190 protein-coding genes (2 of these 190 only partly in view) are annotated in these 230,686 nt (G+C 35.0%); 147 read left to right on the top strand and 43 right to left on the bottom strand.

The features are described from left to right. Both KMW28_RS27765 and KMW28_RS27760 read left to right on the top strand, forming a co-directional pair. Positions 1–607, top strand: the 3' end of a protein-coding gene (locus KMW28_RS27765; RefSeq protein ID WP_169665626.1) for a sulfatase family protein. The gene continues 905 nt to the left of window position 1, outside the view; the window shows 607 of its 1,512 coding nt (coding positions 906–1,512); the start codon falls outside the window, past its left edge; it ends in the stop codon at positions 605–607. 163 nt (positions 608–770) lie between these two features. Then, the gene (locus KMW28_RS27760; RefSeq protein WP_169665624.1) at positions 771–2,474 is read left to right on the top strand and encodes a T9SS type A sorting domain-containing protein; all 1,704 of its coding nucleotides are present in this window, start codon (positions 771–773) and stop codon (positions 2,472–2,474) included. Positions 2,475–3,304: 830 nt separating this feature from the next. Here the strand turns inward: KMW28_RS27760 and KMW28_RS27755 are convergent. Continuing rightward, positions 3,305–7,450 carry a hybrid sensor histidine kinase/response regulator transcription factor gene (locus KMW28_RS27755; protein ID WP_169665622.1) on the bottom strand — a complete coding sequence of 1,382 codons (4,146 nt, stop codon included), beginning with the start codon at positions 7,448–7,450 and terminating at the stop codon, positions 3,305–3,307. A gap of 578 nt (positions 7,451–8,028) precedes the next feature. Here KMW28_RS27755 and KMW28_RS27750 point away from each other — a divergent pair. The 4 genes from KMW28_RS27750 to KMW28_RS27735 all read left to right on the top strand — a co-directional run bounded on the left by KMW28_RS27750 (position 8,029) and on the right by KMW28_RS27735 (position 15,759). Next, the gene (locus KMW28_RS27750; RefSeq protein WP_169665620.1) at positions 8,029–11,139 is read left to right on the top strand and encodes a SusC/RagA family TonB-linked outer membrane protein; all 3,111 of its coding nucleotides are present in this window, start codon (positions 8,029–8,031) and stop codon (positions 11,137–11,139) included. A gap of 12 nt (positions 11,140–11,151) precedes the next feature. After that, on the top strand, positions 11,152–12,972 hold the full coding sequence (locus tag KMW28_RS27745; RefSeq protein WP_169665618.1) for a RagB/SusD family nutrient uptake outer membrane protein: 1,821 nt from the start codon (positions 11,152–11,154) through the stop codon (positions 12,970–12,972). 11 nt (positions 12,973–12,983) lie between these two features. Beyond that, positions 12,984–15,059 carry a hypothetical protein gene (locus tag KMW28_RS27740; protein WP_169665616.1) on the top strand — a complete coding sequence of 692 codons (2,076 nt, stop codon included), beginning with the start codon at positions 12,984–12,986 and terminating at the stop codon, positions 15,057–15,059. A 91-nt stretch (positions 15,060–15,150) separates the two neighbouring features. After that, positions 15,151–15,759 carry a hypothetical protein gene (locus KMW28_RS27735; RefSeq protein WP_066215600.1) on the top strand — a complete coding sequence of 203 codons (609 nt, stop codon included), beginning with the start codon at positions 15,151–15,153 and terminating at the stop codon, positions 15,757–15,759. 139 nt (positions 15,760–15,898) lie between these two features. Here the strand turns inward: KMW28_RS27735 and KMW28_RS27730 are convergent, their stop codons facing one another. Next, complete coding sequence (locus KMW28_RS27730; protein ID WP_169665614.1) at positions 15,899–17,833, bottom strand: FAD-dependent oxidoreductase; 1,935 nt, start codon at positions 17,831–17,833, stop codon at positions 15,899–15,901. A gap of 9 nt (positions 17,834–17,842) precedes the next feature. Further along, entirely contained in the window at positions 17,843–19,492 is a 1,650-nt protein-coding gene (locus KMW28_RS27725; protein ID WP_169665612.1) for a sulfatase, read from the bottom strand. A gap of 630 nt (positions 19,493–20,122) precedes the next feature. Here KMW28_RS27725 and KMW28_RS27720 point away from each other — a divergent pair. The 7 genes from KMW28_RS27720 to KMW28_RS27690 all read left to right on the top strand — a co-directional run bounded on the left by KMW28_RS27720 (position 20,123) and on the right by KMW28_RS27690 (position 29,412). After that, positions 20,123–22,165: a glycoside hydrolase family 127 protein gene (locus tag KMW28_RS27720; protein ID WP_169665610.1), complete on the top strand. Its 2,043-nt coding sequence runs from the start codon at positions 20,123–20,125 to the stop codon at positions 22,163–22,165. Between the two features lie 83 nt (positions 22,166–22,248). Further along, positions 22,249–23,298, top strand: coding sequence for an L-rhamnose/proton symporter RhaT (locus KMW28_RS27715; RefSeq protein ID WP_169665608.1), 1,050 nt, complete (start codon positions 22,249–22,251; stop codon positions 23,296–23,298). A gap of 11 nt (positions 23,299–23,309) precedes the next feature. Further along, the gene (locus KMW28_RS27710) at positions 23,310–24,458 is read left to right on the top strand and encodes a mandelate racemase/muconate lactonizing enzyme family protein (RefSeq protein ID WP_169665607.1); all 1,149 of its coding nucleotides are present in this window, start codon (positions 23,310–23,312) and stop codon (positions 24,456–24,458) included. Then, complete coding sequence (locus KMW28_RS27705; RefSeq protein WP_169665606.1) at positions 24,427–25,890, top strand: aldehyde dehydrogenase family protein; 1,464 nt, start codon at positions 24,427–24,429, stop codon at positions 25,888–25,890. Before KMW28_RS27710 ends, KMW28_RS27705 begins: the two co-directional genes overlap by 32 nt. Before the next feature lie 201 nt (positions 25,891–26,091). Continuing rightward, entirely contained in the window at positions 26,092–27,078 is a 987-nt protein-coding gene (locus KMW28_RS27700) for a 2-dehydro-3-deoxygalactonokinase (RefSeq protein ID WP_169665605.1), read from the top strand. Next, complete coding sequence (locus KMW28_RS27695; protein WP_169665604.1) at positions 27,050–27,697, top strand: bifunctional 4-hydroxy-2-oxoglutarate aldolase/2-dehydro-3-deoxy-phosphogluconate aldolase; 648 nt, start codon at positions 27,050–27,052, stop codon at positions 27,695–27,697. Before KMW28_RS27700 ends, KMW28_RS27695 begins: the two co-directional genes overlap by 29 nt. 65 nt (positions 27,698–27,762) lie before the next feature. After that, positions 27,763–29,412, top strand: coding sequence for a sulfatase (locus KMW28_RS27690; RefSeq protein ID WP_169665603.1), 1,650 nt, complete (start codon positions 27,763–27,765; stop codon positions 29,410–29,412). A gap of 184 nt (positions 29,413–29,596) precedes the next feature. Here KMW28_RS27690 and KMW28_RS27685 read toward each other — a convergent pair whose 3' ends face one another. After that, complete coding sequence (locus KMW28_RS27685) at positions 29,597–30,499, bottom strand: family 16 glycosylhydrolase (RefSeq protein WP_169665602.1); 903 nt, start codon at positions 30,497–30,499, stop codon at positions 29,597–29,599. Between the two features lie 232 nt (positions 30,500–30,731). On the opposite strand from KMW28_RS27685, the gene KMW28_RS27680 reads away from it, so the two are divergent. Continuing rightward, on the top strand, positions 30,732–34,838 hold the full coding sequence (locus tag KMW28_RS27680; protein ID WP_169665600.1) for a hybrid sensor histidine kinase/response regulator transcription factor: 4,107 nt from the start codon (positions 30,732–30,734) through the stop codon (positions 34,836–34,838). A 61-nt stretch (positions 34,839–34,899) separates the two neighbouring features. Here the strand turns inward: KMW28_RS27680 and KMW28_RS27675 are convergent, their stop codons facing one another. Next, positions 34,900–36,153 (bottom strand): spondin domain-containing protein, encoded by a 1,254-nt coding sequence (locus tag KMW28_RS27675; RefSeq protein WP_169665598.1) that lies wholly within the window; start codon positions 36,151–36,153, stop codon positions 34,900–34,902. Between the two features lie 262 nt (positions 36,154–36,415). On the opposite strand from KMW28_RS27675, the gene KMW28_RS27670 reads away from it, so the two are divergent. From KMW28_RS27670 to KMW28_RS27605, 14 genes are all read left to right on the top strand, one after another. Then, positions 36,416–38,119: a T9SS type A sorting domain-containing protein gene (locus KMW28_RS27670; RefSeq protein WP_169665596.1), complete on the top strand. Its 1,704-nt coding sequence runs from the start codon at positions 36,416–36,418 to the stop codon at positions 38,117–38,119. A 554-nt stretch (positions 38,120–38,673) separates the two neighbouring features. Beyond that, positions 38,674–39,513 (top strand): AraC family transcriptional regulator, encoded by an 840-nt coding sequence (locus KMW28_RS27665; RefSeq protein ID WP_066215574.1) that lies wholly within the window; start codon positions 38,674–38,676, stop codon positions 39,511–39,513. 119 nt (positions 39,514–39,632) lie between these two features. Then, positions 39,633–41,039 (top strand): sulfatase-like hydrolase/transferase, encoded by a 1,407-nt coding sequence (locus KMW28_RS27660; protein ID WP_169665594.1) that lies wholly within the window; start codon positions 39,633–39,635, stop codon positions 41,037–41,039. A gap of 4 nt (positions 41,040–41,043) precedes the next feature. Further along, positions 41,044–42,525: a family 16 glycosylhydrolase gene (locus tag KMW28_RS27655; protein WP_169665592.1), complete on the top strand. Its 1,482-nt coding sequence runs from the start codon at positions 41,044–41,046 to the stop codon at positions 42,523–42,525. 209 nt (positions 42,526–42,734) lie between these two features. Then, entirely contained in the window at positions 42,735–45,977 is a 3,243-nt protein-coding gene (locus KMW28_RS27650) for a glycoside hydrolase family 2 TIM barrel-domain containing protein (RefSeq protein WP_169665590.1), read from the top strand. A gap of 449 nt (positions 45,978–46,426) precedes the next feature. Continuing rightward, positions 46,427–49,510: a SusC/RagA family TonB-linked outer membrane protein gene (locus tag KMW28_RS27645; protein ID WP_205958217.1), complete on the top strand. Its 3,084-nt coding sequence runs from the start codon at positions 46,427–46,429 to the stop codon at positions 49,508–49,510. Positions 49,511–49,523: 13 nt separating this feature from the next. Then, positions 49,524–51,218: a RagB/SusD family nutrient uptake outer membrane protein gene (locus tag KMW28_RS27640; RefSeq protein ID WP_169665587.1), complete on the top strand. Its 1,695-nt coding sequence runs from the start codon at positions 49,524–49,526 to the stop codon at positions 51,216–51,218. An 11-nt stretch (positions 51,219–51,229) separates the two neighbouring features. Next, on the top strand, positions 51,230–52,861 hold the full coding sequence (locus KMW28_RS27635) for a hypothetical protein (protein ID WP_169665585.1): 1,632 nt from the start codon (positions 51,230–51,232) through the stop codon (positions 52,859–52,861). A 361-nt stretch (positions 52,862–53,222) separates the two neighbouring features. Continuing rightward, positions 53,223–56,138 carry an Ig-like domain-containing protein gene (locus tag KMW28_RS27630; RefSeq protein WP_169665583.1) on the top strand — a complete coding sequence of 972 codons (2,916 nt, stop codon included), beginning with the start codon at positions 53,223–53,225 and terminating at the stop codon, positions 56,136–56,138. A gap of 274 nt (positions 56,139–56,412) precedes the next feature. Beyond that, positions 56,413–58,443 carry a glycoside hydrolase family 127 protein gene (locus KMW28_RS27625; protein ID WP_169665581.1) on the top strand — a complete coding sequence of 677 codons (2,031 nt, stop codon included), beginning with the start codon at positions 56,413–56,415 and terminating at the stop codon, positions 58,441–58,443. An 84-nt stretch (positions 58,444–58,527) separates the two neighbouring features. Beyond that, positions 58,528–59,577 carry an L-rhamnose/proton symporter RhaT gene (locus KMW28_RS27620; protein WP_169665579.1) on the top strand — a complete coding sequence of 350 codons (1,050 nt, stop codon included), beginning with the start codon at positions 58,528–58,530 and terminating at the stop codon, positions 59,575–59,577. 15 nt (positions 59,578–59,592) lie between these two features. Continuing rightward, positions 59,593–60,741 (top strand): mandelate racemase/muconate lactonizing enzyme family protein, encoded by a 1,149-nt coding sequence (locus tag KMW28_RS27615; RefSeq protein WP_169665577.1) that lies wholly within the window; start codon positions 59,593–59,595, stop codon positions 60,739–60,741. Then, positions 60,710–62,173: an aldehyde dehydrogenase family protein gene (locus KMW28_RS27610; protein WP_169665575.1), complete on the top strand. Its 1,464-nt coding sequence runs from the start codon at positions 60,710–60,712 to the stop codon at positions 62,171–62,173. The genes KMW28_RS27615 and KMW28_RS27610 overlap by 32 nt, the downstream gene beginning before the upstream one ends. Before the next feature lie 201 nt (positions 62,174–62,374). Further along, positions 62,375–63,373: a 2-dehydro-3-deoxygalactonokinase gene (locus tag KMW28_RS27605; RefSeq protein ID WP_169665573.1), complete on the top strand. Its 999-nt coding sequence runs from the start codon at positions 62,375–62,377 to the stop codon at positions 63,371–63,373. Between the two features lie 69 nt (positions 63,374–63,442). Here KMW28_RS27605 and KMW28_RS27600 read toward each other — a convergent pair whose 3' ends face one another. Continuing rightward, positions 63,443–64,513, bottom strand: a complete 1,071-nt coding sequence (locus tag KMW28_RS27600; RefSeq protein ID WP_169665571.1) for an alkene reductase — start codon at positions 64,511–64,513, stop codon at positions 63,443–63,445. Positions 64,514–64,726: 213 nt separating this feature from the next. Here KMW28_RS27600 and KMW28_RS27595 point away from each other — a divergent pair, with 213 nt between their 5' ends. Continuing rightward, positions 64,727–65,446 (top strand): DUF481 domain-containing protein, encoded by a 720-nt coding sequence (locus tag KMW28_RS27595; protein ID WP_169665569.1) that lies wholly within the window; start codon positions 64,727–64,729, stop codon positions 65,444–65,446. A gap of 70 nt (positions 65,447–65,516) precedes the next feature. Here the strand turns inward: KMW28_RS27595 and KMW28_RS27590 are convergent, their stop codons facing one another. From KMW28_RS27590 to KMW28_RS27555, 8 genes are all read right to left on the bottom strand, one after another. Continuing rightward, a complete protein-coding gene (locus tag KMW28_RS27590) occupies positions 65,517–69,374 on the bottom strand; it encodes a T9SS type A sorting domain-containing protein (protein WP_169665566.1) in 3,858 nt (1,285 codons plus the stop codon). Between the two features lie 251 nt (positions 69,375–69,625). Next, positions 69,626–71,158 carry a sulfatase family protein gene (locus KMW28_RS27585; protein WP_169665564.1) on the bottom strand — a complete coding sequence of 511 codons (1,533 nt, stop codon included), beginning with the start codon at positions 71,156–71,158 and terminating at the stop codon, positions 69,626–69,628. Between the two features lie 114 nt (positions 71,159–71,272). After that, on the bottom strand, positions 71,273–71,698 hold the full coding sequence (locus tag KMW28_RS27580; RefSeq protein ID WP_169665562.1) for an energy transducer TonB: 426 nt from the start codon (positions 71,696–71,698) through the stop codon (positions 71,273–71,275). Between the two features lie 4 nt (positions 71,699–71,702). Then, a complete protein-coding gene (locus KMW28_RS27575) occupies positions 71,703–72,938 on the bottom strand; it encodes a DUF3999 family protein (protein ID WP_169665560.1) in 1,236 nt (411 codons plus the stop codon). Next, the gene (locus KMW28_RS27570; RefSeq protein WP_169665558.1) at positions 72,922–75,261 is read right to left on the bottom strand and encodes a DUF2339 domain-containing protein; all 2,340 of its coding nucleotides are present in this window, start codon (positions 75,259–75,261) and stop codon (positions 72,922–72,924) included. Before KMW28_RS27570 ends, KMW28_RS27575 begins: the two co-directional genes overlap by 17 nt. 194 nt (positions 75,262–75,455) lie before the next feature. After that, a complete protein-coding gene (locus KMW28_RS27565; protein WP_169665556.1) occupies positions 75,456–76,382 on the bottom strand; it encodes an SDR family NAD(P)-dependent oxidoreductase in 927 nt (308 codons plus the stop codon). 8 nt (positions 76,383–76,390) lie between these two features. Continuing rightward, entirely contained in the window at positions 76,391–76,792 is a 402-nt protein-coding gene (locus KMW28_RS27560) for a DUF4345 domain-containing protein (RefSeq protein WP_169665554.1), read from the bottom strand. Between the two features lie 83 nt (positions 76,793–76,875). Continuing rightward, on the bottom strand, positions 76,876–77,703 hold the full coding sequence (locus KMW28_RS27555; protein WP_169665552.1) for a helix-turn-helix domain-containing protein: 828 nt from the start codon (positions 77,701–77,703) through the stop codon (positions 76,876–76,878). A gap of 234 nt (positions 77,704–77,937) precedes the next feature. On the opposite strand from KMW28_RS27555, the gene KMW28_RS27550 reads away from it, so the two are divergent. Then, entirely contained in the window at positions 77,938–80,370 is a 2,433-nt protein-coding gene (locus tag KMW28_RS27550) for an alpha/beta hydrolase family protein (protein ID WP_244994571.1), read from the top strand. Positions 80,371–80,622: 252 nt separating this feature from the next. Here KMW28_RS27550 and KMW28_RS27545 read toward each other — a convergent pair whose 3' ends face one another. Together KMW28_RS27545 and KMW28_RS27540 are read right to left on the bottom strand one after the other, a co-directional pair. Next, positions 80,623–81,372 carry a LytR/AlgR family response regulator transcription factor gene (locus tag KMW28_RS27545; RefSeq protein WP_169665550.1) on the bottom strand — a complete coding sequence of 250 codons (750 nt, stop codon included), beginning with the start codon at positions 81,370–81,372 and terminating at the stop codon, positions 80,623–80,625. Between the two features lie 6 nt (positions 81,373–81,378). Continuing rightward, on the bottom strand, positions 81,379–83,037 hold the full coding sequence (locus KMW28_RS27540) for a tetratricopeptide repeat-containing sensor histidine kinase (protein ID WP_169665548.1): 1,659 nt from the start codon (positions 83,035–83,037) through the stop codon (positions 81,379–81,381). A gap of 950 nt (positions 83,038–83,987) precedes the next feature. On the opposite strand from KMW28_RS27540, the gene KMW28_RS27535 reads away from it, so the two are divergent. Both KMW28_RS27535 and KMW28_RS27530 read left to right on the top strand, forming a co-directional pair. Continuing rightward, positions 83,988–84,134, top strand: coding sequence for a hypothetical protein (locus tag KMW28_RS27535; RefSeq protein WP_215585928.1), 147 nt, complete (start codon positions 83,988–83,990; stop codon positions 84,132–84,134). A gap of 119 nt (positions 84,135–84,253) precedes the next feature. Next, positions 84,254–85,624, top strand: coding sequence for a hypothetical protein (locus KMW28_RS27530; protein WP_169665546.1), 1,371 nt, complete (start codon positions 84,254–84,256; stop codon positions 85,622–85,624). A gap of 33 nt (positions 85,625–85,657) precedes the next feature. On the opposite strand, the gene KMW28_RS27525 is transcribed toward KMW28_RS27530, so the two are convergent. The 5 genes from KMW28_RS27525 to galK all read right to left on the bottom strand — a co-directional run bounded on the left by KMW28_RS27525 (position 85,658) and on the right by galK (position 91,450). Then, on the bottom strand, positions 85,658–86,416 hold the full coding sequence (locus tag KMW28_RS27525; protein ID WP_169665544.1) for a hypothetical protein: 759 nt from the start codon (positions 86,414–86,416) through the stop codon (positions 85,658–85,660). Positions 86,417–86,519: 103 nt separating this feature from the next. Then, positions 86,520–87,566 (bottom strand): aldose epimerase family protein, encoded by a 1,047-nt coding sequence (locus KMW28_RS27520; protein ID WP_066215489.1) that lies wholly within the window; start codon positions 87,564–87,566, stop codon positions 86,520–86,522. 221 nt (positions 87,567–87,787) lie between these two features. Then, positions 87,788–88,825 carry a UDP-glucose 4-epimerase GalE gene (gene galE, locus KMW28_RS27515; RefSeq protein WP_169665542.1) on the bottom strand — a complete coding sequence of 346 codons (1,038 nt, stop codon included), beginning with the start codon at positions 88,823–88,825 and terminating at the stop codon, positions 87,788–87,790. A gap of 197 nt (positions 88,826–89,022) precedes the next feature. After that, positions 89,023–90,093, bottom strand: coding sequence for a UDP-glucose--hexose-1-phosphate uridylyltransferase (locus KMW28_RS27510; protein WP_169665540.1), 1,071 nt, complete (start codon positions 90,091–90,093; stop codon positions 89,023–89,025). Positions 90,094–90,289: 196 nt separating this feature from the next. Continuing rightward, positions 90,290–91,450, bottom strand: a complete 1,161-nt coding sequence (galK, locus tag KMW28_RS27505) for a galactokinase (RefSeq protein ID WP_169665538.1) — start codon at positions 91,448–91,450, stop codon at positions 90,290–90,292. A gap of 169 nt (positions 91,451–91,619) precedes the next feature. Here galK and KMW28_RS27500 point away from each other — a divergent pair, with 169 nt between their 5' ends. From KMW28_RS27500 to KMW28_RS27475, 6 genes are all read left to right on the top strand, one after another. Next, positions 91,620–92,663, top strand: a complete 1,044-nt coding sequence (locus tag KMW28_RS27500) for a LacI family DNA-binding transcriptional regulator (protein WP_066215474.1) — start codon at positions 91,620–91,622, stop codon at positions 92,661–92,663. 70 nt (positions 92,664–92,733) lie between these two features. Further along, entirely contained in the window at positions 92,734–93,117 is a 384-nt protein-coding gene (locus KMW28_RS27495; RefSeq protein WP_066215472.1) for a DUF4870 domain-containing protein, read from the top strand. A gap of 11 nt (positions 93,118–93,128) precedes the next feature. Next, positions 93,129–94,043 (top strand): GNAT family N-acetyltransferase, encoded by a 915-nt coding sequence (locus KMW28_RS27490; RefSeq protein ID WP_169665536.1) that lies wholly within the window; start codon positions 93,129–93,131, stop codon positions 94,041–94,043. Between the two features lie 70 nt (positions 94,044–94,113). After that, positions 94,114–94,506 (top strand): hypothetical protein, encoded by a 393-nt coding sequence (locus tag KMW28_RS27485; RefSeq protein WP_169665535.1) that lies wholly within the window; start codon positions 94,114–94,116, stop codon positions 94,504–94,506. Positions 94,507–94,838: 332 nt separating this feature from the next. Then, on the top strand, positions 94,839–95,726 hold the full coding sequence (locus tag KMW28_RS27480; protein ID WP_169665533.1) for a FixH family protein: 888 nt from the start codon (positions 94,839–94,841) through the stop codon (positions 95,724–95,726). Next, a complete protein-coding gene (locus KMW28_RS27475) occupies positions 95,726–97,708 on the top strand; it encodes a TonB-dependent receptor plug domain-containing protein (RefSeq protein ID WP_215585926.1) in 1,983 nt (660 codons plus the stop codon). Before KMW28_RS27480 ends, KMW28_RS27475 begins: the two co-directional genes overlap by 1 nt. Positions 97,709–97,810: 102 nt before the next feature. Here the strand turns inward: KMW28_RS27475 and KMW28_RS27470 are convergent, their stop codons facing one another. Then, on the bottom strand, positions 97,811–98,182 hold the full coding sequence (locus KMW28_RS27470) for a hypothetical protein (RefSeq protein WP_169665531.1): 372 nt from the start codon (positions 98,180–98,182) through the stop codon (positions 97,811–97,813). Between the two features lie 342 nt (positions 98,183–98,524). On the opposite strand from KMW28_RS27470, the gene KMW28_RS27465 reads away from it, so the two are divergent. From KMW28_RS27465 to KMW28_RS27450, 4 genes are all read left to right on the top strand, one after another. Then, positions 98,525–99,187: a hypothetical protein gene (locus tag KMW28_RS27465; protein ID WP_169665530.1), complete on the top strand. Its 663-nt coding sequence runs from the start codon at positions 98,525–98,527 to the stop codon at positions 99,185–99,187. Between the two features lie 40 nt (positions 99,188–99,227). Beyond that, entirely contained in the window at positions 99,228–100,214 is a 987-nt protein-coding gene (locus KMW28_RS27460; protein WP_169665529.1) for an SGNH/GDSL hydrolase family protein, read from the top strand. Between the two features lie 105 nt (positions 100,215–100,319). Next, positions 100,320–100,862, top strand: coding sequence for a heme NO-binding domain-containing protein (locus KMW28_RS27455; protein ID WP_066215452.1), 543 nt, complete (start codon positions 100,320–100,322; stop codon positions 100,860–100,862). A 1-nt stretch (position 100,863) separates the two neighbouring features. Next, positions 100,864–104,088, top strand: a complete 3,225-nt coding sequence (locus KMW28_RS27450) for a response regulator (RefSeq protein WP_169665528.1) — start codon at positions 100,864–100,866, stop codon at positions 104,086–104,088. A 5-nt stretch (positions 104,089–104,093) separates the two neighbouring features. On the opposite strand, the gene KMW28_RS27445 is transcribed toward KMW28_RS27450, so the two are convergent. Both KMW28_RS27445 and hrpB read right to left on the bottom strand, forming a co-directional pair. Continuing rightward, positions 104,094–104,378: a hypothetical protein gene (locus KMW28_RS27445; protein ID WP_169665527.1), complete on the bottom strand. Its 285-nt coding sequence runs from the start codon at positions 104,376–104,378 to the stop codon at positions 104,094–104,096. Positions 104,379–104,474: 96 nt separating this feature from the next. Continuing rightward, positions 104,475–106,958, bottom strand: a complete 2,484-nt coding sequence (gene hrpB, locus KMW28_RS27440) for an ATP-dependent helicase HrpB (RefSeq protein WP_169665526.1) — start codon at positions 106,956–106,958, stop codon at positions 104,475–104,477. A 107-nt stretch (positions 106,959–107,065) separates the two neighbouring features. Here hrpB and KMW28_RS27435 point away from each other — a divergent pair, with 107 nt between their 5' ends. The 4 genes from KMW28_RS27435 (at position 107,066) to KMW28_RS27420 (ending at position 112,274) form a co-directional block, all read left to right on the top strand. Continuing rightward, the gene (locus KMW28_RS27435) at positions 107,066–107,680 is read left to right on the top strand and encodes a response regulator transcription factor (RefSeq protein ID WP_169665525.1); all 615 of its coding nucleotides are present in this window, start codon (positions 107,066–107,068) and stop codon (positions 107,678–107,680) included. A 14-nt stretch (positions 107,681–107,694) separates the two neighbouring features. Beyond that, a complete protein-coding gene (locus KMW28_RS27430; protein ID WP_169665524.1) occupies positions 107,695–109,536 on the top strand; it encodes a hypothetical protein in 1,842 nt (613 codons plus the stop codon). Positions 109,537–109,547: 11 nt separating this feature from the next. Further along, the gene (locus KMW28_RS27425) at positions 109,548–111,344 is read left to right on the top strand and encodes a sensor histidine kinase (RefSeq protein ID WP_169665523.1); all 1,797 of its coding nucleotides are present in this window, start codon (positions 109,548–109,550) and stop codon (positions 111,342–111,344) included. Positions 111,345–111,455: 111 nt separating this feature from the next. Continuing rightward, positions 111,456–112,274, top strand: a complete 819-nt coding sequence (locus KMW28_RS27420) for a DUF4846 domain-containing protein (protein ID WP_169665522.1) — start codon at positions 111,456–111,458, stop codon at positions 112,272–112,274. Here the strand turns inward: KMW28_RS27420 and KMW28_RS27415 are convergent. The 3 genes from KMW28_RS27415 to KMW28_RS27405 form a co-directional block, all read right to left on the bottom strand. Next, positions 112,264–112,689 carry a hypothetical protein gene (locus tag KMW28_RS27415; RefSeq protein ID WP_066215417.1) on the bottom strand — a complete coding sequence of 142 codons (426 nt, stop codon included), beginning with the start codon at positions 112,687–112,689 and terminating at the stop codon, positions 112,264–112,266. The genes KMW28_RS27420 and KMW28_RS27415 overlap by 11 nt on opposite strands. Positions 112,690–113,193: 504 nt before the next feature. After that, entirely contained in the window at positions 113,194–114,540 is a 1,347-nt protein-coding gene (locus KMW28_RS27410; protein ID WP_169665521.1) for a DUF5723 family protein, read from the bottom strand. A 4-nt stretch (positions 114,541–114,544) separates the two neighbouring features. Beyond that, positions 114,545–116,200: a hypothetical protein gene (locus tag KMW28_RS27405; protein WP_169665520.1), complete on the bottom strand. Its 1,656-nt coding sequence runs from the start codon at positions 116,198–116,200 to the stop codon at positions 114,545–114,547. Positions 116,201–116,666: 466 nt separating this feature from the next. Between KMW28_RS27405 and KMW28_RS27400 the strand changes: the two genes are divergently transcribed. The 9 genes from KMW28_RS27400 to KMW28_RS27360 all read left to right on the top strand — a co-directional run bounded on the left by KMW28_RS27400 (position 116,667) and on the right by KMW28_RS27360 (position 129,909). Then, the gene (locus KMW28_RS27400; protein WP_066215409.1) at positions 116,667–117,008 is read left to right on the top strand and encodes a hypothetical protein; all 342 of its coding nucleotides are present in this window, start codon (positions 116,667–116,669) and stop codon (positions 117,006–117,008) included. Between the two features lie 33 nt (positions 117,009–117,041). Next, positions 117,042–117,926, top strand: a complete 885-nt coding sequence (locus tag KMW28_RS27395; RefSeq protein WP_169665519.1) for a UbiA family prenyltransferase — start codon at positions 117,042–117,044, stop codon at positions 117,924–117,926. Positions 117,927–117,961: 35 nt separating this feature from the next. After that, a complete protein-coding gene (locus tag KMW28_RS27390; RefSeq protein ID WP_169665518.1) occupies positions 117,962–119,011 on the top strand; it encodes a type III polyketide synthase in 1,050 nt (349 codons plus the stop codon). After that, positions 119,011–119,724 (top strand): methyltransferase domain-containing protein, encoded by a 714-nt coding sequence (locus KMW28_RS27385; protein ID WP_169665517.1) that lies wholly within the window; start codon positions 119,011–119,013, stop codon positions 119,722–119,724. The genes KMW28_RS27390 and KMW28_RS27385 overlap by 1 nt, the downstream gene beginning before the upstream one ends. After that, positions 119,721–120,845 carry an NAD(P)/FAD-dependent oxidoreductase gene (locus KMW28_RS27380; protein ID WP_169665516.1) on the top strand — a complete coding sequence of 375 codons (1,125 nt, stop codon included), beginning with the start codon at positions 119,721–119,723 and terminating at the stop codon, positions 120,843–120,845. Before KMW28_RS27385 ends, KMW28_RS27380 begins: the two co-directional genes overlap by 4 nt. Positions 120,846–120,985: 140 nt before the next feature. Further along, on the top strand, positions 120,986–122,935 hold the full coding sequence (locus KMW28_RS27375; RefSeq protein WP_169665515.1) for a SpoIIE family protein phosphatase: 1,950 nt from the start codon (positions 120,986–120,988) through the stop codon (positions 122,933–122,935). Between the two features lie 11 nt (positions 122,936–122,946). After that, positions 122,947–124,680 carry an OmpL47-type beta-barrel domain-containing protein gene (locus KMW28_RS27370; RefSeq protein WP_169665514.1) on the top strand — a complete coding sequence of 578 codons (1,734 nt, stop codon included), beginning with the start codon at positions 122,947–122,949 and terminating at the stop codon, positions 124,678–124,680. Positions 124,681–125,269: 589 nt separating this feature from the next. Beyond that, positions 125,270–128,425, top strand: a complete 3,156-nt coding sequence (locus KMW28_RS27365; RefSeq protein ID WP_169665513.1) for a SusC/RagA family TonB-linked outer membrane protein — start codon at positions 125,270–125,272, stop codon at positions 128,423–128,425. 14 nt (positions 128,426–128,439) lie between these two features. Beyond that, positions 128,440–129,909, top strand: a complete 1,470-nt coding sequence (locus KMW28_RS27360) for a RagB/SusD family nutrient uptake outer membrane protein (protein ID WP_169665512.1) — start codon at positions 128,440–128,442, stop codon at positions 129,907–129,909. Between the two features lie 154 nt (positions 129,910–130,063). Here KMW28_RS27360 and KMW28_RS27355 read toward each other — a convergent pair whose 3' ends face one another. Beyond that, positions 130,064–130,555: a hypothetical protein gene (locus KMW28_RS27355; protein ID WP_169665511.1), complete on the bottom strand. Its 492-nt coding sequence runs from the start codon at positions 130,553–130,555 to the stop codon at positions 130,064–130,066. A 178-nt stretch (positions 130,556–130,733) separates the two neighbouring features. After that, the gene (locus tag KMW28_RS27350; RefSeq protein ID WP_169665510.1) at positions 130,734–132,611 is read right to left on the bottom strand and encodes a beta-L-arabinofuranosidase domain-containing protein; all 1,878 of its coding nucleotides are present in this window, start codon (positions 132,609–132,611) and stop codon (positions 130,734–130,736) included. Between the two features lie 199 nt (positions 132,612–132,810). Here KMW28_RS27350 and KMW28_RS27345 point away from each other — a divergent pair, with 199 nt between their 5' ends. Further along, on the top strand, positions 132,811–133,995 hold the full coding sequence (locus KMW28_RS27345; RefSeq protein ID WP_169665509.1) for a tyrosine-type recombinase/integrase: 1,185 nt from the start codon (positions 132,811–132,813) through the stop codon (positions 133,993–133,995). Positions 133,996–134,525: 530 nt separating this feature from the next. After that, complete coding sequence (locus KMW28_RS27340) at positions 134,526–134,693, top strand: hypothetical protein (RefSeq protein WP_215585924.1); 168 nt, start codon at positions 134,526–134,528, stop codon at positions 134,691–134,693. A gap of 587 nt (positions 134,694–135,280) precedes the next feature. Here KMW28_RS27340 and KMW28_RS27335 read toward each other — a convergent pair. From KMW28_RS27335 to KMW28_RS27325, 3 genes are read right to left on the bottom strand one after another with little or no spacing between them, the layout of a single operon-like run. Beyond that, positions 135,281–135,892, bottom strand: coding sequence for a hypothetical protein (locus KMW28_RS27335; RefSeq protein ID WP_169665507.1), 612 nt, complete (start codon positions 135,890–135,892; stop codon positions 135,281–135,283). After that, positions 135,889–137,001, bottom strand: a complete 1,113-nt coding sequence (locus KMW28_RS27330; RefSeq protein WP_169665506.1) for a hypothetical protein — start codon at positions 136,999–137,001, stop codon at positions 135,889–135,891. Before KMW28_RS27330 ends, KMW28_RS27335 begins: the two co-directional genes overlap by 4 nt. A 9-nt stretch (positions 137,002–137,010) precedes the next feature. Beyond that, entirely contained in the window at positions 137,011–137,619 is a 609-nt protein-coding gene (locus KMW28_RS27325; RefSeq protein WP_169665505.1) for a hypothetical protein, read from the bottom strand. 382 nt (positions 137,620–138,001) lie between these two features. Here KMW28_RS27325 and KMW28_RS27320 point away from each other — a divergent pair, with 382 nt between their 5' ends. The 5 genes from KMW28_RS27320 to KMW28_RS27300 all read left to right on the top strand — a co-directional run bounded on the left by KMW28_RS27320 (position 138,002) and on the right by KMW28_RS27300 (position 143,846). Then, on the top strand, positions 138,002–139,759 hold the full coding sequence (locus KMW28_RS27320; protein WP_169665504.1) for a DEAD/DEAH box helicase family protein: 1,758 nt from the start codon (positions 138,002–138,004) through the stop codon (positions 139,757–139,759). 1,378 nt (positions 139,760–141,137) lie between these two features. Continuing rightward, entirely contained in the window at positions 141,138–141,560 is a 423-nt protein-coding gene (locus KMW28_RS27315; protein ID WP_169665503.1) for a hypothetical protein, read from the top strand. A 402-nt stretch (positions 141,561–141,962) separates the two neighbouring features. After that, a complete protein-coding gene (locus KMW28_RS27310; protein ID WP_169665502.1) occupies positions 141,963–143,030 on the top strand; it encodes a hypothetical protein in 1,068 nt (355 codons plus the stop codon). Positions 143,031–143,052: 22 nt separating this feature from the next. Further along, on the top strand, positions 143,053–143,421 hold the full coding sequence (locus tag KMW28_RS27305) for a hypothetical protein (protein ID WP_169665501.1): 369 nt from the start codon (positions 143,053–143,055) through the stop codon (positions 143,419–143,421). A gap of 74 nt (positions 143,422–143,495) precedes the next feature. After that, a complete protein-coding gene (locus KMW28_RS27300; RefSeq protein WP_169665500.1) occupies positions 143,496–143,846 on the top strand; it encodes a hypothetical protein in 351 nt (116 codons plus the stop codon). A gap of 933 nt (positions 143,847–144,779) precedes the next feature. Here KMW28_RS27300 and KMW28_RS27295 read toward each other — a convergent pair. Continuing rightward, complete coding sequence (locus KMW28_RS27295) at positions 144,780–145,982, bottom strand: NUMOD4 domain-containing protein (protein ID WP_169665499.1); 1,203 nt, start codon at positions 145,980–145,982, stop codon at positions 144,780–144,782. Positions 145,983–146,718: 736 nt separating this feature from the next. Here KMW28_RS27295 and KMW28_RS27290 point away from each other — a divergent pair. The 10 genes from KMW28_RS27290 to KMW28_RS27245 all read left to right on the top strand — a co-directional run bounded on the left by KMW28_RS27290 (position 146,719) and on the right by KMW28_RS27245 (position 151,228). Continuing rightward, the gene (locus tag KMW28_RS27290) at positions 146,719–147,222 is read left to right on the top strand and encodes a hypothetical protein (RefSeq protein WP_169665498.1); all 504 of its coding nucleotides are present in this window, start codon (positions 146,719–146,721) and stop codon (positions 147,220–147,222) included. Positions 147,223–147,328: 106 nt separating this feature from the next. Next, positions 147,329–147,802, top strand: a complete 474-nt coding sequence (locus KMW28_RS27285) for a hypothetical protein (RefSeq protein WP_169665497.1) — start codon at positions 147,329–147,331, stop codon at positions 147,800–147,802. A gap of 404 nt (positions 147,803–148,206) precedes the next feature. Then, positions 148,207–148,455 (top strand): hypothetical protein, encoded by a 249-nt coding sequence (locus KMW28_RS27280; protein ID WP_169665496.1) that lies wholly within the window; start codon positions 148,207–148,209, stop codon positions 148,453–148,455. A gap of 135 nt (positions 148,456–148,590) precedes the next feature. Beyond that, positions 148,591–148,899, top strand: a complete 309-nt coding sequence (locus tag KMW28_RS27275; RefSeq protein ID WP_169665495.1) for a hypothetical protein — start codon at positions 148,591–148,593, stop codon at positions 148,897–148,899. A gap of 20 nt (positions 148,900–148,919) precedes the next feature. Next, positions 148,920–149,111 carry a hypothetical protein gene (locus KMW28_RS27270; RefSeq protein ID WP_169665494.1) on the top strand — a complete coding sequence of 64 codons (192 nt, stop codon included), beginning with the start codon at positions 148,920–148,922 and terminating at the stop codon, positions 149,109–149,111. 62 nt (positions 149,112–149,173) lie between these two features. Then, a complete protein-coding gene (locus tag KMW28_RS27265; protein ID WP_169665493.1) occupies positions 149,174–149,776 on the top strand; it encodes a hypothetical protein in 603 nt (200 codons plus the stop codon). Positions 149,777–149,867: 91 nt separating this feature from the next. Beyond that, a complete protein-coding gene (locus KMW28_RS27260; protein WP_169665492.1) occupies positions 149,868–150,023 on the top strand; it encodes a hypothetical protein in 156 nt (51 codons plus the stop codon). Positions 150,024–150,150: 127 nt separating this feature from the next. Next, positions 150,151–150,366 (top strand): hypothetical protein, encoded by a 216-nt coding sequence (locus tag KMW28_RS27255; RefSeq protein ID WP_169665491.1) that lies wholly within the window; start codon positions 150,151–150,153, stop codon positions 150,364–150,366. A 70-nt stretch (positions 150,367–150,436) separates the two neighbouring features. Then, complete coding sequence (locus KMW28_RS27250; RefSeq protein ID WP_169665490.1) at positions 150,437–150,613, top strand: hypothetical protein; 177 nt, start codon at positions 150,437–150,439, stop codon at positions 150,611–150,613. 105 nt (positions 150,614–150,718) lie between these two features. Continuing rightward, positions 150,719–151,228 carry a hypothetical protein gene (locus KMW28_RS27245; RefSeq protein ID WP_169665489.1) on the top strand — a complete coding sequence of 170 codons (510 nt, stop codon included), beginning with the start codon at positions 150,719–150,721 and terminating at the stop codon, positions 151,226–151,228. 317 nt (positions 151,229–151,545) lie between these two features. On the opposite strand, the gene KMW28_RS27240 is transcribed toward KMW28_RS27245, so the two are convergent. Next, entirely contained in the window at positions 151,546–151,737 is a 192-nt protein-coding gene (locus KMW28_RS27240) for a hypothetical protein (protein ID WP_215585922.1), read from the bottom strand. A gap of 348 nt (positions 151,738–152,085) precedes the next feature. Here KMW28_RS27240 and KMW28_RS27235 point away from each other — a divergent pair, with 348 nt between their 5' ends. The 34 genes from KMW28_RS27235 to KMW28_RS27070 all read left to right on the top strand — a co-directional run bounded on the left by KMW28_RS27235 (position 152,086) and on the right by KMW28_RS27070 (position 170,287). Further along, positions 152,086–152,295, top strand: coding sequence for a hypothetical protein (locus KMW28_RS27235; protein WP_169665487.1), 210 nt, complete (start codon positions 152,086–152,088; stop codon positions 152,293–152,295). An 11-nt stretch (positions 152,296–152,306) separates the two neighbouring features. Next, the gene (locus KMW28_RS27230; RefSeq protein WP_169665486.1) at positions 152,307–152,633 is read left to right on the top strand and encodes a hypothetical protein; all 327 of its coding nucleotides are present in this window, start codon (positions 152,307–152,309) and stop codon (positions 152,631–152,633) included. Positions 152,634–152,732: 99 nt separating this feature from the next. After that, a complete protein-coding gene (locus KMW28_RS27225; RefSeq protein WP_169665485.1) occupies positions 152,733–153,191 on the top strand; it encodes a hypothetical protein in 459 nt (152 codons plus the stop codon). Positions 153,192–153,217: 26 nt separating this feature from the next. After that, the gene (locus KMW28_RS27220) at positions 153,218–153,838 is read left to right on the top strand and encodes a hypothetical protein (RefSeq protein ID WP_169665484.1); all 621 of its coding nucleotides are present in this window, start codon (positions 153,218–153,220) and stop codon (positions 153,836–153,838) included. Between the two features lie 286 nt (positions 153,839–154,124). Then, complete coding sequence (locus KMW28_RS27215; protein ID WP_169665483.1) at positions 154,125–155,732, top strand: hypothetical protein; 1,608 nt, start codon at positions 154,125–154,127, stop codon at positions 155,730–155,732. 73 nt (positions 155,733–155,805) lie between these two features. Beyond that, the gene (locus tag KMW28_RS27210) at positions 155,806–156,003 is read left to right on the top strand and encodes a DUF6150 family protein (RefSeq protein ID WP_169665482.1); all 198 of its coding nucleotides are present in this window, start codon (positions 155,806–155,808) and stop codon (positions 156,001–156,003) included. An 82-nt stretch (positions 156,004–156,085) separates the two neighbouring features. After that, positions 156,086–156,241 carry a hypothetical protein gene (locus KMW28_RS27205; RefSeq protein ID WP_169665481.1) on the top strand — a complete coding sequence of 52 codons (156 nt, stop codon included), beginning with the start codon at positions 156,086–156,088 and terminating at the stop codon, positions 156,239–156,241. 383 nt (positions 156,242–156,624) lie between these two features. Beyond that, a complete protein-coding gene (locus KMW28_RS27200; RefSeq protein ID WP_169665480.1) occupies positions 156,625–156,762 on the top strand; it encodes a hypothetical protein in 138 nt (45 codons plus the stop codon). 73 nt (positions 156,763–156,835) lie between these two features. Next, on the top strand, positions 156,836–157,345 hold the full coding sequence (locus KMW28_RS27195; RefSeq protein ID WP_169665479.1) for a hypothetical protein: 510 nt from the start codon (positions 156,836–156,838) through the stop codon (positions 157,343–157,345). 64 nt (positions 157,346–157,409) lie between these two features. Beyond that, positions 157,410–157,703 carry a hypothetical protein gene (locus tag KMW28_RS27190; RefSeq protein ID WP_169665478.1) on the top strand — a complete coding sequence of 98 codons (294 nt, stop codon included), beginning with the start codon at positions 157,410–157,412 and terminating at the stop codon, positions 157,701–157,703. 66 nt (positions 157,704–157,769) lie between these two features. Continuing rightward, entirely contained in the window at positions 157,770–158,087 is a 318-nt protein-coding gene (locus tag KMW28_RS27185) for a hypothetical protein (protein WP_169665477.1), read from the top strand. A gap of 137 nt (positions 158,088–158,224) precedes the next feature. Further along, positions 158,225–158,557, top strand: coding sequence for a murein L,D-transpeptidase catalytic domain-containing protein (locus tag KMW28_RS27180; RefSeq protein ID WP_244994568.1), 333 nt, complete (start codon positions 158,225–158,227; stop codon positions 158,555–158,557). A 59-nt stretch (positions 158,558–158,616) separates the two neighbouring features. Then, complete coding sequence (locus tag KMW28_RS27175; RefSeq protein ID WP_169665475.1) at positions 158,617–159,099, top strand: hypothetical protein; 483 nt, start codon at positions 158,617–158,619, stop codon at positions 159,097–159,099. Between the two features lie 759 nt (positions 159,100–159,858). Then, positions 159,859–160,194 carry a hypothetical protein gene (locus KMW28_RS27170; protein ID WP_169665474.1) on the top strand — a complete coding sequence of 112 codons (336 nt, stop codon included), beginning with the start codon at positions 159,859–159,861 and terminating at the stop codon, positions 160,192–160,194. Continuing rightward, positions 160,187–160,561 (top strand): hypothetical protein, encoded by a 375-nt coding sequence (locus KMW28_RS27165; protein ID WP_169665473.1) that lies wholly within the window; start codon positions 160,187–160,189, stop codon positions 160,559–160,561. Before KMW28_RS27170 ends, KMW28_RS27165 begins: the two co-directional genes overlap by 8 nt. A gap of 72 nt (positions 160,562–160,633) precedes the next feature. Continuing rightward, positions 160,634–160,882 carry a hypothetical protein gene (locus KMW28_RS27160; protein WP_169665472.1) on the top strand — a complete coding sequence of 83 codons (249 nt, stop codon included), beginning with the start codon at positions 160,634–160,636 and terminating at the stop codon, positions 160,880–160,882. A gap of 66 nt (positions 160,883–160,948) precedes the next feature. Next, complete coding sequence (locus KMW28_RS27155; protein ID WP_169665471.1) at positions 160,949–161,404, top strand: JAB domain-containing protein; 456 nt, start codon at positions 160,949–160,951, stop codon at positions 161,402–161,404. Positions 161,405–161,433: 29 nt separating this feature from the next. Then, positions 161,434–161,667 carry a hypothetical protein gene (locus KMW28_RS27150; protein WP_169665470.1) on the top strand — a complete coding sequence of 78 codons (234 nt, stop codon included), beginning with the start codon at positions 161,434–161,436 and terminating at the stop codon, positions 161,665–161,667. Continuing rightward, a complete protein-coding gene (locus tag KMW28_RS27145) occupies positions 161,657–161,935 on the top strand; it encodes a hypothetical protein (protein ID WP_169665469.1) in 279 nt (92 codons plus the stop codon). The genes KMW28_RS27150 and KMW28_RS27145 overlap by 11 nt, the downstream gene beginning before the upstream one ends. Beyond that, positions 161,935–162,168 (top strand): hypothetical protein, encoded by a 234-nt coding sequence (locus KMW28_RS27140; protein ID WP_169665468.1) that lies wholly within the window; start codon positions 161,935–161,937, stop codon positions 162,166–162,168. Before KMW28_RS27145 ends, KMW28_RS27140 begins: the two co-directional genes overlap by 1 nt. Before the next feature lie 48 nt (positions 162,169–162,216). Continuing rightward, the gene (locus KMW28_RS27135; protein ID WP_169665467.1) at positions 162,217–162,654 is read left to right on the top strand and encodes a hypothetical protein; all 438 of its coding nucleotides are present in this window, start codon (positions 162,217–162,219) and stop codon (positions 162,652–162,654) included. Between the two features lie 57 nt (positions 162,655–162,711). Further along, a complete protein-coding gene (locus KMW28_RS27130) occupies positions 162,712–163,008 on the top strand; it encodes a hypothetical protein (RefSeq protein ID WP_169665466.1) in 297 nt (98 codons plus the stop codon). A 15-nt stretch (positions 163,009–163,023) separates the two neighbouring features. Continuing rightward, positions 163,024–163,404 carry a DUF3846 domain-containing protein gene (locus tag KMW28_RS27125; RefSeq protein ID WP_169665465.1) on the top strand — a complete coding sequence of 127 codons (381 nt, stop codon included), beginning with the start codon at positions 163,024–163,026 and terminating at the stop codon, positions 163,402–163,404. Between the two features lie 419 nt (positions 163,405–163,823). Beyond that, the gene (locus KMW28_RS27120; protein WP_169665464.1) at positions 163,824–164,717 is read left to right on the top strand and encodes a hypothetical protein; all 894 of its coding nucleotides are present in this window, start codon (positions 163,824–163,826) and stop codon (positions 164,715–164,717) included. Between the two features lie 127 nt (positions 164,718–164,844). Then, complete coding sequence (locus KMW28_RS27115; RefSeq protein ID WP_169665463.1) at positions 164,845–165,078, top strand: hypothetical protein; 234 nt, start codon at positions 164,845–164,847, stop codon at positions 165,076–165,078. Between the two features lie 525 nt (positions 165,079–165,603). After that, positions 165,604–165,867 carry a hypothetical protein gene (locus KMW28_RS27110; RefSeq protein ID WP_169665462.1) on the top strand — a complete coding sequence of 88 codons (264 nt, stop codon included), beginning with the start codon at positions 165,604–165,606 and terminating at the stop codon, positions 165,865–165,867. A 185-nt stretch (positions 165,868–166,052) separates the two neighbouring features. After that, positions 166,053–166,430, top strand: a complete 378-nt coding sequence (locus tag KMW28_RS27105; RefSeq protein ID WP_169665461.1) for a hypothetical protein — start codon at positions 166,053–166,055, stop codon at positions 166,428–166,430. Between the two features lie 10 nt (positions 166,431–166,440). After that, the gene (locus KMW28_RS27100) at positions 166,441–167,010 is read left to right on the top strand and encodes a hypothetical protein (protein ID WP_169665460.1); all 570 of its coding nucleotides are present in this window, start codon (positions 166,441–166,443) and stop codon (positions 167,008–167,010) included. Positions 167,011–167,020: 10 nt separating this feature from the next. Beyond that, entirely contained in the window at positions 167,021–167,509 is a 489-nt protein-coding gene (locus tag KMW28_RS27095; RefSeq protein ID WP_169665459.1) for a hypothetical protein, read from the top strand. Between the two features lie 74 nt (positions 167,510–167,583). Next, positions 167,584–167,895: a hypothetical protein gene (locus tag KMW28_RS27090; RefSeq protein ID WP_169665458.1), complete on the top strand. Its 312-nt coding sequence runs from the start codon at positions 167,584–167,586 to the stop codon at positions 167,893–167,895. Between the two features lie 6 nt (positions 167,896–167,901). After that, a complete protein-coding gene (locus tag KMW28_RS27085; RefSeq protein WP_169665457.1) occupies positions 167,902–168,594 on the top strand; it encodes a hypothetical protein in 693 nt (230 codons plus the stop codon). A gap of 72 nt (positions 168,595–168,666) precedes the next feature. Beyond that, on the top strand, positions 168,667–169,491 hold the full coding sequence (locus KMW28_RS27080) for a hypothetical protein (RefSeq protein WP_169665456.1): 825 nt from the start codon (positions 168,667–168,669) through the stop codon (positions 169,489–169,491). Then, positions 169,491–169,805, top strand: coding sequence for a hypothetical protein (locus KMW28_RS27075; RefSeq protein WP_169665455.1), 315 nt, complete (start codon positions 169,491–169,493; stop codon positions 169,803–169,805). Before KMW28_RS27080 ends, KMW28_RS27075 begins: the two co-directional genes overlap by 1 nt. Beyond that, positions 169,802–170,287, top strand: a complete 486-nt coding sequence (locus tag KMW28_RS27070) for a hypothetical protein (RefSeq protein ID WP_169665454.1) — start codon at positions 169,802–169,804, stop codon at positions 170,285–170,287. The genes KMW28_RS27075 and KMW28_RS27070 overlap by 4 nt, the downstream gene beginning before the upstream one ends. A gap of 208 nt (positions 170,288–170,495) precedes the next feature. On the opposite strand, the gene KMW28_RS27065 is transcribed toward KMW28_RS27070, so the two are convergent. Beyond that, positions 170,496–170,675, bottom strand: coding sequence for a hypothetical protein (locus KMW28_RS27065; RefSeq protein WP_169665453.1), 180 nt, complete (start codon positions 170,673–170,675; stop codon positions 170,496–170,498). Between the two features lie 150 nt (positions 170,676–170,825). On the opposite strand from KMW28_RS27065, the gene KMW28_RS27060 reads away from it, so the two are divergent. The 16 genes from KMW28_RS27060 (at position 170,826) to KMW28_RS26985 (ending at position 181,798) form a co-directional block, all read left to right on the top strand. Then, positions 170,826–171,431 carry a hypothetical protein gene (locus KMW28_RS27060; RefSeq protein WP_169665452.1) on the top strand — a complete coding sequence of 202 codons (606 nt, stop codon included), beginning with the start codon at positions 170,826–170,828 and terminating at the stop codon, positions 171,429–171,431. Positions 171,432–171,599: 168 nt separating this feature from the next. After that, complete coding sequence (locus tag KMW28_RS27055; protein WP_169665451.1) at positions 171,600–172,205, top strand: hypothetical protein; 606 nt, start codon at positions 171,600–171,602, stop codon at positions 172,203–172,205. After that, positions 172,195–172,923, top strand: coding sequence for a hypothetical protein (locus tag KMW28_RS27050; protein WP_169665450.1), 729 nt, complete (start codon positions 172,195–172,197; stop codon positions 172,921–172,923). The genes KMW28_RS27055 and KMW28_RS27050 overlap by 11 nt, the downstream gene beginning before the upstream one ends. 439 nt (positions 172,924–173,362) lie before the next feature. After that, positions 173,363–173,776 carry a hypothetical protein gene (locus KMW28_RS27045; protein WP_169665449.1) on the top strand — a complete coding sequence of 138 codons (414 nt, stop codon included), beginning with the start codon at positions 173,363–173,365 and terminating at the stop codon, positions 173,774–173,776. Next, entirely contained in the window at positions 173,773–173,985 is a 213-nt protein-coding gene (locus KMW28_RS27040) for a hypothetical protein (RefSeq protein ID WP_169665448.1), read from the top strand. Before KMW28_RS27045 ends, KMW28_RS27040 begins: the two co-directional genes overlap by 4 nt. Then, positions 173,982–174,185, top strand: a complete 204-nt coding sequence (locus KMW28_RS27035; protein WP_169665447.1) for a hypothetical protein — start codon at positions 173,982–173,984, stop codon at positions 174,183–174,185. The genes KMW28_RS27040 and KMW28_RS27035 overlap by 4 nt, the downstream gene beginning before the upstream one ends. 504 nt (positions 174,186–174,689) lie before the next feature. Next, positions 174,690–174,896 (top strand): hypothetical protein, encoded by a 207-nt coding sequence (locus tag KMW28_RS27030; protein WP_169665446.1) that lies wholly within the window; start codon positions 174,690–174,692, stop codon positions 174,894–174,896. Beyond that, positions 174,893–175,456 (top strand): hypothetical protein, encoded by a 564-nt coding sequence (locus KMW28_RS27025; RefSeq protein WP_169665445.1) that lies wholly within the window; start codon positions 174,893–174,895, stop codon positions 175,454–175,456. Before KMW28_RS27030 ends, KMW28_RS27025 begins: the two co-directional genes overlap by 4 nt. Before the next feature lie 108 nt (positions 175,457–175,564). Further along, positions 175,565–176,224, top strand: coding sequence for a hypothetical protein (locus KMW28_RS27020; protein ID WP_169665444.1), 660 nt, complete (start codon positions 175,565–175,567; stop codon positions 176,222–176,224). After that, positions 176,206–176,604, top strand: a complete 399-nt coding sequence (locus tag KMW28_RS27015) for a hypothetical protein (RefSeq protein WP_169665443.1) — start codon at positions 176,206–176,208, stop codon at positions 176,602–176,604. The genes KMW28_RS27020 and KMW28_RS27015 overlap by 19 nt, the downstream gene beginning before the upstream one ends. Before the next feature lie 97 nt (positions 176,605–176,701). Beyond that, entirely contained in the window at positions 176,702–177,160 is a 459-nt protein-coding gene (locus KMW28_RS27010) for a hypothetical protein (protein ID WP_169665442.1), read from the top strand. A gap of 422 nt (positions 177,161–177,582) precedes the next feature. After that, entirely contained in the window at positions 177,583–178,740 is a 1,158-nt protein-coding gene (locus tag KMW28_RS27005; RefSeq protein ID WP_169665441.1) for a hypothetical protein, read from the top strand. After that, positions 178,733–179,707, top strand: coding sequence for a hypothetical protein (locus tag KMW28_RS27000; protein ID WP_169665440.1), 975 nt, complete (start codon positions 178,733–178,735; stop codon positions 179,705–179,707). Before KMW28_RS27005 ends, KMW28_RS27000 begins: the two co-directional genes overlap by 8 nt. A 123-nt stretch (positions 179,708–179,830) precedes the next feature. Beyond that, on the top strand, positions 179,831–180,304 hold the full coding sequence (locus KMW28_RS26995) for a hypothetical protein (RefSeq protein ID WP_169665439.1): 474 nt from the start codon (positions 179,831–179,833) through the stop codon (positions 180,302–180,304). 3 nt (positions 180,305–180,307) lie between these two features. Then, complete coding sequence (locus KMW28_RS26990) at positions 180,308–180,643, top strand: hypothetical protein (RefSeq protein ID WP_169665438.1); 336 nt, start codon at positions 180,308–180,310, stop codon at positions 180,641–180,643. Positions 180,644–180,826: 183 nt separating this feature from the next. Then, positions 180,827–181,798: a hypothetical protein gene (locus KMW28_RS26985; RefSeq protein ID WP_169665437.1), complete on the top strand. Its 972-nt coding sequence runs from the start codon at positions 180,827–180,829 to the stop codon at positions 181,796–181,798. A gap of 52 nt (positions 181,799–181,850) precedes the next feature. Here the strand turns inward: KMW28_RS26985 and KMW28_RS26980 are convergent, their stop codons facing one another. Further along, positions 181,851–182,084, bottom strand: coding sequence for a helix-turn-helix domain-containing protein (locus KMW28_RS26980; protein WP_169665436.1), 234 nt, complete (start codon positions 182,082–182,084; stop codon positions 181,851–181,853). 604 nt (positions 182,085–182,688) lie between these two features. Between KMW28_RS26980 and KMW28_RS26975 the strand changes: the two genes are divergently transcribed. The 18 genes from KMW28_RS26975 to KMW28_RS26890 all read left to right on the top strand — a co-directional run bounded on the left by KMW28_RS26975 (position 182,689) and on the right by KMW28_RS26890 (position 204,713). Further along, positions 182,689–183,375, top strand: coding sequence for a DUF2490 domain-containing protein (locus KMW28_RS26975; RefSeq protein WP_169665435.1), 687 nt, complete (start codon positions 182,689–182,691; stop codon positions 183,373–183,375). Positions 183,376–183,740: 365 nt separating this feature from the next. After that, positions 183,741–185,054 carry a TolC family protein gene (locus tag KMW28_RS26970; RefSeq protein ID WP_169665434.1) on the top strand — a complete coding sequence of 438 codons (1,314 nt, stop codon included), beginning with the start codon at positions 183,741–183,743 and terminating at the stop codon, positions 185,052–185,054. 20 nt (positions 185,055–185,074) lie between these two features. After that, positions 185,075–186,148: an efflux RND transporter periplasmic adaptor subunit gene (locus KMW28_RS26965; RefSeq protein WP_169665433.1), complete on the top strand. Its 1,074-nt coding sequence runs from the start codon at positions 185,075–185,077 to the stop codon at positions 186,146–186,148. A 19-nt stretch (positions 186,149–186,167) separates the two neighbouring features. After that, the gene (locus tag KMW28_RS26960; RefSeq protein ID WP_169665432.1) at positions 186,168–189,341 is read left to right on the top strand and encodes an efflux RND transporter permease subunit; all 3,174 of its coding nucleotides are present in this window, start codon (positions 186,168–186,170) and stop codon (positions 189,339–189,341) included. A gap of 71 nt (positions 189,342–189,412) precedes the next feature. Next, positions 189,413–189,718, top strand: coding sequence for a hypothetical protein (locus KMW28_RS26955; protein ID WP_169665431.1), 306 nt, complete (start codon positions 189,413–189,415; stop codon positions 189,716–189,718). Position 189,719: 1 nt separating this feature from the next. Next, positions 189,720–189,929, top strand: coding sequence for a YgaP family membrane protein (locus tag KMW28_RS26950; protein WP_169665430.1), 210 nt, complete (start codon positions 189,720–189,722; stop codon positions 189,927–189,929). Then, positions 189,913–190,254 carry a thioredoxin family protein gene (locus KMW28_RS26945; protein ID WP_169665429.1) on the top strand — a complete coding sequence of 114 codons (342 nt, stop codon included), beginning with the start codon at positions 189,913–189,915 and terminating at the stop codon, positions 190,252–190,254. Before KMW28_RS26950 ends, KMW28_RS26945 begins: the two co-directional genes overlap by 17 nt. A gap of 132 nt (positions 190,255–190,386) precedes the next feature. Continuing rightward, positions 190,387–191,070: a Crp/Fnr family transcriptional regulator gene (locus tag KMW28_RS26940; RefSeq protein WP_066215374.1), complete on the top strand. Its 684-nt coding sequence runs from the start codon at positions 190,387–190,389 to the stop codon at positions 191,068–191,070. After that, complete coding sequence (locus KMW28_RS26935) at positions 191,057–192,079, top strand: adenylate/guanylate cyclase domain-containing protein (RefSeq protein WP_169665428.1); 1,023 nt, start codon at positions 191,057–191,059, stop codon at positions 192,077–192,079. Before KMW28_RS26940 ends, KMW28_RS26935 begins: the two co-directional genes overlap by 14 nt. A 136-nt stretch (positions 192,080–192,215) precedes the next feature. Continuing rightward, positions 192,216–193,775, top strand: coding sequence for a tetrathionate reductase family octaheme c-type cytochrome (locus tag KMW28_RS26930; protein WP_169665427.1), 1,560 nt, complete (start codon positions 192,216–192,218; stop codon positions 193,773–193,775). A gap of 8 nt (positions 193,776–193,783) precedes the next feature. Continuing rightward, positions 193,784–194,425 carry a cytochrome b/b6 domain-containing protein gene (locus KMW28_RS26925; RefSeq protein ID WP_169665426.1) on the top strand — a complete coding sequence of 214 codons (642 nt, stop codon included), beginning with the start codon at positions 193,784–193,786 and terminating at the stop codon, positions 194,423–194,425. A 12-nt stretch (positions 194,426–194,437) separates the two neighbouring features. Next, positions 194,438–194,956 carry a YeeE/YedE thiosulfate transporter family protein gene (locus KMW28_RS26920; protein WP_066215367.1) on the top strand — a complete coding sequence of 173 codons (519 nt, stop codon included), beginning with the start codon at positions 194,438–194,440 and terminating at the stop codon, positions 194,954–194,956. A 12-nt stretch (positions 194,957–194,968) separates the two neighbouring features. After that, positions 194,969–196,183: a rhodanese-like domain-containing protein gene (locus KMW28_RS26915; protein WP_169665425.1), complete on the top strand. Its 1,215-nt coding sequence runs from the start codon at positions 194,969–194,971 to the stop codon at positions 196,181–196,183. Positions 196,184–196,189: 6 nt separating this feature from the next. After that, complete coding sequence (locus tag KMW28_RS26910; RefSeq protein WP_169665424.1) at positions 196,190–197,425, top strand: cytochrome c biogenesis protein ResB; 1,236 nt, start codon at positions 196,190–196,192, stop codon at positions 197,423–197,425. Between the two features lie 4 nt (positions 197,426–197,429). Next, positions 197,430–198,215, top strand: a complete 786-nt coding sequence (locus KMW28_RS26905; protein WP_169665423.1) for a cytochrome c biogenesis protein — start codon at positions 197,430–197,432, stop codon at positions 198,213–198,215. 142 nt (positions 198,216–198,357) lie between these two features. Then, the gene (locus tag KMW28_RS26900) at positions 198,358–199,812 is read left to right on the top strand and encodes a carbon starvation CstA family protein (protein ID WP_169665422.1); all 1,455 of its coding nucleotides are present in this window, start codon (positions 198,358–198,360) and stop codon (positions 199,810–199,812) included. A 50-nt stretch (positions 199,813–199,862) separates the two neighbouring features. Then, entirely contained in the window at positions 199,863–200,771 is a 909-nt protein-coding gene (locus KMW28_RS26895; protein ID WP_169665421.1) for a cation transporter, read from the top strand. A gap of 312 nt (positions 200,772–201,083) precedes the next feature. Continuing rightward, entirely contained in the window at positions 201,084–204,713 is a 3,630-nt protein-coding gene (locus KMW28_RS26890) for a fibronectin type III domain-containing protein (RefSeq protein WP_169665420.1), read from the top strand. 144 nt (positions 204,714–204,857) lie between these two features. Here KMW28_RS26890 and KMW28_RS26885 read toward each other — a convergent pair whose 3' ends face one another. Next, complete coding sequence (locus KMW28_RS26885) at positions 204,858–206,549, bottom strand: AAA family ATPase (RefSeq protein WP_215585920.1); 1,692 nt, start codon at positions 206,547–206,549, stop codon at positions 204,858–204,860. Positions 206,550–207,116: 567 nt separating this feature from the next. Here KMW28_RS26885 and KMW28_RS26880 point away from each other — a divergent pair. From KMW28_RS26880 to KMW28_RS26870, 3 genes are all read left to right on the top strand, one after another. Next, complete coding sequence (locus tag KMW28_RS26880) at positions 207,117–208,943, top strand: hypothetical protein (protein ID WP_215585918.1); 1,827 nt, start codon at positions 207,117–207,119, stop codon at positions 208,941–208,943. 135 nt (positions 208,944–209,078) lie between these two features. Beyond that, on the top strand, positions 209,079–209,948 hold the full coding sequence (locus tag KMW28_RS26875) for a transposase family protein (RefSeq protein WP_169667272.1): 870 nt from the start codon (positions 209,079–209,081) through the stop codon (positions 209,946–209,948). A gap of 33 nt (positions 209,949–209,981) precedes the next feature. Further along, complete coding sequence (locus KMW28_RS26870) at positions 209,982–212,768, top strand: hypothetical protein (RefSeq protein ID WP_169667275.1); 2,787 nt, start codon at positions 209,982–209,984, stop codon at positions 212,766–212,768. Positions 212,769–212,785: 17 nt separating this feature from the next. On the opposite strand, the gene KMW28_RS26865 is transcribed toward KMW28_RS26870, so the two are convergent. The 6 genes from KMW28_RS26865 to KMW28_RS26845 form a co-directional block, all read right to left on the bottom strand. Beyond that, positions 212,786–213,952 (bottom strand): leucine-rich repeat domain-containing protein, encoded by a 1,167-nt coding sequence (locus KMW28_RS26865; protein ID WP_169667277.1) that lies wholly within the window; start codon positions 213,950–213,952, stop codon positions 212,786–212,788. A 49-nt stretch (positions 213,953–214,001) separates the two neighbouring features. After that, complete coding sequence (locus KMW28_RS28630) at positions 214,002–214,130, bottom strand: hypothetical protein (RefSeq protein ID WP_262899390.1); 129 nt, start codon at positions 214,128–214,130, stop codon at positions 214,002–214,004. Positions 214,131–214,166: 36 nt separating this feature from the next. Continuing rightward, the gene (locus KMW28_RS26860) at positions 214,167–214,682 is read right to left on the bottom strand and encodes a hypothetical protein (protein ID WP_169667279.1); all 516 of its coding nucleotides are present in this window, start codon (positions 214,680–214,682) and stop codon (positions 214,167–214,169) included. A gap of 200 nt (positions 214,683–214,882) precedes the next feature. Then, positions 214,883–216,034, bottom strand: coding sequence for a leucine-rich repeat domain-containing protein (locus tag KMW28_RS26855; RefSeq protein WP_169667281.1), 1,152 nt, complete (start codon positions 216,032–216,034; stop codon positions 214,883–214,885). A gap of 49 nt (positions 216,035–216,083) precedes the next feature. Then, positions 216,084–220,232, bottom strand: coding sequence for a hypothetical protein (locus tag KMW28_RS26850; RefSeq protein WP_169667283.1), 4,149 nt, complete (start codon positions 220,230–220,232; stop codon positions 216,084–216,086). A 276-nt stretch (positions 220,233–220,508) separates the two neighbouring features. Then, a complete protein-coding gene (locus KMW28_RS26845; RefSeq protein ID WP_215585915.1) occupies positions 220,509–222,200 on the bottom strand; it encodes an AAA family ATPase in 1,692 nt (563 codons plus the stop codon). A 566-nt stretch (positions 222,201–222,766) separates the two neighbouring features. Here KMW28_RS26845 and KMW28_RS26840 point away from each other — a divergent pair. The 4 genes from KMW28_RS26840 to KMW28_RS26825 form a co-directional block, all read left to right on the top strand. After that, on the top strand, positions 222,767–224,584 hold the full coding sequence (locus tag KMW28_RS26840; RefSeq protein ID WP_183364040.1) for a hypothetical protein: 1,818 nt from the start codon (positions 222,767–222,769) through the stop codon (positions 224,582–224,584). Positions 224,585–224,596: 12 nt separating this feature from the next. After that, positions 224,597–229,339 carry a T9SS type A sorting domain-containing protein gene (locus KMW28_RS26835; protein ID WP_169667202.1) on the top strand — a complete coding sequence of 1,581 codons (4,743 nt, stop codon included), beginning with the start codon at positions 224,597–224,599 and terminating at the stop codon, positions 229,337–229,339. A 69-nt stretch (positions 229,340–229,408) separates the two neighbouring features. Next, positions 229,409–229,927 carry a Pvc16 family protein gene (locus KMW28_RS26830; RefSeq protein ID WP_066215337.1) on the top strand — a complete coding sequence of 173 codons (519 nt, stop codon included), beginning with the start codon at positions 229,409–229,411 and terminating at the stop codon, positions 229,925–229,927. Positions 229,928–229,941: 14 nt separating this feature from the next. Further along, a protein-coding gene (locus KMW28_RS26825) for a hypothetical protein (RefSeq protein ID WP_169667204.1) crosses the window boundary here: on the top strand, positions 229,942–230,686 show its 5' portion. 113 nt of this gene lie beyond the right edge of the window; 745 of the gene's 858 nt are visible here — the first part of the coding sequence; the start codon lies at positions 229,942–229,944; its stop codon lies beyond the right edge, outside the window.

Genomic DNA, 230,686 nt, shown 5'->3' with positions numbered 1-230,686 from the left:
CATTAGTGATAACGGTGGTAAAACAACAGCAGGAGCTGATAACACTCCATTACAAGGTAAAAAAGGTGATGCTTACGAAGGCGGCTTTAGAGTACCAATGTTCGTGTATTACCCAAATTCTAAATTAGAAAAAGGAGGAACATATACACACAATATTTCTACCTTAGACTTCTTCCCAACATTTGCCGGTTTAGCAGGAGCAAGTATCCCTAAGAGCAAAATTTTAGATGGTAAGGATGTTTGGACGAACATTATCGAAAAGACAGATCCAAGAAAAGACGAAAGTATCTACGTAATGCGTCATTTTAATGCCAATAACAGAACTGGTGTTGTTAGAAACAACTACAAATTATACACAGACGGTACTGGAGAATGGCAATTATTTGATCTGACAAAAGACATTGGGGAAACAAAAGATATCTCTGCAAAAAATAAAAAACTAGTGAGTATCATGAAGAATGATGTGAACGAATGGTCGTACACTTGGGAGGAAAAACGCCCAGAATTCTTCGATGCACCACACTATAACTTCGAAATGAAGTGGGATAAATTCAACATGCCAAATCTGGAAAGAACATTTGGCGATATCCACAAAAAAAGTAAATAGTTAATAGCATACCATATAAGAGGCTGTTTCAACATTCTTGATCAATTATGATGGGTGAAAACCGATGATGAATAATCTTGATATGTTTTGAGGAGCCTCTTTTTTTTGGGCAATCAATTGATAAACAACTCCATGAATCAGCATGGACTAATAACACTGACGAATGAAAAGAATTATACTTACCACCACTTTATCACTAATATCAATTTATATTTTTGGACAAGTTAACCCTCTATCAGATCCCAATAACGAAGGTGGTTGGATCTTAAATAAATGGGCAAGTGACGAGTTTAATGGTGACGATCTTAATCGTGGAAAATGGTGGATCCTCGGAGAAAATGATGAATATCGAGCAAAATGGAAGGGCAGGGCACCTGGTCAGTTTGCCGGACATAATGTGAGAGTCGAAAACGGGGAACTCATCCTAACATCCAATTGGGAACCCGATTTTGATTATGCTTTAGAAACCAATAACGGATGTTATTACGGTGGAACAACTTCTGGCCCTGACGGTAGCAAACCTATCACTCAAGCAAGTGTAATGAGTGAAACATTTTTTCGATATGGCTACATGGAAATTAGATGTAAAGCAGCGGATGGTTCAGTAACCTCAGCATTTTGGACGACAGGTTACCATGGAGAAATTGATATGACCGAAAACTACGGTCGTCGACCAATAGGAAATCCACAAAATCAGCCAGAAACCTTAGAAAGAAAATACAGAACCAACCTTATCAGTTGGGATCCCGATAAAGCAGACGATCACGAAAATTGGAAAGTAGAAGACGATATGGGTGTTCGTATGGCTGAGGATTATTATGTGTTTGGTTTCGAGTGGGATAAAGAATACATGAAGACCTATTTCAATGGTCAACTTCTCAGATCAGTAACAAAAGAGGAATTAGAAAAGAACGATCAATGGCGTTACGATTATCCTCATGAGTTGTGGTTATCTTCGGAAGTTTTCTGGTGGTACGGCCTGCCTAGTGAAGCAGATTTTACACAACCTCTAGAATATAAAGTAGACTATATCAGAGTGTGGCAAAAGGAGGAAACACAATCCTTCTTTAACGCAAAAGGCTTCGAGGGACCATTTTATTTTCAAGGAAGAAGTGTGCAATGGTGGAATAGCCCCAATCACCCTTGGAGAATAAGAAACGAAAAAGCAGCAGAGGGAGAGTTCAGTTTACGTTTCCAAAAAGAGGGAGATTTCTCAGGAAACTATTCAATTTTCTCACCTTATGGATCTATGAATTTACCTTCTGGGGAAAATGAAGTAAGCTTCCAAATTTGGATCGATCAAGAGACAGAAGTGGATTTTATTGAAGTGATTTTATCCAATCCAAGAACAACTATAAAAGTCGATATCAAAGATCTACCAAAAGAAGAATGGGTGACTGTCTCTCAGACTTTTACTCGAAATGGGAGTTCAAATCAAAGTCTCGAAGATGGCGATAGATTACAGTTAATGCTAAGATCACGTGACATCCAAAGTACAAAAGCTTTATTCTATATCGATGATATTCAGTTTAAAAACGATCTAGATGAGGGTGCTCCAGAATATCCTTATCCAGATGATGAATATCCAGAAGAACCTGATGGCGGATTGCCTCCAACAAGCATCACACCTCCATCGGAATCTTCTATGATTATATATCCAAACCCGGTTTCAGATCAGTTGACTATTAAGAGTTTGGATAATGGATGGATTGAAGTTTACTCATCTCAAGGTGAGTTGATGATTACTTTAGAGAAAAAGGAAACACAAACTACATTCTCTTTAGATCAGCTTCCATCAGGAATGTACATTTTTATGCTGAAAACCACAAAAGGAGACATTAAGAGAATGAAATTCATAAAGAAATAGATCAAAACTTAACTAACAATATTTGATAATTAATCGAAAAGGCTGCTCTTGTGGAGTGGTCTTTTTTTGTGGTTTGTGTTTGATGAGTTCCCACTTTGATGGGTATGCACTCTTAATCTTCAACTCTTGCACACTCGATGCTTGGATGCGTCGATGCCTCCGTGCCTCTATGCCTAGATACCTCGATGGGTTGAAACCCATCGTTAAGTAAACTATTTCAAGAGGTTGTTTTGGATACCGATATTCTATCTGATAAAATACAACTGCTATGACACTAAAAAAGGGGTTTAAACCCCTTTTTTGATGTAGATCGCATATATATCTTTTTGAACATTCTTTCTACCCGAGCAGCAGTATGTTTTTCTCGTTTCCTTAACGAGGGGTTTCAACCCCTCGGGCTACGAAAGGTGGGAGTTTTTATGTTCTGATACTGATGACTTTCTATATTGATGGGTATGCTTTCGAAGCCTTCAATTCTTGCACACTTGATACTTGGATGCCTCAATGCCTCCGTGCCTCTATATCTCCATGCCTAGATACCTGCATGTTTAGATACCTCGATGGGTTGAAACCCATCGTTAAGGAAATTATTTCAAGAGGTTGTTTTGGATACCGATAATCTATCTGATAAAATACAACTTCTATGACACTAAAAAAGGGGTTTAAACCCCTTTTTTGATGTAGATCGCATATATATCTTTTTGAACATTCTTTCTACCCGAACAGCAGTATGTTTTTCTCGTTTCCTTAACGAGGGGTTTCAACCCCTCGGGCTACGAAAGGTGGGAGTTCTTTATGTTATTATTTTCCTTGACCTCGGACTAATAAGTTCAACTCGTCTGCTCCAAACTCTTACTATACTTACTCGGCGAAACCCCATAGTATTCCTTAAACATTCTACTAAAGTGAGTTCTATTTTTAAAGCCAGTTCTCACACAAACATCAGCCACCGGCAATTGTTCTTGTACGAGAAGTTCAGCCGCTTTTTTCAGGCGGTAGATCTTCAGTAATTCGTAAGGAGTATAGTTGGTAATTGCTTTTACCTTTTGGAAGAAGGTCGTACGATTTAGGTAAAGTCCTTTGGCGAACACATTCATATCGATGTCTTCATTTTCGAGGTTCTCTTCTATCAATTCGTAGAATTTCTCAATAAAGATCGCATCTTCTTTATTGGAGTTTTTCTTCTCTACTTCTACAGGGAAATCGATTTGGAAACGTTCTCTCAATTGCTTTCTGTTTTTCAGTAACATTTGAACGGATGCAATTAAGTGTTTCATTTCGAATGGCTTAGAGATGTAGTAGTCAGCGCCCACTTCCAAACCTTTTACTTTGTCGTCTAAAGAAGACCTTGAGGTGAGCAAGATGATTGGAATATGAGAGGTGCGGACATCAGATTTTATTTTCTGACACAATTCTAGACCATTTAATTCCGGCATCAAGATATCGCTGATAATCAAATCAGGCCATTCTTTTTCGAGCTGATCCAAGCATTCCTTACCATTCACGAAAGTGGTGACATTAAAGTAATCCGATAGAATGCTGTTCACGAAAGTTCTTAATTCCTCATTGTCTTCCACATAGAAAATATTCAAACTCTTCAGACTTTCATCGTACAAATGTGTCGGTAATTCCAGTGCCGAAGGAAGTATTTTCTGCTTTTCATCATCATCTTCTTGAGCGATAAGATCTTGCATTCTTGATTCGTTCATCGCCTCTTTCGCATTTACTTCTACAGGAAGAGCGACTGTAAAGCAAGTGCCTTCACCTTCTGTACTATCTACCTTGATGCTACCGTAGTGCATTTCTACCAATCGTTTCGAAAAGGCCAATCCGATACCAGAACCAATAGAGTAGGTATTCGAATTTTCATTTTGATAGTATCGATCGAAAACATAAGGTAAGTCCTTGGCTTTCACCCCAATCCCCGTATCTTCTACCTTAAATTTCAATCCCTCAGCATCATAATGGTAACGGATAGAAATTGTGTCACCTTTTTTAGTAAACTTGAAAGCGTTATTCAATAAGTTGTTGAGGATGATTTCTAACTTATTCTCATCAGCTGTAATGAAAAGTTGATTGACTTCTCCCTGAATCAATAGTTTCTTTTTCTGTTTTTCGGCCAATTGCTCAAAGTCTTTTTTGACATTGACGATCAGATCACTAAAATCAAAGTTCTCTTTGTTTAGTTTTAAAATGCTTTGTTCTGCTTTATGGAAATCTTGCACCTGATTGACCAATTGCAACATTTTTTTCGATTGTCTGTTGATCAAGTCCAAATGTGTAAAGGCATCCTGATTGGATTGGAACATTTTCAATAGTACTTGGATAGGCCCAGTAATTAAAGTAATCGGTGTTCTGAATTCATGAGAGATATTCATAAACATCTTTTCCTTTGTTTTATTCAGTTCGTCCACACGATGTCTTTCTACTTGTTCCAGTTCTAATTTGTGTCTCAATTTGGTGTGGTTCAAGACAAAACGACCAACAAAGAATAAAATCACAAGGATTATCATCACGTAGATGCTGTAGGCCAACGGTGTTTTCCAATATGGAGGGGAGATGACAATATCTAAACGTATCGGTTCAGTCCATTTATCTTTTGAATTTGATGCCATCGCTTCCAACGTATAAGATCCCGGAGGTAAACCGTTAAATGATGCATTTTTAAACTTAGAAGATGTTTCTATCCATTCATCGTCTTGAGGTAAAAGTCGATATTTTAATTTATAACTCTTTGGATTCGAGTAGTGTAATGATAATAATTCAATCGAAAAGATATTCTGATCATAAGCCAAATTGATTTCCTTTTGTTGATACAACGGCTTATCTAAAATGACCTTGCCATTGATACTGTCATTTACATGCACTGTTTTATTGATAATCACTAAATCGCCAAAAGTAAACTCAGGTAGGTTAGAGGAAACCTCTGTTTTTTCAGGATCAAAACCACAAATACCATTACCTCCAGCAAAGAAGATATCTCCATTCTTTTGTTTAAAACCGATGTTTTCGAAAGCATACGTATGCATTCCATTTTCTTTGGTGAAATGTTTAAACGTTTTGGTTTTCGGATTGAAACGATTTAAACCACTATCCGTCGTAATCCACAAAGTATGTTCGTCATCTTCCACCACTTTTTTAATGATATTGTTGTCCAAACCATCGCTTTCTGAATAGGTTTTATAAACCACTTTCTGATCACCTAGCTCTGTAAGGATCAGTAAACCAGAACCTTCTGTTCCTAGTGCAATGTTCCCATCTGCTAAATTGATAATATTCGAGATATGATTACAAGGAAGATATTTCTCTTTTGAAGATTGTGTAAAGTATTGCACTTTTTTCATCTTACTTAAAGGAATATCTTTACTATTGTCGATGTTAATCATCCCACTTAATGTATTTCCTACTAAAATTCTTTGGTTAAGGGTATCGTTCAATACACTTTTTACGTGATTCACCTCAGAAATATGGATGTGTTCTTCCTCAACTAATTTTTCATCAGATAATACATTTCCTTTTTGATCCATCTTAACTCTATACAACCCCTGATTGGTTGTTAACCAATAATATCCGAAGTGATCCGTGGTAATTTGAGTTAACCTTGCTTTTAATAGCTTCGATTCTTTATTGGTTTTAATTGGGTACCAATGACTTACCTCTTCTTTCGGCTGATAATACCAAACTCCTCTGCCTTTTGTATATCTTAACCACTTCCCACCTTTATCATCTTTAATCACCGATGACCATGCATTCGGCATTGGGTTGTTTTTAAACTCTTTTGGCAACGGTTCGATCTTATTCGTAGTCGTATTGTAATTCACCAAACCTCTTAAATACACACTGCATAAAATATGTTCATCATCCCACAATGTGCTCTCAAGAACTTTGTTTTTAAACTGTTGTCCTCTTAACTCATCCGTATTGAGGTCGTTGTAACTAAACGCCCGAGGCTGACTATCATACAAGAACAAACCTTCATTGTAAGAAGAAATCCAAACCTTATTGGTTTTTGTAAGATCCATAATGGCATTCACACGCCCAATTTCGAAGTATTTGCTGTATGAATTTTCATCTAGAGTGGTATTGCGTTCAACAAGAATCGGGTTTTCTACTAACCAACATCCTTTAGATAAAGACCCCAACCAAAGTTTTCCTTCAACTGTAGCATCTACTTTTAGGAATCGTTCATTCTGGAAAAAACGTTTGATTTGATGGAACTTATAGTCGTCATTCTGTTTTACAATGCGCAGGTGAGTGATCCCATTATATAAGGCCACATAAATATTCTTTTCATTATCTACCGTAATACTTTTTGCAGGACCAAATCGATCGGTAAAAACATACTCATGCGTATCATTCGCCACATTGTACATCAAAAGACCTTTTGATGTAGTCATTAGAATCAATTCATCATTATAATTAATCGCATCAAAAATATATTGATAAGTTTTATTCTTAACTTCTATCGGATGCACCCTTTCAATTTTATAGGTATCCTGATTAAAGAACAGTAAACCATCATATTCCGAAATACATACAATTTGATTATCGATTGCAAAAATCTTATTGATAATAAAAGGATGATCAGATTTTGAATTGGAGATCAGATGTTTTGGGAAGTTGACGAACTTTTGTTGATCGTAGTAATAGATTGTAATGCCATCTTCGGTGCCAATCCATATATTATGATGTTTATCCTGATATAAAGATCTCACCTTATTATTACTGATCACTATTTTATCGTCAGAGTTTCTGAAGATCTCGAAATCGTAGCCATTAAATTTATTTAAACCATTATAGCTGCCTATCCAAATGTAACCTTTATGATCCTCTAAAACAGAGGTTAAACCAAAATGAGATAAACCTTCGTTTGTGGTGAAATTAATTAATGATTGGTCGTTTGCTTGTCCATATAAATTATCACTAAATATAAATAAATATAAACAAGAGAATGCAAGTAGTTTTATTCTATACATTTATTAGGATTTAGTTCTGCGGTTGTACAGAAAATTTTAAAAAATTGTTTTTCATTTCATCATTGAATTTAAATATAATATTATTTCAATTAATACTAAACTAATAAGAATAAAACTTTGAGTGAATGATGTTAACAGCGTAAATAAGTTGACTTTAAGTAAAAATGCCGTTTTTCTTAAAAAATCTCTTTTCTCTATTAGTGTTTAAAAGTAACTTATTAAATGATTGATAATCAAATGTTTTTACTATAAAAAACATTTAATTGATTTAAAGTCACCTCAATTTTTCATCATATTTCTACTTTTATTTCATGAAAACGATCAGAATTTTAATACTTTGTCTCTATAAGTTCAAGTGATTTTTTTCGATCTGTATTTTTTTAGAATTAAAATTTCAAAATTCGCTGACAAATCAATGAATTAATATTTAATTTTGAAATGAATTAAAATTGAAATGAAATAATAAATTACAATACAATCGACACATTTTTTGACTTCTTATAAAGAACAATTTTTTAATATTCTATAAGATTTTCGCTTCAATAAATAATAGGCAACTTAATTGATGAAATGAAAAAATGAATGGATACTACTCGATAACCAGAAAATTTAAGGTAGGGATCATCTTTTCTATTACTCTATTACTATTCTCTTTTACTAATCTCTATGCACAAAATAGAGTGATCTCCGGTAAGGTAATAGGACAAGACGATAATCTACCCCTTCCAGGAGTAAATGTCACTCTACAAGGAACTACTACAGGTACCATTACCGACTTCGATGGTAACTTTTCTATTGTAGTAGAAGAGGGAAACGTATTGGTGTTTTCATTTATAGGTATGAAAACGAAAACCGTGACTATTAAATCTCAGTCTACTTTGAATGTAACATTAGAAAGTGAAGTAGAAATGTTGGATGAGGTGGTTAAAATCGGCTATGGTGAGCAAAAGAAGAAAGAAGTTTCAGGTGCAGTAGCACACGTGAAAGCGGAAAACTTAGAGCAAATGACCACTTCCGATTTAGGTGATGCATTACAAGGACAAGTAGCCGGTGTGAGTGTGACTGCTGCTTCGGGTGCTCCAGGTGAGAGTGCGGTAATTCAAATCAGAGGTGTAAGTACACTATCTGAGGTAGAAGGAGCCAACCAACCATTATATGTGGTGGATGGAATTCCTCAAAATGAAGATCCCCGATTAGCACCTAACGAAATTGCGAGTATTGATATCCTTAAGGATTTGGCTTCTTGTGCGGTCTATGGTACTCGTGGTGCCAATGGTGTAATTTTGATTACTACAAAGACTGGTAATCAAGGTAAATTAAAGGTATCTATTGATGGTAACTATGGTGTGAGAAAGATCATTACCAACACTCCATTAATGAATGCCTCAGAGCAAGCGTATTTCGACATCTTACATCAAAGAGCCTTAAATCCAGGAATTTCTGATGATGAAATCAATATGTTGGTATCAAGAAATAAGAACAACTACAAAAATGATAACAACCTAGACGATATCGTTTTTGAAGATTATGCGCCAACACAACAATATAACATCAACCTAACAGGTGGTTCTAGTGCAGGATTTACTTACAACTTAACAGGTGGTTATTATGGTCAGAAAGGTAACGTCATCAACTCTAATTTTGAAAGATTGAACTTTAGAGGTGGTTCTAGTTACAAATCGGATAAATGGACAATCAATACTTCATTGGCCTTGTCTACAGAAGATAGACAACGTCCAAGCGGTAACTTATTGAACCAAACAATCCGTTACAAGCCTTACATGGCGCCATTAGATCCAGAGAAGAATATTTACGAAGGAGCATCGGATCAAGAAGCAATGCAAGCCAACTTCTTGTATCAAGCATTGTATTTCCAAGACGATGAATCAAGAGACCGTTTATCTGGTAATATTAGTATCAAATATGATTTTACCGATTGGTTATCATTTACTACCAATGCAGGTGGTAATATTATGAACAGATATCGCAACCGATTGAATCCTTACTTTAAAGTAGTGAACCAACAAACAGGGAAAGAATTCTCTAACCCTAACAATTCGTACTATTCGGAAGCCGTGGAGAGATCGACAGGTTTTAGCTGGGATGGACGTTTATTCGCTAAGAAATCTTTCGGAGATCATACGGTATCCGCTTTGATTGGTGCTTCTATGGAAGAGTATAGTGGGCAAAGCCATACTGTACAAAGAAGAGGTATTGTAGATAACGATAAGCCAGGATTTGGATCGGCTACATTGGAAACAACAGTTACTCCAGGGTTTAACTACGTGTACAAAATCATTGGTACAATTGGTCGTTTACAATACGATTACAAAGGCAAGTACTTACTTTCGTTAAGTGGTAACTATAACGGTAACTCTAAGTTTGCAGAAAACAACAAGTTTAAGTTCTTCCCATCAGCATCAGTAGGTTGGAACGTTTCTGAAGAAGATTTCTTTGCTGATTTTAGATCAACAATGAACATGTTCAAAATTAGAGCATCTCATGGTAATGTAGGTGGACAAAGCTTTAGACCTTATGCCGATCTTCCAACGATCAGAAGAGGATTTGATTATAGCTTTAATGGACAAGTGTATAGTGGCGCCGCTCAAGCAGCGTTTGCTAACCCAGATATTCAGTGGGAAACATCCATCCAAAATAACATTGGTGTAGATATGGCATTTTTTGATAACCGTTTAACATTCAATGCAGACGTTTACCACACCACAAAACAAGACATGTTATTCCCAATTGCTACTCCAGCATCAGCAGGTTCTTCAGCGGGAAGCAACAACGATAAATTGGTGACATTGAATGTGGGTAACATGGTGAACCAAGGTCTTGAATTGGCTCTAGGTTATAAAGGTAGATTCAAGAAGTTGAATTGGAATATTACAGGTACTTTTGCTACAAATAGCAACGAGATCACAAACATGAACTCGGAAGACTTTGTGTACACAGCCGATCAAGGTTTGATTTATGGTGCGACCAACCAATCGAGAGTGACAGCGTATGCGACAGGTCATGAAGCAGGTGCTTTCTTCTTGTACAAAACAGAAGGTATTATCAACTCTGAAGAGAAATTGGCAGAATATCAAAAAGTGAATCCTGCAGCTAGAATGGGTGACTTGATGATTAGAGATACCAATGGTGACGGTCAGATTACTGAAGCAGATAAAGTATATGCGGGTAGTGGTCTTCCAAAATATGAAGCAGGTTTAATCCTAAATCTTCGTTATAAAAACTGGGACTTTATGATGAACTGGTACGGAGCCTTTGGTCATGAAATCATGAACGGTAGTAAGTTAATGGCTTACTCAGAAGGTAGACACTTGGATCAGATCCATACGTACTCAGCTGATAATCCGTATTCACCAATTCCAGCATATAGAGGTGATTTAAAACAAGGTACAACCAACTTTAGAGGAGATACAGACCTTTGGTTGGAAGATGGTTCTTACTTGAGATTGAAAAACGTAACCTTAGGTTACACTATTCCTAAGAACAAATTAAAGAAAGCCGGTATCGATCAAGTGAGATTCTATATTAGAGCACAGAACCCACTAACATTTACAAAATACACAGGATATGATCCTGAGGTAGGTGGTAACGGGGTATCATCAAGAGGTTTGGACAAAGGTAACTATCCAATTGCCGCGCTTTACTCAACAGGTTTTAGATTCAACTTCTAATCAATTAGACAAATGAAGAAATTAAATAATTATATATTAAAGTGTATATTATTTCTCGTTATTTCGTTGATAGCAATTAGTTGTAACAACTATCTAACAGAAATAAATCCAAACGAAACAACGAAAGCAGATTTCTATCAGAATCTAGACGATTCGGAGTCAGGACTAACTGCCGTGTATGCTTCTATGATGAATCATTACATCTGGAACTTTGGAGAAGAAGCTTGTCGTTCAGATTTGGGCTATCCAGGAATGGATCGTCCAACACCAACAAGTAGATACTTGGCTTTTTATCAGCATACTTATACAGAGACAACCAATGAAATAAACAAAAAGTGGGATGCTTTGTATGCAGCTATTTTTAGGTCAAATCAAGTAATCCATGGTTTGCAATCAGAACCTATGGAAGATTACAGAGAAGATGAAAAGTGGATGCTTCAAATGGCACAAGCTCGTTTCTTTAGAGGATTGTATCATTTCTATGCACATCAAGCATTCAATAATGGTAAAGTCATTATTAGAGATTCTTGGACGGATGCAAACGATATGTACAAAAAAGCTTCCGAACCTGCAGAGGTGTTAGCATTTATCAGAGAGGATTTTAGATTTGCTTACGAACACCTTCCAGCAATTTTTAATAATGCAACAGGTTATGTAGCAGAAGGTAGAGTAACTAAAGGTACTGCAGCAATGTTGTTGGCCAACTCTTACATGTTTGATTTTGTAAACGGGACAAACTACGATTCGGCAGCATATTACTACGAAGATGTGATTTACAATAATGAGTACGGTTACAAGTTGGAAACAGACATGGAAAAGATGTTTACTACAGCGGGTGATTTTAACTCAGAATCAATCTTAGAAATTGCTTACTCTAACGAAGTAAGACCTGATTTGGGCGATTGGGATGAAGTGAATGGTCAGAACAGATGGGCAGCCGTTTTCTCACCTCAGATTTATGGTGGACAAAGACAAACAATTCCTGTAGGTTGGATTACTTATGCTTACAGATTGGATCCGGTGGACCCATTAGATGCTAGAAATAATGTTGAATATGACGGCGACAACTTCGATAGAATGATCTCGATGAGAGCATCAGCAATGATGGCTTTACCACAAGACGATTTAACGCCATACTACAAACAACCTTCAGTATCAGAAGCGGATCCTTATAGAGCAGGTGGAGCAAGATCTCCAGAATTCGGTTACTTTAAACACTTCTCGAATTACGATGTGTTGGATTCTGAAAGAAGCTTACCAATGGGCTTAAACAGATCGCCAAAAAATGTGATCGTAAATAGATTATCAGAAGCTTATTTGAACTTGGCAGAGTGTAAAATCCAACAAGGAATGATACAAGATGCATTAAACTTGATCAATACAGTGAGAGACCGTTGGGGTGTTGTTCTTTTAGGAACATCACAAGGTTTAAGCAAAACATATGATGGTAAATCTTATGATGCTACTTCTTTGATGGACCACTTAATGTATGTAGAAAAGCCATTGGAACTTTCTGTGGAAGGTTACATGACACGTTGGATCGATTTAAGAAGATGGAATGTGATTCGTAAGAACTACGAGAGAATTTCTAGTCAGAATTATTGGGTGATTCACTTTAAAGGTGCAAGAACCAATTCTAAGAAAATCCTTTGGAACTCAGAAATTATCCCAGGTGGTGATACTCACCCGATGCCTGAAAAGGAACATACGGCAAGACCTAACTACAAGATTGTAGATGGTGAATTGGCACTGATGAACTACATTCCAAGTTTACATGATTTTTATCCGATTCCAACATCGGAAACTTCAACCAATCCTGAGGTGAACAATTAGAGATTAGAACTATGAAAAAGATAGTATTAAATATATTGAAGCTAACACTGCTTATGTCGATTGTCTTCTCTTGTAAGAAAGATGAAGAATTGCCAGACGAAGCAAAAGTGAGGGCCGTTGCATGGTCAATTAGTGAGGAACATAAAGATACTTTAGAGATTAACATCAATAACTATATCTCTTTTATGGACCTTTCCCAAGGAACATTGTTCCATCAATGGGAAATTACTGATAACCTACATTTTCTATCAGGCGATTTTACGGCATCAGAAGAAGATTATACGCCGTTTATTGATAATGCCAAAGGAAGTAAAACAGAAGACATTACTGTGCATGTTTTATTTGAAGAAGCAGGTTACCAGAAAGTAAGACTTTACAATACTTACGATAGAAAAGTAAAGCACAATGGTCTTTCGAGACAATTAGAAGCGGTTCCTCATGAGACTGAAACGGGTATTTGGGTTATTGATACTGCGTTTACAGTTGATGTTTATGCTGATCTTGCTCCAGCATTCTATGTATTAAAAAATGGAGTGGATACACTTTGTGTCGTTGGTGCAGAAGACGTAATCGATGGATCTGACGATTCTGATTGGGCAACTGTAAACCTTGTTGCGGGTGAAGATAAGCTAACTTTTGTAGATACCACCACTGTTGGTCGACCTACTGAAAGAGAGTGGAACTTATCTTGGTTAGGTGAATCAAGTAAGCAAAGAATTTTTGAAGTGACTCCAATGAAAATAGGTTGGGGAAGAGCTGGTAATTTAACAACTATCAGACAAGGTTCTTCTGGACGTATAAATCAAAATATAGCGAAGACTATACCTTTGAATTTAAACGTGAAAGCTCCAGAAATCCATCCTCAATACGAAGTGTATAAAGACGGTATGTTAATCTTCGCATTCAATGAAGGAGATGAAATTCCAACAAATACGGACCAATGGACGAAGGTGGATCTTAAAATTAATGAGAAGCTAACTTTCGTTGATAAAACGATAAGAGGTTTGACGGATAGCAGAGAGTGGACATTGAACAATGCGGAACTTCCTGTATATACTGATGAAAGTTCTGAGGTCACTTACCCAGAAATCTTAGATTACTTCGAAGCAGGTACTTTTACAGCTATCCGTAGTGGAGGTGACTTTGAGAAAGCAACTGCACAAGTGAAGATCCCATTGATGATAAAAGTAGATGAAGCTTTATTGAAAACTTCAGACTTAAAGGAAAACAGTGCCAAGAAAATCACTTTCGAAACATCAATTCCTGTAGCATCAATTGGCTCAAATGCAGCGAACTCATTCAAAGTACATATCAAAAACTTAAGTGGACACGATGCTGCCTCGTCAATATCAAATGTTGAAGTGGATCCATCGAACAACAAGAAGTTAGTACTTACAGTAGGTGAGCAAACATATAACTCTGATCAGATTTTCATCTCTTATGATGGTAATGGCGATATCAGATCTGCTACTGGAAATGTTTTAGATGCATTTGATACAGAGCAAGTAGAAATGTACATCACTTCTACCAATGAGTTTGAGAATCTAGAAATGATTGACTTCGAGTTAGAAGGACTTAATGCCCAAGACGCTTTCGCTAACGGATGGTGGGTTGATAACTCAGTTGTAGATGGAAGATTATGGAGACGTACAACGGATAAAGCTTCAAAAGGTAATGCTTCTATGTCATTAATTATTGAAGATCGAGCGACTCAAGGAGCTTCTCAATTGTTCAGTATCCACAATATACATGCTGGCAAACCATTAGATAACGGTATGAAAAACCCAGCAGGTGATTATGAATTCACTTTCGATATTTATATCCCTGAAGGAGTCGAATTTACTAGTGGCTTAGAAACCAATTTCCAAGATTTATCTAATGGAGGTGATGATAAGCAATTCTTAACTCCAGACCTATCGGATGTTGAGAAAGGGAAGTGGGTAACGGTTACTCAACATATTACTTTCGATAAGAACGGAAATAGAAGACAAGTATTCTTTGGTATTGACACTCCAGTACCAAGCACAGGAAGATTGGAATTCTACATCGACAATATCGTGGTAAGAGCCATTGAATTAAGACCTTAATAGATAAAGGAAAACACAGGACGTTATCAAAAGGCGTCCTGTGATTTATAGCTCCTCACGTTGGAGCACTCCTTTAATAAATGATACAATTATGAAACTAAGACATATTTTATGGGTGGCTGTACTTGCTATAGTACAAACATCTTGTCAAGATATTCATCCAGAAGTAGGAGCACCTATCAGTAAAACTGAAGTATTCGAAATTAAAAGTACTACCGCTTTTCCTTCGGCATTGAACATGATCGGTTTTAATTTGTACAAGGAAAAACCTTTACAAATTTCCTACATCACAGATCTTACTTTGAGAAATCATACGATAGAAGATTACTCAAATAATGTAACCGGAACGGACAAAGAAATTACTTATAAGATCAACGATTTTAATGGTCCGATGTACTACACGGTAAAGCAAGAAGCGTCTCAGGACAGTATGGTGATGCCGAATGTAGACATCATGGATTATCAAATTAATCTTTCTTATACAGATGCGGAACAACCTGCTCAGGCAGAGGGAATCATCAGAATTACCTCTTACTCAGATACATTAATTCATTTTCCTTTTGAGCGTTATTTAACCGACTCAGATGGAGGAATTATAGGTGTAGAATACGGAACACCTGATACCTTAGTCAACAGCGAATTATTTAGCTATACTATCGATGATATGGTGATCGCTAATGATAATGAGGTATTCAACTAATCGTTCATTTTGATATCAATTTAAGACCATCTCAATTACTGAGATGGTTTTTTTATGCTCTACCTTTTGATTTGATAACTAAAAAAGACAGTCCAAATTGAACTGCCTTTAACTATCTGCTTACTGATTCTACTTTTAGCTAACTTAGTGCATTGATTTCGAACAATTTCGCAGCATCTGCACCATAAGTTTCTTTCAATTTTATTCTAAGTCCTGTTGTTTTAATTTGATCAAACTCAAAACATATTCTTCTCGTTTGATTGTTGTCGACATCACCTAATTCGACCCATTTACCATTTACTCTTGCTTCTAATGAGAGCGACTTGAGCATTTCAGGGGGTACTTTATCCGTATAGATTTTATTCTTGTAGACATGTCGCATCATAATGTTTACCTTCACATTTGTATCGCACTTAATGATCACTGATGATAGATCGACCGCTTCATCCCATTCGCATTGCACTTCTGCGGGCAAGCCTTTTGACATCCAGTGATTAGTGCTTTTTTGAAGATCTCTAGACCAACCATCTTTTAGCAATTCGACATCGCCTGATCCGGTCGAAGAAGCAATTATCTTATTGGCTTTTTTAAACTGATCGTTCTTTAAATTGGAAGGACGATTAGGAATAAAGGCATCATTCATCAATAAAATATCCTGAAGGTCATTCATATATTTTTGATAAATACCTCTTGGAGAAGTCTTCTTTTTGATACACATCGAAGCGGCTGTTCCTGTAGCTTGTCCCATTAAAGCACAAGTCGCCATTACCCTTGTAGAAGATAAGGCAATGTGAGTCTGACTAATATTTCGGCCACTGAACATCAGATTATTGATGTTTTTACTATACAAACTTCTGAAGGGGATTTCGTAAACTTTGCTGAATTGCTTGTGGAAGTAACTCGGTGGTTCTTTCATGTTTTCCAATCCGCCGGGGTTATGTTCATCCAACGACCACCCCCCAAAAGCGACAGCATCTTCGAAATGTTTGTGATCGACTAAATCTCTTTCACTTAGAATATGATCTCCGATGAAACGTCTTGATTCTCTTTTACCTGGAACTGATCCGATCCAATCCAAAGCAAAGTTGGCCGAATCAGGATATTCCCCAGAGTTTTTGATGTAGTCCCAAATGCCATGAACATAGCCCATCAATTTCTTACGCATTTCTTCTTGATCCTCTATGATGTCGAATTCCGAACCGACTTCGCACCACCAATATCCCTCTGTATACGACTGCACTTTACGTTTAGGATGTGATCCTTCCAAGGTAAATGGAATAGCAAAAGAAGGAGGTGTGTAAGGCATAGGTTTTCCATAGTCTTTACCATGGATTAGAATTGATGTACCCATTTGCCAACCATCGGCCTTTTTAGGAGCATATTTTTCGTTGAACTCATGAGAGGCCTCTCGACCCGTTCTATATTCGGCACCGGCTTTGGCAGCAAGAAGACCATCTCCAGAGCAATCGATAAACTGTTTGGCGGAAAGATGAAGCTCCGTTTCTGTAGTATTTTGCCAACAAACAGCAGTTTTGATATTATTCCCCGACATTTCCGCATGTATTGCCTGAGTGTTTAAGATCAGCTCCAAATGGGGTTCTCTATCCACAAAATCATACAATACGTGATCCCAATAAGGGAAAGATTCTTGTGGATTTTGAAAACGGTTTTGCAGTAATAGTTCCTCAATAATTCCTATTTCTCTTTCGGGAATCCAATCGGGTACTAAGTGATTTACACCATTTACCAACACACGGATTTCGCTGGAGGCATTGCCCCCTAACACCGAACGATCTTGTACTAAAGCTGTTTTAACACCTTCTCTTGCACTTGCCACAGCTGCACAAATTCCAGCGAGTCCGCCACCCACAACCACGACATCGAAAGTTTTGGCCTTCACTCTCTGAGGCACTTTTTGTTGATGTCCATTCATGTCCGTCCACTGATCTTTACTTCGATCGCTCAAGACGGTTTTCTTTCCTTTTTTGTCTTTGGCTTCCAATTCTGAAGCACCCAGAATGCCCAGCCCAGCAGCACCGAGCATTCCGTTTTTAAAAAAATCTCTTCTTTTCATTTCACCTTTTTATGATTGTTGTTGAGGCACATTTCCTTTCCATCCTTTATCAAATTGTAGCATAAGTTGTTGCACTAGTTCAGGACGTTCATCGGCAATGTTTTTAGTTTCTTTTGGGTCGTTTTTATGATCAAATAGTTCGATAAAAATAGGGGCTTCATTAGGTGCTTTTCTATTCTTCCAAACGATCATTCTATAATCATTGGTACGCATACTGTACCCCATAATATCATTTTCGAACAAGGCACGATCCCATTCCTCTTTCATCTGATCTTTGATTTCTTGCTCCACCTCTTCGATGAGTGGACCAAAATAAGTTTCTCTCATTCCTTCCGATAAAGGATTCGCCGCCCATTCTCTCAATGCAGGTGTTGGGAACTGACTAAACACCGCTTCTTTCCAAGGTAAGTTTGGTTGACCTAATAATGGAGTAAATGATGTTCCTTCCAAATGTTCAGGCTTTGGCAACCCGGCCATATCACACAAAGTAGGGTACATATCTACCAATTCAACCAGCGCATTTGATGATTGTCCTCTAGTTTTATCGTTTTGGAAAGGACTCCAAACCACTAAAGGGACACGAGTAGCGATTTCGTAGTTAGTTGCTTTTCCCCAAATACCCATTTCGCCTAAGTGGTAACCGTGGTCAGACCAAACCATCACGATAGTATTCTCCAATAATCCTTCTTCTTTAAGGAAGTCCAATACTTTTCCAATTTGAGCATCTACATAACTAGAAGTGGCCAAATAGGCGTGTTTTAATTCTAAAGCCAAGCTATCTGGAATATCACCTTTGTTTGGAATATTGGCTCTTGTTCTAAGCTCAAAAGAAGCATGTAACCCCATAGCCGCACCGTTTTCTGGAGCCGTATTGTTTTCTGCCAATTCAATATCGTTACGGTCGTATAAATCCCAATATTTCTTAGGAGCAATAAAGTTGAGGTGAGGGGCGATATATCCTAATCCCATAAAGAAAGGCTTTTCAGGATCTTCCTCAACAATCTTTTTGATGTTCGCAATAGCTAAATCGGTCACGTATCCATCGATATATTGATTATCGGGAACGTCCATGCATTCGAAAGCTGGACCTAATCCCAATCCGTATTTTGCTTTATCGCCATACTTTTTAATCATGGCCGATTTATTCTTCTTAAAGATCTCTTGATTTTTAGGATCGATATATCCACCAACAAGTCCTTTTAAAGTATTTTTAATTAAGGATTTATCAGGCTTCATCGACCAAGATAAACCTGGATCGTTGTATTTCGCATGATACACTTTGCCACAATTAATTGTAGTATAACCATGGTCTTTAAAATGTTGTGGAAGCGTGATAATATCGGGATTCTCGTCTCTAAAATACGTATAGTTCTCGATCACGTTAATGGTTTCCGGACGAGCACCCGTCATTAAACTAGCTCTAGACGGACTACAAATAGCTTGCTGACAATAGGCTCTATTGAACTGTGTTCCTTGCTTCGAAAGCTTGTCGATATTAGGCGTAATAGCCATACTATTGTCGTAGGAACTCATCTCCGGTCGAAGGTCGTCGATAGAGATAAATAAGATGTTGGGCTTCCTTTTCTGTGCTACTTCTTGTTTGCATGAAGAGAATAAAGAAACGCCACAAACGATGAGTAATAAGAATTTCAATTTCATTTTTTAGTTTGTTTTGTTCGTAGCCAATATCGTGGGGTAAATCAGTTTTGTGAGTGTTGTTGATCAAAAGGATGTTGTTGAAAGTAAATATCAAAAAATCGGTGGGAAGGAGGATAGAAAATTAATTTGAAAGACTAGACTAGAAATGAACATCAAGTAGTTTGTGGGTAGGAGTGATGTGTTTCTAAGTATCGAAATAGTACAATTTTCCAGATTAATTGATGATCATCGAGAAAAAATCAACAAAAAAATCATCACCAATAAAAAATGAGAAAAACGTTGATGTGACTTTAAGTTAAAACGGATAGTTACATAAAAAACAACCTAAAAACCCCCTTAGTATATCTAAATAAATCACTTTTATACTATCATAAACCATGATTTTCTGTTGAATAGGCCGTATTGGTAGCCCAAATTTTCATTATCAATTTTTCACCCCTTTACCCATTGCAACAATTATTTAATGCAAAGAAACCCGCTTCGAACTGTCTCAAATTAATTTTGTGTTGTAGATAATTCTAGATCCCACATCAATAGAATTAAATAGAACAAACAATAAAAATACAATTTATTCAATTTGTTAAGGCAGCTATTCAAAATAGATAATTAACAATAACTCTTATAATAGAAATGAAAAAGTTACTTGCAGTTATTTGTGCAGCAGCGATGGTGAGTACATCGTCGGTAGCACAAGAAAACAAGGGTATCCTTGGACAACAAAATACGAAGCATGTAGAGCTAAAATCCATTAATATCGGAGATTGTAAATGGACAGAAGGTTTTTGGGCAGACAGATTCCATACCGCTGAACACGCAATGGTTCCTTATATGGGTGAGGTGTTGACTGGTGAGGTTGGACATGCCTTAAACAACTTTAAAATTGCAGCCGGATTAAAAGATGGGAAGCACAAAGGGATGCGTTGGCATGACGGTGACTTCTACAAATGGATGGAAGCGGCAATGTATGTATACGCTCAAAACGGTGATGAAAACCTAAGAAAGGAAATCGATAATTACATCGAGATCATCGCTAAAGCACAAGCTGAAGATGGATACCTACAAACGCAAGTGCAATTAAACGATAAAGTGGATCGTTACGAAAACCGTAAGTACCACGAAATGTACAATACAGGTCACTTATTAACGTCGGCTTGTATTCACCATAGAATTACGGGACAAGATAACTTCTTAAATATCGCTATTAAGCATGCAGACCACTTGTATTCTGTATTTAGTACTGGCGAAAGAAGATACGGTCGTTTTGGTTTCAACCAAACTCAAATCATGGGATTGGTAGAAATGTACAGAACTGTCGGCGACGAGAAGTACTTGAAATTAGCGGAGACGTTTATCAATAATAGAGGTACTTATAAAATTGAAGATACACCGGAAACAGTTGGGTATCCTATCGGTGATATGGTACAGGAAAGAGTGCCACTTCGTGAGTCGAAAGAAGCAGTAGGTCACGCTGTATTGGCATTATATTACTACGCAGGTGCGGCCGATGTTGCAGCAGAGACAGGTGAAAAAGCATTAGTAGATGCATTGGATCGCCTTTGGGAAAATGTAACAGACAAGAAAATGTATGTTACAGGTGCGGTAGGTCAGGCACACTATGGTGCATCGACTTCTAAGGATAAAATCGAAGAAGGTTTTATCGATGCTTACATGATGCCGAACACAACAGCATATAACGAGACTTGTGCCAACGTTTGTAATTCTATGTTCTCTTACAGAATGTTAGGTTTACACGGTGAATCTAAATATGCTGATATTATGGAATTGGTATTATTCAACTCTGGTTTATCAGGTATTTCGATCGAAGGTAAAGACTACTTCTACTCTAATCCATTAAGAATGGTGGATGGTGCTAGAGAGTATGGTGAATCGAATACAAATACAGAAACTCCTCATAGAGAACCCTATTTAGAATGTTTCTGCTGTCCTCCAAACATTGTGAGAACGGTAGCAAAATCGTCGAACTGGGCGTACAGTTTATCTGAAAATGGGATATCAGTGAATCTTTATGGAGGAAACAGATTAGAAACTAAATTAGAAGATGGATCAACTTTGATCTTAAACCAAGTAACGAATTACCCTTGGGAAGGTCTAGTGAACATCACGGTAGAGAAAGCAAAGAAAAAGCCTTTCGATATGATGTTCAGAATTCCAGATTGGGCATATGGAACTACGGTGAAAGTTAATGGTGAAGCTGTAGATGCTAAAGTAAAAGCGGGAGAGTTTGCAGTAATTAATAGAACTTGGAAGAAAGGAGACATCATTACGATTGATATGCCAATGGAGGTGACTTTAGTAGAGGCCAATCCGTTAGTAGAGGAAGCGAGAAATCAAGTAGCTGTTAAACGTGGACCAATTGTGTACTGTGTAGAAACACCAGATCTACCTCAAGATACTAAGATCTTGGACATCTATGTGAAAGGTGGTTCTGATTTTAAAGTAAACTACAACAAAGATCTATTAGGAGGTGTGGCTACAATTGAAGCACCTATGTTGATTAGAAATGATCATAAGATTGAGTCGAGTATGTACTCTAAAGTAAGCAAGCCAGATTTTAAAGACGCTAAAATCAAAATGGTACCTTACTTCTCATGGTCAAATAGAGGACAATCAGAAATGACTGTTTTCTTACCAGTGATCTGGAATAACTTATAATCTAGTAGGGACGTTGCATTGCAACGTCCTTTCTAGGTATTAAATCAATTACTCATCTGAGTTGAGCTTATAAATAAACAACAATGAATACTTTAGCTATTGTCTTAATCTTATGTGCCTCATTTTTTCAGGGTACATTTGGGTTAGGAATGAAACATATCGCTCCCGTTAAATGGGAGAATTGGTGGATCGTTCACGCAACGGTGGCAATGATTGCTTTCCCAATGATCTGGTCTTACATCGCAGTACCAGAAACATTTACTATTATCTCTGAGACGGCAACAAACGTCTTATTTATGGCAATGTTATTTGGCTTTCTTTGGGGGATAGGTGGTATTCTATTCGGTGTATCAGTAGAATACACTGGTGTGAGTATTACTTACGGTATCGTTATGGGTCTTGCTGCTTCGGTAGGCTCTTTGATTCCGATGTTCCAAATGGAAGAACTGCCAGCCAATTTTAATATAGTATTAGTAGGTGTTGCTTTCTTACTTGTGGGTGTTGGTATTACTGCCATAGCCGGGGTAAAAAGAGATAAAGTACAAAATGCAGTTGCTGAAGAAGAAGTAGAGGAAGATGGAGATGTGCTAGTAGCTGCTCCTCCGAAAACAGCTCCTAAAAAATCGATCAAGACAGGTGTTGCTATTGCTGTTACAAGTGGTGTTTTATCTGCTTTGTTAAACGTAGGTTTCTCTAATGCTTTGCCGGTAGCAGAATTGGCATCAACGAAATATGGAGCAAATCCAACAGATGCTAGTTTGGTCGCTTGGGTAGTGGTACTTATCGGTGCCTACATTATGAATGCAGGTTTTGCCTTATTCAAAATGGCATCGAATAACACTTTTGGATCATTTAAAGTAGCAGGAGGCAAGAAAGCATATTTCTGGTCAGTAGCCGCTGGTTTATTCTGGTTTGCTGCCTTGGGAGTATACGGTCAAGGAGCCGCAGCCATGGGCGATTTAGGCCCTGTAGTCGGTTGGCCAATGATGTTGGGTATCTCTCTAATCGTGAGTAATGTATGGGGTTACCGTTCTGGAGAGTGGAAGAATGCAAGTGGACCATTTAAGATATTATTAGGTGGTTTGGGTGTGTTGATCTTTGCGATCTGTGTGTTGGGGTATGCGAATGCTTAAAAAATAAGAAAATGAAAATAATAGATATTCAACCTTTTGTATTGTCACAGGACTTAGAAACACCGTTTTTCTTTTCCCAGTGGCACTACGCCTCACGTAAAATCTGTTTGGTGAAAATCACCTTGGAAGACGGAACATACGGATGGGGAGAAGGTTATGGCCCTGCGGATATGATCAAGCAGGGGATAGAGTTTTTCAAACCTTTCGTGATTGGCGAGAACGTTTTGGAAAACGAAAAAATTTGGCAAGTGATGTACCTAAGATCACTTGATTTTGGTAGAAGTGGCATCTTTAACGCGGCAATCTCAGCCATCGATTTAGCGATTTGGGATTGTAAAGGGAAGGTGTTGAACCAACCTGTTTCAGTATTGCTTGGAGGCGTAAAGAATCCAGTAATTCACCCATATGCTACAGGCTTCTACTTTACAGATTCACCAACCTTGGATGATGATCTAAGAAAAGAAGCTGAATTCTACAAAAGAAGTGGCTTTAAAGCAGCAAAAATGAAAGTAGGTTTGGGTCTTGAAAAGGACTTGCATTATGTAAATCTGCTTAAAGAAGCACTGGGTGATGATGTGAAATTAATGATCGATTCCAACCATGCTTACAATTATAGAGAAGCATTGGAATTGGCTAAAAAGATTGAGCATCTGAATATTGGTTGGTTTGAGGAGCCGGTTCACCCTGAAGACTACAACGGTTATAAAAAGCTAAAGGAGAACACGACAATTCCAATTGCTGGTGGTGAGTGTGAATATCATAAACACGGTTTCAAACGACTGTTTGATAACGATTGTGTGGATATTGCCCAACCTGATATTGCAGCCACAGGTGGTCTGACAGAAGCAAAACGTATTGCGGCTTTGGCATCAGCTTACCATAAAGATATTGTACCTCATTCATGGGGAACATGGATTGCGATCAGTGCTGCCGTGCATTTTGTGGGTAACCTAGATAAAAACCCAGGCAGAATGTACATGGACGCACCAATGATTGAATTGGATCGCACAGAAAATCCATTGAGAGACGATGTAACGGTACCAAGCATCGAAGTGATCAATGGTGAAATAAAAGTACCTAACACTCCAGGTTTAGGTGTAGAAGTAAACGAAGAATTCCTAGAAAAATATGCAATCGACAGTAGAAAAGAGTTTGCTTAAATTCGGAAGCAAAAAATTATATATCGACGGAGCGTTTGTAGACGGCTCCAACCGTGATACATTTATGGCTTTATGTCCACACGACAATCAGCCAATATGTGAAATCGCTCAAGCGACAAAAGAAGACACGCTTCGTGCTTTGGATGCTGCAGAAGCGGGTTTCAAAGTATGGTCGAATACTCCCTTAGAGGAGCGTTTAGAAAAAGTACTTCAACTTCGTGAGAAGATGCTGGAGAACGGCGATCGTCTAAGAGAAGCAGTTTGTCATGAAATGGGTAAAACTTGGGAGGCAACAGGAGAAGACCTTCAGAGTATTACGGATTCCTTAGAATTCTATGCCCATGAAATGAGAATCAAGGAGAACTTTACTATCGATGACCGTGCGGGCACTCACTCCCATAGAATGGTGTATCAACCATTGGGTGTTGTAGCAGCTTTCCTCGCTTGGAACTTCCCATTGTTGAACCTTGGTTTTAAACTAGGTCCGGCATTGGTTACAGGATGTTCGATCGTGATCAAAGCATCAGAATCATCGACCATTTCCTCATTAATTATAGCAGAACTAGCCCACGAGGTAGGTTTCCCTAAAGGTGTAATTACAGTACTTTGTGGTGACCGTAAAAATGTGGGAATCCCATTGTGTGAAAGTACAATACCTCGTTTAATTACGATGATTGGCTCTACTTTTACTGCCCAAAAACTAATAGAACAATCGGTGAAAACATCGATTAAACGATACTCTATGGAATGTGGAGGTAATGCTCCATTTATTCTGTTCAACGATGGCAATATGGAAGATGCTTTGGGCATCACCAATGCCATCAAGTTTGGAGGAAACGCAGGTCAGGTTTGCGTAGCACCAAACAGATTCTTCATTCAGGAAGGAGTATATGATGAATTCATCACCAGACTAACTGATAGTGCAAAGACAGCAAAACTAGGATTCTTCCAGGAAGAAGGTATCAATATGGGACCGCTTGCCAATAAAGCACAAGTGAAATCCGTACAACACTTTGTAGATGAGTGTGTGAGAGAAGGAGGAAAGATCCTAGCAGGTGGACATAAGATCGAAGGTGAAGGAAATTACTTTGCTCCAACAGTGATCGAGATGGAAAACCGTCAGGCAGGTATCCTTCAGCATGAGGTCTTCGGTCCCGTTTGCGTAGTAATGAAATTCAACTTGTTGGAGGAAGTGATTGAGCTATCGAATGATTCTACTGCTGGTTTAGCTTCTTACGTATTCACAGAAGACGAGGAGTTATTGGAGACAGTAGCGATGTCGTTGGAATTTGGTGAAGTACAACAAAACGGTGTGAAATACGATATCAACTTGCCTCACTTAGGAGTGAAAAACAGTGGTATTAGTATGGACTGTTCGAAGTTCGCTTTGGATGACTATTTGGTGCTGAAGCGTATCTCTAGAAAGTTGTAAATGAAGATAGTGTGGTCCAATAAGAGAGGTTTCAACCTCTCTTAAAAAATGATTGAAAAGTCTGTTTCAAGAAATAAAAAAGTTCTTGCAACACACTAGAAATCAACTCATATCCTTAACGATAGGTTTCAACCTATCGCTACTCGGTAGATATACAAACCACATTCATTTATCACTGACATTTCAAGTAAATAACAGTAGATGAAACAGCCAAAACATTTTGTAAGTTGTGATTGGGGGACCTCCAATTTCCGCATCCGTTTGATTGATTTTGATACTTTGGAAGTGATCAAAGAACACAAAACGGAGATGGGAGTGAAGAAGTTGTATCAACAGTTTCTATCAAGTGAAAGTGAAGATCAGCAAGCTTATTTTTCGAAGTATCTGATTTCGCAACTTACTAAAGTAACAGATTTAACAGAGCAAATAGTAATTGTCGCTTGTGGTATGATTACTTCATCGATTGGGCTTAAAGAATTATCCTATTCAGAAGTTCCTTTTGAGAATGAATCTCTAAATATTGAAAAGTTACAACTAACGGAAAACATCGATCTTTTATTGATTTCTGGAGTGAAAACAACAGAAGACGTCATGAGAGGAGAAGAGGTGCAAGCGTTAGGAATGACAGAATTTTTAGAGGAGGATTGTTATCTCTTACTTCCGGGAACCCACAGTAAGCATTTACTTTTTAGTGAGGGACAATATCAAACATTCAGGACGTTTATGACGGGCGAATTGTTCGAGTTGATTTCTTCACAAAGCATATTGAAAGACTCTATTCAGAAGGTCGATTTTACCGATGAAGCCAAGAAATCCTTCGTTGAAGGTGTTCGAAAAGGCATCAATGGGTGGCTAACAAGCTCTTTATTTTCCATTCGGGCTAAACAAGTGCAGAATCAGTCAGCTTTGGGTAAAATTGAGGAAGAAATTAAAACATCAAACTTCTACCTTTTGAGCGGTTTATTGATTGGGGATGAACTTTCTTATTTGAAAGATCAGAAACTACCGATTAAGATGGCAGCTTCGGGTGTATTATCACTATTGTATACCGAGGCACTGAAGGTTTTAGAAGGGGTAGATTTCCAAACTTTTGAAGACGGAGTTCTAGAATACTCATTGATAAACGGTCAGAAATTAATCTTAAAAAATTATATAGAAAATGAGTACTTTTTCAGCGCAGAAGTTTAGAGCATTACCAGTTGTAGGTATCCTTAGAGGAATTGACAAACAGACGATCGACAGAATCGTTCCATTATACATTGGTGCAGGATTCACCACATTAGAAATCACAATGAACTCGGAAGGAGCGACAGATTTGATTGCTTATGTGGCCGAAAAATATCCTGAAATTAATGTAGGTGCAGGTACAGTTTGCGATTTAAATGATCTTGAAAAAGCATTAGCGGCAGGCTCTCAATTTATTGTAACACCTATCTTGGACGAAGAAGTTATTCGTAAATGTAAGTCTTTAGATGTTCCGGTATTCCCTGGATCATTTTCGCCTACAGAAATCTATAAAGCGTGGAAGGCAGGTGCAACAGCAGTTAAAATCTTCCCTTATACTCAGTTTAAAGTAGGGTATATGAAAGATGTGAAAGCACCATTAAACGAAATTGAATTACTTCCTACAGGAGGTGTTGGTGTAGAAAACATCGCCGAATTTTTTAAAGGAGGAGCATACGGTGTAGGTATGGGAGGATCTTTATTCCCTAAACATTTGATGGCAGAAGATAAAGCGGATGAATTGAAAGCACACTTCGAAGCCATAGCAAATGCATACTACTCTACTGTTCCCCAAGAAGTGTAGAAATATATTCTTGTAGTGTCGTTGCAATGCACCGTCACTGCGGGAATTTTATAATGAAAATATAAATGAAATATAAATTCATATTAATTCCTTGCTTACTCTTCTCTATTTTTTCTTGTAATGAAAAAGTAGCAAGCAAAAAATCTAACAAATTAGAAAAGCCAAACGTCATCTTTATTTCATTCGATGATCTTCGACCAGAAATGGGAACGTATGGTTCTAAATTAGCCATTACTCCAAACATCGACCGATTGGCGAGTCAAGGATTACAATTCAATAAGGCCTATTGTCAACAAGCCATCTGTAGTCCATCAAGAGCTAGTTTAATGACAGGGGCTCGTCCAGAAACGATTAACGTAATAGAGAATTACACTTATTTTAGAGACGAAAACCCAGACATTTTAACGCTACCTGAACACTTCAAAAACAATGGTTATGAGACCATCAATTGTGGTAAAGTGTATCATGGAAAATACAACGATCCGGGAAGGTCATGGTCGAAAGAGCCTGATTATGCAAGTTTACCCTACGAAGTGAAAACGTTGGTAGAGCAATACGTGGATCCGGACAACAAAAAGATCTTTGCAGAAAACAAGGCAAAGATGTTGAAGAAATACAAAAAACAACATGGTTTAGGCATGGGTCCAGCCTATGAGTGTGTTGATGTAGAAGACAACGCTTATATCGATGGAGTAAATACTGATATGGCTGTCGACATCATCAAAAAGCACAAAGATGGCGATAAACCTCTCTTCTTGGGATTAGGTTTTGTGGCGGCTCACTTAGACTTTTTAGCACCAAAAAAATATTGGGACCTTTATGATGAGGATAAAATCACTTTATCCAATCAACATACAGGTCCATTAAACGGAGCACCAATGGGATTGCATGCGTCTTTCGAAATGAGAGTACGTTCGAATATTCCAAAATACGGAGCATTTCCCGATAGTTTAGCACGCACACTTAAGCATGGTTATTTAGCCACCGCTAGTTATATCGATGCACAAGTTGGTAAAGTATTGAAGGCATTGGAAGAAAAAGACATGTTGGACAATACTATCGTGATGCTTTGGTCTGATCATGGTTACCACTTAGGGGAAATGGGCATATGGGCAAAAGCAACAAATTACGATATATCTACACGAGTACCGTTAGTGGTTTGGACGCCCAATCAAAATGATAAAAGCAGAGGCATGAAGTCCGATGCTTTGGTAGAATTGGTGGATATGTACCCTACATTGTGTGATTTAGCAGGTTTAGAAAAACCGTCGCATTTAGAAGGACAATCCTTCGCTCCATTGTTAGAAAATCCAACAATGGAATGGAAGTCTGCAGCTTTTTCCCTTTTCCCAACGCCAGCTTTAAGAGAGTGGGCAGCAAATCCGTTATCAAAAGGAATGCGTGAGTCGTATTTCGGTCCATTAATCGAAGATGTGGAAGAAAGAATCATTAATGTGATGGGTGATAAGTGGGATAGAGAATTTTTCGAAAACTACCTCATGGGCTATTCTATGAAGACACAACGCTACAATTTTGTCGTGTGGAGAGATCGTAGAGACACAACAGCAGAACCGATTTTTATCGAATTATACGATCACGAGAAAGATCCTAAAGAAACAGTGAATATTGCCGAGCAAAATCCAGAATTGGTTTCTGAATTAATGGAACAGTTCAATAGAGGATGGGAAGGTAATACAGCAAAAATAGCATTATGATGTGTACTTCAAGTTTATAACCATAGCAATAAATTTCAAATACCATACAACAAAAAAAGGCATCCAATTTGGATGCCTTTTTTTAATCTTCTTAGACACTTACGTCTAAATCTTTTTGAAATGAAATGATTCTATTATTACTAACTATATGTATTTGATTCTATGACTAATCATAAATAGGTGATTACAATTCTTTCTTTTGCCAAACTCTGATATACTCGATCTCATAAAATGAAGGTAGATCGCTTTCAGAAGGCAAACCAAAATAAGGGACAGTTTCTGCATTAGCCCATATTTCTATAGGTTCTGTCAGAAGATTTTTGTTGCCTAAATCATCATAATCCGCTTCAAAAATCAATTGTCCATCGACAAAATATTTAATTCCATTCTCATCCCACTCACAGCCATACACATGAAATTTACTGATGCTATCTGTGGCCTCTAATGGATAATTAAATATCTTCTTTTTGTTTAAATCGTTGCTGTTTTCTAAACTGTAGATCGACATATTGTAATGTTTGTCAGATCTCTTTTTATAAAACTTTGGAGCACCCACTTGTTCGAATAATTCAAATTCAGAGTATTTGTTTCTACCTCCAAATGAACTACTTACTGTGGAAAGAGCCGCTTTCGATTTAATTTCCATATATCCATATAGAAATTTATTTTTACTTACTATTCCGCCTGTAGTGACGTTCTCATAGGATCTACCATTAAATTTTTCTTGAGAAAAATCGAATTGAGGTTCCCATTTTGTTTCTATAACTAACTTACCATTATCAAGGTAAGTATTGCTTCCATTAAATTGGGCAGGGGCACTTCCTTTCCATAAATGATATTCATTGTTCTTTCCTTGAATAAACCATTTATTGGAATCCAATACACTGTTATCAAACTCATCACTTAATTCGGATATCAAAGTCCATTTATCTTCTTCATTTTGTGATAATGTTAAGGGTAAAAGCGTATTCGTATTTTTATTTAAAAGTTGAGCTTGTTCGTTTTTTACAGGTACTTGACTGCATCCAAACATGAAACCCACCGCCACTAAATATTTTTTATACATACCATTGATACTTTCGACCAACTTTTTGTTTTATTTAGTCGCAATTTATTAGGTGATTTTATTATATTGTTCCTCAATTTTAACAAGATTATGGTAAAAAATAGTCCTATTCCATTTTTTACTGATAGTAGATAAATTATGCTTGGTTTTCGTTAATATTGATGAAACTGCATTCATTTAGATATCTTTTTTTTGTTTTGATTTTTATATTTATCGACAACGAATTCAGGTTAACTACATAACTACCCTAATAGTGATTATTGATTATCAACTTAATATCCGTCGATTTACGGCTTTATTTTTAGTCTTATTTTTCTTTATCAGTTCAATTGGATTTGGACAGACAAATCACCTTGGTATTAACATTACGAAGCACATCACCTATAATGAGGGATTGTCTCATTTTGGCGTGACTGCATTGGAAGAAGATGCTTCTGGATTGATTTGGGTAGGTACATTTAAAGGATTGAATAAATATGATGGTTATGAATTTAAAACTTACTACGAACAAGATTATCCAGGTTTAGTAAGTAATAGAATTACAAAGTTGTTTAAAGATGAATCAAATAATCTCCTTATTGGAACAGAAAAAGGCATTTCTATTTATTACCATCAGTTGGATTCTTTTTCAAGTATTTTAGAGAAAGAAGAATCAAAAACATCAATTTCTAACTTTTATATTCAAGATTTTTCTGAAACGAGTAATTACATCGCCTGCTTAACAAGAAGCGCAGAGGTGATTTTACTTGATAAATACAATTATTCAGTCCTTAAAGAATGGAAACCGACATCGATTCTAAATCAAAAATTAATTGCGAGTAATATTACCTCTTTAGGTAAAGATGATGTGTTAATTACCACTAATAATGGACTTTACTTATTAAATCTTAAAAGTGGTGATTATCAATTAGTAGGTGATGAATATGTGAATTATACTGTAGACGCTACTTTTGATGGTTATAAAAATATTTATGTCCTGAGTTATAAATCGTTATATATCTTTAGATACGACCAAGAAACTAGGAAATTAGAGTGGGTGAATACCATTTTAAAAGAACAATATTACTCTAAAGTTCAATTAAGTCCAGAAGGTATTTTATGGTTGATGAAAGAAAATAATGAGATAGCCATGATTACGGATCCTCAGTATTTTAAGAACATCAATCAGCATTTAATTAAATATACTTTTTCAGAAGATTTTACCCGTCTAAGTAGCCTGTTGATTACCAAAAGTGGGGGTTGGATAGGAAGTTTTAATCAAGGTGTTTTTCAGTTTTTAAGTGAAAATAGAGCTTTTCAATATTCGGCCTTGAAAGGGAATGTGGTAGATAATTCTTCTAGTCAGGTCGTAAACATTTTCGCTTACGATGATAATGAAGTATATGTAACTCTTAACTCCAACTTCAATAAGTTATTTGATATTGATAAAGGTACTTACAAGCGATTTGAACAACCATCGATCAATAATCAGATAATTACTAGAGTACTCAAAGACCAAAGGGGACAGATTTGGGGAGGCAGTAGACGAAATGGAATCTTTAAGAAAAAGAACATTAATTCCCCTTGGAAATTAGTCAGTAACAAAGATTTTAAATGGTTCGCAAACGAAGGGACTAGAGCGATTGCAGAAGACAAATATGGCGATATATGGTTGGCAGGTTTAGATGCTTTTTACCGTTTGAAATTAGATGAAAATGGAGAATTAAATCGTATAAGTACCATAAAAAAATTGGGTAATATTCCATATGACATCAATTTTAATGTAAATGTGATTTATCCTGATCCATTGGAAGATTGTATTTGGTTGGGTACATCAAATAATGGTTTGATAAAACTAAATTATACTCCCGAAGAAATTGATAATGATGGAATTATTTCATTCACAAATAACCCTAACGATAGTTGTTCGATATCAGGGAATGATGTCACTTGTATCCAAAGATTACCGAATAAAGAAATTTGGATTGGAGTGCTAGAAGGCGGCATCAATCAGTTAAGAAAAGAACAAGGAAAGTATTGTTTTGATCGCTATTCTGAAAAAGATGGTTTAGATGATAATGATGTGATGACCTTTCAATTCGATATGAGAAATCATTTATGGATTGCAACAAATAAAGGGATCAATCAATTTGATACTAAGACGAAATCATTTACCAATTACACCAGTAAAGATGGTTTAGTACCTGCTTCTTTTGAGGTGGTTTCGACAAAGTTAAAAAGTGGTTTGATGATCTTTGGTGGGAATAACGGGATCTGTTACTTCCAACCGGAAAGGGTAAATGTATCTCAGGAAACGCCAAAATTATTATTTGGTGATCTAAAAATACATAATCAAAAAGCAGGGATCGGAGAGCAGGAAGTACTACAAAAACCATTAGAAGATACCAACGAAATCACTTTAAATCACGATCAAGGATCGATTTCCATAGAGTTGATTTCACTTCATTTTGGTAACTCCAATACTCATGGATTGAGGTATCGATTGCTACCCAAAGAAACCTCTTGGTTTGTGACGACCTCCAATAATAAGTTAGCTACTTATAGTTTATTGCCTCCAGGAGAATACAATTTTGAGGCACAAACATCGAATGCTCAAAATGAATGGTCAACACCAAAGCATCTAAAAATTATCATCAAACAAGCTTGGTGGAAAACCAAATTGGCTAAAAGTATTTATTTTCTTATCGCAGCTATCTTAATTATCGCTATCATGGTGGCGATCATCCGATTTAAATCATTAGAGTACAAACTTCAGATTGAACATGTAGAGAAGAATAAACTGAAAGAATTAGATGCCGCCCGCTTGAAGATGTTCATGAATATTTCTCACGAATTTAGAACGCCTCTAACACTCATCAATGGACCAATTAATGTGTTGAAAAATATGTTTGAAAATAACAAAGATGCTTTCCAACATATTGATTTGATACAGAGACAATCGAAGAAAATGTTCCAATTGGTGGAACAAGTGCATGAGGTGAGGAAAGCAGATCAAAACCTATTAAAACTTACACCTGAAAGCTTCGAATTCACTTATTTTATTAGCGATATTAAAAGAGATTTTGATCAGTTAGCCAATGATACGGGTAAGAAGTTGATTCTGAATGGAGAGGCCAATAAAATAGAGCTGGTTGCTGATGCTAAAAAGCTGGAAGTAGTCATCAATAACTTATTGAATAACGCATTTAAGTTTACAAAAGAAGGTGATTCTATCTTCATCAATTATAAAGTAAAGAAAGGAACAATTTTTCTTTCTGTGGAAGATACCGGGGTAGGTATATCAAAAGAAGATCAAAAAAATATATTCACTCGTTTCTATCAATCAGAAACCAAAGAAGTCTATTCTGTAGGTTCAGGAATTGGTTTAGAATTATCTAAAATGATTGTTGAACTACATGGAGGTAAAATTCAGGTGAGTAGCGAAATCGGGAAAGGAACAAAATTCTCAGTGGAATTGCCTGTGAATGCCAAGCGTTTGGAAGCAATCGAGGAGACCCGTCAACAAGAAATTATTGATACGGAGACTCACGAGCAAAAGCAAAGAGTGATCGATAAAAGTTTTGATCTTTCTTCTATTGTGAAGGGGAATCAGAATAAAGATATGCATATCTATTATGCAGAAGATAATATCGATCTGAGAAACTTCGTGGTCAATATCTTAGGTCAGATTTATAAAGTCACTTCTTTTAAAAATGGTCAAGAACTAGCCAATGCATTGGATAAAGAATGGCCTGATGTAGTTTTAAGTGATATCATCATGCCTGAGATGGATGGTTTAGAATTGTGTAAACTGATTAAAGATGATGTGAAAACAGGACATATTCCAGTGATTTTGTTGACATCAAAATCTTCTTCTGATGCTAAAATTGAAGGTATGGAAGTAGGGGCAGATGCTTACATCACCAAGCCATTTGATATGAAACACTTAGTAGCTACTCTCGAAAGTGTTTATAAAAATAGGAAGAAGATTCAAGATCGTTTTCAATCAGAAGTTCCACTTCCGTTAGTGAAAACAGAACAATCGGATACCGATAAGGAATTTTTAGAGCGTTTATATAAGCTTTTAGAAAAGAACTTGACGAACGAAAACATCGATTTAGAAGAGTTCTCTAAAGAACTTTATATGAGTAGAAGTCAGTTTTTCAGAAAAGTGAAGGCTTTAACAGATTCTACGCCTCAGGATATCATCAGAACCTATAAACTAAAGAAGGCGGCTGCTTATCTTTTAAATAAAGAAAACTCTGTGAATGATGTGATCATCATGACAGGCTTTAAGAGTAGAACTCACTTTAGTAAGTTGTTTAAAGATCATTATGGAGTGACTCCTGGAAAATATGCATCCTCTATAGAAGATAATTAAAGGAAAAGGCCATTTCAAATATTTATGAAACGGCCTTTTTGCTATTATTCTATATGGAAAATTAATTTGCAGTGATGGTCACTCTTACCATTTGCGAAAGATCGGGAACATTGGAACTCAAATCGTTCTCGATGCTAACAACTCCATTCTCGTCCATACCAGAATTAGCACTAGGTTGTCTTGGCGCTTGATAGTTACCTGCACCTGCATATTCATCCAATTCAGTTCCAGAATCAAATACCATTAGGCTATTTGTAATGTCTCCAGTTAAAGGTGTTGATCCATTGTATAATTTCAAGTTATCGAAACCTATAAACCAATCATTCGACTGTACTAACATAGTTGCTAGGGATAAATAATCACCTTCTTCAGCAGTGAAAGTAAAAGAATACGATTGATTCGGGAATATTGGGGCAGGGCTATCACCTTGATCAGGAGTATTGAAATGCATAGCAAAACCGGAAGCATTTCCATCTTCAGCTAAAGCCATTAAAGCTTCTGTTGATGTTTGACCTAGCATAAATAATTCATTTGTCTTACCTACCGAATAAGCACCAGGAGCAAAAGGAGAAACCAATCCAGAATTGTCGCCTAAAGTGGTATTGAAACCTTCCAGGTTGCCATCTTCTGCTAACCCTTCTAAATTACTACTTGCCGTTGCACCATCTTTGAATAATGGATATTGACCGCTTGAGTGTACTACCCACGATCCCGGAGCAAAAGGACTTGCCAAAGAAGCTGTATTCGATTTATTTTCTACTGTAACTGTAAACAAAGTACCGCCATCGTGAGCAATTGATACTTTAATGACATCAGATAGTGTCGGATACGTGTAACCGTCATTTACCATTGAAAGTAGTTGAATGGTTCCGTTTTCCGCAGTACCCGTATTTGGACCTGACTGTCTTGGTGCTTGATCAGCACCCACACCGGGCTCTTGATTTACTTCCGTACCGGCATCCCAATAGTAGAATTGAGAAGTAATATCTCCTGTTACTGCATTGCCATCACTATCATAAAGAGCAATACCAGCATCAGATGGAGCGTAGAATAAATCGTTAGACTGAACAAACATGGTCGCAAAGTTCAGATAATGCCCTTTTCCAGCATTAAAACTGAAGCTTTCTGAGTTTCCTGGAGTAATTAGTCCAGTACTTCCGTAAGCAAAGAAATCTTTTCCCTCAGCAATGTTTTCTATGGTTACTGTAAATTCATTAGCAGCTGGAAGGTTAACAGGATCATCATTTTCGTCGTCTGAACAAGCTGTAAACATAAAAATACTTAGGACGATAAATAGGAGTTGAATAGTTTTCATTATAAATGAGTGTTTAAAAAATTCATCCATTATTAGAATGAATTAAGAGAGTGATTTACAATTGGATTAAGTCGTTGTGTTGGATAATACAAGTTTAACAATACAATTCTCCCCCAAATGTGAAGTAGCTCACATTCGACAGAATTTTAGGTAAATACCTGTTTAAATATTCATTATTTAGGTTAATTTTGATGAATTACTTCAAGTATTGAGCAGTTAATTTTGTGAGATACTAAACAACAGAAGTAAAAACAGCTAGAATATGAGATTTTTATTCTTGGGTATAATTGCCCTGTTATCAATACAACCAACATTCGCACAAATTAACCCAGTATCTGATCCAGAAAATGCTGATGGGTGGATTCTAAATAAATGGGCAAGCGACGAATTTAATGGAACAGAGTTAAATAAAACGAAGTGGTGGATTTTAGGTGAGAATAACGATTACCGAACAAAATGGAAAGGTAGAGCCCCTGGTCAGTTTGCTCCTCACAATGTAATAGTTAAAGATGGTCATTTGATTTTAAGAAGTCAGTGGGAGCCAACATTCGATTTTGCTCCTGAAAAGAATGACGATGTTTATTATGGTGGTTCATCTACAGCGGCTGATTTAAGTAAACCTATCACTCAAGCTTGTATTATGAGTGAAACTTTCTTTCAGTATGGTTATATGGAAATCAAATGTAAAATAGCCGATGCTCCAGTAACCTCTGCATTTTGGACGACGGGTTATCATAGTGAAATTGACATGGTCGAGAACTATGGAAAAAGACCCATTGGTAATCCTGAGAATACTCCAGAAAATTTAGAATATAAATACAGAACCAACCTGATTAGTTGGGATCCAGACAGAGCCGCCGATCATGAAGAATGGAAGGTAGAAGAAGTAATGAAAGAGCGTTTAGCAAGTGATTTCTTTATTTACGGTTTTGAATGGGATAAAAACTTTATGAAGATCTATTTCAATGGTCATTTAATCAAATCTGTGACTAAAGAAGAGTTAGAAGCAAAAGATCAGTGGAAATACGATTACCCTCAAGAAATTTGGTTGGATTCCGAAGTATTCTCTTGGTATGGACTGCCAAATCAAGCAGATTTAGAACAACCTGCTGAGTTTATCATAGATTATGTAAGAATTTGGCAAAAGGAAGAAACCCATTCATTCTTTGATGCACTAAGTTTCGAAGGACCGTTTCATTTTCAAGGTAGAAGTGTGAATTGGTGGTCGTCTGCTGCATCAAAATGGAGAATGAAAGACGATAAGGCTTTATCTGGAAAATTTAGTTTAAGATATGAGAATCAAGCTCCTTATTCAGGAAATTACTCTGTATTCTCTCCTTACGGTTCCATCAATTTACCTGCAGGTGATAATGAATTGACTTTCCATCTATTTATTGATGAAAATACCACAGTTGATAACATCGAATTTGTCTTCAATAATCCATGGTTGGTAAAAGTCGTTGATATTTCTGCCCTTGAAAAAGGAAAATGGGTAGAGGTGAAGGTGCCTTTCAACAGATCATTTGATTCTAACCCGAGCTTGATCAACGGCGACAGATTACAAATTCGTATTCAGTCATCTGATATTAAATCTGATAATGCTTTACTATTTATAGATGATATTTCATTCTTAAATGATAATCAGGGAGATTTCCCCGAATATCCTTTCCCAGACGATGAATATCCTGAACAAGAATATCCAGATAACGACCATCCGACTGATTTAGGATCTAATAGCAAAGTAGATTGGAAAGTATATCCTAATCCAACATCAGATATTTATTCTGTAGAATCTTTAATTAATGGTTCTCTCAAATTATTCGATTTATCTGGAGCATTACTTCATACAGTTCAAAAAGAGAAAGGCATCATTAAGATAGATGTCAAAGATCTACCGAAAGGTATTTATGTTTTGGCATTTGAAACGTTGAATGAAGTGGTAACGAAGAAGGTGGTGAAGGAGTAAGCTTAGAAAAATTAATTTCATCAGAAGTTCAATAATCATCTGATGATACATATACTCTACATATATGTTTGCCCACGGTTGATCCGTGGGTTTTTTTATCCCTGAATTTGTGAGGACGTTGCAATGCAACGTCCGTACAGGATATTTTTTATAGAAATTATACAACAATATTTTAATGAGGTAATTTGTACGGACGTTACATCGTAACGTCCCAACGAACCATCAGCTAAACCAATTAATTAGTCTTTTAAACCACCAAAAACTCAACTTTCCCTCAAATGTATTTTTACGTGTCACAAATGAAACCTTTTGTTTTTGGCTCATATAGGCTGTTTTGATACGCAAAATGACACGTATTCCTACATTTTTGATACGCTTTACATACACAACATATTTTATAAGTGTGACCTTTACATTATCAAATCGGAACAAATTATTATCAACTAATAAGCTTTATAAAAGAAACACCGAAGCTTATAAATAATGAAATGAATTACTAACTCTCTTCTTCTTGCTGTAAGGGTACTATAGAAGAAAGACTAAATTACAAAGACATGAAATTAGTATTTAAAGATTCTGAGGTAAAGGACAACAAAACAATTTGTGTATCTAAAAAAGAAACAGCTTGTCATGATACATTATGGCATTACCACCAACAGTATGAACTAATCTACATTCATAAAAGCAAAGGGGTAAGATTTGTTGGAGATAACGTAGGGAGCTTTTCAGAAGGAGAATTGGTATTAGTTGGTCCATACTTGCCACACCTTTGGAAAAACGAAGATGAAACGGATGAGGTAAGTATTGTGGTTATGAAGTTTGAAAGAAACTTTATTGGTAATGGTACTTTTGATACGCCTGCTTTCTCAATGGTGAATGATCTTTTAGAGAAATCTAGATACGGAGTAAGTTTTCCTAAAGAGTTAGGGTTAAAATTGGAAGAAGAAATCTTTGATTGTCTGAATAAGTCTACAGCAGAACAATCTATTCATTTATTAAGCTTATTACTTAAACTTTCTACAGCAGAAGGCAAGCAGTTGTTATCTACATCAGATATGCGACAGTCGAACGACTCCAACTCGGATCGCATTGACAGAGTATTAAAATACATTTCTGATAATTACGAGAAAGATATCGATTTGCAAGAAATTGCTGATATCGCATGTTTGACATCAAATTCTTTCTGCCGATTCTTTAAGAAAGTGACGAACAAATCTTTTAAGCAATATCTAAACGAAGTGCGTATTAGAAATGCAAGTAGATTGTTGGTGCAAGAGAGCTATCAGATTAGTGATGTGTGCTACGAAGTTGGATTTAATTCCATCACAAACTTCAATAAACAATTCAAACAAATTATAGGAAAAACGCCACGCGAATATAGAATGGCGATGTAGGTAAAAAAGTATATATCTATGATAAAAAACAACTACTGTTTACAGTAAGGAGGATGTAATTTTACTTCACCTTAATGATGGATTCTTTAAGGATTTACAATGAGAAAAATCTAGAATTTATGAGACTTAAATGGACTTTACTAGCGGTTCTTTGTGTAACAGTAAACACACTGTTTGCACAAAAGAAAACAAAAACAGATAAACCTAATATTATTTTGATCTTTTCTGATGACGGAGGATATGCAGACTTCGGTTTTCAGGGAAGTAAAGAGATCAAAACCCCCCAACTCGATAAGCTTGCACATTCAGGGGTAATCTTTTCTCAGGGATATGTGACTGCCTCTGTATGCGGGCCTTCTCGAGCGGGTTTAATTACTGGACAATACCAACAAAAGTTTGGTTATGTAGAAAACAATGTTCCAGGATATATGTCTGATGCTTCTAAATATTTGGATGTGGAAATGGGCTTGCCTTTGGATCAAAAAACAATGGGCGAGTACATGAAAGATCTAGGATATGCTACTGCTTATTATGGGAAGTGGCACTTAGGAGATGCAGATAAATTTCATCCAAATAAAAGAGGATTCGACGAGTTTTATGGTTTCCGTGGTGGAGATAGAAGTTACTTTGCTTACGAGCAATTCCCTCATCCAGACAAACGTATGGAGAGAAACTTCAAAAACTTCGAAGAACCAAACAGATATGCTACAGATGTTTTTGCGGATGAAACAATCAGTTTTATAGAGAAACATCAAGATGAGCCTTTCTTTATTTTCTTGGCTTTTAATGCGGTACACACTCCGATTGAAACCACTGAAGAAGATTTGGCTTTGTTCCCGAATTTAGAAGGTAAAAGAAAAGAATTGGCAGCCATGACTTGGGCTTTGGATAGAGCATCTGGAAAAGTGATGGATAAATTAGAAGAGTTGGGATTGGATGAGAATACGATTGTTGTATTTACAAACGATAATGGTGGACCTTCTGATAAAAATGCTTCTGTAAACTATCCTTTAGCAGGTACAAAATCCAATCAACTTGAAGGAGGTATTCGTGTGCCTTTTACTATGACATGGAAAAGCAAAATCAAAAAGAAAACAACTTTCGATTTCCCTGTAAGTACTTTTGATTTATTACCTACTTTTTATGCTGCAGGTGGCGGAGATGTGAAAGACCTAAAAGATGTGGATGGAGTGAACTTACTACCTTACATCAATGGTGAAAATAAAGAAAGACCTCACGAAGTATTGTATTGGAAAATCAATACAAGAGCAGCTGTAAGAAGTGGAGATTACAAACTACTTCGTTTCTCAGATCGTCCTGCAGAATTGTATAATCTAAAAGACGATATTTCTGAGAAAAACAACCTGGCGAATCAAGAGCCAGAGAAATTAAGAGAGCTATTTAAGGTGTTGTATAACTGGGAGTTAACCCTGGAAAGACCTTTGTGGCAATTAAAAGCACAATTTGAGAAATACGACAACGATCGTATGGATAAATACAGAAATGCAGATGAACTTAACAAATAAATTTTTGCTACCAATCTTAGGATTGGTAGCCTCTATTTCGACTACTTTAGCACAAACTCCAGTGTCTCACCCATTCATGGAATGGAAAGCTCAAGAAGAGATGACGGATGAGTTTGAAAATATGGATCAATCAAAATGGAATAATGATCCGAACGATTGGGGAGTATGGTCTTGGGATCCTTCTCTAGCTTATGTGGAGGACGGTGAGTTAAAGATCAAAATGATTCAAGAAACACATCGCAGAAATACTGATTATGGTCAGAACGAAGAGTTGTACTATAAATCGGGTATTATCAGAAATTATAAGCCGATTACTTATGGATATTTTGAAGCTCGTATCAAAGGAGCGGATAGATTCCCAGGTGTTTCTCCAGCATTTTGGTTGTACAGTATCAATCAGCCAGATCCGACAGAAGATGGACAAGCGAAATATTGTGAGATCGATGTTGTCGAATTGACGCAAAGAGAGTGGAGTTTTGAAACAGGAGATTGGGAAGGTCCAGAAGCCATCGATATGAACCTTCACGCAGTTGCAAGAGAAAATGGTGAATTGATTCAGATTCGTCCACATAAAACTCCTGAAATTGCTCAGAATAAATGGTATGCAGATTTCGACCCGAGAGACGATTACCATACTTATGGAGTACTTAACAGAGCAGACTCTATTATTTGGTATGTGGATGGTATTGAAAGAGGAAGAAAAGAAAACCTTTATTGGCACTTACCAATGTACGTAACTGTATCGATGGGCCTAAGAAGTCCATTTGTGAAATACGATGAAAATGGAGTGAGAAAACCCGTTCCAGAAGAAACAACTACAGAAGGATTCCCAACTGAAATGCTTTGCAGCTATGTAAGAGTATGGGAATCGGATCCTCAAGTTGTGATGGATAAAGCCTACGAAGGAAAAGAATTTGGTAAGGATAGAGGCATGAACTTCAATGTTTATTTTGATGCAGGTAGTGGATATCGTTCTACTTATCAAATGGACTTTGAATTGCAGGAAAGAGATACCAATGGAGATATTGTTGAGGTAGTTGCTACATCTCAAGCTATCTTAAACGGACGTTCAGCCGGTGATGTTGTAGGTTCTTTCAACCTACAAAATGTGGAACTTTCAGCTTCTTTAGAAGATGGACATTATTACACTATCGATGCTATTTTTAATTCAACAAAAGACGAGAATGAAGAAGTGAGAATGACTTCTCCAGTTGCTGTCAAAATTGTTGATCAAGTGACATCAATAGATACTGAGCGTCAAAAGAATGTTGTTGTGTATCCGAACCCATCGAACAATTTATTCAAAATTAAGGGGGTAAGTCAAACAACACCTGTACAGGTAATGAACATCATTGGGGAAGTATTAATTGATGAGCAAATTGAAGCAAATAAAGCAATTGATATTTCAAATTTAGTCAATGGAGTTTACTTTGTGAGAGTAAACATCGATGGACAATGGATTACTAAACGACTAGTCAAAAACTAATAGTAAAGTTGAAAGCAAGGGGCTTATGCTATTAATATGAATTGGTATTAAAGGACGTTTCAGTGAAACGTCCGTACAGTCATTTTTATTCTTGAAAGACCCTTAATTACAGCTAAATTTTGATGATATAATTGTGTTGTCAAATTCTATAATCTATTACTAACACTGTGCATGATTGGTAGTAGATTTTTTTTAAAACCATTATTACAATGAAAAAAATACTCTTTAGTCTCAGCTTTTTGCTCTTCGCATTCAATGTGATGGGGCAAAATGATTGGGAGAACGAACATATTTTTGAAATCAACAAACTTCCTGCAAGGGTAGCATCCTATTCTTACTATTCAGAACAAGAGGCATTAGAAGGAGACCGAAAAACATCTAGAATGATGTCGCTGAATGGTACTTGGAAGTTTAATTTTGTCCCGAAGGCAGAACTGAGACCTAAGAGTTTTATGGAGATGGATTTTGATGGCAAAGATTTTACCGAAATTCCTGTTCCATCAAATTGGGAGATGCAAGGACACGGACAACCTATATATACCAATATCACTTATCCGTTTACGCCCAATATTCTTGATCCTAATTTAACGTACGATTGGAAAGGTCCTCAACCGCCACTTCCACCAAAAATTTATAGAGACAATCCTGTTGGATCGTATTATAGAGATTTTGAAGTGCCAGAAAGCTTTAAAGATGAATCCATTATTCTTCATTTCGGAGGAGTTACCTCAGCTTTTTATGTTTGGGTAAATGGTGAAAAAGTAGGTTATAGTCAAGGAAGCTGCCTAGCCGCAGAATTTGATATTACCGATTACGTAAAGGAAGGAAAAAATAAAGTGGCTGTTCAGGCTTATCGATATTCAGATGGAAGTTACCTAGAGGATCAGGACATGTGGAGACTAAGTGGTATCCATCGTGAAGTGATGTTATTGTCACAGCCGAAGGTAGCTATTAACGATTTCCATGTGAAGACATCATTTAATGAGGATTTGACAGAATCTACTATAAAAATTCGTCCTACTCTTTGGATGGAGGGTGATGAAAAATCATTAAAAAACTATACGATTAAAGGGCAAGTATTTGATACTCAAAATCAACCTGTATTAGAGAAACCAATGCAGGTAAATGCGGAGTATGTATTCAAACAGCGTTGGCCAGCTAGAGACTTGCCTAAGTTTGGATTACTTGAAGGGAAGGTGAAAAACCCAGCATTATGGAATGCAGAAACTCCTAATTTATATACTTTGGTGTTGACTTTAGAAGATGCCAATGGGAAAACAATTGAATCTAGAAGTCATCAAATAGGTTTTGTAAAAGTTGAGTTCGACGAGGACAATGCTTTATTAGTGAATAATGTTCCTGTAAAAATTATGGGGGCAAATCGTCATGATCATCATCCTATAAGAGGAAAAGCGGTGACGAGAGCTGACATGGAAGAAGAGGTGAGAATTTTAAAACAGTTCAACTTTAATGCAGTAAGAACTTCTCACTATCCAAACGATCCCTATTTCTTAGAATTATGTAATAAGTACGGTTTGTATGTGATGGATGAAGCCAATGTGGAGTGTCATCACTTAGGGAGTTATATTCCACACCAACCGTCTTGGGCCGCACCGATTTTAAGTCGTGTGATGCGAATGGTCGAAAGAGATAAAAACCATCCATGTATCGTTTCATGGTCATTAGGTAACGAATCGGGTACAGGTCCAGCCTTTGCAGCAGCTGCAGGTTGGGTAAGAAATTTTGATCCTAGTCGTTTTGTACACTACGAAGGAGCACAAGGAGATCCAACTCATCCGGAATATGTAGAGAATGATAATGTAGGATATACTTCTCAAAACTGGGAATCCATGGCCAATCCGACAGATCCACAATATGTTGATGTGGTAAGCCGTATGTATCCAAATCAGGCACAGTTAATTCATATGTCGCAGAATCCGAACATCCAACGCCCAATTATTATGTGTGAGTACATGCATGCTATGGGGAACTCTATTGGTGGATTGGGTGAATTCTGGGATCACATCAGAAAAACGCCAAATACGATAGGTGGATTTATTTGGGACTTTAGAGATCAAGGCCTTTTAACTCAAAGTGATAATGGAGTCGATTACTATGCCTATGGAGGCGATTTTGGTGATGTTCCAAATGATCAGAACTTCTGTATTAATGGGGTGTTTGCTTCAGATTTAACGCCTCATCCTCATGCTTTTGAGGTAAAATATGTTTATCAGCCATTAGCCATTGAATGGGTGGATGTTGCTGAAAACAAAGTGAAGTTTACTAACCGATTCACACATACTAACCTCGATCAATATCAAATAATCTATGAGGTGTTGGAAGATGGTAAAGTAATTAAAACAGGCGAACTTTCTGATGTTGCTGTTGAAGCAGGAAAATCAAAAGACTACATCTTGCCGATCAAGAAATTAAAGAAATCGCAAGACAAAGAATATTTCATCACCATAAAAATGTTGGAAAAACAAGATCGTTTATGGTGTGAAAAAGGGTTTGATGTTGCACATGAGCAATTATTGATTCAATCCGCATCTGAAACAAGCAAAGTGAAGTACGCTAAGAAGGCAAAAGGAGAGTTGGATACTACAGATAAAGTCATTAAAGTGAAGAATGGAATTGTTCAAGTGGAAGTGTCTAAAGAAAACGGTCAATTGATTTCTTATAAAATTGAAAATACTGAAATCTTAGAACGCCCTATGAAGCCTAATTTCTGGAGGCCATCTATTGATAACGATGTGAGAGGAATTGATGCAAAACGAATGAGTCAATCGAAGGAATTCTGGAAAGACATTGATCAAAGATGGACATCTACAGATGTGAAAGTGGTTAATGAAAATGCTGGAGTAGTGGAGATAGAAGTGATGCAGAAATTAGAGGATAAGGTACAATTGAAAACAATCTATACGGTGACTCCTGAAGATGTTAAAATTGACTTGTATCTATCAGCTGATAAATCAGTGAATGATTTGATCAATTTTGGGATGACTATGGGATTGAGTAAAGAGTATGTTTCTACAGAATATTATGGTAATGGTCCATTTGAAACTTACGCAGATCGTAAAAGAGCAGCAATAAAACAAGTGTATTCGTTAGATACAAAAGAAATATTCTATCCATATGTGAAGCCTCAGGAAAATGGAAATAGAACAGAAACGTCTTGGGTGAAATTATCGAATAAAGAAAACAAAGGCATTTTATTTAAAGGTGCTCCAACTTTAGAGTTCTCAATTTGGGAATATACGGCAGATAATTTAAGAGAAGCGAAGCATCAATACGAGTTGACAGCTGAAGAATATTATACTGTTAATGTAGGATTAGTGCAAGCCGGTTTAGGCGGGACATTATCACTTACTCTTCCAGAATATATATTAAAACCTGGAGATTATCACTTCAATTTCACTTTAGGTAAGTCAAATTCTAAGAAATTGAACTGATTTGTAAACGAATTGGATTAATTTAAGATCATCCTTCTTAATTATATTACATAAGCACATAATTACAGTAATTATGTGCTTATTTTTGTATACAATTTACTGACATAGCGTCCACTATGTTATATTCATCGTGACTTCAATGATCTACTTACTTAAATGAAATGATTAAATATTTACAACTTTCATCTAAATATCATCGACTTCTGTCCTTCGCATATACTTACTATAATTTACCCGAATAGCACAAAAATCGCTTAATGATAATTTAGTGCAATTAAAAGGTAATTCTTACACATATCACGAAGTCGATCTTCCTTAATATTGTATTATGAGTAAAAGCTTTACACATATACAAATTTTTAAAGGAATCGTATGAGGAGATTTTACTAACTCTTCAACATCTGTTCATTAATTTTTTTCAAATTATGCTATTATCAAGTAAACTTAGTATGAAATGGCAAGTGATACCTAAAGGGTGGATTACTACACTACTCTTTATGCTTTTTTCTACTGTTACTTTTGCCCAAGAAGTTGTTGTTGCGGGTAAAGTTTCAGCAGATGGAGAGCCACTTCCAGGGGTGAACATTATTATTAAAGGAACTTCTAAAGGTACTGTAACTGACATTGACGGTAACTACAGTATCAATGTATTAAAAGAAGATGTACTGGTATTTAACTATATCGGTTTTCTTGCTCAAGAAGTAAAAGTGGGGACACAAACTTCTATTGATATTTCATTAGAGCAAGACATGGAGCTACTAGACGAAATCGTTGTAGTAGGTTATGGTACTCAAAAGAGAAAAGAAGTAACAGGCGCGGTGAACAATGTGACTTCTGAGGCAATTGATAAAGTACCTACTCCAGATTTAGGAACTGCTTTACAAGGTCAAGTAGCCGGTGTAAACGTTCAGGCAGCAAGTGGTGCTCCAGGTGCTGCAGCCAATATCCAAATTCGTGGTGTAGGTTCGATTTCAGGATCTAGAGACCCCTTATATGTTGTGGATGGTATTCCATACCAAGGTAACCCTAACATTGCTCCATCTCAAATCAAATCAATTGATATCTTAAAGGATGGTGCGTCTGCAGCGGTTTATGGTGTAAGAGCATCTAACGGTGTAATCTTGATTACAACAAAAACAGGTTCTCCTGATAAAATGAAAGTTGATTTTACGGCTTGGGGTGGTATTCAAAACATTACTTCAGGTACTGAATTAATGAATACGCATGAGCAGTTCTACTTCGATCAAATTAAATCAGAAGCAACAGGTGTTCCATCAACAGTCCTAGATGTGAACCCAAGAGCTTTGGAAAATAATTCTGATTTTGTTGGAACAATCCAAAACGATAATGCAGCTATTCAAAACTACGAATTGAATGTTTCTTCTGGTAAAGGTGATTTGATGGTGAACGCCAACGTTAACTACTTTAACCAAGAAGGTATTTTGATTAACTCTGGTTTCGACCGTTTGGCAACTCGTTTAACAGGTTCAATTAACAAGGATAAATTCAAAATGTTTGCTTCAGTTGGATTCCAAAATGAAAACAGACAAAGAGAGCCTTGGGGATTGTATGAGCAAGCAATTCGTCAAATGCCTTGGAACACTCCAATCGAAGAACTTCCAACTAATGGCGATATCATCCAGATTCCAGATCAAAACGAAATTACATATTCTTATTTATCAGGTATCTTATCAAACACTGATGAGGAGAATATCAAAAGGTTTAACGTAGCATTCAATGCGTCATACGAAATTGTGAAAGGTCTTAAATTCCAAGTAAGAGCAGGTGCTAACATGTACAATGCTACTAGAAAGAGATTCCAGCCTAAATATATCATCTTGGATGCTAATGGTAACTTTAACCCAACAGCTTCAAGACCAAATGCTCGTTTAAATGAGGATTATGTATGGAATACACGTTATACTTGGGAAAATATCCTTTCATATGATAAGTCATTCGGAGACCATAACTTCAACTTTACAGGAACTTATTCATTCGAAGAATTTACGAACAAAACTACTGGTATAGCAGCATCATTTGCTGAAAATGGTAATAACGCTATTCAAGTACCAGGTGCTACAGTTTCTTCTTCAAACCCTACAGGTGGTTTAAACGAAACCGCAATGGTAGGTATGATGGGTCGTCTGCAATACAACTATAAGAGTAAGTATATGTTGTCAGTGTCTTTAAGACGTGATGGTACTTCTCAGTTCAACCCAGAAAACAGATTTGATGTTTTCCCAGGTGTATCAGTTGGTTGGAACGTAGACAAAGAAAACTTCTGGAATGTAGACTTCATTAACGGATTTAAAGTAAGAGGTTCATATGCTGAACTAGGTAACAATAGAGTAGGTAATAACCCATATATTGCTAGTAGAGTAATCGAATCTGGTATTAACTACATCTACGGTTCAAGTAAGGTATTAACTCCAGGTTTAACACAAAGAAGATTCGCTAACCCAGGTATAATGTGGGAGACTTCTATCGCTAAGAACGTGGGTGTTGACTTAAGTATGTGGAACGATAGAATACAGTTTACAGCAGATATCTATGAGAACGATAAGCAAAACATGATCTTAGGTCAGCAATTACCTTTATCTTCAGGTGCAGCAGTAACTCGTGCAAACTCAGAAGTAGCTGAATATAGAACTTATACATTGAATGCTGGTGATATGACGAACCGTGGTATTGAATTGGCTCTAAATTATAAGAACCAAACGAAATATGGTTTGAATTATAACTTTGGCGTTACTTTCACAAGAAATACTAACGTGATCAATAACTTAAATGGTGTTGAAAGAGGTTTTGCAGGAGGTCGTCCTTCATTGACGCATAACTGGATGGATAACACTACATTCATGGCTCAAGGTTATGAGGCAGCATCTTTCTTCTTAGTGAAAACAGATGGTATTCTTAAGACAGAAGAGGAATTAAAAGCTTACCAAGAGACTATCAACCCTAACGCTCGTTTAGGAGATGTTCGTTTTGTAGATCAAAATGGTGATGGTGTAATTGACGACAATGATAGAGTATATGCTGGTTCAGGTATGCCAGATTTCGAAATGGGTCTTGTAGCTACTTTAGAATACAAAGGTTTCGATTTCTTCATCCAAGGTTACTACTCTCATGGTGCTGAAATCATTAACGGTGCTAGATTATATGCTTACGCTGAAGGAAGACACAAAGAGTTAATGGGTATGTGGTCGCCACAAAATCCAAATTCAGATATTCCATTGTCATTAAACAGACAATCTCAAAACGTTCGTTCTTACTCAGATTTATGGATTGAGGACGGTACTTACTTCAGAATTAGAACAATGACACTAGGATACAACTTAGGTAATTTACTTGATTCTTCAACAGGTATTTCTAAAGCTAGACTTTATATCTCTGCAGTCAACCCATTCACATTCACAAAATATACTGGTTATGATCCAGAAGTTGGTGGTGATGGTCTTTACATGAGAGGTGTAGATAGAGGTAACTATCCAGTGGCTAGACAGTTTTTAATTGGCGCTCAACTAAGTTTCTAAAAAGTATAAAACTATGAATACTTTAAAAAATAAATTAATATTCCTTTTCGCAAGCTTGGTGGTTTTAACTTCGTGTGATCATGATAGTTTTCTTACGAGAAACAACCCGAATGCGTTAACAGAAGAGACATTCTGGAAAACAGAATCTGATGCAGAGGCAGCATTAACTACAGCCTATGCAGCACTACAATTCCAATCGGTTAGTGGTGGTAACTTAACTTATGACATGATTAGAAGTGACATGGGTGGTACCAACGATTGGGTAAGACATTATCCTTATACTGAATTTACTATTCCTGATAATGATACCCCTGTATTCAACAAATGGGCAGAATTATATACTGGTATTTTCAGAGCTAATCAAGTAATTGATAATATCCCAACTATGGAGGTATTATCAGAAGAAAGAAAGACAGAACTTATAGCGGAAGCTCGTTTCTTAAGAGCATTCTTCTACTTTGAATTAGCACACTCATATGGTGGTGGTGTAATTAAATTGTCTTCTAAGACAACAAATCACAATGTTCCTTTTTCTTCTTTAGAGGAGGTGACTAACCAAGTAATTATTCCGGATTTAGAGTTTGCAATGGCTGAACTTCCATTAACTCGTCCTGAAGCACTTTTAGGTAAAGCTACTTGGGGTATGGCGACTACTTTGATGGGTAAAGTTCACCTATACAACAAAGATTGGACAAAAGCAGCAGCTGAATTTAAAAAAGTAATTGACTCTGGTCTTTACTCATTAACTTCTCAATATGCTGAGAACTTTAGACACGATGTAATTTACAATTCAGAGTCTATTATGGAAGTGCCATTCGATGGTTCTGTTAACCCAGGTACTCCTAACTCAGGTATTGTAGATGATAGCCCTGGTACACCAGGTGCGGAGTCATCAACTCTGGCAAGATGGTTAGGTCCTTATTCTTTAGGTGGATGGCAATCGTTAATGCCTACATATTGGGCACATGAGTTATTTACTGCAGACTCAATTCCAAATTCTTCAGGTCACTCACCAAGATATTCAGCTACTCTAGCTGGTAGAGATGCAGAAGGGTTATATTACAATAAAACTCCTGCAGATTTAAAAGCAGAAGTGCCAAGAAGATGGACATTCGGTGAGTCAAGTTATGTAAAGAAATATGCTAACTGGTACCACTTAGATGTAGAAGATCCTGAATGGAGATCATCTATCCACTTCAAACACATGAGATTAGCAGATGTGTACTTAATGTATGCTGAAGCAGTTTTAGAAGGAGAAAACAACCTTAACGTTGCGATCGAATATATTGACAAAGTAAGAGCAAGAGCGGGTGTTGTAACATTAGCGGACTATATCAGTTCAGGTGGTATTCCACAATTGCATATCTCAAGAGACTTACACGGTGCAAGACCAGTTGTTCCTGCAACAATCGAAAATGTAAGAACTCACTTAAGAATGGTAGAAAGACCTACAGAGTTAGGGTTCGAAAACTCAAGATGGAGAGATTTAGTTAGATGGGGTATAGTAAAAGAAGTATTTACTACGCTACATAACGATGAGAATCAGCGTATCGCTGATTACGATCCTAATGCACCTCTAAAAGCTCCTTTATTTATCGAGCAAAGAGTACGTCCGGATTTCGTAAATAACTGGAACTTCTACGAATCATCTAGACACGATTATTTCCCTATTCCAGCGGCTGAAAAGCAAGCTAACGAAGCACTTTAAGTCATAATTCTATGAAATCAATATTAAAAAATAGTTATATATTTCTAGCTTCACTATTCCTACTTTTAGTAGGATGTGGTGAGGTGATGAATAATCCAGAAGTGATTACACCAAACCATAGTGTAATTAAAATCTCCCAATCTGGTAATGGAAACATCATCAACATGAATCAACACATTGATTTTGCCGATGTTTCACAAGGTGTCGAAAGTCGTCAGTGGATCTTCCCAGGCGATGATACTGTAACTGTAGAAGGTAATCCTGAAGATGTTCAGGTAAGAGGGGTTTTCCATATGGTCGGTACATATGATGTGAAATTACATCAAGTATTCAAAGGGAATGCTTATGTAGGTACTGAAGAAACTCCAAGAGAAACGAATGAGATTGATACTGTTATTACTGTAACAGTAATGCCTAAAGTGGAATTAAAATCAGTAAAAGCAAACATCTTAAATACAGATGGTACTTTGGGTGATGAGATTCCATTAGAAAATGTAGAAACTCCTAAAGACATTCCTTTTGGAAGTGTTTTACGTTTCACTTATCAAGCAGAAGGTAATCCTACTCAAATTCAAGGTGAATTTTTTGGGGCTGAGTTGTTAGCTCAAAATGCTGAAATGGGTACTTTCGATGTGAAATACGTTACTTTAGATAAAGTATACAGCATTGCACCAGTGTTCTTACGTCCACAACCAATGAGTTCAGATACCTTAGCAGTAGTTGATTTTGTGAAGTGTGTTCGTTCTGATGAGCCATTAACATTAGAGGAAGTGGCATCGAATGCGAGTCAAAAACCTACAATCAAATTCTCAAGAGGTTTAAATGCTAATTCTCTTAACAAAGAGGACTTTAGTGTAGTTATTCAAACAGCAAAAGGTGCGACAATTAATCCTGAAATTGTAGATGCATTCCTTGATCCGGATGATGCAAGTAAGGTGATTCTTGATTTAGGTACTGAAGTTATCTATAATGATGATATGGTCACTGTTTCATTCACTGAAGGTAGATTAGAATCTGCTGATGCTGCTAGAGCGACATCATTTACAGACGAAGAACTAGAAGTTTATTCTTTAAACCTATTAAAAGAAGGTGGTTTTGATTACGATATGGAAGATGCTTCAGTTAACTGGAACGCAGGACAACCTGATTGGTTAGGTGGTGACTTTACGAACACGTTAGAAAAAACATCAGAGCATGTAACATCAGGTTCGAAAAGTTTGAAAATTTCTGTAAACCCATACAATGGTGTAGGTGCATGGGGTAATGGTACAGTTGTTTCACCATTCTCAAATGGAGAGCTACATAGATTCCCTTATTCTCCACATCCTGATGCAGGTAACAAAGTGAAGATCTCGTTTGATTTATACCTAGAAGAAAATTCAGGAAATATTGATCCGTCAGTACCTAATCAGTTTGCTACAAATATTCGTATGTATATTAACTGGGGTGCAGGTGGTGCAGAGAAAGCCCACTCTATTGGTGGATTACCTGAAGGACAATGGTATCATATGGAAGATGTACTTGATATAACTAATGTACTAGAGTCATTTAGTATGGCAATTAAAATTGCTCAAACTGGTGATAAAAATTGCACTGTACATATTGATAATATCAATGTTTCACATTACCAAAGAAGACCGTAAATTTATTGAATTGCGATATATTTGAATAATTTTGATAAGAGCTGTCACTTTCGGGTGACAGCTTTTTTTTGTTCTAATTTATTGATTTAGAGTAGTTAAATATTCGATTTCAGAAGCAAAATTAATAGTGCAAAGTGTTATAAAACAACTAGTTAATTTTTGATTAGAGCAGGTTAAAAATCAAGAAGTTAAGGGGTGTGTTAATCTATAAATTGTGGCGATAATGAATTATTTACTTGATGAAACCAAAGTGGTTTCAGTAAATTTTTACCAGCATATTATGACTTACTATTTTACACTCTTAAAGACAACAAAGATTTGTCTTTTATCTACACTAATGCTTTTTGTGTCGGTCCAACTAATGGCACAAAAACCAACTAAAACTGCCAATCCCAACGATGAGTGGGAAATCCGATGGAGTGCATCGGACGAATTCAATGGAGATTCTCCCGATTGGGCGAAATGGATTCGTACAGGAAATCTTCCAAATACGACAGCATGGAAGTGGGACAATGCAAACAATGTTAAGATTGTAGACGGTGTTGCAGAATTGACAATGCGTCAGAATCCTAACAACCAAAACGATGGAGATACCTATTTTAAATCAGGTATTCTTAAATCCTATCAAACATTTACTTATGGCTATTATGAAGCAAAAATTAAAGGTGCTTCTATTGGTGAAGGGGTTTGTCCATCATTCTGGTTATTCTCTAATTTTGATCATTCAGTAGGCAATGGTCAAACAGTTTACAGTGAAATTGATGTAGTAGAATTACAACAATTTGATTGGTACGAAGGACATCAAGATGATATCCAAGACATGGATCATAACTTGCACGCAGTAGTAAAGCAAGGAAATGAAAGTGTTTGGAGAAGACCTAAAATGCATCCGGATGAGCAATTGCTAAAATACCGTGCACCTTGGGATCCAAGAGATGAATACCATATTTATGGTTGTGAGGTAAACGAGCAAGAAATTATTTGGTATGTAGATGGTGTTGAAATCGGTAGAAAGCCAAATACGTATTGGTACAGACCAATGAACGTGACGCTTTCTTTAGGTTTAAGAAAGCCATTTGTTGAGTTTTACAACAACCGAAACAATGCGGTGAATCCAGAAACCAATGAAAGAGCAAAAGCAGCATTGCCGGGTATGCCTACAACTATGTTTGTAGATTATGTGAGAGTTTGGGAAAAAACAGGGACAAACAATAATCCTGAATTGGGTTTAGGGGAAATTGGCAACCCTGATTTCGAAGAAGGTTCTCTGAACTATTGGAATGCAGGTTCGGGTATTCACGAAATCCAAACTTCTGATGTAGCTAATGGAAATTATGGTGTTACTGTAAACAACGGTAGTGTAGCACAAAACATAACGTTAGCTGCAAATACAACATACACTATTACTGCAAGCGGTAAGGTAAAATCTAATGGAACAAAGGCATACTTTGGTATTAATGAAGCGATATCAAATGAATTGGTGAAAAATTATGAATTCACATCCACTTCTTTTGATAATGGTTCTATCACATTTACTACTGGTGCACAAGAAGCAAATTATAGATTATGGTTCTGGTCATCAACAGAAGCATCTGTAGATAATTTCCAAATTGTTGTTGGAGATGAGGGTGATATAGTAGTTGTTCCTGTAGATGGAGTGAGCTTATCAGTATCATCAGTAAGTATTTATGAAACAGCAACAGCCAATCTTTCGGCAACAGTCACACCTTCTAATGCTTCTAATAAAGGTGTGACTTGGAGCTGTTCAAATACCAATGTTGCAACTGTATCTAACGGAGTAGTTACAGGTGTAAACGAAGGAACAGCAACGGTAACTGTAACAACAAACGATGGAAGCTTTACTGCTTCTGCAACGGTTACAGTAAATAAAAACATGAATTTAATTCACAACCCAGGATTTGAATTGACAGATATGTCGAAGTGGAATTTAGAAGGTAATGCTTCTGTTGGTTCTGCTCAAGTATTATCTGGTTCGAATGCTGGATTTGTGAACGGCAATGGATCAATTAATCAAATTGTTACTCTTGCTCCAAATAAAACATATACATTAAGTGCTTACGGTAAAGTGGGGTCTCAAGGTCAATCTGTTTATTTAGGTGTGACCAATTATACTACTTCTACATTTATAGAAAACGCATTAATTACCTCAACTAACTATGAAAAACAAAGTATCACTTTTACTACAGGTAGCGCACAACAACAATATAGAGTTTGGTTTTGGAATAACGAAGGCGGACAATATTATGTAGATGATTGGTCGCTGGAAGAAGTGACTGAAGGAGAGCCAAATGTTTCTGTAGAATCTGTTCAATTATCAAATAGTACATTGGATTTAGATGAAGGTGGATCTTATAGCTTGCTAGCAACAGTGCTACCTGCGAATGCTACAGATGCATCTATTTCATGGTCATCATCTAATACTTCAGTAGCAAGTGTTGTGGATGGAGTAGTTTCGGCAATTGCTGAAGGAACAGCGACGGTGACAGTAACGACAACGGATGGTGGTTTTACTGCTACTTGTCTGGTTACAGTAAGTGCTATAGACAATGGACAACCTCCGGTAGGTTCAACATTACCAGAGGCAGGTTCACAAATTTGGTTGAGCACACTTGATAGTGAATACGTAACCGTGAATTTAGGTTCAGGAACAGCTTTGCAAGCAACAGAAACTATGGTTACTTCATTGGAAGAATATATTGTGATTGAATCAGATGGTTATATGGTATTACAAAATGCAAATACGAATAAATTCGTGACGGCAGCATCAGGTACAGGTACGCCAATAAAATGTGGTGCAACAGGTATTTTTGATCGTCAGAAATTTACGTTTGAGCTTGCAGCATCAGGTAATCTTTTGATAAAAGCAAAAATTAATGGATTGTATTTAGCAGTTGATGCGAGTAATGTCAACCAACCGTTACTAGCAAATGCCACTTTAGAGGGAGCTACAGAATTTTTATGGAGCGTTTCGTCTTCATCTGGCAAAGTGACGAATATTGATAACTTCACATCGGTGAACAGTTATGTATATCCTAACCCATATTCATCAGGTGCTTTAAAAGTGGGTTGGAATCAGAAAGCTACAGGTACAGTTCAACTTATCGATTTACAAGGACATACTATTTATTCTGTTGGATTTAATAACCAATCGAATATTAGAATTGCTCCAGAAGAACTCCAAATAGCAGAAGGTATCTACATCATTCAAATTGTAACAGATACACTGACGCAAACATCAAAGTTAATTATAAAATAGAAGACACCACCTATGTCTTCATTATAGGCCTTTCTGTTTCAGAGAGGCCTATTTTTTATATCAAATACTCATAAGGGTAAATTAGGCTAATTTTTTATATTCAAATGATAATTTTTAGGAATTCTTTACCCCTAAATACGTCTACTTTTACATTATAACTTAAGATCGATAATAAATATTTTTTGTCGATCTCAGGTTCATAGAAATGAACAAATTTTTTATAGTAAATATCTCGGTTATCAATTCTTAGAAGATTAATTATCAATATTATCAAATGAAAAAATTATTAGTTTTGGCATGTGCGGCAATGATGTCGAATATGTCACTAGCACAAGAAAAGGGAATTTTAGGACAAGGTGAGACACCTCACGTACATCTAAAATCAATTAATATAGGCGACTGTAAGTGGACTGAAGGATTTTGGGCAGATAAATTTCATACTGCAGAGCATTCTATGGTTCCATATATGGGAGAGGTGCTTACTGGTGAAGTAGGACATGCGCTAAACAACTTTAAAATTGCTGCGGGTTTAAAAGAAGGTAAGCATAAGGGTATGCATTGGCATGACGGTGACTTCTACAAGTGGATGGAAGCAGCGATGTATGTGTATGCTCAAAATGGAGATAAAAAGTTGCTTGAAGAAATTGATGGTTACGTCGATATTATTGCTAAAGCACAAGAAGAGGATGGTTATTTACAAACTCAAGTTCAACTAAGAAGCAATGTTGATAGATATGAAAACCGTAAGTACCATGAGATGTATAATACGGGTCACTTATTGACATCTGCTTGTATTCATCATAGAATTACTGGTCAGGATAACTTCTTAAACATTGCTATCAAGCATGCTGACTTATTATATAAAACATTCAATACTGATGATCCTAGATATGGTCGTTTTGGTTTTAACCAAACACAAATTATGGGTCTAGTTGAAATGTACAGAACTACAGGAGATAAAAAATATCTTGATTTAGCAGAAAGATTTATCAACAATAGAGGTAAATATAAAGTAGAAGAAACTCCTGAAACGAAAGGTTACCCAATTGGTGATATGGTACAAGAAAGAGTGCCATTAAGAGAAGCTGATGAAGCAGTAGGACACGCAGTTTTAGCATTGTATTATTATGCAGGTGCTGCTGATGTAGCTGCTGAAACAGGTGAAAAAGCTTTAGTAGATGCTTTAGATCGTTTATGGGAGAACGTTACGGATAAGAAAATGTACGTAACAGGTGCAGTAGGTCAAGCCCACTATGGTGCTTCGACAAACAGAGATAAAATTGAAGAAGGTTTTATTGATGCTTACATGATGCCAAACATGACAGCTTACAATGAAACGTGTGCGAATGTATGTAACTCGATGTTCTCTTACAGAATGTTAGGTTTACACGGTGAGTCGAAGTATGCTGATATTATGGAGTTGGTATTATATAACTCAGGTTTGTCTGGTATTTCAATTGAAGGTAAAGATTACTTCTACTCTAATCCTTTGAGAATGGTTCAAGGATCAAGAGATTATTCTAAGCACAATACAGAAACTCCTCACAGAGAGCCCTATTTAGAGTGCTTCTGCTGTCCTCCAAACATTGTAAGAACTGTAGCAAAATCAGCGAACTGGGCTTACAGCTTATCAAATGATGGTATCGCAGTAAACATGTATGGTGGTAACAGATTGGAAACGAAGTTGGAAGATGGTTCTGACATCATCTTAAATCAAGTAACAAATTACCCATGGGAAGGAGCAGTAAATATTACTGTAGAAAAAGCGAAGAAAAAGCCATTTGATATGATGCTTCGTATTCCTGATTGGGCACACGGTACTACTGTAAAAGTAAATGGTGAAGCTGTTGAATCAGAAGTAGTAGCAGGTAAATTTACTACTGTAAATAGAAAGTGGAAGAAAGGTGATATCATCACTATTGATATGCCAATGGACGTGAAATTGGTAGAGGCCAATCCATTAGTGGAAGAAGCTAGAAACCAAGTTGCAGTAAGAAGAGGGCCAATTGTATACTGTGTTGAAACTCCAGATCTACCTGAAGGATCAAAAATTCTTGATGTGTACATCAAAGGCGGTGCTCCTCTAAAAGTAAATTATGAAAAGGATTTCTTAGGTGGTGTGGCTACTATAGAAGCACCAATCCTAATCAGAAAAGATCAATCGATCGAAGCGAGTATGTATTCTACAGTATCTAAACCTGAGTTTACAGAATCGACGATCAAAATGGTTCCATATTTCTCTTGGTCAAACAGAGGAGAGTCAGAAATGACAGTCTTCATGCCAGTGATTTGGAATAACTTATAATCTAGTAGGGACGTTGCATCGCAACGTCCTTTCTTAGGTATTAAAAAAAATTCTCATCTGAGTAGAGCGAATAAATAAACAACAATGAATACTTTAGCTATTGTCTTAATCTTATGTGCCAGTTTTTTTCAAGGCACGTTTGGATTAGGTATGAAACATATCGCTCCCCTTAAGTGGGAGAACTGGTGGATCGTTCATGCAACGGTTGCTATGATTGCTTTCCCAATGATCTGGTCTTACATCGCAGTACCAGAAACATATACAATTATCTCTGAGACAGCTACTAATGTCTTATTTATGGCGATGTTATTTGGTTTCCTTTGGGGAATCGGTGGAATTCTCTTCGGTGTTTCAGTGGAATACACTGGAGTGAGTATCACATATGGAATCGTGATGGGCTTAGCGGCTTCGGTAGGCTCTTTGATTCCGATGTTCCAGATGGATGAGCTACCTGCTAATTTCAATATTGTATTGGTAGGTGTTGCTTTCTTACTAGTCGGCGTTGGTATAACAGCAATTGCTGGTGTGAAAAGAGATCAAGTTCAGAATGCAGCTGAGGAGGAAGAAGTAGAAGAAGATGGTGATGTAATGGTTGCAGCTCCTCCAAAGACAGCTCCTAAAAAATCGATTAAAACAGGTGTTGCTATTGCCGTGACAAGTGGTGTGCTTTCCGCATTATTGAATGTAGGATTCTCGAATGCTTTACCAGTAGCTGAATTAGCTACAACGAAATACGGTGTTAATCCAACAGACGCTAGTTTGGTAGCATGGGTAGTGGTACTTATTGGTGCTTACATTATGAATGCAGGTTTTGCTTTATTCAAAATGGTCTCCAATAAATCGTTTGGTGAGTTTAACGTTGCAGGTAGTAAAAAGGCATACTTCTGGTCCATTGCAGCTGGTTTATTCTGGTTTGCAGCCTTAGGTGTTTATGGTCAAGGTGCCGCAGCTATGGGCGATTTAGGTCCTGTAGTAGGATGGCCAATGATGCTTGGTATCTCATTGATTGTTAGTAATGTTTGGGGTTACCGTTCTGGTGAGTGGAAAAATGCTAGCGGACCTTTTAAAATTTTATTGGGTGGTTTGGCAGTATTGATATTTGCGATTTGTGTGTTGGGGTATGCGAATGCCTAGAAAAAACGATTAAAAATGAAAATAATAGATATTCAACCCTATGTATTGTCACAAGATCTGGAAATACCGTTTTTCTTTTCCCAGTGGCACTACGCATCTCGTAAGATCTGTTTAGTGAAAATTACGCTAGAAGACGGAACTTATGGATGGGGAGAAGGTTATGGACCTGCGGACATGATCAAGCAGGGGATAGAGTTTTTCAAACCTTTCGTATTAGGCGAGAATGTTTTGGAAAACGAAAAAATTTGGCAAGTGATGTACTTAAGATCACTTGATTTTGGTAGAAGCGGCATCTTTAACGCGGCTATCTCAGCCATCGATTTAGCCATCTGGGATTGTAAAGGGAAGGTGTTGAACCAACCTGTATCAGTGCTTTTAGGAGGTGTGAAAAATCCAATCATCAATCCATATGCTACAGGTTTCTATTTTACAGATTCTCCAACCTTGGATGATGATCTAAGAAAAGAAGCTGAATTCTACAAAAGAAGTGGCTTTAAAGCAGCGAAAATGAAAGTAGGATTGGGTCTTGAAAAGGACTTGCACTATGTTCATTTATTAAAAGAAGCTTTAGGTGATGATGTTCGTTTGATGATTGATTCTAACCATGCTTACAATTATAGAGAAGCATTGGAATTGGCGAAAAAGATTGAGCATCTGAATATTGGCTGGTTCGAAGAACCTGTTCACCCAGAAGATTATAATGGTTACAAAAAGCTGAAAGAAAACACAACTATTCCTATTGCTGGTGGTGAGTGTGAATATCATAAACACGGTTTCAAACGACTGTTTGAGAACGATTGCGTAGATATTGCACAACCTGATATTGCAGCAACAGGTGGTCTGACAGAAGCAAAACGTATTGCTGCTTTAGCTTCAGCTTACCATAAGGATATTGTTCCTCACTCTTGGGGTACTTGGATTGCCATAAGTGCAGCGGTGCATTTTGTGGGTAATCTAGATAAAAACCCAGGTAGAATGTATATGGACGCTCCAATGATTGAATTGGATCGTACAGAAAATCCATTAAGAGACGATGTTACTATCCCTAGTATCGAAGTGATTAATGGTGAAATTAAAGTACCTAATACTCCAGGTTTAGGTGTAGATGTTAACGAAGAATTCCTAGAAAAATATGCAATCGACAGTAGAAAAGAGTTTGCTTAAATTCGGAAGCAAAAAACTATATATCGACGGTGAGTTCGTAGATGGCTCCAACCGTGAAACATCAATGGCATTATGTCCTCATGATAATCAACCGATCTGTGAAATCGCTCAAGCAACAAAAGAAGACACATTACGTGCTTTGGATGCTGCAGAAGCGGGTTTCAAAGTTTGGTCGAATACTCCCTTAGAGGAGCGTTTAGAAAAAGTACTTCAACTTCGTGAAAAAATGTTGGAGAACGGAGATCGTCTGAGAGAAGCTGTATGTCATGAAATGGGTAAAACATGGGAGGCTTCTGGAGAAGACCTTCAAAGTATTACTGATTCATTAGAGTTTTACGCTCACGAAATGCGTATCAAAGAGAATTTCTCTATTGAGGATCGTGCAGGTACTCACTCTCATAGAATGGTGTATCAACCATTAGGTGTGGTTGCTGCATTCTTAGCTTGGAACTTCCCATTATTAAACCTTGGTTTTAAGTTGGGTCCAGCTTTAGTTACAGGATGTTCTATTGTTATCAAAGCATCAGAAACATCAACCATTTCCTCATTAATTATAGCAGAACTAGCGCACGAAGTAGGTTTCCCTAAAGGGGTGATCACGGTACTTTGTGGCGATCGTAAAAATGTAGGTATTCCTTTATGTGAGAGTACGATACCAAGACTAATCACTATGATTGGTTCTACATTCACGGCACAAAAACTAATCGAACAATCTGTTAAGACTTCCATCAAAAGATACTCAATGGAATGTGGTGGTAATGCTCCATTCATTCTATTTAATGATGGTAATATGGAAGATGCTTTAGGCATCACTAATGCCATTAAGTTTGGAGGAAACGCAGGTCAAGTTTGTGTAGCACCAAACAGATTCTTCATTCAGGAAGGAGTGTATGATGAGTTCATCACTAAACTTACCGATAGTGCGAAAACTACGAAATTAGGTTTCTTCCAAGAAGAAGGTATCAATATGGGACCTTTAGCCAATCAAGCACAAGTTAAATCTGTACAACATTTTGTTGATGAGTGTGTGAGAGAGGGTGGTAAAATCCTAGCAGGTGGACATAAGATCGAAGGAGAAGGAAATTACTTCGCTCCAACTGTGATCGAAATGGAGAATAGACAAGCTGACATTTTGCAGCATGAGGTCTTCGGTCCTGTTTGTGTGATCATGAAATTCAATGTTTTGGAGGAAGTGATTGAACTATCAAATGATTCTACTGCTGGTTTAGCTTCTTATGTTTTCACAGAAGACGAAGAGCTGTTGGAAACAGTTGCTATGGCTTTGGAATTTGGAGAAGTTCAACAAAACGGTGTGAAATACGATATCAACTTGCCTCACTTAGGAGTGAAGAATAGTGGTATTAGTATGGACTGTTCGAAGTTTGCTTTGGATGACTATTTGGTACTAAAGCGTATCTCTAGAAAATTATAAAAAAGATAATGTGGTTTTATAAGAGGGGTTTCAACCCCTCTTTAGAGAATGATAATAAAGTATGTTTCAAGTAAGAAATAAGTTCTTGCAACACACTAGAAATCAACTAATATCCTTAACGATAGGTTTCAACCTATCGCTACACAGTAGATATACGAACCACATTCATTTATCACTGACATTTCAAGTAAATAACAGTAGATGAAACAGCCAAAACATTTTGTAAGTTGTGATTGGGGGACCTCCAATTTCCGTGTTCGATTAATAGATTTCAATTCTCTTGAAGTCATAAAAGAACATAAAACAGAAATGGGAGTGAAGAAGCTGTATCAATCTTTTCTATCAGAAGGGAAGGCTGATCGACAAGCTTATTTCTCGGAGTATCTTCTTTCACAACTTCAACAAATAGTTGATATAAATCAGGAGCTCACCATTGTTGCTTGTGGTATGATTACCTCTACAATGGGAATGATTGATATGGAGTATGCTACTATGCCTATTAGCGATAAAGTAGATACGTTAAATATCAAACATCTTGATTTAAATGATCATATTGATCTGATTCTAATTTCAGGAGTAAAAACAACAAATGATGTCATGAGAGGAGAGGAGGTTCAAGCCATTGGACTGATGAAATACCTTAAGAATGATTGTTATTTGTTATTACCTGGAACACATAGTAAACATTTAAAATTTGAAGGAGGATCTTATAATTCTTTTCAAACTTTTATGACGGGTGAATTATTCGAAATAATTTCTCAGCATTCTATTTTAAAAGAATTTTTGATGTCCTCAAAAATGAATGAGGAAAGTGAAAAAGCATTTTTAGAAGGAGTAAGAAAAGGTAGTAAAGGAGAACTATTAGGATCCTTATTTGGAATTAGAGCACAGTGGGTGGCTCAAGCTCAAAGTCTTCAAGAAGAAGGTAAATCAAAAGGAAAAGATACAGAAATGTATCAATCTAATTTTTACTTCTTAAGTGGTTTACTTTTAGGAAATGAACTTTCTTACCTGCAAAACCAAAGTGTAGAAGTGGTTATGGCTGCTTCAGGAGTTTTATCAGGTTTATATCAAATAGCTTTGAAGGAACTTAAAGTGGAAGGTTTTACAAGTCTAAGCGGAGAAGTTCTAGAAAAAGCAATGATTCATGGTCAAAAGATGGTGTTGGAACAACATTTTGACCAACTACAGATAATTTGATCAATTTCTAAGTGTTTGTGTGACAATATTATAAATGAAAAAGGCCATCTAATGATGGCCTTTAGCTTTTTATGCAGTTGGATAATCGGTATATCCTTTCTCTCCAGGAGTGTAGAAAGTATCAAAATCTGGAGCAGCTAAATCAATATTTTCTTCAAGTCGATGAACGAGATCGGGGTTAGCAATAAAAGGGCGACCAAAAGCTACTAAGTCACCTTCATTGGCTTCCAAAACGATTTCTGCTTTTCTTTTTGTCATATCCCCGCTTGAGATATATGTATTCTTAAATTGATTTCGAATTTCATCTTTTATACTAGCAGGAACCTCAGGAGCACCCATTCCAGAATGATCAACAACGTGAATATAAGTAAGACCTAAATCATTTAAGCCTTTAACTAATGCCTCATATTGAGCCTCTAACTCATCAAAAGGTCCTTGATCATTGAAAACACCATAAGGCGAAACTCTAATACCTACTTTATCACTTCCAATAGCATCTGTAACACCTTTGGCAACTTCTAGAATAAAGCGATTACGATTTTCTATAGATCCACCGTATTCATCCCTTCTTTGATTCGAATGAGGCGTTAAGAATTGTTCCATCAAGTAGCCGTTTGCACTGTGTAGTTCAACACCATCCATTCCACTTTTGATCGCATTCTTAGCTGCATCTACATATTCTTGAATGGCTGTTTTAATATCTTCTGTTGACATTTCTTGGGGAACAGGATAGGCTTGCATACCTTCAGCGTCTGTCCACATTTCTCCGCTTAATTGAATGGCTGATGGCGCGACAACTTTCGTTCCTGATCCCATATTCGCAGGATGAGAAGCTCTCCCAGTATGCATAATTTGCATAAAGATTTTACCACCATTATCATGTACCGCTTTGGTAACTTTAGCCCAACCCTCTATTTGCGCTTGATTCCATATCCCAGGAATTCTAGGATAACCACATCCATTAGGAGAGGGAGCGGTTCCTTCTGTAATAATAAGTCCAGCACTAGCTCTTTGACCATAATATTCTGCCATCAAGTCGCCAGGAATATTATCAATTGCTCTTGATCGAGTCATGGGTGCCATCACTACTTTGTTGGCTAATGAAGTAGCACCTAGTTGGTAGCTTTCGAATAGTTTCATTTTTTGATTAAGGGTGTTATTATTGTTTAAACAAATATTGTGATGTGAATGTAATAATATTCTATTGAATCACCTAACCTTTCTTAAAAGTTTTCTATCAAAAAATTGTTTAATCTAAATATCTTCTTTACTATTGTATGTACAATAGTTGTAAAAACGAATATATTTTTTTAATCCAATTATTGTATGTACAATAATAATATATCAAACATTATGAAAACGCTACTCTTTTCTACTTTGCTTCTTATCAGCACCTATGTCTTTAGTCAAGAAATTGATACTTTAAAATGGGATAATAGAATTTCTTTAATTGGTCGACATCAATCAGGTAATCTAAGTCAATACAGTATTATGCCCACTTGGAGATCGACTCTGCATAATTCTAAGATCAACGCAGTTCTTGATATAAATTATCAATATATAAAAGTAGAGGAATTTGAAGTGGTAGACGATTTTTGGGTGAGCGGAATGTTACAATATGGACATCAGCAAAAGGTATATCCAATAGTGTATGGTTTAAATGGTTTTGCACAATCGTATCATATTGATAAATCTTCTTTTTTAGGAGGAGGTATGGGTTGGAATATTTTAAAACAAAAGCCGAATAGCTACTTGCAACTACATGTGATGGCGGGTTATTTGAATTTCCAATTTACAGAAACACCTCTCCATGAAGCTTTTAGTTGGAGTGGTTTAATTCGTGCTAAATTTCCGATATCAAAGATGTTTCAATTAGAGTGGGAGGTACTCACTTACCAATCGATGAAAGACACGGAATATATGGGTTTTGGTAATTTGTTGGTTTTCAATTTTATGGTGAATAAATGGCTAGGACTTAATGTAAGACATCAGATTTATTACAATCATAAAGAGGTACCGCTTACGGAGAATTTAAATTCGATAGCTTATTTTGGGTTGAATGTAAATTTATGAGTTTAGCTAAATAGAAAAAGGCTACCTTCTGAAATAAGAAGATAGCCTTAATTTAAATTAACTTGTACAATTAATTTTTTATCACTTTGAAAGATTTATCTCTCATTTTTATAAAATATAGACCCTTTGGAAGCCTACTTAGATCAATATTTTCTTTTAATTTATTCAAGAATAGTGTTTTATAAACTCTTCCGTGAATATTAATAATTTCAATCTTCTGTCCAAGTACATTTGTTTCAATAGTAATGTTATCATAAGTTGGATTTGGATAGATAGATAAGTTAGTTTTATCTATTTTGGAAGATAATATGCCTGTGGCAATTACTTCTATACTAGAAGATTCAGTGATTCTTTCCAATAAAAATTCACTTGTTGGAGGCAAGGTGTCTCCATTAACAACAATGTTTAAAATTTCCTCTCCCTCACCAACATCAAATGTAAACAATTGATCAAATCCATACATGATATCAGGATTACTTGGAGTAATTCTACAATTTCCAGAAACTTTGGTATTTACACGTACAAGTTTAGCAGTTGCTTCACCTGTATATTCAGTATCTTTAGTAATTACAAATTCGTTATAACCAAGCTTAACACTTTCTCCATTACGATATAGTTCACTAACATCATGATGTTCTTGTTCTTCAACAATAAACCTAAAATCCGTGTATTTATAATATTTACCAAATCCAATATCAGGTTTAATAGAATAAAAATCGGAGGTCAATTCGACAAGTTCAGCTTTTAAAACAGGTTTATTATAAAAGTTTGTGAATTCCTTGGTATTCATCACATATAATGAATCAAATTGCCAGTTATTAAAATTTGAAGGGTCAGTAAACTCTTCCTCTGTTAATACTGTAACTCCTTCACTTTCTTGAGTATAATCATTCTCTTGAGTTTGGTAATAATTATCATAATATTTATTGGAATGATCAGCTTTTGAACTAGAAATTCCACCTGCACGAGGATTATCAATTTCAGAAATATTTACTATACCAACAGAATAACATCGTGATATTATATTGCTAAACATGTCTAATCCTACAATACCACCAGCAGTATTTTTTCCAGTAACATTAACATCAGAGTAACTATTTTTTACATAACCATCTTGAAGAAAACCAACAAATCCGCCAACTTGATATCCTTCAGCTTTAATGTCTCCTGTAATTGAACAATTGATAATTTTTGAATGATAAATATATTTTAATAAATATGATAAACCAACAGCTCTACCTGCAATTCCTCCCACATATGAATTTCCTGTAATATCAACATTTCTAAGATTAAGATTATATACTTTTCCACCAGCTAAAAAACTGAATAGCCCAACTTCATCTTCCTCTGGTCTATTGATATATAGATTTTTAATATAATGTCCTTGACCATTAAATTTTCCATAGAATTTTTTAATTGGAGTAAAACCTTTGCCTTCATTCCAATGTCTTGTATCATAAGCATCAATATCTGCTATAAGGTTAAAACATAAAGTCTGTAAATGAGGTATTTCAGAAATAATCTTTAGTTGAGCTAAATTATCAATTTCTAAGGGTGAAAAAGGAGTACCCTTTCCTCCTGCAAAAAATGTGTAATCAATATCGAAATGAGCTGATACAATGTTATCGGTAGATCCATCTATTATAAATTCATATACATCATCTCTACCTACATTCTCACCATGATGTTCCCAATGAGAGAAAACAAATCCTTCTTTAAATTCTGGAATAGAAAGTCTTACAGTATCTCCTAAGTTATAACCCCCAATACCAATTTCTTTAACTGATAAGTTTGGATAAGGATAAGTGGCTATTTTTATATTGTTGTCAAAAAGTTGATTTATAAGATATAGTCTTGATTCTTCACTGAAAGAATTATTCTTACCAATAGCCCAATCTTTATCAAAATCAAAACTTGGAAAATTTTCTTGAATTCCCATAAACTCATCATCTCTATAATAAGAATTATCTTTGATTACATTTTCATTCACATTATTATATGTTGATGACCAATAGGAATTTTCAATATTTGAGTTTTCCGCTTCCTCACTAACAAAACCACCAATATTAGTTTGTTCGATAGATTGATCTTTAAGTGTTATTGTAGAATATGAAATACAATTATTTATATTGTTTTCATTAGTGTAAGTAAATCCACTTGAATTATTAGTTGCGTTAATATTTATAATTGCAATACTATTATCAATTGCCCCATTATTAACATAAGCAAACCCTGCTAAATGTTCAATTCCACTCATCGTTCCAAATGCACTACAATTTGAAATCACACCTTGGTTATCATAAGTAAAAAAGCCAATATTGGAATCCCCGTCTATAGTACCATCTATATGAACATTTTCTATAACGGCACCAGTAATTATTTTATTAATTAAAATACTTTGATTCTTTTCTGCGTTTATTAGTGTAACATTTTTTAGTGTTAGATTTTTTATAAACTTTGAAAGAGTTCCAATAAAACTATTTCCATTTAGTTTTAAATTTGAAATTGTATATCCTCTACCATCTAATCCAGCTAGTGCTTCAATTTGTAAAAAACCTTGGTTGTAAGTGAGTTCATCTATATTAGAAGCATCAATGTCATTTGTTAGTGCAAAAAAATTGGACCTTAATTTACTATCTGAGTCGATTTGTTGAAGTTGTTTTAAAGTACTGACTAAATAAGGATTAAATTCGCTACCGTCTCCACCATCAAAATGCATAACATTTTCTTTATTTACGAATAGTGATCTTATTATATTAGTTCTATCTGCAGTAAATGTGTAAGGGACATTATAATTTATATTATTAATTTGAACTGATGTTATTTTCATACCAATATTTGGAATAGGGTCAATAGTTACCTCATCTCCAAATTTATAATATTTCTTTACCTCATTTACTAAGAAATTACTATTGTAACGAGAAAGATCTACTACAAATGGCTTTAAAAATTCATTGGGATATGGAAAACTATTATTAGAAATTTCACTAAAAATGCCTAATTCATTTTCTTTTAAAAATGACTCGTCAAAACTTTCTTGTTTTGAGAAATCAGAGGTTGAAAGATTTATTACATCATCTAAACCCGAGTTGATACCTGATTTTTCAAAATCATTGTAACAAAATAAAAAGTTGTCTTTCGTTTTACTTGTAATAAGTTTTGCTTGATCTTGTGTTGAGGTGATAAGTCCAGTATTTATAACATTAATTATTTTTCTGAAATTATACTGAGTATTAGTAAAATTAGATAAAAATGCGGTAACATTAGTTTCACCGGAAACGGAACCGTGATTCTGACTGTTTCTTATATAATGATTAATTGAACTAGAATAGAGCCTTAATTCACCTATTAAACCTGAAACGATGTCTTTACCCTTAACATTTGCAAAATTGATAACATTAGAAAATTTAATATAATTAGTGCGTCCTATAATACCACCAACAACGTTATTTCCTTGGATATCACCGTCAATAAAAATATTCAAACATATAGCATCTTGACTAGAAGAAGAAATTAGTCCACCTACAGTATTACTACCTTTAACTGTAAGGTTTTTTAAGCTAAGGTTGGTAATGTAAGTATTAATTGTATTTCTAAAAAAACCAACATTATCTTCAGTTTCTCTATTAATAACCAAGTTTGAGATAGTGTAATAACTACCATCGAAATTGATTAAATTTAGTGATAAATCAATAGGCTTAAAACCTTTACCGTTATTCCATGATGATGTTTCAGAAGCATCGATATCATTTAACAAAATGAATTTATAATAACCTTCTTCTTGAAATTCTTCAGAAATCCATCTTAAATGGGAGAGGTTTTCAATTTGGTAAGTTCTGTCTTTAATGGAAGGTTTTTGAGCTGTGGTTTGTGCATAATTAACAAATGAAACACACAAAAATGTGAATAGAAAAAATAGGGTTTTCATGAAAAAAAATGATTAAGTCAAATACACTAAAAAATAGTCAGTTGTCTAGTGCAATTAGTTTGTTTTTAATTCTTTACAACAATAATAAAAAAAAAGTTAATTATTAAAGATATTCACACTTTTTTATTGGGGCATAAATTATTGGTATTTAGGTTAAATAAAATGTTCAATAAATATTTTTTATAAAAATTAAAGGCTGTGATTACTAAATAATGAATGTAATCACAGCCTTTATGTCTTTGAAGTTAGTTTTACATAAACTGATGATACTCTGGATTCACCTTCGCATTCTTAAACTGAGGCTTTTCTTTCCAAAGGTCATAAGTAGCTTTTAACTGCTGAGGATCTTCTGGATATTGCCCTTTATCATCTGTTTCTTTCACCCATTTTTCTAAGACAGTTCTATGCTCAATCAAAGCATTTTTAAACTTAGTGTTTTGAGCCAAGTTATTGATTTGGAATGGATCTTTTTCCATATTATAAAGTTCTTCTTCAGGACGTTCTCCAAACCAAAATGCATCTTGATAAGGCGTTAGTTTTCCTTCTGCATGTAGTTTACGCATATCTTTTACCACACCCTGACGATCTCTATAACTAGGTTGCATAAGTGGTCGATCTGTAAAATAATTTCTGATGTATCTGTATTTATCAGATCTTACGGTACGAATTCTATCGATAGTGAAATCACAACGATCTCTTGCACCAATCACATATTCTCTTTCTTTATGATCTTTTGAGAACAAATCCTGACCATCAAAATATGCTGGAATTTGGATGCCACCCATGGCTAAAGTGGTAGCAGAAACATCTAGCAGAGAAACCATATCTTTTCTTCGAACACCTGATTTTAGATAAGGATGATTACCCTGAATAACTAAAGGAACATGTACGCCTTCTTCGTAACAGAATTGTTTATGACGTAAAGAAGTGTTACTTCCATGATCCGAAAAGAAGAAGACAATTGTATTTTCAAGCTCACCATCTTTTTCTAAAAGATCTAAGATTTGTTGCACTTTAATATCAGTCGTTCTGATATTGTTGTAATGTTTCACCCATGCTTTTTTCTGACTCTCCACTTCAGGGAAATAAGGAGGAAGTGGTACATCATCCAACCCTAAAATAGCATCTTTTGCCAAGAGTTTTGTCTTCTGTTCTTTACCACCTTTTAGTTCAATTTGTCCGAACCAAGGTTGATCCTTATCTTTTCTTGCGTTCCAAGTATCTTCTGTAAACGACAAGCGATGTTCAGCAACATTACCCTGCCATCCATTCATACCAGCAACATAATCACTTTTCGTCCCTACACTAAAGAACGATCTTCTATCGTAGTGAAAATTATAGTCGTCTTTTCCGCTATTAAAAGTGAAATATCCCGCAGCTCTCATCATTTCAGGAACACTTTTCTGAATATAATCAGGCAGGTGGATTCTTAAGTTTTCGGGAACAACTTCACCTTCTGTAGTTCTATTGCTTCTATGATTATGTACTCCAATTGTTGTTTGCATTTTTCCAGTCATCATTGCTGATCTTGATGCTGAACAGACCGGAGCAGTGGCGTAAGCTCTTTCAAATAAAACACCATTTGATGCCATACCATCTATAGTTGGCGTATGATCTTTATTTACTGAATCCCCATAACAACCAATATAAGGAGATAGGTCTTCTACAAAAATCCATAAGATGTTTGGTTGTTTTGTTTTAGTATCTTTTGCTATCTGGTTTGATGAATTACAGCTTATTAGTAATACAATAAAGAAGCTAAAAAAAATGCTTTGTAATTTCATTTCATTTTTGATAATGTTCAACAATTTATGCTACAAATAAAAAGTACATAAGTAGAACATTGATTGCTTATCATTCAATTTTTGTATGTATGCGTTCATTACTACAAAAATGTATCAATTAATACGAACTGTATAGCAAAGTTTACTTTTTATCTTTTTGTTGACAATAATAGCGGGTATAAAATCGGTTTTCATAAGTCGAAAAGCATTTATAGCTAAACTATCAGCATCAGCATTTAATCCTTTAATTACATAAGGGTCTTCTATTTTTCCACTTTCAGTTACCGTAAAACAGATATGAACTTTTCCTTTTTTATTCTCAGGGAAATTATCTGGTTTTATTTCTTCAACTCTTTGTTGTAATGAATTAAAAAAACTTTCTAAACCACAAACAGGTTGAGCAGGAATTTCATAAGGGTGATAAAACATACTATCATATTCTTTTTCTGCTATATCGTCTTCATCGATGAGTGGATCGTTTTCTTGACCGAACGATATAAATGAAAAAGAACAGAGGAGTAGTATCCATAAAGATTTCATAGGGTTATAAACTTTCCGATTTCAACATCTTCACAGCAAAACCTCCTAAAACAACTACCATTACACCCATAATTGCCCAAAGCCATATTTCATTTTCAAACAAAGCTTCTTCCTTTACTTTGTCAATTTTTTTAATTTCTTCTTGTTGACCCATTTCCAAAGTAGAAATATTTTCGGGAATATTCTTCTTAAAATGTTTAATGTCGTAATCCGGGGCATACACATTTTTGCCACCATAAACCACCCAATAATTAGCCTCTTCTATAAATCGAGTAGTAAGGTGATAATGATGTCCAGATGCTTTTACTGAAGAAAACTGTATAGGTTGATTCTGCTTATTATAAATGATTATTTTTAATTTTTGAAGGGTAGTACTTTTAAAATTAACTTCATTTTTTTCAACAGAATTAAAGGTATAACCTTTTAGAGTTTTGTAATTATACTTCCAGCCTTTTTCGGTCTTTACACTATCCGATAAATATTTGATAGTGGCATATCGATAGAAGTCAAAGTCCTCTTCGAAATTAAAAGAGAGGTGGTTAATTCTAACCTTTTTGCCAAAATCAATACTAACTTCTGTAGTCCTGTCTTTTTTATGATCGATCACATTATAATTCGCAATTGGAAACGTTTTGATATCACCTTCTTCAATTATTTTTCTATTGATCTTGGCCGATGTTAAAGTTGGATCTTCATCTGTTTTAATACTTAATCTGAAATAAGGGTAGTGGGCATCTTTAAATTTTATGTCTGTAAACTTATATTCCATCTGATCATTCTTGATGGATAACAGGCGATAGTCCTCCACCACTGTAAACCATTTTTTCTGATCTTGACTCGCCTCTAATTTTACCTTCCAATCGAAATTCTCTAATCCAAAATCCAATTTGATTTGGTTGATGGCTTCTTTGTCCTTCAATAAGAAAGTATAATAGTATCGATTTGTATCATGTGTATCATTAATACGTTTGAAGTCAACTTTCTTGATGATTTCCTTTTTAGGTTGGAAACTTAGGATATATGGAGCAACCACTGTATCGTTTTCAGAAGTTATCCCAAATACTCTGATATCGGAAAGTTTTTGATTTGTCTGCCCAATGATATCATCCGTCAGCTCAATTTTATGCCATTGGTCTTGGATACCATTTAATTTATTCTTGTAATTAAACTGATCAATTTTTTGTGCAAAGACAGAAAAACTGATAAATGATAAGACGATTAAATTAGTTAGAAACTTCATCAGTAATTTTGTGTTTGAATTTGTTGTACAAGAATGAAATGATAAGTAATAGTATTCCTAATGAGACAAAAACGATGGTTTTGGCAATCGTATTCAGATGTATGATATCATAGAAGAAGAGTTTTAATAAGGTGATACCAAATAAGAAAATCGCTCCAAGTCTTAGGTATTTCACGTTTTTACCAATACCCAAACTAATCATAAATAAAGAATACAATCCCCAAAGAATACTTAATCCAAGTTTGTACGATTGGGTGGATTCTGCTAGATCCATCCAATGAATTAATTCGCTGCTCAATATCCATAAGACAACAAAATGAAAAATTCCATTCCCGATTAGACGAATTTTATCACTGTAATAATTTTGTTGAACTAGCTTGTATCCTGCATACAATGTAGCGCCTAAGAAAACGAAAGAAATGTATCGTATTACAATATTAAAAATTGATATAATAAAATACTCAGATTCATCTCTAAGGATATAATTTTCTCTCAAATCACTGATCAATAATAATCCGTTGATTAAGAAGGAGAGTAAAGTAAATCCTATAAGTCCTAATGAAATATTTGAAAGTTTTTTATCCTTGATCTTATATACATTTATAAGACTCAATACTGTGACAAAAATGAAGGTGTAAATGTACGACCAAACTCCTCCTAATGTGCTAATATTATAGTTGTAAATTTTAGGATTATAAGCATTTTCTTCTCCAATTTGATCTATAGCGGTAGACTCAAATAAATGATTGAAATGATAATCAATTTCTAAATAGAAAGTAAAGTAAAGCACAAATAAAAATGCCCCACTAATTACATTCTTAACCACAGTATGTAAGAAGGAAGATTCTTTTAAAGTGGTTTTATATGTTGATTTCATCATCAAATAGACCATGAAACCAAAGGCTCCAACAAAGAACAGATTGGTAAAGAAATGAATATTAAAGATTTGAGTGAAATCAGCATTATATCTATAATATGATCCTTCCCAATCACTTACCAAACTAATAAATGACAATAGAATAAGTGGATGTGAAAACCTTTCCAGGTAAGAAATCTGCATTTTTCGACCCAACCAGAATAGCAATATAGCTTCACCAATCCAAAATAAAGTAACCCATTCTCCATCTAATTGAATAGGGAAGGTGATAGTCACAAAGATTAAAACCAATCCTGCAATCAGTTTCAATAATGATTTTTCGACATAATTTTTCTTATAAATAAAGAAGGCGACACCTGCATGAATTAGTGCATTAAACAGCGTAAATACACCCAAATAATCTGAAGTTGATGGGAATCTATCCAATAGGTTCATGCCAATACCAAAGAAGATAAATGCGTTACTTAATAGTATCGTTATGTTTACTTTCTCTAATTTTTCTTTGTTGATTAACTTATACGCTAAAGAAGTAATGTAGAAAATGACGAAGAAAATAATAAGGAAACTAAAAGCAATGGCAAAACCATCTTTGTTTCGATAGGCAAAAGCAAACCATGAACTATAAATTAAATTGGTTAAAACAAAAGTGGTATAATACAATTGTTTCCATAATTTCTTAAAGGAAATGACCAAAATACCTATATTGATCATGGCAATATAGGAGAACAATATGGCTACATTACCCGTACCAGTGCTTAATAAATAGGGTAGTGCATACGCACCCACTAAGCCGATAATAGCAATCACTTGCTTGTTATAATTTAATGCTGCTAATACTGTGAAAATGGTAAATAAGAGCATCAATGCGAAAGTGAGCATCTGTGGTATGAGATCGTAAAAACTATAGGCGGCAAAAGTAATAAAGTACATGATAGCCATGGCGCCACTCACCAATACCGCACTAAAATTCAGATAGTTTTTCTTTAATTTAATACCAAAACCCATTAGCCCTAACCCCACAAAATAACCTAAGATTATTCTTGTAAGTGGACTAATCAAGTTATTGTCGATAGAATATTTAGCACCTATCGCTACACCAATAATAGTAATTAAAATACCAATTTTATTGATTAGATTTTCACCAATCCAACGTTCAAAGTCGGTTTTCTCTCTAGGCTTTTTGATCGCTTGCTTAATAGGATTAGAACGCACAGGTGCTTTGTTTTCCTTTTCAACATCAAAGTCTTCCACTTCAACCCTTTTAGGTGCTTCTTTTATAATTGGAGTAACTACTTTTTCCTCTTCAGAAGAAGTAGATAAAGATTTTTTCAGAAAATTGATTTCAAATTTCAAATCATTCATTTCCCGATGAAATTCTTGATGTTTCTTAGTTAGCTGCTCTAATTTATATTCGAGCTGATAAATTTTATCTTGGTCGTTAGTCATAAAAAAATTTTGAGTAGTTGATAGAATCTCAATCAAACTCAGCTTTTGATTGATGTCGAACTTACCATATCTATTTGTAAAAAGAATTGTTTGTTCATGTATAATGGTAAGTATTTAGCTAAGATAGTGAAAATTTATTTTTTAATGCGAAAAAGAATGAGGTGCCTTTCAGAGTGAAGACACATCTTTGTTATTTAAGAAGTTAAGAATGTATGAATTGCCTCATCTGCATTTTTTTGATAAAGATGATTATCGAGATCTTTCCAAATTGCACTTTGATCGACAATAGGACCTGTCAATACATTTTTCTTACTAGCATAAAATTTCCCACTTTTCAATTGAGGATTTCCTATCGCATCAACGAAACGTTTAGCACCACTTTCCAATGAGTGCGACATTCCCATTAAAGGCATAATAAATTTCATACCGATATGTTTAATAAATATCTTCTTGATAAAGGATAGATCATCCATTCCTTGTGTGCCTCTTGTGCCTCCCGGACTTACACTCAAGAATTTAATATCAGGGTATTTATTGGCCATAGATGACATCCAAAGCGTACCTCCATATTTTATCCAACCATAAATCTGAAAAGCATCAAAATTGTCCTTAAACTTACTGCCATCAAATACAGAAATAAATTCTTCTCTTGAGGAAGTTTCCAGTTCAGGCCTCAACATTCCCATTTTCTTTATACCTCTAGCGGCCTCCGAACTGGCAAATAAGGCTACATTTTTCAATTTATTGGCTTTGATTAATTCATCGACTAAAGCGACATGTCCCAATAAATTACTCGCGGTTAAAATAGTTACCCCGTCTTTGGTTAATTTTTCGGGAGTTTTACCTCCCGTACCTCCAGCATTCATTATTAAAGCATCCACAGGTTGGGTAATTGTTTTGACAGCATGTTGTACGGAGTACGGATCAGAAACATCCATAATTACTATTTCGAAAAAGTCCTTGCCTGTAGCTGCTTCCAATTCTTTTTTAGCAGCTTCGGCCTTTGATAAATTTCTGCAAGCCAAATAAATTTTTTCAGTTTCCTTTTTCATTGCAAGCTGACGAGCAGTTTCTTTACCAATCCCCGCATTAGCTCCTGTGATTAATATCGTCTTGTTCATGATATGAGTTATTTAGAGAGTTTTAATTTGAATTTTTGAAATAGAATGATTCCGATTGTACCCAACACTAATTCTAAACCAGTGGCTTTTAATAAACTTGCTTCTGGCATGCCATCAAGAAGTATGCTTAGTACTCGACCCAGTCCAATTGATAAAAACAGTAGGGGAGTGATAAGACTAGAAGTGTAGGTGATTTTCTGATTGAATACTCCTGTTAAAGCCACCAAGGCCACTACTAATAGCAATGCACTCATTCCTCTTACATCATTTAAAATGTTGATGTTGTCAGAGATGAAAATACCTGCTGTACTTTTCATTTCAGCTGGAACAATTAAAGTAGAGGCACCGATGAGAGTAAGGAGCAACCCAGAGATAATTAAATAAGATTTTAATACGTTAGACTTTTCCATGTATTTGTTTCGTTTTTGTATGATACAAAGTACAGGAAATCGTTTTCCAAACTTTTTACGGTTCAGCTCAAAAACTTCTCATTTTAGCTCAAGCGATATTTAGAAGGTGATTGTCCAAAAACTTGGGTGAAATTTCTATTAAAAGTAGCCAAGGAATCAAAGCCTACATCAAAAGCAACATCAGAGATTCTCGATTCCGGAGATTGTAACAATTGGGCAGCTTTCTCTATTTTTTTTCGGTTGATATATTTTTTGGGGCTTTCACCATATACTTCAATAAACTTTCTCTTAAAAGAAGAGAGGCTTAAATGACAAAGTAATGCCAATTCGTCTAAGGATAGGTTGGCAAAAAGATTTTGTTGGATAGTGGTTTTAAACTCCACCTCATTTGGTTTAAAAAGTGCAGATAAAAAATCGAGTTGTGAGGGAGCACCTTCAGATTTACTAGCCAATAGAACAAATTCTTTTAATTTCGTTTCTACGATGCTTTCATCAGCAAGTTCGGGATTTTCTAATAAAATATTGATGCTTTCCTTATAGACATTCAACATTTTATCAATCTGTACTTGCTTTACATTATAATTGACTTGATGTTGAGATGTGGATAAGTCAAACTCAAAAAGTTCTTTAACGAGGGAGGGATATAAGAAAATTCCAATGGCTTCAATACCATCATTACAAGCATCTTTATTTTGGGAAGGTTCAAAAAAATAGTTGAGGCACTTCGCCAACATCCCTACATTTTGATTCAGTTTTAGGTAATCGTCTTGCGTTCTAACATTCACTTCCCCTTTATTTAGGAACATAAAACAAGCTTCATCTTCCACATAGCTTTTTAAAGTTCTACTGAAAGAAGGCATCGAGAGCTTCATAAAAACAACTTTCCCTTTATATGTTATAGCTTGATCCATAATTAAAGAATTGAATGATAGATCAAATATCTATACTTTTTAATATTTCTCAATAATATTCATCAAAATGACAATGTTTAAAAATCTTAATTTTTTAAGATACAGCACTTAAATTTATGTACTCTTTGTTATAGTAATCTATTAATGTTAATATTGAACACAATTATTTTAAACTTAAATACAGAAACTATAGACTAACCCTCTGTATTCTCTTTTCAACTATCTAAATTAATGATGATGAAATATTTCCTAAGCATTATTTTTACATTCATGCTGTCGAATGCTTTATGCCAAGATAACCTAGGTTATCAAAAACCACCCGAAGAAATTCTTGAACTTGTAGACGTACCAAGAGCACCTAGTGTTTTGCTAGATGATGCCAAAGAAACGATGATTCTTTTGTATAGAAATTCTTACAAATCTATTGAAGAATTATCAAAAGAAGAATTACGTTTAGGAGGACTTAGAATTGATCCGAAAACAAATATTGGAAGTAGGGTGAATTATTATAATAACGTAAAAATCAAAAGTTTAAAGGATAAAAAAGCGACTCTATTAGAGGTAAAAGGCTTACCTGAAAATCCAAAATTAACCAACTTTAGTTGGTCACCCGATCAAACAAAAATCGCTTTAACCAATACAACTTTGGAGGGAGTGGAGCTTTGGGTTCTTGATTTAAAAAAGGCCACAGTGACTAAGCTCAGCGATGCGAATTTGAACGCAAATGTGGGTAATGTGATCAATTGGTTTGAAGATGGTAAATCATTATTGGTGAAAATGGTATCATCAAAAAGAGAGGCTTTGATTAATACGAAGAGTGCTGTACCTACTGGGCCAACAATATCCGAAAATAATGGTAAGAAAGCACAGAATAGAACCTATCAAGACCTACTAAAGAATAAAAATGATGAGCATAACTTTGAGCAGTTAGCGATGTCTGATATGTACAAAGTATCTTTAGATGGTAAGAAAGAAAAATGGTTGGAAGGGAATTTATATACTTCTATAGATTTTTCTCCTGACGGGAATTATGTTTTGGTTAAAACTATTGAAAAGCCATTCTCATATTTAGTCACTTATAACCGATTTCCATCGAAGACCGTGGTTTACACGAAGGAAGGTAAGGAAGTGGAAACACTTTTAAAAGTGCCATTAATAGAAGATCTACCACAAGGTTTTATGGCCGTAAGAACAGGTAAACGTAGTTTTAGTTGGAGAAATGATAAACCATCTACACTTACATATATGATGGCACTTGATGGTGGTGATCCTGAAAATGAAGTGGAATATAGAGATGAGATTTTTGAGCTGGAAGCACCTTTTAAAGGTGAAGGTAAATCTTTAGTAAAAACCATTAATAGATCTTATGGTGTTTCTTGGGGTAATGATCAAGTAGCAGTTGCTTATGATTATTGGTGGAATACTAGGAATATGAAAATGTACCTTTTTAATCCTTCGGATGCTTCTCAGAAACCAATTACAATAACAGATAGAAATTACCAAGATAGATATAGCGATCCAGGGAATTTTGTTACCGAAAGAAATGAAATGGGTAGCAGAGTATTGACTATCGTTAATGATCAATTATTTAGAATAGGTGATGGTTTTTCTAAAGAGGGACAATTTCCTTTTGTAGATCAAATGAGTATCAAAACTCAACAAACAAAACGTATTTATCAATCCTCGTACACAGATAAAATTGAGGATATCAGAAATTATGATCCAAAGAAAAAAGAGTTGTTGGTTCGTATTGAATCTGCTAAAGAATACCCAAATTATTTCTTCAGAAATATAAAGAACAAGAAATTAACTCAGCTTACTGCATTTGAAAATCCTTTTAAAAGTATTCAAGATGTACACAAAGAAGTGATTACTTATAAGCGTGAAGATGGTTTGGAACTTTCAGCTACTCTTTATCTTCCAGTGGGTTATGATATGGAGAAAAAGGAGAAAATGCCAATGATTATGTGGGCATATCCTACTGAATTTAAAGATAAATCGAGTGCATCACAAAGCACTAAAAACCCCAATGAGTTTACCTATCCTTATTATGGATCTATGGTGTATTGGGTGACAAGAGGATATGTTGTATTAGACGATGCTTCTTTCCCTATTGTTGGAGAAGGTGATGAAGAACCGAATGATTCGTTTAGAAAACAATTAGTTGCAAATGCAAAAGCAGCGATTGATGCTGTTGACAATTTAGGTTATATCGATAGAGAAAGAGTAGCCGTTGGAGGTCATAGTTACGGTGCTTTTATGGTAGCTAATTTACTTTCCCACTCAGATTTATTTGCTGCGGGTATTGCAAGAAGTGGTGCATACAATAGAACGTTAACACCTTTTGGATTCCAAAGCGAAGAAAGAAATTATTGGGAAGCACCTAATGTTTATTATAAAATGTCGCCATTTATGCATGCCGATAAAATGAATCAACCTTTGTTATTGGTGCATGGTGAAGCGGATAATAATTCGGGAACTTACCCTATGCAAAGCGAACGTTATTTTAATGCCCTAAAAGGTCTTGGAGCAACTGTTCGATTGGTGATGTTACCCAAAGAGAGTCATGGATACAGATCGAAAGAAAGTATTCTTCACTTGTTATGGGAACAAGATCAGTGGTTGGAGAAACATGTAAAGAATAAGAAGTCTTTGGAGAATAAATAGATTCAAATTTTCCTGAATTCTAGAGAAAATATATGGGGTGTCACTTCAATTAATGTGGCACCTTTTTTTAGTTAAAATCAAATAGTCTTTCAAGTTATTTTGGTTATTGTTTTACGCAATCATGGGAAAAATCCTAAAGAAATAGAATAAACTATTCAGCAAGCTTATTCGGAGTCAATATTATTATTCATTCCAAAATTTAGTGCATAATTTACCCCTTCTACTTAATATGTGATTGTATATTATCTAAACTTAGACGAAAGCCTTATTTTCATTCAATCTTTGCACCACTTGCCCATACTTTCTCACAGAAATTTTCGCCTCATGACCGTTGGATAAGTCTACTTTGGATTTACTTAAATTGATGATATGTTTTGGGTTAACCAAAAAGGAATGATGCACTCTAATGAAGGATTGAAGTTCTTCCATACACTCAAAATGCTTAAGGTTCTTGGAGGCTAAAATGGTTTGATCTAAACAGGTAATCTTTGTATAAGCCCCTTCGGATTCAAACATAATGATTGTTTCAGCATCAATAAAATAAGTATTATCAGAAGTTTTTACGATTACTTTTTGCAGTTTAACTTTTTGATCTTCCTCAAATTTTGAGAGAATTTCTCTGGCTTTTTTTGTCTCATTAATTTGATGAAAAGCTTTATCAGCAGCTGACTTTAATTCAAGAGGATCAATGGGTTTTAAGAGGTAATCGACAGCATTGTGTTTGATTGCATCAATAGCATAAGTGTCCATTCCTGTTGTAAAGATTATTTTAAAATCGATATCGGTAAGTTGTTGTAATAACTCGAAACTATTGCCATCTTCTAATTCAATATCAAGGAAGATTAAATCTATAGAAGGAGATGTTTTTAAATAATTTACCCCTTTCTGAATGGATGGAAATACACCCACTATCTCAATAGAAGGATACAAAAGTTTAAGCATCTTCTTTAATGCCTCTTGTGCATTAAACTCGTCTTCGATAATAACTACTTTGTATATCATGTTTGTTTAGTTTAGTGTATAAGAAAAACGGACAATAGTTCCCTTTGTATCCTTTCGGTTTTCTATTTTAAGAGATAGTTCATCGCCTTTATCAGCTAAGGAAAGTCTTGATTTTAAAACAGAAAATGAATGTTCTTTTCCATCGGTGATCGTTTTTTGATAACCCACACCATTATCAATTACTTCGAACAATAACTTATTTTGTTTCTTAGAAATTTTGACTTCTAAGAATCCGTCAGCTTGGATTTTTCTAAGACCATGTTCTATTGCATTTTCACATAAAGGTTGTAACATCATGGGAGGAATCTGACAAGTGTCGATATCAATTTCTTCGGCAACCGATAAACGATAATTAAACTTGTTGCCAAAACGAATACGTTGGGTTTCAATATAATTATTTAAAGCACTCAGGTCTTCCGACAAAGTGATTTTTTCTTTGTGAGTTAAATCAAAATTCTGACGAATTAATTTGGCAAATCTTGATATATAGGAGGAAGTAATCAAAGGATCATTATCAAACAATGTATTTTGTATTGCAGTTAATACATTAAAGATAAAATGTGGATTCATTTGATTTCTTAGTATGGTGTTTTTTAATTTATTTCGCTCTTTTTCATTTCTATGTTTGACGTTTTTATAGTACAACATTGATATCAAAAAGAGAATGACACCACCCACAACAACAGCTATTAAAGTAAGTAAAACTTTTTCGAAAGCTCGTTCAGCTTCTAAACGTTTTTCTTCTTCTTCCTTTTTTATTTTCGCTTTTTCTCTTTCTGTCTCAAACAGTTGGTTTTGTGTATTTAGCATCTGTTCAAAATCGTAAGAGATCTTTTCTTTTAAGATTTGTTCAACTGAATCCAACTTAGAATAATACATTAATGCCTTATCAGTTTCTTTGTTTAGTATTGCAAATTTTAAACTTTTCTGATAGATAATTTGCATATACTTTGGATCGTTGTATGTATGTTTTATCAGTTCTTTTTCGTACTGTGCAGCAAGATCACCTTCACCCAAAGCATTATACACTTCCTCTAAATTAGTTAAAGCATTATTCCATTTATGAGGATATAATTTCTTTAATTTTGCTGCTTTATTATAGTACCAAATAGCCATATCGGCAAAGTGTAAACTATCGGTTTCTAAATACATATTTAAGTAATTAGTACCAATGTTGTTATAGGATTGCGATACTTCCCATTTGTTGTTATAAGAGATTCCGTAATCCAAAGATTGTACATTATAGGCGATCGCTTTTTCATAATCACCGTTGTTTTTATGCAGTACAGCTAGATTATTACAGATTCTAGACAGCTTTACGCTATCATTAAATTCCAAATAATAAGGAATGACTTTTTCTAACTCAATTAAAGATTGCCCTATATCTCCCCGTTTATAAAAGAGATGTGCAAGGCTTTCTAAAATTTTTGCAGTAAGGATCTTGTCATCTATTTCGATGGCATTGTTTCTGGCTTTAAATAATTCTGCACTCGATTCAACAAATAATTCTTCGTCGGCGTAAATACGAGATAAAGCCAAACGGATTTTAGCTTCGAACAATAAGTCGTTTTCATCAACGAAATACGTTAATGATTTTTTTAAAAAAAATGTAGCTTCTTGATTATTACTATTGTCGGCCTCAAAAAGTCCCTTTAAATAATGCAATCTTGCACTATCATACTTTGTATTGCTATTACTAAGGAGTAAACGATCAATTTTTTTATTTGTCGACCAATCCGCTCCTTTTCGTATACTATCATTTATCTCCTCAAATTATTCATTACTCAAGTTTTGAGCATATATGAATGAGCTAAGAAACAGTAGTAATACAGAATAAAAAATTTTCATTTATAGTTTGTCGTTAGTCAAATAGTGTTCATCTATCTTGAATATCGAGGGACTAGAATTGATTTAAAAATCTATTATGAGTTATTAAAGGATATCGCTTCTGAAATGACACTTTTTTATAAAATACAACACTTATCAATTAATGCATTACACTTATAAATTTTAGTTGATGTTTTCGAAACGGACCTTTTACATTTGTATCATCATTAAGGCGAACAGATAAAGATTCGAATAAGCAGATATAATTAAGATAAAAATTGATTACATACTATTAAAATATTAGACTGACTAACTTTTCTTACCCATAAACTATTTGACAATATAATAAGTCGAGTAGACTACGCCACTTTTGCATTATTAGTTTCATTTATTGCTGTTGAAGCAATAATGACAAAAGTGGCATATTAACTTCAACCTAATATTATTAATTGGACAAAAGATATATTACAAATTTAAAATACCAGAAAAAAATATTTTATAGAAACGAACATGTCGATGATTTAGAAACCAACAATTATTCAAATACTAGCATTACTCTAACTTATCAAACATACTTCATTGTTGTAGACTAACAACTTTTCCTTTTGAGTTGGCAAATACAACAGATTGAAAGGGATTTGTACAAACAACAATGTAAAAGTGTAGTACCTTAATTAGCAAGTATAATCCAAGATTCAATACCTATTAGCCCAAAAACTAATTTTTACTCTATAAATACTAACTATCAATAAGGTATTGTACCTTATTGATCAACAAATAATTTTTTTATGATGTTAGATACACAAGTACTCCAAGAAGTACATTTTTTAAACTACGTATGCGACCCTAATAGTCTTTACATTTCAGAAGAAGCAGTTATTGAAATTTTAGCAAACTATACCTCTATGGAGGACATGAAATGTAACAGCTATTAAAACTAGCTATGTTCTCTCTTCTTTTTTTACTATCAATTAGATAATTATGAACAAAGAATTTGATACTAAATTTATTCTTGAATATAACCCAATCAGTGTACTGTCTTTTAAAGAAGGAAATGAAACAATTTTATCAATCTTGTGATCCCAAAACTGATTTGGAATATAAAAACTTATTAGGTATTTGGCAGGGTACAAGGAAATTGGCATACAGTTTTAAGAGCAAATGTATCCCAAATCAAAAACTGCTTAAGGAAGGGATTTATAAACTTCCATACCGACTACAAAACCAATTATTTTCTGAGGCCAAAAAGGTAGTAGGATCGACGAAACCAGAAAAAAATCAAACGGAGTTACTTCTAGAGTATTTTGATAGAAAACTTCAAAAAGAATTCATCTTCAACAATTTTCCTGAATTTTATAAGAATAGATTAAAGGCTGAAGGTTTTTTATGTGATTATATCAAATGGAATGATTGCCAAAATAATGAAGCATTTCTAAATACTATGCTTTATGATATTAAGGTGGATTACAAGACAAAATGGAGAAGATCAATTAATTCATTTTTAATGTTGGGTGGTGATGAAAATGAAATTCAAAGCATCTGTAAGTATGGAATTAATCAGACGGTCTTTAATCAAAATGATGATTACTCAGAAGTACCTATCAAGACATTTTTTGATGAACTACCTTTGATCTATCAATCTAGGTTACTTTATATTTTAGGTCTTATTTCAGCGGATTCGTTGGATTTAAACTTAGATATACTTGATCAAGAATACTATAATATGCTAGTAAATAGCAAGGTGGAGTATGCAACAATATTTAAGTATTTTATTAAGTATAAGAAGTTGTCGCAGCCTAATATTTATTACCAGATTTTTAAAAAAGTAGATGCTATTAATTTAATTAAAAAAGAAAGTATTGAGATCCAGAAAACGATGTTATCGATTATGGTGCATCTTAAAGAGTATCATCACAAAATCCTAGAATTTAAAGGACATCACACTAAAAAACTTAGGGAGCATGCAAGGTTTTTGATCGATAAATATCAATTAAAGGTGAATAATGAAAGGTATAAAATTGTCGATTTTGGGTTATATAAAATGTTAGGAGTTACTACTCCAGAAGAAAGATTTGAAAGTAAAACCACCATTGAACCGATATTAATCAAAGAGACAGAAAAAGTAGAAGTACCTTTAAAATCTTATGTTGGATTACGTTTCACATCTAATGATTATGATAAATCTTCGACTATTCTGAATCACACAGTAAAAATATCTCATCCTATAAAACTAGAAAGTGGAAGGTTAGAAGAAGGATTAACAGAATGGAAGCAGAATGGATTTAGTCATTCCAACATATTCTTAGGGTGGCATTTTGATAGCTTGGAGGAATTGATTGAGGGAGAATATACAATACGTGCATTTGATGAAAAGGATGAATTAATCGTTGAAAAATCGTTTGATGTATCAATAAAGAAGAACTAAAATATAGACTTTTAGAAACAGAAATCTTGATGTTTAATTAATCGTATTTAGTTCTTTTTTATGCTTTTGATTGTACTTTAAAATCATGGAAGTGATATACTCTTTAGTAAATCGTTTTTTATACTTATCAATTTCTTTTTTTAGTTCTGGATCATCGTAGAATAGATGTGTAAGCACCTCTTTCAATTCTGTTTTTGATGTAGTCAATATTTGTTCAAAATAATCTCTTTTAACTATAAAAAGCTGTTTGTTATTAAAGTTCACTGTATACATATCAATTACTCCATGAACAATCCTATAGCTAAAAACACTCATTTTTTTAGAGTCGGATATAGGTATTTTTACTATTCCGAAATAGTTTTGATTTTCATCTATAAATGATTTACACCTGTAAGCTTGAAGTTGTTGGGAGGGTGCATCTAGTGTGGGTTTAAATAGCACTTTTTGTTCAAAACCGGTTATATGAAAAAGTCGATATTTATTTTTAAAAAGATCCCATATGGTCATAGAATCAGACTCATAGTACATTGTTTTTCTAAGTGTATCGTATTTACTTTTATAAGTACTCGTACCGAATGATTCTTTGATTTTAATGTAACCTGTAAGTTTAGAGTTTTTTAGATGTAAAGTGCCTTTTACATATTTACCAGAAATATCTCTTTTCTCATTCTCTTTTGTTTGAACTGATATTTTGAGAGAAAACTTTTGTGATACTAATTTATTTCTTTGATCAGTTATTTGTGCAGAAATAATGAGTGGAAACAATAATAAAAAAAGAAATAGAGCTTTCATGTTTGTCAAATAGTTTACTTTTTAGAAGCATAAATATACTAGAAATATAAAAAAAGCCAACCCTTTCTGGGATGGCTCTTCTTTGAAAAATTAACTCGTATATCTATTTTGTGAAGAACTTATACACTGTTTTTTGAGTATATGTTTCACCAGGATTTAACTCCGTAGATGGGAATTCCGGTTTGTTAGGAGAATCAGGGTAATGCTGAGCCTCGAAACAGAATCCTTGTCTCTTAATCAATTTCTCTCCATTTCTTCCTAGATCGCCTTCCAGCCAGTTACCAGTATAGAATTGAATACCAGGTTCTGTGGTGTAAGCTTCCATAGCTCTACCTGTAGTCGCTTCATAAGCTTCACCAATTAGACCGTATTCACCAAGAGGTTTGTTAATTACTAGGTTGTGATCGTAACCAATACCGAATTGAGTTTGCTCATATTCAGAATCAATTTCATCACCAATTCTTTTTGGAGAAGTGAAGTCAAACGGAGTGCCTTTTACATCTCTGATTTCACCTGTAGGGATACAAGTTTCATCGTAAGGAGTGAAAGCATTACAGTTCAATTTCAATACATGATCAACGATAGAACCTTCACCTTTTAGGTTGAAATACGCATGTTGCGTTAAGTTTACTACTGTTTTCTTATCAGTTTCAGCAGCATACTCAATAACAATCTCGTTATCATCAGATAGGGTATAAGTAACTACAACAGTTAAGTTACCAGGGTAGTTTTCCTCACCGTCAGGGCTAAAGTGTTTGATGGTAAGTGATTGATCACCTTCTTCAACAATTTCCCATACTTTAGTATCGAAACCTTTTGCGCCACCGTGTAAAGAGTTTGGTCCATTATTAACGGCCAATTGATAATCTACGCCATCTAAAGTAAACTGACCTTTACAGATTCTGTTGGCAAATCGTCCCGCAATTACGTTCAAGTAACTAGGGTTTTCTTGATATTGCTCTAAAGTATCTTTACCTAAAACAACTTCACCGATGTTACCATCTTTATCAGCTGTTTTGAAGCTTACAATAATACCTCCGTAGTTCGTGATTTGTAATTCAGAACCCGCAGAGTTGGTCAACGTATACAAGAACACTTCTTTTCCTGCTACCTCACCCCAATGTTGTTTTTTAATTTGAGTAGTTTCCATTATATCATTTCATTTGAAGTAAAAAATGTTTGACGATTTTAGTTTTAACCATCTATTTTAGAGGAGTTTCACTTTTTGAACAGAATTCATTTATGGGAAACAAAACGTTTCGCAACACCTCTTTGAAACACACGGTAATTTATAAAATCACATTTAGTATATTGTTATATAGAACCCAAAAAAGCAGACCGAAATCTGCTTTTTATTAAAGTCTTATAAATTTAGACTGTTTCAGCCTCTTTTTCTTTTAAATGCAATTGCCATTTCCAAGCAGAAGAAGTCATGTCGTCTAATGTTTTTTCCGAAGACCAACCTAATTCTTTGTTACTGAAAGTAGTATCTGCATAGATTTTTTCGATATCTCCCGCTCTTCTTTCGACAATCTTGTAATTTAATTTCTCACCAGATGTTTTCTCGAAAGATTGGATGACTTCTAATACTGTTGAACCAGTACCAGTACCTACATTAAAGAATTCGTACTCTGATTTTTGGTTCCCCTCAATCATACGATTTAATGCAACGATATGTGCTTGAGCCAAATCAACAACGTGGATATAATCACGAACACAAGTACCATCTTTCGTATCGTAATCGTCACCAAATACGCTAAGCATTTCACGTTTACCAACACCTGTTTGTGTAATGAAAGGCATTAGGTTTTGAGGAACACCAAGTGGCAATTCACCAATTTCAGCAGAAGCATGAGCACCCACTGGGTTGAAGTATCTAAGTGCTACAGCTTTTACATTTGCATCTGCTGCAACAGTATCTCTCAAAATTTCTTCACAAATCTGCTTCGTATTACCGTAAGGTGATAAAGCAGGTTGTACTGGAGTTTGTTCTGTAACAGGAAGCACGTCTGGCTGACCATATACAGTACAAGATGATGAGAATACAATATTGTCAACTCCATGTGCTACCATTGCATCCAATAGGTTCAGTAGCGTTTGAAGGTTGTTTCTGTAATATAAACGTGGTTTATCTACCGATTCACCCACAGCTTTTGATGCGGCAAAGTGGATAATACCATCTAATTTTTCTGTTTTGAACAAATTATCTAATTGCTCAGAATCCAATAAATCGAACTCATAAAAAGTGGGTCTAACACCTGAAATCTTTTCGATGCCATCCAACGCTCCTTTTTCTGAATTCGATAAATTATCGACAATTACTACTTCAAAACCTTTATTGATTAATTCTACTGAAGTGTGAGATCCGATGTACCCTAAACCTCCAGTGACTAATATTTTCTTTTTCATGATATATAATTGATAAGTTTTTGTTCGAATAAAAAAGGGAGTTGGTACTGTATTTTTTAGTTTGTCCGTATGAAAATGAAATTTACTGTCCTAAAACCAACTCCCTTAGTATTTTAAAGCTGTATTGTCCAGATACAACTTTTTAAAAAAGAAGCAAATCATAGTAAAAACAATGATTTGCCCAACTAAACTACTAACTAACGATTGTTATCTTCAGCCAACTCACGCTGCTTGTAATGCACAGAAGATTGTTCTCTGATTCTTGCAGCCGCAGTTTCTGCTGTAATATCTCTTTGAGCGTTTGCTAGCATTTCGTAACCTACCATAAACTTCTTCACTGTTGCAGAACGAAGTAAAGGAGGGTAGAAACACATGTGCATATGCCACTCTGGGTGATCTTCTCCGTCTGTTGGTGCTTGGTGAATACCAGCAGAGTAAGGGAAGGATACCTCAAATATATTGTCATACTTTACAGTTAATTGCTTGTAAGCAACTGCATAAGCATCTTTTTCTTCTTCAGTAAGGTCAGTGATCTTTGAAACTGCTCTCTTAGGAACGATCATTGTTTCGAAAGGCCAAACTGCCCAATAAGGTACAAGTGCAACAAAGTGTTCGTTCTCATAAACTACACGAGTGCCTTGTTCAATTTCTACTTTGATGTAGTCCGAAAGCAATGTTCTACCATGCTTTTCGAAATATTCTTTTTGGTTGACTGCTTTTTTAGCAGGCTCCAATGGAACAGATTCTTGTGCCCAAATCTGACCATGTGGGTGAGGGTTAGAACAACCCATTACACTACCTTTGTTCTCAAAAATTTGAACGTGATTAATGTAATCTCTTTCACCTAGTTCAGTATATTCCTTACACCATAAGTCAACCACTTTACGGATTCCGCCTACTTCCATTTCTGGAATAGTTAAGTCGTGACGAGGTGAGAAACAAATCACCTTACATAGACCTCTTTCACTTTTTGCTCTAAACAAACCGTTATGTTCGTTTACTTCTCCAGAAGGAATATCTTCTAATAAAGCGGCAAAATCATTTTGGAAAGAAAATGTATCCTTATAATCAGGATTAACTTCACCACCTACACGCGTATTACCCGCACATAGGTAACAGTCTGGATCGTGTTCCGGACGTTGTTCCTCTTCAATCTTCTCTACTTGTCCTTGCCAAGGTCTCTTCGCTCTATGTGGAGATACTTGAATCCATTCACCTGTTAGTGGATTGTATCGTCTGTGAGGATGGTCTTCAAAGTTAAATTTCATTTTTTCGGTCTTTAATAATAAAGTCTTTGTAGTAGTTGATTGGGGAGATACTGATCTCCCCAATCAGTTTGTAAATTTAGTTTAAGTCGCTGTTTAAACATTTAAGTTGAAAAAGTTTGGCTTTCGCCACGGTAAAAATGTTGTTTAAACAGTCCTTATTAATTGATCATGCTTGAAACATCATCATATAGAATGATTAAGCCTCTACAGCTTCCTCAGTTCTAGCACCTGGCCCGATAACAACTACATAAGCCAACATGTCTTTACCCATGCCATCTTTGTAGGCTTTAGTCATACGGTCGATGAATGCATCTACTGCATCTTCTTTTACCAAGTTGATAGTACAGCCACCGAAGCCACCGCCCATCATACGCGCACCTAACACACTGTCATCATCAAGAGTTTGCTCAACTAAGAAGTCTAACTCAGGACATGACACTTCATATTTCTTAGAAAGGCCTTCGTGAGAACCATAGATCATTTTACCTAAGTTCACCAAATCACCTTTGTCCATAAATTCACAAGCTTTTTCTAAACGGTCGTTTTCTTCAACAACATAAGAACATCTGTTGTAGATTACTTGATCCATTTCGCCTTCGAATTCCTTCATCATTTCAACCGTTACATCACGAAGGTTGATGATTTCTGGATATTTCTTTTTGATTACCTCAACACCTGCTTCACATTGCTCTCTACGAGTATTGTACTCTGATGAAGCTAAAGAGTGAGTTACATTTGTATTACATAATACAAGTTTATGACCTGTGATGTCTAAAGTATGGTACTCATACTCTTTAGTACGACAGTCTAACTTGATTACTTTGTTTGTTTGACCATAAGTAGAAGCAAACTGATCCATGATACCACATTTCACACCTGCATAGTTATGCTCAGACATTTGAGAAGCTAAAACGATATCTAATTTAGATAGATCGCCATTAAATAGTTTATTAAGACCAGTAGCCAAACCACATTCTAATGCAGCTGAAGATGACATACCTGCTCCTAGAGGCACATCGCCTGCAAATACAACATCAAAACCTTGTGGTTCTAAACCTTTTTTAGCTGTTTCTGCAACAACACCTTTGATATAGTTAATCCAACCTTCAGTGGGTACAATCGAGTCTAATTTGAATGAATCTTGCTCGTTTAAGTCTAATGCAAAAGCATTTACTGTATCTGTACCGTTTAAAGCGATAGCAAATACCATTTCTTTATCTACTGATGCTGGTAATACAAAACCATCGTTGTAGTCTGTATGCTCACCGATAATGTTTACACGACCTGGAGCTCTTGAAATTAGTGGTTCGTTTTTAAATAGTTCTTCGAACTTAGCTACGATTGCTGTTGTTTGCATATCTAAAAAATTAAATTTTTATTTTCGTTTCATTTCGATGATTCAAACATCAGCGAAAAATTTTTAAATGGCAAATATACACTTCCGATATTTTTAAAATAACGTTACCGGAAACGTTACCGGTAAATTCTCGGTTGTTATTTTCGTTATTTTTTCGTCTATTTGTGATATGAAAAATAGGAAGCCTACCATTAAGGATATAGCAAGAAGATTAGATATTTCGGTGTCAACTGTCTCAAGGGCACTAAGAAATGCAGATGATATTAATCCCGTGACCAAACGCAAGGTGCTAGAGCTTGCCGAGAAAATCGGTTATAAGAAAAGTGTGCTTGCGGCAGGGTTAGCGAGTAAAAAGTCCTTTTTAATTGGCGTAATCATACCAGAAATCACGGTTCCCTTTTTCGGTAATGTTATTATAGGCATCGAAGAATTCTTAAAACCTTTAGGTTACGATTTGATTATTCTACACTCAGATGAGAACGTGACCAACGAGAGTGAGTGTATTGATCTATTAATGGATAGACAGGTGGATGGTATTATGATATCATTATCGATGAATACCAAAAATGATGATCATTTAAAAAGGGCAATGGAACAAGAAATTCCCGTAGTGATATTTGACCGTTACCTTCCAGATTCAATTTTACCTATTCCAAGAGTAATTATTGATGACTTCGATGCAGGATATCAAGCAACAACACATCTTATTAATAAAGGATATAAAAGAATAGCATTTATAACAGGTCCTGTTGACATGTTTATTTCCCAGCAAAGGCAGGAAGGATACATTCGGGCAATGGAGAGAAATGGCCGTTCAACATCGGCAGATTTGATTGTGCCTGCAACTGACCTAAGAAGAAGTGTCGGTACCGCTTTGGATAAACTGATGGTTTTAAAAGATAAACCAGATGCTATTTTGGCTTTCAACGATCCAATTGCATTTAAACTCATGCGTCTATTGCATAAACGTGATATTAAGATTCCAAAAGAGGTAGCAGTAATGGGTATTTCTGGTGATGCAATGGGAGAGTTGTTTTACCCAAGTTTAACCACTATCTCTCAACCGGCGAAAGATATGGGTTATTGGGCGGCGAACTTATTAAAGGATCGTATGGATGCCATGAAGAAAGCGAAAGATGATGGGAAGGTATTTATACCAATGTCAATTCAGAAGATTCTACCAATTAAATTGATCGAGAGAGAAAGTACATGATTTAATATTTCTGTAAAATTCCGTACTTTTGATTACGACTAATCTATTAATCATGTTGACATAAAATTATATGGACATTCACAACGAAAATTTTCATCAAGCTGAGGTAAGACCTTGGGGGATGGAAGAAAACCAATTTTGTGCTTTAATGCACATTGCTCAGTTCGCAAGTTATGTAGTACCTGTAGCAGGTATTGCTTTACCTATTATCATGTGGGCTTTAAATAAAGATCAAAGTGAAAAAATTGATGTACAAGGAAAACATATTGTCAATTGGATAATTAGTTCTTATTTGTACTACATTATTTTTGGTCTTTTGTCTATTGTCCTAATAGGTATACCTTTTGTAATTGCCGTCGGGATTTTATCAGTGGTTTGTGCTATTATTGGTGCTGTTAAATCAAGAGAAGGTGAAGTATATGAATATCCATTCACTATAGATTTTATTAAGTAAGCCTTTCTTTGATGATCATAAAACGCCTCTCAAGTCAAGAAATTGATTTTCCCAAATGGGATAATTTTATTAACCGATATGGAAAAGGATTGCTCTACATGCAATCGTGGTTTCTAGAATTATTTGATGAAAATTGGGGTGCTTTTATAGTTTATGATAAAGATCAAATGATTGGTGTGCTCCCATACCAATATCAAATAAAATGGGGGATAATGAAGATAATAAATAATCCCTTTGTCAATGAACTAGGGATTATTTATCATCCTGATCATAAACAAATTCAATTCAAATTATTCAAGTCGTTTAAAGAGTTTCAGTTTATTTCTTCTTATAAATTTAATGTGGATAATACTAAAACTGTCCATAGAAGAATTAAATATGAGGCCACTTATCATCTCTCTTTAAATAAGTCTTATGAGGAAATAAGTGCCCAATACAATAAGAATCTAAAGCGTAAATTGAAAAAATCTGAAGATTTAAATTTTACTCAAGAGGGAAATATAGAAGACCTCATCCAATTATTTAAAGAGAATGTAGCTCACAAAATCAATCAAATCGAAGAACATCAATATGACCTTTTGAGAAAGATTTATAAGGCATTAAAGTCTAGAAATATTGCTCAAGTGTATGCTACTGAAATAAACGCCAAAGTGATTTCCGCAGTATTAATGATTCAACAAGGAAATCGATTGATATACTATTTTGCCGCATCATCTGAAAAGGCAAAATCTGTTAACGCCCAAGCTTACTTGATTGATCAACTAATTAAAGAGTATTCAGAGAGAGATTTAATTTTTGATTTTGAAGGCGGAGATATACCTGGCTTAGCTCAATTTTACAGTAGTTTTGGTGCCGATAGAAAGCAAATACCTGTATTTAGACAAATGCTAACTGAAAGATTAAAAAATTTCTTCATTAAGAAATAACACTGAATAAACATTTGTTTTCAATAATTAGAGTAGTAAGTTTGCAACGAATTTTAAACACTTTAATGTATTGAAGACAGCTAAGCTACATCAACTTTTTCATCTTGTCTGTGCAGGAGTTATTCTGTTCAATGCATTTTCTTTGTCTTTACTTAAGATCGACTTGGAGATCCAAAGAGATTTTATCGAGAAGGTTTTTTGTATCAATAAAGACAAACCTAAAATGTCTTGTCATGGACAGTGCTTCATCAACAAAGAGATGAAAAAAGAAGCGCAAAAGCAAGAGGAAGCCAATACAGTTACTACTAAGGAAGTAGTATTATCGATGGCCGAAAAAGAGTGTTTAGTTCCCGATTTTTCGCCAGAGAAACCTCTGCTTGTCAAAGAAAAAGTGCGTAAGAGCACCCCACAGTTAACCTCAAAAGATGTGGTTGACCGATTACTAAAACCTCCCATCGCTTAGATTCATTTCTAAATTGATTTACTGTTGAATATCAAATAGCATACTTTAAAGTAATGCCTTTTTGTGATGTCTTATTATTCGGTTTTATATTGAAAATGTGATATTTAGACAACATCTATTCAATAGATAAAAATCAACAATCCAACTTATTTTTTGATGTATCACTCTATTTAAATCAATTAGATAGACTGTTTGATACACATTTAAACCTACACTAGAGGTAGACTCTATATTATTTGTAGGAAGTGTGTTGTATGTACGGACGTTGCACCGCAACGTCAAACGGACCACTTACAAATAGTATAGTATCATCTCACAACAAACTTTTTAAAATGAAAAAATCATTAATTTTCGTATATACTTTTCTTTTATCAGTAGCTTTCTTTTCATGCAACAATGATGATTCAACAGAAATTATTCCTGGAGATGACTTAAATATTATTGCTTCTTCTTCTAATGATGAGGGGATCGAATTGACCTTGAAATCATCAAAAGAAATGCTTTATGAAGGAGTAAATAATGTAAAATTTGATATCACTCAAGGTGAATTGCCAGAAGGTGGAGAATGGAAAATAATACCTGTGATGCAGATGATGATGAACGGAGAACCTGCACACCAACACTCTACACCACTTAGAGGATTTGATGTTGGAATGTCTAATGAAACCACGGGAGAAGGACAAATACTTTTCGTTATGCCAACATCCGAAATGGGAACATGGACACTTCATGTATCTTATTATGTGAATGATACTATGGAAGGGATGTGGATGATGCCGATTGAAGTAAATGCCATTGAATTCTTATTGCCAGCAGCAAATTACAAGACAGTGATTATGGTGCCAATTCCAGGTTCAGATGACCGTTTAGTCTTAGGTTACAACTTCTTATCAGGTGATCCTAGCGTGGGAAATAACGATTATGAAATTCTTGCCTTCAGAAGAACACCAGCAATGATGAGTCATGGTAGATTATCAAATGAGCATATGTTTGAAACTTATACAGCTTACAATGATCTAACATTTGAAGTAACTCCATGGATGCCATCAATGAGTCATGGTTCTTCAAATAATGAGCATCCAATGGAAACAGCCGATGGCGTTTATACAGGATTAGTCAACTTCTCTATGGTAGGAGATTGGCAATTACAGTTAAATGTAAAAGACGGAGAACAACAGCTTATTGAGGAGGACGGATTATCATTCTATTTAGAATTCTAATGCAAAACGTATTCATTATTATGGTACTACTTATTTTGAGTAGTGCCATTTCTACTTTTTCTCAGGATAAAGATTCATTAAAAACGGTTTATCTAGGTGAGGTTTTGATACAATCCGATACCATCACCAATAACGATTATCAGTTAACGATAGATCAGTTAATGAATCAGCAAACCGATTTGAATGTAGTCAAAAGAGGTGGTTTTGCTTGGGAACCCATTATCGATGGCTTTTCTGATGGTCAGATTACCGTGTCTGTAGATGGTATGCGTGTTTTTTATGCATGTACAGATAAAATGGATCCTGCAACATCTTATTTGGAACCCATCAATTTATCGACTTTTAGAGTTGCGAAGGCTGGAGATGCTCAACGTTTTGGTACATCTCTTGGAGGTACTTTACAAGCTGAGATGAAATACCCAGAATTAAATCAAGGAACTCATGCTGGTATACAAAGTTTCTACAGTAGCAACACGAACGGTTATGACGGTAACTTGTTTGTAGAGCAATCTTCAGAAAAGTTTGGTTTCAGATATTCTGGTGCTTTAAGAAAGCATGGTATTTATAGAGATGGACATGGTCAAGAAGTTCCGTATACTCAATTTCAGAAACAAAATCATACCCTAACGACTGTATTCAAGCCCAATCATCAACATGAATTTAAAGGGCTTTTTATGTTTGATGAAGGAAGAGATATCGGTTATCCTGCTCTTCCAATGGACGTGAGTTCTGCTACAGCCTATATGGGAAACATCGGCTATAAAAACCATGTAAGTGATAGAACTTTTGAGCTTTTACAAGCTAAAGTGTATGTCAATTCTGTCGAGCATATTATGGATGATACCAAGCGTGAAAATGTGGCGATGCACATGGATATGCCGGGTAGAAGTACCACTTTTGGAGCATGGTTTCAAGCCGATAGAAATACAGAATTGCATCATCAAGAAATCCGTGTGGAAGGTTTTTCTAACCACCTTTTTGCAGATATGCGAATGTATTCACCTATTGGTGGTCCCGATATGTATTTAATGACTTGGGGAGATATTCAAAGGAATAATGCATCATTATTCTTGTTAGATGAATGGGAATTAGATCCTCGTTTAACCTGGACGAATAACCTACGAGCAGAATACAATTATACGGAGCTCACTAATGATTTCGCTCGCAAGCAATTTGAAACGCTTAATACTTATATAGAAGATGGAAAGCACCACATTACAGGTAATTTTTCTTCATCTTTCCTTTATCAGTTAAACGATGCATGGTCATCAAATTTCGGAATAGCATTTACACATAGAGCACCTACAGCATCCGAGATGTATGGGTATTACTTATTTAATGCTAGAGATCGATTTGATTATGTAGGTAATCCAGATATTGAAACTGAAAAAGCCTTTGAGTTTAATTTCAACATTGGTTATGAAAAGAACGGTTGGAAATTCGCATTTAATGCACGTAAAGTATTTTTGGATGACTACATAGTAGGTGTTATTCAGGAAGATTTAAACGCAAGTACGCCAGGAGCATTGGGGGTGAAAAAATATGAAAATGTTGGAAAAGCGAATACCTCTCATTTGAGTATGTTGATGGGTAAGGAAATCAGTAATTGGTTGTATTATCAAATCAATTTTAGAATGGACAATGGCTTTATTGATGCCTTGCATACACCAACTCCATATATGAGTCCGTTAATGGTAGATCAAAGAGTTGCTATAAATATCAAAAAATTACAAGTAGGGTTAAACTATACCTATTGTGATGGAATGAGTACTCCAGCAGATGTATTGGGTGAACAGAAAACATCTGCTTATCACCTTTTTGATCTGAGTTTGGATTATGGTATTTCTCTAAGAAAAGGAACATTGAATTTATCAGCAAAAGCTGAAAATATTTTTGATGCCTATTATATCGATCCTTTTGCTTGGAATAACATTCCTAATATGGGAAGGAACTTGAAATTTGGGGTAGGGTATACTTTCTAAAAAAAATTAGTACATATTCTTTTACAGAATTATATCTGTAAAGAATATGTACCAATACCTAATTTTGAAGCTATCTATTTAGTTTCTCCCCATATCAATTTTTTATATATGTTCTGCTTTACAAGTAATTACCTTTCCATTTGCCCTATTAAAAGTGACATAAATTAAAGCGTTATCATTCACAACTAGTCGAACATTTACAATACCAGATGTTTTGGTCACTTCTTTAATTGTGGCAGATCGAATCCCATTCTCGAAAGAACAGAAAAATTGTTCGGTTGATAAATTATATAAGTAGATGGTACTGTTGTCTTCATAGATTCCTACCCATTCTGTTAAGAGGTCTTTTGTTTGAGTATCATCCAATTCAACATCAATAATACTGATGTATTTATTATACCATTCAGTATCAAAAGCGAAAACTTCAAATGAGAATAATAGGGTTAATATAGCTGGGAAGTATAAGTTTTTCATGATAAGGTTTTTCGTTAAATACACCTCTATAACGCTATTGGAATAATTATAATTCTTAAAAGTAATATTCTTCTTAAATTGGTCTAAAAACAACGAAATGCGTGATGTTTTTTTGTAACATCTTCTTAAAGTACAATTCTTATAATTGATTTATTACAAAAATAAAGGTTACATTCCATGTATTGAATGTTCTGTTATTTTCACAAAAACAATAATATTTAAAATTCTGATGCTTTTTGAAGCTAAAATTCTAATCAATTGTTGATTTTTTGAAGTTCTTTATTAAAACCTCTACATCTTTTTTATTTTTGAGCTCATAATTTTTCAAGTGAAAGTGAGGAAATGATATATCGTATAATACCTAGTAATAAGATTCAAGCATTATTTAATCAGTTAGATAATTATCAAAAACAATTTGATGAACATTCACATAGCATTACCTTTTATGATGAAACCGAAACCCCGATTTTTCATTTTCGCCTTCCTTTTAACTTGAATCAAGAATTGAATGAAAGGACTGTAAGTTATGTGCTTTGTATAATTCAAACAGAGAATGCTTCAGTAGGGCTAGTTAAAAATAATCAGTTGGTTGATCATAAAACATTTGCAACGTATGCAGTAAGAAAAAAGCAAGGCAAAAGTCAGATTAAATATTTAAAAACCAGAGGGAAGTCTAAGGCAGGGTCGAGGTTAAGATTGGCAAATACCCTCAATTTTTTTGAACATATTAATGAGAGATTGCAACAATATTTTAATACTGATCATCCAGAAAAGATTATCTTTAGTTGCTCAAAAATATTGATACCCTATTTATTTTCATCAAAAGTTGCTTGTCCTTTCGATAAAAAAGACCAACGTATTTATAAGATTCCTAAATATATACCAAATGCTAATTTCGAAGACCTTAAAAAAATACACCAAGATTTACTTAAAGGAGAATTTTCTTTTTCAGAAGAGCAAAAGGAACAGGCTGAAGAGATTCTTAGAAATGTTTTTGATAATTAAAATTACTTCCATTTTATTTTTTTCTTGTAACTCAAATAGTATGAATTGGATTGATCTAGCAGTGATAGAGGGGCGTTGTAATTATGTGGAAGATGCCATAGAAGTATATTGGCCAGGAACAAGCATCACTTTTAATATAAAAGGGGAGTCTCTAAAACTTCAAATGTCAGATGATGTAGGAGAAAGTGAATATCTAGTTCTTGTCAATGGCATTGAAGATCATCAGTTTATAGTTGATAAAGATACTACATATACTGTATGGAAAAGTTCTAAAGTAGAAGAGGCGACCATAACACTACACCGATTAAATGATTTTTCTAAGGGAACTACCAAAATTACACTAGCAGAATTAAATGGTGATTTACTTGAAGGTTATCGTAAACAGAAAGTGATTACTTATTATGGAAATTCAATTACTGTGGGTTATGCTAATAAAGATACCACTGGAAATGACAACCCACTTTACACCAATAATTATTATGCTTATTCATCTTTAACATCGAGAAGACTTTCTGCGGAACAATTTGTGATCGCAAGAAGTGGAATTGGAGTGATGGCCAGTTGGGGAGATTATATTATGCCTCAGATATACAATAGAGTGAACCCTAAAGATGCCACTACCAAATGGGATTTCAACAAGGATAAAACTAATTTGGTTGTGATTAACTTATTACAAAACGATGCTTGGTTAAGAAACTATCCAGATCTCGAACAATCATTAAAATGGTTTGGTAGACAGCAAGTTACAGATCAGGATGTTGTTAAAGCTTATCAAAATTTTATTTTGAACATAAGGAAAAGTCATCCTAATGCATCAATAATATGTGTGTTGGGTTGTATGGATATTGTAAAAGAGGAATATAATTATAAAAGTATTGTAGATCAGGCAGTATCTGAAATAAAAGATGAGCGTATATATCGCTTGGATTTTCCTTATTTAGCTTCAAATGCTCACCCCGATATCCAGATGCATAAAGAAATGTCTGATATTTTAGTTGACTATATTAAAGAGCATCAATTGCTTTAATTGTATGATATTAGGATTATTATTGAAATTTTGAAGTCAATATTTGATTTGATACCTATGAGTAGTAATTTCTATAATAGATATTAATTACTTAATTACTCAAAAATGTACGGAATTGTAAATAAGGCTATCCAAGGACTAGTTACAGAAAATTTTGGAGAAGAAAAGTGGGAAGCTATTCTTAAAAAAAGTGGTGTTGACATCGAACTATTTGCTGGAAATGAGATATACGACGATAAAATCACATTTGATTTAGCAATCGCGGCTTCAGAGGTATTAGAATTACCTTTATCAGATGTCTTAGTAGCCTTTGGAAAATATTGGGTACTGACTACTGCAAAAAAACATTATGGTTCCTTAATGGATACCGGAGGAAATAACCTAAAAGACTTTTTTGTTAATCTACCAAATTTTCATAGTAGGGTGATGTTATTGTACCCTAACATTCAACCACCTGAGTTTGATATAGAAGTATTGGAAGAGAAAAAACTCAAAGTAAAATATTTTTCTGTTAGAGAAGGTCTAACTGACTTCGTCCATGGGTTATTACTTGGTCTTGGAGAAGCATTTGATACTGAAGTAGAAGTAGAGTTTCTAACAGGTAGAGTTGATGGGCTCAGACATGATGAATTTACAGTAGCGTGGTAGTATGAAAATAAGTATTTCAAATACTGAGGTAGACTTTAATCTGCTTTATCCGTTTTATTTTATTTTAGATAAAAATTTTAAATTTGAATCTGTAGGAAAAAGTTTTTTAAAACTTTTTCCTAATATCATAGATCAACCTTTTCACGACCACTTAAAATTAGTTAGACCTTGGACTGTTGATTTTACCTATGATGAGTTAAAAAGTCAGTTAACAAAGGTCTTCGTTTTTCAAAATGCAGAACGAAAACTAATTCTTAGGGGACAAATAATTTTACTAGAAACAGAAAAAAAAATATTGTTCTTGGGTTCTCCTTGGATGAAAAGTACAGATGAGTTAGTTGAACATAAACTAGCACTAAGTGATTTCGCTCTAAATGACCCTACACCCGATGCTGTTCAGTTATTGAAAATGAATGAAATCAATCTGTCAGAATTGAAGGAATTGACGGATAGATTAAAAAAGCAAAAAACAAAAGTTGAAGAAAAAGAAGTTTTATATAGAGGACTAGTTGAAAATGCCTCTGAAGTAATAATTAGAACTGATGTAGAAGGATGCCTTCTTTATGTAAACCCCTCTGCTATTGAACTTACAGGTTACACTGAAGAAGAATTACTTGGAAAGGAATTTTTTGAGTTAATCACAGAAGATTTACATGATGATATTGCCGAGCAATTTCATGAACAAGCATTTCATTCAAAGGACAAAGATATTTATGAGTTTAGTATAAATTCCAAATCGGGTAAAGTGATTTGGTTGTACTCCACTTTTATCTCAATTAAAGACGAAAATGATAAAATTATAGGTTACTCTTCAGTTGGTGTAGACATCTCTCTTCGAAAAGAAATGGAAGATGCTTTATCGAAAGCAAGAGAAAAAGCAATTGAATCTTCTAGAGTTAAAGAAAGATTTATAGCTAATACCTCACATGAATTAAGGACTCCAATGAATGCCATCATCGGTTTATCTAATTTACTTACTAAAACCCCATTATTACCCAAACAATCCGAATTTATACATGCCATTAAAACATCGGCAGAAAACTTATTGGTTGTCATAAATGATGTTTTAGACATTTCTAAAATTGAATCAGAAAAATTAGAAATTGAACATATAGAATTTGATCTAAAGGATAGAATCAATTCATTTGTGAAATCACTGGAGATTAGAGCAACAGAAAAAAATATACTTTTAAACCACAATTGGGACGAAAAATTACATCCTACATTAATAGGAGATCCATATCGTTTAAATCAGGTACTTACTAATTTGGTGAGTAATGCCATTAAGTTTACCAATCATGGAGAGGTCACTTTAGATATTTCATACGATGATATCAATTCTGAGGGTGAAACCCAAAATGTCATATTCAAAGTAATTGATACCGGGGAAGGAATTCCAAAAGAAAAACACGATAAGATTTTTGAAGGATTTTCACAAGCAGATGCATCAGTAACCAGAAAATTTGGAGGAACCGGTCTTGGTCTTACCATAAGTAAGAGTTTGATTGAACTAATGGGCGGTAAAATATCTTTAGAAAGTGAAGTTGGAGTAGGAACCACATTTAAAGTAGAAATACCATTCGAGAAATGTGCTATTGTAAATGATAAGGATGATTTAGCCCTTTCACAAGATGATGTGGATTGGTCTGATTTTCATGTCTTATTAGTGGAAGATAATCAATTCAATCAGTTATTAGCTGATAATATTCTGAAACAATGGAATCTAAATGTTGATATTTCAGATAATGGAAAACTAGCCATTGAAGTACTTAAAGATAAGTCCTATGATGTGATTTTGATGGATATTCAAATGCCTGAAATGGATGGTATTGAAACAACTGAATACATCAGAAATAAATTACAAATAGGTACACCAATTATTGCATTAACAGCCAATGCAATGAAATCGGATTTAGAATACTACAAAGAAGTAGGAATGGATACTACGGTAACCAAACCTTTCCAGCAAGAAGATTTATTTATAGAATTATCAAAAATATTCAACCAAAAAGAAATCAAAGATGAACATGGGGTTGATCATACATTATGGAAAGGAAAAAATGTATTATTAGTTGAGGATAATGAATATAATCAGCTATTGGTAAGTAATATTTTAAATAGGTGGGGACTAAATGTAACATCAGCCAATGATGGTTTTGAAGCAATAGATTCTATTAAAGAGAATAATAATTTTGATTTAATCTTAATGGATATTCAAATGCCTAAGATGGATGGAGTAGAAACTACCAAAATTATTAGAGATCAATATTCTAAAAAAGTACCAATCATTGCATTTTCTGCTCATTTAACGCCTGATTATGAAGAAGAGTTCTTAGAGGTAGGAATGAATGGATGTATTCCTAAACCTTTTAAAGTAGGACAGTTAAAAAAAGTAATTAAGGACGTATTTTTCTTAAAACCGAAAAACAAAGAATTACATCGACCTTCTGATTCCTGGAAAGGGAAAAAAGTATTGGTTGTAGAAGATAACATGTTTAACAAAATGTTAGTGGTCAACATCTTGGAAGGTTGGGGCCTTGAGATAGTTACTGCTGAACATGGAGAAGAAGCTATTGAATTGGCTATAGAACAAGATTTTGATATTATCTTAATGGATATTCAAATGCCCGTAATGGATGGGGTGGAAGCTACCAAAATATTAAGGGAAGAATTACATAAAACACTCCCAATTATTGCATTAACAGCCAATAGTTCTATAGAAGACCAAAAGTTGTATAAGGCCTCTGGCATGAACGATTGTGTTTCTAAACCATTTGATTTGGAAGACCTCGAAAAGGTAATTAAGAGTCATCTTGTTTCTCAAAATAATGATGATCGAAAAATTAGGCTCAAAAATGGAGATTGGACTGGAATGAGAGTCCTCATGGTAGAAGATAATCCCTTTAATATTTTATTGTTGAAAGGTATACTTGAAAACTGGAAGATGGATATTACTGAGGCAGAAAATGGATTAATAGCTACAGAATTGTGCAAAAAGAAAGAATTTGATATGATTTTAATGGATATTCAAATGCCCGTAATGGATGGGGTAGAAGCCACTAAAATTATTCGAAATAAATTAAATTTATCTACCCCTATTATTGCTATCACTGCGAATGTTGATGGTGATTTAATTGAAAAGTATTTAGCAGCAGGTATGGATGCCTGCATTCCTAAACCTTATGAACAAGAAGAACTTCAAAAGTTCATAATGGATTACCTTTAAATATCTTAGGAAGTTGAATTTATTTTTCTATTCCTACCATGTTTTAACCATAAATATCCAAAGAAGACTCCGATAACACCTAAGATGTGATATAAATGCACCCCTTGTGTTAAGATACTGTACACTAACCATACGGCATCACTTATAACAGGTGTAATAAGTGCAATGAATCCTAGTAAGGCACCTTCAATTTTATACACTTGAAGACTTACAAAAACGTGATAAAATAATGCGACAAATGGAAAAACTCCAATAATAGCACCTACGAAATATTTTCTAAATGAATCCATAATTAGTTGTTATTTGTTTAATGTAAAACTAACTAATTTCACCCTATTTATCAATGTATGCTTTGTAAATTGTGTTAAAAGTGTATTAATTACGTGTTATTTTCTTTTAACTCCTCTTACGGCTTCTTCTTCCCATGGTTTTTCTGGCCACGCATGCTTAGGATATCTTCTTTTCAGTTCCTTTTTTACCTCAAAATAGGTGTTGTCCCAGAAGCTTTTTAAGTCAGATGTAATCTGTACCGGTTTAAACCCTGGAGACAATAAATGCATCAAAACATTTTGTTTACAGTTGTTTACAGAAGGTGTTTCTGCTAAACCAAAACATTCTTGTAAGCGTACGGCCAAAATAGGAGGTGCTCCATTATCAGAATATTTAAGTTTTATCTGACTACCACTTGGGACTTTTATTTTTATTGGAGCAAGTGTATTTAATGCTTCTTGTTTATCCCACTCTAAACTATGATGTAGAATATCAATCAGCTTTAATTTCTTTAAATCTTGAGGTTTTTTTACGTCTTTTAAGTAAGGGGTGATCCATTGTTTGTTGTTTAACAATAGGTGTGGGGTAGAACAGTCGGGCCACTCCTCTTTAGGATTCCATTTTCTTAAACTAGCAATCCTGGCTTGCCATTGAGTGACTTCCTCATTGAAATCTAGAAGCTGACGGCCTTCTTTTTTTATGGCATCAGTAATTGCATTTAATTTGGCTTCCTCAGAAATGGATTGGATAGGCGTACTTTTAAGCACTATGCTACCAATGCGTAAGTCTTTTGTGGCAATAAGTCCTCCATCATCAGTATCCCATTCGATCATTTCTTTTTCTTTAACCATAGTGGCTAAATCCTTTGGATCTAAAGGAGATGCCATAAAGATTTTTCCCATACCCTCACGGGCGTCAATATGTGCCACTGCCAACCATTGCTCGTAGGCTAAATCGTCTTTATGACCCGCCATGGCAATTTTACCATTCGCAAGTTGGAATTGTGCATTATTTCCAGGTTTAGAACAAGCAATTCTTTCTGGGTAGGCATGAGCCAATAAAACACCTGTTTCAAAATCATCCACACCTGAGTTGTCAGCATCAATATCAAATAGCCTGCGGTATTGATTGGCTACTTTTTCTATATTCCTAAAGCGTTTGTTCTTTCCGCTATCAGTTCTAAATCGTCTTAAGGCTTCTATTCTCAAATTAATGTCAATTCCAGAGTTATTAGGAAGAGGATCTCTTTCTTCTAAAATAGCTGCTAAATCACAAGCTAAAGCAAGAAGATCTTCCTCTTCAGCATACAATAACATATGCGCAATCCTTGGGTGACAAGGTAATTTGTGTATCTCCTTACCATGATCGGTTAATAGTCCATCTTCAAAAGCCTCTAATTGTTCCAAGGTGTCCATGGCTTGTAGAAAATGACCGTTTGGAGGAGGAGTAACCCATTCTAATGAAGTAGGTGAAGTAATGCCCCATTCCGCCATATCTAAGGCCAGTGATGTTAAATCAGCTTTTTCTATTTCAGGAGTACGTTCTTTATCTAACTTTTGATGAGTAGATAAGCTCCAAAGTCGATAACAAACACCCTCTGAAAGACGTCCAGCACGACCACTTCTTTGATCTGCGGCATCTTCAGAAATTTGTTCAGTAGTTAATTTTGAAAGCCCTGAGTTGGCATCAAAAACTTGAGTTCTTGTAAAGCCAGAATCGACTACAATTTTCACTCCTTCGATGGTTAAACTGGTTTCTGCAATGTTAGTAGCCAAAACTACTTTTCTTTTCCCTTGAGGATGTGGAAAAATTGCCTTTTGCTGAACATGAAATGGTAATTGACCATAAAGCGGGTGAATAGAAAACTCACGAAGTGCACCCCTTAAGATCTCCTCACATTTTCTGATTTCGCCTTGGCCAGGTAAAAAACAAAGAATATCTCCATCATGTTTTTTTGCTGCATCAATAACCGTTTTTGCAGTAAGTTCAGGGATGAGATAACGATCAATATCACCAACATAGTTAATGTCTACAGGATACATTTTTCCTTTACTTTCTATTATCGGAGCCTGATCGAGCATTAGTGACAATTGTGGCATATCCATTGTGGCTGACATGACCAAAATCCTTAGATCTTCTCTAATCACCTTCTGTATTTCTCTAGAAAGCGCCATGGCTACATCAGCATGAATACTGCGTTCATGGAATTCATCAAAAATAATGATTCCAACATCTTCTAAAGTGTTGTCATGATGAATCATTCTAGTCAGAATACCCTCAGTAACCACTTCTATCTTTGTCTTATCAGATATTTTAGTATCGAATCGGACTCTATAGCCAACCGTATTTCCAACTTTTTCACCCAACATGTCAGACATTCTTTCAGCAATTGATTTTGCTGCTAAACGTCTTGGTTCAAGCATTAAGATTTTCTGATCTCCGAGCCACTTTTGTCCCAATAAAGCAAGGGGCAATAAAGTACTTTTACCTGCGCCCGGAGGTGCTTTTAAAATAAGCGTATTTTGATTTTCTAAAACTTGATGAACTTCAGGTATAATATCTTTTACCGGAAGATTGGTTTGATGATATGGAAATGCCACGTTCTTTTTTTTGATGAGTGGACAAAGGTACGAATTGCATTAAAATCACCCAAAATAGTGATGTTCTTGAAAGCATTCATTTAATATATTTGAGAAATTGAATTGCTATGGAAAAACTAAAAATACTAATTGTCGACGATCATGTTCTTTTTTGTACTGGGATTGAACAAATATTAAAAAATCTCTTGAATGCTGATGTTGACGTTTGTTTTGATCCAAAAGAAACTCTTGAAAAATACGACCTTAATGAATATCAAATAATATTGGTAGATATGGATATGCCTGAAATGAAAGGCTTTGAGTTTATTGAGAGAGCGAAAGAAAAGACAGTTGATACGAAGTATTTAATTGTTTCCATGCATTCTAAACCATCAATTTTAAGAAAAGCCAATAGATTAAATATCGATGGCTATATTCTTAAAGATGATGATATGTCTACTTTTACTGAAGCAATTACTACAATTACCAATGGAGGGCAATATTTTACCTCAAAATTGAATGGAGTGATGAGCGTTCAGACTATTGAAAAGACTGTTGTATCGCCTAGAGAAGAACAAATTATACGACTAGTGGCAGAAGGCAAAAGCATGAAAACAATATCAGAAATTCTTTTTATTAGTCATGAAACAGTAAAAACACATACCAAAAATATTAGAGCAAAACTACAAATTGATTCAAAAGCTGATCTTATAAAATATGCCGTAGAAAACCTTTTGATTTAAATTTCTCTTATTTGATGAAATATTTACAAACTATAAAAATACTACTTCTACTTTTTCTTACAGCTCATATAACGAATGGGCAAAAGCTTACTAGTTCAGATATAGATAAACAATTAGAGATATCAGATTATATCAAAATGTACGACCTTAGTGACGATATAATTCCTGAACAATTAACGCTTAATGATATAAAATCTTTTTCTGGAAAATTAGAAGAAAATTCATTTTTAGGTCCTGATCATAAAGATAAACTGATCATCACCCAGTTTAATAATGAGGGGGATAAGGAGTATATATTCAATATTAGCTTTGGGGTTATTCGATACCTAAAAGTATTTATTGAATCTAAAGATAGTTTATATAATTATGAATTAGGGACTAGACTTAGTAATCAAGTTCTTGCTGATAATAGTGATTTTACAGGTTTCAATTTACCTCTCCCAAAAGGTAATTCGACTCTTTATATTCTAATTGATAATGATGCGAATGTATCAAATACTAATTTCTTTATTTACGAGAAGGAGTACTTGAAGGATAGATTCACTATATCAGGCATTTATGTCAATATATTAAAGGCAATTCTGACCTTTTTATTCATATTATCCTTTCTTCTATTTGTTGTACTAAAGAAAAAATTATTTCTATACAATTGCTTAATCGTTATAGGCATTGTCAGCTTTGTAGAGTCGGAAACTCTTTTGATTTTTCATCTTACTGAAAGTGAAAATATTTTATATATGGGTAGGTTTATTGGAACCATTGTATATTGTGTTTTCACCTTATTATTAGTCTTAGAACTTTTTCCATTAAAGTGGAATACAAAAATTATCAATAGAATTCTTTACTCTATTGTGGCAATAGATGCAGTTTCTATTATTATTCTATTTTTTGTAGGACCGAGTAATAGATTTTTAAACAACTACCTATTTGTTTATAATGTATTTATTGGTCAATCTATATTCTTGATTTCCATATCAATTTGTATTTATAATGCATATAAACATCCTACAATAAGGAATGTGCTGATCAGTATAGTACAGTTTTTCTTGTTTGTATCATTAGCTATTATCGTTACAGGATCTTCATTAGGGGTTATACAACGATTTTGGATGAGTAACTTATTGGTGTATATCGTGACTACAAACCAAATTTTGTTTTTCTTAGGATTAATTCTGATAAAATTCTATTCCGATGAAAAACAAAGAAATGCATTGCAAAATACTATATATCAGATAAAAGAGAGTTCGAACACCGCACTTTTAGAAGGAGAATTAAATGAAAGGAAGAAAATAAGTCAGAAGCTGTCTGAAAATATTGGAGATAATTTAAACCTTTTATCCCAAAAGAGTATGGATGAAATTGATGCTCTTGCTTTAAATGAAACAATTGAGCAAGTAAGATCTTTGAGTCATCAATTATTATTACCCACATTCGAAACAGATGAATTTGATGATGTAATTTTAGATTTGATCTCTAAATATAATTCAGATGAATTGCAATGTTTTTTCAATATTACAAATTGGGAATATGTGGATGTTAAAGTTCAACAACACATTTACAGATTACTTCAAGATATTTTAAACACTTTAGAAGAAAATAAATGTGAGGGAAAATTTTTCTTAAATTTTAATATGGATGGTGTTTATGGTAATTTTTCTATTGAATGGACAAGTAAAGAAAAGCCTACGAATAACTTATTTGATGAGTTGATTGAATACATTAAATTTAGATTGATTGCTATCAATACACACTATATAGTTGAAAATCATAGTCACAATTATTTTTTAAATGTCTCTAAAATTCTATTAAGCAATATAGAAGATGAGGCATCGTCGACAGATAATACGATCTTTTAAAGAAATCCAAAATGAATAAATTATTATTTGGAATATTATTATTTGTATTACCATTTAACGAGATGGACTTTGATAACTCCGTGAAGTATCAATTTTACCGCTTGGATAAAAATTTCATTTATGGTATTGATGAGATAATCAACTTAAAGGATTCACTGTATTGGAAGAAATCTAAGAAACAAATTAACCATAATGGATACGATATCCCTGTTTGGTATAAATTAGAGATTTACTCAGAATGGGAAGGTACAGCTTGTCTATATTTTGATAATGTATTGTTTAATAAGCTAAACCTCTTTGAGATAACCGATAAAAGCAATAAAATAAAATCTTATTTTCTTCATTTAAATGAGAATACTAAATATGAAATATCAAAGGGTTCGAATAATGTTTTAACACTAGAAAAAGGAGAGAATAAAACACTGTTTATACAAGTATTTTCTAAGGGTTTTCCATCAAGTTCAATATTTGATTTTTTGCCAAAAGAAAGTGTAGATTATCAAGAACAAAAAGAGTTTTCCTTTAGAATATTTTCGAGAATCATAATTCTTTCATTTTTAGCTCTAGCCATCCTTTTAAGTTTTATCACTCGATATAAAATTATCTATTATTTTATTATTAATCTTTTATTTTCATTCCTCTTGGTAGAAATAGAATTAGGGTACATATTGTCATATTTTGATATTTCTAGTGAGATTTTAATTAGAGTATTTCAATTTACCTGTCTTCAATTTTTTATCACTTCCTATATTATATTTTTCTACAAAGTCGTTGAAAATGAAAATCCCTTACCCAATAATTTGTTACTATCGTCCGTAATATCTCTGATTTTCTTTTCTGTGGCTATGTGTGTATTGTGTTCTAATATTTTTAATCAAACGACTACATTTATTTTCTTAGTGATGTTAGGTTTAAGTTATATATTAAATCTTGGCATGGTGTTATTCCTAAATTATAAGGCATTGTCAAAGAAAACAGAGATAGGTAAGATAGTTTTCTTTATCAATATCATGAATATATTATTGATTGGATTTCAACTATTCTCCATTTTTGAGATCACTTCTTCACCATTTTCTCAGCGTTCTTTATATTACCTTTTAGCTATAACAAATACAATAAGCTGCTTTTTGGCTCTTCTTTTTTATACCATAAAAATCTATAATAAAAGGTCAAAACTAGAAATAGAACAGAAACAGTTGATGCAAGCATACTCTAATGCTATTCTAAGTGGACAAGAAAAAGAAAGAATAAGAATAGGAAGGGAGTTACACGATTTTGTCGGAGGAAATCTTTCCTTGATAAACAAGGTGAATAATTTAAGCAAAGTGGAAGTAAAGGATATTCTTAAGCGAACGGCAAAAGATGTAGAAGAACTTAAAATGGGTTTACTAAGTGTACAGAAAAATGAAGTGAGTAACGAAACCTTATTTTTAAATTTATTCGAAAATTTTCATTCCGATGAAATGAATTGCTTTGTGAATTTTGAAGGTAAAGGATTTGATGATATCTCAAGTAAACAAATCAACCATATTTATAGAATTACCCAAGAACTACTTCATAACGCCAAAAAACACAGTCAGGCTAGTCTTATTATTATAGGTTATGTAACAGATAGTGAAAAGAATAAACTGTATATTCATTATAGTGATAATGGGATTGGTTTTAAAGATAACAAATCTTCAGATGGTGTAGGGATTAAAAATATTAAATACCGAACTAAAGAGATAGGAGGACAATTATCTATCAATTCCACAAGTGGCGGAACCTCTATTATTCTTTCTGATATTCTTATTAAAAAAACTAAATAAAATTTTCTTGGCATAAAGAGTGCATTATTTTGTAATAGGTTCACTGAAAAATGGATTTAATATCTAGAAATAGATTACCTATTCTAAAACAATTAAAACTCAAAATAACTTATGTCCAAATGCTTTAGCTGTTTATCCGTTTTATTACTCTTATTTTTAGGATGTCAGACAATTGCACAAAATAGAACTGAAGAAAGTATCCAAACTCGTTTTGATACACCTGAAGGTTATAAAAGAGTAGTATTGAAATCGAATACATTCGCCTCTTATCTTCGCCACTTACCATTAAAAGAAAAAGGAGCTCCTATTTTAGATTTTACAGGACAACCCATCCCAAATCAAAATGCTCATATGGGTGTTATTGATGTTTCCGTAGGTTCAAAAGATCTACAACAATGTGCTGATGCTGCAATTAGGCTAAGAGCAGAGTACCTTTGGAAGGAAAAAGAATTTGATAAAATTAATTTTCATTTTACCAGTGGACATTTATATAAATGGAATGATCACAAAAAAGGAATGCGACCTGTTGTTAACGGCAATAAAGTAAGCTTCGTTAAAAAAGCTACTTTTGATGACTCTTATAAAAACTTTAAGAATTATCTTAATTGGGTATATATTTATGCCGGTAGTATTTCTGTAAATAAAGAAATGGATAAAGTGACTACAAATCAAGAAATAAAAATAGGAGATCTAATTGTGACTCCAGGTAGTCCGGGACATGTTGTTATTATAGTTGATCAAGCAAAAAATGATAGGGGAGAATCAATTTACTTGATAGCTGAAGGATATACACCAGCACAATCCATTCATATCATTAAAAATACGAATTCACCTAGTTTAAAAGGTTGGTATAAGATAAATAACAATGCAGAGACGATAACAGAGAGGTATCCGTTTTATACAACGAATGTAAGACGTTTTAAAGATTAGTAGACGTCTTACTCAACCATTCAATAGCCTCATTATAATCTTCAAAATACATGATTTCGTACCCATAGATTTCATTCGATTCATCCATGGTTTGATCGTAACTAACTTGTGCAAATAAATCCGCAGAAACTAACCAAGCCATATGGGTGACTTGAATTTTCTCTAACACTTTTTGAAAATGATGATTTACCCATTCTTGAGTGTCTGGTAATATATTAAATAAAGCATCCGTGGTATCCACTAAAATTTTTGAAGGTTCTAAAGTTTTAGTGGCTTCCATGCTTCTTAAAACTTCTTTTTTATAGACTTCCTCGTCTAATTCAATAGGGGTAAACCATATGTTTTTTATTATTTCTTCTTCTTCACACCATTCGACCTGATGGAATTCTGATCTATAATAAAGGTCAAATTTCATAGCTATAAAATTGCGTATCTAATTGGTATTATAATTTATAAAAATAAATGATTACTCAGCTTATTTTTATAAAAAAATATCTTCTTTATAACTTGATTCGGTTATATATATAATTGTTTATAGGTATTGTTTAAAGTATTGATAATAAACGTGATATATAATGGTCTTAATTCGGAATATACTGGAATTAATTCTGAAATCGAATTCAATGCAAGGCCGTTAATTAATGTGTAAGAGATGATAAATTGAGAATCACGACCCAAAAAATAAAATGTGGCACATTTACAAATGTGCCACTTATTACTCGAAAAAATTAAGTTGATTCTTTACCGTACGAATACAGCAAGTATTACTTGCTTTGCTTTATAGGACAAAGCAAAAGATAAATGATGTTTTGATAAATTGATAATGATTACTAAATGAAGTAAAAAACCTAGTTTCTAGATATTTACTTAGATGTTTCAAAGGCTGTTTCTATCCATAGAAACAGCCTTCATTACATAATTATATTTTCTTAGATCTTCCGAATTTTAAATTCATACCAAATCGTAAGTTTGCAGTAGCTGATTTTTCCCAATTAACTGCTGCACTTAATAGATTGTCGGTAATAAAATACATTTGGAAACCAGGGAATCCAACGGATACCATTCCTCCAAAATTAGTTAAACTTTGTTTGTCAGCAGAATAACTAAGACCAATACCAAAAGATCTACCTAATTTTTGTTGTGCATGAAGCGTAAATGAAGGGAAGACTGTTTTATCAAAAACTGTTTGAGAATAGAGGGCACCAAATGTAGTGCTTTTTGTAAACTTGAATGAAGTACCTAAGTTGAACGTCCAAGGCATAACGGTTACATCCGTTTTTTCCTCACCTTCAAAATTATTAAACTGTAATGTATCTAAACTTGGGATAGGACTAGTTACCTCATTTCCACCCATAATATCATTGATGTCGATACCTTTAAAATTAATAGCTGCCAAATCAGAGTCATATTTAATCTGATCTCTATCGTCCCAACGAATAGCACCTAAACTAATCAAAGAGGATTCAATCGTCCATTTATCAGTTAATTCGTAGGTAGCACCTATATCAACAGCAAAACCATAGTTTTTAACTTCTGCTAAAGATTCAACGGCATCCATTTCATTGACAGAAAAATTATTCTCTTCATCTATATATTCTCCTAATCCATAACCAGAGAAAGTCAAACGACCATCTACCTCAGTATCGTAACTAGTGTTGTCTTTCTGCATAAATGATCCCTCTGCTTGTGCCTTTAATTGATGCGTACCCGATAAGAATTTAAGAGTAACCCCTAAAGTAAGTTTGTCTGTCACTTTAAAGTTAGAACCCAAATTAACTGATACATAACCGATGCCATCAATTAAAGCAGAGATTTCTTGTTTCTGTCCAAGTACACCTGGAGCTGCAGGTCCTCTTAATAGGAAATCAAACATATTGTCAGTATAGACTACTCTTTGCCATAAGCCATAGTTTACACTAACTCTAAAACCAAAATTATCTGTCTGATGATAGATGCCTAATATTTCAGAACTTAAACCACTTAATTGAGTATTGTTGTTGGGTTTAAGCAGGTTATTTAAAGCATTTTGATTGATATATCCTTGACCATTTTGCTCATAATAGATATCAGAAAATGAAAACTCATTATAAGCAACCATGCCAATATTAGTCACTGGAATACTCACCACCCATTTTGAATCCATTTTTCTTGCTGGATTTATCTGTTGTGATTGAGCAACATCGTTTTGGAAAAATAAAGTATTTACCTGCTGGGCAAAAGATGAGTAGCCCAAAAATAAAAAGGCGATAATTAAATATTTTTTCATAAGATTAGTTTGAGCTGTTAGGAGTATCGATAGAAGCATTAATGTATAAACCAGAGATCAATTCTAGACTTTGGTTTTCTTTAATTTCTACAGGTTCTAATGTGTCTGTAGACGGATCCGCATCTGCAGTCATTTCAAAAACAACCTCTATAGATGAAGATTTTAATAATGCGGATACTTGCTCAATTGTTAAGCTAGTTTCTAAGTAATTTTTTGTGATGCTAGCATTTTTACCTTCATTATCTGTAGTTGCAGGTAAAATGCTTGTTTGATCATCATTTCCGTCAATACGAATTACAGCTTCTGGGAAAACATCTGATTCGGTGTAAACCAGAAGAGATAGGTTACCTGAAACCGCAATTTCATTATTCATCTCACTTCTTAGAATCGCTTTATGTAATTCTAAAACCTCAATGCCAAAATCTAGCTCAGCATTTGTCTTACTTCTATGTACATATTGGTTGAAACCGACGTAAAGAGGGACTTTACCATAAACATGAGTAGTAATAAGATCTTCTCTACTAAATTGTACTTTTTCACCTGGAGCCACATAATATTGGATCAATCCTGTTAAGGAAACATGTTTAGGTTGTTCACTTAAAATATCGTCGGACTCATAAATATATTCCTCAACCACATACGGAGTAGTAAAATCAATTGCTTTCTCTACATTTAAAATCTGTGTTTTTTCGGTATTATCTAAAGATGATGAAAAATAGACAGGTAATGTAGAATTATCTCTCAGCACTGCTTTTAATTGATTTGTTAAATCGATATGACCAGTAGCACCGATAGGATTTTCAAAGCTAAATGAAATTTGAGTATCACCAAAAACTACTTTAGTGCCGTTATCAAAAATATCTTTTAAATAGTTTAATTCAATTTGTTCTTCAGGGATAGTTACAGGATCAACTGATTTTCCATCTTTAAAGAAAATTTCTAATCGAGCAATCTCATTGTCATCACTAAAATTTATTTCCTTGTAATAGGCACTTGCTGCTTGATGATTGGAATTAAAATATTGAATGTTAAGGGTCGGACTTTTTTCATTATTGATCCAAACACCTTCCAATGGTAAAGTAGCTGTTTCTAATGTGTTAGGAGAATTAACATACGTAGTATTAGTTACGATTTCTTCACCATTTAACCCAGTGCCTGATAACGTCAATGTGATATATCCACCTGCTGTACCTTTAAAAAGTACTTCTATATTGCCTTTATCAAATTCAAGTTTGGAAACATCTCCAATTTCATTTGATATCGTAAGGCAGTTACCGCTCACGCAGTTAGATGGATCTTCCGTAATTTCAAAAGAGATACCTTCTTGAGGAAACATGACTTCTGTAGGTAAACTATAATCAAAATTCACCTTAAAAAAGTTGTTTGAGTTTGTACCTCCGAAAGCCTCTACAATGTCTTCGATGTTTGCGACTTCAATATCATCTGTAAATTCAAAGTATATATGTCCTTCTTCATCAGTTTTAATATTTTCTTTTTGATCTTCAGTAAGAAAATCAAGGAAGTTTATTTTACCATTTACTAGAGGAAGTCCAACATGATAATCTTCGATAGGGGCAGTTTTTAAATTTGAAAAATCTACTTCAGGACCGCACCCAAATAAAATAACAATTAGAGCAACAGCAATTGTTTTAAATCTCAAAAAATGAAAGAGTTTATAAGTCATAAATTTATTGATAGAATTCAGTTTATTTTTGCAAAGAATAGAGTTTTAAAGAGTTACACATTTTGCAAAACTTGTATATGTTTAGATTCGTAAAAAAAATAAAAAAGCAATAATTGAAATTAAGATTATTTAATGAATGAACGAAATCTTTTCTAATAAATTTTAAAAATTAAGAAACATAAAAAAAACCACCCTAAGGGGTAGTAGAGAATAGTAGTTAGTCTTGTACTTTTGATATATCTAATAAATTAACTTAAAAAAGAATTTAAAGGTTCTTTACCCGTATTTAACTTTCTTTGATAAAAGAAATAACAAAAAGGAGGCCAAAATGGTCTCCTTTATTTTTTTGTAGAAATAATTTGGTTTTTAAAAACTTTAATATAAAATTTATAAAACGTTGCTACACTAAAATATAACTTACCAAGATTAACTTAAACTATCTATGGCTTACCTACTAAATCAAAAGAGTAATAACCTACATTTAGAACTTCTAGAACCGTATAACCTTACTCAACTATGTGAAGCTTTTACTGATGCTGCAGTGATGCTAGCAAATAAAGGCTGTGAAAAGCTTGTTATTGATACCTTAAAGCTGGAAACACCATTCTCGTTAATTGACCGTTGTCATTTAATCTCTAACTTATCTGAATTCGGATTTAAAAGAAGCACACCATTAATTAATGTTTGTGGTTCGGATGATGATTACAGACGAAACATGGAAACTTTGGCCAAGAATAGAGGTTGGAACCTTACTACAATAGTGGGAACTAATAGTAGTAGGTGAAAACTGTAATGATGTAAAGAACAAATAAACTTTATGAAGAAAGAATTAAAGGAAACTATACTTTTATTAAGAATTCCATTCTCAGTCTACTTAATGCCTATATTTATTTTCAGTTTAAGTCAAACACCTGTTATAAATGTTACCCAGGCAATCATTTCCTTTGTCATACTTCATTTGTTTGTTTATCCTGCATCAAACGGCTACAATAGCTACGAAGATAAAGATACCGAGAGTATTGGAGGTCTTGAAAAACCACCGCTGCCTTCCAAATTACTTTATCAAGTAGTATTAATATTTGATATATCTGCCTTGCTTTTATCTATTATATTCATCAATTGGATGTTCACATGTCTCGTAGCAACCTATGTGTTAATGTCTCGATTATATAGTTATAAAGGCGTTCGCCTAAAAAAATATCCAATTATCAGTTTTCTAACGGTCTTTGTCTTTCAAGGCTTTTGGACTTTTTGGATGGTTTATGAAGCTGTGGATGCATCAAATATTAAGTTCTTTAACACCGATCTTCCTTGGGCTGCTTTAGCAAGTTCCTTGATGATCGGTGGGGCTTATCCCTTATCACAAATATATCAGCACAAACAGGATCAAGAAAGTGGTGATTTTACCATAAGTATTTTATTGGGTATAAGGGGAACCTTTATTTTTTCAATTGTCTTATTTACTGCTGCTGCAACCTTTTTGTACTATTATTTCGAAATACTATATCATGGTAGTATCCTGATTTTTATCAGCTGCTTATCTCCTTTGTTGTTATGGTTTAATTATTGGATGTTTGTGACTTGGAAAGATGCAAATAATGCAAACTTCAAGAATCTGATGATGATGAATAATATTTCTGCTATCTGCATGAATTTATGTTATATAATTTATGCATTACAAAACCATACATCGATTTTTTAGTTATATTCAAGAAATAAGATCCAAACAGTCCAAACATGACTTACATTCATAAAATAACTACCGCATCCCCTAAAAATGTCTATTCTCAATCAGAACTAGAAAAATTGATGCATGAAGTGTATCAGTTTAACACGGAAAAGGAAGAACGTTTGATGCGCATGATATACCACAAATCAGGTATAGATAAACGAAAATCTGTCATTGATGATTTTCTTCAATTTTTTAAATCAGACGTTCCACCTTCTTTAGAAGAACGTATTGATGTGTTTAAAGAAAAAGGATTAGCATTAGCTAAAAATGCTGCAGATAGCTGTTTAGTAGATGAAGACCGTTCATCTATAACACATATCATAACAGTTTCTTGTACAGGAATTTCTGCCCCAGGAATCGATATTGATTTAATACAACTTTTGGAACTACCTCTTACTACGGTAAGAACTACTGTGAATTTTATGGGTTGTTATGCGGCTTTTCATGCTTTACGATTGGCCGATCAAATATGTAAATCCACCCCAAATTCAAAAGTGCTTATTGTTGATGTAGAGTTATGCTCCTTACATTTTCAGAATAAAACAGACGACGATAATTTATTAGCGAATACACTATTCGCAGATGGTGCAGCTGCTATTTTATTATCAAGTGATAAACGAACAGATAGCCTTTTTGAAATTGACGATTTTGCTTCACGATTGTCTTTCCAAGGGAAAAAAGATATGGCATGGGATTTATCAAGTACTGGCTTCCAAATGAAACTAAGTACTTATGTGCCTAGATTAATAGAACAAGATATAAAAGTACTCCTTGATGATGTTTTAAATGATAAAAATATCCAAAGAGATCAACTTAGATGGGCTTTTCACCCTGGAGGTCAACGCATTTTAACGAGTATAGCCAAAGCATTATCGATTGATTTGGAAGATTTACAACCTAGTTTCGAAGTATTAAAAGAAAATGGAAATATGTCATCCGTTTCTATTCTTTTTGTCTTGAAGAAGATTAGTCAGATAAACGAAGATAATCCAATTTTCGCTGCAGGTTTTGGTCCTGGGTTAACCATGGAAGCAATGACCTTAAATCGAGTATAATGAGCGTATCTTTTGTCAATAGATCGTATGAGTTAGAACTGTTAGATGCCCCAAACATTCCTACAGAAGACTTATATCAAAACCTAAAGGAACTACACATCATTAACCATTACTTGGGAGGATATCAAGTGATGTTAAAGGGGATAAAAAACTTATTAAAAGGTATAGATAAGGATCAGAAAGTAAGAATACTTGATATTGGATCGGGTGGTGGAGATACCCTAAAAGTGATTCATCAAAAATTAGGAAATAAATATAACCTAGATTTAGTGGGGGTAGATCTGAAATCAGATTGCATTCAATATTCTACAACCAATTGTATTGGGTTACCCATTCAATTTATTCAATCAGATTATAGGAACTTAATTCATGATCAAGAAAAATTTGATATCATAGTAAGTAGCCTTTTTTGTCATCATTTAGATGATACTTCTCTTATCGAGTTGTTTTCTTGGATGCAGAACAATGCAAAAATTGGTGGGGTAGTAAATGATTTACACCGACATCCTTTGGCCTATTTTAGTATCAAGTGGATAACAAAACTACTTTCTAACAGTTACTTAGTGAAAAACGATGCGCCATTATCGGTAGCAAGAAGTTTTAAAAAAAATGATTTTACAAAATTATTAGAGAAAGCCAATGTCTCTCAGTATCAATTAAAATGGTATTGGGCGTTTAGATGGCTTTTAACTTTTAAGAACATAGGGGGATGAAAGATGTCATAATTATCGGCGGAGGTTTAGGCGGCTTATCATTAAGCATTCAATTACAACGAAAGGGGATGAGTTGTGTTCTTTTAGAACAAAAAACGTATCCTTTCCATAGAGTGTGTGGAGAATATATTAGTTATGAAGCTTGGCCTTTTTTGACTTCTTTAGGGGTAGACCCTGACCAATATCAATTACCTAAAATAAATAAATTAAGAGTCAGTAGTAACAATGGAGATGTTTTGGAAAAAACGATGCCTCAAGGGGGACGTGGTATTTCTAGATATTTCCTAGATAATCTTCTATATGAAATTGCGTTAAAAGAAGGCGTTGATGTTCGTACAAGTTGTAAAGTAAATGCTGTTTATCAAGAAATAACCGGATGGGAAGTTCATACAACAAGTGGAAATATAAAAGGAAGAACGGTGGTAGGTGCTTTTGGGAAACGATCATCACTCGATAAATTCTTCGAAAGAAATTACTTGAAGAAGAACTTATCGAATTCTCGATTGAAAAATTTTGTTGGTGTCAAATATCACTTAGAAGGGGATTTCCCTAATGATGTAATTGAGTTACATAATTATTCAGGTGGTTATTGTGGTATATCAAAAGTGGAGAACGATAAAATATGTATGTGTTACTTATCAAGAGGACAAAACCTAAAGAAGGTAAGAACACTAAAAGAAATGGAAAGTGCTTATTTATCCAAAAATCCATTTCTTAGAAAATATTTAGAGTTTGATAGAGCTTGGGATAAACCTGTAAGTATAGCTAAAATTGATTTTTCGAGTAAAAATCTTATTGAATCGAACATTCCTATGATAGGAGATGCTGCGGGTTTAATTGCTCCACTTTGTGGTAATGGCATGAGTATGTCGTTGCAATCTTCAGTTATGCTAGCAGATTTACTTCTTGATTATTTGAATGATAATTTGTCATGGGATGAATTGGTGGAACACTATAAAAGTGAATGGAAGAAGACTTTTGGTAAACGATTATTTATTGGAAGAAGTATTCAAAAAGTATTTGGGGAAGAGTATTCTACCTCGATCATGATCAATTTATTAAAGAGAATGCCTAAAGTGACAGATAAGCTTATTTCTTCTACTCATGGAGAAATTTTTTAAAGTATTTGTACTAATCAAACATCAAACAGACTAAAAAAAAGAACTAATAAAAAAACTTGAACCAATGTAGACCTAATCAAGTTTATATCATTGAATAAAAATTTAAGACCTAATTATAATCACCCAACCCAATTAACATAATGAGGAGAACTATTTTTCTACTCCTCTTGATTTTGCTACAATCTTTTAATCATTTCGTGAAGGCACAAGCTAAAATGTCTGACGAAACGGTTCAAACAGTTTTAAATCTTGAGGGAAAAAAGCTCAACAGTCTCGTTGATAGCTTAGGTGAGAACATCCCAAAAATTCCATTAAGCAAAGAATACCAAAAATTAATAGCTGATTTATTAGTTCAAAGAGATAAATTTTTAAAAAGAAAGCTCTATAAAGAGGCTTCAGGTAGTCTAAATGAAGTAGCTACAATTTATTGGGAACACTTTTATTTAAGTGATGCGAGAAAATATTTTCATGAATCGCTTAAGTTAAATGCCAAAATCGGAAATCATAATGGTATCGGTAAGTTGAATAATAATATCGGAATGATTTGTTTTGATTATGGGGATTATAACTTAGCACTAGAATATTTTGAGATTACTCTAGAACAAAGACAAAAAGACTTAAAGCAAAAAGATCCTTTGCTATCTTCTTTAACCAATGTTGCTTTAACCCACAATAAATTAGGTAATTATAATGATGCAATTATTCATTTGAAGTCTGCAGAATCGGTTGCTCAGAAAATGAATGAGCCAGAAAGAATACGTGCCATTTATGGTATGCTATCAGAAACATATGAGAAAGCAGGAGATGCCATTAATGCACAAAAATATTTCGATTTGTACAGAACTTTTCATGAGTTGATTCTTAAGCAAAAAGAAGTGAAAATTCAGCAAAGCATTAGGGAATCTGAATTAGAGAAAAAATTATTGCAATTAGAGAAAGAGAATAAAGAATTACAGCTGGTAAAGACGCAACAAGAATTACTTAAAACAGAAAACGAATTGGCAGAAAGTGATTCTGCAAATGTGGCTTTGACCAAAGTAGCCACAAAGAAAGAGCTACAGATATTGACTTTGAAGCAAGAGAAAGATATTCAAAGATTAGAGTTGAAAGAACAGGAATACCTGAATAAATCTCAAAAAAGAGAACATCAGGTGAGGATGTTGATCCTTTCATTCTTTATTCTGTTTCTATTGATCATAGCTATTTTGATATACAGAAGTTATATCAATAAACAAAAGGCGAATAAGAAATTGGCTACTCAGAAGGAAAAAATTCAATTTCAAAAAGAGCAATTAGAAATTCAGAATACAAGCATTACTCAAAGTATCACCTATGCGGCTTATATTCAAAAAGCAGTATTGGAAGAAGTGAGCTTGTTATCACAATATGCCGATGATTCTTTTATCTTTTTCAATCCTAGAGACCTTGTGTCAGGCGACTTTTATTGGTTTAAAGAGGTGACTTCCGATGATCATAATAAATCGTTAATTGCAACCGCAGTGGATTGTACAGGACACGGTGTACCGGGAGCAATTATGTCGATGATTGGTGTGAAATTGTTGGATCAAATTGTCCTTGATGAACATCAGACAGTGCCTAGTATAATACTCGATCAATTGCATAAAGGAATAAAGGAGTCACTACATCAAGAGGAGACACATTTAAGTGATGGGATGGATATGGCATTGGTCAACATCAATAAAAAAGAACGTAAGGTTCAATTTTCTGGCGCCAGAAATCCCATTATTTATATTCAAGATGGTGAGTTGACGCTAATAAAAGGAAATAAAAAATCTATAGGTGATGAGTTATCTGTTAAGGATGATTTTTCTTACACAAATCATGAGATCACTCTGGATAAAACTACTTGGATATATATATGTTCTGATGGTTTCGTTGATCAGTTTGGTGGTGAGAAAGGGGGGAAATATATGATGAAAAGACTAAAGAAATTATTGATCGATCACCATAACAAAAATGGTGATGAGCAATTAGAAATACTCAAAAATGAATTCAACCAGTGGAAAAATAATGAAGAACAAGTAGATGATGTACTTGTAATGGGTATTAAAATCAATATTGAAGCCTAATTTAATCTAAAATGAAAACTCACTTATTAATTGTATTACAATTCTTCTCAATAGCATTGAGTGGACAGGAAATATTAAATCACCGTCAGCGATCCCATGTTGATTCTACCAATAAGTTTTATCAACAAGCTGACCTGCCTCTATATTTATTTGTAGCTACTGATATTAATGGCAAAGATTTACATCAGATGTCTATTAAAACAAATGGAAAATTTAAATCAGAGCCAGTGTTTTTAGATGGGCATGGTGTTCACTCATTTAAACATTTTGATGAAATCGATAATGTCGAACAACGTTTTTATGTCTATGCCGATGGCAGGGCACCAGAATCGACATTGTCCTTTTTTCGAGCTACGAAATATATAAATAATGAATCAACAATATTTTATGGAAAAGAACTTGTAGTTGATCTTAAAAGTGAGGATGATATGGTTGGGGTGGATAGTATTTTTCATTCCATAAATGGCATTCGATACCTACCTTATGAGGGGAAAATAAATTTTGACAAAGAGGGTGATTATGTTTTCAAATACTATGCTACGGATAAAGTAGGAAATGTTGAAAATGTGAAAACAAAATCATTTATCGTTGACCATTCATCACCAGAAACGAATTATGTAATTAATGGTGTTTCTGTTGGAAATACCATAGCTACCAACACTAAATTATTTCTAGAAACAAGTGATTCTTTGTCTGGTGTAGACGATTTATATTATCGATTTAATGAGGAAGAATTTAAGTCTATTTCTTCAAAAGTACCTCTTGATTTTTCACACTTAGAAGATGGAGACCATATTTTAGAATTTTATGCAAAAGACAATGTAGGTAACATTGCAGAAATAGAAAAATTCAATTTTTATTTAGACAAAAGTGCTCCTATCACCGCTGCTGATATAATAGGTGATCGATTTTTAGTAAATGGTAAACTATTTTTCTCTGGAAGGACAAAATTGAAGATTACAGCAGTAGACAACAAAGTAGGTGTTAGAGATGTTTTGTATTCTATTGATGGGGAGGATTTCAAATCCTATTCGGATCCATTTTATTTGCCATCACAGTCGGGTGAACATATCGTAAAGTTTTTCTCTATTGACCATCTACAAAATAGAACTGATGCAGAGAAAGATGCATTCTTACATAAAGTGAGTAAGTTCTATGTAGATCTTGTGGGCCCAAGTTTAACACATCAATTTGATGGACCTACTTTTGAGAAAGAGGATACTATATTCATAAGCAATAAAACAAAATTGGTTTTAAACGCCAAAGACCATGAATCTGGACTTCAATACATTGCATTTAATAAGAATGGTCAGGGTGAGGAACAAAAATATGAGGATGCCATCATTATAGATAAAGAGGGGCTACATACTATCGATTATCATGGTTACGATAATGTAAATAATCGAAATACCAAATCGGTTACTTTTATGGTCGATACGGAAGGACCAGATGTATTCCATCACTTTTCAATTGATGACATAGGAACGAATAATTCAGATAAATTATCACTTTATCCTCATTATGTATCTGTATTCTTAGCTGCCACAGATAAGCACACAGGGTATAAAAGAATGTTTTATAGTATTAATGGAAAACAAGAACAGCCTTATTCTGGAGTGATAGATGGTTTTAAAAGAAATAAGAAATACAATATTAAAATCCGTTGTGTTGATAAATTGGACAACGAAAAAGAATATAATTTTGCCTTTAGAACAGTAAAAAAGAAAGAAGAAGTACAAGAATAAAGCATTTGAACTTATAATCTATAGAATAGAGTTAAGTAAGATTTTCAATCAGCAAAAGTTAAAATATTTAAGATATAATTAGGCAAAATTGGGTGAGAAAGGTAGATCATAATATGATCTGCTTTTTTTGTATATGAAAAATGCAATTCTGACAGAGGTATATTGTTAATAATTGAATATTAATAAGGATTAAATAAGAATATTGTATTTCTGAAATTATTTAGAGAATGTTGAAATTTTAGCTAAAACAAAATTAAATAACGTAAAATGATAAAATATAAAATTAAATAGTAAGTTAAAATCAATAAGAGTATTGTTAGAGATGTTGTAAATCTGAATTTAAAGAATTGCAACATTTATTTTACATCTTGTTAACATAAAAAATTTAACATGATGTTACATTATTTTCAATATTGCGTAAGAATTAACAACAAATTCAATATTATCAATCAATTATCATACTGTTCATACGTATAACGGTCCCATCAAATTTCTATTTATTCCTTGCTAGTATTTAACTAGAGTTTATATAGTGTGCTCTCTGGTTAAAGAAATAAATATTGACACTTTTAAATAGAAATTAAACCAGATGTTAAATTTCAAGCAACTTCAATCTATCATCTTGCTTTCTCTGGGCATAGTTGCAAGTGCATGGGCGCAAGAGAGGCAAATAACAGGTCAGGTGACCGAAGAAACAGGCGAACCAATACCAGGCGTAACTGTTTTACTTAAAGGAACCACTAAAGGATCAATTACAGATATTGATGGTAAATACCATATTCAATCATCAAATGATCAGGATGTTTTAGTATTTAGTTTTGTTGGTTATCAAAGCAAAGAAATACCAGTAGGAGGCCAATCTACAATTAATGTGGCACTGCCGGTTGATACTGAAGAATTAGACGAGGTAGTAGTTATTGGTTATGGCACGTCCGAAAAGAGTGCTTTTACAGGTTCTGCAACAATGGTAGATGCAGGACAAGTAGAAAATATCCAAACATCCAATCCTGTTGCAGGGTTAGAAGGAACCGTACCGGGTTTATCTATGACAGGAATTACAGGTCAACCAGGTTCTTCTCCAAATATCAATATCCGTGGTTTTTCTTCCATTAACCAATCTCAATCACCTTTGATTATCTTGGATGGCACACCGTACGACGGACCTCTTAACGCTATTAACCCTAAAGATATTGAATCATTTTCTGTACTAAAAGATGCTTCAGGTACAGCAATTTATGGTTCTAGAGCTACAAATGGTATTATTATGATTACCACAAAGAATGGTAAAAATAATAAACCAACCATCAACTTTTCAGCAAGATATGGAGTCTCTCAACGTGCATTTAAAGAGTACGATAGAGTAGATGAAAAAGGATATTATGAGTTGATGTTCCAAGCCTATAAGAATGACATTCAAGCGGCAGATCCAAACGCTTCGGAAGCAGATATTAGAGATTATGTAAAGCATAATTTAATTGATAAAGAACTAAAATATAATGCTTACAATGTTCCTAATAACGAGGTATTAGACGAAAATGGCCACTTAAATCCAAATGCTAAATTATTGTATTCTGATGATTGGCAAAAGGAAATGTTCGGTACGGCTAAACGTCAGGAGTATAACTTATCAATTAACGGTGGTAATGAAAATTCAGACTATTTTATCTCCACAGGATATTTAAACGAAGAAGGTATAGTAAACAACTCTGGTTTCGAAAAATTAACGACTAGAGTAAAAGCCAATACAGATGTGAAACCTTGGTTGAAAGTTGGAGCAAATTTAAACTATGCTTATACGAAATCAAGATCGATTGGTGCAACAAAAACCTCTATGGCTAATCCATTCTATACCACACGTATAATGGGTCCTATTTATCCAGTTTATGCAAGAGATGCACAAGGTAATATTATCAATGACGATCAGGGTAATAGAATGTATGATTTTGGATCTGGTGAAACTCTTGGTCAGACAAGACCATTTGCTCCAATGACTAACGTTGTAGCAGTGAATCAATTGGATGTAAACGGATACAAAAGACATAACTTAGGAGCGAGAGGTTTTATTAGTATTGATTTCTTAAAAGATTTCAATTTTAAATCGAATATCTCTACAGATATCATTTATACTAATTCTGGAAGAACACAGAACAAAGAATTTGGTGATGCATCTGCAGTGGGCGGTAGATCATACAAAACAAATTCTTTAGGACAATCTTATACATTTAACCAAGTATTAACCTATCACAAACAGATTGCCGACCGTCATGGTGTGAACGTGACTTTAGGACATGAGAATTATAAATATTCATATGATTATCTACATGCCACAAGATCTGGGTATCCTATTTCTGGTTTAACAGAATTGGCAGCGGCATCGAATACAGAAAATGCCAATTCATATATTAACGAACATGCTATTGAGTCCTACTTTGGTAGAGTAGGTTATAACTTTGATCAAAAGTATTTTGTGGATGCTTCCTTCCGTAAAGATGGATCGTCAAGATTTAGTAAACAGTCAAGATGGGGATCGTTCTGGTCGTTAGGAGCTTCTTGGAGAGTGTCTGAAGAAAACTTTATGCAAGATGTTTCTTGGGTAAATGATCTAAAATTAAGAGCTTCTTACGGTGTTGTTGGTAACGAGGGTGTAACTGATGATGATGGAAATCAAGTGTATTATCCATGGGATGCCTTATATGATATGAGCTATTCTAATGCCTCTGCAAATGGAGGCAAGTTAACTTCTTTATCTAATCCAAATTTGATGTGGGAGAAAAACGTATCTACCAACTTAGCAGTTGATTTTGCACTATTCAATAGACTAAGTGGTACTGTAGAATACTATATCAGAGACTCAAAAGACTTGATAATGGACCAACCTTTGGCTCCTTCCTTAGGATTTAATTCAGTGACAAAAAATGTGGGTGCAATAAGAAATAAAGGTATAGAAATCTCACTGAGCTATGATGCCATTAAAGCCCCTTCAGGTTTTAACTGGACGGTAGGTTTCATAGGTTCGAAAGTCTACAATGAAATCACAGAGCTATCTCAAGATCAGTTTATAAACGGTACGAAACTTTGGAAAGTGGGTAATTCAATCTATGATTTCTACTTGGTGGATTATGCTGGTGTAGATCCACAAACAGGAGATGCACTTTATTGGAGAAATGTAATGGATGCTGAAGGAAATCCAACCGGTGAACGTGAGAAGACGACAGATTATGATGGTGCTTTAAATGATTCTAGAAAAGTGGTTGGATCAGCGATTCCAGATTTCCAAGGATCAATTAATAACATGTTCTCTTATAAAGGTTTTGATCTAAGCATCTTAGCGACCTTCTCCTTAGGAGGTAAAATATATGATAATACTTATGCCAATTTAATGATGCCGTCTTATGGTCAGGCCATGAGTACAGATCTTCACGGGGCTTGGCAAAAACCGGGAGATATTACTGATATACCTCGATTAGAAGCAAGAGACGATTCTAATGTCAATAAAAGATCTTCTAGATTCTTAACTGATGCAACTTACTTCGGTATTAGAAACATCACCTTGGGGTATACCTTCCAACCGAATTTGGTGAAGAAGTTAAAAGTTGGATCAATGAGAACGTACATCACAGCGGATAATATCTGGTATTCAACACAACGACAAGGGTTGTACATCAATCCAGCTCGATCAGGGATAACATCCTACAATTATGTTCCTGTACGCACAATTTCAGTTGGTTTAGATCTTACACTTTAATTTAGAACATCACAATGAGAAATATATATAAAGCAGTAATCCTAGCAACAACATTAGCCTTGGCTACATCTTGTTCAGACGATTACTTAGACCGTCAGCCTTCAGATTCCATATCGAAGACACAATTGTTATCCACGCCAGAAGGGGCTGAGGTAGCCTTAAACGGTGTGTATAGAAATATGTATAAAGGCCAAAACGATAGTCATGATAGTTTTGGTGAAACAGCGGTGAATATAGGTAATGATATCAAAGGAGAGGATTTATATCCTGCTTCTCGAGGTCACAATTACTTTATTGGCGATTACAATTGGCAATCGAGATTAGCCTCTTACCGACGTCCTTACTTTGTTTGGTACTACTACTATGGCAACATCGCCAATTTAAATGAGGTAATTAATGCCACTGAAAACATGAATGGAGATCAAGATCAAATTGATAATGTTCGTGGTCAAGCATTAACATTGAGAGGGTACTTCTATTTTAAATTGGTACAAATGTATCAGTTTACTTATAAAGGTCATGAAAATGCTCCTGGAGTCCCTTTATATACAGAACCATCTGTAGCAGAAACAACTCCAAAAGATAGAGCAACAGTTCAAGAGGTATATGATCAGGTATTGTCTGATTTAGCAGAAGGACAAAAGTTACTGAAAGGGAAAACTCCAAAACATATTTCTAATGTCGATGAACATGTCGCTGATGGTATTCTTGCCAGAGTTTATTTAGTAATAAATGATTGGGATAATGCCGCCAAATATGCAAGTGCTGCAAGAAGTGGGTTTGACCTTTTACCAGGAAGTAAATACAGTTATGGTTTCTCAAAAGGAAGTAAATCTGACGGTTGGATTTGGGGAATGGAAGTGAATGCGGAACAGAAAACTACCTACAATTCCTTCTTTTCTCATATGGATAATACGGCTTATAACTATGCTTCTTTAGGTGCACAAAAGTGTATGAGTAAAGTATTATATGATCAATTAGGGGATGATGATGTTCGTAAGGCGTTGGTAGTAGATCCTAATAATATATCTGATGACAAACCTTACACAGAAGTCCCTTACATGTACAATAAATTTGTGATGGAGGAACCGTCAACTTGGGCTGCAGATTATGTTTTAATGCGAGCAGAAGAAATGTTATTAATAGAAGCTGAAGCGAAAGCAGAATTAGGTCAAGATGCCGCCGCTGCCACTTTACTTCAAGAATTAGTGGCACAAAGAGATGCTAGTAAAGATGTTTCTTCCTTAACAGGAGATGCACTAAAACAAGAAATTGATTTACAGAGAAGAGTTGAACTATGGGGTGAAGGCCACAGAATGCTCGATATCTTAAGAAAGAAAATTGGTTTGGATAGAACAAATTCTAGTCACGATGAAGTATTAGCTGCTGTAATGAAAACTGATCCAGAAGATTACAGAATGTTATTACAGATTCCACAAGAAGAATTTGATGCTAATCCAAATATAAAAATACAGAATAAGTAGAAGTAGTTTGTTATGGAAGTAGAATCGGACTTTGTCTGGTTCTACTTTATTCAACAAGTTATGGATACAAGACATTTAAGAGTAACTATCTGCTTAACACAAGCTCTCTAAAACAGTAAGAGCACCCCGTCCGGGTGCTCTTTTCATATCTTAATTATTCGTGTTCCGCTAACATTTTCTCATGTTCGGCTTTCATCATTGCATGATCTTTTTCCATTAGCATATGATCTTTCATCAATATGTTATGGTGTTCTTTTTCCATTTTAGCATGCTCATTTTTGAGGGTTGCTAAATCTATATCACCATTGCCATGTTTTTCTACAAGCTTTTCGTGATTCATTAACACCTCATGGTGTTTTTTGATTAATGCCTCATGTTTCGCAATTATTTCTGTGTGTTTAGCTTCAATAGATTGATGTGCTTCATCTTTATCTCCACTAAGTTTTTCATGAGCAGCGATCATTTCTTGATGTTCTCTTTCCATCTGTTTGTGTTCCGCTTCCATTTTTTTATGTTCCTCATGCATTTTTTCATGTTCAGCCATTAAAGCTTTGTGTTCTTCTGATTCAGAGGGGTTTCCTCCACAGGAAAAGAAAAATAATGAAGTAGAAAAGAGTAGTAGAAGTAATTTCAGATTGAATTTCATAGTAAAGAAAAATTGATGAATAATATTTTGAAAAACAAAATACATTCAAAAATCTGAAATTGCAATTATCAGATAACCAATCGTGTACATGCAATGTAGTTGTAAATGAATAGATGATAGGAAGAAGTTTTAAAACATCCTATCATCTATTATTCAATATAAGTCTGATTTATAAATTTTAAAATGTAATCTTTCTTAGTACTGTTCTACCAATAGGTACTAAAGATTTGATTTTAATTTCATCATCAACCTTTAATGAGGTTTCTATGGTTACCTGGTCCAAATAGTGAGCACCTGAGTTGTCAATTTTCTTCAATTCGCTTCCTTCAACCCAAACGGCCTCTTTCAAACTATCATCTGTATATTGGTATTTTGAATCATAAAATCCTTCGATACCCCATTCTTTGGTTTTTTCTTCTTTACCTTCTAATGGAAGAGCAAACAAAAGTGGTCCATAAGCAAAGTAAGTTCCTTCTGTATGTTTAAATGCAGCGGGTTGATTACCCATTTCAATCGTCAAACTCAATTCATTATCAATAAGTCCTTTCCATACGGCATACCCTTTTTTGTTGATCTTTGGAGATTCACCATTGATTTTAAAGTTTTTTGCCCATTTTGGAACTCTCAACATCAATTGACCATCAACTTGTTTATTTGATGTTGCCTTGATAATGATTTTATCTTCAATAGGATAATTAGTGACTTGCTCAAAAACAATTTCGCTTCCCTCAATTTCTGTAGAAAAAATAGACGGCCCATATAAATTGATATAAATTTCATCACCTTCTATTGCCCACATATTCTGAACATAGTAAGGGTGAATTCTTCCAGCATTAGGAACACAGCAAACCGCAACATCTTTATGTACCGGCGAATATTTAAATCGATTTTCTTTGGTCTCCTCACACGTTTCACTATTAATTTCCCCACACATAGAGTAGGAGTCATCGCTTTTACAGTAAGCAATAGAAGAGTGTTCTGGATGTCTAGCCCCTTGGGCAGCATTAAAGAACAACCATTCAATTTTATCTCCCCAAAGGCTGTCTTTGTCGTAGTGTAATAACAATGTAAAGGAATCGAGTAATTCGTGGATAGAACAATACTCATAACCTGTCGATTCAGAATGAGCATGTCGACCAAACACCCACTCATCTCCAATCGGTCCACCACTAATACTTTCAGCAATACTCAATTTCTGAAGATAAGCCTCTAATGCATTTTTATATTTTGATTTTTTGGTGTGTTCATAGGCTACCACTAAACTTCTTAAATGTTCATAAGTATGTACGCCATGACCTTTGAATTTATACTCCTCATCCATCAAGTTTTTGATCAAGATATCTTCTTCTTCAACCTGATGCCTATTGTAATCGTCGAATAAGAAGACAGCGTAATCCAAATATTTTGATTCACCCGTGATGTTATATAATTGGAAGCAAACATCCGTAAAAGTCAAACCGTGACCTACACCGGCAAAGGGTTTGTCCGTTTTAAAAGGTGTGGAATTTCCAATAGGATAGTTTTCCATGGTATTGTCCATGGCACGAAGCAAAGCCTTTAAAACACGTTCATCATTGGTGATTTCGTAATAGGCAATTAATCCACGAAATAAGCTCGCCTTTGCCCATAGTTCTCCATTTTCTGTAGTATGTTGATATCTCAAATCTGTTCCATAAACACCTATGTATCCATCTTCATCTTGAGAACTTAATTTGTCATCCACATACTTTTTAACTTTATCTATACTGTCCTGATCTCCAGAAAGGAAGGCATGTCGAATATATCCATCCCACCAATTGGATTGGGTTTCCGAATTCCACCAAAGGAATTGAATATTCCATTCTCCTTCTGAATTCACTGCTCCAACATCCTTAGATTTTACTAAACGCGTTAATCTATCTTTATTGTAAATATCATCTTCAACAATAAGATCAGGAACCATTTGATCCAATTTGCCAACGAAGCCATGAAGAAGATCGTGATTGATTTGGTTGTACATCCAACCTGTGGGTTTAACATCACCAAAATAGGTGCGGATTGATTTATTCTGAGTCATATTTAATAAGCAATGTATGCAGTATTTATCAATAAGTAATTGAGATTCATTTTCAACAGAAAGATAGTGAAACCATAATGAATCATAAAGTATTGATATTGAGTTGTTATATTTTTTACCACATTTTACAGTATTTGATATTTAGCATAGGAATTTTTTAGATTTGTCACGATCACTGTCACGATTTTAATTACCTAACATGCAATCAAAATTATATTACAAAGACATAGACAAAGAAAAATCTTCAATCTTTTTAGAGTTTTACGTAAATAAAAAACGCCTGAGATTTACCACCGGTATAACGGTTGCCATAAATGAATGGAACCCTAAAACCGAGAAGGTGAAAGCACCTAACATCAATCGAATCGAACTCAATTTGAAGTTGAAGAAGATGCGATCTAGGTATGAAGAACTTGCTGAAGAACTGTGCGAGAAATACACAACCGTAACCACTAAGATGTTGAAGTCTGCATATTCAAATCTCGATGCTGACAACATTTTTGAAGCTTACTCAAAGTTCATGACTTACAAGTATGATCGAGTTGCAGTACGTACCGTTAATGACTTCAAGAATCTCCTTGCTCATATGAAAGGTCACTTTAATACTTCTTCGAAAGTTGACGATGTAGACGTTGCGATGTCAACAGAGTTTCAATCCTATATGATGAAACAAGGGTTGTCCAACTCAACTGTAAACGAATACATGAAGATCTTTACATCGTTCTTGAACTACTGTGTATCTGCTAAAATCAAAACACGAAATCTTGAATATAAAGTTGAAGAAAGATTGAAACACGTTGATCGTTACAAAGTGGTCCTAACTGATGAAGAACTCGCTAAATTAAAAGACTATACATTCAAACGGAAAGGGTTGGAGAGAGTTCGTAAAGTGTTTCTGTTAGGCTGTTTGACAGGTTTGCGTATGTCGGATATCAGATCTCTAAACAGTTCTAATTTGTTGGAGCAGAATGGTGAGTGGTTCATCGTAAAGTATCAAATCAAAACCTTGAACCAAGTTAAGATCCCATTGAACGAAACCTCGTTATCTATTGCTCGTGAAGTGATTGATGGATCTCTACGCATATGCCAACCACAGAAGTTGAACCTATGTATCAAACTGATTTTCGAAATGCTCGGTTTTGATGAATTGGTTGAGATGGTTGATTCAAGAGGTGGGAAACACTCAGTTACAACACAACGAAGATGCGATCTTGTTACAATGCATTCAAGCCGACATACATTCATTACACGATTGATTCGAGCAGGAGTACCACTTCATGTGATTATAAAATACAGTGGACACAACAATATTAAATCACTTGAATCATATGCCGTAATACACGACACCGACGACTTCGACCATAACGTGAAGAACTTGATTTGAATAATTGAATATTAAGCAATTCAGATATATTTAATAAGTACCTGATAATCAGCGTTGGGCTTATTTACCCCATCGGTTTTTACATTGTTTTGAAGGATTTTTATAATGCTTAAATAGTTTGATGTTGATCAAAATACTATAATTTGAAGAAGAAATAGGACTACGGAAAATTTCGCAGTCCTATCTGCGGGCTTAAAATTAAGCCCGTTGAGTATCAGTATTTTAAAATCTCACTCTAATTTAACTTAGTTACTAAGAGTTGATACTCAGACACTTGACATCAAACATGACTTTTGTTCTATTTGGGCTGCGTTGAGTATGTTAATATTGCACCAATAGTTTTATTCGGGCCAGTCGTAATTGCCCGAATTGGTTTTATTAAAAATGCACCCGTCAATGATGGGTGTTTTTTCTTACCCTAAAAATCAACTTGAACATATGACAACTCGTTCATATCTTTACGTAAAATCAAATTTAAAAACACATAACCTCAACGATTTATGACGACGATTAAATCACAACGTATAACGATGAATCAAGAATTGAAACGTTTATTCAATCGACAAGTCTACGATAAAGTTGTAGCTGCTGCACAGAAGCATCATGACGATTTCATTAAACAGATTGCAAAAGAAACTGAGTTGACTGAATCAACTGTATCATTATTCTTTTCGACAACTGTAGATAAAATCAAGTAAAATGCAGAGAAAGAAAGTCAGATCATTTATCGAATTAGAAGCGCAGAAACATTTGAAGATTAACACGTCGCAACTTGAGTGTGTTCGCGTCATATCAAGATTTCTTGTTCTTGCAAACCTTGCTGAATATGTCGTTCAAGTCAACCGGATCGTTCGAGATGTCTACAAACAAAAAGACCTTGAACGTGATTAACACGACAAGGTCTTGGTGGAAAGGACTCAAAAGAACCAGATCAGCAATGCCAATTAACTAATGCGATTCATAAAACAAGAAACAAAAATCATACAACCATTACAATCGTGTTGATATTTGTTTACATTTGATGAAAATAATTGTTTCACAGCTAAAGCATATTCTATGTAAGCAAACCGACTTGACTGTTTTAGAAATATTCCGAGGAAGCACCTTAGCACGGTATAGTGTTGGAGTGCTTCTTTTTTATTAGCTTTACCGCATGTTAAATCTTGGTCTAAGATGACACTCCTACAGTGAGAACTGTAACTTTCATGAACGAGCAAGGACGATGGGTAGCATACGCTTGTTGTCCTTGAAATGTTAAGCCGGCTAGTTGTGCCGGCTTTTCTTTTTAGTTGAATAGATTATGTAAAGTTTCAAGTACTTTAGAAACCTGTGCTGAACTATCCCAAAAGGTCTTGCCAGTCACAGGCGTAGTTTTCTTTTCCCACTTTGGAAGTTCGATTAAATTGTCTTCAGGTCGTTTCCCCTCAAACGAAGCGTTGCAGTAGATCTTACCCGTTTGTTGCCAAACATTTAGTTGAAGCTGAACAGCCATTTCATGCTGCTTGATATGGTGAGCGTACTTACAGACAGTCGCAACGATGTTATCTGTAGCTTCTTGCTCGATAGAGAACGTATGTTCGTCGTCAAAACTGAAATAGAGTATAACACGTTGTTTAGGAAATCGCTCTGACGTCAAGAACGTTCCGTAGTCGACTAACCTTGCGACAAACTCTTTTGTTGAGATTTCTGACATCACAACTGGATTATGCAACATCTCGTGAAAAGGAATCTTTACCGAGCTACTTGAACTCAAGTAGAATTTGAACTTATCGTCCTTGACTTCACAGTTTACTGTAACATCGACGTTAGCGATACGACTTGTCATATCATGGATTTCGTTGTGTCCATATTGTTCTCCATTAATAGGAGCTTGCTCTTGTACATTCTGTATTTTCATGATTCAAAAATTATGTTTCCACTTTCAAATTTCGCACTTGTCGTAACAGTTGCTAGTTTCTTTTTATTGTTGATGATGTGCTGTGACAAGGCATTGAAGTAAGCCGGGTTATACTGCGTACAATCTTCAGGAATGAAATCTAATTGACCACGCGTAAAAGCGTTCAACAATGTTGCGAATAGTTGTTCTCCAAAAAGCAACTGTCGAATGAAACCGTTATAAGTTATCGACTGTCGCTGAGCAAGACCAGGTAAGTTTGAAATCATCGAAACGCCATTGCCGACCATGGTACGTTGAATTTTATAACTTGGGTCTTTCGTCAATTGATAGATGTTACCTCTGCTATCAACTGCACTTACCGATATGTCGTCCTCAACGAACTCAGCTTTAAACGTCGTCGTTGTAATACCCGTTGTTACTTCTCCCGCATTGTCGTTACTCAAGGTAATGTCGAGGTCGAACCACGCTCCTTGCGTAGTCTTCGCTAGAACCTTGTCGATCTGCAACATCAGTTCAGAAAACTCGGATGTTGGTTGTTGGTACTCTGATGGTGTATCAATTTCAGATGCTAACGCCGACCAATCATTTGATGTCGTAGGCGTTGGAGAAGTTGGGGGAGCAGCTGCAACGTCAGGTTGATTCACCGAATCGAATGTGGTGTCATGCTGCTTCATTGAAGCTTCATACTCAGCCAATGTCGCTTGAGTTTCAGCAGGTGTCGGTGGAACTGGTCGATCATCTTTGTCGGCGGTAGTTGGTGATGGAGCTTCAACCGAAAATTGCTCAAGGCCTTGCTCTAAATCAACAACTAAATCAAGACAAGTACGGTCGAATGTTACCTTAACGAATTTATCGTCATTGACCAATTCTGCCTTAACGATACATCGCATATCGCTAAACTTTTGTATTAACACGTTGATAGGATCTTTCAACTTTGTGATCTTAACAAGCTTCTGAACATTCCACATTGATTCGCCAGTTCGGATATCGGCTGACTGACTGATAATGATCAACGCTTTGTAAGTCACTTCGACTGATTGTCGATTGATAACAAATGTGTTAAGGTATTTTGATTTTAGCTGTGCTCGTAATTTTACTTCTTGTTTCATCTTGATGCTTTACTTTAATTTTTTGGTTTTGAAATCAACTTCGTGTATTGTGTTGTCTAAGATGTCTTCGTAATAGCTCTTGTATGCATACTCATCTAAAGTCAAACTACGCACAGAGTCACCGTCATTGTAAGATAATGTACCTACTAACCATTTACGTGTAGTGTCGCAATAAGACCCCGTAGTTTTAATATTAAGTTTAGGATGTTTATAGAAGAAGAACATCAATTTTGTTGTAAGTTCAATATGTATGCGGTGAATACATTGTACAACAGATAGGTGTTTTATATTTCCAGTTCTATCTACAGTTTTTAACTCACGTTCTGAGAAGTCTGTCAGTAATTCATCAACCATATCCGTAACCATATTATCCGGGTGTTTGTCTTTTAACTGATTTATAGAAAACGATTTTACTCGAATAATATTTAAACGATTTTCTATAAGATCCCAATTGATTTCGTCAATTTTACGGTCAAATACACAATGTGTATATTCAACTGCACGATCGAGCTTCTTAATCATTACCGTTTCTGTAAATTCGCTGATCTTCAATAAATCGTGCTCTAACATGAATACTTTAGCTATAGATTTTAATTTTTCAATCTCGTCTTTTGTCATGTCACATTAAAAATAAAAAAGTAACAACCTTAATATGCTTCTGACTTCATACCTTGATTGCTACTTCTTAGAGTTCTTTTTATGTTCCGTAGTGTCAGAAGTGGAACTTGCGTGATGACTAGGTCAGTTCCCCCTGAGATTGACCCTTTATGGTTTCGTCAGAGTTAGTCGCCTACGTTCAAAACGTATGTTAAATGTGATTTTCCAAAGTTGAAACGGTTTGGATATTGTTGAGGGTTGAGGTGGCCAGAAAGACCGAACAAGGAAAAAGCAAAACTCTTTGCCTGAACAACAAAATCTCTAACATGGGTATAACAAATAACATTCCTTGTTCGATCTTGGTGGTCTTGAAACTTTTTAATAAACCTTAAAAGATCGCTTAATGAAGATTCTATCTATCAAAGAACAAGTTGAAAAAGAGCAAAAGACTTTAAACGAAATCGGTTCTAAGATAACTACAGAAACCGTCAATGCTATCGCCAAACTTGAGCCAAAGGTTCGATTCGAATCAGGTTCGACATTGGTAGTTAACGACTACGTAATGTCTGCGTATAAAGAAATTTGCAAGTATTTTAGAAGCAGTTTGTACCAAAATCGAATACTACTCAACGCAGGTACAGGCTTAGGGAAGACACATTTTGCTTGTCAGTTTGCAATTGATGCAATCAAACATTTACCAAATAGTCGTGTATTTATTGCCGGCGCTCAAAACAATATTCTGTTTAGATTCAGAGAAGAGTTGTTAAAAACTACAGGTCATGAATTATCAGTATTCAATTCAAAACACGGCGAGTTTATGCGATTGAAACATACGTTAATAAGCGGTGATTCTAAACTGACACATGGAGTTTACACACTAACATTACAGCAACTTGCGTCTTTAAGAAACACGTTTACTAGTTCTGACATTATCATCCTAGATGAAATTCATCAACTTCGATCTGTAGCAAAAAGCAACAAAACAACTGCTGATGAACTTGACGCTATGTTGAATGTATTTCAAAAGAATCGAGTAAGCACACTGTTTATGACAGCAGAGGAAACCTACGGACTTGAACAACTCTTAGGTGCATATAAGATTCATGTAAGGCGAGATGAAGAACATTACGATCGTCAAGTCGCAAGTCGTGACATAGAGGCGAGAAATGTGACAGGTTCGCTCGCTACTGTTATTTACCTCGCGATATGTAACTACAAGGATCTGAAAGGTTCAGTCACAAAAGGGTTGATCTTAATTAACGATATTGATAAGATGCATGAAGCAGTTGAACTACTAACTGAATATGGCTTCAGAGTTAGAAGTTTCTGCGCTGACGATAAAGAAGATGCAGATTACAAGCACATACTTCGAAAAGGTAAAATCCCACAAAAATATGACGTTGTTGTTTGTACTACAGTTTTCATGACTTGCGTTGATATTAGTAACGCTGATACAGCAATTAGTTTGAACTTACGTAGTGCTGAGAAGCAGATCCAATTTTTAGGTAGATTAGCAAGAGGTCAACACCGTGCAATTAAACTATTCAACGTAAACTGCAAGCGTGACCGAGGCGCCGATAAACAGCAGATTGATTGTTTCGAGAAAATACGAACTGGACATAGCGATTACGTCAACGAATTAACAAACGAGCTGAATTGTCTACAAATGCATGCAGACGAGTATTATCATCTTCACGAATATGTGACACATCGAAAGCTTGAAACTAATTATAAGGAGTATTACAAAGACATTAATTACATGACATTAGATTTTGACGAGGAGGATAAGAAGGTGATAGATGAAATTCGTAACGTTCGTGAGAAACTTTCAAGAAGGCGACGTGACGTTGAAAAAAAGAAAAACTCGTCGAAACTTTCAAAAGCTGCTGTACATGAATTTCAACGTCAGAATCCATACGCCAACGTTGGTGAGATTGCGAAGTATTTTAAAGTTAACGAGAGGACTTGTAGGAATACATACTACAACAAAGACTTGCACATAAAACCATCTGATGCGTTGAAAGATATTCTCAACGTCAATCCGAATCTCAATTACAAAGATACACTCGTCGAGTTAAAAGCGTTACACCCAACGTTACATGCAAGTGAAGGTACGTTCAAGTCAATCAAACGACAATTAAAATCGCCTAACTGCACCTAAAACACAGGAAAAAAACAGGGCAATTTTGACCGAACGCCTTGAAATTTTTGAACCGACCTGCGTTTTTGATACCGAGAGGGCATATGAATTTTCAAAAAAACAGGGCAATTTTGACCGAAAACACGTCGATCTGCTAAAATAGTAATAGGGGCCGACGAAGTGAGGTGTTCTAATCGAAGAATTTCAAGCAATGAATTTTGATCAAAAAAATTATAACAGAGGTGGAACAAGAGCGCCAGCGATTTTGATACGAGGTAAATAGTTGAACGTCGAAGGTTGACGTTGACTTGATGATTCGAACGTGTTGATTGACGATTGACGTGACGATTGACGTGACGGGGCAAAACCCACCGCCACCATCAACATCCTCCTTGTTTGTTTTGTTGTTGTGTTAGATATCTATGTCGTAGAATCTAGGTTTTGCTGCAGCGTTCTCGCCTTAGTTGCTTATAAATATCGCTTCCAATCATCAATCAGTCGTCGTTCAAAAATATCTCCAACGTTGTTGTAGAATCTCAAACCAACAACATGTCGTTTAATTGAGCTAACTCGTCAACGTCCAACAATCAGTTGAACGCTTGGTTATTCCTATAACAGTCGCAGATGCGTTATCTGAACGATTACCTTGCTTGGAAATTGTACATCTATCCGTACTCGCTCCTTCGTCGCTGCGTGCGTTTCCGCAGCTTATGATATTGTCGAATCTTAGAATCATCAAATCGCTAGTTAAACCGTCAAATCCAATAATAAGCTGTCGATCAAATAGCGTCTAATTAATCGCCAACGTCAGTTGAATCGCACTTAACAATAATAACTTGTTAGAGAAATAACAAGATAACCTACATAACTTGTCAACCAAATCGCTGAAACTTTACATCAAACTACACCTTCATTACATTCAAATTATCATAAACCGTTCGAGCGAACCGCTAAGTTGACAGTTAAGTTGATGAAGAGTAGATCGCAACGTTAGTCTATAACGAGAAAGTATTGTTAAGCCGTCAGTAGGAAACATGAAAGATTGTTAAAGCCGTCGAATATTTGACAACAAAAAAGACGAACCCGTTTGGATTCGCCTCGTGTTATCAAGTTGTTGTCAAGTCAAAAACACTGAAGTTCGTTAGTAGTGTTCAGATGTCCTTCGCCTGTCGGCTCGGGTTGGTTGGCCATTTCTTTGTTTCTTCTCAATTGGTTGGAAAGGAAAGGTCGAACGAACCGTTAGATCGTTTTGGTCTTCCGTACCGGATTGTCTAACGATTACGCTCAAAGCTACCCTATAAAAATGAGACTTTCAAGCTAACAAATTTGAAGATAATCGAATGAAACCTAACGGTAAAATGAATAGATATACCGCATGATTTTTGCCCCAGGAATAAGCATGAAAATTACAAATACACACTTCGAATTTACAGAGTTGGAGCAGAAACTTCTGCTCGAAGCTATTGGCAATACCAACCTTGACAATACGATGATGGACTTACATTTGGACCAACAAAGGGGTCGAGTTAGTGATCAAGAGAACGAGAATGAAACAACGCTCATATTGTTGACCGACAAGTTCATCGAGGCGTTCCAAAACGATCCAAGATTAGTGTTGCCACATCGACATTTGATAGTTCTTCAACAGTTGAATTGGTCGTTCAGACGTGAGTTATCAAACGATGAAATAGGTGCATTAGAGTTGTTGCAGTGGTCGTTGCAGATTCAAATGCGACTGCCTAATATCAAGGTTGAGAGTCCACTTGGAGATGTTCTGGATTGTGGGCATTTGTTTGGCGATCCAAACGGAGATATTGAATAAAAAAGAACCGTTAGAAAACCTGTGAAGAAAACTAACGGCTACAAAGTGAACTATTTGAAAAATAGAGGTTGATACAACCACAAAATCATTTTCTAACCATGAATGATTTATTTATTTTTACCGTACGAAGATAACTAACCGTCGAAATTGTACGCTTTGTCGAATCGTTATCGTATGTTAAGCAATCGAAATTAAATTAAAATTTCACCACCTTTGCATACTTATACCGTATAACCATTTCGACTTTTTCTCGTTATTGTTTGTGAATATTTTCATCGCTAATGTTGTGCTGTAATCAGCTAAAATAATAGCAGCATAGTAAAGATTTTTAGGGTAATGTTGGGCAATGTTGATTACAAAAATGTGTTGCTCCCAACGTTACCCTTTTTTATTTTATAAGAAATGAAAATACTCAAGCAAACAATGCCTTGGGAGTCTAACACCACAGGCATAATCCAACATCTAACAAACTTGTCAAAACTAGGCGTTGAAGGTATTCAAGGTAACATCTTGTTGAATGATATTCTTGAAATGCGTAAAGAGGATTATTCAACCAACATTAAACGAATGGTTTTAAACAACCCGTTCCTATGTGAGAATGTAGATTATTTTTGTGACCGAATACACTCGGACGCAAAACTTGATGATAAAAGAGCGTGGAAAATAAAACATGGACTTTCACCGAAAGATAATTCAACTACAGAAGTCGTATTTATTACTATCAACACAGCAAAACAAGTCTGTCTTGCATCAAGAACGGCAAAAGGACACCAAGCACGTCAAGAGCTGATCGACTACGAAGAATCTCAACGTCAATTTGAGCAATCATTCAACAGATTTAATTTCAAAACTCCGCAAGTAACACCAAACGATGTGTACCAACAGAATGTTGAAATGATGCAAAAATTAGATCGTCAGGATGCGATCATGCAACAAATGATGTCGGTATCACAGCAAACATCGCAAACAGCATTACAGGTAGCGACCGCAGTTGCTCAACAAACTAACATGATGTTTCAGATGATGCAACAACAGGCACGTACAAATTTAATGCATAGTGTCAACGCTCGATTAAACGTAAAGCTTGATGAAGAAAAGCAGAAAAACTTGACCGAATACACAAAGCTTTCAAATTATATTGTAGACACTAGCAAGAAGAAATCATTCACTAAATCTGAACTTGCTCAAAGTTTTTCAATCACATTAAACGAATTAGAGAAGCTTTTGAGATTTTTCGGAGTATTGAGCAGTAAGCATAAAGAAGTCTGGCACATCAATAAAAAGTTTCTTGTAAAGTATGACATGTTTGTATATCGACAACACGATTCCGGGAACGATACACAACGTCTAACGCAACGTTTTTACAACGAAATACATAACTTTATTACGAGAAACAATTTGATCAATCGTTATAACTCTGAAATGGCGAAACAAGGCGGTGCTCAAATTATTGAAAAGCAATTATTCTAATTAAAAACCAAAAGTAAAATACATGTTATATCTAACAAACGACGAATTAAGAGTTCTTATCCACATTGCAAAATCACATCAAAATCAAGTAACAGTAGGTGAGGTCCCCGCTGAGATATTCGAAGGTTACTTTGACACAACAAACCCCGTTGAAGATGCTAAAAATGCATTCAACAAAGAAGTTGAGGTTGTTGGTACTGTCATAGACCGTCTAAAAGATGCAAGGATTAACAACCTCGTACAAACAAACGAGCGACTTACCCACGAGACTTTAGAGCAACAAGCTGAACTTTTAAATCTTGAAAAGCAGTTCAACATCAAAACAAGTGCATCGAATGATTTTGGTGGTTTCGGAGAAGGTGAAGAACCTAAATCAAACTTCGGTTGGTAGTAACACACCAACGTCGGTGATGCTAGGTTACATCGACGTTGGTTATTATATTGGCCCAAACATCAAACAAACACATGGCAAAGAATCTAATTCCTTCAGCAGCTAAGCGACAATGCCTGATTTATCTGACGTTAGGATTTTCAATTACTGAAGTTTTTGAGGAGATTCAGAAAGAGTTTCCTGGCATCAAAATATCACGTCAGACCGTCTGGCAATATGCAAAACGCTTGAAGACAGAAACAGTTGACGATATCATGCGTAGTGGTAAACATGCAAAATCGAAAACAGTCGGCGAAATTCACCGTAAACGAGAGTTGAACGTCACAGAGCAGCAACGATTTCGAGTAATTAATAAACCGCCGGAGAGAGGTAGATTACTCAAAGAGAACGGTTCCGGAACACGTATTGAATATAAAATCCCCTAGAATGAAAGTAGCACTATTGATCGTAGTATTCGTCTGCACAAGTTGCAAAATGCATCAATTTCATACCGACGCTTACAGAACAGCGGATCACGGCAAACGCAAAACAACAAAGCATTTGCCCAAGGAAATTCGCCTGAAGAAACCGAAGCCGAAATATTATTGGTAATAACAAAGCCGTTGAAGTTCTCAATTCCAACGGCTTACCTGTTTGATATTCTAAATGTTCAATATGAAGTCGAACGACAAAGTCAGACGGTTTCACTTATACCTATTTGCTACTTAATTCACGCTACTTAATTCGCTATTCTCACTATGCTATAGTATTCTTTACCCAATTCATGACTTCATGACGTATATGAAAACGCCAACGGTCTGTTCAACGTTGGCGATAATTTCAACAATTAGAAGAAAAATTGAAAATATGATTGACAACCTTTACTAACTCCAAAACTAAAACTGACGTTGTGAGTGATTCAGGCTCACAACAATAACAAATGAATGAATTTTGTTTGTTTATTCATCTCGCTTCGAAGATAATATATAGCATCGTTCGCTGCAATGTGTAAACGTTGTTATTACAAACAAAAACCTCAACAATTTCTTGCTGAGGCCACTAATAATATGAAAGCTTGCACCGACGACTGGTCGATGATCAAGGATGTTGCAAGATAGGAAAAACTCGTCGGCTAGAAACCTAAACGACGAGTTCGACTGCTATTGCTCTTTAATCTTTTTTTCTCACACCTAAGTTACCGAATAATGTTATAATGCACAATGAAACTGTGCATGAAACATGGTTGAGCGTGTTCACGGTTTAAGGAACTCAAAAACAACCCCGTCAATTCTGAGAAAATCGACCTACCCCCCGGTCGAATCTAACAGCTTACCAAAAGGAGCAAATTGACTTTTTTCGGCTGATTATTTGAGGGAAAATCAATAAATATTACGATGCCCTGTTTGTTTCTCGTACATATCAAGGTAGAGCTCGTGAGCTTCGTGCGCTGTGTTGACTGTTTCTGATTTGTGTTTAACACCATTGACCCTAATTACCGCCCGATACAACCCAGAACGTAACTGCTCTACACCTAGATATCCCGTTTTATTATTTCCAATTTTCGCTCGTGTGGCGTTATGCCTTGGCTTGATTACACGTAAGTTAGATACATGGTTATTCAACGTGTCATCTGCATTAATATGATCAACAACTAAACCTTTCTGTATATAATTAAAGTCAATGAACATACGTGCGACAAGTTTGTGAACACCTACACTACGTATAATACCATTATCCAATCGCAGGCTTGTTCTAAAGTAATACCTTTCACTTTTTACTGTTGTATCTTTAAGTCTACCGCCTAGCTTTAAAACGCCTGTATGCACATTAAACACTCTACCGTGATTACTAACACCGTACGCTGATGCGCCATATACCTGCTTCCAAATTTCACCCTTCTCATGCGGTATATTCATTAACTTTCGAAGTTCGTTAAACGTCAACGACTGCTTACGAACAATCATGTTGTCGACATCGTAGTTATGGTGGTTGCCATCTTTGAAATAGACAGAATGTGTTGACTGCTCATAGGTAGGATCAACGAAATGTATAATGACTCCACGTCGGAGATAAATATCGCCATTAACAGTGCCTACACATAATGCTCCATCATTGACGTGCGATTTCATCAGTCTTGATCTACTTACACTAAACACACGACCCTTATTGGATATGCCATACTTTTCTTTGCCATCAACTTGTTTCCACTTTTCACCATCCAACAATTCGATGTATTCACTAACGTCAATATCATTAAACGTTAGGTGCTTACGAGTTGGTACAACCTTGCGTTCAGGTTTATACATATCGAGATTGGATAACGCGCAATTTGATGCGTCACCGTCAAGATATTTGTATTTGTAACCACTTGGTAGTTTCGTCAAACGTGTGAACGCTTTAAGCATCAGTAAAGGAACTGCATAACGTTCACGTTTACCGTTAACGCGAAGTCGAACGTGTAATGCAGCTCCTTTCATTGCAGGTGAGAGAAAGGTGTCGGCAAGTTCTGACCAAACTTGTCCTTGCTTGTTGATAAAGTAACCAGGGAAGTCGTCTGAAATTTGATATAATTTTGTGTCCATTAGGTTTTAATTTTGATTGCGGTTGAACACAAACATAGTACTTAAAATAACGATCTCCCAGTCTTCTATATAATTATATAAAGCCCCCCCCACCTTCAACCCCCAAGTAATGTGTTTATTTTCAGGTGGGTAAAGTTCGAAAAAATTCTGTGAGGTTGTAATCATGGGAGTATCTTACCGAAACTCCCCGTATCTTCGAACTCTCGTCATCCCCCCCCTATACCTAAAGTTCTGAAACCATTCGTGTTCGGAAAAACTTTTTCGCCATGTACGTAGGGGGATCTTTTAGAAAATCAGTTTCGATTGGAGGGAGAGTTGAGAAGATTAGTATCAACATTAAAAGAAAAGCCTAACGAACTGTTCCAGCAGATCATTAGGCTTGACTTGCTCCAATTCACAAGACACTACCAATATGTTAGAGTCAATTAAAGATTCGTATCCATTAGCTACCATGCTATCCGATAATGAACTCGTCACCATTGTGTGGCAGTGTTCAGGTGGTATGGGTGATGCTATACGCTGTCGAATCCATGACAAGTACATGAACATCTAGTCCATTTGCTTATTGAAGAAATCCAAGTCGTCTGACCTCTGTTGGAGGTAAGTGACACTTGGTTGAGAGTCAGCCGCTACGTCGTTTACCAATAACGAACACCATACTGCGGTTGGCTCAACACAAAGTTAGAAAAATCAGTTAACAGTGGAAATCATTAATCACAATTAAAATTATAAGATCATGAAAAACGTAACAAGACAACAAAAGAAACAATTAAAAAGAGATGTAGTTAGAGTGTTCGCAAACGTATGTAAAGGTAACACTAAGTTGTATAAAACTACACAAGAGCAGTTAGAATACATCATCATAACAATGCTGGACAGCACTTTTGATTTGTTAGAACAATTCTCAAAACTAGATTCAAAAGAAGAAGTCTCAATAGACTCAGTCAATCTATCATTAGTTGCAAAATTAATGCACCATGTTAATGACATTAAGAAAGTATCTAAGGTAACTAAGACAGATGTTGAAATAATCGAATCTGTAATGGAAGACAATGACAATCTTCTACTACAATTCAAGTTCAAAGTATTAGAACTTAAACTTGAAGAGTTAGAAGTAAACGTCGAAGACGATGACGAGTCTTTAGACGAACTCATTGAAAAAGAAAATACAGTTGCTTTGGTGCATGTATTCAACCTATTGATAGACGAATTTTCCAAATTCAACGAGTTATTAGACTAATTAATAACCCCCTAGCATCGTGCGTAATTACGGTTCGTAACCGTATAGGGGTGTCAAAATTCAATCAAATTCTAAAATATTCAACCACCCGTATGGGGATCAAAACATGACAACAATAGAGTTTAACAAAATAGTAAAAGATGAAAACACATTATCTCAATTGAGAGATGTTTACCACAAAGTAAACGACTTTGATAAGTTAGTTAAAGACTTGTCTTTGGATTTAACACAAGAACAATGTGATGAATTAAAAGTCAAATTAGCAACTGAGCCTGCTGTTGATAGTATGGTCAAAGTCACATTCAACTTATTAAAACAAGGCACTATACTAGGTGTATCAATATTAAAACAAAACAGAAAAAAGATCATGAAAAATTTCATAAACAAAGTCGTAAACGCAGTAAAAGAAGTATTCACTGCAAAAGTAGAGGTTAAAGAACAAGAAGTTAATGTATCAGTAGTATCAGCTGTAGCTACAGCCGCAGTTGTGTTTGGTACATCAATAACACTTGGTTACACGTTAGTTGTATTCAGTTTATTCTACTTCTCTTTAACTATGGTTAAAGTTGCCAAAGCGTAACCACCCAACGCTAATCGTGTCGAAGTCGTACCGACACAGTCTTCAAAAATCAGTTAAATCTGAGATCAAAGTATAGAAACTTTAGGATCGTTAGACTAGCAATTGTGTTGCGAACAATTGTCACACTAAGTCACACGCAGGATGCCCCAAGCTAAAACGGAGGGGGTGGACCAGTGACTAGTTGTCTAATGAGAGTCTTTATGTATTAGGGCCAATTCAATACACACGTACCATACGTTTGAGTTAAATCTCATGACTGGTGGATGAAATCATGTAGTGAACACAAGCTAGGTAGCGCCTAGATGTAATTAGCAGTGACCATTCGTATTGAACCCTTAGTGCATAGAGCGTACAAAGTGAGTTAATCAAATCAAAATTATAAACACCCCATAGGGGGCAATCATATGAAAAAGTTATTAAAATCAATCAAAACAGTCGTTAAAGCTGTTAAAGATTTCTTCGAAACAGCATCAACAACAGAGATTGTTTGTGCTGTAGCAGTAACAACTACGTTGGTATTAACACCATTCGTTGGATCAGTACCATTCATCGTTGCGTTAGCCGGTGAATTATGCGTATCTGTGCCGGTCTTGTTATCAGTACTGTTTGCAACAGAGCTAGCATCATTAATCACGTTAGTGGCAAACGCATAATTGCCAACAAATAAAACATCAAGTACAATTAAAAATCAGATTAGATAGGCGACTCTCGCAAGGGGGTGGCCTTTCTGCATTTAAACTCATTTCAATCATTCAATCAACAATCAATTACCCACGAGGGCCAACATCATGACAACATTATCATTAAATCAATTAGGTGAAGTATCATCACACGCAGTCGAAAGATACATGGAAAGAAGAGACGATTCATTAGACTTCGATGCAACAAGAAGAAAATTAAGCAATGCATTAAATACACCACAAGTAGCAAACTTGATAGACTTACGTCATAGAGTTGCTGGTGTGGATTCATACGGTGCAGTAGCTATAAACATAAACGACATGGCATTCATATTCTCAGTTGAAGGAGTATTAAAAACAGTATTCCCAATGTCAGCTTCTCAAAAAGCTAGATACAACAACAACATGCCTGTATAGTTTATTACAACAGTTAATATATGAATAAATTAATCACATTCAACGAGTTCAAGACAGAAGTTAAGTACGTCATAGGACTCACACACATCATCTATTCGATTAGAGGTGTGGAACATCGTCTAAAGATAGACGAGTTTACTCCAAGTGACGAACATGAAATCATCTACGAACTGTTCAGCGATTACGATAAGCGTATCGCCTTTAAAGAATGAGAGGGGGTATACCCCTTCTCGTCATTCAATCAAACATTAATCACAATTAAAATTAAATCATCATGACAACAAGAAATTCAAACCAGGTAATCGCAAATATCAGAGATATTGAAAACGCAATTGTAAATAAAATCATGGAATCTCGTAAAGAGGGTGAATCAAATGAAGCATTTAATTTCATGCAACCAAATTATATGAAATACTTCACCGAGCAACCAAACATATTAAGATTAATGCAAGCATATGCAAACAATGCAATGCAGCCGTTAACCGTATGTATGTTTGGCCTTGATGGCTTTCAAAATGAAGACAGCTCTATTGCTGATGCTTCATACAACCAAGTATTCAACTACATCGCAATCGCCAAACGAGACATCTCGGATGACAAACTTGATTCATTATTCGCACATGAGATGTCACATGCTATCATGCGAGCTCAATTCAACGAAAACATGATTAAGATGATCAATAGAGATATGAAGAATCCATATGAGAAACGTGTGGATGAAGCAATTGCTCATATTGTTGGTGACAATATCACTAAAGTAGATAACATCGTTGAGTATCTACAAGGCGATTTCGATGTGCCAAGTAATGTTGAATTAACAAGAGATGAAATCAAATCGTCAGGTTTGTATCGCCTATTTATGTCAAACTTCAATTAAACAACAAACCCTCACTTACATCAACAGTAGGTGAGGGTTGTACGAGTAAGTCACCCAATAGTAAAGTACTTACTCAACTAACATTCGAACGATGGTGGACAACACTTATTCAATCGCTCGTGAGTTACGTCAAATCGAAGTTTTCGCAAGAATGCTTTCAGCTAATCAAATCATCGCTTGTTACGCAACAACAAGAGATGATGAGGTTATTGATGTAATTCATAAAACATGTATTCAATACATGTGATAGAATATTAGCTTGACAAACCTACCACAGCTTCGAATTGTTTTCAACGATTGAGGCATTGCAACAACAGTGCCTCTTTTCGTTGTAGAAATCAATCTAAACTGCAACAATTAAAAATTAATCAATCATGGAAAATCAATTAGATATCATCGACGACGTATTAAACGTAGCGTTAAACCATTCCAACAACACAATCGTTGTTGGCGAACATGAGTTCGAATTTATGAACGCTGAACAGCTTGACATTGCAATGTGGTTCTACCTTGACAATATCATGGATTACCCTGAAACAGAAGCATCAGCCGTCGAACTTTTACGTGAAGCTGCTGCCAATCAAGCTTAAAATAAAATCTTTGGGAGATACAGGAAGATCAATACTTAATTAATTATCAAATCTTTAAATACGTTTCCTCATGAAACATTTAAGTAACGACCTGCTTGTGTCGGTAATTAAAGCAAGTATCAATCTTCCACGTTCTCGTGATGGTGTACCACTCATTTCGAACGAATCATTAATCGACCTAGCCCGTCGTTTTGATTTCGATTTCATCAGAGTAGAAGACTATTTACGTGTGACGTATCAGTATTAGCCAATGCGATGGGTCTCTACAACCTATCGCAGCCCAAAGGTAAAAAATCAATCTAAACTGTAGTAATAAATTATTAAAATCTAATCGCCCAGATGGGTATCAATCATGAAAAACTTATTAAATACAATCAAAGTAAATTTCAAGTCAACTAAAGAAGCTACTATAAATTTCTTTAAAAGAGACGATGTTAAAACAGTAGCAGTTGTTGCAGCTAAAGCCGTTGCATTTTCAATCGTAGCTGGTGCAGCCGTTTATGCATTTGGTCATTTTGTAGTTCCTGCAGTTGCAGGTGTATTTGCAGGGGCTCAAGCTTGGTTTAACACATCACATGAAACGCCAGCAATGGATAACGATATGACTCCTGTAAATAATTCACATGATGTTGATTTAGCTACTGATTTAGCTACAAATAACATCATAAAAGATGCTCATAACATCTATGGTTATACTGAGAGTCAATTAGCTGACTTTGCATCACATGTATTACATGCTGAAAGTGTATTGGATAATTCAAACTTTGACAACATGTACGTTGAAACTAACGCTGATGTGTACCAAGCACAGTGGGAGTTATCGTTGGCTAGTTGGAGAGGTTACGAAATCCAATCTGTTTAGTTGTATATACTAAGTCGCATCAAGTATTACCGATGCAGTCAACGGCACGAGGGTGTGTGACCTCGTTATTTCCAAACAAGAAACCTTCCGATGATAACATCTAACGATAAGACTTGACTAGTAAGTGGGTCTGTACGATTTGTTGTCAAAGCCTCTGAGGTAAGTGCACCGAGCATGGACACGACGTGATGTCGTATCATAACATCAACGGTTGTTGTGTAAGTGTTGTCGACGGACAACCATCAACAACTCAAGTGATGCAAACATGTAGGAGATGTAACTGGCAGAGCATACAAGGTGAGATTATTCTATTAAATTTATAATACAATGAAAGATCTATTCAAAACGATTTGGGAAGGTGTTAAACGCATCTTCAACACAGCGAAAGATCCTAAAAACGCTACGAAAACGTCAGCTGTAGCAGCAACCGTGTCAACCGTGGGAACTGTGATTGGTAATCCAGGATTCATCGCAGCCACTTTGGTCCAACCACTTGTCGGTTTGTCCATTCTTGGTGTTACATTCTCGGTTGTATTCCTAGTTTCATATGGTACTATTCTATTAGCCAATGACACTGTCACATTCGAACAAGCCTAATGAAACTTAAATCACTAAATCGCATATTATCAATCGCATGGTCAGTATTGGTTTGTGCGTTAGTTTGCTTCGTTTAGTATTCTAAAAATCAATCTATTCAGGGGTGGGGTTTTCTCACCTCTCTTTGTATCATTTGACATTCATCAATTTAAAATGGATGCTCGATTGAGTGTCCTTTATCACAACATAAACATTCTAATATTATGAAAAAGATTAAAGAAATCCTTGAAACAATCAAAGTTGGTAGACAAGCAATGGATATGTCATACACAACTGCCGTAGTCAATGGCGAGCATAACTCAGAAGCCGTTGAAGTTGGCGTTAACTTAGTAGTTGGTGCTGTTTGTCAAGTAGTAGCGTTTAAGAAAGCTCCGAAAGCAACCATCGCTGTCACAGCCGTTGGCGCTGCTGTCAATCTTTATGCAGCTTACCGTAAGGGTAAGAAAGTTCAATCGAATACTTCACTTTAAATTCATCAATCATGAAATTCATTAAATCAATCGAGGCGTCCGACTATGACGGCAAACCGTTCGAATCGTTCATCGAAGTTGGTGTTCTACGTTCAGTAACTCGTTCAGAGGACGAAAATGAACAACTGATCGTTATAGCTTCTTACGACGGTATTGAAGAATACCTAGAAAAAGGTTGGGCATACAACACAGGAACATATACTGTTGCTGATGCGTGTGAAGTATGGTCAGGTGCAGCTGAACAGATTCGAAGTTATGTCAAGGAGATGCGTCAAAAGTATCTGAAAGAGTTGGAAGACAATTCAATCCTAGATGGCACACACAAAGTGTCGTACTAGGTCCAATGTTACACCAACGTTACGTAACACTTAACAGAATTTAAGAGTTTGAACCATCGCCATTTCAACTCGTTACATCAATCATAAACTAAACAAAACATGAAGAATCTAATCATCTCAATCGCATTGCTGTTCACTATGTTTTCAGCACACTCTCAATCAGTTAAACGCACCGTTGACAAATTGAACAAGTCAATAACCGTCGAAACAAACGGTCTTGGTGCAAACTATCGTTACACGAAGTTCCAAGGTGGAATTGAAGTTCGACGAATCACATTTAGCCTTGCTCATACGTCAGGCAATTACATTCAACGGGAGTTTAAAACGAAGCTTTTATTGTCTGATGGTCAAACTTTGACATTGGACACTCGCTCAAGTTTTAACGGAGAAGCATACTATTTGAGTATGTCCGTCACTGAGCAACAAGCTTTGATGTTTGTCGGTAAGAAGATCGACGAAATACGTGTTGAAAACTACGATACGTATCGACAATGGAAACCTGCCGGACGTTTGAGAAACATTGGCAAGTACATCAAAGCCGTTGAAACACAAAACTAAATTGACACTAAACAAATCTACCAATCATGAAAAATTTAATCATCTTATTCATCGCTCCAATCGTATTGTTCTCATGTGGTTCTGACTCAGAGCCGGAACCAGCAACAGGCGTTGTTTACGCTAACACCGCACCAACACAAAGAGACGATCGCACCGAGGATAAATGTTTCGACCGTCAAGGTAATCGCATTGAATGTCCAAAGAACGACAGTAATCCTTACTTTGATCGTTCTGGTACTTACCAAAACGGTGAGAATAATACTAACAATGTTGATAATAACACTCAAGACGAGGTTGTAACACCGATATTGTCAGATACGCTTGTTAATTACCGAGATAGATTACAACACTATCAATTGCAATTGCATGAAGATGGTACATTCTACCTTCTAAAAGAAAGCGGTCACGCTTCAGGCGATTATTACTACCAATTTGAGTTAGAAGGAACATACATTCGTGATAACGGTGTCTATTTAATAACTCCAATAAAGTTATTATCAGCTAGACGTTGGGATTTATCAACCGGTATATCGACCAATATTTCACAAGGAGTTGAAAGACCCTTCACTGCAATACCAAGTTCAAACACATTGGATGAATTTAGAGAATTGCACAATGCTCAAGATCTAAACTTAGAAGTTGAGTAGTATTCTAAAAATCAATTTATAATGAGCGGCCAAGTGTCGCTCTTTTCACATCAAAGAAATTATAAGCATGGAATATAAATTTATAGATGTATCAGACATTCGAAATAAAAACCACAAAGAGTCTTTTATACGTAATGTCGAGTACACTAAAAGGAAATATAAAGACAACGCCGACATAGAATACGTTGGCGCTGTTCGAGGTAAGAGAAGAATAGAGTTCGTCTTACAACATCGCAAGTATGGATATGCTTCTGTTGAATTTGAAAAAATCAAACGAGACCAAGACATGTTTAGATCTCAGCGATTAAAGTTTGAACGTTCTGAACTAGAGTTGAAGTATCAAGAAAAATACCCACAGATGGAAGTTCTTGGGTTTATCGCTAAGAACGGCGATACATACGGAGTCGTTCGACATAAAAAGTTAAACATTACAAAAGAGTCCTTGGTTAGTAACATGTTGAAATTTAAATATCCTTTTCGTTACGAGGAACTAGAAGTTGAATACGACAACCTGGTCCAACGTGCGTTAGAGATATGGCCGAACGTAGAGTTCATTAGACGTTACACTGAAAAGCGTAAGACATATTTTGAATTTCAACACAAGCAATTGGGAATCGTCAAAACGACTAATAAAGCTGCGATTGAAAAGGACTTTTACCTATTCTACAACGAAGAAAAGCTTGATGAATACACAAAGTTCTTCCAACAATACGAACAAGACAACGAACATATTAAGTTCAGAGGTTTTATTGACGTTGGTGTAGAATATGTGCGTTTGTATCACAACTTGCTGAAGTTAGAAAAGAAGTGCCGTTCAGTAAAAGTTAAAAACGGTGAGTTTCCATTTCGCTATGAGATGAATGCCTATAATTGCGATCAAGTAGGTAAAGCTGCCGAGCTTCGATACCCAAACTTGGAATATCGTGGGATTGATCGCACGAATAAGCAGATGATGGCACGAGTTTACAACACACTACTTGATATAGAAAAGTCTACATACATAGACGGACTTGCTGCGAATGATTATCCATTTGCAAGTGAGGAAGCTTTACACTTCAACACAATCGCAGCAAAAGCGTATGCAGAGCAGCACGAAGATGTTGAGTTTGTTCAAATGGTTTCAGCAACTCAAATAGAGTTTCACAGTACTTTATTGAATTTAAATGTTGTAGTTACTCCATATCAAATAAAGGGCGAAAAACTATTAACTGATATTTTCTGGTATCAAAAGGTCGAACATAGATACGATTCTGTACTTGCTGACTTTCTAAGTGAAAACCCGCATATTAAGTTTATTGAATTTAATTACTATAGAGGTCAAAAGTGTGCGAGATTTAAACACTTAAAACTTGATATCGTAAAGAATTTCGGTATGTATAAACTTGAGCGTGGTGTTTACCCATTCACTTACGAAGAAGGTTTAAACGGACGTACTAAAGATCAGTGTTATTATAACCCAGACATTTATCAAGAAATGTATTTACGCAAAGTAAGTATAAACGGTAACGACTACTTGAAGATTGGTGTGTCAAACAACACTGAGAAACGTAGTTATAAAAATGGATCAACGTGCGCTACTTTGAATACCTTTCCATCGACGATGGCTACAGCGGGTTTGTATGAACAATTGATCTGGGAAACCACCAAATGGGTTGGAGAAAAATCACTTGAGAATGGTAATACTGAATTGTTCGAGTTCGATTCGTTCATTGAACAACATGCACCAAACTGCGACAGTATGGAAGCTTTGTTACAACTGTTTAAAGATCACTACGGATCAGACAATAAGCGTAATTGGAAATCGTCTAAGAACGGTTATATGCTACAACCTGACGGCTCTTACAAGCACGAGTATGCTATCGAAGGTCGTCCAATGAAACCCTTTTATAAATAATTAAATCATGAGATATATTGTAATCATGTTGATGCTCATTCTAGCATCGTTCAAACCAGCAACGAAACCGAAAGTGTTCATCGTTGCCCAACGCCATCAAGCAGATGTAATCGTTACGACTGTTCAACAAAGACATCAAGCCGACGTTGTCATCGCACCCAATTCTTGGAAAGGCGATTGGCAACTTGTTGATCAGAAATGGCAAGCCGACAAATTGATTTATATCACGTCGAAGTCGTGGGAAGCTGACGTTAAGGTTTTCTTCGAGTGACAATGTGTCGTAGAATTGACTTTGGACAAGTTATTGCCCTAACTTGAACGTAAATAATTACGTACATCTAAAGTCAAACGACATGGAAGATAAAGCAATACAAATCAAGTTATCGACACTTCAAGGAGTTTTAAACTACTTGGCACAACAAAAATACGCTGACGTTGCAGGTATAATCTCAACGATTAACCAAGAGATTCAACCTCAACTTGCTGAGAAGACTGACGAGTCTAAATAGACTAGTCTTGGATTGCCGGATAATCTATATTACCAAAGGGCGTTTCATTCATTTGATTCGCCTTTTTGCATTTCTAAACCTAACATTGAAAACATGAAATCTAATTCACAAAGACTTTGGATGCTATCATCATCCACGTTTTGGACGATCATCATCGTGTCCAAGTTTCGCAATTTTGCACCAGTTATCGAACTCGATAATTACCTACACACCGTTGGAAACTTCGCCGTTTGGCTAATCCTTTTGTTGATGGCGGTTTGCCTTGGAATCATCTTCACGTACTTATGTACCATCTTCATCGTTGGACCTGTTGTTTACATCGCTAAGAAGATGTTCAAACCGATTTCCGGAAACAATAAAGTAACCATTGTCGATGAAGAGTCATGAGCAAGGAGCAGAACAAATCGCAAGACAAGTCGAACAAATCGAAAAAGTCAACCAACAAGTTGAGAGAAGAGAGAGCCGAAGCGTACAAACGTGCTGTCGAAGCTTTCGAAAAGGGTGGTGAGAAACCATTCTAACGCTCGTAAAAATCAATCTATCAAGGGCGGTGTTTAGCCGTCCATTTACCTAACAATCAAACTTAAATTAATCATGAAAAATCTATTCATCTCAATCATCGTATTCATATCATTCGCTGCTAACGCTCAAGATTTTAACATCAATGATACAGTTACAGTCCAAGTTAACAAGCATCGAACAGCAAGTTATGTTGTAAGCAAAATCAGCAACCGCAGATTCGCTGGTCATAACGTCAAAACTGAGTATCTTGGAGGTTATCCAATACACAAAATCATTGATGTTCGTAAAGCACAAACGTCAGACGAGAAGTTTCTTGCTGCAAGTCTTGAAGAGTTATATGCATTGAGAACAGAAATTCGTATGCGTAAAGAACATGCTCAACACAAAGCCAATGCCAACGGTGGTTGGAAAGCAGCCGGTTTAGTTACAACTGGGGTTGCAGCATTCTTGTATGCACCTGTAACAGTACCAGGTATTATCATGATTGCTGCTTCACCCATCCGTAAATGGAAACGTCAAGTCAAAGAATGTGATCGTAAACTCGACAAGCTTAACGCTAGAATCAACGAATTGAAGAAATAAAAATCAGTCTATTAAGGGCCAACGTCGTGTTGGTCCATTACCTAACATATAAACTTTATTAATCATGGAATCAATCTTATTATATACATCGACTTATTCAAACGATAGCTATTTAGCTGCATTAGGTATGATGGCTCTTTTACCAACCCTATTCACATGGGTTTTCTTATCAATTGGTGTTGGCATTGCTGGTACTAACAAGGATTGCGGATTTCTGTCAGCAGTCTTTGTAAGTATCGTATTCTCACCACTAATTGGTGCTTTATATGTAATCACCTCGCACGAAAGTCGATCTAGTGTGTTTAAAAGACTTTCGCATGAAAGGAGAATTAACGAAATCCTCGACAATAAAGAGTAACACAATCTATCAAGGGCGGTCAAGTTGATCGCCTTTTTCATTCCTAATAATTTAAATAAACCAATCATGAAATCATTAGTAAGACTAATCATAATAACAATTCTAGTATTTGCTGCAGTAAATGTATTTGCCGACAATGGTCGACACGCCAAGTCTAAAGCCAAGTTCCATATCGTCAATTCTAGAAAGAAACGCGAACGTAAAGCAAGAGTTGGAACCATATTGACTGCTGTTGGTGGTGTAGGTTCAGCTGTTGGCATCTTCACTTTGAATCCAATAATTCTTGTTCCATCATTGATAATTGAAGGTGTTGGTGCTAGACAAATGGCTAGAAATCACCATCAAATCAATGTAAATTCGAAACGTCGTCATCATCGTCGCTAATGTACAGATTAATCGTAGCAATGCTACTTTCAACGTTCAGTCTGAACGCTCAAGTCATACATGTTAACCTTGGACTTGACATTGATAGCGTTCGGCTGTTCGTCATTGACAACCAAGACACCGTTTACCGTTGTAAGGTGTCGCAAGGTGAAGGAGGAATCTCAAATGACGTTGGCTCACATGCGTCATCGTTAGGTGATTACTTAATTGCTGAACGTTATGCATCGACCTTTGGAGGTTATGGTTACCGTTTGGATGGCTTAGAGTGTACGAACTCCAATGCCAGACGACGAGTCGTAACGATCCATGGTTGGAAATATGTCAACGAGAATCAAATCGCTTATGGATGGGGTTGTATCGCCGTGTCGCACAAAGACATGAAGTGGTCGGACCAATATCTAATCGACAAGAAGAACGTTCATTTGCTCGTCTATATGAGTAAGAAAAAATCAGAATATAACTGGGAATAATCCCTAAAATCATTTCGGACAATCGCTGTCCATCGTAACATTTAAAACGCAAAATTATCATGAAAAAAGTATTTAATAACATCGCTAACGTAGAGTTAAAACATTTCGAAAACATGTCAGAAGTGTTAGGAGAAACATTTGAAGTTTCTGTAACCGACGGATTCGTAAACTTCATCCACGAAGATGAACTAATCTGCGATTATAATATACATTCGAATGAGTTGAGATTGTTGAATTTCGACTACAAAGAGGTGGTTAACGATGCCTATATGAACACTCGAATTGCCAAGGAGCAAGAGAAGAAAACATTCACTGATCGTAAGAAAGCCATGGTTATTTGTAAAGAGTACGAATCAGGTAAGAAGTTCTACCAAACGTTAGACGTTTATGTCAACGACATCATCAAGTACCTTGACAAAGTGCAGTCGCACAATGTTGTAAAGAAGGTTTATGCCATGTTGGTAAACTTGGAGTTAGATAAAGACGACCCGAACCGAGTTGAGAAGTTCTATCACCCTCATAAGACTCAAGCAAGTGTGTAGAAAAATCAGATTCATTTGGGTATAAAGAATTATAGAGTAAGAGAATTTTTAATTGTGAAAAGTTAGATGCACTACCGTTGGTGGTGCTTCTTTTTTCATTTCCATTTTAGATTAGTTGATTGACAAACCTAGCGAGAAATCGTTAGGTTTATTTTTTTGTTTTAGAAAGGAGCGCTCTCGCCATCCCCCTCTAACTGATTCCATCGCTCCACTCGGGTGCAAAATAGACCCTCTCTTTGGTCGGGTGCAATTTTTACCACTCGTTATCACTAAAATCAGTTTTTGTTGTCTCGTTTCTACGAAAGAAAAAGCTCAGCCATTAGCAACAGTCGTTGTGTGAAAGCTGAGCCTCTTTTATTATGGTTGAGTTACCTCGACGACAAGATACGAACAACCCGTCGGATGAACAATCTGATGGGTTTCTTTTTGTTGCAAAAATCAGATTGTTCCGGGTAAAGATTATACTAAAAGTATTTCATTAATCAGTAGTGTTAGAAGCGTCAACAATCGTTGGTGTTTTCTTTTTTGTGGATTTAACGAACTCTCGTCATCCGTCAGCTTCGCTACAATATGTGGCTAACGCTGGGTTTGTTTTACTCGTCGGTCGACTCGGTCGATTCGGCTAGGCTCTAATAGGCGTTCGGTTTGTTGTTCTCTTCTTACTTAGCAAAAATCAGTTTTAGTCGGGTTGGTTTATTGGAGAATCGAAGCACACACTTCGGGTACATCATCCCATCCATAATTTAAATTTTAATCGATATGAATATTTTCAAACGAATTGGCCGTGCGATCAAGCGTGCGTACAACAAGGTTGTTGACTTCATCGTCAAACAGATCGAAGTGATTGAAAGTCACGTTGACTACGTTTCGAGTCGACCTTTTGAAGAAACATTGGCGATGCTCAGCTTAAACTTGGCGTTAGTGATCTTGTTGATCGAGTTCGCAGCGATCTCACTTTTAAGTGCAATTGGTGTACTGTGTTTGGGTTTTGTTATTGGTGCCTATGTTCGTCGCTACAAAACGTATCGCTACACAACACCCGGAGAAGGTAACGTCATTCATTTTCACCCCAAACAATACGTAGCAAATGAGTAAGCACATAAGAGGCTTGGTTTTCGGGTTGAAGAGAATCGTAAACAACCTACTTCGACGAATAGGATTTACTGCTCGTCAAGACCAGGAGGATAAAGCCACGGCAAAGAAGATACTCGTTTTGAGTGTAGCATCTGAGATCGTATTGGAAGTTATGTTGACGTTCGTGTCACCCAATGTGTTTATCGCAGGTGCTTTAACGTTAGCTTGCTTTGGGTTGACATACTATTTATCCAAGTTGACCGAACGAGTGCAACAACAATGGAAGAAACGTCGTCGAAAGTCTGCATTTGCACCCGTTAATGGTGGTTATGCTGACGTTGAAACGGGCGAACTTGTTGAAGATGGCGGGTTCGGTTATGATTGGTAACAAAAAACAATTAAAACAATGATAAAGAAAATTAGAAATAAGCTTCGTGAGAAGTTAGGGTCGTTCTCGACTATGTGCAAGGCACTTCGAGATCGTGTTAAATCGTTCTTCACTGATAAGCGTGAAGTTACGTTTACTGTAAAGGTTCAACCGTTTAAGGCTGTTGTAGGTACGATTCTCAGTGCAATTGGATTGGGATATCTGATCTTTGCTCCTGCAGTGTTGATCAAATTCATATGGTCAGCTATTTGGGTTGGTATTCTTTTCAAGGTCGTTGAACTTATGTGGAAACGCATGCAGTTGGTACAATCTGTCGAATGATTCGTGTAAAAAATCAGTTGATTGTGGTCTACTCGTGCGGTGGACCACTTACAATTTAACTTCAATATGGAGGATTTTCAGCTGCAAGAATTGCAGTATAAATACAAGGTCAACAAGTCTATTCCAGAACTTGGTCGAATAACTTGTTCGGCTGACATTGCGCGTATCGTTCGCCGTTTTTACGATGATTCAATTGCTTATCAAGAATCGTTGAAATTAGTCTTACTCTCACGAAGCAACAAGATAATTGGCATTAAAACCGTTTCGGTTGGTGGTATGACAGGCACCGTTGCTGATCCTAAGATAATTTTTGGAATGGCATTGAAGGGTTTGGCATGCTCAGTCCTGATTGTTCATAACCATCCTTCCGGAAATGTCAAACCGAGTCAAGCAGACATTGCTTTGACCAAGAAGGTTAAAGAGGGTGGTCAATTGTTGGAGCTTCCACTTTTGGACCATGTCATACTTTCCGGTACTGATCATACGAAGTATTTTAGCTTTGCTGATGAAGGAATCTTGTAACATAATCGTTATATAACTTATTTGAAATTATGAAATACATTTTATTAGGCGAGGCCGTTACATCGGTGTACGAAGCAAACGAGTCATTGTCCAACGTTATCGCCACGCAGAAGTTGAGCGGCGGTGAGATTGTTGCTTTCGATGATTCAACAGATCCAGTCGTTGTCTTATCGGCTTCGATTGGTTACATGGAGTTTGCAGTTGTGAACTCAGAAGAAGATTATTTGGAACTTAAACGAGGTTTTGAAGAAAATGGGAAATAAACATTTTGTGGTTTTTAACACCGATGGTTGGCACTCACATAAGTCACGAATATTAGTCGGAGTCGCATCATCAGTTACAGGTGCGATTGAAGTAATCAACAAGTTCTTAGCTTCAAGCGACAATGAGAACATTCCAAAGGAATTATCTGACGAGTATTTGATACAAATACACCAAATTGGTCAGACTCAAGGTTTCGATAAAGACTTTAGTGAAGGTGAATTTGATGTGATTTCATGTGACGATAAAGAACTTTTAATTCGTTTATAATGGCAAAAAAGAAGCTTAAATGTACAAAGGTAGGAATGGCGTTCAACGATTGGTTTCATATCACACAATCTGTCGACGAGTTCAAAGAAATACTCGCACGAGATACGAAGTTTGTTGACGTTCAGGTGATCCACCGTGACGTTTACCGTAAGATTCATACGAGAACTGAAAGTATTGCAGTTGATTTCGTTCGTCGTTTTTACCAAGATGAAATCGACTTAGACCATTACTAATGCTCGATTTTTGCAACTAAGAACGCAAACAAACAAATAAATAAGACAATGGAAAAACAAGTAACAGATTACGAAGCGTTCAACGTAAACTTACAGGAACTCATTTCCAAAGTGGAAAGACTTGAATCGAAATTCGACAAGTTAAGCTTAACTCAACCGAAACCTACGTACACAATCCAACAAATTGCAACAGCCACCGGTACAGATGTTGAGGACTTGGTGCCATTCATTGAAGAAATTCAACCACTCTCAAACGCATTGGTAGACAATTCTTTCACGCAGTATGAATTTAATCGAACTATGAATGTTTTGGTCGGCGGTGCATTGGACAAGTTTCGAGAACACAAGCGTAAGTTGCTCGGTCTTGATGCAGAACTTCAACATTGTAAGTATGATAGAGAACGTGAAGCAACCTACCGAGAAATCGACGAACGTAAGAAAGCGTTAGACGACCTCATTGAAGAGGTTTCAATCGAATATAAATAACAACATGGCTACCAAACGGTGGCCTTTTTCATGTACAAAAAACAAAACTGAAAACAAATGATGAACAATCAACAATTAGAACCGACACTTTATGTCGTAATGTGTGACCGCAACAGTCAAACGTTCACGGTCATGACGTTTCAACAATCGAAGATCAGGCACGTCAAACGTTTGGATCAATACATCCTCAAGGTGACGCAACGTCAAGGTATGGTCCAATATTTCATGACTTGGGATCGTGACGAACACTTAACAAACTTACATAAGTTTCGAAAGTTCAAACGTGTCGATAACATGACGGAGAAGTTATTCAAACGCCAAGGCCGTCAGCTTATGCGTTCAATTTATCGCTAAACTACAACAACAATCATGGAAATTTCAAAAGTACTTCTGTTCGATAAAACAGAACATATCAATTCGGACAAGGCTTTTCGCTTTGTCGACATTAAGACAAATTACGATTCGTCAAGACTCGCTGATTTATATCGACTATGCGACTGCGACTGTATAACTGTAACACGTCTAACCGACAAGATCGACATTTGGTGCGACGACGAAGGTTTACTTGTCGATGGTAATTCGCTTGTTCGATTCAACAATGAATTTGGTGAACAGACGTTAGCCGGAAACCTTCTCTTCACGACTCGTGATCGTAACGATCCTGATCGTATGGTAGACATAACCGAGGAACAAGTAATCGAAATCAAAAAGATGGTGACAGGTTGGAAACCTCTTGAGAAACCTCAATAAAATCGATACTATAAGAACATAATACCCTTACCCTTCCCTTTACCCTTTCCGCATTTTCAGACTCTTATATCAAGATTTATGAGGGTCAAGTTAATGATTCAAAATTCCACAGATAACATTTCATAATCACTTTGATTTTCGGATCAAAGTTTCGGATCATTGTGACAAGAGGGGGCGAAAGGTCGTACGTAACGTTAGTCGTTAAGTCAGCCGTGGCGTTAGCCTTTACGTCTGTTCAAAAATCAGTCGTCATTGTTTATCGTGTTGTTATTCTTTTAGTTATTCTACAGGTCTAACGATACGGTACGATCGATTAATCGACATGACGTTAAGTCGAAGGAGCGAGGTAAATCAAATTAAAAATATTCCAGGAATGGGTAGTTACATTAAGTTGTGGCTACCCTTTTTGCGTTAATACAATGTCAAAAGAAGAATTAAAAGCAGAGCTAAAAGCTTTGAAAGTCCAAAATAGTGCGCTGAAATCAGCCCTCGATGCAAAGCAGAAACAAGTAAACGAACACCGTGTCGCTAAAGAGAACGTCGAATTGCAAGTCGAAACGTTGAAAGAACAACTTGAAACGTTGAAAGGAACAGTCGATGACGACATGCGACAAGAACTTGACGAAGCTGTGACTGAAATTGAAGTCCACAATCAGAAGCATGATTCATTACTACATTCGTACAACGAACGTGGTGACTTACTGAAGGCTGCAAATCAACGCGCTGATACACTCTATGTGTCATTAACTGACGTTGAGAAAAAACTGGCTGCAATTGAAAGTGAAAAAGAAGAACTCGAGAGTGACTTGTTCGAGTATAAGGACCGAGTGTCAAACAGCGTGTCGACAGTCTTCCATACTGCAGAGTTGGAGAAGTATAAACCGAATGCTCAAATGTACGAGGTATTGGTGACTATGCTTTCAACTAATCAGCGTAATATGTTTGAATCGTACATCGATAATTGCGATACGTTCAAGTTATCGAGAAAACACGATAACATTTTAGGCGTGTTTGGATCAGATTATCCGGTTGATGTGTTGCGTGAAGTATTGGACGAACGATTACATGGTTTGCATTCAGATAAGGAAAACATCGAGAACTACACGTTTAGTTACGATAATGGTGATTTCTCATTGTACGATAATGATTCAAATGAGATTACCAGCAATGGCGATCTGATCGACTCATTAGACGGTGAAGAGGAGATAGAATTGACTTTCACGTTACGTAAATGGCAATGGAAGAGCCTTTATGAACTTTGCGATGCAGACGACCATAAAGCATTAGTCGAAGCGGTTGACTATAACGTTTAGTATCGGCGCTTCTTTTATCACAAAATCAGAGTGTTGTGGCTATGGTATGTCATTTACACTCAATCTTATTCTCAGGGGTGGGTTCCATTGGTTCTCACCCTTTTTCATATCATTTAAATTAAGTAAAATGCAGTACGACCAATGTACCAATAATGGTGAATTATTAGATCATCTCTCAAATTGGAATGGACCTATCTCTCAGGTATTCACCGTTCAAGCTTTAAGCTCTTACGCCAATATGTTTGCCGAAGCTGATGACGATACAATCAGAAAACACTTTCCAATGTTCCATGTCGAAGCTATACGAAAAACAGCAGAAGATATTCGAACCAAGATGAATCAATTTTATGGCGAAAAGTAGAGTGACTTTTGATTACATAAAATCATCAATAGAACGAAGAACATCGACAGGACTACTTGTGAAACTTGCAGTTATGCGAGTCGAATCATTGACTGAACGTCACCCGATTATAGTTGAACGATTAGATGCAATTAAGCTGTTGTTTGCTAACATTTTATGTTCCAAAACGATAGATGAATACGACAATTGTGGGATTCACGAAATGAATGGTGCATTAAATTCTGCAGTTCGACACAATATACCGTTGAAGTATTATCGTCAACTTTATTGGTCAATTCAACTTCATAAAGATCTGACGTTAGAGCCATGCTAATGTTTACGCTATATTGACGAGAATAAATATTGTAACCAGTTTATCATATCAGGGACAGAGGATCGTGACGATGTTGCGGTTCTCTCTGATGATAATGAAAATATGTAGGTGAGGGTCCTACGTAAAAACCCTCGTTAATTTCATAGATTAATTGGGTTAATAGGGTGGCTGACTTTGTTGGTCACCACATTCCAATTCAAAATTTGCTACAAATGAATCCATCAGACCATATTTCCAAGAAGGTTGATGCAGTCGTTAAGTTGACAAACATTCGACCGCATATCGACCCCGAAATTACCGTATTGTACAACAAACCTGTACTCGACATCTTGCAGTTCGACAGCGATTTAACTAAACGTTTTGATGATTATGATGTTGAGATTGAATCGATGAAGTCGTTCATAGAGCGCATGTGGGGAAAAGAAGGTGTCGAAACGATTCGCTATGCGTTTGACTTAGAAACTGAATCAATGTAATACGAATCTAATTGCTAACAATGGTGAATAACAACATACAGAATTATTCGTTAGCGCTAGACTTGTAACGCAAACTGAAAGTTCGCTACCCATTTTAGAACTCTTCAATTAATATAACGACCGTTAGACGTGGTGGGAATGGGTACCTATGCGTTTAATGGTCGTTTCCATTTAATTAAAACCTAATGAGAAAAATTCTCTTATCAATCGCAGCGGTTGTTATGGTAACCTTTAGTGTATCTGGGCAAGATGCTAAAGACATGTACAACACTAAGAAAAACTACGCTCCTCAATGCACAATCGAGTTGCCTACACAAGAGGAGTTATCAAAGTACTCTACTGCTGAGCTAGATGATTATTCGACTAATCTTGACAGAGCAATTAGAGAAACTGAAGCAAAAATTCGTTCAAACAGAACGTGGAAGACTGTTACAATAGTCGGCGGGTTGTTCGTCATGTGGCCTGCAATTATCATTGGACCTGCTTCAACTCCGGTCAAAAAGTACAATAAGTACTTAGACGCATTGAACTATCAACGTAAAATTGTATCAAGAATATCGTAAAATCTAGAAAATGAGATACTTGGTAATATTTCTGACATCTGTATTTATACTTGGTTGTTCAGAAACAATCACGAAAGAGGTTGAAAAAATCGTCGAAGTAGAGAAAGAATGTGATATGTGTGACACTTGCTCTGAAGAGGAAAAGTTTGAGTACCGTAATGTCAAGTATGTGCTTACGAATCAACTAGATTCTACAGAAAATCATTGGAACCGTTACACATATACTTACGAATTTAGAGAGGATAGTACGTTTGAGTCTAAGTGGGTGGGAGAAAGTGAATCTACTTTCGATGTAATACCTGATGGTTGGAATACTATTTACTTACTCAATGAAACTTATACATCTGGTACTTATCGTATTATAGATACTGAGGTTTTCGTTTTATATAATGATGTTGTAAAACATACTGAAGAAAAAGTATCACGCATCCTTGACGCTCCTTTTTGTAAAACGACAACAGTTAACGAAAATATGGACTTACTTGATTCACACTTTGTCGTGAACATCGATAAAGAAGTAGATAAACTTCCTACTCGTAGAGTAAATTTTGAAGATTTAGACTATCCAACTTGTAATTAAAAACAAAAAAATGAGAAACTTAATTTTATTATTTGCCGGATTAATCACATTAGTGTCGTGTGATGACAATAAACATGAAGAGTACGAACCTTCTCACAACATTACGATTACAGATCGTAGTTTCGAAGGTTTCAAAGAAGGTAGTTTCACCTTTAAGGTAGACGATGATGAATATGATGTTCCAACGACATCGCACAAATACTTTGATTACGACGATCTCGGTGACCTTGTCGTTACTTATTGCGACACAGCTTATTACCCGCAACCTTGGGGTAAGCAGATGTTGGCGACAACGCAATGGACTTCTGAGAATCAATGGACAATTGATAATGAAGAGTACGAGAATGGTGGGAGAACTTACATTACTCACTTTCAAAACTACACTCGTATAACTGAAACGTATCATGTGCTTGAAGATTCAATGTCGTATGATACATTGGTAACTGATGAAGTTAGCAACTTACAATTCTTTATCGCCAAAGATTCTGAGGTAGAGTAATGAGAAGTGTACTAATCATTATAGGGGCATTCATAATTGGATGCTCCTCAAGTCATACCGACCCGGTTGAGGTTATGAACAACCATGCATTTTTAAATGGTACGCATCAAACTCAAGAGCTTAGATTTTTCAACAACGAATCTTATAACGTCGAAAGTCGCATCGAAATTTATAATGATTTTGAGCGTGTAAAAGCATTTAGCTTCGGACATGTTATTCGTAAGGACGATTATAAACTAATCTATTCGAACATTGCTTCTGAGTGTGTTGAATGGGATTTTGACGAAGAAGAGTGGGTTCAGTTCGATTGTGGTTTCGGCGAAGAAATCGACGTAAATATCACTCACTTTAAAGATGGTGCGGCCAATTTCAAATACTTTAATTAATAACAAATGAAAAAGTTAATTCTAATTTTATCGACACTTGTCGTATTTTCTTGTACTCCGTTATTGGAGCAGGATCTATCATCGAAAAATTTCAACGAGTTTGTAGAACTTGTAAATCAAACTGACTCGTTGAACTCACTTGAAAAAGCGTACATCGTTGACTACTCAAAAGCCAAGTACAACATGATGCAAAACATGAAAGGTATCGCTGACAAGGTTGAATTTCTTGCTGGTGGTGACAAGATTCAAACTGAAGAGGAGAAACAAGCAAAAGAAGACCAATTTAAAGTAAAGACTTTCTTCAACGATGCCTTGGCTGAGTACAGAGAAAAAGAAAAAGAAAGACTTGAGAAAGTGCGTATCAATCAGATTGTTAAAACAGCAATTGAAGGTACGAAGATTACATTCAAACACATTAAAGGTAGTCGATATAACAGTTACACGTCATCGTTACAAATTAAAGGTTCGACAGTTGATTTCGATAGCTTGGGCATCTCAGGTCTCGTTGTTAAAATCGGATATGGGAATCAGAAGCTGGGGAAAGAACTGATCAAAGATGATTATACTTTCAACGCTTCGATGGAAACGTATCACAAATCTGGTGAACTTGTCGGTGTGACAATCGGCGATAACAACACCGTTGTTGAGGTGGTTGACGTTGAAGATAGTATCGTGTACAAGAAGGGGTTATTCGAATAGATAATTAGAGTCGGCTTGTTTACTCACACTAGATCTGTGTATTACATGTCGGCTCGTTTTAAACACAAACAAATGAAGAAATTAATAATCCTTTTCATCTCGATCTTGGCGATTGCGTCTTGCCGTCGAGAATACTTTATCGAACCTGTCAACAACAACAACGATAACTCGTTGTCAACATCCGATTCAACGAAGATTGTAATCAACGAAGGTGATAGCCATGTTACGAATACGTTCGATACAACAATTGTGATGGTCAACGATACGACGTTGGTTGTTATTTATGATAGCGTAACCGTCAATGTTTACGATACGACGTATATCGACATCAACAACGAGATTCGTAACGAGATTTACGACACGACATATGTGACGATTTACGATACAACTATTATTAACAATGATGTACACGTCGATGTTGATATTACAGTACCAGGTAATGGATCAAACGGTGATCACATTTTCGATGAAAATAACGAAGTGTATAAATCTTTCTACTACGTAGTTGAAAGTCATGAGCAGTCGAATGGTGACGTTGTACAAACCTTGGACGAATATACATTCTATATGGATGGTAAATACACACACATGACATATGATGAACGTTCAACGAAAGGTCTTACACACGTTAGATACCGTGGTTACAAAAACTTATTTATGGGCACGTTCAATGAAGTTTACCCAGATGTATTTACACTAAATAAGGCTATCGGTCTTACATTTGAGTTTGATGATCAGCAATATGTTAGCGAAGACGCGTCACAAGATTGTTTTGAGGCAACAGTTAAGAATCATCTCGGAGGATATACGAGCTTTCATTACTACGGAAACGCTAGAAATGTATATGAAAAGTCAACTAAGAAATACGAACACACACCGTTACATTGTTTGAAGTAATGCAGAAACTACTAATCATATTTACAATCGGTTTAACTTCTTGTTTCAGCCGTGAGAACGATCACGTAACACCGAAGTTCGTTGAAGAGTCGATGACGTTTGCCGACTTTCGACAAGATGGTCGTTATGTTTCAATCGCCACTGAAGATACGGTTGTAGTGATGGAGCATCCAAGAGCACAAGTTACTTTAGATGGTGGCGTGTACTTTTGGACAACCGTTAAGGAGTTCGACAAGAACGATGGCGTGTTTACCTTTTACATCGAGTCAGGTCGATCGTTTACCTTGGATCAACGTAAATTTCGAATAATATGATTGGAGAAGATTCACAAAACCGCTTCGACGTTGTTCTATCCGAAGCTGTACTTGGTGATATTACGCCTGAGCAATTCATGTTTGAATATTCGATGTGCGACATGCCATTAATGCAAGTCAATCGTAGTGAATTGGTGGAATACCTAATGTCGATTAAAGATAGGTTGACTTATACGAAATCGAATTTACCGAAGCATGTTACGCTGTACCGTGCATCCGATACACCTGTTAAAAATGGATTATCATACGCAACATGCGTAACTGTAGCCAAGAAATTTGCTAAAATGATGTTATCGGAACGTGGTCAATTTCTTGGCTACGGAAAATTTGGTAAAGTTGAAGTTTACTCGATCACAGTTGATAGAGATGACATAATCTACTATTACAACAGCCGAAATGAACATGAATGTTTATACGTGCCTACTGGATCTGAGAAAGTTGAAACTATTTGTTTCTTTGCAAATCAACAAGTTGACAAATAATTGGAAAAATAATCTCGATTCATGGTAGGGTGTTTTGGTACTTAGTTGTAGTATTGTAGTACCGACATCCTCTACGTTAGTCGGGAAATGAAGCCGTTATGGAATTGTGGTTGTAGAGGACCATTTCTGTGACGGCTTCTCCATTTACTGACAAGATCCCACAACTACCTAACTCAAGCCTTGCTCGGGCAGACGTTCAATGCGATCGTCACTCACATTCTTGAATCGAATCGAACGATTGTGGAGCATACTTAGCGATACCGGCATCAGACCGAATCTGAGGTTCTTCAGTACTAATGCATAACGCCGTTGCAATACCAGTTACAGGTAAAAAGTTAAGACTATGTTTCTGACAATGAGTTAGATACGCAAGTACTTGTAATACCATTTACAGGAAAAATCTAATAAAAGCAGCAACAAAGAAGCGCTAATTAATTGATTATCAACGTTGGAGATTATTCGCGTTGAAATCCACGTTTTAGATGCAGTTAAAGTGACTAAATACTTAATAATCAATTATATAACATCGGATAGAACCATGGAAAATCAAATATTCAAATACCGTACAGACCGTCAACATAAAGATGCGATCCTTGACTTCCTTTCGAGATATTCAATCGAACACAAAGTTTTATTCGAAGGTGCTGATGATTTCTCGTTGGAGGTTTATTCACAAGAAAGTCGTGAAGCTCTCTCAAGTAAGATGAGCAAGATGAAATGGCCATTCCTAGAACTCGTCAGAGCATGCTTCGATACTGACCGGGAATACATCTTACATCTTAAACGTGTTATTGACATAAAAGACGGCAAGATTAAAGAGATGAAGGTGAAATACGCAGACTTTGGGGTTTACAAGTCGGCTCATGCACACGTCGATACCTTGAAGGAGCAAGTTAAAGCGTTGAAAGTTGAATTGAATGAGGCTAAAAACGGAAAGATCTCAAGCAAGGAACTTGATGCGTTGAAAGATCGTGAGTTCGACTTGAAATGTCAGGTTAAGGAGTTGACAATGCAAGTGAATGATATTCAAGAAAAACTTGAAGCGGAGGTGAAGAAAAACGACTCTTTGTTGCAGGTTATTATGAAATCGTCTGACAGAAAGCGTACTGCTCAGCCACGTCAACGAAAACCTATCTCAAGATGACAAATTACGTACTTGACACCGCCGGTAAACTTTACAGTTACAAGTATGTAACTCAACAACTTGTCGTGTTGACAGATGACCAGGGTAGACAGATAGAGTTATCACCGTCGAAGTTTCATTATCAAATTAAATCAAAACTATATAGAAAAGTCAAACCGAACTAAAATTATGGAAAATATAAAAACCTATAAAGAATGTAAATCCAAATTGGCAAAAGTGTTCAAGGATGCTTACGAAAAAACAGAGATGCTGAGATTGACTTCAAGTCCTATAATGGCAACTCAGCTTAAAGATGAAAAGTTTGTATTACGTCATACATACTTAGCTTATTCAGACTATATGTTACAAAATCTGTATGGATGTATTTATGAGATTTCATTGGATCTTTTGAAGTACTTTGAATGTAATTCTAACGAGTTAGAGTATGCTAAACGTGTCAAAGAGGAGTATGACAATGAAGGCTGGTGGTCAATCTCCCTTGAAGAAAACCTAGAATCAAAACAGAAAAAGGAATATGCAGACGAAGATTTAGTTAAAAACTTCGGTATCGAAGACTCGCTGTATATGTGCTTAGATTCTTGTGATGGTGGTTCGGATTCAATGTCTTTCATGGATGTTTCGTACTTCAAGATTTATGGTTCAGATGACTTAATTGCATTGTTACAAGAAATGAAAGAAATGGCAACGTTGGCAAATGATTTAGATTTAGCATTAAAGCAACGTATTAAAATAGTCGTTTCATTTTTAGATAAATGGTTTGTCGATGTCGAATAGTGAAGCTTATAAACAAAATATCGCTGATACAGCTGAATTAGCATTAAAACGCTTGGGGATTAAAGAAATTCAAACAGCAAAACAACAAATATCAGTAGTGTCGAAAATCTTACAACTTGCGACGAATCGTTCAAAAGTCGCAAAGATTACAACACAAGGTGATCAACATACAAAGTATTATAATGATAAATCAACTTTAATGTTGTTGGCCGCTTATTTTGCATGTAAGTATGATTACATTCATGTTTTTGCACAAGTTGATAGACGATACAACACTGACGAGGTGTTGACAATGTCTTTGTATTTCGAGTGTCGAGTTAAACGGTCAGGTGTGAAGTTACGAACAGCTTTGCACCTACCTGAGTGTGAACTTAATCACATAAAATCTGCATTAGCAATGTTCAATTTTGTTATCCCATATCGTTTTTCATTTAATGAACACGTTGGTATAAGCGATGAAGTACAGCGAACGCAAGTAAATCTAATGGAACCTTTTGAGGTGTTGAAAATAGAGAATTGGGAAAAAGCGTGTCTTGGATATGTCGATAGTATTGTAAAAGAAAAGAGAATACGTTTCGATGTATCTACACAAACACTTAAAGTCTTGGCGCAATATCAAATCGAAGTTAAACGCGAGTTCATTAAATACATTTTAATTGATGAGAAAAGTTCTAGTGGACAGGTTATTTCTTCTACTTTATTTAGACGATTCAAATAACAACAAAAGCCGACACTAGATGCATCGGCTTCTGAAGGTTAACAAAAGATTCAAAAATATTTTACATCAGCAAGATAAGATACATTTTTCGATTTTCAAGTAGCACAATTACTACGTTTTTAGTTCATAGTTAAAGGGGTCGGCACTTTGTTGGCTCCATTCTACTGAAGTCGAATACAGACACATATGTTGTTTTTATGGTCGGATTTCCGGCTTTGTTTATTGGTTAAGGGTTAAGGAGCGGTAGCATCTACCGTTCTTTTCCTAACAATAAAAGCAACGAAGATATTAGGTCGGCATTTCAAATGTTTAACCTTCTCGATTACCAAATAGTTGTAGTCGACCTGATACTAGCAACGCCCAATTGTCGAATTTTAAACTTTGAACTTTCCTTGGATGACGCACGGGCGTTGCTTTTTACTTAAACAGAATCAAAAAAATGAAGACATTAATCACAATAATACTTCTGACAATCAGTAGTATATCATTCTGCCAAAATCTTACAATAAGTGATTTTGTTGACTTGCCTGGAAAGGCTGATGTTGACGTTGAAGCACTCGCCGCTTACGAAAATGTAACGATTAAACGAGTTGGTAGAGATAAGTTACATTTGGCAGTTTCAATAACAGATTCATCACCGCAAGTTGGTGCATTTATCTCAGTTAATAAGTACGACAAAATGGTTGAGGTTGTGCAAATCAAGGTCACCTTTTCAGAAGGTGAATCATATTTAGATTTCCATAACGCTCTGTGTCGTAAAGATGAGCGGTTTAAACGAGTTCAGCCAAGAGTCGACACGATGTTGATGGACGTTTTGAAGATTTATACAATCACTTACGCTTTTGTACTATGAAATTAAACAGAGTTAGCGAAGGTGTTTTAGTGATTACTTCGAGTAAGTTCAACAATCTGAAACACATTCAAGACAAGCTGCAAATTGCTGCAGTAACACTTCGACACCGTGTCAAGTACATTCGTACAGATTACGCGTCAAAGGTGACGTTCAAGTTGTTAGAAGACCGTAAGTTGTTGGATAAGATGGTTAAGGAGTTGGTAAAATGACGAAGATAAAACTATTAGAGATCGAGCCTGTTGGGTTAACTCGTAGATTTCAATCGCAACTGTTCGTTGGCCGTGGTGTTGCCGACTTCGTTATGGAGAATGGTCAAATGAAAATCATGGTACACCATGGTTATGTACCATTTCACCATGAATACGAAATCATAAAAGATAGATCACAAATGCAAATTCAAGAGTTATGAATAATATAATCTACAAAGCGACGTGGAATTGGTGTGCAACGACTGATGGTGAAGACTATGAATTTGCTGAAGTTGGTAAACAGATTGGCTCATGCGTATGTCGAAATACATCACCGGTTAAGTCGATACAAAAAGGTGGCCCAAACAACGAGTGGTTATGCATTACGTTGGAGGATGGTGAGATGGTAATTGTACAGTCAAACATCAATATGCTATGTCACAAACAAGAAATCTAAATCGAACGTCTACGGCTGATTCTTTGGAATACCAAATCGCCGCGTTCAAACGGTTGGAAGGTAGAGAGCCTACAGCGATTGTTATACACCCGTTGACCTATACAAAAATGCTGGACCAACTGATTAATTCAGATCCAGCATCGGCATCAAGGTTTGATGTCAAATTCAGAAAGTTTATGGATATCAGGGTGTTTCGTTCGACGGATGTACGAGATATAAAAGAAATTATAATATCATGAACTATCTAGTTATTTGGGAGCAGCATAAAATGAGTCGTAGTGAGACTTTGCTTGCTAGAAATTATATGCAAGCCGATTCGATGTCAAATATCAATCAATGGGTGGAAACCTACTACGAAACGGCTAGGACTGAAACGTCAGTATTCCACTTCTCGTCGTTACAGCAAAAATACACGATTGATGACGGTGACTATAAGACGATTTTTAAAATAATTCAACCAGAAAAAATATCATGAAATTCAATATTGAAGTAACTGTCGATTGGCTCGAAGAGGGTGGTGATATCGACCAGGTAGTAAAACAAGAAATAATCGACGGTGTTACAAGTCGTATTGAGAACAAGTTGTTAGCTGAAGCTCGAAAGGAGTTAGAGGATCGAACTTACAAAGAGCTCAACACGAAGATCGACGAAATTGTGGATCGTGAGTTCCAAACGTTATGGTCTAAGCCGATCGTACAATGTGACCGCTGGGGCGATACCCTAAAGGAATATCCAAGTGGCAAAGCGATGATCAAAGAGAAGTTCGACAACTTCTTAACTGAGCAAGTTGATGGTAACGGTAAACCTGCAACAAATTATTCAAGTAATCGACAAACTCGTGTTCATTACATTATTGATCGTCAATTGAAGCAGTTTAGCGACAAGTTCACCAAAGAAACCGTTGAAAAGGTTTCTGAGGAGTTGAAGAAGTACACATCTGATGCGATGAAACATGCGATGGGTCAGGAAATGATGGACTTGCTTAAAATCGACAAAAAGTTAGGGCTAGACGCACCGAAGAAACCGTTTAGGTAACCATGGAGTATCATCAACTTGGTTGTGGGTATTGTGTTCATGAAAAGACTTGCCCCGACCACAACCCTAGGATCAACAAAGCGAAAGACTGTAAACGATTCATTCATTATGCAGAAAAAGAGACGACAAGACGTTCTGATCAATAGCGACGAAGCGTTAGATCAGATGTCAGACGACGATTTAAAAGCGTTGGATAAACGCAACAAGTTGGTTTCATTTGGATCATTCTCAAATCATTTCCTCAAGCGTTTACGTCAAAGATGTGACAAGAACATGACGAGGAAACAACTTGAAATGCAACTCCTTGATGAAAACTTTAGAACGAAGATTCTAAGTCAACTGATTCCAGAAAACATCAACGATAATGGTCAATACGAAATTAAAGTAGGTAAACGTCAAGTATGGGTAGTTGGAAAGGACGGTTCAGCAATAACCTGTTGGCGAAGTGACGAGAAGCAAATCGTTGATACATACAACAAGTTCAAATTCAACTATAGCATGTCGAAATCTGATATGATCAGTGCAAATGAAGATCTAATCGACAAGTTGATTGATGCCGATGTTAAGGTAAAACGTTCGAAAGAAAAACTAATCGAAGCGAAGAACGAGTTGTTGTTGACAAATTCGTCATTGTTCGCAAGTAGAAACAGTAAACTTGAAGTTGAACAACAACTATCGAATACTCGACAACAATTGAACGAACTCAAATCAGTTTGGTTCGTCAAGTTATATCTAAAACTCAAATCACTATGGACAGCAAACAGCTAAAAGAGCATGTTCTAAAAGGTAACGTTTTCAAGGAGTTAGAAGAACTGCACAACCTTATCCAAGATGCGTTCTTCGATATCGCACCTTTCTTGGGTTTCATCAAGGAAGAAATAGACATTCGTAACTTCGAAATCTTGGTTACCGACACGGTCGATGACGATCAAAGGTTCAAGACGTTGAGTTGCGACAGTTATACGAAGGTTTATTTAAAAAACGGCGGTGTCATGTTCATTCACACTGAACGTTCATCAGAAGACGACATCGAGTTTCTGCAGAACTTCAAAATCGTTGTTGATGGCCAAGAGTCGAAGCCGGAGCCGAAGCTAAAAGCGGTGAAGATTCCGCTTGTCATGTGGCATCAAGGTCGCAACGATCACTAAAGAATTATTCCAAATTTCATATATTAATTAGTTTGTTTCAGGCACGAGGTGGCGTTTCGCAGCCTTGTGCCTTGTCAAACGTAAATTTTATTTTACTATGTCAGTAATATCCGTAAATCACTTCAATGCAACTGACGATTCATTTGTCGTTGCAAGTGAACACAAATTTCTACAAAATCAGATTAAAGTTGTCAATCGTTACATTACGTATGCGACTGAGTTAACCGCTGATTTTGAAAGCTACACAATTAGCGATTATGCTATTTCATTGCGACTAACAGTCAATAACTGTAGCACACTAATCGTCAACATACGACGTGTCGACAAAGCGTTCAAGGACGTTGAGTCTTACATCAAACACGTTGAAAAGGGTGATAAAATGTTCATAAAGGTGTTGAAAGATGCCGAAGACAAATACCACACAGCAGTAGCAGTTTACAAAGGTTCTCAACTAACGTTCAATTCGGAACGTCAAATCATCAAGTTCGAGGATGATTACTTCTATGTTGATTACGACGTGTATTGTCGGGTGAGGAAGATCAGTCGAGTGGCGTAAGATAGCTCGGACAAGCGGTGCGTTACTAGCTCTCAAAATGCATAGAACGACACACGCTGTTGAGCATACATGAAAAAACTCCTCAAAGATACGAAACTTTACTAAGTGGCATAGCACGGCTGTTCACCGGCGCTCTTTTCACAGCAAAAAAATCAGTTCGTTGGTGGTGATTTGGAATTGTTTAGAAGTAGTCTAAGTTCCTTATTTCCATGCAATTGTACATTCAGTTAGCAACCGTTTAATTGTTCAAAATTGGCGGTTGTTTTCTGAAGTTGTAATGTTGCATCTGTAGATTTTTGATATTACAATCCTACCTAGTAGCGTCAAATTTCGATTAATTAAATGACATGGGACCGTTGTTTGGACTTGGGGTAGGATACAAGTTTGAGTGACGGTTTCTCCATTTAAAGAGAAATGAAGAAATGAGTTTATTCGCGTACACAAAGCTTGGTGGAAAGATTTTCGTGGTTGTGGATGAGGTTAACAAAAAGCTTGACGAATTTTTCAAAGAGCGTGGTATGATAGCACCGCAATTGGTCAAGTCTGAATCAGGTCTTGTTGAGATAAATGCCGCAGCGATTCAACTAGGTGGTAAGTTAGCTGTACCTGAAAAATGTGATGTTTATTTAGCACTTCGCGATTTCGAACCTATGATGCAGAGAGGTGAATCCGCTGCTGCTAATTCGAAATTAATTTTGGAACACAACACAGCTGAAACGCAAGAAGAAGCAAACAAAGCTGTACTGACACTTAGTAGTCTTTTGCAGAAAAAAGATGAAGCATTCGCATTGGCCCAGAGTACAATTACAGATCTAAAATCTGAGAATGCAAAGCTAAAGCGGATGCTAGAACAAGTGGGAGCATCTAAAGAAACGATTGAAGAAGTTATGTCTGTTAATGGATATATGCGGGTAAACACTGTCACGTCGCTACTTGTCCAACGTGGATTTGATCTTGAAAAAGAGCATATTAATAAACTACTTCTGATACTTGGATTAGTTAAGAAATACTCAGCTTACGATAAAGGTCAACCGACAGGTGAAGCCATTAAAGAAAAACTGATACGTATGTCATATGCAAGGACCAATGACGAATTTAAGGACGAATATGAAGCTGCTAAAAATGATACAGAGGGTGTCGCTGCGGGTAATAAATATGCACCAACGGTTCGGTGGTTTCATGGTAGAATTGTTGAACGTTTATATCAACACATCAAGAGTAGTTACATTGGTGGTAGTACAACTAAGAAGCAGATTGACGACAAATACGAACATCTAACCAAACATTTTAAACGTTGGCAAGATTACCCATTGGTTGGATCTGAATCTAGTGTTGGGTACTACGACTTTGAAACATACCTAAATCGACTAGCAACGATCTTCGATAGAGATTCTGACGATTTAAAAGTGTTGCTCAGCCATGCTGGTATTTTGTCAAAACGTTCATTAGAACCATTGAAGAAACATCGAAAAAATAACTGGTTCATCCTTGAAGATGATGCATGGAAGATCAGCCGTAATGCAAATCGTTGTATCAATTATCGAATTGAGCACTATATACACCATAATACAAATGAGTAAAATTGAAGTAATCGAAACAGAGGAAGTTGTTAGTGGCAATCCAATTGAACACTACCAATCCGTTGAAGAGATTTCAGACGACATTGAGATTCTTAAACGTAGATTACAACAATTAAAGTCTACGGAAATAAAGCAATTGGAACATGAGCTTCGAAAATTACGATTGGCAAAGACTACGTTTGAGGCTAAGCTTGAGATGGAAAAGTCAGCAATTGACACAAGAGGTGAATTGAATGATTTCGAGAAAAACTTAATCGCATTCCAACTAAAGTTTCACGAAAACGCACAAAACGAAATTGACAAAGAATTTTACGAGGAGGATCATGTACCATCAACACGAGTGGAAGACATGATCGAAAACGGTCAAATGAAGTGGTACAATTCCGGGTATGTCAAAGCAGGACAAAAAGCGTTGGAAAGTGGCGAGATTACAGACATGGATATGTTTAGGACCAGGAGAGAACTTTCGGATGAGGTGTTGGATGAATATGAGTCTATTCGGGATGGCGGGATTAAAAGATCAACAGATACCAAATGCATCCGGGATGCATCTGAATTTCCAAAATACGCTAATAATCAACACGATATAGGTGCCACCAAATGCATCCCGGATGCATCTGACATGCTTAAAATTGTCGACTCACACAGACCTTATGGGAATTGTGTAGATGTTCACGAATTGTTCGCATATACTCGCACTGATGCGCAAATAAATCGTCTAAAAAGTAAGTCAAATGGAAAAGCTTGGCGTACTAACCTTTCAAAATGGAAAAAACAACGAGGTAGATTATTAACTAAAGGAGCTTCTTACGAACATGGCGGTGTTCCATACGTGTGTTTAGAAAATGCAATCGCGTTAATTGACGACACAAAGAAGTTCACAGGCGAAAACTTGCAACGAGCAAAGATTCTCCGTAACGTTTTGCAACAGCTTCTTGACAAACGTGACGGCAAAGTCACTGACTAAACGTTCAAATTTATATTAAGTCGTCGACGAGTAATCTCAACGTTAGGTAACTCGTTAACGACAAACTCAAACGTCAAAACTATTAGTTGTATAATGTCAATTGTAACCAAAATTTAAAAAAATATGATAGAGAATTTTATAGAAGTAGAACATGGAGTTGACGGCTATGTAGTAACAAGTATGCTTATACAAAACTATTTAGAAATGCATGCAAACGATGTTATTCCTGAAATTTTTGAAAAAACTGTCACAAAAGTAACCGTACAGACCATTTTAAAGAAGTTAAAGTTAAACCAAAATGTTGATGATGGAGGTTTAACCGAGTATTTACTAAACCGAGTGGCTGAGTTAGAAGTTGAAGAGTATATACTAGAATACCGCATGCTTTTAAATATTATTTCAGATTCTACCGATTTAAAACTTATAAGAGCCACTGTATGCAAAGCACAACAATTGCATGAAAAGCTCGCACTTAAAAATCAACAACTACAGGTTGAATTAGAAGCTTTAAATGTTGATCATAAAGTTTTAAAACTACATCTCAAACAGAAGCAAAATCAGTTTAGTTTAAAGTCCGCGCAATATAAAGTTGATTAGTCAATGACACGAAGAGATTTAATACCGCTGAAAGGTCAACGTCTAACGTTTACGGCAACAGTTGGTCGCATGGGTACGAAATCAGCTTTTAAAGGTCCGCCATTGCCAACGGTTCTTCTAAAGAATTTGTCGATTAAATCTGACGTAGTCGCTAACCATCTATGGATGAATGTTGGTAAACAGTTTATGGATCTTCGATTGCAACCAGGAGATGTGATTCAATTCGATGCTCGTGTAACTGAATACGTAAAAGGTTACAAAGGGCATAGAAGCGATGTACACAAACCATTAGAACAGGATTACAAGCTAGAACGTCCAACAAAAATTGCAAAATTGTAACAACCAACCCTTCCGGAACAATCGGAGGGGTTTCTTTTTTGTCTATAGTTGATTGTTCTAGCCAATGTAGTATATTTTTCAAAACTATAACAAAACGTTTCAGTTTTATATCGCTATCTTTCTACCCCAGTATTCCCCCCGCCGAATTGGGTGGGCCAAGTTGAATCACTTAAATAATTAATTATGAACGAGATAGCAACTATTCAAGCAAACCACTTCGACACAGAAAAGTATAAGTACATCGCCAAGATTAGAGAATTGATGAATAACGTTGACATGATCAGGTCAAAACCTCTTTACGTTGAATTAACAAACGACAAGGACTACAAGCATTATGCAAAGTGGGAAACAACATACATCAAAGACAACAGTAAGTTTGAACAAGGTGTCGACTATGAGTTAGTTTCTGTGACGGATGAACTACGCAAAGAATATCAACTAAACAGCAAGACAGAATACGATATTCAAGTGACGTTCAATACGGCGTTAGCGATAACGAAAGCACAACGAGGTAAACATGCAAAGCCCTATGTTGAGGAAATCAGCACCGCTGTACTTAAATACGAAACACTTTCAAGTTTCGATGGAGAGATTAAACAAACAATACTAAAAGTTGTTGAGCCTTTACTTTCGAAAATTGACACCTTAGAAGCAAATCAGCAGAAACAAGATAAAGTACTTGAGAAGCAGACTGCACTTCTCGAACAATTATCCGACCGTTTGTACTCGTCTGAAGACCTTGCACGAATGATCAACGTTACTGAAGATGAACTTGCAATAGCTTTACATTGTCTTGAGATTATCGATCACACAGGTAATATTCAGCCTAACTTTCATTATCTAGAGCAAACAGGCAAGTGGACACTGGCTGCTAAAAACCTTGTCGCAAGAATGACAGAGTATGATGTTTACGACTTGAACAATGCGATGAAAGAGTTAGTTAGTTCGCAAACCTCATTAGACACTGTTGCTGACACGAAGTTCTTTCAAATCAGTAAAACTGAAATGCAAGATCGAATCATGCAGTCGATACGAGAACGTCATGAAACGAATCAAATACACATGATTGATATGATCAACGAAGTGAAGGACAAGATGCAACTTGATCGAACGAATCTGAAACAGCACGTACATTACGAGTTGTTACGACAATAGCATCATCCCACCGAAACATTAAAACCCTAGCCAAGACGGTTAGGGTTTCTTTTTATGCTTTTATAAACGACTTTAAGTCGGACAATCGTACATAATACTTCTTACTGACCTTCTTGTGTTTCATTTCGCCTGAGTTGATCAATTTATAGACTAGTGATAAACTCATCTTCAAACGTTTTGATACATCTTTAACAGTCAACAATTCATCATCGAATCTCTCATATTGATCTAATCTATATGTGAGTTCAGCAACCTTGTATTCTAATTGTTGTATTCTATCTTTCATTGAACACTTATTTAAATTAAACAAGCGCTTGGAACAAACTTCGCGACGTTGGATATAACGAGTCGGAGTGGATTGACCATAATACGCTTAGAAGTGCACCATACGGTGAGCGAAAATAAGTACGTTCTACGATAGCGGGAAATGTTCTGCGATACGTTCGTTTCAGATTAGATACGATGCGTAGTGTGGGTGTTTGCGAATGTCAGCGATTGACAACGATACAAACATAATAGATGTGGAAAATTCAGCAAAATTTACTAAGTTAACGAAATTGAATATCGAATTAAGAAACATTGACACGAATCCTGCACGCTCTTCTACCTAAAGCTACTTAGTAATACTGATAATCAGATAGATAAATATCGAAGTTTACATTTTCATCAGAAATATAAACTTTTATTTCTTGAATGTGAAGTTTAGTAGACTTAACTCAACATAAAATGACAACTTCAACTTTATTATTTAAATTTACATAATGAGAACATCTCATAGGAATGACAAAAAGCTTATTCATCATTGTTAGGATGTTTGTCGTAATAATTCTATTGATGCAATACGATTTATTATTACTTTTGAATGATTAAGCAAAAAACCAAGAATATAAATGAAATTAACTAAATCAGTACTACTTACCTTATCAATTTTATTCTGTTCCGTAGTATCTAAAGCACAAGAATTACCCGATGTAGGTAGTTGGTATATCTATAACGGATTCTATAAATTCTCTCCCAAATTCGAAATATTTGTGGAGTCTCAGGTGAGAACATATGATGTCGTATCAGATGTACAAAGTTTCTTTGTGCGTCCATTCTTTTGCTATAATGTAAAAGACAATTTCCAATTGGCGATTTCACAAGAATATCACCATAACAGTCCCTATGAACCGGTGAATCCAGACGGTCAAACAAGTTCAGAATACAGGACTACTTTACAAGCGATCACTTCTCAGAAGTTAGGAAGGTTCACACTTCAGCACCGTTATCGTTATGAGTTAAGATCGTTGGAAAGCGGATTGGCTCAAAGAGGACGTTACAGAGCTCAAGTAGGGGTGCCAATTTCTGATAAGACCATGCATCAAGGAGTATTCTTCAGTACATTCGGTAACGAAATACTAATTGATATTGACCCGAATACTCAGTTTAGCCAAAACCGTGCATATGCCATGTTGGGCTATCAGATGACAAAATCTTTAAATTTCCAGGCAGGGTACATGTACTTGTCAAGAAATGGAACACCAAACGAACATCGCTTACAGATTTTCTTAACGCATAAGTTGGCGTTTTTTGATTAAATCTCACAATAGAGAATAATATAAACCTGAATTAGATAAAGTCATTATTTATCAAATTCAGGTTTTTTTTATTACTAAAAATCAGTGTTTTATAATTACATATATTAAGACATGAAGATTTGTTCATATGTATGTAACTTCTGTCACACAAGATCTCTCTTAGATCCTCTACATTTGTATCATAAGTTTAATTCATCACTCACTTTAGATAGGTTGAAAAGTAATACTATCAAAAGGAAAATTAATTAAAGCACAAGTCATGAACTGTAATCTTATAGGTACTCGCTCGGATTGTCCGTACTTCTGATAGATTTTGAAAAACCACAATTTTCAAATTATCTAATCACATCAATTAAAATTTAATAATGAAATACAATATATTTCTGACTTTAGCTGGTCTATTGTTAGGGTGGAACACCTATGCCCAAACAAAAAGCTTATCGTTAGAAGAAGCCTTAAAATTAGCATCAGATAATAACCGAGATATCGAGATTAAGGAAAAAGAAGTAGCCTCGGCTTTATTAGAATATAAGAAAACGAATAATGTCTTTTTGCCTAATATCACACTCTCAGAAACGGGGGTAAATACAAACAATCCTTTGAATGCTTTTGGTATTCTTTTACAGCAAGAAAGAGTAACTGTAGCAGATTTCGATCCGAATAGATTAAACGATCCAGACAATATATCAAACTGGAATACAAGAGGTGCTATACAGCAACCGATCTTTAATCTAGACGGTTTACATGGTCGAAAAGCAAGTAAACAGGTGTATAATGCTAAGGTGCAGGAATCTAAAAGAGTGAAAGAGTTTATCTTATTCGAAGTGAAACAACATTACTATATGTTGGGTTTGGCTGAACATCAAATTGAAGTCTTAAAATCAGCACTATCTACACTAGAGGAAGCCTATAAAGTTGTGCAAGACAACAAGGACAATGGGTATGCTAAAGAATCGGATGTACTTCAAGTTAAAGTGAGAAAACTTGATATTCAAACGAAGTTACAAGAAGCGGAAGATGCTCGATTATCAGTCAATGATTATTTAGTATATCTATTAAAACTTGAGGAAGGAACAGTGATTCAATTGCAAGATCAATTGGAAGAAGAACAAACGAATCTGACTCAAATGGAAACAGAATTTGTTCCTTTAACTCGTGCTGATTTAATGGGTTTATCGTATGCTGCAAAAGCACAAGAAAGTATGTGGAAAATGAACAAATCTAAGTTTATACCACGTATTAACGCATTCGGGCAATACGATTTTAACGACCCACATCTTTTTGGAACAACTGCACAAAGTTACTTGGTAGGTGTTTCTTTAAGCTGGACAGTATTTGATGGTGGACGTCAAATTGCGGCATCCCAACAATCAAAATTGGATTGGGAGAAAGCAACTTTAAACTTGGAAAAGGAAAAGTCACAAGCCAATGTGGAATTGAAAAAAGCACAACGAAAAGTACAATCGGCTAAATCAAAAATTGAGTTGGCAGAAGTAGCTAAAGAAGAGGCATCAAGCAGCTTCAAAATATTATCTGATAGATACAAAGTAGGCTTAGAAAAAACGGTGGATTTATTAAGTGCAGAATCCATTAAATCAGAAAAAGAGTTAGGCTATTTACACGCTGTTTTTGAATACAATATGGCCATTTTCCACCTAGATCTATTACTAAAAGAATAAAATTTACACCGAACATCATCATGAAAAAATATACATATATATCGACTTTATTGATCACTTTTTTGGGTATGAGTACACTGTTTTCTTGTAGTCAGGCAAATGATTCTACAAAGAAGCAAGAAAGAGTAGCTATACCTGTTAAAGTACAAAAAGTAAAAACAGAAAACGTTTCCAATAATTCACAATACGCAGCAGAAATTAAGAGTGATAACATTGTGCTCTTAAGTACAAAATTGATGGGTAGATTATACGATTTCAATTTTGAAGCAGGAGATGTGATCAAAAAAGGGACGGTAATAGCAAGAATTGAAAGTGCTGGAATTCATTCTTCAAAAGCTAGAGTACATGCACAAGTTGAAATGGCGGAAGTGAATTTACAAAACGCTGAAAAGGATTATCAGAGAATTGAAAAGCTTCACCAATTGGGAAGTGCGACAGATAAAGAATTGGATGATATACGTACTTATTATCTTTCTGCAAAAGCACAATTGGAGGTAGCTAAGAATGCAGAAGATGAGGTAGACTCAAATCTATCTTACACCACTATTAGAGCACCGTTCACAGGAGTAATCACAAAAAAGATGATGGTGGCAGGAGATATGGCTTCACCAGGAATGCCGATTGTTGAGTTTGCTTCAGCATCAAAGTTTAAGGCTTTAGCTAACATTCCAGCTTCAAAAATTGATGCTTTTGAAAAAGGAAATGAGGTGATGATCTATGTAGATGCTTTACAGCAAAATATTAAAGGAACTGTAAAGCGAGTGGTTCCATCTGGTAAATACAATGGTGGGCAATTTACAGTGGAGTTTTCATTGAATCAACATTCAAAATTAGCCAATGGAATGTATGCAAAAGTCTCTTCGAGTAAGGGGTTGGTGCAGAAGATTTTACTACCTGAGAATGCCATTTATAGAAAGGGACAATTGGAAGGTGTGTACTTGGTAAATCTTCAAAATGAAGCGTCTTTGACTTGGGTAAGATTAGGGAAAACATCAAATGGTATGGTCGAAGTTTTATCTGGAGCAGAAGAGGGAGACCAAGTGATTACTACAGTTACTCCCGATTTATTCGATGGTGCTTTAATTAATTTCTAATCCATTAAACGAAATAGAAATGCAAAAAGGAATAGCAGGAAAAATCGCAGAGGTGTTCATCAACTCTAAATTGACACCCTTATTGATGTTCGTCTTCTTGGGATTAGGAATCTATGGAAGTTACTTAACACCAAGAGAAGAAGAACCGCAAATTGATGTGCCCATTGCCGATATATTTATAGGATACCCAGGGGCATCACCGAAAGAAGTGGAATCGAGAGTAGCCAAACCATTGGAAAAAATTGCTTCAAATATTAAAGGGGTTGAATATGTATATTCTACTTCAATGAACGAGCAAGCCATGGTCATTGTGCAGTTTCACGTAGGTGAAGACATTGAAAGAAGTATTGTGAAATTGTATGCAGAAATTGATAAATACAAGGATCAAATGCCTTCTGGTGTAATGGAACCCATCTTAAAAGTGAGAGCAATTGATGATGTTCCCGCACTTACTTTAACACTGCACAGTCCAAAATACGATGATTATATGTTGAGACGTATGGGGGAGGAATTATCAAATGAAATTTCCAAGATTAGTGATATTGCACAAGTCAATGTCATTGGAGGAAGAAGCAGAGAAATGAAAGTAGATCTTGATAGAGAAAAGATGAAATCATTTAAAGTAGATCCTTTAAGTATTGCTCAACAAATTCAATCCGGGAACCAACAGTTTTCTTCTGGTCATGTAAATCATTTAAACCAAAAGTTATCGGTTAAATCGGGTAGTTTCTTTAAGACGGTAGACGATTTAGAACATTTAGTGATCGGTAGAAATGGTGATGCTCCCGTGTACTTAAGTCAAGTAGCTACGGTATCAGATGGCCCTCAAGATCCTATTCAATATGTACGATTCGGTTATGGAACTTCTAGTGATCAAGAAATGAAAGGTGATGAAGCGGCTGTGACATTATCTATTGCCAAAAGAAAAGGAGCAGATGCGATGCAATTAGCGGATTTAGTGCTTCAGAAAACGGAAGATTTAAAGTCTACATTAATACCTTCTGATGTTACCGTTAGTGTGACAAGAAATTACGGGGAGAGTGCCTCACATAAGGTAAACGAATTGATGATGCACCTGATTGGATCGATCATCGCTGTGACCATTGTTGTCGCTTTATCAATGGGTTGGAGAGGAGGATTAGTTGTCTTCCTTTCAGTTCCAGTGACCTTTGCCTTGACATTGTTCTCTTATTATTTGTTGGGTTATACATTAAATCGTATCACATTATTTGCATTGGTTTTTGTGACAGGTATTGTAGTAGACGACAGTATTATCATCGCAGAGAACATGCACCGTCACTTTAAAATGAGAAAATTACCATTCTTAAAGGCGGCTTTGGCATCGATTAACGAAGTGGGTAACCCTACGATATTGGCGACATTTACAGTAATCGCCTCGGTATTACCGATGATTGCGGTATCAGGAATGATGGGACCTTATATGAGTCCAATGCCTATTGGAGCTGCATTTGCTATGTTTTTCTCTTTAATTGTAGCTTTAGTTATCACACCTTTTATAGCTTATCGATTATTAAAAGGTGATCCACATACAGAGGAAGTAGAGTTTAAAGTCGAGAATACGCTCATCTATAAATGGTACAATAAAATGATGCGTCCATTGGTGGAAAAACCAGTCTTAAGATGGTCGTTTATCATCAGCATCACTGTGCTTTTATTAGGTTCTATGTCGATGTTCTATTTTGACATGGTTGTAGTAAAAATGCTACCATTTGATAACAAAAATGAGTTTCAAATTGTAGTGGATATGCCTGAGGGTACACCGCTAGAAGAAACTTATCAGGTAACGAAAGAATTGGCGGCTTATATCAGACAGCAAGATGAGGTGACCGCCTATCAAATGTATGTAGGGACATCATCTCCCAATACATTTAATGGCTTGGTACGTCATTATGATTTAAGAAGAGGAACAAATATGGCGGATATCCAAGTTAACTTAACTGATAAAGGAGATAGAAGCCTACAAAGTCATGACTTGGCAAAATCTTTCCGACCTAAACTTCAAGAATTAGCTGAAAAGTTGGGGGCCAATATCAAGGTGGTTGAAGTTCCTCCGGGGCCTCCGGTATTATCTACTTTAGTAGCAGAAATTTATGGTCCTGAGATGGAAGGACAAGAGTCGGTAGCCTCAAAAGTAGAATCAGTATTCAATGCATCTAAAGACATTGTCGATGTGGATTCTTACTTAGAAAGTGATGAAAAAGAATACACTTTTGAAGTCGATAAAGAAAAAGCGGCTTTGGCAGGAATTCCAACTCAGCAAGTTGTTTATGCATTGAATACGGCTTTAAAAGGGTATGATGTATCAACTTTAGATGCACCAAATGATTATAAGGAAGTTGGTATAAAAGTTCAGTTAAAAGAAAACAACAGAACATCCATAGAAGATCTGAAAAAGCTTTCATTAAAATCGGCTATGGGACAAATGGTTGAAGTAGGTGATATCGTCACGATACATGAAACAATAAAACCGAAGAGCATTTACAGAAAAAACCAAAAGAGAGTCACTTATGTAGTGGCCGATGTTGCCGGTAAAATGGAATCTCCTGTATATGCCATGATGGGCATTGATCAATCGTTAAACGATATCGTTACCCCTAATGGAAATAATCTACTACAAAGTTTTACTTCCGTACCGTTTTTAGAAAATGATTATGTTTTAAAATGGGATGGAGAATGGCAAATTACTTTCGAGGTATTTAGAGATTTAGGAGCAGCTTTCGCAGTCGTATTAGTAGTGATATACATGTTAATCGTAGGTTGGTTCCAAGATTTCAAAACACCTTTAGTAATGATGGTAGCGATCCCGTTAGCCATGGTAGGGATTTTAGTAGGCCACTGGATGATGGGGGCGTTTTTTACTGCTACTTCTATGATTGGTGCCATCGCTTTGGCAGGGATTATGGTAAGAAACTCCGTCTTGCTCATTGATTTTATCAATATAAAATTGGAAGAAGGAGCTCCATTAAAAGAAGCCGTTATTGAAGCAGGTGCAGTAAGAACAATGCCGATTTTATTAACAGCAGGAACTGTCGTGATAGGCGCCTTTGTGATCTTATTCGATCCAATTTTCCAAGGTTTGGCTATATCTTTAATGGGCGGAACAATAGCTTCTACAGCCCTTACTTTATTGATTGTGCCACTGGTATTTTATATGACAGAAAAGAAAAAATAGGTTGTCCAAATAAATAGTTTGTTCAAAAATGAAGGGAGGTTAATACCTCTCTTCTTTAACCAAAAAATGCCATGAAATTAGTAATTATATTTTCAGTTGATGAAGGTAAGCAAAATGACCTTTACAACTTATTGAGTGATATTGGAGCCTCAATTTTTAGTGAATCGAAAGTAAAAGGTATTTACACAGGAATTGATAATAACAGCAGTTTCTTCGGAGAGAATAAACTGTTTACCGATTCCAAAATGGACGTAGTTGCTTTAACTGATAAGCAAGCTGAAATACTAATTCAATCTATAGATGAACTGAATACCTCAAAAGTAGATTTTCCTCTCCACGCTTATTGTATAGATGTTGAACGTATGACTGCCAAATAAAATGATAGAAAGAATAATAAGATTTATCGCCGGAACCTTCATTCTGATTAGTATCATCCTAGCTGTGTATGTCAATATACATTGGTTATGGTTTACGGCATTTGTGGGAGTTAATCTATTACAATCATCCATAACTAAATGGTGCTTGATGGAGGATATTCTAAAATTTATAAAGCCAAATTTAAAATGTGAAAATGGATGTAGAAATTAACAAAAGTAATATTTACCAAATCATTAGAGATAAGGAAAATATAGACATGCAGCTTTTGAAAAACTCTATAGTTGTATTCGAAACGCCTTGGAGTGAGGTAAGTCAGCAGATTCTTAATTACTTAAAGAGTTATAAAGAAGAATATGATTTCGATTTAGTAAAAGTAGATATTGATAAATACAGAGATTTAATTCTTGAATATGAAATCAATGAGTTACCGACTTTGATTTTTATCAACGACAAGATGAAGTCCACATCAATGGGTGGCATCTTATCGAAAGAGAAATTAAGAAGAAAATTAGATGAAAATTTCACTAAAAAATAATGACTTAAATAGGTGAAATCTCCTACTTTTTAAGTTGTAGAATATAGATTGTGCAAGTGAAGTTATTTATTTTTATCAGTTTGATTAATTTAGTGCAGGCAAGCAATTGTCTGCACACTAACCAACAAGAAAATGAAAGATATTTACGATAAGCTATGCTTTAAATCAGATACTATTTTTAATGAATTAACGGTAGACGAACTCTCTTTTTTTTATGAAAATGTAGAATACAAACACATAAAAAAACGAGAAGAAATCTATAATGAAGATCACTTTAATTCGGGTATTTATTTGATTGAAACGGGTTCTGTTTTTTTATCAAATACGAATTTGATTGGAGAACCCAATATCTTCAATATTCATAAAAAGTCTGATATTTTTGGCTATCGATCATTGTTTTGTAAAACACATCATTCTGAAATTGCTACTGCAAATGAAGATAGCATCATTTTGCATTTATCTATTGAAAATGTAAAAAAGATGATGGCGCTAAACGGGGAGTTTAAAAGATCTATTATGAATGCGATAAATAGAGAAAATATCATTCTGATTGAACGCATGAATCTATTATCAAATTGTAATATTAAAGTGAAAATCATCTACTTTTTGTTGCTTTTCGATTTCATCAAAAAGGAATATAATATCGATTTACCTATTCGTAGGGCAGATTTCGCCAATCTTATTGGAACGGTGAGAGAGTCATTTATTCGATCACTAAAAGAATTAAAAAATAATGGATTGATCACTATGGGAAGTAATACCATACGGATTATTGATTACGAAAATCTCACAAAACTTATTCATGAAAATCATTAATACACATAAGTTATTATTTAAAGGCCGACAGGTGTATCATCATTTATTGTATGGTATTTTATTATGGGTGGTAGCTTTGGTGCATGAATTTGTTTTAATGAGTTACCCAAGTTTTAATGCAATTAACTTAAGTTTAGTTTTTAGAAGCATTCTTATTATTTTAACTATCAATAGTGCTGCCTTATTTACCCGAAGATATTTATTAAAGCTTTACGATTTTCAACTAACAAAATTTTATCAATTACTATTTTCCTTTACGATTGAAATCCTTTTCACAATTTTTCTTCTCAAATTACTTTCAGTTTTCATGACGATGTATCATTTAGTATTGAATGAATATATACTGATCGTTTATTTATTTCCATTAAAAATTATCGAATATTCTTTTTTGGAATTAGACGAAATGATAGGCCCACTTCATCTTAAGAAAATGCTATTTGATAAATACAGTTCATCCACCTCTGAAGAAAGAGTATTCTTATTTGCTGATTTAAATAATTCAACTCAAATAGCCAATCAATTAGGGGAAGAACGATACAGTAATTTCCTTAAAGATGTTTTCGAAAAATTTAGTGTGATCTATGATTATTATGGAGATATTTTCCAATATGTAGGAGATGAGGTGGTGATTACTTGGAAAGTAAATGATAAACACAAAAATGCCTATCTAGATGGTGCAAATGCATGTTTAGACACCATCAAAAAGAGTGCACCTTATTTTTTGAATAAATATGGAATAGCTCCTCAATTTAAGATGGCATTGCATAGTGGGAAGGTGATGACAACCACAATTGGTCAGTTAAAAAAAGAACTTTGTTTTCATGGTGAAGCGATAAATGTTACCTCAAAAATTCAACAGTATTGCGATCTTTTTCACTCGGAAATTGTGGTAACAAAACAACTTTTAGATACAGCAAAACAGGAACTGGAAAACTTCGAATATCACGGATTTAGACGGGTAAAAGGAGGAGGAAAAGAATTAGAATTGTATACTCCCATAAAAATGTAACATTTGTCACATGTGTCACTAAATCAATAACATAGCATTAACTAAAATCTAGGAATCATTGATCAAAGTCAACAAAATGGGCTTCTTGAGTGCGTAAATTTACAATAAGAAATGAAACAAAAAAACAGTAAGCTAAATGAAAAAAAATATACTAATTATTGTTTTCTTTAACTTTCTAGCTATTGTATTATTTAACGTATTTTGGTCTGATGTGGAATCATCAAAAGCAAACACCAACTTAGTTGAATTGAAACAAAAGTTTTCCAAGAAAAAAAAGAAAATTGTAGATCACAGTAAGTTCGAAATTCTTCAACAAGATTTTATCAATCCAACGGATGTAACGACCGCTTGTATCTCTTGTCATCAGGAACGACATCATGAAGTCATGGAATCGAACCACTGGAATTGGGAAAGAGAAGAATACATCGAAGGTCGAGGAGTTACTTACCTTGGAAAGAAAAACATTATCAATAATTTTTGTATTGGTGCTACCGGTAATGAACAAGCTTGTGCTAAGTGTCATATTGGATATGGATACGAAAAGAATGAAGTGTTTTTTGCGACGGAAAAGAATGTCGATTGCCTAGCTTGCCATAATGGTGTAGACGATTATATTAAAAATGGAGGTTGGGGCAAACCTAATGATAAAGTTGATTTAAAATTGGTGGCTCAGAGTGTTGGACATACCTCAAAAGCAAATTGCGGCACTTGCCACTTCTTTTCTGGAGGAGGTAATAATGTAAAACATGGTGACCTAGAAGTGGCTCAATTGGATTGCTCTAGAGAGGTAGATGTACATATGGCTTCGGATGGTATCGATTTATCTTGCACCGATTGTCATGTTGCAGAGAATCATAACATTAAAGGTAAATTGTATTCTTTATCATCAGAGAATAAAAATAGAGCGACTTGTGAAGATTGTCATACTTCAATAGCACATCAAAATGACATATTAAATAGTCATACGAAAAAAATTGCTTGTCAGACTTGTCATATTCCTACTTATGCAAAAGAGAATGCAACAAAGATGACATGGGATTGGTCAACTGCCGGTAAGTTGAAAGATGGTAAACCTTATCATACTGAAGATGAAATGGGGAATCATGATTACTTATCGATCAAAGGATCATTTACTTGGGAAAAAAACGTAAAACCAGAATATATTTTCTTTAATGGTACAGCAGATCATTACGTATTTGGTGATAAAGCAGACACGTTATCACCTATTCAGATAAATACATTGCACGGTAGTTATGCAGATGGAAAAATTATTCCGGTTAAAGTCCATCGAGCAGTACAACCTTATGATCCAGAAAATAAGATTTTAATACAACCATATACCTTTAATCCAGAAAAAGGTTCAGGCGCGTATTGGACAGATTTTGATTGGGTAGAAGCCTCAAGAATTGGTCAGAAAAAGCTAGGATTGCCGTTTAGTGGGAAAGTGGATTTTGCCAAAACAGAAATGTATTGGCCGATCAATCACATGGTATCTCCTAAAGAAAATAGTATGTCTTGTGTCGAGTGTCATACAAGAGCATCAGAGGGTAGATTGTTTCAACTAGCGGGCTTTTATATGCCGGGCAGGGATACTACAGATTGGTTGGATCAAGCTGGGAAATGGCTTATACTCTTATCAATTCTAGGAGTTGTCACTCATGCAATTATACGAGTTTACTTTAAAATAATTAATTAATAAATGCCATGAAAAAGCAAGTTTATATATACAAATCATTCGAAAGGTTCTGGCATTGGGCACAAGCGGCCTTGATTTCTTTATTGATGTTTACTGGCTTCGAGATTCATGGATCATACAAAATTCTTGGATTCGAAAATGCAGTCAATGTTCATAATTGGTCTTCTATTGCATTGATGGTGTTGATTGTTTTTACAATTTTCTGGCATTTCACTACAGGAGAATGGAAACAATATATTCCCACTTTAAATAAGTTGGTAGATCAGGTGAAATACTATACTTATGGTATTTTTCATGGTCATCCTCATCCAGTGACAAAAACAGTGAGAAAGAAAATGAACCCCTTGCAGGTCATCACTTATTTAGGTTTAAAATTGATATTTATTCCTTTAATGGTTTTCACAGGGCTACTTTATATGTTGTTCCGATTTATGTATGGAGGACAACTACATTCCATAGAATTTTTCAGTTTAGATAGTATCGCTTTTTGGCACACTCTAGGCGCTTATTTTTTGGTTCAGTTTGTTATAGTACATGTGTATATGACCACTACAGGACATACCGTCACTGAAAATATCAAAGCTATGATCACAGGGTATGAAGAAATCGAAGTAGAAGAAGAAAAGAAAAAAGAAGTAGTAGAAGTTTAAAGCAAATAGGTTATGAAAAAAGATAAATTTATGAATCCCTATTTAGCTGGGATTCTACTCGGATTAGTATTATTGGGTGCTATATATCTCACCGGAAGAGGATTGGGAGCAAGTGGTGCTGTTAAAAGTGTAGTGATGGAAACTGTTTCTAATGTGGCACCAACACATTATCAAGAAGTCCCTTACTATGCAAATTATGCGAAAGCCCATGAAGATGGAGGACCATTAAAATCGTGGTTGGTTTTTGAAGTCGTGGGTGTCATTCTCGGAGCTCTTTTCTCCGGTATTGCTGCAGGAAGAATGCGTTTTGAAATTCAAAAAGGACCAAAAATATCCAATAAAACAAGATTAATAGCTGCGCTTGTTGGTGGAGCCTTGTTTGGAATAGGTTCTCAGTTTGGAAGAGGATGTACCAGTGGAGCAGCTTTAAGTGGTATGTCGGTAATGTCTGCAGGCGGTATTCTTACCATGCTCTTCATTTTTGGTGGTGCCTACCTTTTCGCTTATACTTTTAGAAAACTTTGGATATAAAATAATACGATAATGATAGCTCCATTAGTTCCAGAAATAATTAATACAGACCTTAACTTATTAGTCGCTTTATTGGTAGGTTTTGGTTTTGGGTTCGCATTAGAACAGGCTGGCTTTTCATCGACAAAAAAATTAGCAGGTTTGTTTTACGGTTACGATTTTACCGTACTTAGAGTATTTTTTACTGCAGGTGTTACAGCCATGTTAGGTGTAATGGTTTTTGCCAAATTAGGGTGGTTAGACCTTAGTTTGATATACATTAATCCTACTTTTCTTTACTCTGCCATTATCGGTGGAGGTATTATGGGATTAGGCTTTATTATTGGCGGGTTTTGTCCAGGCACAAGTATTGTAGGTGCAACAGTAGGTAGGATTGATGCTATGGTCTTTGTATTGGGAGGTGGCATTGGGATTTATCTTTTTGGAGAATTCTTTCCGTTGTATGAGTCTATTTATTCATCAAATAATCTGGGTGGTTTAACCGCTTATGAAGTGCTTGGTGTTACAAAAGAAACATTCACAGTTCTTCTCACTTTAGTCGCCTTAATGGCATTTGTTGCTACCTATTTTATCGAAAATAAAGTAAATGATAGAGAAGATAAAATCTTAAAATCAAACAAACTGAAGTTGGCATACGGAAGCTTCGGTGTCATCTTTTCGGTAATTGCTTTATGGGTGAATTTCACTCCAGATAAATCAGAAAGATTAGTACATCAAAGTCAATCTGATAAAGTATTGGAGAACACAGATTTTAGATACTATTCTCATGATAAACTCGCATATAAACTCTTACAACAAGAAAAAGACAGTACCGTTAATGTGATCGATCTGAGAGATAAATCATTATTTGCAAAGCAAAATATTCCTACATCGTTTAACATAGCCTTAGATTCTATTCAAGATAGAAAGTACGAGGTAATGTTTAAAGATCCATCAAAAATTACTGTAATTTATGCGGATAATATGGACGAGGCAAAAAGTGCTTATTACATCATGAATAAACTTAATTATCATAATGTATATGTACTTGAGGGTAGTGCCAATAGTTTCTACATTACTATAATGACACCTCAAGAATTACCCGATAATCCAAGTATGCAGGATCAATTTAATAAACGATTTAGGGATAAAGCTAGAATACAATTACCAGTTTTGGCACTTAAAATGAAACAGAAACCTGTGATTAGAGTGAAGAAGAAAGTTAAAATTCAGGGAGGGTGTAGTTAAATTGATATGTCAAATTTATTAAATCTTTCACCGAAGCAGCTTTATAATTATAAAGTGGCTTTGGTGGTTCACATAGCCTTACTTTTATTGGGAGTAATTTTGCAGAATCTATTTCCAAGGCTCACATTAACTGCTATAAAATATCCATTTAATGTGTATTTTGGATTAGGTTACTTTAATCTTTTATTGATTTCCTTTTTGTTATTCAGGAAGTCAAAAGTAGTGGTTTGGTTTTGTAGTATTCCGGCATCAATTGTATCGATACTCTTTGTTTTGTTCTATACTATTTTGTTAGGGTTTATTCCACAAACAGAGGTCTCAAACAATAAGGTTTATACCTTTCTAGGTTTACATCAAATCACACAAAGTATTCCTTTTTTATTGGTTATGTTTTTCTTTTTAACAGCTTTAGGCTTTGTTACATTAAAGAGAACTATACCATTTAAGAAATCGAATATTGGTTTTCTGATGAATCATTTTGGACTTTGGTTGGCATTATTAGCTGGAGGTTTAGGATCGTCTGATTTGCAACGACTAAAAATGTATTTACCTTACAGTGAAGTGGTCTTTACGGCTCAAAATCAAAATGATGAAACCATAGAATTACCATTTGCATTTGAATTACAGAAATTCAAAATGGAGGTGTTTCCATCGAATATCGCATTATTTGATAAGCAGAAAGGTGAATTCATTCCATCAGCTGATAATTTTTTTGAAGCAAAAACAGGTAATCATCAAAAGATTTTAAACTTTAATATTCAAGTAACTCAATATCTACCTGAAGCTTTTAAAGGTGAAGATAATGTGTATTTAACTTCTAATGAGATAGGTTCTACTACAGCATCTTATGTAAAAGTGATCATTGATGGAGCGATTAAAGAAGGTTGGATAGGTGCAAAAAATAAATATCAAAATGTTCAGACATTAGACTTAAATAATCAATATGCTTTGGCGTTATTACCTCCTGAACCAAAAAGATTTGCCTCAGAGTTAAAGGTGTATACCGATAATGGAGATCCAGAAATTATGGAAGTGGATGTCAATCATCCTTTATCTATAAAAGGGTGGGAAGTTTACCAATTTAGCTACAATGATAAATTAGGGAAATGGTCCAATTATTCAATTGTTGAGATAGTAAAAGACCCTTGGTTACCCATTGTCTACTTCGGCCTATTTTTAATGATCTTAGGTGCATTTTATTTGATATGGAAGGGAAAGGATCAAAAAATAATTAAGCAATAAACATATGTGGGATCAGTTTATATATATCAGTATAATTTGTGTTCTTTTATGGACTCTAAGTAGCGGACTTTATCTTACAAAGGGGTATAAGAAATATGCTTCATCGATTACTATAATTGGAGTATTAGGAATGGCTTATTTCATTATCAGCTTATGGATGGAATTAGATAGGCCACCACTTCGTACTTTAGGTGAGACAAGGTTATGGTACAGTTTGTTTATGCCAATCATTGGATTAATTGCTTATTACAGATGGCGGTACGCTTGGATTATTATTTATAGTTTAATAATGGGAATCGTCTTCTTGATGATCAATGTAATGCATCCCGAAAATTACCAGAAAGCCTTAATGCCTGCATTGCAAAGTCCATGGTTTGTACCTCATGTTATTGTCTATATATTTTCTTATGCACTATTAGGTGGATCAGCATTAATTGGGCTTAAAGGAATCTTCCAAAAGTATGTCCAACACAAGGAAATTAATGTGCTATATATGGCCGATAATTATGTATATATAGGTTTCGGGTTTTTATCCCTAGGTTTAATATTTGGTGGTTTATGGGCAAAAGAAGCTTGGGGACATTATTGGACATGGGATCCTAAAGAAACATGGGCTTTAATCACTTGGTTAGCTTATTTGGGTTATATCCACATAAGACATTATTTACCTAAACAGAAGACATTTCATACCCTTGTTTTAAGTGGTTCATTTATTTTATTACTCATCTGTTGGTTTGGTTTAAATTATATGAGTTCAGGGTTGAATAGTGTACATACCTATTCGAATTAGATAGGAATTCAAGACGTTGGGAAATACATTTTAAGTCATTTTGAGACTTGAAATGTATCTGAGCGTAAATAATTTATGAGACACTATTAATGCTACTCTTTTATAATTATCTTCACCCAGCTATTGACAATTACAACATCACATGATCACTTTTTTAACTTGCATAGCACTTTTAGTGGGTGCTTATTTTATTTACGGAAACTTTGTTGAAAAACATTTTGGAGCAGACGAAAACAGACCAACTCCAGCCATTACAAAACAAGACGGTGTAGATTATGTTCCATTAAAAAGATGGAAAATCTTCTTGATCCAATTTTTAAATATAGCGGGTTTAGGACCTATCTTTGGAGCAATATCTGGTGCACTTTGGGGACCAGTCGCTTTTTTATGGATTGTTTTCGGCTGTATATTCGCTGGAGCAGTACACGATTATTTTTCAGGGATGCTATCCATCCGTCATGATGGAGCGAGTATTCCAGAAATTGTAGGCAAATACCTCGGTTTAGGAATGAAACAATTCATGAGAATCTTTTCTGTCGTCTTGCTTATTCTTGTAGGAGTTGTTTTTGTGAAAGGTCCAGCAACTATCTTAAATGGATTAGTAGATATAGAAATACCCATTCTTTTAGCTGTTATATTTTTGTATTACATATTAGCAACCATGATCCCTATCGATAAACTGATAGGGAAAATATATCCTGTTTTCGGAATATCATTAATAATTATGGCAGTGGGGTTACTCATCAATTTATTGATGGGAACGTATGAAATCCCTGAATTAACGACGGGTAGTTTCACTAATATGCACACATCACCTGAAAAATTTCCGGTTTTCCCAATGTTATTTATCACCATTGCTTGCGGAGCAATTTCTGGTTTCCATTCCACTCAATCACCTTTAATGGCTAGATGTATGTCGAATGAGAAAGAAGGAAAAGTGATCTTCTTTGGAGCAATGATTACAGAAGGAATTGTAGCATTGATATGGGCTGCAGCAGCCATGGCCTTTTTTGGAGGGGTGAGTCAGTTAGGTGAAACTATGGCTGAAGAAGGACATAATGCCGCATGGGTAGTGAATATCATTTGTAACACAATGTTGGGAAGAGTAGGTGGTGTCTTAGCCATTTTTGGTGTAGTTGCAGCCCCAATCACTTCAGGAGATACGGCTTTCAGAAGTGTGAGAATTATGGTGGCCGATGCCTTTAACTATAAACAAGATACAATCAAAAGTAGGATTATAGTCACTATTCCAATTTTCATCGTCGCTTTATTACTTACACAAATTAATTTTCAAATTATTTGGAGGTACTTTGGTTGGTCCAATCAAGTTTTGGCAACTATTGTTTTATGGACCATCGTTGTTTATCTGCACCAACAAGCCAAGAGTGTTTTATTGGTGCTCGTACCTGCAATGTTTATGACTGTAGTAGTCGTTACTTTTATTTTTGTTAGTCCTGAAGGATTCGGATTGGATTATAATTTATCATTAGGGATAGGTGTAGCCGCTTCATTAATACTGTTGATATTATTTAATCGTTACACAAAGAAATCAGGAGCCATAGAAGAAGAACAATCTGAAAAAGTTATCGAAGGTTAGGGGTTCAATACAGAGATTTCCCTTTTGATATTGAATACTAATTAGAGACTATGAATCATTTTCAGAAAATAGAAATAACAACATTAAGAATCGGTGCCTTCATCAACCTTTTGATGGCTATTGGAGGATGGATTACTTTTGATATTACAGGTTCAGAAGCCATGCTTTTGGACGGTAACTTTTCTTTTATCGCGGTTTTAGTAACGATTGCAGCTGAATTTATTTCTAGAGCGAAGCATCAAAAAACGGCGACATTTCCATTTGGTAAATACTCTTACGAGGCCTTTTTCGTATTATTTAAAGGCTTTTTGATATTGGGTGTTATTTTGAGTGCTTCCTTTCAGAATTCTCTAAAAATCATCAATTATTTCCAAGGAGAGGAAATTCCGTTAGTAAAAACTGGTCCAATAGTATATTATATTATTGCCATGGTAATTCTCTGTTTTGGAATGGCTTATTATGCTAATGCTAAGAATAAATCGATGAATAATCAAAGTGATATTTTGAGAGTGGAAGTGGCCTCTTTAAAATTGGACGGATTTCTTTCTTTATTCTCGGGTGTAGCCTTGGTGTCATTTTCTTTTATCAACGAAAACTCATTCTTCGGATTTTTAAGATATACAGGAGATTCCATAGTCGTTTTAGCCATGTGTTTAATGATGATCAAATCTCCTTTTGATATCATAAAAGATGCTTTTGTTGAATTGGGTGGAGGAGTGCTTCAGGACAAAGAATTAAGAAACGAAATTGAAGAAAAAGTAACCTCTTTAGTTAGCAAAGAATTTGATAATACAGAAATATTTATTTCTAAAATGGGAAGTAGTTTCTTAGTATTAGTCTATGTAAATGTAGAAGCAGGAACAATAAAAGTAGATCGATTCAGGGCACTAAAAGAGGAAGTATATCAAGCATTATCTGATACCATAGATTCCTTAACAGTTGAGTTTGTTTTGGAGTAATTTGACTACGTCAGATGAATTTTTTAAACAAATGACTACATCAAACGACTACTTTTGATGTACGTCTAACAATTATAAAATCCAAAATTTTTGAGTCTCAAAAATAGATTATCCATGGAAAAATAATCTTTATTTCCGTGCATATTTCTAAGAATAATCTTCTAAAATACTTCATTAACTCGTGGTTTATCAAGATTTCTAGAAAGTTTTTGAAGTACCCAAGAATTCTTTTTTCCCAGTTTCATACTCTAGTATTGCCTCAAGTAATAAATAAGAATTCACCAGTTGTGAATAGGTTAAACTAAATAAAGTATGAAACGAAAACTATCATTTATCATCACTTTGATGATGATTTCCAGCAATGTATTATTTGCACAAAACTGTCCGCCTTCACATCCTTATGAGGCATGTGGAAGATGTTGGGAAGATGCTACTCAAGCACAATCCGGTGGTTGTACAGAAACACCACCTCCAGAAGAAACGGCTCCAAATGCTCCGAGTAGTTTAAATGCATCAGAAATTACAACCAATTCGGTTATTCTGAATTGGGTAGATAATAGTGCTGATGAACAACAATTTGTGATCTATAGAGATAATACTCCAACTGCTACTTTAGGTGCAAATGTCACTACTTATTCTGATAACTCTTTACAGCCAAATCAAACGTATCAATATTATGTTGTGGCAGAAAATGGAAGTTTAATTTCTGATCAAAGTAATGTTGTTTCGGTAACCACTTTGGATGATCAATTGCCACCACCAACAAACGAATTGGGTACTATCAATTTTACATCAAATACGACACAAAATGCATGGACCTTACAATGGAATACTGTGGTGAATGCCGATGTATATACTTTGAATGTAATTACTAAAGATAATGGAACAGAATTATCGAATACTTCTTTTGAGGTGACGGGTAATAACTATGAAGAATCCAATCCATTAGAAGACATCACCTATCAGTATATTTTAACGGTAAGCAATGAGGATGCCTCTAAATCGTCCAATCCAATTACTAAAATCAGATCAAGTTGTAGTGGAACAATTGATGAGCAAGGAAAAGTAAGCGGAAAATTCACGCCTAAAAATGGTAAAATTTTGATGTTCCTTGGTCAGGATAACAACTCAGTAGATGAGTACACATCAAGTGGTCTTTTCCCTTCTATTGGAGGCTTTACTAACTATACTAATATATATGATTTTGCTGGCTTGGAATCGGTAAACAACTACGGTAGTGGAGATATGTGTATCCAATGTGGTATTGATAAATACCCTGGTGCAGCCGTTGCTATTGGATTATATATGGTAGAAGATAATGATGGTGTAGGAGAGGATCATCCTAATGGCTTAACGGATGTAGTAAATGGTTTATACGATGCATCTATTGATAAATTTGCCAACTTCGCGAATAGAAATAGCAACACCCCAATATTCTTAAGAGTAGGGTATGAATTTGATGGTCAATGGAACCATTACGATCCACAAAAATACATTAATGCCTATAAATATTTGGTAGATCGATTAAATGCTGCAGGTGTAGAAAATGTAGCTTATGTGTGGCAATCGGCTGCTTACGGATTTACCTATAATGGTAATCCAATTGAAGCATGGTACCCTGGTGATGCCTATGTAGATTATGTTGGTTTATCTTTCTTCTTTTATGATGAAGGATTTAATGGACCAAACTTACAGACGTTATTAGATATTGCACGTACTAAAAACAAGCCAGTGATGATGGCAGAAGTTTCTGCTCAATATTATGATTTTGATGAAAATACATTTACCACTTACGACAATCCAGGGAACAAAACACCAATGACTGGAGAGCAGATGTGGAATCAGTATTTTGCAGATCAGTTACTTCCTTTTGTAGAAGGAAATGCAGATGTAGTAAGAGCAATTTCTTATATCAATGCCGATTGGCAATCTCAGGAACAATGGAAATGGCCGGATGCTGGTAACGGATATTGGGGAGATACAAGGGTGCAAAGAAATGCATACATTGCTACCCAATGGAATAACGAAATGAACAATGGAAAGTATCAACATGCTGATCCTAATTTATATCAAATTCTAACTACTGGATGCGGTGGTGAAAATCCTCCAGTTGAACCTCCTGTAACCGCAAACCCTCCTTCAATTCCTCAAAATATTTTAGTGAGTTCATCCACAACAACAAGTTTATCAATTAGTTGGTCGGAAGTAACAGAGGCCACTTCTTATACTGTTTTATATGGTAATCAGTCTGGAGTGTATTCGGATAGTATTTCAGTGAGTACGAACTCATCAACAATCACTAATCTTACTTCAAATACTTCTTATTATGTCGCTGTTAGAGCAGTAAATAACGATGGGGTAAGCGATTTAGGTACTGAGGTAATAGGGACTACTCAAGATGAAACAGTAGTGGAACCACCTGTTGGAACGACAAAAATTGAAGGCAAATTCACACCTCAAAATGAAAAAACATTATTGGCCATTGGACAAGATTTAGCGGCAATGTCTGGGTATAGAAATGGCAATATGCCAGAACCAGCAGCAGCTGTAGCCTACATTGCTTTTTACATGTTAACTATTGACAATTATGGAATTAATTATGGAGCCACTGGAATGGATAATGCTGGTAACTTTACAGGTGTGGATACTGATTGGGGATCAGGGCCATTAAATGCATCAAGTACAGCATTAGGTTGGGATCAATCGGCTTTAGTTTTAGCCATGTCGATTACAGAAAACTGGAATCAGGGTGGTTTATTGGGCATCGCAAACGGACAATACGAAGCGAATATCGATAAATTGGCTTTATTCTGTAACAGTTTCCCAGAAAAGAAAATCTACCTTAGAATTGGATACGAGTTTGATGGACGTTGGAACTCCCAAGAAAATGCTGGAGGAACGTATCCATGTGGATATCATAAACAAAGCGAATACATTGCTGCTTGGCAACATATTGTCGATGGTATGGATGCTAGAGGGGTAAATAATGTTGCTTATGTTTGGCAAGCGTCAACCTCGCCAGTAGACGATGTTTTGGATGGATATTTTGGTTATGATGGAAATTTAGCTGCTGCAAGGGAAGACATCTCTGGATGGTACCCAGGTGATGATTACGTAGATTGGTGTGGTATATCTTGGTTTATCTCACCTTCTGAAGCCGATAATTATTTTGGTTTTAGCGACGTTCCTAATCTTCCTAATCAAGATGATTTAGCCGATGAAATGTTAGCTTTTGCCAGATCTCACAACAAACCTGTGATGATTTGTGAAGCTGCACCACAAGGATATGATCTAGAAATTTCAGAATATGATACTACTCCATCAAAAGTGTCTAGAGCATCGACAGGTTATGCATACGAGGGAGCAAAAACATTATTTACAGAGGGACTTACTTCAGCTGAATCACAATTTACTCCTGGAACATGGTTTGATAATTTAGAGGGACAAGAAGCATGGGATAGATGGTTTACACCTTTCCTAAACTATATTCATGATAATGAAGACGTAATTAGAGGAGTCACCTACATCAATGCCAATTGGAACGAACAAGCAAAATGGGCAGAACCTTATAATGAAGGGTATTGGGGTGATACTCGACTACAAGAGAATCCAATTATCAAGAATTTATGGTTACAAGAAACGAATTCAGATTTTTGGTTATTGGGTAGTCCATCTTTAAATGATGATTTAGGAGGAAGTAGTAATGCTAGAAGAATAGATTTAGAAGAGGAATTAAATGAAATCACAGTGTATCCTAATCCAGCATCTCAAGTGATCAAAATCAAAGGACTACTTGAGGTTCCACAGCTAGAATTGTACACTTTGCAAGGGAAATTGATTCAGTCTTTAAAATCTAATGAACTTGAGGTAAATAGCTTACCAAAAGGGCTTTATATTTTAAGAATTAATCAAACGACAGTTCGTAGAGTGGTTATTGACTAAATAAATTGTCACTGTTCTGAGTGTTAATCTTTAGCGTCACTCAGAACTACCAAATAGTATAAGTTTTAAACTTATAACCACAAAATCCCACAAGATCATATGCCTTGTGGGATTTTTTTATATCAGTTGATTATCAAATAACAATCAAGAAACCAACTCAGTCACACAACTCACTTCTTTCCCATCAAAAGCAACACCCACCAACATAAGTTCGGTTTTGTTATTTTCTTTCAGAGTAGTAATATACTTTGATGAATGAATTTGTTGCATTGCTTCTTGAGCTAATTCATTTATAGGAGGAGAACTTCTTTTTAATTTTTTAAACTCTAATACCCAACCTCTAGGGTCGTTGTTATCTTTAGGGTATATCATTAAATCTGCTCTTCCTAGTCCAGTTTCTGGATTTGATTTTACAATAAATCTTGTGGACAAATGTGCCATTAATCCTAAAATAAAAGCGTGATAAACTTTCTCAGGAAGAGAACCTTTATGTTGTACATCATGGAAACTAAAAGAAGTGAGCATATATTCCGATAGTGCATATTCAAATTCTTTAGCATCTTGTTCAAGTAGTGCAGATAGAATTGTACTTTCACTTACCTCAGTGGATTTAGAAAGTAAGCGTTCTAGCATCTGTTTGTATACAGAATTCACTTCCACATTAGGGATTTTTAATCCATACAAAACTCGATCCTCAATTCTATTTGTATATTCAGTGGTTAAGTAACCGTTGAAAAGAAGTAAGCCCAAAACTGTTTTTTCCTTACCATTATCCAAATCTTGAAAAATAGTAGTTTCATCAATCTCACATTCCATCACTTGTCCATCGATAAAACCTGTTAGCTTTTTTTCCAGATCAGCATTGGCATTAGTAAGCAAAACTTCTATCAATTCGTTGGCAGAAGTATTTACCCAATAGGGTTTAAAGCCTTCATCATGCTTGTCGACAAAGTTTAAAATTGACCAAGGGTTATACATACCGGTGTGTTGACCAATTTTATAACCGTTGTACCATTTTTTTATATCATCGAAAGCGGCACTGATATTTACCTCTTGAAGTAAATTTTTAACTTCATCTTCCGTCAAGCCAAATTTATCTGCACTTTGGTTTTCTAAAACAGTACTTACCACAAGGTTATTCAATCCCGAGAATATACTTTCTTTAGCTACGCGAAGAATACCCGTGATAACACCTTTATAAAGGTAGTCATTGTCTTTAAAACCCCCAGAAAGAAAGCCTCTCATAAAAGAGATCATATCTTGGTAATAACCTGCTTCCCACGATTTGATAATACAAGAATCGTATTCATCGATTAAGATGACTACTTTTTGATCATATATATTATAAAGAATAGAGGATATAGTTTTTAAAAAGCTACTCAAACTAACACTATTCCAATCGCTTTTAATAAGGTTATTTAAGAATTGCTTATCAAACTGTCCAAGCTTTTCGGAATTAAATATGAATTCATTTTCTTTTAGCCAATCTAAACAAAGATGATGTATATTTTTGATAGCATCATTGAAACTGTTTTCTTTTACGTCTTTAAAGGACAGATAAATAACAGGATATTTCCCCTGATGTTTCCAGGCTTCTGATTGCCTAATTTTTAGTTTCTCAAAAAGAGATTTATTTTCTTTTTCCTTTTTTACATCAAAGAATGCATGAAGCATCGACATATTTAATGTCTTGCCAAAACGTCTAGGACGTGGGATAAGTATAGATATGGCATTACTCTCAATTACATCTTCAATAAATAGGGATTTATCGATATAATAGTAATTGTCCTGTATTACTCTTTTAAAATTTGATAAACCAATCGGAAATTTTCTCATGCAATTTTATTCTTTTCGTAAAGATAAGAAATAATACATTTTAAATGATTTACTAATCTGTTTAACTTACTTATTATAGCCTTTCCATCAACTTCTATTCTCAAGGTGGGATTTCAATCCCTCGCACTTCCTATATGTCTATTAAATTTCCAATGCTATTTGAAAATAAATGAACACCCCCTTCTACAATACATCACTATTACAAGAATTTACATCACAATACTTACATGTTAATGAAAAATTATACAATATTACCTTATTCTATAAGTGTCATGGATGCTAATAACGTTATAGCTTGTTTAAATTTCACCCTGTTGTACTGAGTTGAAAATCAAATATCAAAAATATATTAAAATTGAACTATTTGTAGATTCTATTGTGAACTACAAATAAAATGAGATGAAATATTAAAAATTATGGTCTGTATTTTTTTAATAATTTGATTAAATATTACATTCGAACTGCGAAATAAAACCAAAATACTTTTTTTCGTAATACGACATTAATTTTTTAAATACCGTTAAGTACTCAATCGATTCGCTAAAACTGAAATATATTTTTACAAAGATGAAAAACAAACTAACTACGCTAGTTGCCATACTAGGTTACTTGTTATTACTGACAACATCATGCGATAAGTCAGAAGAAGAAATTAACGGTGGTGATGATCCTGTAAATGGGATGGACGGCGTAACAGTATCTGCTTCAGATCCAACGATAGGTTATACCTCTTTGGAGTTAATAGGTAGTATTGCCAATTATGAAGATTCATTAGAGGCTTCTGCAAAGTTCGTTTTATACGATGGAGAAGAAGTGGTTTCAGAAAAGACATTTACTGATTTACAAAATCAGGAGTATACTTTAGAAGTTGATCAACTGACTTCTGGAAAAGAATACCAATTCGATTTTTCTGTGATACGCGGAGAAGACGTAGTCACTACAGGAAAAAAGAAAGTGAGTACTCAAGAAGTAAAAACAAATTTTGCTGCTGATGGAGGATTTACTTCATTCAGAATAAACGGTGCTTTAGAAGGAATTTTAGAAAATACCAAAATTGCCATTGTTACAGAAGTACTTTCAGGAGAGACTGTCGTAAAAACAGTAACCAATGAATACGATTCAGATGTAGAAGAATTAGAAATTGTGGTTCCTGGCTTAGACATGGCAACAAACTACTCTTCGAAAGTAACAGTGAAGTACGGTGATGAACTACTTTCAGAATCAGAAGAAGACTTCGAAACGTATACCTTTTCCGTTAGCACTAAAGATGTAAGCAATAATCAAGGTGGTTTATACATGGAAGGAACATTCACTTCTGATATCGACCCTAACGACGATCTTGCACTAGGTTTCTACTACAAAAAAGCAACTGATGCTGACGATGCATACACTTGGATGGATGCAGAAATGAAAGATGAAACTACTTTAGTAGCGGTAGGACACGGTTTAGATATTGGTGTAGCTTACAATGTAAAAGCAGCTGTAAAAGTTGTTTCAGAAGAATCAGAGGAAGTAGCGACTGAGGTGAAAACATTAGATGATTTACATGGTGGTGTATTTGTTGATGTTGCGGCGACTGGAACTGGAGATGGTAGTAGCTGGGAGAATGCGTTTACTAAACCTCAAGATGCTGCAGATGCAGCAAATACACTTTCTGAAATCAATAATGGAGCAACTGTTGAAATTTTATTTAAAAAAGGAGAGTATGAAGAAACGCTAACATTTGAGAAGAATATTTTTATAATTGGTTCTTATTCAGGAGGAAAAATTGAGAAAATTGAGGAGAGGGATATAGAAGGAAATTCTTCAACTTTTATAGCAGCTAATCAAGTTATTGCTAGGTCTTTAAGTAGTGATAATTTAATCATAGATGGTTTTTCTTTTAAAGAAACATTGGTTGCCTTTGTATCAGGTGGGATTAAAATTAAGAATTGCAATTTTTATGGTTTTGATGATAGTGAAAATATTATTGGTGGTGTAACAGATGGTATAACAAATTATTCTATACCACTTGAAATTGAAAATTGTAATTTTATTTATGATAAAGAGAAAGGATACTCTTTTATGAGGATTAGAGGAATATCAACAATATTGAAGAATTGCAATTTTAAAATGTTGATAAGTAATTATTTTACTCATAGCCCAATTGATTTTTCTGTGACCGAATATTATAATTCTAAACTTACATTATCTAACGTGAGATTTGATAATGTAATAACTTCAAAGAGTAAAGAGTACATTTGGGTTCATCCTTCAGGGGATGTTGTTTTAGGTGACATTAGTAATTATCTGGATATCAAAGAGGGAGTTTGTAAAACTGGTATTCTATTGGATAACGATATTCTTTTTGATGGTAACCATTTGAAAGATATTATAGAAACATGTAATAATTAATTGAACAATTATGAAACTTTCTATATTCTTTATTATTAGACTTTATCACGGTTAATATTATATGAATTAAAAATGGCTTAATGTATTAGTTTTGTAAGACGCCAATCAAAACAAACCTATTACAACTAAGCCATCTTGAACAAACTTAATCCATTAACCTCATTAACTCAAGCAGAGTTTGATTTTTTATTGACAGAATTTTCCAAACAAGTTGAAGATAAGATATTACACTTCACTTTGAAGGGGAAAAGAAGGTCATATCCGAAATTTAATGAATCAAAACTATCAAGTTTATACGGTAGTTCAATTAAACTAGAATTTATTTTGATTTACTTAAAAGAGCATCCAAGTCAACGTTTTATGGGATCACATTTTAATATGAGTCAATCAAAAGTAAGTGAATGGATCGCATTTCTGTTACCTGTTTTATTGAATTCTTTAAAAAAATGTTCTTTAACTTTTCATGCGATTGATTCTTTTGATATTCCTGAAAATTTAGATTATATATTATGTGATGTCACTGAAAGACAAGTTGCTAGAAGTATAGATTATGATGTTCAAAAAGAATATTACAGTGGAAAAAAGAAGATGCATACAGTTAAGAATTTAGCTTTTTCAGATCATACGGGTTTTATTCACTTCATTAGCAACACTTATGAAGGAAGTGTTCATGATAAAAGTATATGGGATGATCTGGTGATTAAAGAATCTTCCATTAATATTCTTGTTGATTTAGGTTTTTTAGGTGCAGACAAGAATAGTGAAAATATTATCATGCCATATAAAAACTCTAAGAATAAAAAATTATCTTATTTACAAACACAGATAAATAAGGGAATATCAAGCTTGAGAATTAGAGTTGAACATGCCTTTTCTGGAGTGAAAAGACTCAAAATATTAAATCAAAAGACACGTCTCAAAATATCTAATATCCATGACATTTTAATGAAAATAGGTGTAGGATTACATAATTTAAGAGTCAAGTTTAGAACTTATGCAAAATAAACCGTGATATAGTTTATTAGTACTTTTTGTTTTTTGAATTTTTCTTTAGGAAATAATTATGACCGAGAAATTGGCTCTATAGTTTTAAAAAATAATAATTTTAATACCATAACTATTGGTGATGAAGATTATTTGATTTTTTCGGTAAATGAACAAAATATTAAATTTACACTTACTGGTGTAGAACATCAAAATGAAGGGGAAGTAGGTGATCTAAAATATATTGAATATGATTATAATACTTCAAAAATATATTTCAATGGTAATGAATTAATCTTAACTAAGGATAATTATAATTCGGTTAATAAACCAACTGAGATAACTATTCCAAAATCTAAGTTTACATCAAAGATTTCTGACGAAACTATTAATTCAATAGATTTAGAAATAACTTACGATGAAATAACATATGAATGGGATTTAATTCTTGGTGAATATAGAACAACAACTAAACAATTAAATTATACATTAACAGACGAAAAAAAAATTGACGTATTCTTTGATTTTACACAACCGATAGTATCTTTATCAGATATGAAAGTTGCCAAATCAGCAACAGAGGTAATTATTTCAGTAAACATTGACGACCCTACAATTGATATGGGTCAAGAACACGAATTAGTATTTAGTAATAGTTCTGTAGGTATATTTAGTTTACCTCAAATAGGAGATCTTGAATTTGATAGTGATAATAATCATTACACTTTAACTTTTGGAGCACCAAATTCTGATGGCAGTTTCTTTAGGGGTTATAAAAATCTAGATATGTATATCGAACATACGGATTTAGCTGGAAATTTAGGGTATGCACAAGTACCTGATGGACAAAGCCAAAGGAATCCAATAATCACACTTACAGAAAATGATTTTTACATAGCGAGTGTACATCATCAAAAAACTAATAATTATCTTAAACAAGGTTCTCAACTAAAATATAAGTTTGCTTTTGAAGACGGTGTTGATGGGCAAGAACAAGTTATTCATGAAAATTTTTCAGAGATAGTTTTATTTAATGAAGCTAATGAAGTAAAAAAGGTCTTGTATCCAACAGATAGTGAGGTTAATATTAATACAGATAATAATAGAATTATCTTAACCTTGGATACAGATATTCTAAATCTATTCAATGAGGGAGAAGTAATTAAATCTTTTGTTAACCTATATAATACTTCTGATCCAAGATTAAATGCCACTTGGACGGATTATCATGTTATAGATAACACGAAGCCAAGCTTACCAGCAAATCCAGCCCTACTTGTTTCAAATACTGAAGTATTATCTCCAGAATGGAGTACAGAAGACTTAACTTGGTTGCAATCTGATTCGGAAGCAATTGTAACGTTGAATTTGAACGAATTTGATTTAAATAAAAACGAAACAAGTCTTAAAGTTAAGAGAGTAATTGTAGATGGATCAAATACTAATGAACAAGAACTATCTATTGCTTTAGATAACTTCACCAAAGATAATAGTAATTTAAATCAGCTTACTTTCAAATTTAACCCGAACGAAGGGTTGTCTAATCCAAATAAGTATCCAACTTATTTTACTATTGTAGGAATTGAAGCAAAAGATATTGCAAATAACTCAAGTGGGAGGTTAGATTTATCATCTTCTTCTGAAAATTATTATTTCTCCTCTTTTGATCCTTCAATAACGATAGAATCTATTGAATATAAGCAAAATGAAATTCCTGTAGATCTTAATGGAGAATTAAAAAATGGAGATGTAACTATAACAGCCCCCTATATAGCTTCTTCATTAAAAGATAATATTCAAATTAGAGTACTTGGTGTTGATGAATCTGATGGCAATGTGAGTACAACAGTAGTTAGTGTAAGTGATAATATATTAACTTTTAAAATAACCATCGACGACACAAAATTTCAAAGTGGGTCTAGACTGAACTACGATTTAATTATCGAAGATGGATCAGGCAATATTGTTGAAGAAAAAAATATCCTAGGGCCAGAAATTAGATTTGATATTCCAGCAAATTTCAATGTCGCTTATCCTCATAATCCTTTCTCAAAATGGCTCGTACAAATACCTGGTCCAACAGATAATTTAATTGTTGAGGTGTTAAGTAATGAGGAGAATTTTAGAGCAAATGTATTAGAGGTCTATGAAAATGATGAATATGGTACATTGTTATTTAGATATGAAGATGAAAATTTAAATAATACTGATAAAGTTTATATCGAGATTCCTTATAGTGCGATTACAGATAATATAAGTAATCCATATTTGGGAGAATTAGTACTCGCTTATAGAACGTATAATACTTCAGATCAAAGTATAAATGTTCCGAAAAGAAGTATTTATCTATCTGATGTAGCAGATGTTGAATTAGAAAATGATTGGTATTTATTCGGATATTCAGCTAAAAACTTCGGTTTGAACACAAATATTGATGACAATGCTAAAGTGAATGTTTTTGAATATTGGCCTACTACAGAAATAGACAATATTATTTCTCCAATCAACATGTGGAGAGATGGAGATTTCACTAACGATAACGATACTAGAACGGTTGATCTTAGAGTAAAAGCATATGACGAAAACAGTGGTATTTCAGAAGATACTGTGCGATTTGAAGTTACTCAAAAATCAATTTTAGATAGTCAGTTTAAGGATTTTTATTGTAGTAATTCTCAAGAAACAAACGAGTTTAGTATAAATACTATTTTTGTTGATGCTGACAGTAATGGAACCACATTGGGATTAAATTTATATCGTTTAGAAAATGGAGATTCTGTTTTGGTTGAGGTCGATGAAGCTTTAGTGAAAATTAATGGAGAAGATTCTAATCTAAGATGAGTATGCTGTATTACTTATTAATTCAACACCTCCAATTCCTTCATATCATACACCGGATTCCCATACAACCTCACCGACTTCAATTTTGGACAATTATCTAATGCTCTAGGAATAACCTTTATATCGTTATGCTCCATGATAAGCATAGAAAGTTCTTTTAAACGACCAATATCGTCTGGAATCTTTTTGATGTTCCCTCGTGATAAATTCAAAAAATTAAGATTATACATATTACCGATTCCTGTAATGTCGGTGATTTGATGGTCGGTGACATCTAAATTATGGCAAGTACTGTAAAATATACCGGAAGGCATCGCTTTCCATTTTGTTTCCCTTGCGGTTATTCCTCCCACTAACATTCCTTTAGGAACACTTTTTAAATTATAACAGCGACTTAAATGTAATGCTCCAATATCTATTTTGTTCATACTACTTGGAAGAGCGGTTAATCGACTACATCCACTTAAACCCAATCCCCAAAACCTTTTAATATTGCCAATTGAATTGGGGAGCTTTACAAGGTTTTTACAATTTTCAAGATTAAGCTGCTCCAATTTTTGAAGGTTGCCGAAGTTTTCAGGAAGATATTTTGCAGTGCTGTTTGATAGGTCAAGTATAGCAAGATTTTCAAGTTGATCTATATATTTAAAGCTCTTCAATTCTGCATAAAGAACGGTTAATTTAAAAGATCCAATATCTGAAGGGAGTTCATTATTTGATATAGTTAAAATTCTCAAATCTTTAAATTTGTATAAGACTGTTGGAAAACCTGTTATTTTAGAACCTTTTAAATGGAGACCTATCAAATCTAGTTCTTCCAAGAAATCAGGTAAAACACTTACTTCAGTATTTTCAACATCTAATTGTTTTAGATTTTTACAATTCACAATAAACTCCGGAATTTCTTTGACTGGATTGCCAGCTACCGTAAGTATTTTTAATGAATCAAATGCTGTAATAAACTCTGGAATCTCTTCTATGTTACAGTCTCTTATTGTGATCTGCTCTATCTTTTTAAATGCTAAAAGCTCTTCAGGAAATTCTGTGAGGTTAGAGGCGTTTTCTATTGTTACTGATGTCACAAAATCTTCATTATCATCCATGTCGTATCGTACTTTAGATACACTAGATTCATTAGGGTAGTACTTTTTATATAATTGTTTTATTACTTTTTCTTCATTCATAGTTTTATAATTTGTACACTTTGTAAATGCTATTAACATCAGCACTGTACTAATAAGGTTTATATACTTGTTTCCCATAAACTATATTTTCTAACATTAATGGATATAAAACATCTTTCTCAAATTTTGATAAGTATTTATCAGATTTAATCTTTTTCTTTAGTAAAAGACTTTTCATAAACTCTGATAGGTTATTATCTTCGTCAGGAGTTAATTAAATACCTTTACTTTCTAGTTTTTCTGTCCTCTGCAAAAAAGTAACAATATCTTTGATTTTCCCTAAATACAAATCAGCTTGCTGTGGTGAAAGATCATCTATTAGACATTCGGACCACTTGGCATCACGAGCATGTTCAACTTTTGGAGCATACGCTTTCACTGCATCTTTCACTTTATTCCCAAAGTTTAATGCAATGGCATTCATTTCAGAAGCTTTTTCATCTTTCTCTCCTGAAAAGCGATCAACTCCTCTGGTGTTTTTATATGTCGACCATTGACTGCTTGCCTTTTCTTCTCCTAAGATCTTATCTCTGATTGCTATAAACCTTGGATCGTTACTACCGTATGTTTGAAAAAGTTCTGAAGAGGTGATTGGTGGTTGATACCTTAAACTTTCGACATTTTTCATCAGATGAGATTTTATGCAACTTAGAAGTCGTATTTGACCTTTAGAAAAGTCACTTAAATTTATTGGAGTCATGTAGTTTTCTCCTTCCTCCAATTCATTCATAATACTAGAGATTAGGCTACTGAATTGCTTCTTTCACTGTTCTGAGTGTTAAGCCGATAGGCGTCACTCAGAACATATAAATAGTATAAGTTTGTAACTTATAACCAAAAAATCCTACAATAACATATGCCTTGTTGGATTTGTTATATCTACTGATTACTACTGAAAATTAACCTATAATGAGTATGCTGTATTACTTATTAATTCAACACCTCCAACTCCTTCATATCATACACCGGATTCCCATACAGCCTCACCGACTTCAATTTTGGACAATTATCTAATACCCTAGGAATAACCTTTATATCGTTATGCTCTATGATAAGCATAGAAAGTTCTTTTAAACGACCAATATCGTCTGGAATCTTTTTGATGTTCCCTCGTGATAAATTCAAAATATTAAGATTATACATGTTACCGATTCCTGTAATGTCAGTAATTTGGTGGTCGGTGACATCTAAATTATGGCAAGTACTGTAAAATATACCTGAAGGAATCGATTTCCATTTTGTCTCCCTTGCAGTAATTGCCCCTACCATCATTCCCTTGGGAACACTCCTCAGATTATAACAAAGATCTAAATCTAAAGCTCCTATATGTACTTTATTCATACTACTTGGAAGGGCGGTTAATCGACTGCATCCGCTTAAAGTGATACCCCAAAACATTTTAATATTACCAATTGAATGTGGGAGCTTCACCAGGTTTTTACAGTTCTCTAGATTGAGGTGTTCTAGTTTTTGGAGGTTGCCAAAGTTTTCAGGAAGATATTTTGCAGTGCTGTTCTTTAGATCTAAAATATTAAGATTTTCAAGGTCATCTAAATATTTAAAACTTTTGAGGGATGCATACAGAATTTCAAGTTTAATTTTGCCAATATCAGAAGGTAGCTCCTTTAATTCACTTAAGGTTAAAGCCTTTAGCGAATCAAATTCATATAAAATAGACGGGAATCCGTTTATTTTTGATCCCTTTAAACGAATTCCTTGTAATGGTAATTTAGTTAAATATTCAGGTAAGATAGATATTTCAGTATTCTGAATATCAAGTAAGTATAATTTTCTGCACTGTGTAATATATTCAGGTATTTCTTTAATTGGATTTCCCTTTAACTCTAATTGCTGTAGATTACTAAACTCAACAATAAACTCAGGAATCGCCGCCACATTACAATTTCTTATTGTGATATGTTCTAATTTTTTAAATGCTAAAAGTTCTTCTGGAAATTCTATAAGGTCAGAAGCATTTTCGATTCTTATCTTTATTACGTACTCTTTTGACTTATCTAAAGTATAGCCAAAATCTTCAAAATTTCTATCCTTCAATGACTGAATGGCTTCTTTTTCTTCCATACTTTTATAATCTGTGCAACTATTAAATAATACTATTATTATTAAGCTTTTAATAAGGTTTATATACTTGTTTTCCATATACTATATTTTCTAACATTAATGGATATAAGATATCTTTCTCAAATAATGTAAGTAGATCTATTTCTTCTTCTTCGTTTTTTATTAAAAGATTCTTCATAAACTCTGAAATGTTTTTCTCTTCAAATGTGTTCATACTTTTTTCTTCAAGCTTAGAACCTGACCTATGCAAAAACCTAACAATATGTTCAATTTTTCCTAAATACAAATCAGCTTGCTGTGGTGAAAGATCATCTATTGGACATTCGGACCACTTGGCTTGTTCCGGTAATATTTTATTTTTCTTTAAGACAGCAGCATAAGCTATAACTGCATCTTTCACTTTATTCCCAAAGTTTAATGCAATGGCATTCATTTCAGAGGCTTTTTCATCTTTCTCTCCTGAAAAGTGGTCAACTCCTCTAGTGTTTTTATATATCGACCATTGCTTGCTTGCCTTTTCTTCTCTTAATATCTTGTCTCTGATTGCTATAAACCTTGGATCGTTACTACCGTATGTTTGAAAAAGTTCTGAAGAGGTGATTGGTGGTTGATACCTTAAACTTTCGACATTTTTCATCAGATGAGTTTTTATACAACTCAGAAGAACTACTTGATCTTTAGAAAAGTCATTCAAATTTATTGGTGTCATGTAGTTTTCTCCTTCTTCCAATTCATTCATAATATTAGAGATTAGGCTACTGAATTGTTTCTTTTCTTCACTCCAACCTCCCTGATAAAAATCTTCTAGTGTTTTATCAGGAAATAAATTTTTCTGACGTTCATAGCGACTACTTAATGCATTAGTATACTCCTTTAAACGTTTTATATTATTAGGTGATATTCGGGAGAACACTTCTTCCAAACCTTTGCTTTTTAGTTCTTGTAGGGCATTCTGAACAAATGCATTAAAATAAGCTTTTTCTGACTGATTCAATCGTTGTAAACCTTCTTTGAAGATTCCGTTATTAACAGTAGAAGCATAGCTAATAGTATTCGTTCCTAAAAATTCCATTACTTCTACTTCTCCCGTTACTTTTCCCGTTAGATCTGCAAAACTTTTTCTTGTCCCAATTGTTGCTTTAGCAGATCCACCTACAATGGCTCTAAAATAAAGAAGTTTGTACCCATCTTCTTTCTGTTGAAAATTGGCTACCAATCTAGTATAAGTTTCAACTCCTTTTCCAAAGATTAGATCATGGTTTCTCTCTTTTGTAACAGATCTAATAGGTTTTTTTAGGTGTTTTTTAATGGAGTCATCTTTTAGATGTTTTTTGAAAAGATCACTGATCTTTTTCTTTAATGTGTCTCTCTTTAATTTTATTTCTGTAGTTCTAATTTCTCTTAAAGCAGCTTGTTGTTTTGTAAAAAAAGGACGCCATTCTTTTCTGCTTTTACCTTGTTTTTTTAGACGTTCAACCATCTCCCCACTTTCCTTGGCAGCTTCTTTTTGTTTATTGATTTTATCAAGGCGAGTACTCTGCATTTCTTTTTGTTTTCTTGCCTCTTGAACTACCTTGCTTTTACTAAAATACTCTTTCTTCTCAGGAATGGCATCTTTAACCATACCCAATGTCATTAAATCATTTTTGATTACTTTCAATAGTTCAAGCATATCATCACCAGGTAGGGTGAGACTTATACTCATATAATTACCGAGGTTACTTTGGTTCGTGCTGAATAGTACATCAGTAAAATTGAATTTTAGTTTGTAATCCCCAATAGTAGCTTCTACATATGATGTGATTGTTTTATCCTCTTCGATGGCCTGTTTAAGAATGTGATCGTAGTCATCATCAATAAGTAGGTCTTCCATTGTGGTTACACCTTTCATTCCATAACTCTCTGCGTATTTATATTCCATTCCTGCTTTTAAACTTCCCACACCTGCTACCCCTGCTTCTAATTGACCATGATTCGCAACTCGGACTTTTCTTGTGTAACCTTTTGCTAGTTCATCCCAAACACCATATTCTTTGTTCCTTTCATTCTCCCAATAAAAGTCATCCAAACCACTTTTTTTCAAAGCATCATCCAACTCATATGTTTTCATAAAACTGTAGAGCGACCTTTCAAAAAAGGCTAAAAAATGATTAGCTGAAGAATAGCTTCCATTTAAGGAGTTAAAATGCCCTAGATCGAATGATTGTTTTCTACCTCCACTTGCTCCTGCATTGGCTAATGCTTTATTACCTACACCAATATCACCATTTAAAAAACATTGGGAAGCCACATCAAAACTACGGGTATCGCCTGAACCTAATTCAATATTTCCCCCCGTAGTAATGCCAATATAAAAGAATGCGGTTAATTGGGCTGTGATGCTTAGAGAAATGTCCAGAGTGAGATTGTAGGTCCTTGTATTGTCATCAAACTCATCAATTTTATCCTTTACCAGTTGTTTTAATTCTTGATAGTCGGTACAGTGAACAGGTATTCTTTTATATTCTCCCTGTTGCTTTTGTGCTTTTATTCCTTTTTCACCCCAACGGTCATAGATATAGAAAGTCTGACCATTCAAAGGAAAAAAGTAATGAGGAAGACTAAGAATATCTCCTTCCTGAAGCCAGTGGTGATCATTACCAATTAGGTATTGTCCATTTTCAGCAAACCCGTCCCACCAATTCGATAACATCAAATCCTCTTTTTTGATGTTGAACCTTTTTAATATACCCGAAATAGTATCACCCTCCGAAACCATATAGGCATATTCTCCCGTGTCCTGATAACGTATTAAGTTCCCATTTGCATAAGGGATATGTATATTTTCTTCCTTTTTAAAGGACTTTTCCTTATGAAGAATTTCATCAAGGGAATAGGATACATCTTCAACATAGACAATATCCACCCAACTGATCTGATTTACAGTAGGTAATAGGTATGCCAATTGATCAGCTATCTTCATTTCTTTCAAAAGACCCATTAAGCTTTTATCGTAAAACGCTTCATTATTGAGGAGAGTTTCTACTGAAGCAGCATTCATTTCCAATTTTTCCAATTCGGTTTGAATACCATTCATTACCTTTTTTCTTACCTGAGGCATTTTAGGCATTCTGTGGTAGGCTTCCCATCCATCAAGACGAGTTTTAATTTTAGAGGGATCTATTTTATAATGAGAAGCATTTTTATAATCTTCATAATTTTGAAGTATATTTTTTGCAATGAGATCATAATCCAAAGGCAATTCTCCTTTATTGATATTTGGTAGAAATTGAAGCCATATTTTTCTGTGTTCGGGCAATTCCTTTACCAACCATTCTTTTATCCCTTTTTCTTCAGGGTATAATCTTTTGAAAGTAGATTCTAATTTTTCAATAGAAGGAGGGTGGTTATTGATTTTTGAAAGAACATCGAAAAATTCATCCTCATCTGGACCACAGAAAAAGTGATAAAGATCTGAAAAGGTACTTTGAATAATATCTCCTCTTATATAAGAACCTAAAGCATTTGGACTTAAACTCAATAACCAAAGATCAGTTTTCGCTTGAAAATATTTTGTTGTTCTATATTCTGTATTTACTTCAGAATACATTCTTTTTACAAGTTCTTCATAATTCAATGCTTTAGGTAGACTGTTCTGATACTTTTTATAATGCTGATCCAGTTGCATTGAAAACTGGGATTGGATATTTAATGCAACGGAAAGTTCGTCTAAACTTTTTACTAAATATTTGGAGTTACTGATGTAATGACCTTTAGAGTTTTGAGTCTGCGAAAATACAGTTTCTTTATTAAAAGCATCATATCCTCCTGCTTCATTATTATTGTAAGGTATAGAAACAACTGAGGAGGATGTATGTATAAAACTAAGGCCATTAAAATGAGTTATTAAACGGTCCTTTAACTTTTCAAAAACACTATTAGGAAGCTGTAATTCATATTTGATAAAAGGATCATTCCAGTTTAACTTTAAAATACATGGACGTAGAATGTCTTCATCAATAAAATACCCTTTGTCGTAATGAAAAGTAAAGGAAATATCGTTATCTAATCTTCTATTAAAATTGCAATCTACAAAAATGTAAATGGGTGGTGGATCTTTAGGATCGATCTCTTTTCTTTTTTCAAAAAGATAGCCTGATGAATAAGATTTATTGCTATAACCGGAACTTTCTTTAGTTTTTTGAGCGTATTCTGGCATGAAGTAATTAGTTTTCTTAAAAGTCAAAAAGTATTTACTTCAATCCTTTTTAAAATGAAGTACCTAAAAAAATCAGTTTGTTTTTATGATGCTAAGATAAATTCCATTCTGTTTAATTCAAAATGATTGTTAAGGTCTACACTATTAATAGTGTTAAGCCGATAGGCGTCACTCAGAACTCCCATATAGTATAAGCTTCCAACTTATAACCACAAAATCCCACAAGATCATAAGCCTTGTGGGATTTTTTTATATCTATTTATCATCAAATAGCCATCAAGAAACCAACTCAGTCACACAACTTACTTCTTTCCCATCAAAAGCAACACCCACCAACATAAGTTCCGTTTTGTTATTTTCCTTTAGAGTAGTCATGTACTTTGAAGAATGAATTTGTTTTAAAGCCTCTTGAGCAATTTCTTTCAAAGTTTGTTTATGAAAAGGTTTTTTGGATTTAAACTCTAAAATCCATCCCTTTGGATTTTTCTGATCTTTTGGGTAAATAATTAAATCAGCTCTTCCTAAGCCAGACTCAGGATTTGATTTAACTATATAGTTATTCATTAAATGAGCCATTAAGCCAAGTACAAAGGCATGGTATACACGTTCAGGGAAACTCTTTTGATCAAAATCATGATAGCTGAATGCATTAAGTAAGTATTCAGATAAATAATATTCAAATGCATCGGCATTTTGATCTATAAGAGCATCTAAAATTTCACTAGTATTTACTTTATCAGATTTATTGAGTAATCTTTTTAGCATTTGTTGATACACAATACTCACCTCCTTATTAGGAATTTTTAATCCATATGAAGTGAATATATCATCTACTTTTTTGGAATCAACAGTCAAATACCCATTAAAAAGCAACAATCCCAACACCGTTTCTTGCTTACCATTATCCAAATCTTGAAAAATAGTAGTTTCATCAATCTCACATTCCATCACTTGTCCATCGATAAAACCTGTTAGCTTTTTTTCCAGATCAGCATTGGCATTAGTAAGCAAAACTTCTATCAATTCGTTGGCAGAAGTATTTACCCAATAGGGTTTAAAGCCTTCATCATGCTTGTCGACAAAGTTTAAAATTGACCAAGGGTTATACATACCGGTGTGTTGACCAATTTTATAACCGTTGTACCATTTTTTTATATCATCGAAAGCGGCACTGATATTTACCTCTTGAAGTAAATTTTTAACTTCATCTTCCGTCAAGCCAAATTTATCTGCACTTTGGTTTTCTAAAACAGTACTTACCACAAGGTTATTCAATCCCGAGAATATACTTTCTTTAGCTACGCGAAGAATACCCGTGATAACACCTTTATAAAGGTAGTCATTGTCTTTAAAACCCCCAGAAAGAAAGCCTCTCATAAAAGAGATCATATCTTGGTAATAACCTGCTTCCCACGATTTGATAATACAAGAATCGTATTCATCGATTAAGATGACTACTTTTTGATCATATATATTATAAAGAATAGAGGATATAGTTTTTAAAAAGCTACTCAAACTAACACTATTCCAATCGCTTTTAATAAGGTTATTTAAGAATTGCTTATCAAACTGTCCAAGCTTTTCGGAATTAAATATGAATTCATTTTCTTTTAGCCAATCTAAACAAAGATGATGTATATTTTTGATAGCATCATTGAAACTGTTTTCTTTTACGTCTTTAAAGGACAGATAAATAACAGGATATTTCCCCTGATGTTTCCAGGCTTCTGATTGCCTAATTTTTAGTTTCTCAAAAAGAGATTTATTTTCTTTTTCCTTTTTTACATCAAAGAATGCATGAAGCATCGACATATTTAATGTCTTGCCAAAACGTCTAGGACGTGGGATAAGTATAGATATGGCATTACTCTCAATTACATCTTCAATAAATAGGGATTTATCGATATAATAGTAATTGTCCTGTATTACTCTTTTAAAATTTGATAAACCAATCGGAAATTTTCTCATGCAATTTTATTCTTTTCGTAAAGATAAGAAATAATACATTTTAAATGATTTACCAATCTGTTTAACTTACGTATTATAGCCTTTCCATCAACTTCTATTCTCAAGGAGGGATTTCAATCCCTCGCACTTTCTATAAGTTTATTAATTTCCAAGGCTATTTGATAATAAATGAACACCCTCTTCTGTAATACATCACTATTACAAGAATTTACATCACAATACTTACATGTTAATGAAAAATTATACAATATTACCTTATTCTATAAGTGTCATGGATGCTAATAACGTTATAGCTTGTTTAAATTTTACCCTGTTGTACTGAGTTGAAAATCAAATATCAAAAATATATTAAAATTGAACTATTTGTAGATTCTATTGTGAACTACAAATAAAATGAGATGAAATATTAAAAATTATGGTCTGTATTTTTTTAATAATTTGATTAAATATTACATTCGAACTGCGAAATAAAACCAAAATACTTTTTTTCGTAATACGACATTAATTTTTTAAATAGCGTTAAGTACTCAATCGATTCGCTAAAACTGAAATATATTTTTACAAAGATGAAAAACAAACTAACTACGCTAGTTGCCATACTAGGTTACTTGTTATTACTGACAACATCATGCGATAAGTCAGAAGAAGAAATTAACGGTGGTGATGATCCTGTAAATGGGATGGACGGCGTAACAGTATCTGCTTCAGATCCAACGATTGGTTATACCTCTTTGGAGTTAATAGGTAGTATTGCAAATTATGAAGATTCATTAGAGGCTTCTGCTAAGTTCGTTTTATACGATGGAGAAGAAGTGGTTTCAGAAAAGACATTTACTGATTTACAAAATCAGGAGTATACTTTAGAAGTTGATCAACTGACTTCTGGAAAAGAATATCAATTCGATTTTTCTGTGATACGCGGAGACGACGTAGTCACTACTGGAAAAAAGAAAGTGAGCACTCAAGAAGTAAAAACAAATTTTGCAGCTGATGGAGGATTCACTTCATTCAGAATAAACGGTGCTTTAGAAGGAATTTTAGAAAACACAAAAATTGCCATTGTTACAGAAGTGCTTTCAGGAGAGACTGTCGTAAAAACAGTAACCAATGAATACGACTCAGATGTAGAAGAATTAGAAATTGTGGTTCCAGGCTTAGACATGGCAACAAACTACACTTCGAAAGTAACAGTGAAATACGGTGATGAAGTACTTTCAGAATCAGAAGAAGATTTTAAAACGTATACATTTTCCGTTAGCACTAAGGATGTGAGTAATAATCAAGGTGGTTTATACATGGAAGGAACATTCACTTCTGATATCGACCCTAACGACGATCTTGCACTTGGTTTCTACTACAAAAAAGCAACTGATGCTGACGATGCATACACTTGGATGGATGCAGAAATGAAAGACGAAACAACTTTAGTAGCGGTAGGACATGGTTTGGAGATTGGTGTTGCTTACGATATTAAAGCAGCTGTAAAAATTGTTTCAGAAGAGAGTGAGGAAGTAGCTACCGAAGTGAAAATGTTAGACGATTTACATGGAGGTGTATTTGTTGATGTTGCGGCGACTGGAAATAATGATGGGACAAGTTGGGAAAATGCGTTTACGAGTATCATAAAGGCTATTGAAAATACAGAATCGGATATTGCAGGGGAGACTAATACTATTGATATGTTAATTAAAAAAGGTGTTTACGAAGAAACTGAGGGTATAAATTCAAATTCTAGCTATTTAAATATCTACGGAAGCTTTGGAGAGGATTTGTTGGAAAAAGTAGAAGATAGAGACTTTCTGAATAACTCTACAGTATATAAAAATTCAAATTTTATTTATCTCAGATCTGAAGATGCAAGAAATACTAAAACTAGATTTATAAACGGTTTAGAGATGATTGCTACAGAAGATAACCAAATACTAGCAATAGGTATGGGTGATTTCGTGATCAATAATATTATATTTAAAAATTCAAATAGTAGAGCAATTGCTGAAAATCCTGAAATTGTAAATGCCGAATTAGAACTTTTAATTGAGGATTGTACCTTTATTAATTGTAAAACAGCAATTTATTCATATAAAAGAAATGATTCATTCCATAGAACAGTGACTCTTAGAAATTCACGTTTAGAAGATATTTATGATTATTGTTTTTGGATACAACCAAGTAATAGTCAAACAAACCCTTTTACAATTGAGAATGTACTAATTAATGGAAGTAATTCACAAGGTATATTTAGGGTGGATAAGAATGAAACTTCTCAAAATTATAATATTTGGATTAAATTTAATGATTTTTGTAAAGGCGAAGAATTAAAATCTATACCTGATATTATTACTGATATAGATGATAAGCATGATCTTTTTAATATATGTGAGTAATATCAGGTAGTTATGAAATATATTATAACAATTTTATTTCTTTTTGTTTTTGTGAATGTATTTTCGCAATCTAAATTTGACGATAGTCATGTATTATTAGGGACAATTAATATTGATGATATTAAATTACTTGATAATAGAAATAACTTACAAGTAAAAGTTAATTTAGATATAGAATTACCATCAGGATTTAATTTTTTAAATAGAAACACAAGTGATTTAAAAACTAAAATAAGTTTTGATGGCAATACCTTTGACAATGAAGATAAAAATATAATTACGAGTGTTATTGCCACTACTGGAGATAATAATTATCTTGTCACAATTAATAAGAACAATTTTTTTACTTATTTCGGAAGCACTTTTGGTGAAATTGATAATTTTAAAGGATTGTTAGAGTTTGAATTATTATTTGAATATGATCCTGGTACTGATGAAGATCCTGTTGAATATTATTTAATTGTAACAAATCATAATAATCCTAATGATAATACTTATTATAAGCACCGACCCGAATTAACAGTAGATAATTTAAAACCATCTTTCAACTTTTCACAGAAGAACCAATCTATAGATGATTCATTTGTCGAATTTTATTATGATATAATTGAAACAAATTTTGATGATTCAAAATCATATAAACTTGAGTTTTATACTTCTAATGAATTTAAATCTTATCAAAAGCTCAAAGAACTTACTAGTAGCGAGTTTGTAGATGTTCCTGATGTAGGAGATAGAACTAGTAGATCAATAAGGTTTATTTCACCAAGTACAAATGGTAGTTTTTTTGAAGGTTATGAAAAACTATATACTAAAATTGCAGTAGAGGATTTAGCTGGAAATATTGGTGAAGATACTGATGTTGTAGATTTACTGTTTAATGATATTAATATTGACTTAGTATCAGCACCAAATTATATTTCATTAAATAAGCAAGTTAAATATACTCATGATCAGACGAACTCATACTTTGATAAGAATAACTCTGAAATCATCATCTTTAAAGAAGATAATAGTTTCTTAGCTTCTTACCCTTTAGTTTTTGGGAACGATTCAGAAAATGATTTTTCATTTAGCTTTACTCAAAATATTTTAAATGATATTAATGACAATTTAAATGAAGGTGAAAGAATACAATTAGTTGTTTCTTTATATAAAAATGAAGATATAACTGTAAAGAGTAACCATACATCATTACACTATTATGATAACACAGCACCTTCAGACCACACTTTTGAATCTATAGAAGTTGTTTCAACGCCAGATTTATTAGCAGGGCCTACAGGTACAACTTGGGTAGAAACACCTATTGCAGATAATACGTCTAATCCATATACCACTGTTAAAGTCAATGTTAAAGAGTATGATCTAAAAAAGGAGGGAACAAAATTATCTATTGATATTTTTGATAAAAAAGATGTTAAGTTAAATGTTGTTGATGATATTGAGATTGATTTAACTTCTTTTTCAAAAGGTAGTAATTCGAATAACGAATTATACTTTTCATTTAATTTATCTGATATCTATGATGGAACAAGTAACATGGAAGTTACTTACTTCAAATTAAAAAGTATTTCTGTTAATGATGTAGCGGGTAATACAGGTAATCATAGCTTTACGGAAGATACAAAATATTACTTCTCTTCTTTTGCTCCATCAATTTCAAGGGAATCTATTGAATACAAACAAAATGAGATTTCTATAGACATCAATGGGGAATTAAAAAATGGAGATGTGACAATATCGGTACCTTATTCAGCTGCTTCTTTGAAGAATAATATTGTAATTAGAGTACTTGGTGTTGATGAATCACAAGGGAATGTAACAACAATCATAGATGGGGCGGATGAAAATCAAATTACTTTTAGAATCACCATCGACGATACAAAATTTCAAAGTGGATCTAGACTTAACTACGATTTAACTATCGAAGATGGATCAGGTAATATTGTTGAAGAAAAAAATATTCTTGGACCTGAAATTAAATTTGATATTCCAGCGAATTTCAATGTGTCTTACCCTTATAATCCATTTTCAAAATGGCTCGTACAAACTCCTGAACCAACCGAGAATTTAGTTGTTGAGGTGGTAAGTAATGAGGAGAATTTTAGAGCAAATGTATTAGAGGTCTATGAAAATGATGAAGGTGGTACATTGTTATTTAGATATGAAGATGAAAATTTAAATAATACCGATACAATTTATATCGAGATTCCTTATAGTGCGATTACAGATAATATAAGTAATCCAAATTTGGGAGAATTAGTACTTGCCTATAGAACGTATAATACTTCAGATCAAAGTATAAATGTACCGAAAAGAAGTATTTATCTATCTGATGTAGCAGATGTCAAATTAGAAAATGATTGGTATTTATTCGGATATTCAGCTAAAAACTTCGGTTTGAACACAAATATTGATGACAATACTAAAGTGAATGTTTTTGAATATTGGCCTACTACAGAAATAGACAATATTATTTCTCCAATCAATATGTGGAGAGATGGAGATTTCACTAACGATAACGACACTAGAACGGTTGATCTTAGAGTAAAAGCATATGATGAAAACAGTGGTATTTCAGAAGATACTGTGCGTTTTGAAGTTACTCAGAAATCAATTTTAGATAGTCATTTTAAGAACTTTTATTGTAGTAACTCTCAAGAAACAAGCGAGTTTAGTATAAATACTATTTTTGTTGATGCTGACAGTAATGGAACCACATTGGGATTAAATCTATATCGTTTAGAAAATGGAGATTCTGTTTTGGTTGAGGTCGATGAAGCTTTAGTGAAAATTAACGGAGAAGATTCTTATACTTATAGAATTTATCCATCTAATATTCACGACTTACCAGAAAATCGATATAATGATTTTGTTATTGGTTTATTTAGAGAGGTAAGTGGAGATACTCTTTTCTTGGGATATAAGAATTTCCAAACTATTTTTGAGCCAGAAATTACAACCAACTTACAAATGACTTTTCCTGTAATTGGAAGTACAGAATTTATCAATGTAAGCCTATCAGAGTTTAACAATCGAAATTACGAATTATCATTATTGAACGAAGAGGATGAAGATTATGTGAATATAACTATACCTTCTATATCAACCTCAAATGGGAAATTTAGATTTAGACTGGAGAATTTCACAAAAGATTCAATTGAATTTGTTTTAACTGCATACACAGAAACAGGGTCTTGTGATATTCAGGAGACATTTACGATTCCTGTGACTAAAGCATATGATTCAATAACAGATGAAATAAATATCTCATTTGAAAATGAAGATGCTTGGCATACTGCTTTACTATTGGCAGATGGAAATAGCGTCTTTATAAAAGACGTACTAGGCGGTACTAAAACACCATGGGATGTTGAAAACAAACAATGGCAATTAGCAGATACTGTTTCTAGAGGTTTAGCCACTATTTCATCCCCTGTATACGATCTATCTTCCATGGACCGCCCAATGATAGAACTAGATTACATTGCCAACACTTCCGAAAGAAACGGAGTATTCTTGCAAGTAAAACAAGGATATGCTGGGACTTGGAAAACGGTAGGAACGCCAGAAGGAATTTGGAATTGGTACAATACTTACGGTCTATACAATAACGATCTAAATACCAATAACGATGGCTTAGCTTGGGCTGGAGCATTAGGAGAAGTAGAAGGTAGAATTCCTTTAGATGCTGCATTTGATATGAACGGAGATTTGGAGAAAGTAATGTTCCGTTTTGTATTCGCACATGGAGAAGGAAGCACAGATTCCTTTGGTTTTGAAAGAATGAAGATCCGTAATCGATCGCGAAATGTGGTCATCGAATCGTATTTACAAGCCAATAATACTGGTCATCAGGATATTTTGTCTAAGATGTACGAAATCTTGGAAGTAGTCAACGGAAACGATCCGGATTTTATCCATAACTATTATCTAGAAAGAAGCGAAACGTGTACTGATCCTATTTACGATAGAGGAGCAGAAACCACGGAAGCGAGGAGATTATGGTATGGACTTAATTCCATTAACGATGAGACAGGACCTTATTCTGTAGCGATCGATGGAGAACTGATTGAAGGAACAAGCATCCAAGAAATGAGTACACCAATTTACGATGCAATTCGTAAATCAGTACTTAAGGATGAACCTGTTACTGTTGATTGGACGCACACTGAAGATCAATTAACTATTGATTATACCATAGCTGATACCTTATTCAGTAAAATGGATGAATTGCTTTGGGTGTTTACTTTCGGAGATGCACAAGAAACTATTGGTGCATGTAATCCAATGAATTTGATGCAAAGAGATTTTGACCAAGTCGTTGGTTATATCACACCTATGATCGCTTCAGATAATAATGGACGCTTACAAGTAGATTTAACAGATCTTCCAAGCGGTATCAACAAAGAATTTAATCTTCAATTGTTGTTACAACATTACGAAAGTATGGAGATCTTCTCTGCGATTAGTATTCCACTAGAGCGAGAGGGAGGACCAACATCTTCAGAAGACCTTTGGGAGAATCAGTGGAGCATCTATCCGAATCCAACAAGTTCAACATTAAATGTACAGCAACTCTTTGGTAACGAAGTGGATTGTACAATATACGACATACATGGAAGAACTTTGTTTGAAGGTGTAATTGGTCATCAAACGTCAATAACATTAGACCACTTCCCCAAAGGGGTCTATATAATTGGGGTATCGAACAACAACAAACGTTTTACTAAAACATTTATAAAAGACTAAAATTTTGTAAAGTGCTTTCTAAAACATGTCTCTAGAAAGCACTTTACAAAGTGTAAAACCATACTACTAATGATTTCTATACTAACTGAATTTCTGCAAAACGAGATTACTGACTTCATCTCGACAACAGGAAAGAATGTACAAGTTCATGTCGGTCCTATCATAGGAGCAGAAGGAGAAGTACATTTAGTAAATGCAGCTGGAGAATCTTTGTTATTAATCAATATGATTAATTTATCCGAAGAGATCTACGGTACGGTAAAGATGCAACCCAATGCTACATCGCTTAATTTAAAGTTTATGTTTTCGGTGTCAAACAATGAAAACTATTTAGAAGCTTTGGGGGTACTATCGGATGTAATTGCTTTTTTTACGAGCAATCATACCTACACTTCTGCAAATGGCCCTGGGATCGAAGGATTACGACAAATGAACTTCAAGATGTACAACATGGAAGACAAGGATCTTTCGGGTGTGTTCATTAGTATGGGAATGAAAAAAATACCTTCTGTATTTTATGAATGTAGAATGGTAACAATAAAAGAAGAAACAGTAGCACCTATAGCTGGAAACTTATCGGGGTGGTAAACATAAGCTAGATCATGGCATCATTACAAAAAATTACGACTATAAAATATTTGCCTGTACTAAGCCTAAAAACAAACTTTTCAGATTTAATATCTGATGTACATTTTTTTGACCTAAAAGCGCTTAAAGGTACAGAACACTTATTGAGACAAATAGGAGTGGTTTATCGCTCTATTGAGAATCAATGGCAAAGCAGTATATCAAAAAGTGATATACAAAGAAGTCTATCTATCTTAGAACAGAAAGAGGAAGAATACCTGTATTTTTCACTTTCCTATAAAAATGTAGAAAGCTATTATTTAGCCGATCTGCCTTTAGAGAATATGGAAGACACATTGTTTTTTGGAGAAGTAAAATTCAACAAAAAAGCAGGTCAATTGTCATTTGACACGACTTTAAAACCGACGAGTAAATCAGCTTATTTTTCTGAATTAGGTGATAGTGAGCTGCCTATACAACATGCTCAACTTCAATCTATTTTTGGTATTGTAAAAATCAGTAAAAAGGATTTTTCTACAAGCTTAACGCATTTAGAAAAAACATTTCATCCTTGGGTGATTGATTTGGGTATCAATAGCAGAAAATTAAAATGTAGGTATGTTATTCAAGACCCTAGTTTTGATCAGTACAAGATTACAGCTTCAAAAGGGGGAAAAGAATACAAACAAATTAAAAATGAGGGAAAAATTGAGTTTTTATCTTCTGTAGCAACAAGTGCGTCTCCTTTGTCACTTCAAGGAAAGCAATTGCAATTAAGTG

The sequence above is a fragment of the Flammeovirga yaeyamensis genome (assembly GCF_018736045.1).
GTDB classification, from domain to species: domain Bacteria; phylum Bacteroidota; class Bacteroidia; order Cytophagales; family Flammeovirgaceae; genus Flammeovirga; species Flammeovirga yaeyamensis.
This window is presented reverse-complemented; position numbering and strand designations above follow the sequence as displayed.

Excerpts from the sequence above, each read along its gene's own strand:
- KMW28_RS27760 (WP_169665624.1), top strand. The coding sequence starts at position 771 with ATGAAAAGAATTATACTTACCACCACTTTATCACTAATATCAATTTAT.
- KMW28_RS27755 (WP_169665622.1), bottom strand. The coding sequence starts at position 7,450 with ATGTATAGAATAAAACTACTTGCATTCTCTTGTTTATATTTATTTATA.
- KMW28_RS27750 (WP_169665620.1), top strand. The coding sequence starts at position 8,029 with ATGAATGGATACTACTCGATAACCAGAAAATTTAAGGTAGGGATCATC.
- KMW28_RS27745 (WP_169665618.1), top strand. The coding sequence starts at position 11,152 with ATGAAGAAATTAAATAATTATATATTAAAGTGTATATTATTTCTCGTT.
- KMW28_RS27740 (WP_169665616.1), top strand. The coding sequence starts at position 12,984 with ATGAAAAAGATAGTATTAAATATATTGAAGCTAACACTGCTTATGTCG.
- KMW28_RS27735 (WP_066215600.1), top strand. The coding sequence starts at position 15,151 with ATGAAACTAAGACATATTTTATGGGTGGCTGTACTTGCTATAGTACAA.
- KMW28_RS27730 (WP_169665614.1), bottom strand. The coding sequence starts at position 17,833 with ATGAAAAGAAGAGATTTTTTTAAAAACGGAATGCTCGGTGCTGCTGGG.
- KMW28_RS27725 (WP_169665612.1), bottom strand. The coding sequence starts at position 19,492 with ATGAAATTGAAATTCTTATTACTCATCGTTTGTGGCGTTTCTTTATTC.
- KMW28_RS27720 (WP_169665610.1), top strand. The coding sequence starts at position 20,123 with ATGAAAAAGTTACTTGCAGTTATTTGTGCAGCAGCGATGGTGAGTACA.
- KMW28_RS27715 (WP_169665608.1), top strand. The coding sequence starts at position 22,249 with ATGAATACTTTAGCTATTGTCTTAATCTTATGTGCCTCATTTTTTCAG.
- KMW28_RS27710 (WP_169665607.1), top strand. The coding sequence starts at position 23,310 with ATGAAAATAATAGATATTCAACCTTTTGTATTGTCACAGGACTTAGAA.
- KMW28_RS27705 (WP_169665606.1), top strand. The coding sequence starts at position 24,427 with ATGCAATCGACAGTAGAAAAGAGTTTGCTTAAATTCGGAAGCAAAAAA.
- KMW28_RS27700 (WP_169665605.1), top strand. The coding sequence starts at position 26,092 with ATGAAACAGCCAAAACATTTTGTAAGTTGTGATTGGGGGACCTCCAAT.
- KMW28_RS27695 (WP_169665604.1), top strand. The coding sequence starts at position 27,050 with ATGAGTACTTTTTCAGCGCAGAAGTTTAGAGCATTACCAGTTGTAGGT.
- KMW28_RS27690 (WP_169665603.1), top strand. The coding sequence starts at position 27,763 with ATGAAATATAAATTCATATTAATTCCTTGCTTACTCTTCTCTATTTTT.
- KMW28_RS27675 (WP_169665598.1), bottom strand. The coding sequence starts at position 36,153 with ATGAAAACTATTCAACTCCTATTTATCGTCCTAAGTATTTTTATGTTT.
- KMW28_RS27670 (WP_169665596.1), top strand. The coding sequence starts at position 36,416 with ATGAGATTTTTATTCTTGGGTATAATTGCCCTGTTATCAATACAACCA.
- KMW28_RS27665 (WP_066215574.1), top strand. The coding sequence starts at position 38,674 with ATGAAATTAGTATTTAAAGATTCTGAGGTAAAGGACAACAAAACAATT.
- KMW28_RS27660 (WP_169665594.1), top strand. The coding sequence starts at position 39,633 with ATGAGACTTAAATGGACTTTACTAGCGGTTCTTTGTGTAACAGTAAAC.
- KMW28_RS27650 (WP_169665590.1), top strand. The coding sequence starts at position 42,735 with ATGAAAAAAATACTCTTTAGTCTCAGCTTTTTGCTCTTCGCATTCAAT.
- KMW28_RS27645 (WP_205958217.1), top strand. The coding sequence starts at position 46,427 with ATGAAATGGCAAGTGATACCTAAAGGGTGGATTACTACACTACTCTTT.
- KMW28_RS27640 (WP_169665587.1), top strand. The coding sequence starts at position 49,524 with ATGAATACTTTAAAAAATAAATTAATATTCCTTTTCGCAAGCTTGGTG.
- KMW28_RS27635 (WP_169665585.1), top strand. The coding sequence starts at position 51,230 with ATGAAATCAATATTAAAAAATAGTTATATATTTCTAGCTTCACTATTC.
- KMW28_RS27630 (WP_169665583.1), top strand. The coding sequence starts at position 53,223 with ATGGCACAAAAACCAACTAAAACTGCCAATCCCAACGATGAGTGGGAA.
- KMW28_RS27625 (WP_169665581.1), top strand. The coding sequence starts at position 56,413 with ATGAAAAAATTATTAGTTTTGGCATGTGCGGCAATGATGTCGAATATG.
- KMW28_RS27620 (WP_169665579.1), top strand. The coding sequence starts at position 58,528 with ATGAATACTTTAGCTATTGTCTTAATCTTATGTGCCAGTTTTTTTCAA.
- KMW28_RS27615 (WP_169665577.1), top strand. The coding sequence starts at position 59,593 with ATGAAAATAATAGATATTCAACCCTATGTATTGTCACAAGATCTGGAA.
- KMW28_RS27610 (WP_169665575.1), top strand. The coding sequence starts at position 60,710 with ATGCAATCGACAGTAGAAAAGAGTTTGCTTAAATTCGGAAGCAAAAAA.
- KMW28_RS27605 (WP_169665573.1), top strand. The coding sequence starts at position 62,375 with ATGAAACAGCCAAAACATTTTGTAAGTTGTGATTGGGGGACCTCCAAT.
- KMW28_RS27600 (WP_169665571.1), bottom strand. The coding sequence starts at position 64,513 with ATGAAACTATTCGAAAGCTACCAACTAGGTGCTACTTCATTAGCCAAC.
- KMW28_RS27595 (WP_169665569.1), top strand. The coding sequence starts at position 64,727 with ATGAAAACGCTACTCTTTTCTACTTTGCTTCTTATCAGCACCTATGTC.
- KMW28_RS27590 (WP_169665566.1), bottom strand. The coding sequence starts at position 69,374 with ATGAAAACCCTATTTTTTCTATTCACATTTTTGTGTGTTTCATTTGTT.
- KMW28_RS27585 (WP_169665564.1), bottom strand. The coding sequence starts at position 71,158 with ATGAAATTACAAAGCATTTTTTTTAGCTTCTTTATTGTATTACTAATA.
- KMW28_RS27580 (WP_169665562.1), bottom strand. The coding sequence starts at position 71,698 with ATGAAATCTTTATGGATACTACTCCTCTGTTCTTTTTCATTTATATCG.
- KMW28_RS27575 (WP_169665560.1), bottom strand. The coding sequence starts at position 72,938 with ATGAAGTTTCTAACTAATTTAATCGTCTTATCATTTATCAGTTTTTCT.
- KMW28_RS27570 (WP_169665558.1), bottom strand. The coding sequence starts at position 75,261 with ATGACTAACGACCAAGATAAAATTTATCAGCTCGAATATAAATTAGAG.
- KMW28_RS27565 (WP_169665556.1), bottom strand. The coding sequence starts at position 76,382 with ATGAACAAGACGATATTAATCACAGGAGCTAATGCGGGGATTGGTAAA.
- KMW28_RS27560 (WP_169665554.1), bottom strand. The coding sequence starts at position 76,792 with ATGGAAAAGTCTAACGTATTAAAATCTTATTTAATTATCTCTGGGTTG.
- KMW28_RS27555 (WP_169665552.1), bottom strand. The coding sequence starts at position 77,703 with ATGGATCAAGCTATAACATATAAAGGGAAAGTTGTTTTTATGAAGCTC.
- KMW28_RS27550 (WP_244994571.1), top strand. The coding sequence starts at position 77,938 with ATGATGAAATATTTCCTAAGCATTATTTTTACATTCATGCTGTCGAAT.
- KMW28_RS27545 (WP_169665550.1), bottom strand. The coding sequence starts at position 81,372 with ATGATATACAAAGTAGTTATTATCGAAGACGAGTTTAATGCACAAGAG.
- KMW28_RS27535 (WP_215585928.1), top strand. The coding sequence starts at position 83,988 with ATGATGTTAGATACACAAGTACTCCAAGAAGTACATTTTTTAAACTAC.
- KMW28_RS27530 (WP_169665546.1), top strand. The coding sequence starts at position 84,254 with ATGAAACAATTTTATCAATCTTGTGATCCCAAAACTGATTTGGAATAT.
- KMW28_RS27525 (WP_169665544.1), bottom strand. The coding sequence starts at position 86,416 with ATGAAAGCTCTATTTCTTTTTTTATTATTGTTTCCACTCATTATTTCT.
- KMW28_RS27520 (WP_066215489.1), bottom strand. The coding sequence starts at position 87,566 with ATGGAAACTACTCAAATTAAAAAACAACATTGGGGTGAGGTAGCAGGA.
- galE (WP_169665542.1), bottom strand. The coding sequence starts at position 88,825 with ATGAAAAAGAAAATATTAGTCACTGGAGGTTTAGGGTACATCGGATCT.
- KMW28_RS27510 (WP_169665540.1), bottom strand. The coding sequence starts at position 90,093 with ATGAAATTTAACTTTGAAGACCATCCTCACAGACGATACAATCCACTA.
- galK (WP_169665538.1), bottom strand. The coding sequence starts at position 91,450 with ATGCAAACAACAGCAATCGTAGCTAAGTTCGAAGAACTATTTAAAAAC.
- KMW28_RS27500 (WP_066215474.1), top strand. The coding sequence starts at position 91,620 with ATGAAAAATAGGAAGCCTACCATTAAGGATATAGCAAGAAGATTAGAT.
- KMW28_RS27495 (WP_066215472.1), top strand. The coding sequence starts at position 92,734 with ATGGACATTCACAACGAAAATTTTCATCAAGCTGAGGTAAGACCTTGG.
- KMW28_RS27490 (WP_169665536.1), top strand. The coding sequence starts at position 93,129 with ATGATCATAAAACGCCTCTCAAGTCAAGAAATTGATTTTCCCAAATGG.
- KMW28_RS27480 (WP_169665533.1), top strand. The coding sequence starts at position 94,839 with ATGAAAAAATCATTAATTTTCGTATATACTTTTCTTTTATCAGTAGCT.
- KMW28_RS27475 (WP_215585926.1), top strand. The coding sequence starts at position 95,726 with ATGCAAAACGTATTCATTATTATGGTACTACTTATTTTGAGTAGTGCC.
- KMW28_RS27470 (WP_169665531.1), bottom strand. The coding sequence starts at position 98,182 with ATGAAAAACTTATACTTCCCAGCTATATTAACCCTATTATTCTCATTT.
- KMW28_RS27465 (WP_169665530.1), top strand. The coding sequence starts at position 98,525 with ATGATATATCGTATAATACCTAGTAATAAGATTCAAGCATTATTTAAT.
- KMW28_RS27460 (WP_169665529.1), top strand. The coding sequence starts at position 99,228 with ATGAATTGGATTGATCTAGCAGTGATAGAGGGGCGTTGTAATTATGTG.
- KMW28_RS27455 (WP_066215452.1), top strand. The coding sequence starts at position 100,320 with ATGTACGGAATTGTAAATAAGGCTATCCAAGGACTAGTTACAGAAAAT.
- KMW28_RS27450 (WP_169665528.1), top strand. The coding sequence starts at position 100,864 with ATGAAAATAAGTATTTCAAATACTGAGGTAGACTTTAATCTGCTTTAT.
- KMW28_RS27445 (WP_169665527.1), bottom strand. The coding sequence starts at position 104,378 with ATGGATTCATTTAGAAAATATTTCGTAGGTGCTATTATTGGAGTTTTT.
- KMW28_RS27435 (WP_169665525.1), top strand. The coding sequence starts at position 107,066 with ATGGAAAAACTAAAAATACTAATTGTCGACGATCATGTTCTTTTTTGT.
- KMW28_RS27430 (WP_169665524.1), top strand. The coding sequence starts at position 107,695 with ATGAAATATTTACAAACTATAAAAATACTACTTCTACTTTTTCTTACA.
- KMW28_RS27425 (WP_169665523.1), top strand. The coding sequence starts at position 109,548 with ATGAATAAATTATTATTTGGAATATTATTATTTGTATTACCATTTAAC.
- KMW28_RS27420 (WP_169665522.1), top strand. The coding sequence starts at position 111,456 with ATGTCCAAATGCTTTAGCTGTTTATCCGTTTTATTACTCTTATTTTTA.
- KMW28_RS27415 (WP_066215417.1), bottom strand. The coding sequence starts at position 112,689 with ATGAAATTTGACCTTTATTATAGATCAGAATTCCATCAGGTCGAATGG.
- KMW28_RS27410 (WP_169665521.1), bottom strand. The coding sequence starts at position 114,540 with ATGAAAAAATATTTAATTATCGCCTTTTTATTTTTGGGCTACTCATCT.
- KMW28_RS27400 (WP_066215409.1), top strand. The coding sequence starts at position 116,667 with ATGGCTTACCTACTAAATCAAAAGAGTAATAACCTACATTTAGAACTT.
- KMW28_RS27395 (WP_169665519.1), top strand. The coding sequence starts at position 117,042 with ATGAAGAAAGAATTAAAGGAAACTATACTTTTATTAAGAATTCCATTC.
- KMW28_RS27390 (WP_169665518.1), top strand. The coding sequence starts at position 117,962 with ATGACTTACATTCATAAAATAACTACCGCATCCCCTAAAAATGTCTAT.
- KMW28_RS27385 (WP_169665517.1), top strand. The coding sequence starts at position 119,011 with ATGAGCGTATCTTTTGTCAATAGATCGTATGAGTTAGAACTGTTAGAT.
- KMW28_RS27380 (WP_169665516.1), top strand. The coding sequence starts at position 119,721 with ATGAAAGATGTCATAATTATCGGCGGAGGTTTAGGCGGCTTATCATTA.
- KMW28_RS27375 (WP_169665515.1), top strand. The coding sequence starts at position 120,986 with ATGAGGAGAACTATTTTTCTACTCCTCTTGATTTTGCTACAATCTTTT.
- KMW28_RS27370 (WP_169665514.1), top strand. The coding sequence starts at position 122,947 with ATGAAAACTCACTTATTAATTGTATTACAATTCTTCTCAATAGCATTG.
- KMW28_RS27365 (WP_169665513.1), top strand. The coding sequence starts at position 125,270 with ATGTTAAATTTCAAGCAACTTCAATCTATCATCTTGCTTTCTCTGGGC.
- KMW28_RS27360 (WP_169665512.1), top strand. The coding sequence starts at position 128,440 with ATGAGAAATATATATAAAGCAGTAATCCTAGCAACAACATTAGCCTTG.
- KMW28_RS27355 (WP_169665511.1), bottom strand. The coding sequence starts at position 130,555 with ATGAAATTCAATCTGAAATTACTTCTACTACTCTTTTCTACTTCATTA.
- KMW28_RS27350 (WP_169665510.1), bottom strand. The coding sequence starts at position 132,611 with ATGACTCAGAATAAATCAATCCGCACCTATTTTGGTGATGTTAAACCC.
- KMW28_RS27345 (WP_169665509.1), top strand. The coding sequence starts at position 132,811 with ATGCAATCAAAATTATATTACAAAGACATAGACAAAGAAAAATCTTCA.
- KMW28_RS27340 (WP_215585924.1), top strand. The coding sequence starts at position 134,526 with ATGAATCAAGAATTGAAACGTTTATTCAATCGACAAGTCTACGATAAA.
- KMW28_RS27335 (WP_169665507.1), bottom strand. The coding sequence starts at position 135,892 with ATGAAAATACAGAATGTACAAGAGCAAGCTCCTATTAATGGAGAACAA.
- KMW28_RS27330 (WP_169665506.1), bottom strand. The coding sequence starts at position 137,001 with ATGAAACAAGAAGTAAAATTACGAGCACAGCTAAAATCAAAATACCTT.
- KMW28_RS27325 (WP_169665505.1), bottom strand. The coding sequence starts at position 137,619 with ATGACAAAAGACGAGATTGAAAAATTAAAATCTATAGCTAAAGTATTC.
- KMW28_RS27320 (WP_169665504.1), top strand. The coding sequence starts at position 138,002 with ATGAAGATTCTATCTATCAAAGAACAAGTTGAAAAAGAGCAAAAGACT.
- KMW28_RS27315 (WP_169665503.1), top strand. The coding sequence starts at position 141,138 with ATGAAAATTACAAATACACACTTCGAATTTACAGAGTTGGAGCAGAAA.
- KMW28_RS27310 (WP_169665502.1), top strand. The coding sequence starts at position 141,963 with ATGAAAATACTCAAGCAAACAATGCCTTGGGAGTCTAACACCACAGGC.
- KMW28_RS27305 (WP_169665501.1), top strand. The coding sequence starts at position 143,053 with ATGTTATATCTAACAAACGACGAATTAAGAGTTCTTATCCACATTGCA.
- KMW28_RS27300 (WP_169665500.1), top strand. The coding sequence starts at position 143,496 with ATGGCAAAGAATCTAATTCCTTCAGCAGCTAAGCGACAATGCCTGATT.
- KMW28_RS27295 (WP_169665499.1), bottom strand. The coding sequence starts at position 145,982 with ATGGACACAAAATTATATCAAATTTCAGACGACTTCCCTGGTTACTTT.
- KMW28_RS27290 (WP_169665498.1), top strand. The coding sequence starts at position 146,719 with ATGAAAAACGTAACAAGACAACAAAAGAAACAATTAAAAAGAGATGTA.
- KMW28_RS27285 (WP_169665497.1), top strand. The coding sequence starts at position 147,329 with ATGACAACAATAGAGTTTAACAAAATAGTAAAAGATGAAAACACATTA.
- KMW28_RS27280 (WP_169665496.1), top strand. The coding sequence starts at position 148,207 with ATGAAAAAGTTATTAAAATCAATCAAAACAGTCGTTAAAGCTGTTAAA.
- KMW28_RS27275 (WP_169665495.1), top strand. The coding sequence starts at position 148,591 with ATGACAACATTATCATTAAATCAATTAGGTGAAGTATCATCACACGCA.
- KMW28_RS27270 (WP_169665494.1), top strand. The coding sequence starts at position 148,920 with ATGAATAAATTAATCACATTCAACGAGTTCAAGACAGAAGTTAAGTAC.
- KMW28_RS27265 (WP_169665493.1), top strand. The coding sequence starts at position 149,174 with ATGACAACAAGAAATTCAAACCAGGTAATCGCAAATATCAGAGATATT.
- KMW28_RS27260 (WP_169665492.1), top strand. The coding sequence starts at position 149,868 with ATGGTGGACAACACTTATTCAATCGCTCGTGAGTTACGTCAAATCGAA.
- KMW28_RS27255 (WP_169665491.1), top strand. The coding sequence starts at position 150,151 with ATGGAAAATCAATTAGATATCATCGACGACGTATTAAACGTAGCGTTA.
- KMW28_RS27250 (WP_169665490.1), top strand. The coding sequence starts at position 150,437 with ATGAAACATTTAAGTAACGACCTGCTTGTGTCGGTAATTAAAGCAAGT.
- KMW28_RS27245 (WP_169665489.1), top strand. The coding sequence starts at position 150,719 with ATGAAAAACTTATTAAATACAATCAAAGTAAATTTCAAGTCAACTAAA.
- KMW28_RS27240 (WP_215585922.1), bottom strand. The coding sequence starts at position 151,737 with ATGGACAAACCGACAAGTGGTTGGACCAAAGTGGCTGCGATGAATCCT.
- KMW28_RS27235 (WP_169665487.1), top strand. The coding sequence starts at position 152,086 with ATGTCATACACAACTGCCGTAGTCAATGGCGAGCATAACTCAGAAGCC.
- KMW28_RS27230 (WP_169665486.1), top strand. The coding sequence starts at position 152,307 with ATGAAATTCATTAAATCAATCGAGGCGTCCGACTATGACGGCAAACCG.
- KMW28_RS27225 (WP_169665485.1), top strand. The coding sequence starts at position 152,733 with ATGAAGAATCTAATCATCTCAATCGCATTGCTGTTCACTATGTTTTCA.
- KMW28_RS27220 (WP_169665484.1), top strand. The coding sequence starts at position 153,218 with ATGAAAAATTTAATCATCTTATTCATCGCTCCAATCGTATTGTTCTCA.
- KMW28_RS27215 (WP_169665483.1), top strand. The coding sequence starts at position 154,125 with ATGTTTAGATCTCAGCGATTAAAGTTTGAACGTTCTGAACTAGAGTTG.
- KMW28_RS27205 (WP_169665481.1), top strand. The coding sequence starts at position 156,086 with ATGGAAGATAAAGCAATACAAATCAAGTTATCGACACTTCAAGGAGTT.
- KMW28_RS27200 (WP_169665480.1), top strand. The coding sequence starts at position 156,625 with ATGAGCAAGGAGCAGAACAAATCGCAAGACAAGTCGAACAAATCGAAA.
- KMW28_RS27195 (WP_169665479.1), top strand. The coding sequence starts at position 156,836 with ATGAAAAATCTATTCATCTCAATCATCGTATTCATATCATTCGCTGCT.
- KMW28_RS27190 (WP_169665478.1), top strand. The coding sequence starts at position 157,410 with ATGGAATCAATCTTATTATATACATCGACTTATTCAAACGATAGCTAT.
- KMW28_RS27185 (WP_169665477.1), top strand. The coding sequence starts at position 157,770 with ATGAAATCATTAGTAAGACTAATCATAATAACAATTCTAGTATTTGCT.
- KMW28_RS27175 (WP_169665475.1), top strand. The coding sequence starts at position 158,617 with ATGAAAAAAGTATTTAATAACATCGCTAACGTAGAGTTAAAACATTTC.
- KMW28_RS27170 (WP_169665474.1), top strand. The coding sequence starts at position 159,859 with ATGAATATTTTCAAACGAATTGGCCGTGCGATCAAGCGTGCGTACAAC.
- KMW28_RS27165 (WP_169665473.1), top strand. The coding sequence starts at position 160,187 with ATGAGTAAGCACATAAGAGGCTTGGTTTTCGGGTTGAAGAGAATCGTA.
- KMW28_RS27160 (WP_169665472.1), top strand. The coding sequence starts at position 160,634 with ATGTGCAAGGCACTTCGAGATCGTGTTAAATCGTTCTTCACTGATAAG.
- KMW28_RS27155 (WP_169665471.1), top strand. The coding sequence starts at position 160,949 with ATGGAGGATTTTCAGCTGCAAGAATTGCAGTATAAATACAAGGTCAAC.
- KMW28_RS27150 (WP_169665470.1), top strand. The coding sequence starts at position 161,434 with ATGAAATACATTTTATTAGGCGAGGCCGTTACATCGGTGTACGAAGCA.
- KMW28_RS27145 (WP_169665469.1), top strand. The coding sequence starts at position 161,657 with ATGGGAAATAAACATTTTGTGGTTTTTAACACCGATGGTTGGCACTCA.
- KMW28_RS27140 (WP_169665468.1), top strand. The coding sequence starts at position 161,935 with ATGGCAAAAAAGAAGCTTAAATGTACAAAGGTAGGAATGGCGTTCAAC.
- KMW28_RS27135 (WP_169665467.1), top strand. The coding sequence starts at position 162,217 with ATGGAAAAACAAGTAACAGATTACGAAGCGTTCAACGTAAACTTACAG.
- KMW28_RS27130 (WP_169665466.1), top strand. The coding sequence starts at position 162,712 with ATGATGAACAATCAACAATTAGAACCGACACTTTATGTCGTAATGTGT.
- KMW28_RS27125 (WP_169665465.1), top strand. The coding sequence starts at position 163,024 with ATGGAAATTTCAAAAGTACTTCTGTTCGATAAAACAGAACATATCAAT.
- KMW28_RS27120 (WP_169665464.1), top strand. The coding sequence starts at position 163,824 with ATGTCAAAAGAAGAATTAAAAGCAGAGCTAAAAGCTTTGAAAGTCCAA.
- KMW28_RS27115 (WP_169665463.1), top strand. The coding sequence starts at position 164,845 with ATGCAGTACGACCAATGTACCAATAATGGTGAATTATTAGATCATCTC.
- KMW28_RS27110 (WP_169665462.1), top strand. The coding sequence starts at position 165,604 with ATGAATCCATCAGACCATATTTCCAAGAAGGTTGATGCAGTCGTTAAG.
- KMW28_RS27105 (WP_169665461.1), top strand. The coding sequence starts at position 166,053 with ATGAGAAAAATTCTCTTATCAATCGCAGCGGTTGTTATGGTAACCTTT.
- KMW28_RS27100 (WP_169665460.1), top strand. The coding sequence starts at position 166,441 with ATGAGATACTTGGTAATATTTCTGACATCTGTATTTATACTTGGTTGT.
- KMW28_RS27095 (WP_169665459.1), top strand. The coding sequence starts at position 167,021 with ATGAGAAACTTAATTTTATTATTTGCCGGATTAATCACATTAGTGTCG.
- KMW28_RS27090 (WP_169665458.1), top strand. The coding sequence starts at position 167,584 with ATGAACAACCATGCATTTTTAAATGGTACGCATCAAACTCAAGAGCTT.
- KMW28_RS27085 (WP_169665457.1), top strand. The coding sequence starts at position 167,902 with ATGAAAAAGTTAATTCTAATTTTATCGACACTTGTCGTATTTTCTTGT.
- KMW28_RS27080 (WP_169665456.1), top strand. The coding sequence starts at position 168,667 with ATGAAGAAATTAATAATCCTTTTCATCTCGATCTTGGCGATTGCGTCT.
- KMW28_RS27075 (WP_169665455.1), top strand. The coding sequence starts at position 169,491 with ATGCAGAAACTACTAATCATATTTACAATCGGTTTAACTTCTTGTTTC.
- KMW28_RS27070 (WP_169665454.1), top strand. The coding sequence starts at position 169,802 with ATGATTGGAGAAGATTCACAAAACCGCTTCGACGTTGTTCTATCCGAA.
- KMW28_RS27065 (WP_169665453.1), bottom strand. The coding sequence starts at position 170,675 with ATGGTATTACAAGTACTTGCGTATCTAACTCATTGTCAGAAACATAGT.
- KMW28_RS27060 (WP_169665452.1), top strand. The coding sequence starts at position 170,826 with ATGGAAAATCAAATATTCAAATACCGTACAGACCGTCAACATAAAGAT.
- KMW28_RS27055 (WP_169665451.1), top strand. The coding sequence starts at position 171,600 with ATGGAAAATATAAAAACCTATAAAGAATGTAAATCCAAATTGGCAAAA.
- KMW28_RS27050 (WP_169665450.1), top strand. The coding sequence starts at position 172,195 with ATGTCGAATAGTGAAGCTTATAAACAAAATATCGCTGATACAGCTGAA.
- KMW28_RS27045 (WP_169665449.1), top strand. The coding sequence starts at position 173,363 with ATGAAGACATTAATCACAATAATACTTCTGACAATCAGTAGTATATCA.
- KMW28_RS27040 (WP_169665448.1), top strand. The coding sequence starts at position 173,773 with ATGAAATTAAACAGAGTTAGCGAAGGTGTTTTAGTGATTACTTCGAGT.
- KMW28_RS27035 (WP_169665447.1), top strand. The coding sequence starts at position 173,982 with ATGACGAAGATAAAACTATTAGAGATCGAGCCTGTTGGGTTAACTCGT.
- KMW28_RS27030 (WP_169665446.1), top strand. The coding sequence starts at position 174,690 with ATGAGTCGTAGTGAGACTTTGCTTGCTAGAAATTATATGCAAGCCGAT.
- KMW28_RS27025 (WP_169665445.1), top strand. The coding sequence starts at position 174,893 with ATGAAATTCAATATTGAAGTAACTGTCGATTGGCTCGAAGAGGGTGGT.
- KMW28_RS27020 (WP_169665444.1), top strand. The coding sequence starts at position 175,565 with ATGCAGAAAAAGAGACGACAAGACGTTCTGATCAATAGCGACGAAGCG.
- KMW28_RS27015 (WP_169665443.1), top strand. The coding sequence starts at position 176,206 with ATGGACAGCAAACAGCTAAAAGAGCATGTTCTAAAAGGTAACGTTTTC.
- KMW28_RS27010 (WP_169665442.1), top strand. The coding sequence starts at position 176,702 with ATGTCAGTAATATCCGTAAATCACTTCAATGCAACTGACGATTCATTT.
- KMW28_RS27005 (WP_169665441.1), top strand. The coding sequence starts at position 177,583 with ATGAGTTTATTCGCGTACACAAAGCTTGGTGGAAAGATTTTCGTGGTT.
- KMW28_RS27000 (WP_169665440.1), top strand. The coding sequence starts at position 178,733 with ATGAGTAAAATTGAAGTAATCGAAACAGAGGAAGTTGTTAGTGGCAAT.
- KMW28_RS26995 (WP_169665439.1), top strand. The coding sequence starts at position 179,831 with ATGATAGAGAATTTTATAGAAGTAGAACATGGAGTTGACGGCTATGTA.
- KMW28_RS26990 (WP_169665438.1), top strand. The coding sequence starts at position 180,308 with ATGACACGAAGAGATTTAATACCGCTGAAAGGTCAACGTCTAACGTTT.
- KMW28_RS26985 (WP_169665437.1), top strand. The coding sequence starts at position 180,827 with ATGAACGAGATAGCAACTATTCAAGCAAACCACTTCGACACAGAAAAG.
- KMW28_RS26980 (WP_169665436.1), bottom strand. The coding sequence starts at position 182,084 with ATGAAAGATAGAATACAACAATTAGAATACAAGGTTGCTGAACTCACA.
- KMW28_RS26975 (WP_169665435.1), top strand. The coding sequence starts at position 182,689 with ATGAAATTAACTAAATCAGTACTACTTACCTTATCAATTTTATTCTGT.
- KMW28_RS26970 (WP_169665434.1), top strand. The coding sequence starts at position 183,741 with ATGAAATACAATATATTTCTGACTTTAGCTGGTCTATTGTTAGGGTGG.
- KMW28_RS26965 (WP_169665433.1), top strand. The coding sequence starts at position 185,075 with ATGAAAAAATATACATATATATCGACTTTATTGATCACTTTTTTGGGT.
- KMW28_RS26960 (WP_169665432.1), top strand. The coding sequence starts at position 186,168 with ATGCAAAAAGGAATAGCAGGAAAAATCGCAGAGGTGTTCATCAACTCT.
- KMW28_RS26955 (WP_169665431.1), top strand. The coding sequence starts at position 189,413 with ATGAAATTAGTAATTATATTTTCAGTTGATGAAGGTAAGCAAAATGAC.
- KMW28_RS26950 (WP_169665430.1), top strand. The coding sequence starts at position 189,720 with ATGATAGAAAGAATAATAAGATTTATCGCCGGAACCTTCATTCTGATT.
- KMW28_RS26945 (WP_169665429.1), top strand. The coding sequence starts at position 189,913 with ATGGATGTAGAAATTAACAAAAGTAATATTTACCAAATCATTAGAGAT.
- KMW28_RS26940 (WP_066215374.1), top strand. The coding sequence starts at position 190,387 with ATGAAAGATATTTACGATAAGCTATGCTTTAAATCAGATACTATTTTT.
- KMW28_RS26935 (WP_169665428.1), top strand. The coding sequence starts at position 191,057 with ATGAAAATCATTAATACACATAAGTTATTATTTAAAGGCCGACAGGTG.
- KMW28_RS26930 (WP_169665427.1), top strand. The coding sequence starts at position 192,216 with ATGAAAAAAAATATACTAATTATTGTTTTCTTTAACTTTCTAGCTATT.
- KMW28_RS26925 (WP_169665426.1), top strand. The coding sequence starts at position 193,784 with ATGAAAAAGCAAGTTTATATATACAAATCATTCGAAAGGTTCTGGCAT.
- KMW28_RS26920 (WP_066215367.1), top strand. The coding sequence starts at position 194,438 with ATGAAAAAAGATAAATTTATGAATCCCTATTTAGCTGGGATTCTACTC.
- KMW28_RS26915 (WP_169665425.1), top strand. The coding sequence starts at position 194,969 with ATGATAGCTCCATTAGTTCCAGAAATAATTAATACAGACCTTAACTTA.
- KMW28_RS26910 (WP_169665424.1), top strand. The coding sequence starts at position 196,190 with ATGTCAAATTTATTAAATCTTTCACCGAAGCAGCTTTATAATTATAAA.
- KMW28_RS26905 (WP_169665423.1), top strand. The coding sequence starts at position 197,430 with ATGTGGGATCAGTTTATATATATCAGTATAATTTGTGTTCTTTTATGG.
- KMW28_RS26900 (WP_169665422.1), top strand. The coding sequence starts at position 198,358 with ATGATCACTTTTTTAACTTGCATAGCACTTTTAGTGGGTGCTTATTTT.
- KMW28_RS26895 (WP_169665421.1), top strand. The coding sequence starts at position 199,863 with ATGAATCATTTTCAGAAAATAGAAATAACAACATTAAGAATCGGTGCC.
- KMW28_RS26890 (WP_169665420.1), top strand. The coding sequence starts at position 201,084 with ATGAAACGAAAACTATCATTTATCATCACTTTGATGATGATTTCCAGC.
- KMW28_RS26885 (WP_215585920.1), bottom strand. The coding sequence starts at position 206,549 with ATGAGAAAATTTCCGATTGGTTTATCAAATTTTAAAAGAGTAATACAG.
- KMW28_RS26880 (WP_215585918.1), top strand. The coding sequence starts at position 207,117 with ATGAAAAACAAACTAACTACGCTAGTTGCCATACTAGGTTACTTGTTA.
- KMW28_RS26865 (WP_169667277.1), bottom strand. The coding sequence starts at position 213,952 with ATGAATGAAGAAAAAGTAATAAAACAATTATATAAAAAGTACTACCCT.
- KMW28_RS28630 (WP_262899390.1), bottom strand. The coding sequence starts at position 214,130 with ATGAAAAGTCTTTTACTAAAGAAAAAGATTAAATCTGATAAATACTTA.
- KMW28_RS26860 (WP_169667279.1), bottom strand. The coding sequence starts at position 214,682 with ATGAATGAATTGGAGGAAGGAGAAAACTACATGACTCCAATAAATTTA.
- KMW28_RS26855 (WP_169667281.1), bottom strand. The coding sequence starts at position 216,034 with ATGGAAGAAAAAGAAGCCATTCAGTCATTGAAGGATAGAAATTTTGAA.
- KMW28_RS26850 (WP_169667283.1), bottom strand. The coding sequence starts at position 220,232 with ATGCCAGAATACGCTCAAAAAACTAAAGAAAGTTCCGGTTATAGCAAT.
- KMW28_RS26845 (WP_215585915.1), bottom strand. The coding sequence starts at position 222,200 with ATGAGAAAATTTCCGATTGGTTTATCAAATTTTAAAAGAGTAATACAG.
- KMW28_RS26840 (WP_183364040.1), top strand. The coding sequence starts at position 222,767 with ATGAAAAACAAACTAACTACGCTAGTTGCCATACTAGGTTACTTGTTA.
- KMW28_RS26835 (WP_169667202.1), top strand. The coding sequence starts at position 224,597 with ATGAAATATATTATAACAATTTTATTTCTTTTTGTTTTTGTGAATGTA.
- KMW28_RS26830 (WP_066215337.1), top strand. The coding sequence starts at position 229,409 with ATGATTTCTATACTAACTGAATTTCTGCAAAACGAGATTACTGACTTC.